The organism is Rugamonas apoptosis (assembly GCF_014042355.1).
Classification (GTDB): Bacteria; Pseudomonadota; Gammaproteobacteria; order Burkholderiales; family Burkholderiaceae_D; genus Rugamonas; species Rugamonas apoptosis.
Map to the genome: position 1 here is coordinate 57,672 of NZ_JACEZU010000002.1, position 229,498 is coordinate 287,169.

Consider the following 229,498-nt stretch of genomic DNA (forward strand, 5'->3'; position numbering starts at 1 on the left):
ACCGCGCCGCGCCTGCACAACGACCTGAGCCAGGGCGGCTACTTCGGCGGCCGCAAGCCGGAAGACGGCCGCATCGACTGGAACCAGCCGGCCCAGACCGTCTACAACCTGCACCGCGCCGTGGCGCCACCCTACCCGGGCGCCTTCACCGACATCGGCGCGGTGCGCTATGTGCTGCAGCGGGCCCGCCTGTACAAGCCAAATAATAAGCATAACTACAACATTGCCGCCGCAAGTTTGCGTCCGGGCTTGACAGTAGTGGATAATTGCATCTTTGGCGTGTGCGGCGATGGCCGCATGCTGGCGATTTCCGCCTTGACGGCCGACGGTGAACCCATCACGGCCCAGCAGTTGCACACCCGCCTGGCCGCTGCCGCCAGCGGACAATGAACATTACCTAGAGAACATCACATGAAAAAAGTCCTCATCCTCGGCGTCAACGGCTTCATCGGCCATCACCTGTCGAAGCGCATCCTGGAAACGACCGACTGGCACGTCTACGGCATGGACATGAGCACGGACCGCATCACCGACATCCTGGAAAATGATTCCTACAAGTCGCGCATGCACTTCTTCGAAGGCGACATCACCATCAACAAGGAATGGGTCGAGTACCACGTCAAGAAATGCGATGTGATCCTGCCGCTGGTGGCCATCGCCACCCCATCGACCTACGTCAAGCAGCCGCTGCGCGTGTTCGAACTGGACTTCGAGGCCAACCTGCCCATCGTCCGTTCGGCCGCCAAGTACGGCAAGCACCTGGTGTTCCCATCGACCTCGGAAGTGTATGGCATGTGCCACGACGAGGAATTCGATCCCGAAAACTCGGAACTGATCTGCGGCCCGATCAACAAGCCGCGCTGGATCTACTCCAACGCCAAGCAGCTGATGGACCGCGTGATCTGGGGCTACGGCATGGAAGGCCTGAACTTCACCCTGTTCCGTCCATTTAACTGGATCGGCGCCGGCCTCGATTCGATCCACACGCCAAAAGAAGGTTCGTCGCGCGTGGTGACCCAGTTCTTCGGCCACATCGTCCGTGGCGAGAACATCTCGCTGGTCGACGGCGGCAACCAGAAGCGCGCCTTCACCGACATCGACGACGGCATCGACGCCCTGATGAAGATCATCGACAACAAGAACGGCGCCGCCACCGGCAAGATCTACAACATCGGCAACCCGGTCAACAACTACTCGATCCGCGACCTGGCCGGCATGATGCTGAAACTGGCCGAGGAATATCCGGAATACGCCACCGGCGCCAAGCAGGTCAAGATCGTGGAAACCACGTCCGGCGCCTACTACGGCGCGGGCTACCAGGACGTGCAGAACCGCGTGCCGAAGATCACCAACACCTGCGAAGAGCTGGGCTGGAAGCCATCGACCACCATGGCCGACGCGCTGCGCAAGATCTTCGACGCCTACCGCAGCCAGGTGGCCGAAGCGCAAGCCCTGATGGATTGATGATTTGACCGGCACCGTGCAACACCAGCGTCGGCCCGTGCTGACGCTGAAGATCGACGTCGACACCTATCGCGGCACCCGCGAGGGTGTGCCCAACCTGGTGCGCATGCTGCAAGCGCACCAGGCCCACGCCACCTTCCTGTTCTCGCTGGGCCCCGACCACACGGGATGGGCCTTGCGGCGCGCCTTGCGGCCCGGCTTCTTCAGCAAGGTGTCGCGCACCTCCGTGGTGGAACACTACGGCCTCAAGACCCTGATGTACGGCACCCTGCTGCCGGGACCGGACATTGGCAAGCTGTGCGCGGCCGAACTGCGCGCCGTGCGCGATGCCGGTTTCGAATGCGGCATCCACACCTGGGACCACGTGCTGTGGCAGGACAACGTGGCCAAGCGCCACGCCGCCTGGACCGTGGCCATGATGCGCAAGGCGGGCGCGCGCTACGCCACCGTGTTCGGCGCGCCGGCCCACACCCATGGCGCGGCCGGCTGGCAGATGAACGGCGCCGCCTTCATCGAGCATGACACGGCCCGCTACCGCTACGCGTCCGACAGCCGCTGCGTGCTCAATGAAAACGGCACGCTGGCCAACCCGGCCGACGGCCCGCACCGGCTGTCCGTGGACGGCAAGGTGCTAGCCTGCATCCAACTGCCCACCACCTTGCCCACGCTGGACGAGCTGCTGGGGTGCGAGATCGACGGCACCGTCATCACGACGGCCAACATCGCCGACTTCCTGCTCAAGCTGACGGCCGGCGCCACGCGCGACCATGTGTACACTTTGCACGCCGAGCTTGAAGGGCAAAAACTCGCCCCCATCTTCGAGCAGTTATTGGCCGGCTGGCGCGCCCAGGGTTATCAGCTGGCGTCCATGGCCGACCATTACGGGCAGATCAAGGATGACGTGCTGCCCGTGTGCCCGATGACGTGGGGCGAATTGCCGGGTCGTTCGGGCCAGCTGATGGTGCAAGGCGCCGCCCGCTAAGCAGTACCCCAAGAAGGCGAAATGTCTTCCAAGCCGTATCCCTCTTGCTGTTCACCGTTCAGGAGAAAACCTGTGGCTGATCGCCAAACCGTAGCACCTGTCGCCGATTTTTCCGCCGCCATGACGGGCGGCCAGACCTTCCAGCTGGCCGGCCGTCCGGCCCGCCACACGGTGCTGTACTTCTACCCCAAGGACAACACGCCCGGCTGCACCACCGAGAGCATGGCGTTCCGCGACCTGCATGCACAGTTCCAGGCCGCCGGTGCCGAGATCTACGGCATCAGCCGCGACTCGCTGCGCTCGCACGAAGGCTTCAAGGCCAAGCTGGGCTTGCCGTTCGAACTGATTTCCGACCCCGAAGAAGCGTTGTGCCAGCAATTTGGCGTAATGAAACTGAAGCAGATGTACGGCAAGACCGTGCGCGGCATCGAGCGCAGCACGTTTGTCATTGACGCTCATGGGCAATTGGTGAAAGAATGGAGAGGCGTGAAGGTAGCAGGTCACGTCGATGAAGTGCTGGAATTCGTGGCGCGTCAGGCTTAGTCAGGCTAAAGGCGCGGTGCGAACGTCCAGTTTGCCCAACCGTAGCTAGTCCATGCGCAACCGGCCATTTTGAGTCAGCACTGTACCAACTCTCACCCTACATGGTGGCCAGCCGGCCACCACGCGGTATCTTACCCGGGCCGATCGTGTGCCCGTCGGCAGTCCTGTAACCCTGTTTCCCCCGCATCCACCCCATCCGGCCGCCTCGCCCGCGCCAGGCGCACCCATGGGCGGATTCCTCCAGAATTTATTTGATCGAGATCCTGATGCCACTGCCAAAAATTCCAAGTAAGCCAGCGACTTTACTGCTGGCAAAAGATTACCCCAAAGCCAGCGGCGCCAACCCCACCCCGGCCATCGCCGCCGAGGTAGCCGCACCGGCGACGGCGGCCAAGAAGGCGCCGGCCAAGGCAGCCGCCAAGCCGGTCGCCGTGGCCAAGCCAGTCGCCGTGGCCACGCCGGCCGTGGTCGCCAAAGCCGCGCCAGCGGCCAAGCCGGCCGCCGTCAAGGGCAAGCCTAAGGCGGCCATCCTGCAGGCCGCGCCGCCGCACGCGCCGGCTGGCGAAGCATCGCCCACCCCGTCCAAGGTCAAGGCCGCGCCAGCGGCCCGCGCCAAGGTCACGCCGATCACGGCCGAAGCGCCCCATCCGGCCAAGCACAAGCCGGTGGAAGTGTCGCTCAAGTCCTCCACCAGCCGCCACGCCGACCAGACCGGCCAGACCAAGCTGTTCGTGCTCGACACCAACGTGCTGATGCACGATCCGTCGTCGCTGTTCCGCTTCGAGGAGCACGACGTCTACCTGCCGATGATGACGCTGGAAGAGCTCGACAACCACAAGAAGGGCATGACGGAAGTGGCCCGCAACGCGCGCCAGGTGTCGCGCACGCTGGACGCGCTGGTGTCGAACACGGACGACGACGCGATCGAAAAAGGCATCCCGCTGTCCAAGCTGGGCAACAAGGACGCCAAGGGCCGGCTGTACTTCCAGACCCGGCTGCAAAGCGCGGACTTGCCGGCCGGCCTGCCGGTGGGCAAGGCCGACAACCAGATCCTGGCCGTGGTCCGTTCGCTGGAAGGCGAGCAGGAAGGCCGCCCCGTGGTGCTGGTGTCGAAAGACATCAACATGCGCATCAAGGCGCGCGCGCTGGGCCTGCCGGCGGAAGACTACTTCAACGACCATGTGCTGGAAGACACCGACCTGCTGTACTCGGGCATCGTCCAGCTGCCGGACGACTTCTGGAACAAGCATGGCAAGGACATGGAGTCCTGGCAGGAGAACAAGAACGGCCAGAGCGCCACCTACTACCGGGTGACGGGTCCGTTCGTGCCCTCCATGCTGGTCAACCAGTTCATCTTCCTGGAACCGAAGAATGGCGAAGCGCCGTTCTACGGCCAGGTCAAGCAGATCAACGGCAAGACGGCCGTGCTGCAAACGCTGCGCGACTTCTCCCACAACAAGAACAACGTGTGGGGCGTGACGGCCCGCAACCGCGAGCAGAACTTCGCCTTGAACCTGTTGATGAACCCCGAGTGCGACTTCGTCACCCTGCTGGGCCAGGCCGGTACCGGCAAGACCCTGCTGGCCCTGGCGGCCGGCCTGGCGCAAGTGCTGGAAACCAAGCTCTATAACGAGATCATCGTGACCCGCGTCACGGTGCCCGTGGGCGAGGACATCGGCTTCCTGCCAGGCACGGAGGAAGAGAAGATGTCGCCATGGATGGGCGCTTTCGACGACAACCTGGAAGTGCTCAACAAGTCCGATTCGGATGGTGGCGAGTGGGGCCGCGCGGCCACCCAGGACTTGATCCGTTCGCGCATCAAGATCAAGTCGCTCAACTTCATGCGGGGCCGCACCTTCGTCAACAAGTTCCTCATCATCGACGAAGCGCAAAACCTCACGCCCAAGCAGATCAAGACCCTGGTCACGCGCGCCGGTCCCGGCACCAAGATCCTGTGCCTGGGTAACATCGCCCAGATCGACACGCCCTACCTGACGGAAGGTTCGAGCGGCCTGACCTACGTGGTGGACCGCTTCAAGGGCTGGTCGCACAGCGGCCACGTGACGTTGGCGCGCGGCGAACGTTCGCGCCTGGCCGACCACGCCAGCGAAGTGCTGTAAGCGTTTCCCGCCTCACCCCAGCCCCGCCCGCAGCAATGCCGGCGGGGCTTTTTACTTGAGTACTCAAGTACCAAGGCGACACCCGCTGCGGCGCACCAAAACGGGGCTCGATGGTGGTCGCGCCACGACGGCGCGCGCGCTTGCGGCATCGCGTCGTAAATTGGCGGTCCCATGCACGAAATAGCTTGAAGCCTGACCTTGTCCGTGTAAAACTTAGTCTTGCAGCGCAACGTCAGCAATGGCCGCCCACTTTCCACAGGACAAGCCGCTATGGACATCCCTATTCTGATCCACATGGACAAGGAAAGTGTCTACGGCGTCACCGTACCGGACTTGCCCGGCGTGCGCTCCTCGGGCGCCACCATCGACAAGGCCATGAGCAACGCCGCCAAGGCCATCTACGGCCATGTGGGTCAGCTGGTGGAACAGGGCAAACCATTCGAGATCAAACCCTCTCCCGTGGAAACGCTGTCGCGCGAACCCGATTACGCGGGCGGCATCTGGGCCCTGGTCAGCTTCGACCTGGCCAGGCTGGACGATCCGCCGGACGACGACTGACGCGCCACCGCGACGCCTTAACGGTCCAGTTCCGGATAGTGGCGGAAAATCCCCTCTTCATTGAACGACAGGCGCCGCGCCGACTTCAGGTAGGCCGCGATGCGCGGTTGCGCCGCCACGCTGTCGCGCAGCGCCAGCAGCCGCGGCCACGCGTCCTGCTGGCGCGCCATCGCGTTGGGAAACGCGTAGCGCAAGCCTTCCACCAGCTGGAACAGCGACAAGTCCACATATGACAGCCGGCCACCGACGGCGTGGTTGCCGCGCGCCCGATTGCGTTCCAATACGCCTTCAAAATAATCGAGGTACTTGGGCAGGCGCTGCGCCGTGAAGTCGGCCGCGCGGGTGCGGGCGGCCGGCTTTTGCTGTTCGTAATACAGGTTGGTGGACAAGGGGTGATGGCAGTCGTGCACTTCGTTCACGATGTCGGCGATGGTCAGTTGTAACTGGTTGGCCCACAGCCGCCCTTGCTGCGCGCGCGGCGCCAGGCCGTGGCGGGTGCCCAGGAACAACAGAATGTTGGCCGTCTGCCCGATCAGCAGTTCGCCGGCCCGCAGCACGGGCGGCGCGAACGATGGCTGCGGTTCAAGCGCCCCATCCAGGCTGGCCAGCATGGCCGGCATGCCGCGCGCGCCCCGCCGGCGCGCCACGTCCACGTAGGGCACGCCGGCCTGCTCCAGCGCCAGCCGCACGAATTCGCCGCGGCCCTGGATGCCGGGCCAGTAGTAGAGCTGATAGGGAACGCCGGGCTGCTTGTCCATCGGCCCATGTTAGCAGCTTTTCGCCACCTCTCCTTCAACGCCGACATCCGCCAGCATGGTCTATGCGGTGCATATTGACGCAGGATGTACACAATTGTTAACGCCCACCCAAGCCGACATTGTCGAATCGCCAAAGAATCATGCATACTGGTGGCGCGCTGCTGACGCCGATCCGCCAGTTCGCCACCTGTCCAGCATGACAGGAATGCGAACACCTACAGTCACGGGATTGCCTACGATGATGATGCGACCAACCACACCATGCGGACAACCCGACCTAGTCTCCATCGTGGTTCCATTCTTCAATGAAGCCGACGGTATTCAATTGTTCCACCAGACCTTGCGGCCCATCCTCGACAGCCAGCCGCAGGTGCGCTTTGAAGTCATCTGCGTCGACGATGGCAGCCAGGACCACACGCTAGAACAGTTGCTCGCGCTGTCCGGTCTCGACGGCCGGTTCCGGGTAATCGAGTTGTCGCGCAACTTCGGCAAGGAAGCGGCGTTGACGGCCGGCATAGACATGGCCAGCGGCGAGGCCGTCATTCCCATCGACGCCGATCTGCAGGACCCGCCCGAGCTCATCGCCGCCCTGCTCGCCGAGTGGCGGCGCGGCTTCGACGTGGTGCTCGCCCGGCGCGTGGATCGGACTGCGGACTCCTTCCTGAAGCGGACCACCGCCAGCCTGTTCTACAAGGTCCACAACCAGATCTCGACCATCCAGGTCCCGCAGGATGTGGGCGACTATCGGCTCATGTCGCGCAATGCCATCGAAGCGCTGAAACAGCTGCCGGAAAACCAGCGCTTCATGAAAGGCTTGTTCGCCTGGATCGGCTTTCGCAGCACCACCATCGACTACGTGCGCCATACCCGCGCCAGCGGCAAGACCAAGTTCTCCGGATGGCGACTGTGGAACTTCGCGATCGACGGCATCACCAGTTTCAGCACCGCGCCGTTGAAGGTGTGGACCTATATCGGCGGCGCGGGGGCCGTCCTGTCCCTGTGCTACGCCTCGTTCATCGTGCTGCGCACGCTGATACTGGGGGTGGACGTGCCGGGCTTCGCTTCGCTGCTGGTGGCCATCCTGTTCCTGGGCAGCCTGCAGTTGATCAGCATCGGCGTGCTGGGGGAGTACATCGGCCGCATCTATCTGGAATCGAAACAGCGGCCCACGTATATTGTGCGTCAACGTTATGGAGTCGCCGATGAGTCCTGAAGCGTATCTGGAGATGGCCGCCACGGAGCAGCACCACTGGTGGTTCACCGGCCGCCGTGCCATCCTCGATGCCGTCCTCGCCGGCATGGGCCTACCGGCCGCAGCGCGCATCCTGGAAATCGGCTCGGGCACGGGCGGCAATCTCGACCTGCTGGCCGGCCATGGCACCGTCAGCGCCGTGGAAATGGATCCGACCGCCCGCTCGATCGCCCTTGACAAGACCGGCCACCGGTTCGATATCCGGCAGGGACGCTGCCCCGACAACGTGCCATTCCCGCCCGCATCCTTCGATCTGGTCTGCATGTTCGACGTGCTGGAACATATCGACGAGGATGTGGCCACGCTGGCCGTGGCGAAGGCTCTGCTTGCCAGCGGAGGGCGCATCCTGCTGACGGTACCGGCCAACCGCTGGATGTGGGGGCCGCATGACGTGTTCCTGCATCATAAGCGCCGCTATAGCTCCGCCGAGCTGCGCCGTAAGGCCGGCGCCGCCGGGCTGCGCATGGAGCGGCTCACGCATTTCAACACCCTGCTGTTCCCGCTGGCCGCCGTCATGCGCATCAAGGACCGCCTAGCGGGCACGCAAGCGGCCAGCGGCACCGCCATCCCCGCCGCACCCATCAACCAGGTCTTGCGCCACGTCTTCAGCAGCGAGCGCCACCTGTTGCGCTGGATGCCCCTGCCATTTGGGGTGTCCCTGCTCGCCATCCTGTCGGCCGCCTGAGCGCCGGCGTTTTGGATGGCTGGCCAGAGGCACCTGGCCGGCACGGGTATAATTCTGCTCCGCGCGCCCTTTTCCACCTTGTCACCCGATCCGCCATGCCATCCGTTCCGCCGCTAGAGATATCCGTCGTCCTGCTGATCGCCGCCGCCGGCTTCTTTGCCGGCGTGCAGAACGCGCTGGCCGGCGGCGGCTCCTTCATCACCTTCCCGGCCCTGCTGCTGGCTGGCCTGAATCCGCTGGCGGCCAACATGACCTCCACCATCGCCATGTTCCCCAGCCAGACCACCTCGGCCGTGGCCGGCCGCAAACTGGCCGGCGACGTGGGGCCGCTCACCTTCCGCCAGATGTTCGCCATCAGCGTGGCCGGCGGCGTGGTCGGGGCGCTGCTGCTGCTCAACACGCCGGCCTCCTTCTTCGCCCGACTGGTGCCGTGGCTGGTGCTGTTCGCCACCTCCATGTTCGCCTGGGGCAGTTTCCGCCGCCAGCCGCTGCACGCGGCCAGCGCCATGCCGCGCTGGACACTGGTGCTGGTCCAAAGCTGCATCGCCGTCTATGGCGGCTATTTCGGCGGCGGCATCGGCTTCCTGATGCTGGCCGCGCTCACCATCGCCGGCCAGCAGGTGCGCGCCGCCACCGCCACCAAGAACGTGCTGGCGATGGCCATGAACGCGGCCGCCACGCTGATCTTCGCCACCTCGCACCTGATCAGCTGGCCAGCCGCGCTGGCCCTGTGCGCGGGCGGCATCGCCGGCGGCCTATGCGGCGCCTGGCTGATCCACCGCCTGCCGGAAAAGGTAATGCGCACCTTCGTGGTGCTGGTCGGCGCCACGCTAACCGTGTGGATGTTCATGCGTTAAAAGATAGACAATCCCCGCCGCCCCTGCTATGTTGGCTGCATCACCGCCAGCATGGGAGGGTCGCCTTGGAATGCCACGCAACACCCCTTAGCCAACCCACGAGCGCCTGGCGTTGGCCGCCAATGGCGATGGTGGCGGCGCTGATCGGCTTCCTGTTCCCCCTGGCACACCGCCCCCTGTTGCTGGACGGCGACACCTACTGGCATTTGGCGGCAGGCCGGTGGATCCTGGCGCAGCGCGCCATCCCCCACACCGATGTGTTTTCCAGCACCATGCCCGGCGCACCCTGGGTGGCCCACGAGTGGCTGTCGGAAGTGCTCATGGCGCTGGCGTTCGACGCCGGCGGCTGGAGCGGCCTGACGCTGTTATGCGGCGCAGCGCTGGCGGCGACCCTCGGTCTGACCACGCACTATCTGCAGCGCCGCCTGGCCCAGCCCGCATCGCTGGTGTGCGCCACCCTGGTCGCCGCCTCCATCGTGCCCAGCCTGTTCGCCCGGCCCCATGTGCTGGCCCTGGTGCCGCTGAGCGCCTGGTGCGTCGCGCTCCTGACGGCACGCGATGCGGGACGCGCGCCATCCTGGCGCTGGTTAGCGCTGATGGTGCTGTGGGCCAACCTGCATGGCAGTTTCGTGCTGGGCCTAGCGCTGGCCGGCCTGTTGGCGCTGGAAGCGGTACTGGGCACGCCGGCGCCGCGCGCGCCGGCGCTGCGCCAGTGGGGCTGGTTCCTGCTGGGTGCGGCGGCGGCGGCCATGTGCACGCCGTTTGGCTGGCGCAGCCTGTGGCATCCCTTCCAGCTGATGCAACCGGAACTGACCTCCACCATCGCGGAATGGCAGCCGCCCAACTTCAACCACCTGCAACCGCTCACGCTGGCACTGATGACTTTGTTGTACACGGCGCTCAGCCGGCCGCTGCGCATCCCCACCACACGCGTGATCATGCTGCTGGGCCTGCTCTACATGGCGCTCAAGCACAGCCGGCATCAAATGGTCGCCGGCTTGGTGGGCGCGCTGCTGCTGGCCGCGCCGCTGGGGCTTGCGCTGGGCCGCCCCGGCGCGCCCCCGGCGCGCCCACGCGGCATGTCCGCCTGGGGCGCCGCGCTGCTGGCCATGGCCCTGCTGGCGGCCGGGCTGCGCCTGGCCATGCCACAGCAGCGGGGCGACGACCCGGCCACGCCGATGGCCGCGCTCGACCATGTGCCGCCCGCCTTGCGCGCGCAGCCTGTATTCAACAGCTATGAATTTGGCGGCTACCTGATTTACCGCCAGGTCCGCCCCTTCGTCGATGGCCGCGCCGACATGTATGGCAGCGATTTCATCCAGGCCTACCTGGCCGCGTTCCGGCCCGACCGCGCCGTCTTCGAACGGGCCAGCGAACGCTACGACGTGCGCTGGGCGCTGATCGCCGCCGACAGCCTCCCCATGCTGTACCTGCTCGACACGCTGCCCCACTGGCGCCGGCTGTATGCCGATGAGGTGGCCGTGGTCTATGTCCGCGAGCGATAAGCCGGCTGCGCTGGGCGCGCCGCGCACGCTATCGCCGCTGGCGGTGGTGGGCGCCACCTTGACCATCGGCGCGCATTGGAGTGCCGGTACCCTGTCGGTGGGCGTGCTGACGTGGCCGCAAGTGATGGTGGCCGCCTACTTCACCGGCTGTTATGCCCTGCTCTTCAGCCTTCTGGCCGTGCTCGAATCGGTGCGCCGCATGCGCCGCTTCCGCGCACCGGACGGCCGGATCGACGTCGCCGCACTGTGGCGCGCCGTGTTCCAGGCCGATAGCGCCGTGATGGGCTGCATGCTGGTGTTCGGCGCCATCCTGGCCATCAGCGGCAACGCCAACCTGGTGCAGATCTACCGCAGCGCCACCACGGTCTGGTACGATCCCGTGCTGTGGCAATTCGAACAGCCCTTGTGGCGCGCCGTGCTGCGGTTTCGCCTGGTGCCGCTGGCTTGGTGGGAGAGCATTTACCACTTGATGTGGTTGTATGTGCTGCTGGTACTGGCACTGCTGGTCAAGGCGCGGCGCACGGAAAGCTCCGTGACGCTGGCCGTGGCCATCGTGCTGGCGTTTTATGGCACCACCGCCATCGCGCTGCGCTTCCCCGTGGCCGGCCCCGAATACTACCACCCGGCCTCGTTCGCCCATTTGCGCGGCACGCTCAGCGGCCAACTGCAAGCCTACCTGCAAGCGTATCAGGCCGGACGCATCGCTCAAAATGGATTGCTGTACGGCACCATGGCCATGCCCAGCCTGCATGTGGCCATAACAGCCATGGCCACCTGGTTTGTCGGACGCCACTGGCCGCGCGCGCTGTGCTGCGCCGTGCCGCTGGCGTTGCTGATCTGGGCCTCGACCATCGTGCTGGGCTGGCACTATGCGCTCGACGGCGTGGCGGCGCTGGCGCTGGCCGCGCTGTGCGTGGCGTCGGCGCGCGCCATCGTCCGCCGCTGTTGGCGCGCGGCGGGGGGATGACGGTATGACACGCGCCGCCAATTTCACCGCACGGTCGTGCTTTATATCCCCAAAGTGTGGCATCGCCGTTATTGATACAACAAATTTTAGCGCTGGATATGGACGCTCATCAGTGTCTGCCGTTAGACTGGAGCAATTGTTACAAGACGAGCAAGAAAACCTGGCTGAACCCCTTGTGAACGACAACATTCCCATGCCCAGCCGCCTGCCTAAAGATGCCACCGACGCCTCCATGGTCAACCGGATGCGGCTGGTGTTGGCCATGACCTGCCTGCTCACGCTGATCATCGATCCGGCCGGCGTGGGCCGGATGAACGACTTCACCATTTTCGTGTTCGCCGGCTACTTGCTGCACAGCCTGGTGTTAAACTTGGTCGGATCACCGCGCCTGCGGGCGCACGTCGCCTACTGGCTGGACGTGGGCTGGTTCTACCTGATCGTGCTGGTCACCGGCGGCAGCAACAGCTTCTTTTTCCTGTTCTTCTTTTTCTCCATCCTGACCGCCTCGTTCACCTTCGGCTTCGAAGCGGGCGCCCGCACCACGCTGGTCTCGACCGCCCTGTTCGCAACGACGGCCATCACGGCCCACACCGACGCGGCGCTGGCGCGGGTGTTGCTGCGCGCCACCTTCCTGTTGGCGCTCGGCTACATGATCGCCCACTGGGGCGGGCTGGTGGTGTCGCAGCAACGGCGCCTGGCCTTGCTGCATGAAGTGACCCAGCAATCGAATCCCCGCTTCGGGGTCGACCAGACCATCGCCACCGTGCTGGAGAAGGTGCGCCAGTTCTATGGCGCCAGTCGCTGCATCCTGTTGATGCGCGAAAGCGGCGCCGAGCACTGGTCGCTGCGGGCGGCCAGCGGCGCCGACACGGCCCGGGCGATCCAGCCTACCCGCCTGAGCGTCGAAGCGGCCACCCCGCTGCTGGCCTTCAGCACCGGCCGCGCGGTGCTGCACACGCGCCCGCTGGACGGTCTGCTGCGCCGGCGCCCGCTGTCGCGCGAATACCTGGCCGCCCGCCAGCGCTGGGTGCGCATCACGCCCGACACGGCCAACGACCTGGCCGAACTGCTGGACGCGGGCGCTCTGGTGACCGTACCGGTGCCCCTGCGTACGGGCGAAGGCCGGTTGATCGTGGTCACCGAACGCCAGGAACTGAGCCGCCAGGACGCCCAATTCCTGCTGCACATCGTCAGCCAGGTGTTCCCCGTGGTGGAGAATATCGAACTGCTGGACCGCATCGCCTCCGACGCTTCCCAGCGCGAGCGCGAGCGCATCGCGCGCGACCTGCACGACACCACGGTGCAACCGTATATCGGCCTCAGCCATGGCCTGAGCGCGATCCGCAAGCAGGCCGGCGCGGACAACCCGCTCTTGCCGGAACTGGACAACCTGCAAGCGATGACCACCCAGGTGATCGGCGACCTGCGCCGCTACGCCAGCAGTTTCCGGGCCGGGCGCCCGGGCTTGAGCGAGCCGGAATTGCTGCTGGCGCTGCGGCGCCACGCCAGCCAGGTCAAGCAATTCTATGGCATCGACATCGCCATCCACAGCCAGGGCCAGTTGCGCGGCAACGACCGGCTGGCGGCCGAGGTGTTCCAGATCGTCAGCGAAGGCATCAGCAATATCTGCAAGCACACCACCGCCAGCAGCGGCGCCGTCATGCTGGCCTGCGGCGAGCGCGAACTGGAGATCCGCATCGAGAATAATTGTCCGGCCGAGGCGGTGACCAATTTCCGCCCCCATTCGATCGCGGAACGGGCGCTGGCCTTGGGCGGCCAGGCCCGCGTGCTGCCGGACCAGCAGCACGCCACCGTGGTCCAGATCACCATCCCCATTTGAAACGAGAGAAAGGCGACAACGTGTCCACTGATCCCCCCATCCGCGTCCTGCTTGTGGACGACCATCAAACCATGATCTGGGGCTTGCGCAAGCTGATCGAAAGCGAGGGCAGCACCATGCAGGTGGTCGGCTGCGCCGCCAGCTGCGACGGCGCGCTGGCCCAGGCCCGCGCCGTGGCGCCCGACGTGATCGTGCTGGACCTGGACCTGGACGGCACCAGCTCGCTGGGCATCCTGGCCGACCTGGTCAAGGGCAGCGGCGCGCGCGTGCTGGTGCTGAGCGGCACGCGCGACGCGTCCCAGCTCGACGCGGCCGTGCTCCACGGCGCTCGCGGCGTGGTCGGCAAGGACGCCGCAGCCGACGTGGTGCTGCGGGCGATCCGCAAGCTGCACCAGGGCGAGCTATGGCTAGATCAGAACCTGTTGGGCCGCATCTTCGACGAGATGCGCCACCCGTCCAAGCGGCGCAAGGCCGACGCCGGGGCCGACAAGATCGCCACCCTGACCACCAAAGAGCGCCAGATCTGCGACCTGATCGCGGCCGGCGGCGGCGGCAACAAGGCGCTGGCCCAGACCCTGTTCATTTCCGACCATACGCTGCGCAACCACCTGACGTCGATTTACCACAAGCTGGGCGTGACCAACCGCCTGGACCTGTATGTGTTCATGACCACCCACCGCGCCGAGCCGCAGGAACGCTAAACGCCCCCCTCCGCCGGGCCCAGAACCTGCCCCGCGCCCCCTCTCGGCAGCCCACTCCGCGCCACGCCAACGCGCCGCTTGTCATTTTATTTTGACAATATTCCTTCCCCATGACAAATGTCCCGAAATTGCTCCTAAAAAAAGGGCGTTTTGTCCCGGCAAAAAAAGGACAGTTGTCTGATGTACCTCATCACTCCTTTCTTTATAGTGAACTCATCAGTGCGGTGTCGGTGCCGGCTGAGACTAGCAAGGCTGAACCAACCTAACGACTTGGGAGCGCTGTATGCGTGATATCGATCCTCCGCCCACGCCCTGGCAGCGTTTCTTCTGGGGAGAGAGCGGAGCGACGTTTTACGAAGCAGTGTTAGTGGCCTCGCTGATCGCCGTTGTGTGCGTCATCGTACTGCTGGCGCTAGGCAAGAATTTCTGAGGCGGCGCACCAGCGCCTTGGAATCCGGACTTTTTGGTGCAGCAGTCTTCACTCAATCTTTAGGGAGTATTCCTCATGAACGCCATTCAAAAATTCCTGCGCGAAGAAGACGGTGTGACGGCCATTGAATATGGCCTGATCGCGGCCCTGATCGCCGTCGTCATCATCGCCGCCGTCACCATCGTCGGCACCCAGCTCAACGTGACGTTCAAGACGGTGGGCAACAAGCTGACCACTGCCAACACTTGATGCGGACAACCTGCCTGCCAAGCGAGGGCCATGTGCCATCGCCTGGCGGGGCGGGATGCCTCGCCGGCCGCGCACCGCGACGCGCACCCGGCCCAGCGGGCCATACCAACGCCTGATGGAGGTGCATCGTGAACAACTGGCTGTTGCGTTTTCACCGGGACTGCTCGGCCGTCACGGCCATCGAGTACGCCTTGCTGGCCGCCCTGATCGCCGTCGTCATCATCGGCTCGGTGACCGTCGTCGGCAGCCAGGTGCTGCAGATGTACAACAACATCAAGGACCAGGTCGTCCTGGCCATGCAATGAACACCCAGCCCTTCATTGTGTCCGCATCGCCATGGGCTGAACTGCGCGCCGCGCTACACGCCCACCGTTGGCTACTTTTGATCGTCGTGCTGCACGCGCTGGCGGCCGCCGTGCTGTACGCCACCTATCCGGACGACAACAGCCCGCTGCTGCTGCTGGAAGGCTTTCTCAGCTCGCTGCTGATCGGTCCCCTGTTCGCCCTGTGCACCTACGCGCTCTATGTCATGGTCTACCGGCGTCCACGCGAACTGGTACGCTACCTGCGCCAGCACGTCGCCGCCTACCTGACGCGCCAGCGCGTGCTACAGGCGCTGCCGGCCCTGCTGCTGCTGCCCGTGTTCACGTCCAGTTTCACCATCGCCAAGGCCGCCGTGCCGCAGCTCCACCCCTATGACTGGGACCGCCGCCTGGCCGCCGCCGACCAGTTGCTGCACGGCGGCGTGCAGCCGTGGGTCTGGCTGCAGCTGCTGGCTGGCTATCCCTTGGTGACGGCCATCCTGAACCTGGCCTACCACCTGTGGTTCTTCATCATGTTCGCCACCATGTACTGGCTGATATTAAGCACCGAGCGCGGCCAGCTGCGCATGCAGTTCCTGCTCAGTTTCGTGCTGACATGGATCCTGCTGGGCAACGTAATGGCCGTGCTGCTGTCCTCGGCCGGCCCCTGCTTCTACCACCTTGTGGCGGCCGGCCCCGACCCCTACGGGCCGCTGATGCAATACCTGCACCGGGCCGACCGCCACATCCCCGTGCTGGCTCTGCACGTGCAAGACATGCTCTGGCAAGGCTACCGCCAGCGCGTGGGCGTGTCCGGACTGACCATCTCGGCCATGCCCAGCATGCATGTGGCCAGTTCCGTGCTGCTCGCCCTGCTGGGCTGGCGGCTGCGCCCGGCCGCCGGCGTGGCGTTCACAGTGTTCGCCGTGCTGATCCTGGCCGGTTCCATCCACCTGGGCTGGCACTACGCGGTGGACGGCTATGCGGGCGCGGCCGGCGCCATCCTCATCTGGAAACTGGTGGGCTGGCTGCAACAGCGCGCTGGTGCCACCGACACTGGCGCCATCCCGGCGCCGGCCGGGAGCGCGCCATGAGCATCGATCCACGCATACTCCCCCCGGCCGCCGTGCTGGCCGCGCTGCTGGTGGCCGCCGTCTGGCATGACGTGCGCACCCGCCGCATCCCCAACCGCCTGGTACTGGGCGGCGCCGTGGCCGGCCTGGCGTTCCAGGCCTTGCTGGCGCCGGGCGCGGGCCTGTTCACCAATCCGTTCGGCGCGCTCGGCCTGCTCAATGGCCTGGCCGGCCTGGGCCTGGGCCTGGGCCTGCTGCTGCCCATGTACATGCTGGGCGCGATGGGCGCTGGCGACGTCAAGCTGATGGCCATGAGCGGCGCCTTCCTGGGCCCGCACGACATACTGGGCGCGGCCCTGCTGACGATGATCGCCGGCGGTGTGCTGGCGCTGCTGGTGGCGCTGGGCAGCGGCCGGATGGGGCAGGTGCTGGCCAATCTGCGCCAGTTGCTGCTGCACGCGCTGGTGCGGGCCGGCACCGGTGGCAGCGCCCGGCTAGACGCGCCGCCCGCCCCCACCGGCAAGCTGGCCTATGCCATCGCCATCGCCGCCGGCACCGCCCTGCAAGTGGCGCTGGCGCGCTTTCCCGCCTGGAGCAACCTGCTATGAACACGACATCACATGCGCTGGCCGGACTGTTGCGCTCGCGCCCTCTGAATGTGGGCCTGGGCATGCTGCTGGCCTGGGCCTGGGGCTGGTTCTGCTATGCCCACCTGCAGGGCTTCCTGCGCAGCGGCGACTGGAGCTATCTGCTGTTTTGCGCCTCCGAATCGCTGGTGGCCGTGCTGTTCCTGATCCGCTCGGAACCGGTGCGGGTGTCGCACAGCGCGCTCGACTGGGGCCTGGCCATCGCCGCCACCTTCCTGCCCTTCCTGTTCTCGCCCACCGGCGATGCCGTGCTGCCGGCGGCCCGTTTGCTGATCGTCGCTGGCGTGCTGATCCAGATCGGCGGCCTGCTGTCGCTCAACCGCAGCTTCGGCCTGGTGGCGGCCCACCGCACCCTCAAGACCAGCGGCCTGTATGGCGTGGTGCGCCATCCGCTGTACGCCAGCTACCTGCTGTCCTACGCCGGCTACATCCTGAACAACACGAGCGCGCTCAACGTCACCATCAGCGTGCTGGCCGGCGCCCTGATGGTGGCGCGCCTGCTGCGCGAGGAACGCTTCCTGGCGCGCGACCCGCGCTACCTGGCGTACATGGCGCAAGTGAAGTACCGCGTGATCCCGCGCCTGTTCTGAACCCGAGGAGCGCATGATGTTGGCCACCACTCTCCCCACCAGCAGCGACACTGTCGTTGACCCCTTGCGCGCGCCCGCCCCACGCACGGTGGAGGAAACGGGATTGCCCCAGTTGTTCCTGGTCGATTTGCTGTGCAAGATACTGGCCCAGCACGGCCAGATGCAGCTGAGCGAACTGGCCGCCAGCACCAAGCTGCCCGTCAGCGTGCTGGACGCCGTGCTGGCCCCCATGCGCACGGAAAAACTGTGCGAGGTGGCGCGCCGCGGCGGCAGCGGCACCGACGCCGACCTGTGCTTCAATCTGACGGAATTCGGCCGCCTGCGGGCCCAGGACGCGGCTTTGCGCGACGCCTACGCCGGCCCCGCACCCGTCGCTTATGCCGACTATGTGGCCCAGGTGCGGCGCAACAGCGTGGCCCACAAGCCCTTGTCGCGCGCCCACATGCAGCGCGTGTACGAGGGCGTGGTGGTGCGCCCGGCCCTGCTCGACCAGCTGGGCGCGGCCTTCAATTCCGGCCGCGCCATCTTCATGCACGGCCCGGCCGGCAGCGGCAAGAGCTACCTGGCCGAACGGCTGCACGGCTTGCTCGAAGGCGAGGTGCCCATCCCCCATGCGATCCTGATCGATGGCGCCGTGGTGCCGATCTACGATCCCGTGGTGCACCCGGCCGTGGCCGAGGAGGCGCCGGCCGGCAGCCAGTTCGACCGCCGCTACACGCGCGACCTGCGCTGGGTGCGCTGCCAGCGCCCGGCCGTGTTGACCGGCGGCGAACTGACCATCGAGATGCTGGACCTGCGCTTCGACCATGGCGCCCGCCTGTATCAGGCCCCGCCCCACCTGAAGGCCAACGGCGGCATCCTCGTGATCGACGACCTGGGGCGCCAGCGCTGCTCGCCGGTGGAACTGATGAACCGCTGGATCGTGCCGCTGGACCGCCACATCGATTTCCTGGCCCTGCAGAACGGCTACAAGTTCGCCGTGCCGTTCGACATGATCGTGGTGTTCTCGTCCAACCTGCAACCCGAGGAACTGGCCGACGGCGCCTTCCTGCGCAGGCTCGGCTACAAGATCCACGTCGGGCCGCTGCCCGAGGCGCTGTACCGGACCGTGTTCCAGCAAGTGTGCGAGCGGCTCGGTATCGCCTACGACGAAGCCTTGTTCGACTACCTGCTGCGGGCGCACCACGGGCCCGAGGACCGGCCCTTGATGGCCTGTTATCCGAACGACTTGCTGGGCCAGTTGTGCGACCTGGCCCGCTACGAAGGGCGCCAGGCACGCCTGGATCAGGCGGGGCTGGACTGGGCCTGGCAAAACTATTTCGGCGCGTCCACGGACGATGCTGGCGACAGCGCTAACCTGGGGGAACAAAAATGAGAAATACACGTGCCGTGATCATGATGCTGGTAGCCATCGCCCTCGCCTTCGGCGCGGTGCTGGTGGCAGCCCAGTGGATCAACAAGCAATCATCGACCAACACCCAAAAGGTGGCGGTGGCCCTGGTCGATATCCCGCTCGGCTCGCGCATCAACGCCGAGATGGTGCGGCTGGTGGACTGGCCGGCCGCCGCCATGCCGCCGGGCGCCTTCAACGATCCCAAGGCGCTCGACACGCGCGTCGCCCGCACCACCATCCAGCGTGGCGAGCCGCTGATGGAAGGCAAGCTGGCGCCACCGGGCACCCAGGGCGGGCTGTCGGCCGTGGTGGCCGAGGGCAAACGGGCCATGACGGTGCGCGTGAATGACGTGGTGGGCGTGGCCGGCTTCGCCCTGCCCGGCAACTTCGTGGACATCCTCGTCAACACTCAGGAGGAAGGAATGCGCAACAACACCGCCAAGGACCCCAGCATTTCCAAGATCGTGCTGGAGCACATGCTGGTGCTGGCCATCGCCCAGGAGGCGGGACGCGACGACACCAAGCCCAAGGTGGTCAACGCCGTCACGCTGGAAGTGACGCCGGAGGAAGCCGAGAAGCTGGACCTGGCGCGCAGCGTGGGCACGCTGTCGCTGGTGCTGCGCAACCAGATCGATCCCAAGCCGGTGCAGACGGCCGGCGCCACCAAGACCAGCCTGCTGGGCAAGCCGGTCGCCGTGGCCGAGGCCAAACCGGTGCCGGTGGCGGCGCCGCGCGAGCCGGCCCCGCGGCGCGTGGCCGCCGTGCGCCCGCCGGCCAAGGACCAGGTTGAAATCATCCGGGGGCTGGATCGCAGCACCCAGCAGTTTTAAGCCGACACCAGGAGCTTAAATATGAACACGATTCGCCGCATCCCCACCAGCACCGCGTTGCGCCTGAGCCTCGTCCTGGCTGGCCTGCTGAGCACCTGGAGCCACGCCGCCACCGAGCCGGCCCAAGCAGCCCAGCCAACCAAGGCGGCCAAGCCAGCCAAGGCGGCCAAGGTTACCAAGGCCGACGCCGCCCCGCCGGCGTCCCAGGCGGGCCGGGTGGAACTGGCGCCACAGGTCCAGCTGGCCGAAGGCAAATCGACGCTGATGCGCCTGCCGTTCCCGGCCACCTTGCTGTCGGTGGGCGACGCCAGCATCGCCGACGTGCGCCTGATCAAGCCGGATGAGATCTACATGCTGGGCAAGAGCGCCGGCACCACCAACCTGATCGTGCGCAACAAACAGGGCGACACCACCATCGTTGACCTGTCCGTGAGCGTGGACACCAGCGCCCTGCAGGCGCGCTACGGCCAGCTGCTGCAAGGCGAGAAGGACTTGCACATCACGGCAGCGGCCGACACCCTGATCCTGTCAGGCACGGTGTCGGACGTGGTCAAGGCCGACCAGGCCATGGCGCTGGCCAACGCCTACGTGCAGCGCAGCGCGCGCAGCGGCGCCAGCGGCGGTGGTGGTGGTGGTGGTGGTGGTGGTGGTGGCGCCAGCGCCAGTGGTGGCGCCAGCGGCGGCAGCTCGCCCAAGGTGGTCAACCTGCTCAAGATCGCCGCGCCCCAGCAAGTGATGCTGGAAGTGAAAGTGGCCGAAGTGTCCAAGACCCTGGTCGACCAGCTCGGCGCCAGCCTGGGCCTGAGCCGCACGGTCGGTGGCTGGAGCTACACCCTGCTGTCGAATCTGCTCAGCAGCAATCCCAGCAAGGTCGACGCGTTCAATAACCGCAACGGCAACTTCGCCAGCCTGGATGCCCAAAAACGCGACGGCCTGGTCAAGGTGCTGGCCGAGCCCACCATCATGGCCATCAGCGGCCAGGAGGCCAGCTTCCTTGCCGGCGGCAAGATCTTCATCCCGGTGGCTCAGAACAACAATGGCGGCACCCAGACCATCACGCTGGAGGAAAAGGAATTCGGGGTGGCCGTCAAGTTCACCCCCACCGTGCTCGATGGCGGCCGCATCAACCTCAAGGTGGCGCCGGAAGTGTCGGACCTGAACAAGGAAGGGGTGGGCATCACGGCCACCGGCATCAATACCACCGCCATCCTGCCCTCGTTCACCACGCGTCGCGCCACCACCACGGTGCAGCTGTTCGATGGCCAGAGCTTCGCCATCGGTGGCCTGATCAAGAATAATGTGACCACCAGCATCAAGGCCTTCCCCGGCCTGGGCGAGATTCCCGTGCTGGGCGCGCTGTTCCGCTCCAGCGACTTCCAGACCGACCGCACCGAGCTGGTGTTCATCGTCACGCCGCGCCTGGTGCAGCCGCTGCCGGCCGACTACAAGCTGCCCACCGATGGCTACATCCAGCCCAGCCGCGGTGAATTCTTCCTGCAGGGCAAACTCGAAGGCCAGCCGCCCGCCCAGTCCGGTCCGGCCCCCCAGCAGGCCGCACCCACGGCCGGCGGCTTTGACGTGAAATAGGAGAAGCATCATGAAAACCATGCTGTGCGCCACCAGCGCCGCCCTGCTGCTGGGGGCCTGCGCTTCCAACACTCCCTACCTGGACAGCCAGTTCGGCCAGGCCAACCGCATGCTGCAAACCCAGCAGATCATCCTGCCCCAGGGCCAGGCCGGCAACCCCAGCGCCGGGGTGGACGGCCAGGTGGCCCGCAGCGGTTACGACCAGTACCAGAAAACCTTCCGGGCGCCGGAACCGCAGACCCAGGCCTTCACCATCGGCCTGGGTACGGGCAAGTAGGCACGGGCGGAGCGGCCATCATGCTCATCTCAGACCGGACCCGCCAGCGCGGCACGGTGGCCATCATCGCCGCCATCGCGCTGCCCATACTGATCGGCTTCGCCGGCCTGGCGCTGGACGGCGGCCGGCTGTACGTGCACAAGACCGAACTGCAGAACGCGGCCGACGCCTGCGCGCTGGCCGCCTCGCGCGAACTGACCTGCGATCCCGCTGCGGGCGCCTGCGCCAACTCCTACCTGATCAACGCGGAAAACGCCGGCCTGACGGTGGCCGGGCGCAACTTCATCGACTTCCAGGGCACGGCCGTGGGCAGCGCCCAGCTGACGGCGGCCGACATCACCTTCAGCACCACCTTCGCGCCCGCTTCGTCCTACCTGTCGCGCGCCGCAGGCGCCAGTCCGGCCTCCAAATACGTCAAATGCACCCCGCACCAGAGCGGCATCCTGCCCTGGTTCATGGAGGTGCTGGGCTTTGGCGGGCAAACCGTCAACGCCTCGGCGGTGGCCACCCTGCTGGCGGCCGAGATCAATTGCGCGATCCCGATCGGCATGTGCAAGCTGCCCTCGGCGCCGGCCAGCGCCCCGTTCACCGGCCTGACCATCGGCCAGTGGGTCACGAGCAAACTGAGCCAGTCCTCGACGGGCGCCTTCGACTGGATCGATTTCACCCCGCCCGGCGGCGGCGCCAGCGAGCTGGCCGACCTGTTCCGCGGCACCGGCGCCTGCTCCGTGCCCAAGCCGCCGGCCGTGGTGGGCGAGCAGGGCAATATCGCCAGCCTCAATACGGCGTGGAACACCCGCTTTGGCCTCTACAAGGGCAGCGACAGCATCACCACCGCCACCCCCGACTACACCGGCTACGCCTATACGATCACCAGCTGGCCGTCCAAGTTCAACGCCTATAGTGGCAGCAATGGCGCCATCCCGAACTTCCAGACGGCCCGCAACCAGCACCAGCCATGGCAAGGCAACGTGGCCGCCGGCACCAGCATCAACCTGGGCGGGGTGACCCAGTCCACCCAGCCCCAGCTGACCACCTACGGCGCCGACCGCCGGCTGGTGACGGCGCCCGTGGTGGACTGCACCTCATTCGGCGGCGGCGGCGGCGGCAATACCACGGTGCTCGGCTACGCCTGCGTGCTGATGCTGGCCCCGATGGACAAGGACAACGACGAGGTGTTCCTGGAATACCGCGGCAAGTCGACCGACGTGAACAGTCCCTGCGCCACCTCCGGCGCCGTCGGCGGTCCGCTCGCCGAAGGCCCGCTGGTGCCGGCGCTGGTGCAATAGGAGCATGAAATGAAGCGCATGCGCAGACAACGAGGCGTGGCCAGCGTGGAACTGGGGTTCCTGATCATCCCGCTGCTGCTACTGACCTTCGGCACCACGGAATTCGGGCGCGCCATCTACCAGTACAACACGCTGGCCAAGGCCAGCCGCGACGCCACCCGTTTCCTGTCCGGCCAGGCCCCCGGCGATGCCGGCGACACGGCCACGGCCCAATGCCTGGTGGTGTACGGCGACGCCACCTGCACCAACACGACGCCACTGCTGCCGGGCCTGACGACGTCCATGGTCACCGTGTGCGATTCCGTCAGCTGCCCGTCCACCCACCAGAGCCAGACCACCGGCAGCGGCGCCATCAACCTGGTCACGGTGACCATCAGCGGCTACCAGTTCACCTCGCTGGTGCCCTTCATCGCGTCCAACATGACGTTCAACGATATCCACACCACCATGCGCCAGATCTTATGAACACGTCCGCCGCCCTCCGCCATCGCCACGCCGACCGGCCGCGCGCCCGCCAGGGCGGCGCCACGGCCGTCGAGTTCGCCATCGTGGCCAGCGTGTTCCTGATGCTAATGATCGGCATGATGGAGATGGGCCGCATGCTGTACTACTGGAACACGGCCACCGAGGCCACCCGCCTGGGCGCGCGCGTGGCCGCCGTGTGCGACGTCAACGACAGCATTATCAAGACCAAGATGCACGCCATGCTCGACGTGCTGCCCACCAGCGCCATCACGGTCAGCTACACGCCCAGCCTTTGCACGGTCGAGACCTGCCGCTACGTGACGGTGTCGATCAACAGCGGCGTCCCGATCGCCACCTATATTCCGTTCGTACCACTGGCGCTGTCGCTGCCGGCCTTGTCGACCACGCTGCCGCGCGAGAGCATGCTCAGCACCGTCGGCGGCAGCGCCAACCCCATGTGCCAGTGAACGCTTTACCGCTTAATTATTGACAGGAGTCATCGTGAAAATCACCGTCGTTTCCAGAACCGAGAAACAATTGCTGGAACTGTCGCGCCTGCTCCGCGAGCGCAACGGCGCCGACGAGATCAACGCCATCCTGGGCAAGCTGCAGCGCCTGCAGGAACCGGTCGACTGCCAATTGCTGTTGCTGGACCAGCCGACGCTCGACGACGCCGACCTGGACCAGCTCGAACGCATCAGCACCGGCTACCCGACCCTGGCCGTGATCGTCATCTGCCAGCAGCAGGAGCCGGAATTCCTGATGCAGGCCATGCGCAGCGGCGTGCGTGAAGTGCTGGCCAGCCCGGCCGACCCGGAACAATTGCTGCCGGCCGTGCGCCGCATCGAGGAAAAGCTGCAGAACCGCGTGCGCGCGCTGGGCAAGGTGCTGGCCTTTATCTCGTGCAAGGGGGGCAGCGGTGCCACCTTCCTCGCCACCAACCTCGGTTACGCACTGGCGTCCCAGGAAAACAAGAAGGTGGCCCTGTTCGACCTCAATCTGCAGTTCGGCGATGCCTCGCTGTTCGTGTCGGACCATAAGCCGCCGGCCACGCTGGCCCAGGTGGCCCAGCAGATCCACCGGCTCGACCCCTCGTTCCTGGCCGCCAGCATGGTGCAGGTGTCGCCCAACTACGGCGTGCTGGCCGCGCCGGAAGACCCGGCCCACGCCAACGACGTCAAGCCCGAGCACATCAGCCAATTGCTGCAATTGGCGCGCCAGCACTACGACTTCGTGCTGCTCGACATCGGCCGCAGCCTGGACGCCGTGTCCGTGCGGGCACTGGACCAGGCCGACATGATCTTCCCCATCCTGCAGCTGACCCTGCCCTACATCCGTGACGGCAAGCGCCTGCTGGGCGTGTTCCGCTCGCTCGACTACCGCAAGGACAAGATCCACCTGATCGTGAACCGCTACGCGCCCGGCGGCGAGATCCGCCTGTCCGACTGCGAAGACGCGTTCGGCACCCGCATGTTCAAGACCGTGCCCAACCACTACGAGGCGGCGGCCGCCTCCGTTAACCAGGGCGTGCCCATTTTGCAACTGGCCAAGGCCAGTCCCGTGTCCAAGGCCTTGCAGGAGCTGGCCCGCACCCTGGCCGGCGAGGCTGGCGAGGAAACCCGCGGCTGGCTGTCCAAGATTTTGAAACGCGCCTGATCGCGCGCCCGATACGGTTAATCAAACAGGAGCATCATCATGGCATCCCAGCCCCCCTCGATACGGGAACGCCTCAATAGCGGCGGTATGGCCCTCGGCGCGGCGCCCTACGTGCTGCCCAGCGGCGGCTCGATCGACACCCGCAGCTACCAGGACCTCAAGCACCGCATCCACCAGGCGCTGCTGGACCGGGTCGACCTGGAGGGCATGCAACGCCTGTCACAGGGCGAGATCCGCGACGAATTGCGCATCCTCGTCGAGCGCCTGCTCGATGAAGGCACCATGGTCATCAACGACGCCGAGCGCAAGAGCCTGACGCGCGACATCCAGTACGAGGTGCTCGGCTTCGGCCCGCTGGAACCGTTGCTGGCCGACCCCAGCGTGTCGGACATCCTGGTCAACACCCACAAGCAGGTGTATGTGGAGCGCCACGGCCGGCTGGAGCTGACCGACACCACTTTCACCGACGACGCCCACCTGATGAAGATCATCGACAAGATCGTGGCCCGGGTGGGCCGCCGTATCGACGAATCGAGCCCCATGGTGGACGCGCGCCTGCCCGACGGCTCGCGCGTGAACGCCATCATCCCGCCGCTGGCCATCGATGGCCCCATCATGTCGATCCGGCGCTTTTCAACCACCCCGCTGCGGCTGGCCGACCTGGTCGATTACAAAAGCCTGACGGGCAGCATGGGCACCCTGCTGCAAGGGCTGGGCAAGGCCAAGGTCAACATCCTGATCTCGGGCGGTACCGGTTCCGGCAAGACCACGCTGCTCAATGTCCTGTCCGGCTTCATCTCGCACAGCGAACGGATTGTCACAGTGGAAGACGCGGCCGAGCTGCAGCTGCAACAGCCCCACATCGTGCGGCTGGAAACGCGCCCGCCCAACATCGAGGGCAAGGGCGAGGTCACGCAGCGGGCGCTGGTGCGCAATGCGCTGCGCATGCGGCCCGACCGCATCATTCTGGGCGAGGTGCGCGGCGGCGAGGCGCTCGACATGCTGCAAGCGATGAACACGGGCCACGAGGGTTCGATGGCCACCATCCACGCCAACACCCCGCGCGACGCGCTGACCCGCCTGGAGAACATGATCAGCATGGCCGCCTCCAGCCTGCCGTCCAAGGCCATGCGCCAGCAGATCAGCTCGGCCATCGGGGTGGTGGTGCAGGTGGCGCGCCTGACGGACGGCAAGCGCAAGGTCACCTCGATCTCGGAGGTGACGGGGATGGAGGGCGAGATGATCACCATGCAGGAGATCTTCGCCTTCCGCCAGACCGGGCTGGACCCGATCGGCACCGTGCTGGGCAGCTTCCGCGCCAGCGGCGTGCGGCCCCGCTTCTGCGACCGGCTGCGCCACTTCGGCGTGGCGCTGGACGACACCATGTTCGACCCCAACCGCGAACTGAGCTGACCATCATGGACACTCTCTACTACATCTTCGGCATCCTGATCTTCGTGGCCGTGGTGCTGGGCATCGAAGCGCTGTACCTGGCCTGGAACGCCACCAAGGGACCGGAAGCGGAACGGGTGGCGCGCCGCCTGCGCACCATGTCGGCCGGCGCCCACCTGGGCCAGCAGAGCAATTCCATGATCAAGCAGAGGCTGCTGAGCGAGTCGCCCGGCCTGCAACGGCTGCTGCTGGAACTGCCGCGCATCCACCAGGTGGACCGGCTGCTGGAGCAAAGCGGGCTGTCGTGGAGCGTGGCCGAGCTGATCGGCGTGCAAGCGCTGTGCTTTTTCGTCGCCCTGTTCGCCGGCCTGTGGTTCGGCCTGCCGTGGCTGCTGGCGCTGTTGCTGGCCGTGGGTGGCACTTGCCTGCCTCTGCTGTGGGCGCTGCGCGCCAAAGAACAGCGGCTGGCCCGCATCGAGGAGCAACTGCCCGACGCGCTGGACTTGATCGGGCGCGCCGTGCGGGCCGGCCATGCCTTCCCCACTGCGCTGTCGATGGTGGGCGACGAGATGCGCGAACCGCTGGCCGGCGAATTCTCGGCCGCCTTCGACGAAGTCAATTTCGGCATCTCGATGCAGGACGCGCTGCTCAACCTGGCCACCCGCGTGCCCAGCACGGACTTGCGCTACTTCGTGATCGCCGTGACCATCCAGCGCGAGACGGGCGGCAACCTGGCTGAACTGCTCGACAACATCAGCGCCATCATCCGGGCCCGCATGAAGCTGATGGGGCAGATACGGGTGCTGTCGGCCGAGGGCAAGATGTCGGCCTGGGTGCTGGGCCTGCTGCCGTTCGGAGCGGCCGGTGTGATCCACATGACCAGCCCGCAGTTCCTGGCCGTGCTGTACACCGACCCGGGCGGACGCAAGATGCTGATGGGCGCCGCCCTGATGATGGCCATGGGCGCCTATGTGATGCGCCGCATCATCCGCATCCGCGTGTGAGCTAGAGGAGAGCATCATGACCATACCCCAGATCGGCCTGTTGCTATTATTGTTCATCATCGTGTTCGGCGGCGCCATGCTGTTGCTGAGCCGTTTCGCCAGCGACCCGGTCCAGCAGCGCCTGGAACAACTGGACAGCGTCGAACAAGCTGGCGGCGCGCGCCGGACCGGCAAGGCGCAAAGCCCGTGGCTGACCGGCTTCCTCAAACTGACCGGCCCGCTGGCCAAGCTGTCCGTGCCGGAAGGGGAGTGGGAAAAGTCGACCCTGCGCACCCGCTTCATGACGGCCGGCCTGCGCAACCCGAACGCGCCCACCCTGTTCTTCGGCGCCAAGACGGGGCTGGCCATCGGCCTGCCGTTCATCACCTACATCGTGCTGAACACCACGCGCAGCCACTACAGCGCCAACGTATTGCTGATGTGGCTGCTGCTGGCGGCCGCCTTCGGCTACTACCTGCCCAATATCCTGCTGGCCCAGCGCATCCAGAACCGCCAGCGCGACATCTTCGACGCCTTCCCCGACGCGCTGGACTTGATGACCGTGTGCGTGGAGGCCGGCCTGGGCATGGACGCGGCGCTGGGCCGGGTGTCCAACGAGATCGGCCTGAAAAGCCCGCTGCTGGCCGACGAACTGAATCTCGTCACGCTGGAACTACGGGCCGGCAACACCAAGGAACGGGCGCTGCGCAACCTGGCGCTGCGCACCGGGGTGGAGGACGTGGACGCACTGGTGGCCATGCTGGTGCAGGCCGAACGGTTCGGCACCAGCGTGGCCGATTCGCTGCGGATTCAATCGGAACAACTGCGCACCAAGCGCCGCCAGCGGGCCGAGGAAATGGCGGCCAAGATCGCCCTGAAACTGCTGTTCCCCCTGATCTTCTTCATCTTCCCCTCACTGCTGGTGGTACTGATGGGGCCTGCGTTCATCCAGATCTATCGCGTGCTGTTGCCTGGCATAGGCAGTGGTGGTTAACCCGACAACCGAAGGAGCACACATCATGTCGAACTTGAAACCGATCGTCATCGCCGTGGCCGGCGCCGTCATGCTGAGCGCCTGCGGCGGTCCGGCCGTGCGCCAGTCCTTGCAGGTGCAGGGCGTGCAGCGGGTCAGCCAGAGCACGGAACAGAGCGCGGCCAGCTGGTACCGGCTGGGCAAATATCACCAGGAGCGGGGCCAGATCAGCCTGGCGCTGGGCGCCTACGCCCAGTCGCTGGCGCTGGACGCGGGCCAGCTCGACGCCCGCAATGCGGTGGCCACCATCGACGCCCAGCAGGGCCGGCTGGCCGACGCGCGCGACGCCTTGCGGCGCCTGGTGGACGACTACCCCGGCGAGGCCCAGCCGCTCAACAATCTCGGCTATGTGTATTACCTGATGGGCGACTACAGCGCGGCCATCGCCACCTTGCAGCGGGCCGTGGCGATCGAGCCCAACGGACGCGCCTATTACAACCTGGTGCAGGCTCAGACGGCGGCCCGCGACGGCGCACCGGCCAGCGCGCTGGCGGCCGCCGCTGCCCCGGCCACCATCCCCGCCGCGCCGGTGGCACCCGCCGCCAACGTCGCCCCGTCCGTGCCATCGCGCATGGAACTGGTACAGCTGGCGCCCCAGGTGCTGGAGCTGAAACTGCGCCCAAGCCAATCCATTGCCGCCCTGCCCGCCCTGCCGGCCGCCGCGCCGGTGAACGTGCCGCCGGTACAGGTCATCGCGCCGGTGGTGGCCGCCGCGCCGGCGCCGGCAGCCAAGCCGGTCGCCGTGGCGGCGGCGCCCGTTGCCGCGGCCGTCCAACCGATCGCCATGGCAGCGCCCGCCAAAGTGGACGTCAGCAAACCAGTCGCCGTAGTGGCGCTCGCCACGCCGGCCATGGTGGCGAAACCAGTGGCAGCGGCGCCGGCGCCAATGCCGGCGATGGCGGCAAAGCCGGCGGAGGTGACCGCCGCCCCTGCCCCGGTCACGCCCGTCAAGCCAGTCGCGGTGGCGGCGCTCGCCGCCCCGGCCGTGGTGGCCCAACCTGTCGCCATGACCGCGCCGGCCAAGCCGGTGGCGGCCACGCCGGAGGTGGCGCTGGCCGCAGCGGCCGTTCCGGCCACGGCCACGCCGCGGCTGGAGATCAGCAACGGCAATGGGGTGACGGGCCTGGCCAAGCGCTACCGCTCGGTGCTGGGCAAGCTGGGCATTCTCGCCTCGCGCCTCAGCAACGCGCGCCCGTTCCGACAGCAGGCCAGCATCATCGAATACCGCCCCGGTTTCGCCGCCCAGGCCGCCAGTTTGCAAAAAGCCCTGCCCGGCCGCACGGCGCTGCAGCAGTCCGACGCCCTGACCCGCGCCGACGTGCGCCTGTTGCTGGGCAAGGACGCGCCGGCCCAACTGGCGCAAGCCGAACAACTGCAGGCTGGCGCGCGCTTTGCCGCCGTCGACACGACGCACTAATTGGAATGACACACATTTTTTCAAAACAACTCGAGGTGGCTCATGCTCATCACACTGAAACGTAGTTCCACCACACCGCTGCTGACCGGGCTGCTGACAGGCTTGCTGGCTTTGCTGCTGGCCGGCTGCGGCGGTTCGAACGGCGGCCCCGGCGGTGGCTGCACCAACCTGGACCCATCGCGTGACCCCAGCCTGCCCTCGTGCGGCAGCGTCAGCGGCGGCGGCACCACCACCGGCCAGCCCACGCTGACCCTGGCACTGACGGACGGGGCCGGCGCGGCCAGCAACAGCATCACGCCCGAGCACGGTGGCACGCTGCAGGTCAAGGTCAAGGACAGCAAAGGCGTGGCGCAGGCCAACGTGGCCGTCACCTTCGTCACCACCGACAAGACGGCTGTGCTGTCGCCGTCCTCCGGCACGGCGCTGACGGACGCCAACGGCGTGGCCAGCGTGGGCCTGGCGGCCGGCAGTGTGGCCGGCGCCTACACGGCCACCGCCAGCGCCACCGTGGGCGGGCTGGTGACGGGCGCGGTCAGCTACGCCGTAACCTTCAAGACGCTCAGCCTGAGCGCCCTGACGTTCTCGCCCGCCACCCTGTCGGCCGGCGGCAACGCCAGCATCAGCGTTAGCGTGCTCAGCGACGGCGTGGCCTACACGCCACCGCTGCCCGTCACCTTCAGTTCCCCTTGCGTGACGGCCGGCAAGGCCAGCCTCGGCAGCCCCGTGCTGACCCAGGCCGGGGTGGCCGTGGCCAGCTACACGGACAAGGGCTGCGGCGTGGCCGACACGGTGACGGCCAGCGTCACCCTGGGCAGCGCGACGGCCACGAAGAGCGGCACCCTGACCGTGCTGCCCGCCTCGGCCGGCTCGATCAAGTTCGTCGGCGCCCAGACCACCAACATCGCGCTCAAGGGTACAGGCGGCTTTGGCCGGCCGGAATTCTCGACCCTGACGTTCCAGGTGTTCGACACCACCGGCGCGCCCGTCTCGGGCAAGGCCATCGACTTCGTGTTCGCCGACTCGATGACGACCTCCACCACCGGCGGCCTTTCGCTGAACCCGGCCTCCTCCACCTCGGCCGCCGACGGCACCGTCACCACGCTGGTCACGGCCGGCACCATCCCGACCTCGGTGCGGGTGATCGCCTCGGTACATGGCGCCTCGCCTCCGATCACCACGCTGTCGAACATCCTGGTCATTTCGACCGGGGTGCCGGACCAGGCCCACTTCTCGTTGGCGACCTCGATCGGCAATTGCGAGGGATTTGAAATCGATCAACTGTGCTCGGTGATCACCGCGACCGTGGGGGACCACTTCGGTAATCCGGTCCCCGATGGCACCGCCGTCAACTTCACCACGGAGTCCGGCATCATCGACGCATCGTGTGTCACCGGCTCGCTGCCAGCAAGCGGCGCCACTCCCGGCGACAGCACGGCCGGCTCGCAGACCACCAACTCCAAGATTGGTCCCGGCTCGGGCACCTGCAGCGTCAACCTGCGCTCGGCGGCGCCACGCAAGGCCAATGGCCGCGTGACGGTGATGGCCTACGCGCTGGGCGAGGAAACGCTGATCGACAACAACGGCAACAATGTCTATGACAGCGGCGACAACTTCATCGACAAGAGTCCCGACATCTTCCGCGACGACGACGAGAACGGGCGCTGGAGCGCTGGCGAGCCTTGCATCGGCCCCAACACCAATGGCAGCTGCAGCACGCCCGGCGACGGCATCTATAACGGCGTGCTGCGGAAACCGCAAACCCCGAGCGCCCAGACGCAGTACGTCTCGGCCCAGTTTGTGGAAATCTTCTCGGGCAGCCACGCCTCCATCACATTCACGCCATCCACCGTCACCTGCAATGACAACCTGACGGCACTGGTGGGCGTCACGGTGAAAGACCAGAACGGCAACGTCATGCCTTACAACTCGCAAATGACGTTTGGCGCGCTGTTCGGCCTGACGGTGGCGCCCGTACTCCCCGCCAGCGCCAAAGTGGAGAACGTGCGCCTGGGAATTGGTCAACCCGATATCGTGCCCACCTATCCGATCACGATCGGCTGCCCGTCGCCCACGGCCAAGGGCGTACTGAACGTCACCGTCACCACGCCCGGCGGTACGCTCTCGGGGGCCAGCATCAACATCAACTAAGCGGGCCACAAACGCAAACCGCAAACCGGGGTCAGGTCTTGAAATCACGCGTTGCGTGATTTCAAGACCTGACCCCGGTTTGCTTTGCACATGCAAGAGGATTGCCCCGCGCCCCATTTTGGAGTAACTTGAGCTTCATCAAAGATTAAGGAATGTGCATGGGTCTACAGTACACCGTAGGCCACGGTTGCGAAGGCGGCACGCGGATTTCCAGGCGAATTCCACTTTCCACTCAGCAACACCATGCATGGCGTCCTGCAACTATCTCAACCACCTGGAGCAGAGCATGGAAACCGTGGCCCTGGAAATCGAAGGCATGACATGCGGCGGTTGCGCCGCCAGTATTGAAAAGATGTTGTACGGCGTGGCGGGCGTGCAGACGGCCGCCGTGACGCTCAACGGCGGGCGCGCCGAAGTGACGTTCGACCCACGCCAGACCAGCGCCGACGCGCTGACGGCCGTGGTGACGGATGCCGGCTACGGCGCCCATCTGGCCGGCAGCTCCACGGCCGGGCAGCGGCCCGTGGCCGAGCCGGCCGGCGGCGCCTGAATGCCCGGGCGGGGGCGTCGCACCTGATCCGGCGCCCCCGCCCCATCGCGACCTTGGGGGATGTGATGACTGAACGCACCGTGTTGCAATCGATCGGCCAGCGCCATGTGCTGACCGTCAAGCCAGACGCCAGCAGCTACCACGCCGCCTGCGCCATGACCAAGGCCCATTGCGGCAGCATCCTGATCGTCGACGACGGCGGCGCCATGCTGGGCATCCTCACCGAGCGCGACCTGATGACCAAGATCGTGGCCCAGCGCCGCGATCCCGAGGCCACGCCCGTGTCGGCCATCATGACCCACAACCCGCACTTCATCGCGCCCCAGACCACCGTCTCGGACGCGGTGCTGATCATGAAGCGGCATAACTTCCGCCACCTGCCGGTGGTGTCGTCCACCTCGCAGCTGCTGGGCGTGTTCTCGATCCGCGACGCCATGCCGCGCGAGCTGGCGGAAGCGGACACCATGGCCGAACAGATCGACCAGGAATTCACCAACGTATTGAGTTGAGCCCACCAGACATGACGTAGATCCGGCCCGTGCGGCCGCCAGGAGGAGCACTTGCGACCTACCGACATCATCAGTCCCGACTACTTCCACAAGGTGGTCGATTGCCAATGGGCCTGTCCGGCCCACACTCCCGTCCCCGAATATATCCGCCTGATCGCCGCCGGCCGTTACTCGGACGCCTACTTGATCAACTGGGAATCGAACGTGTTCCCCGGCGTGCTGGGGCGCACCTGCGACCGACCCTGCGAACCGGCCTGCCGCCGCAGCCGGGTCGAGGATGAAGCGGGCAAGCAGCCGGTGGCCATCTGCCGCCTGAAGCGGGTGGCGGCCGATTACAAGGACGACATCCGCGACCGCCTGCCCCAGCCGGCGCCGCGCAACGGGCGCCGCATCGCCTGCGTGGGCGCGGGCCCGGCCTCGCTGACGGTGGCGCGCGACCTGGCCGTGCAAGGCTACCAGGTGACGGTGTACGACAGCGAAGCGAAAGCCGGTGGCTTCATCCGCAGCCAGATCCCCAAGTTCCGCCTGCCCGAGGAAGTGATCGACGAGGAGACGGGCTACATCCTGGACCTGGGCGTGGAACTGCGCGCCGGCCAGCGCATCGACAGCCTGCAATCGCTGCTGGCGCAAGGCTACGAGGCCGTGTTCATCGGCTGCGGCGCCCCGCGCGGGCGCGACCTGCCGCTGCCGGGCCGCGCCGAGGCGGCGCCCAACATCCACATCGGCATCGACTGGCTGTCGTCCGTCTCGTTCGGGCACGTGGAAAAGATCGGCCGGCGCGTGATCGTGCTCGGTGGCGGCAACACGGCCATGGATTGCTGCCGCTCGGCCAAGCGCCTGGGTGGCGAACAGGTGAGCGTGATCGTGCGTTCCGGCTTCGATGAGATGAAAGCCAGCCCGTGGGAGAAGGAGGATGCCCAACATGAAGGCGTCACCATCCTTAACTACCTGGCGCCCAAGGCATTCGTGCTCGATAACGGCAAGTTGTGTGGCATGCAGTTCGAAGCGATGGCGGCATCCACCGACGCGGCCGGACGGCGCACGCTCACGCCCAAGGGCGAGCCGGAGCGCTTCGTGGCCTGCGACGACGTGCTGATCGCCGTGGGCCAGGAAAACGCCTTCCCCTGGATAGAGCGCGACATCGGCCTGGCCTTCGATGAACGGGGCATGCCGGTGGTCGATCCCGTCACCTTCCAGTCCAGCGCCGCGCGCGTGTTCTTCGGCGGCGACGCGGCCTTCGGGCCGAAAAACATCATCACGGCCGTGGCCCACGGCCATGCGGCGGCCGTCTCCATCGACAAATTCTGTAACGGCGAGGATTTGCGCCAGCGTCCGCCGCCCACGGTGCACCTGCTGAGCCAGAAGATGGGCATCCACGAGTGGAGCTTCGATAACGCCGTCACGTCCGACCACCGTTTCAAGGTGCCGCTGCGCGACGTGAGCGCGGCACTGAAAAACATCCGGGTCGAAGTGGAGCTGGGCTACGACCAGCAGCTGGCACTGAAGGAAGCGCAACGCTGCCTGAACTGCGACGTGCAGACCGTGTTCTCGGACAGCCTGTGCATCGAGTGCGACGCCTGCGTCGACATCTGCCCCATGGACTGCATCAGCTTCGTCGAGAACGGCGAGGAAGGCGAGTTGCGCGAGCGGCTCAAGGCGCCGGCGCTGAATCTGGCCCAGGCGCTGTTCGTGTCCGGTAATTTGAAGACGGGCCGCATCATGGTCAAGGACGAAGACGTGTGCCTGCACTGCAGCCTGTGCGCCGAACGCTGCCCCACGGGCGCCTGGGACATGCAGAAATTCTTCTTCTCGCCCGGCCGCGCCGGCCCGGCCTGCCGTCCGCAACCGAGCGCGCCGCTGCGCCAGATCGGATAGGAGCTCTCCATGCCGCCCACCCTGCAAGCAGTGAACGATTTCGTCGTCAAATTCGCCAACGTCAACGGCTCCGGTTCCGCCTCGGCCAATGAACTGTTCGCACGCGCCATCCTGCGCATGGGAGTGCCCGTCAGCCCCCGCAACATCTTCCCGTCCAACATACAGGGCATGCCCACGTGGTACGAAGTGCGCGTGAGCGAAGCGGGCTACCTCGGCCGGCGCGGCGGCTGCGATCTGATGGTGGCCATGAACCCGCAGACGTGGGCCGCCGACATCCGGGAGATCACGCCCGGCGGCTACCTGTTCTACGACGATACGCGGCCCATCCCGCCCAGCCAGTTCCGTCCGGACGTGCATGCCATCGGCATGCCACTCACGGAAATCTGCAACGCCGCCTACACGGACGTGCGGCTGCGCCAGCTGTTCAAGAACATCGTCTACGTGGGTGCGCTGTCGGCCATGCTGGGCATCGAACCGGCCGTGCTGGAGCAGCTCTTCTCCGAGCAGTACAAGGGCAAGGAAAAGCTGTACGACTCCAACGTGAAAGCCCTGCACCTGGGGCGCGACTACGCGCTGGCGCATATCGATTGCGCCGCCGTGGGGCTGAAGGTGCGACGGGCCGACAACGTGGGCGACCGCATCTTCATGGACGGCAACAGCGCCGCCGCACTGGGCTGCGTGTACGGCGGCGCCACCGTGTGCGCCTGGTATCCCATCACCCCCTCTTCCTCGCTGGCCGAGGCATTCCAGAAGTACTGCCACAAGTTCCGCGAGGACGCCGACACGGGCCGCCGCAACTACGCCATCATCCAGGCCGAGGACGAACTGGCCTCGATCGGCATGGTGATCGGGGCCGGCTGGAACGGCGCGCGCGCGTTCACGGCCACCTCCGGCCCCGGCATCTCGCTGATGACGGAGTTCATCGGCCTGGCCTACTTCGCCGAGATCCCCGCCACCATCATCAACGTACAGCGCGGCGGCCCCTCGACCGGCATGCCCACGCGCACCCAGCAGGCCGACATCCTGTCCTGCGCCTACGCCTCCAACGGCGACACCAGACACGTACTGCTGTTCCCGGAAGACCCCAAGGAGTGCTTCGATTTCGCCGCCACCGCGCTGGACCTGGCGGACCGGCTGCAAACGCCCATCTTCGTGATGACGGACCTCGACATCGGCATGAACACGCGCCTGTGCGCGCCGCTGGCGTGGGACGACGCGCGCCGCATGGACCGCGGCAAGGTGATGCACTTCGACGACCTGGAAAGCGGCCGCGATTTCGGCCGCTACCTGGACGTGGACGACGACGGCATCCCCTACCGCACCCTGCCCGGCACCCATCCCAAGCGCGGCGCCTATTTCACGCGTGGCACCACAAAGGACAGCTACGCGCGCTACAGCGAGGAAGGCGCCGTCTACGTGGCCAACATGGAACGGCTGCACAAGAAATTCGAGACGGCCAGGACGCTGGTGCCGGCGCCCATCGAACGGCGCGCGGCCAAGACCACGCGCTATGGCGTGCTGTACTTCGGTTCCACCAGCCCGGCCATGAGCGAGGCGCTGGACATGCTGGCGCGCGAGGACCAGCAGGTGGACGCGCTGCGCATCCGCGCCTATCCGTTCAGCGCGGCCGTGATGGACTTCATCGCCAACCATGAACAGGTGTTCGTCGTCGAGCAGAACGCGGACGCGCAACTGCGCGGCATGCTGATCCTCGAAGGCAATCTGAACGCGGCCAAGCTGCTGCCCGTGCTGCATTACGACGGCACGCCGATCACGGCGCGCTTCATCGCCGACGCCATCGGCGCCCGGCTCGACTCCCACAAGGTCACTCCCATCAAGAAGGTGGCGCAATGAGCTATCTGGCCAAACCCAAGCTGCACCACCCGGAACTGAAGACCAACCGGCTCGGCTACACCCGGCGCGACTACGAAGGCGCCATGTCCACGCTGTGCGCCGGTTGCGGGCACGACTCGATCTCGGCCGCCATCGTCCAGGCCTGCTACAACCTGGCGATCGAACCGCACCGGGTGGCCAAGCTGTCGGGCATCGGCTGCTCGTCCAAGTCGCCCACCTACTTCCTCGGCGGCTCGCATGGCTTCAACACCGTGCACGGGCGCATGCCGTCCGTGCTCACGGGCGCCAACCTGGCCAACCGCGATTTGATCTACCTGGGCGTGTCGGGCGACGGCGACTCGGCCTCCATCGGCCTGGGCCAGTTCGTGCACAGCATGCGGCGCGCCGTGAACATGGTCTACATCGTCATGAACAACGGCGTGTACGGCCTGACCAAGGGCCAGTTCTCGGCCACGGCCGACCAGGGCTCGCGCTCCAAGCGCGGCGTGATCAACAGTGACGCGCCGGTCGATCTGGCGGCGCTGGCGCTGCAACTGGGCGTGAGCTACGTGGCGCGCGGCTTCTCCGGTAACAAGGAGCAACTGGTGCCCATGATCGAAGGCGCCTTCATGCACCAGGGGGCGGCGTTCATCGACGTGATCTCGCCCTGCGTGGCCTTCAACAACCACCCCGGCTCGACCAAGAGCTACGACTACGTTCGCGAGCATAACGAGTCTGTCAACCGGGTCGACTTCGTGCCGCACATGGAGGAGCTGGCGGGCCAGTTCACGCCCGGCACCGTGCAGGAAGTGCTGCAGCACGACGGCAGCGTGCTGCGCCTGCGCACACTGCAAGCGGAATTCGACGTGCACGACCGCATCGCCGCCATCAACTACCTGTACCAGCGCCAGGCCGAGGGTGAAGTGGTGACGGGACTGCTGCATATCGATCCCACGCCGGAGGATATGCACAGTCACCTGAACACGTCGCTGCGGCCGCTGAACACCCTGGATGAGGCCGTGCTATGTCCCGGCGCCGATGCGCTGGCCCGCATCAACGCGGCGCTGCGTTAAGCGCGGGATCGGATACCTTCCCCCCCCTGGCGTACAGGTGGGGGGGTGCTACGGCTGCCAATTATCGTAAGGCAGATCCACCGGATTTTCGATTTCCGCCAGCTCGCCGCTGGCCTTCAGCTTGTCCAGCGCCTTGGACATCAAGACAGCCACCTGGGCACCGCGCGGCGTGCGCGGATAGATGATCTTGACGTCGAAGCGCTGGTAAATGCTTCGTTGGATATTGGTCAGGTGAAGCGACTTCAGAACGGGATCGGTCGCGGAGTCGGCAAAAATATAGCCATCTATCCTGCCCATGCTGAGCATCTTCAGGCTTAACTCTATGCTGTTCGAGGGCTGCACATGGAAAGGAAAATAGTCCACGTGGGCGCGATCCGATGCGATGTTGTAGCGCGCCAGATTTTCGACGGCCACACCACTGCCCCTGCGCGTATACAGCACGAAATTGACGTGGAAAATCGTCTCTCTGGAATAGAAGAACTTGAGGTCGTTTTCCGCGACCACCGTGTTGCGGATGAGTGGAATATGAAAATCGGCCAGGCCGGATTCCACGTTGGTGACGGAGCGGGCGAACGGAAAAATATTGTATGTAATATCAGTTCCCGACGCCCTGGCCAATGCCTTGACCAGCTGAACCTGCACTCCTTCCGACGGATTTGGCGCATGGATGGGCATACGCGCCAGGGACGCGACTATCGGCTGCTCGGCTCGCGCGCATGAAGCCGCGAACAATGCGGTGAACGTCAGCAGTAATGCGAATAGTGCTTTTTGCAATCTCGTACCCAAGTATCCCGTCGATGCTTTAGCATACCCCAGAACCCCGCAAGCCAGCAGAGCGCAAGCTCATGATCGGCTCGGATAGTGTCACGCCGAAGGCCATGGTACGTGCCGGCGTTCCAACAAAAAAGGGGAGCCACGCAGGCTCCCCTTCTTCGCCGGCTGCCCGCGGGCGGCCGTCTTACATGATGTGATGCCCCAGCCACCACGCGCAGGCAGCCACGAAAGCCGAGGCGGGAATGGTGAAGATCCACGCCCACACGATGTTGCCGGCCACGCCCCAGCGCACTGCCGACATCTTCTGGGCCGAGCCGACGCCGACGATGGCGCCGGTGATGGTGTGGGTGGTCGATACCGGCACGCCGAAGTGGCTGGCGATCAGCAGCGTGAGCGCACCGCCGGTTTCGGCGCAGAAGCCGCCCACCGGTTTGAGCTTGGTGATCTTCTGGCCCATGGTCTTGACGATGCGCCAGCCGCCGAACAGCGTGCCGGCCGAAATGGCCGTGTAGCACGACACGATCACCCACATCGGTGGCGTCTTGTCGGTGGCGGCCACCTGGCCGGCCGCGATCAGCAGCATCCAGATGATACCGATGGTCTTTTGCGCGTCGTTGCCGCCGTGGCCCAGGCTGTAGCTGGCCGCCGACAGCAGTTGCAGGCGGCGGAACCAGCGGTCCACCTTGCGCGGCGTGGAGCGCACGAACACCCACGACACGATCAGCATGATCAGCGAGCCAAGAACAAAGCCCATCAGCGGCGACAGCACGATCCATTCCACGGTCTTGAGCAGGCCACCTCCGGCCAGCGCGCCAGTGCCCGACTTGGCGACAGCGGCGCCCACCAGGCCGCCGATCAGCGCGTGCGAGGACGACGAGGGAATGCCGTAGTACCACGTAAACAGGTTCCAGGCGATGGCGCCCACCAGCGCGCCAAAGATCACGTACTGGTCCACCACACCGGGGTCGATGGTGCCCTTGCCCACCGTGGCCGCCACGCCCAGCCCCACCACGAAGATGGCGGTGAAGTTGAACAGCGCGGCCATGGCCACCGCCGTTTGCGGCTTGAGCACGCCGGTCGACACCACCGTCGCGATCGCGTTGGCGGCGTCATGGAAGCCGTTCATGAAGTCAAACACCAGCGCCAGGGCGATCAAAACGCCCAGCACGTAGATGCTTATTTGAAGGGTATGCATGAATTGTTCTTTTCGATTTTGTCTGATTCAGGACGTCGGCACCGCGGGTAGCGGCGCTTAGGCGTTTTCAACGATGATGCCTTCGATGATGTTGGCCACATCTTCGCAACGGTCGGTCACCGTTTCCAGGATCTCGTAGATGGCTTTCATCTTGATCAGGTGGCGCACGTCCGGTTCGTCGCGGAACAGCTTGGACATGGCGGCGCGCATCACGTGGTCGGCGTCCGACTCCAGGCGGTCGATCTCTTCGCACACGGCCACGATCTGGCGCGAGTTGTCCATGTTGTGCAGCATGCCCACGGCTTCCTTGACCTTCTCGCAGCAGGCCAGCACCAGTTCGGCCAGGCGCTTGGCTTCCGGCGTGACGGCATGCAGGTCGTACAGCGACACGGTCTGGGCCGCGTCTTCCATCAAATCCAGGATGTCGTCCATGCGGGTGATCAGCTTGTGGATGTCGTCGCGGTCGAGCGGGGTGATGAAGGTCTTGTGCAACAGATCGACGGTGGCATAGGTGATCTTGTCGGCTTGCTTCTCGACGCCCTCAATGGCGTGCACACGGTTTTCCAGGTCGTCGAAATTGCTCATCAGGGCCAGCATTTCGCGCGCGCCTTTGACGCACAGGTCGGCGTGCTGGTTAAACAGGTCAAAAAATTTGCCCTCGGTGGGCATCAAACGTCCAAACATGTCATTCTCCGTTGAGTATTTCGAGTTGCTTGGCCACCCGTCCAGACGGGCGGCGCGTGGGGTTAGTCGCCTTGGTAAAGCGCCAGGTTACCGACATAATTGCCAAACTTGGTGTATTGGCCTATCCAGGTCAGGCGCACGGCGCCAATCGGGCCGTTACGCTGTTTGCCGATAATAATCTCGGCCGTGCCTTTATCGGGCGAGTCCGGGTTATAGACCTCGTCGCGATACAGGAAAATGATGACGTCCGCGTCCTGCTCGATAGCGCCGGATTCGCGCAAGTCGGACATGACGGGACGTTTATTGGGGCGTTGTTCCAGCGAGCGGTTCAGCTGGGACAAGGCGATCACGGGGCACTGCAATTCCTTGGCCAGGCCCTTGAGGCTACGCGAGATTTCCGAAATTTCGGAGGCGCGGTTGTCGCCGGCCGTGGAACCGGTCATCAGCTGCAAGTAGTCGACGATGATCAGGCCCAGCTTGCCGCACTGGCGCGACAGGCGCCGGGCGCGGGCCCGCATCTCGATCGGGTTCAAGGCCGGGGTTTCGTCGATGAACAGCTGGGCGTCGTTCATCTTCTGGATGGCGTGCGTCAAGCGCGGCCAATCCTCGTCGTTCAGGCGGCCCGTGCGCAGGCGGTGCTGGTCGAGCTGGCCCACGGAACCGAGCATACGCATGGCCAGCTGGGCGCCGCCCATCTCCATCGAGAAAATCGCCACCGGCAAACCCGCTTCGATTGCCACGTTCTCGCCAATGTTGACGGAGAACGCCGTCTTGCCCATCGATGGACGGCCGGCCACGATCACCAGGTCGCCCGGCTGCAAACCGGACGTCATGCGGTCCAGGTCGATGAAACCGGTCGGCACGCCCGTGATTTCACTCTGGTTGTCGCGGCTGTAGAGCTCGTCGATGCGCTCGACCACCTGGGTCAGCAGCGGCTGCACGGCGGTCCAGCCGGCGGCGCCGCGGGCGCCCTGCTCGGCGATGGCGAAGATCTTCGATTCGGCCTCGTCCAGCATCTGCTTGACCTCCTTGCCCTGCGGGCTGAAGGCCTGGCCGGAGATTTCGTCGGCCACCGTGATGAGCTGGCGCAGGATGCCGCGATCGCGCACGATCTCGGCATAACGGCGAATGTTGGCCGCCGATGGCGTGTTTTGCGCCATCGCATTCAAATAACTCAAGCCCCCCACATCGTCCGCCTTGCCCAGCTGGGTCAGGGCTTCGAACACGGTGATCACGTCGGCCGGCTTGGATGCGTTGATCAGCCGCACGATCTGTTCGAAGATCAAACGGTGGTCGTAACGGTAAAAGTCTTCCGCATGCATGAAGTCGGCGATGCGGTCAAACGCCGCATTGTCACGCAACAAGCCACCGATCACAGACTGTTCTGCTTCGATGGAATGCGGTGGGATGCGGAGTGAATCGACTTGTGGATCTGGGGGGGCATTCATGGCGCGAATTATACCTGCATAGTCACCCGCCAAAAATTATTGGCGAGAAAAAATTTCGTAGCTTGGCTACAAACATCAGGCCGCGCCACAGGCCGGCCGGCAAGGCCATGCTGCAGAGCAACATCTTGCAAAATAAGCCAGTGGGACGCCCATAGAAAAAGCCGGGCGAACCCGGCTTTTTCTGGCATGGCGGCGGGCGTCGCCGCCCGCGCATGATGCGTTTGTTACTTAGGCAGCTTCGCCCACGACAGCAACGGTCACTTCCACCACCACGTCGGTGTGCAGAGCGACGGTCACTGGGTGCTCGCCGACGGTCTTCAGAGGACCGGTAGGCATGCGCACGGCAGCTTTTTCAACGGCGAAACCAGCTTTGGTCAGGGCTTCAGCGATGTCGAAGTTGGTCACGGAACCGAACAGACGGCCGTCCACGCCCGCTTTTTGCGACACGGTCACGGTCATGCCGTTCAGCTTCTCGCCTTGGGCTTGCGCAGCGGCCAGCTTGGCGGCAGCAGCTTTTTCCAGTTCAGCGCGCTTGACTTCGAATTCCGCCACAGCCGACGCGGTAGCGCGGCGAGCCATTTTTTGCGGGATCAGGAAGTTACGTGCGTAACCGTCTTTAACTTTAACGACTTCACCCAGGTTGCCCAGGTTGACGACTTTTTCCAACAGAATGATTTGCATAGTTCTCTCCAGGATCTTATCTAGACGACGCGATTAAGCGTTGTGCAGATCGGTGTATGGCAGCAGCGCGAGGTAGCGAGCGCGCTTGATTGCGGTGTCAACTTGACGCTGGTAGTGCGCCTTGGTACCGGTCAGACGTGCTGGCATGATCTTGCCGTTTTCCTGGACGAAGTCCTTGAGCGTGTCTACGTCTTTGTAGTCCACTTGTTCCACGTGAGCGGCCGTGAAGCGGCAGAACTTCTTACGTTTGAACAGTGGGTTTTGTTGCTTGCGCTTTTCTTTCAGCTTGAGCTTGTTTTTGTCGAACTTTTTACCGAATGCCATTTTAGGCTCCTGTATCTAAATAGGTGCGCTGTCTGCGACAGCACGAAAATCAATGATGTGAAATACCAGGCTTTTGCTATTGCGGCTTTTCTTGTTCAGAAATCCCGTGAACTGATACACGCCTCCCAGTGGCGCCTGGCTGAAACGGTTCGAAATGTCGCCCGCGGCGACCGCGGACACTTCAAACTCGCTCAACCGGGCGATGCCCGCCTCCATCTGCTGCGACTGATGCTGTAACACAGCATTGACGATCGGCATGCCGGCCGGGGTGTACCTGATGGTGTCCCGTTCGGCGATGAGGGCAGTAAACTGGAGCTGGTTCAGCTCGGAATCCTGTTCAATTAAGCGGCTGGAGCAGCGGCTGCTGCTGGAGCTTCAGCGCGATGGGATTTCGCTGCATCTTCACGCTGTACCGACTTCATCATTGGCGAAGGAGCGGTTTCCGCTTTCTTCATCTTGACGGTCAGATGACGCAGCACGGCATCATTGAATTTGAATGCGGTTTCCAGCTCGACCAGGGTCTCGTTGTCGCATTCGATGTTCATGCAGATGTAGTGTGCTTTGGCCAGTTTCTGGATCGAGTAAGCCATTTGACGACGGCCCCAATCTTCAACACGGTGTACCGAACCGCCGCGGGTGGTTACGCTGGCTTTGTAACGTTCGATCATGGCGGGCACTTGCTCGCTCTGGTCCGGATGGACGATAAATACTATTTCATAGTGACGCATGCAAACTCCCTTAAGGACTGTGAAAATAGCCCACCCTGGCGTCAAGACAGGTGTGGGAAGAGGTAAGCCCGCGACTATAGCAGCTTTCCCGCCAAAACTCAACTCCGGCCTCGCTTTCGCCCGGGACGGGGGCCGCGCGGGGATGTGCGGGGGCCTTGCGCACGTTTTTTTCACATTATTTCGCCCAAAGCAAGAAATCCCTCTTGCAAACCCAGGCGCACTGTACAAAAATACAGACTGTCTATATCCACAGCCCCTGGCGCCCCCATGATTAAGCTCACCGCACGGCAAGAACAAATTCTCAACCTGATCAAGGATGCCATCGAAAACACCGGCTTCCCTCCCACCCGCGCGGAAATCGCGAACGAACTGGGCTTCAAATCGGCCAACGCGGCCGAGGAGCACTTGCAGGCGCTGGCGCGCAAGGGCGCCATCGAAATCGCGGCCGGCACCTCGCGCGGCATCCGCCTGCTGGGCCAGCACGCGGAAGCGGCGGCGCATAAAGTGGCCGCCACCGTGATGATGTCGCTGCCCCTGATCGGCCGCGTGGCGGCCGGCTCGCCCATCCTGGCGCAGGAAAACCTGGAAACCAGCTACAGCGTGGACCCGGCCCTGTTCTCGGCCAGGCCCGACTTCCTGCTCAAGGTGCGGGGCGAATCGATGCGCGACGCCGGCATCATGGATGGCGACCTGCTGGCCGTGAAGAAAGTGGACAGCGCCAAGAATGGCCAGATCGTCGTGGCCCGGATCGGCAACGATGTCACCGTCAAGCGCTACCGCAAGACCGGTTCCACCATTGAACTGCTGCCGGAGAATCCCGACTTCAAGATCATCAAAGTCGATCCGGAGGCGGACGAGTTCGCGCTCGAAGGCTTGGCTGTGGGCTTGATGCGCACCTGGCACTAAATAAAAATGGGGACGGACCCCAATTTCAGGCACGCCTGAAATTGGGGTCCGTCCCCATTTTTTGGTGGCTCAGCAGCCAGCCAGCGCGGCGCGGAAGTCGTCCAGCAAGTCCACCTCATCCTCGATACCCACCGACACCCGGATCAGCGATTCCGCGATGCCCATCGAGGCGCGGCGCACGGGGCCCATTTCGTAGAAGATGGTGTGCGCCACCGGAATGATCAGCGTGCGCGTGTCGCCCAGGTTGCTGGCCGGGATGGCCAGCTTGAGCCGGTTCAGGAAATCGAAGCAGTCGATCCCATCCTTCAACTCAAAACTGAGCAGCGAACCGTACGAGCGGAACAGCTCGCCCGAAATACCGTGTTGCGGGTGCGTTGCCAGGCCGGGGTAGTAGACGGCCGCTACCCGCTCATCCGCTTCCAGCAAGCGCGCCAAGGCCAGCGCGTTGGAGCTGGTGCGCTCCATGCGCAGCGCCAGCGTTTCCGCACCGACGGCGATGTGGTGCGCCGCTTCCGGCGCCAGCGAGGCACCGAAGTCGCGCAAGCCCTTGGCGCGGATCTGCGCCAGCCCCCACTGCGCGGGCGCGGCTTTCTTGTAGTTCTCGTAAATGTGCGGGTACTGGTTCCAGTCGTAGACGCCGGTATCGGTCAGGCTGCCACCCAGCGCGTTGCCGTGGCCGCCGATCGACTTGGTCAGCGCGTTCACCACCAGGCCCGCGCCCACATCCTTGGGACGGAACAGATAAGGCGTGGTCATGGTGTTGTCGACCACGTACAGGATGCCGCGCGCCTGGCACAGCTCGCCGATACGTTTCAAGTCCGCCACCTGGGTGCGCGGGTTGGCGATGGTTTCCACGAACACGATGCGGGTGGCCGGCGTCAGCGCCGCTTCCACGTTGGCCACGTCGGTGGCGTCCACGAAGGCCACGTCCACGCCCTGCCCGGCCGTGGTCTGCCACAGGCTGTTGGTATTGCCGAACAAGAAGGCCGACGACACCACATGGTCGCCCGCCCGCAACAACGCCTGGAACACGGCGCCAATCGCGCCCATGCCGGTGGCGAAGCAGATCGTACCCACGCCCTGCTCCATCTTGGTGACCTTGTCTTCCAGGGCGGAGATGGTGGGATTGCCCTGGCGGCCATAACGGAAGCCGGGCTCCTTGCCCTGGAACACGGAAGCCAGCTGGCGCGCGTCGCCATAACCGAACGCCACCGAGGTGTGGATGGGCTTGTGCAGCGAACCGTGCTCGATGCCCTTCTGGCGGTCGTTGTGCAAGATGGTGGTGGTGAAGCCGTAGTTTTTCTTGTCGTTCATGTCGAATCCGAATACAAAAAACCCGGCGCGGGCTGGGGCCGGCGCCGGGTGGGAACGCTTAACCTTCCGTGGCGGCCAGGTTCAGGTTCAGCTGAGAACGGGCCGCATCCTCGGCCGGCGCGGCCTTGGGATGGTGACGCGCATATTCCAGCTTGTCCAGGTAGTCCTTGGAAATGTCGCCCGTGACGTACACGCCGTCGAAGCACGACGCTTCGAAGTTCTTCAGCTCCGGGTTGACGTCGGAAATGGCGCGCTTGAGGGCGTCGATATCCTGGTACACCAGCGCATCGGCCGTGATCTCGCGGCACACTTCCTCGTTCGAGCGGCCGTAGGCGATCAGCTCGTCGCGCGTGGGCATGTCGATGCCGTACACGTTAGGATAGATCACCGGTGGCGCGGCCGAGGCGAAGATCACCTTGGTGGCGCCCGCTTCACGCGCCATCTGCACGATCTCGCGGCTGGTGGTGCCGCGCACGATGGAGTCGTCCACCAGCAGCACCACTTTGTCCTTGAACTCGGAGGCGATCGCGTTCAGCTTCTGGCGTACCGACTTCTTGCGGGCCGCCTGGCCGGGCATGATGAAGGTGCGGCCGATGTAGCGGTTCTTGATGAAGCCTTCCCGGTATTCGATGTTCAGCGCCAGCGCCAATTGGATGGCGGCCGGACGGGACGAATCGGGAATCGGCATCACGACGTCGATCTCGCCGTCCTTGAATTCGCGGCGGATCTTCTCGGCCAGGTATTCCCCCATCTTGAGACGGGTGGCGTACACGGAGGCGCCGTCGATCACGGAATCGGGACGGGCCAGGTAGACGAACTCGAACACGCAAGGGTTCAGGCTTGGATTGTCGGCGCACTGGCGCGCGTGCAACTGCTTGTCGGCGTCGATGAACACGGCCTCGCCCGGCGCGATGTCGCGCACGAAGCGGAAGCCCATGCCTTCCAGCGCCACGGATTCGGAGGCCACCATGTATTCGGCGCCCTGCTCCGTTTCATTGATGCCCAGGCACAGGGGACGGATGCCGAACGGGTCGCGGAACGCCAGCAGGCCGATGTCGGCGATCTGGGCCACGGCCGCGTAGCCGCCGCGCACCCGGCGGTGCAGCACGGCCACGGCCTTGAAGATGGCGTCGGCGTCCAGCACCAGGCCGGTGGTGGCCTTGTGGATTTCGTGGGCCAGCACGTTGAGCAGCACTTCCGAGTCGGAATCCGTGTTGATGTGGCGGCGGTCGTTCTTGAACATCTCCTGCTTGAGCTGTTCCCAGTTGGTCAGGTTGCCGTTGTGGGCCAGCGTGATGCCGTACGGGGCGTTCACGTAGAACGGCTGCGCCTCTTCCTCGCTCGACGAACCGGCCGTGGGGTAACGGCAGTGGCCGATGCCGGAATTGCCTTGCAGCGTACGCATGTTCCGGGTGCGGAACACGTCGCGCACCAGGCCGTTCGCCTTGTGCATGGCGAACATGCTGCTGTGGTTGGTTGCAATACCTGCCGCGTCCTGGCCGCGGTGCTGCAACAGCAGCAGCGCGTCATACAGCAGTTGATTGACAGGTTGATGGGAAACGACGCCGACGATGCCACACATGGTGTGCTCCTAGACTGGTACTACTGATTTAAAGAATTCAAAAATTCACATGCTGCGCCAGCGCAGCAGGCAGGAAAGGCTTGACGGTGCGGGCCCCGGTTTCCGCCAGCGGACTCAACAGCGCATCGCGCCAGAACGGCTGGTGGGGGATAGTCGTCATGCCGCACAGGATCACCACCGTCAACACGATCACCAGCCCCCGTCCCAGGCCGAACAGGCCGCCCAGGCCGCGGTCGACCAGGCTCAGGCCGCCGGCCTGCACCAGCGCGTCCAGCGCCATGGTGAGCAGGCCCATCAAAATCCGCACGCCGATGAACAGCGCGATAAACGCCAAGATCAAGCGCACCACCTGGCCCGGCACCACCGCCGGCAACCATTGTGCCAGCGTGGCGCTGTAGGCGTTGGCCGCGATGAAGGCGATGATCCAGCTGGCCAGCGAAAACATTTCCTTGACCAGGCCGCGCATGGTACTGATGACGATGGAAGTGATCAACACGAAGATCACCAGGTAATCGAATAAAGTCACGTCCGTACTATCCGTCGCGTCACACCGGCACCAGGCTGCCGTTCAAGCCCATCCTGGCCAGCTTGGCGCGCACTTTTTCCGCCTCTTCCTTGCTGGAGAACGGCCCCACGCGCACGCGGGTGCGTTCGCCCGACTGGGTCGGCACTTTCTGCGTGAACGACTTGATGCCGGCGCCGCGCAGCTTTTCCTGCAATTCATCCACCTTGTCCTGGGCGGTCAGCGCGGCCACCTGCAGCACGTATTTCTGGCCAGCCGCTTCGGCCGGCTTGGACGGCTTGCCTTCCAGGATGGCCATGGCGCGCGCCGCGTCGTCGCCCGACTTGGCGTCATCCTTGGCCGGCTTGGCGTCGGCCTTGTGTTCCTGCCTGGCTTCCGCCTTCGCTTCCAGCTTGGGCTCGGCCTTCGCTTCCTGCTTGTGTTCAGGCTTGGCTTCCGCCTTGGCCTCGGCCTTCACTTCCGCCTTGGGCGGTTTCACTTCCGCCTTGGGCAGCTCGGCCACCGGCAAGCTTTCCCTGACCTTGGCGGGCGCCAGCTTGGCCTCGGCGGCAGCGGGCTTGGGTTCGGCGGCGGGCTTGGCTTCGGCCACTGGCTTGGGCTCGGCCGCCGGCTTGGATTCGGCCACGGCGGGCGCCGGTTTGGCCGGAGTGGCCTTGGCCGGCACGCTCACGATTTCTTCAGTATTGTCCAAAGCGGCGCTGGCCGCCACCGCTGCGGCGGCCGGCAGCTCGCCGCTCTTGTCCTTGGACGGAATCTTGATGTCGATATCCGACGACAAGGGCTTGGGCTCGGAATCGAGCACCATGGGCAAGCCCACGGCCACCGCCAGCGCCAGGGCGATAGCCCCCACCAGGCGGCGGCGCGCACGTTTTTTTTCCGGCAAAACAGGATCGGCCGCCTCGGCGTCGGCACGCGAGCGGCCCTTGCCGCCGGCGGACGAAGCGCGCTTGGAGCGGGCACGTTCCGTGGCGGCCTGGTCTTCCGCGCGCGTATAGTGGCCGCTATCTTCGCCAGCGGATTCTTGCTTGTTTTTACTGAGTTTCGAGAACAAGCCCATGCGTGATTTCAGTCGATTGCGTTCAGTGAGTTGAGTGAGGGTTGGATTTTCGCGCCGCCATGACGCCGGCGACGGTGAGGAAAGATCCAAAGACCACAATTCTATCATTCTCCCCGACCCGGCTGATTGCATTTGCATATGCCTGTGCGGGATCGTCGAAAGTATTTATCGTCCGTTCCGGGCGCTCTGGCTGCACGATCTGCACTTTTGCCGCCAGTTCGGCCGCCGTGGCCGCGCGCGGCGATGGCAGGCCGGTCAGGCACCAGTGGTCCACATGCTCGGACATGGCGGCGATCACGCCGTCGATATCCTTGTCGTGCATGGAGCCGAACACGGCGTAGGTGTACGGGTGATAGCCCATATTGCCCAGGTTCTGGTTCAAGGCGGCGGCCGCATGGGGATTGTGGGCCACGTCCAGGATCACGCTGGGACGGCCCGGCAATACCTGGAAACGGCCCGGCAGTTCCACCGTCACCAGGCCGGTGCGCACTTCCTGCGCGCCCACGGGCAACTCCAGGCGCAACGCTTCCAGCGCGGCCAGCGCGGCCGAGGCGTTCAGCAACTGGTTGGCGCCACGCAAGCTGGGGTAAGCCAGGGCGCTGCGGCGCTGATTGCGCCCGCCATAGTTCCACTGCTGCTTGTCGCCCGAATAATTGAAATCGCGCCCCATCAGCCACAGGTCGGCGCCGATGGCTTCTGCATGGTCGATCAGCGACTGCGGCGGCACGGGATCGCTGCAAATGGCCGTCTTGCCGGCGCGGAAGATGCCGGCCTTCTCGAAGCCGATCGCCTCGCGCGTGTCGCCCAGGTAATCCGTGTGGTCGATATCGACGCTGGTGACGATGGCCACGTCGGCATCAATCACGTTGACGGCGTCCAGGCGGCCGCCCAGGCCCACTTCCAGGACCACCACGTCCATGCCGGCGCCAGCCAGCAGGTGGCAGATGGCCAGCGTGGTGAATTCAAAGTACGTCAGCGGCGTATCGCCACGGGCCGCTTCGACGGCATTGAAGCTGGCCACCAGTTGCGCATCGCTGGCCAGCTCGCCATTGACGTGGGCCCGCTCGTTAAAGTCCAGGAAGTGCGGCTTGATGTACAACCCCACCTTGTAGCCGGCCCGCAGCAGCATCGATTCCAGCATGGCGCAGGTGGAACCCTTGCCGTTGGTGCCAGCCACCATGATGACGGGGCAAGTGAAGGCCAGCGCCATGCGGTCCTTGACGGCGCGCACGCGCTCCAGCCCCATGTTGATGACGGTTTCGGCGTGGCGCGACTCAAGCAGCGCGAGCCAGGCAGGCAAAGTGGTAGGAAGCGTAGGCATGGAATGGGACTTCTGAATGAGAGCGGCGCGCAGCGGACGGAAGTCCTGCTGCGCGCCGGCGGGTGATACGGCTGCGTATTACGCCAGGACCTCGACGGCCTGGTCTTGCAGCAGGGCCAGCAGGCGGGCGATTTCCTCGCGCATCTTGCGGCGGTCGACGATCATGTCCACGGCGCCCTTTTGCACCAGGAATTCGGCGCGCTGGAAGCCTTCCGGCAGTTTCTCGCGCACCGTGTTCTCGATCACGCGCGGGCCGGCGAAGCCGATCAGGGCCTTCGGTTCAGCGATCACCACGTCGCCCATGAAGGCGAACGAGGCCGACACGCCGCCCATGGTGGGATCGGTCAGCACGCTGATGAACGGCAGTTTCTTTTCCGACAGCTTGGTCAGCATGGCGGTGGTCTTGGCCATCTGCATCAGCGACAGCAAGCCTTCCTGCATGCGGGCGCCACCGGTGGCGGTGATGCACACGAACGGCACTTTCTGTTCCAGCGCGATCTGGGCGCCGCGCACGAAGCGCTCGCCGACCACGGAACCCATGGAGCCGCCCATGAATTCGAACTCGAAGCATGCCACCACCACGGGCAGGCTCATGATGGCGCCGCCCATGACGATCAGCGCGTCCGTCTCGCCGGTCGCTTCCATGGCCTGTTTCAGGCGGTCAGGATATTTCTTGCTGTCTTTGAATTTCAGGGTATCGACGGGCAGCGTGTCCTGGCCGATCTCATAGCGGCCGCCGGCGTCGAGCAAGCCGTCGAGGCGCTCGCGGGCGCGGATGCGCATGTGGTGGTCGCACTTGGGGCACACGTGCAGGTTCGATTCCAGGTCGGTGCGGTACAACACCGCCTCGCAGGACGGGCACTTGACCCACAGGCCTTCCGGCATGGTCTTGCGTGCCGCGGCGTCGGAACGCTGGATACGCGGGGGCAGAAGTTTTTCCAACCAACTCATCATTTCTCCTTGCTGCTAACTAGTGGCGGAAGTGTAGCCGTTTCTGGCCACCCTGTCGAACATTCCGAATTACCAACATTACCAGATAACTCATGAAAATCGCCGCAATTCGCTGATGTTAAAGCCGTGTTGATGGCTTCCACTGCAAACTGCGCCCAACCGCCCCCTTCAACATAGTTAAGGCTTAACTCTATGTCAAGGCAATCGATGGGGCGGTCAGCGCCCCCGATCAGGCGTCGAGGGCGGTGCGGATGCGGGCGACGAAGGCTTGCACGGCCGGCAACACGGCATCCTGGGCGTTGTTTTCAATTTCCTGGATGATGCGGCTGCCGATCACCACCGCGTCGGCCACCTCGGCCACGGCGCGCGCCGTGGCGCCGTCGCGGATGCCGAAGCCCACGCCGATCGGCAGCTTGACGTGCTGGCGGATGGCCGTCAGACGTTCAGCCACCTCGGCCGTGTCGATATTGCCGGCCCCCGTCACGCCCTTGAGCGAGACGTAGTAGCTGAAGCCGCCGCCGACCTTGGCCACCTGGGCGATGCGTTCCTCGGTCGAAGTGGGCGCCAGCAGGAAGATCAGGTCCAGCTCGTTGGCGCGCATGGCGGCCGCGAATTCCTCGCATTCCTCGGGCGGGTAGTCGACCACGATGGCGCCATCCGCGCCCGACTCTTTCGAGGCGGCGATGAATGCGGCCGCGCCGATCCGTTCGATCGGATTGGCGTAGCCCATCAACACCACGGGCGTGCTCTGGTTGGTCTTGCGGAACTCGCGCACGTAGCCGAACACGTCATGGATGCCGACCCCGAACGCCAGCGCCCGCTCGCAGGCGCGCTGGATGACGGGGCCTTCGGCCATGGGATCGGAAAACGGCACACCCAGTTCCAGGATGTCGGCGCCGCCGGCCACCAGCGCGTGCATCAGGGGCACGGTCAGTTCCGGCGCCGGGTCGCCGGCCGTGATGAAGGTGACGAGAGCGGTTTTTTTATCGGCTTTCAGGGCCGCGAAAGTTGGTGCGATACGGGACATGGCTGATTCTTTCAATATAGAGTGATCGGTTGGGGAGACAGCGCAACGCGGCAAGACATCAGCCGAAATTGAGCCCCATCCGTTCCGCCACCGTATGCATGTCCTTGTCGCCGCGGCCCGACAGGTTGGCCAGCACGATCTGGTCTTTCGGCAAGGTGGCCGCCAGCTTGGCCGCGTAGGCCAGCGCGTGCGACGACTCCAGCGCCGGAATGATGCCTTCGATATGGCAGCAATCGTGGAACGCGGCCAGCGCTTCCTCGTCCGTGATGGACACATACTGGGCCCGGCCACTGTCCTTCAGGTAAGCATGCTCGGGGCCCACACCCGGATAATCGAGGCCGGCCGACACGGAATGGGTCTCGATGATCTGGCCATTCTCGTCCTGCAGCAGATAGGTGCGGTTGCCGTGCAACACGCCGGGTATGCCGCCCGTCAGCGAAGCGGCGTGCTTGCCGCTGTCCAAGCCCTCGCCCGCCGCTTCCACGCCCACCAGCTTGACGCTTTTTTCGTCGATGTAGGGATAGAAAATCCCCATCGCGTTGGAACCGCCGCCGATGCAGGCCACCACGTAATCAGGCTGGCGGCCCGTCATTTCCGGCATCTGCACCCGGCATTCCTCGCCGATCACGGACTGGAAATCGCGCACCAGCATCGGATACGGATGCGGACCGGCCACGGTGCCGATGATGTAGAAGGTGTTTTCAATGTTGGTGACCCAGTCGCGCATGGCTTCGTTGAGCGCGTCCTTGAGCGTCTTGGAGCCCGACTCCACCGGCACCACGGTGGCGCCCAGCAGCTTCATGCGGTACACATTCTGGGCCTGGCGCTTGACGTCCTCGCTGCCCATGTAGACCACGCATTCGAGGCCGAAGCGGGCGCAGATGGTGGCCGTGGCCACGCCATGCTGGCCGGCGCCCGTTTCCGCGATGATGCGCGGCTTGCCCATGCGCTTGGCCAGCAAGGCCTGGCCGATCACGTTATTGATCTTGTGGGCGCCCGTGTGGTTCAAGTCTTCGCGCTTGAAGTAAATCTGGGCGCCGCCGGCCTGCTCGGACCAGCGCTTGGCGTGGTAGATGGGCGATGGACGGCCGACGAAGTGCTTGAGCTCGTAGCGGAATTCCTCCAGGAAGGCCGGGTCCTGGCTGTAGCGGGTGTAGGCTTCGTTCAGCTCGGCCAGCGCATAGGTCAGGGTTTCGGCCACGAAGGAACCGCCGTAGGGGCCGAAATGGCCGCGCGCGTCAGGCAGTTGGTACTCGGTGGTGTGGAACAGGGGGGCGGCGAGGCCGCTGTCAGGCAAGGCGTTCATGGTGGTTCTCTTTTTCAATGATGGCATCGGCGGCCCGCACCGCCGCGATGAAGTCGGCGATCTTGCGGGCGTCCTTGATCCCCTTGGACGCTTCGACACCACTGCTGATGTCGACCGCGTAGGGGCGTACACGCACCACGGCGTCAGTCGCGCCGGGTACGCTCAAGCCACCACTTAAAACGACCCGAGGCGCGAGTTCTTTTGGGATGAGAGACCAATCAAATACCTTTCCTGCACCGCCGTAGGCATCCACAAACGTATCGAGCAACAGGCTGGAAAACAGTGGGCTGGCGGCGCGGCATTGCTGCTCGTATTCTAGCAAATCGTCCGGCCGTGTGTCAGGTTTGACGCGGAACACGCGCAGGAACTGTCGTCCGCACGCCGCGGCGATGGCGGCGCTGTCGGCCACCGTCTCGTCGCCGTGCAGCTGGATCAGCGCCAGCGGCGCCACGGCCGTGGTGGCCGCCACCTCGGCCGGGCTGGCGTTGACGAACAGGCCGGTGCAGGTGACGAACGGCGGCACGGCAGCGATCAGTTCGGCCGCGCGCCCGGGCGTCACATAGCGCGGGCTCTTGGGATAGAACACGAAACCGAGCGCGTCGGCGCCGGCCGCCACGGCGGCCCGTACGTCCTGTTCCCGGGTCAGGCCGCAGATCTTGATGCGGGTGCGGTGCATGGGCACTCCTTCAGAACCAGGGCAGCGGGCTGGTGGTTTCCAGCGGCAACTGCCATTTGGGGTCGTAATCGATGCGGGCCAGGTACAGGCCGTCGGGCATGAAGGTGGGCGCCGCATGGTGGCGGTCGCGCGCTTCCAGCACCTGGCCCAGCCATTCGGGCGGCTGGCGGCCCGTGCCCACGTACACCAGCGAACCGACCAGGTTGCGCACCATGTGGTGCAGGAAAGCGTTGGCCGTCACGGTGAACACCACCAGCTCGCCGCGGCGCTCGATCTTGATTTCATGCATCAGCTTGACGGGCGACTTGGCCTGGCACTGGGCCGCGCGGAAGGCCGTGAAGTCATGCCAGCCCAGCAGCGGCGCCACGGCCGCCTGCATCCGCTCCACGTCCAGCGGACGGAAGCAGAACCCGGCCCGGCCCGCCAGCAAAGGCGAACGGGTGGGATTGTTGTACAGCACGTAGTGATAGGTGCGGGCGCGGGCGCTGAAGCGGGCGTGGAATTCGTCACCTTCCGGGTCGGACACCACTTCCTTGGCCCAGCGTACCCCGATCGACGGCGGCAGGAAGGCATTCACGCCGCGTACCCAGGAATGGGCATCGCGCGACAGGTCGGTGTCGAAGTGCACCACTTGTTCCAGCGCGTGGACGCCCGTGTCGGTGCGGCCGGCGCAGGTGGTGGCCAGCTTGACGGTGGCGAACTGCGCCAGCGCCAGTTCCAGCTGGTCTTGCACGGTTTGGCCACCGTCCTGCTTCTGGTAGCCATGCCACGCGGTTCCGTCGTACTGGACGCCGATTGCTATCCGTTTCAATTGCTGCCCACTGAGAAGTTAAGTCAGCGCATTATAAACGGGAAACGGCGTCCTCATGGCCGGGACGGCGGCCCCGGCCAGCTTGCCTCAGCCCAGCAGCGCGCGCATGGAGCTGGCCTTGGCCACTTGCTCGTCGCTGCCGCCGCGGACCACTTCGTCCAGCAATTCGCGGGCGCCTTCCTTGTCGCCGATTTCCTGGTAGGCGATGGCCAGGTCCAGCTTGGTTTCCATTTCCATGTGGAGGGCCGACTGCGGCTCGGCGCGGGCCGGCTTGGTTTCCACCGCCGCGTTGTTCAAGTCCAGGTCGATGCTGGACAGGTCGAACTCGGGTGCGGCCAGGTCGGCCGGGGCCGGCGCGGCGGCAGCGGCGGCCGGGATTTCCGGCAGCGCGAAATCGCTGGCGCTCAGCTCGGCCGCTGGGGCCGGGGCCGGCACGGCCGGAATATCGAAGTCCATCAAATTCAGGTCGGCCAGCGGGTCGCTGTCCACCACCGGCAACGGTGCTGGCGCGGGTGCGGGCGCGGCGGCGGCGGCCGGCAAGTCCAGGCCGAAGTCCATGCTGAAGTCCTCGGCCGCCGCCGCTGGCGCGGCTGCCGGTGCGGGCGCGGCGGCCGGCGCGGGCGGTACGGCATCAAAATCCAGGTCGAAGGCGGTTTCTTCCGCCTTGGCCGGCGCGGCCTCGGCGGGCGCGGCCGACGCGGGCGCGGCCGCTGGCGTATCGAAGCTCAGCCCACCCAGGTCGAAGTCCAGGAACTGGTCGGCGGGCGCGGCGGCGGCCATCGCTGCCGGCGTGGGCACGTCGGACGGCAAGGCCGTCTCCAGCGCGTGGTCGGTGCCGAAGTCCATGGCGGCCGGGGCCGGCGCGGCATCCTGGCTCAAGTCCAGGTCCAAGCCGCCGGCGGCGGCCGGCGCGGCAAAGCTGCTGGCCAGGTCATGCGCCGCCTCGGCCGGCGGCGGCGCGAACATGGAGGGGTCGAAATCGTTCAACGGCGCGGCCGCCGGCGCCGGTGCGGCCGCCTGCTGCTTGCCGGACGCGTACAGCGGGTTGTGCGGATCGAGTGCCAGGCCCAGCGCAACGGCCTGGGCCCAATCGTCGCCCGTGCCGCCGGTCTGCGAATACAGTTCCGAGGCCTGGGTTTCGAACGCGCGGCTATCCTTGCGGGTGGCGTAGATTTCCAGCAGCTTCAGGCGCACAGCCTGGCGCTCCGGATGCATGCGCAGCGCTTCCTTCAGAATTTCCTCGGCCTGGGCATCGCGGCCGTAGGCGATATAGACGTCGGCTTCGGCCACCGGATCGACTTCGTTGGTGTCGAGCTGGCTGGCCGAAGGAGCGAAGTTGGAATTGAACACGCTGTTGTTGGTGTCCACGCTCTGGCCACCCGTTTCAGCGATCAGTTGCTGGCCCGTGGAGGGCGAGTCGCCCAGCACGCTCGTCTCCGAGCGCACTTCACCGGCCTGCGCCTCACGGCGGCGGCGGGCCACCAGCAAGCCCACGCCACCGAGCAAGGCGGCCAGGCCGGCGCCGATGTAGGTGATGTTGTCCATCACGGTGTCCATGATGCTCGGCTCGGCGATGCGGGGCGGCACCACCACGGTGCGGCGCGGCTTGGGCGGCGCACTGGCGGCCGCGCTGGCCGAAGCCGATTCCGACGCACTGACCGATGCAGCAGCCGACGCACTGGCCGATGCTTTGGCTGAGGCGTTCAAATCAATCACGGGCGCGGAAGCGGCCGCGCTGGCCGAGGCGGACGGCTTCTTCTGGTCCGCCAGCGCCTTGTTCTTCACCGCCATCAGGTTTTCCAGGTCGCTGACGTTCTTCTCCAGCTCCTTGACCCGGCTGGCCGCCTCGGCCACCTGTTTTTCCTTGGCGATCTTGTCTTCCACCGCCATCGCCGTCTTGCCGCCGGCCGGGGCCGACGCGGGGTTGGCCTTGGACAGTTTCAGTTGATCCTTCGCTTCATTGACGGGCGTGGCGCGCTCCTCGACCTTGGCCGTGATCTTGCCGCCCACGCTTTGGGTCGCTTCCGGTTCCTTGGCCGGGGCGCTGGTGGCCACCTGCCCTGCCAGCTTGCTGCGGTAGGCATTGAAATCGGTCGCATGGGCCACCACTACGCCGCGCGCCTCGCCTTCGGTGGCGGTGGCGCGCACGCTGTCGGCGTCCGGCACGGCCAGGATGCGGCCAGCCTTCAGGCGGTTCATGTTCTTGCCGGCGAACGCTTCCGGATTGGCGCGGTACAGCGCCACCAGCATCTGGTCCAGCGACACGTCGACCGGTTTCAACTGGCCGGCAATGCGGCTCAGGTTGTCACCGGCCTTGACCCGGTACTGGCTGCCGGCTTGACGGCTTTTCTCCCCTTCCGGCGCGGGCGCACGGGCGGCCGGGGCCGGCTGGGTGGCGGCCGCTGGCGCCGGCGCGGCTGGCTGGGCGGCGGGTGGCGCGGTCACGGCGCGGGCCGGCGCGGCCACCTGGGCCGGCTGGGTGCTGCGCAGTTCGGCCGGGTCGAGCAGGAAGGTGTATTCGCGCACCAGCCGGCCGCCGTTCCAGTTCAACTCGAGCAACATGTCGACGAACGGTTCGTTGACGGGCTGGCCGGAAGTGATGCGGATCATCTGGCGGCCGTCGCGCTGCTGCACTTCGAAGCGCAGCGACAGCAAGGTGGGATTGAAATCGATGTTGGCGGCGCGGAAGGCGTCAGCCGGGGCCAGCTTGGCCACCAGCGCGCCCGCCTCATCGGCGGAGACGGCCGTCAATTCTATTTCCGCCCGCAATGGCTGGCCCAGTGAGGACAGCACGGTCAGCTTGCCGAGCCCGGCTGCGTTTGCTGCGGGGGATAAAAGCACGGCACAGGCGACGGCGCTGGTCAGTGTTTTCAACGCGAACGAAACGATGCGGGGGCGAGTGGTTAAATGCATAGTGGGCGGCGATAGAGTTGTCAGAGGGAAAAATGTTACTTTCCCGGAAGTATCAACATATCACCACGGGCGGGACCATGCAAGCTTTGCACGTGCCGTGCGCCCTGATATGTCACCTAGGCGCCTAATGTATGCCCAAAAAACCCGTTTGGGAAGCACCGCAAAAGAAAAACAGCGGCGCCGCGTGAGCGGGGCCGCTGCCAGGAGCATAAGGGACAGACCCCGCGGGGTCTGTCCCTGGTTTGAAGTAAACCAGCTGAGCGCGAGCTTACGCGTCGAGCACGATGCGCAGCATGCGGCGCAGCGGTTCGGCCGCGCCCCACAGCAGCTGGTCGCCCACCGTGAAGGCGGACAGGTAGTCGTTACCCATGCTCATCTTGCGCAGACGGCCGACGGGAATCGTCAGGCCACCGGTCACGGCGGCCGGCGACAGGTCCTTCATCGACGCTTCGCGCGTGTTCGGCACCACCTTGGCCCACTGGTTGGACGAGGCGATGATGTCGGTCAGCTCATCCAGCGGCACATCCTTGGTCAGCTTGATCGTCAGTGCCTGCGAGTGGCAGCGCATGGCGCCCACGCGCACGCACAGGCCATCGACTGGAATCGCCTTGGAGCCGAAGTCCGCGCCCAGGCCCAGGATCTTGTTGGTCTCGGCGCCGCCCTTCCACTCTTCCTTCGATTGGCCGTTGCCCAGGTCCTTGTCGATCCAGGGGATCAGGTTGCCGGCCAGCGGCACGCCGAACTGCTTGGTCTGCTCAGCCGACATGCCGTGCTGGGTGGCCAGCACCTGGCGGTCGATTTCCAGAATGGCGGAAGCGGGATCGTCCAGCAGCGGCTTGACGGCGCTGTTGATGGTGCCGAACTGGGTCAGCAGCTCGCGCATGTGCTGGGCGCCGCCGCCCGAGGCTGCCTGGTAGGTCATGGAGGTCATCCACTCCACCAGGTTGTGCTGGAACAGGCCGCCCAGGCCGATCAGCATGCACGACACGGTGCAGTTACCGCCGACGAAGTTCTTCACGCCCTTGCCCAGCGCGTCCTTGATCACGTGCATATTGACCGGGTCCAGCACGATCACGGCGTCCTTCTCCATGCGCAGGGTCGACGCGGCGTCGATCCAGTAGCCGTTCCAGCCGGCCGCGCGCAGTTTCGGGAACACGTCGCTCGTGTAGTCGCCGCCCTGGCAGGAAATGATGATCTCGCACTTGCTCAGCTCAGCGATGTCAGTCGCGCTTTTCAGCGTGGTTTCGTTTTTCGCCATGGCCGGCGCCGCGCCGCCCGGATTCGAAGTGGTGAAGAACACCGGTTCGATGTGGGCGAAATCGCCCTCTTCCCGCATGCGTTGCATCAGGACCGAACCAACCATGCCGCGCCAACCTACCAAGCCTACTAGTTTCATCATCATTCCTTCAATATCGTTTATATCGTTTATATCGTTACTGCGCCAGCGCCTTGACCACCGCGTCGCCCATCTGCGAAGTACCCACCTTGGTGGTGCCTTCTTCGTAGATATCCGGCGTGCGCAGGCCCTGCTTGAGCACCGCCTTGACGGCGTTCTCGATGCGGCCGGCCTGTTCGGCGCGGCCCAGCGAGTAGCGCAGCATCATGGCGGCCGACAGGATGGTGGCCAGCGGATTGGCCACGCCCTTGCCGGCGATGTCGGGCGCCGAGCCGTGCGACGGTTCGTACAGGCCCTTGTTGTTGGCGTCCAGCGAAGCCGATGGCAGCATGCCGATCGAACCGGTCAGCATGGAAGCCTGGTCCGACAGGATGTCGCCGAACATATTGCCGGTCACCAGCACATCGAAGCGCTTCGGTGCGCGCACCAGCTGCATGGCGGCGTTGTCGACGTACATATGGTCCAGCGCCACGTCCGGGTATTCCTTGTGCACGTCGGTGACGATATCGCGCCAGAACTGGAACGTTTCCAGTACGTTGGCCTTGTCCACGCTGGTCAGGCGCTTGTCGCGCTTTTGCGCGGCCTGGAACGCCACGTGGGCGATGCGGCGGATTTCGCCTTCCGCGTAGCGCATGGTGTCGAAACCTTCGCGCTGGCCCTTGAAGGCGCCGTCCGGGCATTCGCGCACGCCGCGCGGCTGGCCGAAGTAGATGTCGCCCGTCAGTTCACGGATGATCAGGATGTCCAGGCCGGACACCACTTCCGGCTTGAGCGTGGAGGCGCCCGCCAGTTCAGGGTACAGAATGGCCGGACGCAGGTTGGCGAACAGGCCCAGGTTCTTGCGCAGGCCCAGGATCGCTTGTTCAGGGCGCAGCGCCCGCTCCAGCGTGTCGTACTTGAAGTCGCCCACGGCGCCAAACAGGATGGCGTCGGCCGCCTTGGCCAGCGCCAGCGTGCCTTCGGGCAGCGGGTGGCCATGGGCCGCGTAGCCGGCGCCGCCGACAGGCGCGCTTTCGAGCTCGAATTTTTCGTCCAGCGCGTTCAATACCTTGACGGCCTGGTCGACGATTTCCGGGCCGATACCGTCGCCCGGGAGGATAGCAATTTTCATGAGATTTCGATCTTTAGATGACGTTGGCCAGCCAGGGCTGGCTTGCCAGATGGCGCTCTTCGAAGCTGCGGATAACGTCGGCGTGGCGCAGGGTCAGGCCGATATCGTCGAGCCCGTTCATCAGGCAGTATTTGCGGAAGGCGTCGATCTCGAAGGGGTAGGAGACGCTGCCATTGCTGGTGGAAATGCGCTGCTGCTCAAGGTCGACCACCAGACGGTAACCGGGGAAAGCCTTGACTTCGTTGAACAGATGATCGATCTGTGCTTCAGGTAAAACGATGGGCAGCAAGCCGCTCTTGTAGCAGTTGTTGAAGAAAATATCGGCGAACGAAGGCGCGATGATGGCGCGGAAGCCGTATTGGTCCAGCGCCCATGGCGCGTGCTCGCGCGAGGAGCCGCAGCCGAAGTTCTTGCGGGTCAGCAGGATCGAGGCGCCCTGGTAGCGCGGCTCGTTGAGCACGAACTCCGGGTTCAGCGGACGGCGGCTGTTGTCCTGGCCAGGTTCGCCATGGTCCAGGTAGCGCCATTCGTCGAACAGGTTGGGGCCGAAGCCGGTGCGGTGGATGGACTTCAGGAATTGCTTCGGAATGATGGCGTCGGTGTCGACGTTGGCGCGGTCAAGCGGGGCCACCAGGCCTTCGTAGATCGTAAATTTATCCATGGTACTCAATCAGTTGGTGCGGCGGCGGGCCGCCGGGGCCCGCCGCGCCGCGGTTTATTTTTTGCCAGCGCCTTCAACAACCTGCCCCAGCTTCTCCACATCCTTGCCAACGCCGGCGATGGTGTTGCAGGCGGTCAGGGTCAGGGCGATCAGGGACAGGGCGAACAGTTTTTTCATGATGGACTCTCGTTTAGGACTGGTTATCTTGTTACATTCGCGATGGCCGCCGGGCAGGCGAAGCTCGCAAGGGGCGGCCCCTAAGGCCCGCCCGTGACTTGACGTCTGCCGCTCAGCGCAGCGCGCGCACGTCGACGAAGTGGCCGGCGATACCGGCCGCCGCCGCCATGGCCGGCGACACCAGGTGGGTGCGTCCGCCCTGGCCCTGACGGCCTTCGAAGTTGCGGTTCGACGTCGAGGCGCAGCGCTCGCCCGGCTCCAGCCGGTCGGCGTTCATGGCCAGGCACATCGAGCAGCCCGGTTCGCGCCATTCGAAACCGGCATCCTTGAAGATGCGGTCCAGGCCCTCGCGTTCGGCCTGGTCCTTCACCAGGCCGGAACCGGGCACCACCAGCGCCAGCTTGACGTTGGAGGCGCGCTGCTTGCCGCGCACCACCTCGGCGGCGGCGCGCAAGTCCTCGATGCGCGAGTTGGTGCAGGAACCGATGAACACCTTGTCGATGCGGATATCCTCGATCGCCGTGTTGGGCTTGAGGTCCATGTAGACCAGGGCCTTTTCCATGGCGTCGCGCTTGACGCTGTCCTTTTCGTGGTCGGGATCGGGCACCCGGCCATCGATCGCGACCACCATCTCGGGCGAGGTGCCCCAGGTGACCTGCGGCTTGATCTCGGCCGCGTTGAGCGTGACCACCAGGTCGAAGCGAGCGCCCGCGTCCGAATGCAGGGTGCGCCAGTATTCCACCGCGCGCTCCCAGTGCGGGCCCACGGGCGAGAACGGACGGCCCTTGACGTAGTTGATGGTGGTGTCGTCGACGGCGATGATGCCGGCGCGCGCGCCCGCCTCGATGGCCATGTTACACACCGTCATGCGGCCTTCCATCGACAGCGCGCGGATGGTCGAGCCGCCGAACTCGATGCAATAGCCGGTGCCGCCGGCCGTGCCGATCTTGCCGATGATGGCCAGCACGATGTCCTTGGCCGTCACGCCGGCCGGCAGCACGCCGTCCACCTGCACCAGCATGGCCTTGGATTTTTTCTGCAACAGGGTCTGGGTGGCCAGCACGTGCTCCACTTCCGAGGTGCCGATGCCGTGCGCCAGCGCGCCGAAGGCGCCGTGGGTCGAGGTATGCGAGTCGCCGCATACCACCGTCATGCCCGGCAGGGTCGCGCCCTGCTCCGGGCCGATCACGTGCACGATGCCCTGGCGCTTGTCGTTCATATTGAAATACGTCAGGCCGTAGGACTTGGCGTTGGCGTCCAGCGTTTCCACCTGCAGGCGCGAAACCGGGTCGGCGATGCCATGGCCGCGGTCGGTGGTGGGCACGTTGTGGTCGGCCACGGCCAGGTTGGCGGAAATGCGCCACGGCTTGCGGCCGGCGGCGCGCAGGCCGTCGAATGCTTGCGGGCTGGTGACTTCATGCACCAGGTGGCGGTCGATGTACAGAATGGTGGTGCCGTCTTCCTCGGCCTTGACCACGTGGGAATCCCAGAGTTTGTCGTAAAGCGTCTTCATCATGATTTATGCAGTGCTGCTACCGCCTGTGTGAGTAATCCACTTTGATTATGCCATATTTGTGCAATGCAAAAGCGTAGCCGCTCTCAAGCCTCGTGAGCTGATGCGCTTGCGCGTCTTGATACACCCCTTATGACTCCTTTGCTAATTTTGCATCATTTTGCCAGCCTGGCCTGTACGGCCGCGACGGCGAAAAAAAAAGCCTGCGGGGTTCGCAGGCTTCGTGTCGGTCGCCAGCGTAACGCTAGGCTGCCATTCGGACACTGCTGCGGCACCCGTCCATCAGGAACGATAGGCCCACCACCAGCACCAGCTCGCCCTCGGCGGAGCGGGCCGTGCCCGTAATGCCTTCCACGGCGATGGCCGTCATCGGCTTGATCACCAGGTCGGCCGTGCCATCGACCGCTTCCACGGCCAGGATGTACGGTTGTGGCGCTGCAACAACAATGCCCACCTTCTCGCGGCAATTCTCGTAACCGAGCGCGCCGGCCAGCGAACGCACCGGCAACGGCCGGCCCTGGTCCTTGAGCACGGGCGCGCCGCCCACTTCCATGAACACTTCCGGCAGCTCGACCACGCGCTGCACCACCGCCATCGGCAGCGCCAGCGCCGCGCCCGAGGTGGAGACCAGCATGGTCGGCACGATCGACAGTTCGATCGGCAGACGGATCGCGAACTTGGTGCCGAAGCCGAGCGCCGATTCGATGTGGATCGCGCCGCGGTTCTTCTCCACGGCCGTCTTCACCACGTCCATGCCGACGCCGCGGCCGGACACGCTGGAAGCCACTTCCTTGGTCGAGAAACCAGGCAGGAACACCAGCTGGAAGCAATCGTCCGGGGTCAGCTGGGACGACTCGCTGATCAAGCCCTTCTGCAACGCCTTCTGGCGCAGCTTGATCGGGTCCATGCCCTTGCCGTCATCCTGCAGCACGATCATCACGCTGTTGGCTTCCTGCCATGCCTTGAGCGAAATGTAGGACTTGGTGGACTTGCCGGCCGCCACCCGTTCCTCGGGCGATTCGACCCCGTGGTCGAGCGCGTTGCGCAGCATGTGCACCAGCGGATCGTACAGGCTGTCGACCACCACGCGGTCCACTTCCGTCTCCGCGCCCTCGATGGTCAGTTCCACGTCCTTGCCCAGGTCCTTGGCCAGTTCGCGCACCAGGCGCGGGAATTTCTGGAACAGCCGGCCCACCGGTTGCATGCGCGTCGCCAGGGTGGCGCGCTGCAGCTCGGTCGAGTAGCGCGAAGCGCGTTCCAGCGTTTCGGCCAGCGTGGCCATCAGGGTCGCGGCCTGGCCTTCGAATTTGAATTGCAGCAAACGTTCCAGCAGCACGGCGGCCTGGTTGGCGGCCTGCACCGATTCACCCGCCACTTCCAGCAGCGCGTCGAGCTTGACGGCGTCGACCCGGATGCTTTCTTCCTTGACGGGCGCCGATTGCGGCCGGTCTTCGCGTTTCTCGCCTTCGGGACGGGCGCGTGGCGCGGCGGCGGGTGCGGCGACGGCGGCGGCGGCCACGGCGGCGGCCACCCCTTCAGCCACGGCGGCGGACGGCGCGGCGGCGGCCGGCGCGGCGCTGCGCGTGTAGGTGCCTTCCGGCACCACGGAGATGTACATGCCTTCCCAGTCCAGCCCATCCTCGGAAGCCGATGCGGCGGCAGGCGCGGATGCGGATGCGGATGCTGCGGCGGCTGGCGCGGCAGCGGCTGGCGCCGGCGCAGCGGCGGCGGCCGGCTTGGCGGCGGCCTTGGGCGCGTCGGCCTTGCCTTCGATGGCGTCCTTGAGGATCGCTTCCAGGTCGCCCGGCATGGCGGGCAGGCTGTCGGGCTCGGCGCCGTTCGACAGTTCGGCCAGCTGGTCGGCCACGAAGCCGGAGGCCTGCAGCGCCGCCTCGATGGCCAGCGGCGTGACGGGCGCGGCGCCCGTGCGCAGCGCGTCAAACAGGTTTTCCGTCAGGTGGCAGGCCGCCACCAGCGCCGGCAGGTTCATGAAGCCAGCCCCACCCTTGATGGTGTGGAACGAGCGGAACACCGCGTTCAGGGTTTCCTTGTTTTCCGGGTCGCGTTCGAGGCGCAACAGATGTTCTTCCACATTGACAGCCAGATCCATCGCCTCGACGACGAAATCCTTGAGCATATCGTCCATTAGAATCCCAGGTCAGCAAGCAGGTCGTCGACATTGTCCTGATTCAGCGCCACGGTCGGCGCCGATGGGCCTTGCATCAGAGACACTTCTTTTTGCGCCAGTTTCTCGCGCACGTCGGCCGGCGCGTTGTCGCGCAGCAGTTGCGCCAACTCGTTTTCCACCGTCTTGGTGATGGTCACCACTTTCTTGATCAGCTGGCCCGTGATGTCCTGGAAGTCCTGGGCCATCATGATTTCCAGCAAACGGGCTTTTTCCGCTTCGGTGGCCACCGACACGGCCTGGGCGAAGGCCCGGGAGTCGCCGGCCAGCGCCTTGAACTGATCCAGGCTGAGTTTGCCCGCGAACAAATCGTTCCAGCGGGTTTCCATTTCCTTCGATTGCTTGGACAGCACGTCCTGGGCCGGCATACCATCGTCCAGCGTGTTGAGCACCTTGTTGGCAGCCTGCTCGGTCAGCGAGGCCACGTATTCCAGCCGGTCCTGGGCATCGACGATCTGCGACGACGCTTCCGTCAATGCCTTGTCGTAGCCCAGTTCGCGCAGCGAATCGTGCAGCAGGCGCACGATGCCGCCCAGCCGTTCAAACATGGGCTTATCGCCGGCCGCGCCATCGGCGCCGTCGGCGGCCGCGGCATGCGCGGCGGGGGCAGCCTCGGCCACCACGTCGGCCGGACGGGCCGCCGCTACCTGCTCGAACAGGCTTTCCAGGTCATCTTCGGCCGCGGCCGGCGCTGGAGCGGGCGCTGGGGCAGGCGCTGCGGTCTTGCTTTGGGCAGACACTTCATCAAATAGTGCGTCGAAATCATCAGCGGCGTTGGTCATAATCCCTGCTTCTCCATAATTTGTAAAATTGCTGCCCTCTACTTGCTTTTCACTCCGCGCGCCGCCCCATCCGAAGGCGGGCTCAAGAGTGATGACGCCCGGCAATATAACGCGCTTACGCGAGTTTAGCAGGGCGACGCCAGATTGTTCAATCTCCAGGGCCGGAAAGCCGGTCGGCTTACCCGCTGTTCAGCGCGAAAAGCCAAGTTTACTGTTGTATTTGCAGATACTAACATTGGAAAGATCGTCAAGGTACGGCCGCAACCATAAAACAAGTGCCTTGGCGCAAAATATGCCCGCTTAGTCTTGCATTAACAGCAAGCCCCAGTGTGCTTATTGATACAGATCAAAACTTTCCGTGCTACCAATAATGTGAATCAGGATTACAATTAAACTGGCGCGCTGGGCAGTTGCCGTTTGCCGGTCGCGCCGCCGGCTTTGCGTCAAAAGGAGTACTGCCATGTACCGCAAAATCCTGATTACGACCGATGGTTCCACCGTGTCGAGTAAGACGGCGTGTGCCGGCGTCGACTTCGCCGAACAGATGGGGGCCGACATCCTGGCCTTGTTCGTGGCGCCGGAATACCAGTATCCGATTTACGTGGAGATCATCCCCCCCAGCTATCCCAGCGAGGAGGAATACCTGGCCGCCATGCAGCGCGCCGGCCAGCAGCATGTGCAACCGATCGTCGAGGCGGCCGCCCGGCGCGGCCTGCGCTGCCAGGGCATGACCGTGTTCGCGGAAAGCCCGGCGCTGAAGATCGTCGAGGTGGCCGCCCGCGAGGGTTGCGACCTGATCTTCATGGGTTCGCACGGCCGCAGCGGCTGGGGCCAGTTGTTGCTGGGCAGCGTCACCAACAAGGTACTGTCGCATTCGCGCATCCCGGTGCTGGTGCACCGCCTGATCAAGGAACCGGCACCCAGCCCGGCCTGAGCCAGCCGGGCGACGGCGGTGCCGGCCGGGGGATGACCGGGGTGCCGGCCGGGGGGATGACCGGGGTGGCAACATTAGGTAATAAGCATGCCCGACCCGGATTTGGGGTAGTATGGCCGGCGCGCCGCAAGCGCCAGGGCCCGCTTTTTCCCATTAAGAACAACAATACATGCCGACAGGCATAATCCAGACTGACCTATGATACGAATTGTCATCGCCGACGACCACACCATCATGCGCGAAGGCCTCAAGCGCATCCTCGACGGCGCACCGGACATCGACATCGTGGGCGAGGCGATCGACGGCTTCGAAGTACTCAACCATGTACGCCAGGGCGGCTTCGACTTGCTGCTGCTGGACCTGTCCATGCCCGGCCGCAGCGGCGTGGACCTGATCCGCCAGATCCGCAGCGAAGCGCCCAAGGTGGCGATCCTGATCCTCACCATGCATGAGGAGGAACAATACGCGGTGCGCGCCATCCGCGCCGGCGCCCAGGGTTATCTGACCAAGGAAAGCGCCGGCACCCAGCTGGTGGGCGCGATCCGCAAGGTGGCCTCGGGCCGGCCCTACATCAGCACCGAAGTGGCCGAGCAACTGGCGCTCAACATCATGATGCCCAACGAAAGCCTGCTGCACAAACAGTTGTCGGACCGCGAATTCGAAGTGTTCTCGTTGCTGGTGGCCGGCAAATCCATCACGGAAATCGCCAACAGCCTGCACCTGAGCGTGAAGACCGTCAGCACCCACAAGACCCGCATCATGCAGAAGATGGGCATGAACTCGCTGTCGGAAATGGTGCAATATGCCGTGGCGCACCGGCTGTTGTCCCCGTTCAAGACTTGAGCGAACCGCCCGGCGCCGCCCCGGCGGCCGGGCACATTAGGAAGACTCCTACATTCTCGCGCCACCTCCTACGCGCATATTCAGCACTTACCGATATTCATCCGCCCTCCCCGTTGGCATACTGAAATCACACGATTGTTTTGCTTCGCGGCCATTTCGATATTCGACCAGGCACAGTGCCAAGCGGAACAAGCCAGAACAAGAATCAGCCGGCTTCGGGCGCGCCTCATCCCTGCGCGCGTGGCAGACGGCATGGCGGCCGCACCATGCGCGCCGTTCTACCGACCGCCACTGAACCGACTCATATGCAACCAGGAGATGAATATGCTGTCCACGCAAGCGTCTGTAACCCGTCCGGCCTCCCCCGCGACCATCCCCCCGCCTTCCATGGAGGCGGGGCGACAACGCCAGGGGCGACTGTGGTCGAACTTGAAAGAAGTGTGCGATCTGCTCCACATTCCCGCCGCCTGCACCATCGCGAGCGAGGAATTGCTGTTCCAGCATGTGCAATTCAAGACGGGTCAACGCATCCACACCATCGGCCAGCCGTTCGATACGCTCTACATCGTCAATTCCGGTTTCCTGAAAACCGTGCTGATCGATGAGTTCGGCAACGAGCAGGTGCTGAGCTTCCCCATGAAAGGCGACATGCTGGGCGTGGACGGCATCCACACCCGCCATTACTCGTCGGAAGCGGTGGCGTTGTCGGATTGCGACCTGATCCTGCTGCCATTCAAGAAGCTGACAGCGCTGGGCCGCATCCACCTGGAACTGGAGAACATGATGTACGGCGTGATGAGCCGCGAACTGGTGCGCGAGCAAGCCATGATCGGCATGCTGGGCGCCCTCAGCGCCGAAGCGCGCGTGGCGCGCTTTCTCGTGTCGCTGGCCGAACGCTTCGCCCAGATGGGCTATTCGAGCAAGCTGTTCAACCTGCGCATGACGCGCCACGAAATCGGCAGCTACCTGGGCCTGACGCTGGAGACGGTCAGCCGCACGCTGTCGGCCTTCAACGAAATCGGCCTGATCAGCGTGGACCAGCGCACCATCGGCATCAAGGACGGCGAAGCGCTGAAGACGCTGCGCCGCCTGCCGCCCTCGCGCGCCCGCGCCCGCCAGCAAGCGACGGCCAAGAGCAAGGCCGGCGCCGCGCCGGCCGCACCGGCACAACTGGAAACCACCTTGTAACGAGCACCCTTGCTGCACCCAGCTTGGCCCGGCTCGCGCCGGGCCTTTTTTATGGACGCCGGCTTTATGCGACAGCGGTAGGACGGGACAGCAGCAGCGCCAGCCGGCCGATCCGGTGCCGCAGCACGGCGCCGCCTGCGTCCCGCACGGCGACCCGTTCGGCCGCCGCCGCCAAGGCCCCGCGCGCGATCTGGCAGCCGAGCGTGCGGTAGCTTTCGAACTGGTCCTCGTCGAACCACTGGTCGGCCGTCGATTGGTGGGGAAACTCGGGATGGGTCTTGCTGTAGTTGAGCACGTCCGCGTTCTCGCAGCCCGTGATGGCCGGTTTGATGTACAGCAACACCCCATCCTGGCCCCGGCCGTCGGCGGCCCGGTACTGAATGTGGCCCGTCACGCAGCTGGCGCCCAGCGCCCCGCCGCCCGCTTGTGGCAACATACGGCGCGCGTCGAGCACGATCGGCACGTGCAAGTCCATATAGCACTTGCGGATCGCGTTACCCAAGTCCTCGAACATGAATTTCCCGTCGCAACTGGCGTCCACCGCCACCACCAGCCGGCAACGCCGCCGCACCAGTTCGTACAAGCCCAGGTTCTCGAAATGGCCGCCGTCGGACAGGTACAGGAAATCGGCGTTGCTGTCCGTCAAACCGAACAGCTCGGCCAGGATGCTGAACAGGCCGATGCGCGGCGACGAACGCTGCCAGTCCAGCTCCTTGATGGGATTGGGCGACCAGCGCCCCAGCCGCAAATTAAACAGCGTCATGAGAAAGGTCAGCGGCGGCGACGAGTGGTAACCCATATTGGGACTGGCGGCCGCGCCCGACACGGCCACCGCCATGCCCAGCTTGACGATGGCGTCGTCGTCGCGGAACACGGACGGGCGCGACGCGTAATCGGCGCTGGGCCGGTAGCAGCCGCGGTGGGCGCCCGGTGTGAGCCGGTCGGGCGACGGCATGGCCGGCATGTCGTAGCCGCAGTAGGCTGGCGACATGCAGAACGCGGCCGCCTTGCGCGCCTGCCACGCCAGTTCCTGGCCGCTGACCATGTTGAGCGCCGCGTTGATCAGGTGGTAGGGCCGTTGCAACGGCGCCGGCGCGGCCGGGTCGGCCTTGCGCAGCAGCGTGTGCAGCGCCGGATCGTCGGCCGGGTCGAAGCCGGTGAACGGATGGGGACGGCGGTGCGGATTGCTGGCGCCAAAATAAGCGCGCACCAGCCGCATGCGGTACATCATGTAGAGCGAGAATTTGTTGATGTCGACCCGCCAGCCCAGCACCAGCGCCACGATACCGAAAGTGGCCAGCAGCGCCAGCACATGGGCCTGGTCAGCGCCGATGGTGGCCGCGAAATACGCATCGTAATACGCCCACAGCGGCGCGCTGGCGGCCCGCCAGGCTTGCCCGTGGCGCTGCCGCTGCTGGACTTGAGGCCGACCAGCGTGACGCCAGGCTGCCCAGCAAGGCCGACACCATCAGCGGCAGGCAGATACAGATCAGCACATCGCTCTGGTCCTGCGGCAGCCAGCTGCCCGGCGGCGGCCGGCCCCGGCGCGAGATACTGAGCGCCATGAAGTACACGGCCAGCAGGAACAGGCCGACGGCAAACGGCGCCGTATAGCGGCCCGGCACCACCATCTCGTGCGCCACCACGGCCGTGAGCAGGCGCGGCAGCAAGAACAGGGCCGCCAGCCACGCCGTCAGCAGGCCCAGGTTGAGCAAGGTGTTGCGGGCGTAGGTGCAGATCAGGGTCCAGGTGTCGGCGCTGAACATGCCGCTGGCCGGCGTCAGGTAATGGCTGTACTGGCGCAGGAACTGCACCGGGATCGGCTCGCTGCGCGGTGCGCCGCATCCTGCCCCGCCCACCCCACCGGCGTCGCCGTCCGGCGCCAGCGCCCGCTCCACGGCCGTCACCTCGCCGCCCAACTCCTTGATCCAGCGCGACAGCCAGCCGCCGATATAGCCGCCGCCCGACACGGTGGACAGATAGTCGAAATCGCGCAACAGGCGCAGTTCCGCCAAGGTCTGCAACACGCCCAGGTTGAAGGTGGCGCTGCGGATGCCGCCGCCGGAGAATGCCAGCCCGGCCAGCTTATGGCGCTGGGCGCGGCGGTAGACGTCGGACAACCGGGCCGGGCGTGCGCCACCGAGGTCGCCATCGAGCGCATCGAGCTCGAACTGGAACACTTCGCTGAACACGGTGCCGGCGCGCGCGTTCAGGCGTGGCCAGGGATCGTCCGTGCGCTGCAGGTTTTCGTCCTTGCGAAAACGGTCCAGCGCCAGCGCGAAATCGGCGCTGGCGCCATAGCCCAGGCTATCGAGCTTGCGGATCAGGTTCTGCCGCAGCTCATCGGGCGCGGCGGCGGGGGCTTCGGGTGGCATGGCGAGAAGAAAGGCAAAAAAGGAATCCACAAGCACGCTTGCGGATTCCTTTTTTTTCACGGGGCCGGGCTGGCCGGCTGGTTAATCGGGTCAGGTCTTGCTGCTGCCGCCGCTACGGCCGCCGCTGCGTTCGCTAGGCTCTTTTTCGTCACGCGATGCGCCCTGGCTGCCGCTGCTGCCGCTGGAGCCGCTGCGCGAGCTGCCCGTGCTGCTGCTGCTCTGCTTGCTGCCCTGGTCATTCTTGTGGCTCATGCTGCCGGCCCGGCGCGCCTCTTCCGAAGTGAATTCGTGCGCCGTGCCTTTCTCATGGGCTGCCCGCCCGCCTTCGCTGGCGATTTCACGTTGCTGATCCGGGTCCATCGAAGCGAAACCACGCTTGCTGGTATCGCCGCTTTGTTTGCTGCCGCCCTGACTGCCTTGTTTGCTGCCGGGGTTGTCCTGGTTTGAGGTGGCCATAATCTTCTCCTGATGTAATGCACCCTTTCAGATGGGTGAAAATCCAACCTCCTCACGGCAACCGGGCCTGCGCTGTGACTGGCTGGCCCGGCGGCCGGTAAGAGGAGCATTCATGGTAGTGCAAGGCCCTGCTGGGGGGCATAGGACATGCTCAAGTGTGAATGTAGGAGAAGTCTGGCGGCCGGTATCGGGCCACTGGCGAGCATCAATTAGCCTCAGCGCGCTTGCACGAACTCGGCCATGAAGGTTTTGCTGCTGTCCTCGTGGAAATCGATGACGATACGCTCGCCGGCCACCGTCAGCAGGGCGGCCAGGTCCAGCGGCGGGCGCGGCGGCATCAGCGCCTGCCCCGCGCCGCCGCAATGGTCGCACTGGCCGCAGCTATCCCAGCCGTCGGCATCCGCGCCCAGGCCTGCCAGCAGCAGGCGCCAGCGGCAGGCGCCCCCTTGCAGATAAGCAGCCAGCGGTGCGGTGGCGCCACAGCCGCTGTGGGGTGGCGCCAGCAGCGTGCACTGGGCCGGCAGGCCGTCGCGGCCGGCCCGGCACGATTCGCGGTAATAGGCTGGCAGGCTGGCGGGCAGGCGCAGGTGGATCACGAAGCGGATATCGTGGCGGTCCATGCCGCCGCCAAAGGCGGGAGTGGCCACCATCACGCGCCGCGCGCCCTGGCGGAACTGGCGCAGCCGCAAACGGCGTGTGGCCGGCGGCAACTTGCCGTGGTAGGTGCAGGCGCTGTCGCCGGCGTCGCGCAACTGGCGGCACAGGCGTTCGGCCGTCTCCATGCTGTCGACATGGATGATGCCGGCGCCCGGCGTGTCGTGCGCCATGCGCAGCGCCGCCAGATAACGCGCCTCCGGGCCCGCGAAACGCAGCACGCGGAAGCGCAAGTTGGGCCGGTACAGGCCGGCGTCGAGCACTGCCGCTCCCGCCCCCGCTCCCGCTGCCGCCACCAGCCCGCCAGGCGCGCCGGCGCCCGTCTTTCTGCTCTCCATACGCCCCCCCGATGTGTGATCCACGACCGACGACGCCCTGCATGGGGCGCAGTTCAGCAGACAGGGTAAACGGCTCGCTTGTGACACGCTATCGGAAGACGCCCCGGCGTGGGATCAGATCATCACCGGGGGCCGTTAGGAATGCGCCGTATGGCGAACTCAGGCGTCCAGGCCCGCCATGCCGGCCTCGCTGTAGCGCGCGCCGCTGGCCATGCCCGGCGGCAGCACGGCGCCGATACGGGCGCAATCGTCCGCGCTCAGACGCACCGCCAGCGCCCCCAGGTTGTCGTGCAGATAGGCGATGCGCTTGGTGCCGGGAATGGGCACGATGTGCTCGCCCTGCGCCAGCAGCCAGGCCAACGCCAGCTGGGCCGGGGTGCAGCCCTTGTCGGCCGCGAGCGCCCGCACGCACGCCACGATGCGCTGGTTGCTGCCCAGATGCTCGTCGGCGAAACGGGGATTGAAGCTGCGGCAATCGGCGCTGTCGCGCGTGGCGGCATACGCCCCCGTCAAAAAACCCCGGCCCAGCGGGCTGTAGGCGCAGAACGCCGCCCCCACTTCACGGCAAGCGTCCAGCACGCCCTGCTCCGGCTCGCGCGTCCACAGCGAATACTCGCTCTGCACGGCCGCCACCGGATGCAGGGCAGCCGCGCGGCGCAAGGTGGCGGCCGACACTTCGGACAGGCCGATGGCGCCGATCTTGCCTTCGCGCACCAGCCCGGCCAGCGCGCCCATCGATTCCTCCAGCGGCGTCTGCGCCAGGTTCAGGCGGTGCAGATAGTACAGGTCGATGCGCTCCACGCCCAGCCGAGAGAGCGAGGCTTCGCACGCCTGGCGGATGTAGGCGGCCGAATTGTCGATCCGGCGCGCATATTCACCCGGCGCGCGCACCAGGCCGCACTTGGTGGCCACGTGCACCCGCCCCTGCTTGCCGCGCAGGAAGCGCCCCAGCAACTGCTCGTTGTGGCCGGCGCCATAGCAGTCGGCCGTGTCATACAGGGTGACGCCAGCCCCATAGGCCGATTCCAGCGTGGCCAGCGATTGGGCGTCGTCCGTGGCGCCGTAGAACTCGGACATGCCCATGCAGCCCAGGCCCAGCGCCGATACCGTCATGTCACCGATCTTACGTTGTTGCATGCTGTTCTCCTCCAGTGGTTGATGCAGGCCAGTCTAGCCACCGGTACGCGCTGGAGGAATGTCCAAAAACGTGATACCTTTTTGGTATCAGGACAGTGATGAGAAGAAGCCATGAGAAAACTCGACAGCCACGCCTTGCAAGTGTTCGTCGCCGTCGCCACCTGCCTGAACTTCCGCCAGGCGGCCGAGCAATTGCACATGACCCAGCCGCCGCTGAGCCGCGCCATCCGCCAGCTGGAAACCCGGCTGGCCACGCAACTGTTCGAGCGCGACACCCAGCACGTTGCCCTCACCCCGGCCGGGCGTCAGTTGCTGCCCATGGCCCAGCAGATCCTGGCCATGCTGGACGCGGCCGAACTGGCCATGCGCGACCATCCCGCCCCCGCGCGCGTGCGGCTGGGGCTGACGTCATCGGTGGAAGCGGACCTGTTCCGTCCGTTCACGCAAGCCATGGCGGCCACCTTGGGCGGGTCGCCGGAGCCCGTGTTCGCCACCTCGCCGCAACTGGTGGCCAGCGTGCGCGCCGGCCGGCTGGACGCGGCCGTGATCGCGCTGCCCACGGCCACCGGCGAACTGGCCGTGCAGACGCTGGGCCGGCAGCCGCTGCTGGCCGCCCTGGCCAGCCGCCATCCACTGGCGCGGCGCCGCACGCTGACACTGGCCGACCTGGCCAGCGAGTCCGTCTACTGGTTCGAGCGGGCCCGCCAGCCCGCCTTCTTCGACCACTGCCACGCCGTGTTCAAGCGCCACCAGTTCGCGCCCGCGTTCGTGCGCGAACCGCACGACCACCATGTGCTGCTCAGCGACGTGGCGGCCGGCAAGGGCATCGCCCTGCTGCCCGCGTCGTTCGCGGCCTTGCGCCGCCGCGGCGTGGCTTACCGCAAGCTGGCCGAAGGCGAGGAACTGGCGGCCAGCCTGGGCCTGGTGACGGCGCCCGGCCACCCGGCCGCCGCCGCCCTGGCCGACCTGGCGCGGCGCACGCTGGCCTGAGGGCCGGCCCCAGCGGCCCGGCACGGGTGGCGCAACACCAGCAAGCGACGGGGAGACGTTGGAGCAGAGAAAATTCCTCCGGCGCTACGCTCAGGACGCGCGCGGCGGCATGCTGGCCATGCCTTCCCGGATCTGCTCCGGCGTCAGGTCGCGCTGGTGGGTGGCGACCGACCAGTGATGGCCAAAGGGGTCGACCAGCATGCCGTAACGGTCGCCCCAGAACATGTCGGCCACGGGCATTTTTGCCGTGGCGCCGGCCGCCACCGCCTGGTTGAATGTGGCATCGACGTCGTTGACGTACAGGTGAATGGTGACGGGCGAGCCTTTGAGCGCCAGGGGGCCGAAGCCGCCGCAGTCCGGGAACGCATCGTTCAACATGAGGGTCGAGTCGCCGATGCGCAACATGGCGTGCATGATCTTGCCATCGGGGCCGGGCAAGCGGCTCAGTTCCACGGCATTAAATGCCTTCTTGTAGAACTCGATGGCATTGGCCGCCCCCTCGCAGATGATATGGGGGGTGATGGTGTGCATTCCCTCGGGAATGGGACGTACTGGTGCAGTCATGGTGTTCTCCTTGATAGTCAGTGTTGGGGAGCAGAACGATCCGGATACTGGTTCAGGCACGCGCCGGAAGATTCGTACTTTACCCCCATGACGGGCGAGCACCCTTCAAATCGACATATTTTTTTGATATTCTTTTTGCCGGCTAATTTTGCCCAGGACAAGACACCCGATCAAGCGCCGGCGATGGGATCGGGGAACAACACTTTCACCACCAGCCCGCCGTGCGCGGAATTGCGCAATTCCAGCGCCGCGCCCAAGTGGGTCACCACGGCCTGCACGATGGCCAGTCCCAGGCCGCTGCCGTTCTCGCCCGTGCCGGGTACGCGGTAGAAACGGTCCGTCACGCGCGCCAGGTCCGCCGGCGGGATGCCGGGGCCGGAATCGGCGATGGTCAGCACACCCTGCCTGCCGCGCCGTTCCACGCCGATGGTGACGGCGCCGTGCGGCGGCGTATAGCGCACCGCGTTATCGAGCAGGTTGCGCAGCAGGATCATCAGGCTGTCGGCATCGGCCCGCACCGTCACCGGCGAGGCATCGAGGAAGCTCAGCTCCACCCCTTTGCCACTGGCGAACGGCGCCACTTCGGCGATGGCCGCGCTGGCGTATTGCACCAGGTCGACGCTGGCGTCGCCCGCGTTGGCCTGGCGCAGCGCATCCTGGCGGGCCAGCCCCAACAACTGTTCCACCATGCGGCTGCTGCGTGCGATAGCGCCGCCCAGCGCGGCCAGCGACGCCTTGCGCCCCTCCTCCGGCTGGCTGCGGCCCAGCATCTGGATCTGCACCTGCAGCACCGTCAGCGGCGAGCGCAGTTCATGGGCCGCGTCGGCCACGAACTGGCGCTGCGAAGCGATGGCATCGCGCACCTTGCGCAGCAATTCGTTGATGGCCTCGATCAGCGGCATGATCTCGCGCGGCGCCTGCGAGCAATCGACCTGCTCCAGCGCGTTGGCGTCGCGCTGGGCGAGCTGCTGCCGCACGGCCGCCAGCGGACGCAGCGCCACCGACACGATCCACCACATGGCGCCCAGCAGCACCACCGCCATCAGCAGGATGGGCCACAAGGTGTTGAGGGCCAGTGTGATGGCCTCCTGGCGGCGGGCCGACATTTTCTGCGCCACCTGCACCAGCCCCCCCTCGAAGGCGGCCGCGTAGATGCGCCACTCGCCGTTGGCCATGGTGACGGTGGAATAACCGAGCGCGGCCCGGCGCGGCAGTTCACGGTGCTCGCGCTGCTGGTAGACGGTCATCTCGTCATGCCGCCAGCGCTGGATCACCAGGTCGTATTGGAGCGGATATTCGCGGTAGGCTTCCGGCACCTGGCCCTGCATCTGGCCCAGCGTGCGGGCGATGCGCAGCAACTGGGCATCGAACAGGCGGTTGGTCTGCGCCATCGAGGCGCTGAAGGTGGCGGCGAACTGGATGCCGCTGACGGCCACGATCAGCACGCCCAGCAACAGCAGCAGGCGGCTGCGGATGCCGTTCATGTGCTTTTTGGGACCATGTAACCGAGGCCGCGCACGTTGATGATGGACGCCGGCCCCAGCTTGCGGCGCAGGCTGTGGATGTGCACTTCCACCACGTTGCTGTCGACGTCGGCCACGCTGCCGTACAGCGCCAGCTCGATCTTGGTGCGCGAATAAATCATGCCGGGCCGCGCCACCAGCAAATCAAGGATGGCCCACTCCTTGGCCGACAGCGCCACGGCCTGGCCGTCCAGCGTGGCCAGGCGCGCGTCCGTATCCAGCGCCAGCGTGTTGTGCTGGTAGGCCAGTTGCTGGCGTCCGCGCGCGCGCCGCACCAGCGCCCGCACGCGGGCCAGCAGTTCATCGCAATCGAAGGGTTTGACGAGGTAATCGTCGGCGCCCGCGTTCAAGCCCTGCACGCGGTCGGCGATGGTGTCGCGCGCCGTCAGGATCAGCACCGGCACGTCGTGGCGCGCCGCGCGCAGGCCCTGCAGCACGTCCAGGCCGTCGCGGCTGGGCAGCGACAGGTCGAGCAGCACGGCGTCGTAGGCGCCGCTGTCGAGCAGTTGTTCCGCACCGGCGCCGTCGCGCCGCCATTCGACCTGGATCTCCCCGCTTACGAGCGCCTGGCGCACGCTATCGCCGATCAGGGCATCGTCTTCAATCAACAGCACTTGCATGGCCGGCCGGGCTCCTTCAAAAAAAACCGGGTCCACGCCGTTCCCGGCACGCTGGCGCGGCTGGGGGCGGGAACCCGGCGGTCTGGCATGGAAGCCGGTGCGGACACCGGCCTCACACCGCGCGCGCCGGCTGGCGGCCTGCGCGCGGCCGCGCCATCAAGGATACACGATGTCGGCGCGGCGGTTCTGCGACCAGGCCGCTTCGTTGTGACCGTCGGCCTTGGGCTTTTCCTTGCCGAAGCTGACCGCTTCGACCTGGGCTTCCCTGGCGCCCTGCACGACCAGCACTTTCTTGACGGCTTCGGCGCGTTTCTGGCCCAGGGCCAGGTTGTATTCGGCGCTGCCGCGTTCGTCGGAATTGCCTTCCACGCGCACCTTGATGTCGGCTGCCGTGGACAGGAACTTGCCGTGCGCGGTCAGGGCCGTGTTGTACACCGGCTTGACGGTGTAGTTATCGAAGTCGAACAACACGCTGCGTTGCTGGTACAGGATGTTGCTGGGATCCTTGTACGGCGGCAGCACAGGCGCTGGCGCGACCACGGCGGCCACCGGCTTGGCCGGCGCCGGCTGCGCGGCGACAGGAGCGGCTGGCGCGGCTGGCGGTGGCGTGGTGGCGCATGCGCCGAGCAATGCGGCGGCAGCGGCGCAGGTCAGGATATTTTTCATGGGAGTGGTCATCTAATTTTGCTTGGTTTGGATGTCGTCTGATACGCCTCAAAGCATGCTTGGCCTTGTGAGCTTGTTGTGCCGCCGGCGTCCTGCAGCCCGAATCGCGGCCATACCACGGCGCCGCCATTATGCCCAGCCCAACTTAACTCCCACTTAATTTTCTTGCTGCACGGCACATTTTTTCCGCGCGGCTTGTATTTTTTTCAGCACCCGCGGCGGCACCGGGGAATTGTCATGCCATGGTCACAATCGATGCCTAGAATTCGGCGCTTTCCACCCCGTTCCGTAGAGGACTTACCATGCACATCAACACCGTACTGAAGACCATGACCGCCATCATCGGCGCGACCGTTGCCCTGTCCTCCGCCTCGGCCGCCGACATGACCGGCGCCGGCTCGACCTTCGCCTACCCGATCGCCGCCAAATGGGCCGAAGCCTACAAGCAGGTCAGCGGCAATGGCTTGAACTACCAGTCCATCGGTTCGGGCGCCGGCATCAAGCAGATCAAGGCCAAGACGGTCGACTTTGGTGCCTCCGACATGCCGCTGTCGGCCGAGGAACTGGACAAGGAAGGCTTGATCCAGTTCCCCGTCATCATGGGTGGCGTGGTGGCCGTGGTCAACCTGGAAGGCGTGGCGCCAGGCCAGCTGAAACTGAACGGCCATGTGCTGGCCAATATCTACCTGGGCAAGATCACCAAGTGGAATGACAGCCAGATCGCTGCCCTGAACGCGGGCGTCAAGCTGCCGGCCGATGACATCACCGTGGTGCACCGCGCCGACGGTTCCGGCACCTCCTTCCTGTTCACCGACTACCTGTCCAAGGTCGACGCTGAATTCAAGTCCACCGTGGGCGCCGGCACGGCCGTCAAGTGGCCAGTGGGCGTGGGTGGTAAGGGCAACGAAGGCGTGGCCGCCAACGTGCAGCGCATCAAGGGTTCGATCGGCTACGTGGAATTCGCCTACGCCAAGAAGAACAAGATGGGCTACACCCAGCTCAAGAACAAGGACGGCCAGTTCGTGCAGCCGACCGATGACGCCTTCAAGGCCGCCGCTTCCGGCGCCGACTGGGCCAAGACCCCAGGCTTCGCCGTGGTGGTGACCGACCAGCCAGGCAAGGCCGCGTGGCCGATCACGGGTGCCACCTTCGTGCTGATGCACAAGACCCAGGCCGACGCCGCCAAGGGCAAGGAAGTGCTGAAGTTTATCGACTGGGCCTACAAGAACGGCGCCGGCATGGCCACCGAACTCGATTACATCCCGATGCCGGCACCGGTCGTAACGCTGATCGAAGGCGCGTGGAAAATGCAGATCAAGGACAGCGCCGCCAAAGCCATCTGGTAAGCGGTTTTTTTGACATGACGCCAGCGGGGGCTGGCCTGGGCGCGGCTCAGGCCAGCCCCTGTGCTTTCAGGCGCCGATAAAGCGTACGCTCGCTCAGGCCCAGGTGGGCCGCCAGTTCGGCGCGGGTGCCGCGAAAGGCCGCCACGGCACGCGCGAAATCGGCCGCACCGTCGCCGTCGGCGCGCGCCGCCACGCCATGGGCCGCCGGCTCCGCCTCATCCCAGTGCGGCAAATGGGCTGCCCGTATCTTGCCGTCGTCCGCGAACAGGCGCGCCCGTTCCAGCACGTTGCGCAGCTCGCGGATATTGCCCGGCCAATCGTGGCGCTGCAGCGCTTCCAGCGCGTCCGCTTCGATCGTCAAACGGGGCTGGCCGGGTAAGGCGCGCTGCAGGAACGACTGCAGCAGCAGTGGAATATCGTCGCGCCGCTCGCGCAGCGCCGGCAGCCGGATCGGGAACGCGCTGATGCGGTAGTACAGGTCGGGACGGAACAGCCCTTGCGCCATCATCTGCCGCAGCGGCTTGTGGGTGGCCGCCACCAGCCGGAAATTGGCGTGCTGGGTGTCGATGCCGCCCACCCGCCGATAAGTGCCCGACTCGATCAGCCGCAACAGCTTGACCTGCATGGCCAGCGGCACATCGCCTATCTCATCGAGGAACAGGGTGCCGCCCTGCGCCGTTGCCACCAGCCCCTGCTTGAGCGCCGTGGCGCCCGTGAACGCCCCCTTCTCATGGCCGAACAATTCACTCTCGAACAGCGTCTCCGTCAAGCCCGAACAATCGACCACCACGAACGGTCCGCTGGCGCGCTCGCTGGCCTCGTGCACGGCGCGCGCGAACAACTCCTTGCCGGTCCCCGATTCACCCAACAACAGCACCGGCAGCATGGACGGCGCCACCCGCTGCAACGCGGCCAGCGCCCCGTTGAAGGCGGCCGAGCGCCCCACCAGCCCGGCGCCGCTGGGACGGGCCGAGGCGCTGCGCACCAGCGTCAAACGCTCCACGTAGGCGGCGATCTCGCCGTGCGCGTCGAGGATGGGGCGTAGCTCCACCTCCACGTGTTCCGGCCCGCGCGGCGTGTGGTGAATGTGCAGCACCCGGTCCGGCCCGCGCGACAGGCGGGCCTGGCGCATGGGGCAATGCTCGCCCGCCTGGTCGCACGGCACTTCGTAATGATGCGAGATACGGAAGCACTTCTGGCCGAGATAGGGCTTGTCCACGCTGCCGAACTGGCGCTGGTAGGCGATGTTGGCGGCCAGGATGTTGTAGTCGGGATCGAGCACGATCATCGGCTGGGCCTCGTGCTGCAGGAACGACACCAGGGCCTGGACCTGGGGCACGTTGGGCAGATTGTCGGCGGCGATCGGGATGATGGGATGCATGGCGGCTCCGGGGAATGGCGCTACTGTGCCATAGATCAGTGAACTCTGCCATATTACTGCCACAAACTGCCATCGACAGCCAAAACACTGCCATACAGGCCAGCAACGCCGCCCCGGCCAGCGTCTCCCGGCACCACCACGCGCCGATTTCCTTGATTTTAATCAATCACTTACGGAGAGCGAATGCTACCAATAAACGTCTGGCATGCAATTTGCGCTCAGTTCGCTATCATTTCCCAAGGAGAACGGCCATGTCCACCACCGCCCAGCTGCAAGTCGAAGGCTTTTTCGACCCCGCCACCTCGACTGTCAGCTACCTGCTGCTCGATGGCGCCAGCAAGCAGTGCGCACTGGTCGACAGCGTGCTCGATTACGACCACAAGTCCGGCCGCACCTCCACCCACACGGCCGACCGCCTGATCGAACGGGTGCGCGAACTGGGCGCGAGCGTGCAGTGGATACTGGAGACGCATGTGCACGCCGACCACCTGTCAGCCGCGCCTTACCTGCAACAGCAACTGGGCGGCCGGATCGGCATCGGTAAATTGGTGACGACGGTGCAGCAAGTGTTCGGCAAACTGTTCAACGCCGGCGCCGACCTGTGCCGCGACGGCAGCCAGTTCGACCACCTGTTCGCCGATGGCGATACGTTTGACGTGGGCGGCCTGCAATGCCGCGCCCTGCACACGCCCGGCCACACGCCGGCCTGCATGAGCTACGTGGTGACGGACGGCCGCCAGACGGGCGTGTTCGTGGGCGACACCCTGTTCATGCCCGACTACGGCACGGCGCGCTGCGATTTCCCCGGCGGCGACGCGCGCACCCTGTACCACTCGATCAACCGCTTGCTCAGCATGCCGGCCGACACGCTGCTCTACATGTGCCACGACTACAAGCCGGGTGGACGCGAAGTGCAGTTCATCAGCACCGTGGCCGACCAGCGCGAACTGAATATCCACGTACGCAACGGCATCAGCGAGGAAGAATTCGTGGCCATGCGCAGCGCGCGCGACGCCACGCTGGACATGCCGGCGCTGCTGCTGCCGTCGGTGCAGGTCAATATGCGCGCCGGCCACTTCCCCGATCCGGAAGACAACGGCGTGCGCTACCTGAAGATACCTCTCAACGCACTATGATGCGCGCCATGCCTGCACGCCACGACCAACACGGAGACACCTAGATGACCTTACAGCAGCTGGCGCCCGGCCTCGCCGTCGCGCCCCAGATCCAGCCCGCCGACGTGGCGCAACTGGCGCGCGATGGCTACCGCACCATCATCTGCAACCGCCCCGACGGCGAGGCCGGCGACCAGCCCGTGTTCGCCCAGATTGCCCAGGCGGCGCGCGAACACGGCATCGAAACCCATTATCTGCCGGTCGAATCGGGCAAGGTCAGCGACGAACAGGCGGCCGCCTTCGGCCAGTTGCTGGCCACCGTGCCCAAGCCGGCGCTGGCCTACTGCCGCACGGGCATGCGCTCGACCACCATGTGGGCGCTGTCGCAATCGGGCAGCCAGCCCCTGCCCCAGTTGCTGGCCGCCGCCGCAGCCGCCGGCTATGATTTGAAAGGCGTGGTGCGCCGCATCGCCAACCACGGCCGCACCCCGGTCGAAGTGGCGGAGGCCGAACACGCCGTGGTCATCATCGGCGGCGGCGCGGCCGGTATCGCCACCGCCGCCAGCCTGCTGGCGCGCGCGCCGGAGCTGGATGTGGCCATCATCGATCCGGCCGACGTACATTACTACCAGCCCGGCTGGACCCTGGTGGGCGCCGGCGTGTTCGACGCGGCCACCACGGCCCGCACCATGGCCGCCACCATTCCGCGCGGCGTACACTGGATCAAGGCCGCCGTGGCCGCGTTCGAGCCGGAACGCAACGCCGTGATCCTGGACGGCTGCCGCGTGGTGCGCTACCAGCACCTGGTGGTATGCCCAGGCCTGAAACTGAACTGGCAAGGGGTGGATGGCCTGGCCGACACGCTGGGCCGCAATGGCGTCACGTCCAACTACCTGTACCACCTGGCGCCCTACACCTGGCAGCAGATCCAGTTGCTGCGCGGCGGCCGCGCCCTGTTCACGCAGCCGCCCATGCCCATCAAATGCGCCGGCGCGCCGCAAAAGGCGATGTACCTGGCGGCCGACTACTGGCGCCGGCAAGGCCGGCTGGACAACATCAACATCGACTTCTGCAACGCCGGCGCGGCCCTGTTCGGCGTGCCCGACTACGTACCGGCGCTGATGGAATACGTGCACCAGTACGACATCCACCTGCGCCTGGGCGAAACGCTGACGGCCGTCGATGGCCCCGCGCGGCGCGCCACCTTCACCCGCGTGCGTGCCGACGGCGGCAAGGAAGTGATCGCGCGCGATTTCGACATGCTGCACGCGGTGCCGCCGCAGATCGCGCCCGACTTCGTGCGCGTGAGTCCGCTGGCCGACGCCGCCGGCTGGGTCGAAGTCGATCCCGGCACGCTGCGCCACAAGCGCTATCCCAATGTGTACGGCCTGGGCGACGCCTCCAGCACCACCAACGCCAAGACGGCCGCCGCCGCCCGCAAGCAGGCGCCCGTGGTGGCGCACAACCTGCTGCATGCAATGGGCAAGGAAACCGGCATCGCCCAGTACGACGGCTACGGTTCCTGCCCGCTGACGGTGGAACGGGGCAAGATCGTGCTGGCCGAATTCACATACGGTGGCAAGCTGGCGCCCAGCTTCCCGCGCTGGCTGATCGACGGCACCCGTCCCTCGCGCCTGGCGTGGCTGCTCAAGGAACGCATCATGCCGCCGCTGTACTGGAAAGGCATGCTGAAGGGCCGCGAATGGCTGGCCACGCCGGAGTTGACCGACCGATGAACGCGCACTTCCCACACTCATCCCCATGCCTGCGTGGCCGCGCGGAGGGCACATGCTGACTATCTTGCTGCTTGGTCTGGGCATCGGCATCATCCTGGCGCTGACGGGTGCCGGTGGCGGCATCCTGGCCGTGCCGGCGCTCGTGTTCGGCGCCCATTTAAGCATGGCGCAGGCCGGCCCCGTGGGTTTGCTTGCCGTGGGCCTGGCCGCCGCGCTGGGCGCCGTATTGGGACTGAAGGCGGGCACGGTGCGCTACCGCGCCGCCACGCTGATGGCCGGCGCCGGCATCGTGTGCGCACCGGCCGGCCTGTGGCTGGCGCAGCGCAGTCCGAACCGCCCGCTCAGCGTGGCCTTCGCCCTGGTCCTGCTGTACGTGGCGTGGCGCGGCTACCGCCGCACGCTGCCTTCGGCCGCGGCGCCCGAACAGCATATGCTGCCGCCGTCCTGCCGCACTGATACCGCGGGTGGTCGCCTGATCTGGACCGCCCCCTGCACTCGCGCGCTGACGATGACGGGCATGGTGGCCGGCACCCTGTCCGGCCTGCTGGGCGTGGGCGGCGGCTTCGTGATGGTGCCGGCCCTGCAGCGCTACACGGATTTACGGATGCAGTCGGTGGTGGCCACCTCGCTGGCCGTGATCGCGCTGGTGTCGATTTCGGGCGTGACGGCCAGCGCGCTGGCCGGCCACCTGCAATGGGCCGTGGCCCTGCCGTTTTCCGCCGGCGCCATCATCGGCATGCTGGGCGGACGGGCGCTGGCCGAACGCTTGGCCGGCCCCATGCTGCAACGGGGTTTCGCGCTGCTGTCAGCCGCCGTGGCGCTGGCCATGATCGCCAAGGCGGCGGGTTAAGTTATTCGCCCGCGCCGCGCCTTGGCGAAGCACGCGCCCGCCGCGCCCTTGGCGAAGCGCGCGCCCGCCGTGCCGTTGGCGAGGCACGCGTCCGCCACGCTTCATGCGCCGCTGGCCGCCCCCTTCCCCGCCACTTTCTGATTGCGCAGCACGCACAGCATGTCCGCCGCCAGGTGCGCGGCGGCCAGCGCCGTGATCTCGCTGTGATCGAATGGCGGCGCCACTTCCACCACATCCATCCCCACCAGGTTGAGCGGCCCCATGGCGCGCACCAGCGCCAGCGCCTGGGCCGACGTCAGGCCACCGGGCACCGGCGTGCCCGTGCCGGGCGCATAGGCCGGATCGAGGCAATCGATATCGAACGTCAGATAAGCCGGACGCGCGCCGACGATGGACAGGATGCGCTCCATGGTGGCGGCCGTGCCGTTGGCATGCACCCACGGCGCGTCGATCACGTTAAAGCCCAGGAAGTCCTCGTTCCAGGTACGGATGCCCACCTGCACCGAGGTGGCGGGATCGATCAGCCCTTCCTTGACGGCCTTGTAGAACATGGTGCCGTGGTTGAGTGAATCGGGATTGTCATCGGCCCAGGTGTCGCAGTGGGCGTCAAAGTGGATCAGCGACAGTGGCTTGCCGTATTTTTCCGCATGGGCCTTCAGCAGCGGATAGGTGATGAAGTGGTCGCCGCCAAAGGTCAGCATCTTGGCGCCGCTGGCCAGGATGGTGCGGGCATGTTCGACGATGGTGGGCGCGATGGTCAGCGGATTGTGCGCGTCGAACCAGCAGTCGCCATAATCGATCACAGCCAGCTCCCCGAACGGATCGAAGCCCCACGGGAACGGCATCAACTCCGCCAGTTGCACACTGGCGGCCCGCACGGCGGCCGGTCCCAGGCGCGCGCCGGGGCGGAAGGTGGTGGACAAATCGAGCGGTATGCCGGAGATGGCCACATCGACCCCGGTGAGGTCGCGGCTGTAATTGCGGCGCATGAAACTGAGCACGCCCGCGTAAGTGTTTTCTGGATTGCTGCCGTACAGCGACTGGCGGCGGATCGCGCCGTCGCCCTTGATTTCCGCGCTCATGAGATTCCTGATATGAATGGTTGAAATGAATGGTGCTGCGGTACTTCTCTGACATCCATTCTGCAAGGGATACGGCGCCATGTAAAATGAACGATATCGTTCAACTCATTAGTTTTTTTCATAGCTCATGGAAAAGCGCCTGCCCCCGCTGCAAAGCCTGCTGGCCTTCGAAGCCACCGCCCGCCTGGGCAGTTTCACCAAAGCCGCACAGGAACTGGCGCTGACCCAGTCCGCCATCAGCCACCAGATCCAGCACCTCGAGCAGTGGGTGGGCCAAGCCCTGTTCAGCCGGCTGGGACGGGGCGTGAAGCTGACGGCGGCCGGCGAGTTATTCAGCCAGACAGTGGCCAGCGCGCTCAACACCCTGCGCGACGGGCGCGAACGGATCGAACCGTATCGCAATCCCGACTCCGTGCTGCTGGCATGCGGCGCCGACTTCGCCGGCGGCTGGCTGATGCCGCGCCTGCGTCAACTACGCGCACGTTACCCGCGCATGGAAGTGTGGCTGATCACGCAGGACGAGTTGCGCGAGATCGACCGCATCGACGTGGACCTGATCATCTCCACGCAGGAATTGCGGGGCGGACAAATGAGTTCCGTGCCGTTGCTGGACGATCATGCGCTGGCCGTGTGCGGTGCGGGCAGCGCCTCGCACCTGCTGCCGCTGCCCTTCCCCGACGTGCTGGCGGCGGCGCCGCTGATCATCGACGAACATTATCCGGAATGGGCGCCATGGCTGGCCGCGCAGGACATGGCGACCACGCGCGCCATCACCATCGACGCCGCGCGCTTGCGGCTGGACGCGGCGCAGGAGGAGCTGGGCATCGCCATGGTCCCGCGCCTGCAGGCGGACGCCGCGCTGCGGCGCGGCCTGGTGCACGCGCTGCCGCAAATCCCCACAGTGGCGCTGCCGCGCCTGTGGCTGACCCGCTCCACGCTCGCCCCGCGCACGCCGGCCGTGCAACTGGCATTCGACTGGCTGTGCGAGGTCAGCGCCAGCACCTAAAGCCAGCCCCCGCAATCCCCCAGGGTCAGTGCCAACATTCGTGCACGAGCCCGGCAGTTAAACGCCCATTGTCGAATCCGTGTACGATTGTTGGCACTGCCCCCGCCCTCCAATTCCTTCACGGTGAGTGATGCCAACCGCAATCGATGCGCCATTACGCGTGAATACATTCGCATGCCGGCGGGAACGCCGATGATCAAGCGCCTGCTGCTGCCCGCCGGGGCCAGCGCCTCCGCCCTGCCACTGCTGCAGGGCCGGGCGTTGCGCGCGTTCGCCGACGGCTATGTCGCCGTGCTGTTGCCCGCCTACCTGATCGCATTGGGATTGAACACCTGGACGGTGGGCCTGCTCGCCACCGCCACCCTGCTCGGCTCCGCCCTGGCCACGCTGGCCATCGGCGCCTGGGGCCATCGCGTCCACCACGGCCGCCTGCTGCTGGGCGCCGCCATGCTGATGGCCGCCACCGGCTTCGCGTTCGCGGCCAGTTCCACCTTCGGGCCGCTGCTGCTGGTGGCCTTTGTCGGCACGCTCAATCCCAGCGCGGGCGATGTGAGCCTGTTCCTGCCGCTGGAACACGCCCGCATCGCGGAGGCGGCCGATGGGGAGCAACGCACGGCACTGTTCGCCCGTTACAGCCTGCTGGGTTCCCTGCTGTCCGCGTTTGGCGCGCTGGCCGCCGCGCTGCCGGGCCAGATCACGGCATGGAGCGGGCTATCCACGCTGGCCGCGTTGCGCTGCATGTTCGTGCTCTATGGCCTGATCGGCTGCGCGGTCTGGCTGCTGTACCGCAAGCTGCCCAAGCCACATGAGGAGGCACGCAAGGCGCCGGCGCCACTGGGGCCATCGCGCGGCATCGTGATCCGCCTGGCGATGCTGTTCTCGGTCGACTCGTTCGCCGGCGGGCTGGTGGTCAACGCGCTGCTGGCCTACTGGCTGTTCCAGCGCTTCGATCTCTCGCTCGCGACGGCCGGACAATTCTTCTTCTGGTCCGGTTTATGCTCGGCCGCGTCCCAACTGGCCGCGCCGCAGCTGGCCCGGCGCATCGGGCTGCTCAACACCATGGTATTCACCCACATTCCCGCCAGTGTGTGCCTGATCGCGGCCGCGTTCACGCCCAGCCTGGGCGTCGCGCTGGGATTGCTGATCGTGCGCTCGCTGCTGTCGCAAATGGATGTGCCGGCGCGCAGCGCCTTCGTCATGGCGGTCGTCACGCCGGAAGAGCGGGCGGCGGCGGCCAGCTACACGCTGGTGCCCAAGAGCCTGGCCTCGGCCGCCGCGCCCAGCGTCGGTGGCGCCCTGTTCGCCGCCGGCCTGCTGGCCGCGCCGCTGGTGGCTTGCGGGGTGCTGAAAATCGCCTACGACCTGGCCATCTGGCGCAGCTTTCGACAGCACCGGCATTGACGCCGAACCGGCGCCCCAGCCTCCTACAAAAATTTATTGATTTGATATCAGATTTTGATTGCGCGCCTTTCACATGTCAGATATTCTTTACACGTGAAATCAATAAGCGAACATGTAAATGGCGATCACCTTCGGGCCGCCACCAACAATTCAAAGGAGACACGCATGAACACGATACACAAGCACACCCGTATCGCAGGCCTGATCTATCTGCTGGTGATCCTGATCGCCCCTTTGCGCCTGGTCTACATCCCCGGCAAGCTGTTCGTCGACGGTGACGCAGTGGCCACCATCAACAACATCGCCACCCATGAAATGCTGTTCCGTTTCGGCCTGGTGGGCGACCTGGTGACGGCCGCCGTCAGCCTGGTGCTCACTTACACCTTGTACCGGCTGTTCAAGAGCGTCGACCGCAACGCCGCCTTGCTGATGCTGATGCTGGGCTTCATGGACACGCCACTGTACTTCTTCAACGCGCTGAACGACATGGCCGTACTGGTGCTGGCCCACGGCGCCGACTTCCTGTCCGGCTTCGACACGGCCCAGCGCGACGGCCTTGCCATGCTGTTCCTGCGCATGCACAGCCTGATGACTTATGCGTCGGAGATCTTCTGGGGCCTGTGGCTGTTCCCTCTGGCGCTGCTGGTGTACCGCAGCGGCTATATTCCGCGCCTTGTGGCCGCGTGGCTTGCCATCAACGGCGTCGCCTACCTGGCGCTCAGCTTCACCGGTTTGCTGCTGCCGCAGTACAACGACGCGGTCGCCAACTTCGCCTTCCCCTGCCAGTTGGGCGAAGTGGCGTTCATGCTGTGGATACTGGTCATGGGCGCGCGGCCACGGGTGGTGGCCATGCCCAGCGCGCGGGCCGCGTAAGGTGCATTTGTTTGCAAGCCACACATCACCATTTTCCAGCTCAGGCAAATTGATTTTTGCACAACAGCATGGCAGTATCAAAAAATCAATATCGACCATTTATGGGGAGCCTGGATGCGCTTGTTGTCGAAATTTATATTTCTGGGCATGGCCTGTTCGCCATTGATATGCCATGCCGGATGGTTTTCAACATCTTGCGCGGAATTGAAGAAGGACCTGGTCCTTGAGCCTAACCTGCGCCAGGATTATCGCGACCCCGCCCCAGAAAACCCAATTGACGTCGTCGCATCTCTGACCATGGTTGATGGGACAGCGTATGGGCGCCTGACCGCTCCATACAAGAAACCATTGGTAGAGGTTGCATACATTGAATCGGACGTTAAGTCATGCCGATTTTCAGCAGGCATGATTACCCGACTTGAACGGAAAAGCCCGAAGTCGTTTGAGGTTACTCTAACGAATGGCAAGACGTTTACTGCATCGCTCTACCGTTGGCGAGGGCTTCCAGCGACTCCATTTAGTTCGGATGGTGGGGTGATGCTCGATAAGGATAACAATTTCGCCGAGGTGCGTTTCGCCAATTGGTTTGACAGCGTCCAACTGCTGACAATGAAGCACGAACCCGCGACGGACGCGGATGAGGAGCAATGGCAAAAAGCAAAGAGAATAGAGCAAGTGGAGGCTGCTGGGCGGGCAAAAGTTCGACAGGAAGCGCTTGCGAGAGAAGAGGCCAGAAAGGCTGAAGCTGCCAGAGCGGAGCAGGAGCGCTTGCGCCGTGAATCTGAAAGGAAGTTGGCTTTGCTGCCTTTGATAAAAACGGTCGGACAGAAAGTTTGTCTGACTGCGGATGGCACCGAGGATGTGTACCTTGGATTTGTCGCGATGGGGCAGCCCCAATATCGGACGGAGCAACGTCAATTTGTCTTGTCTGGTGTGACAGAGAACTCGGCGGGTAATCGCATCCTGGTGCGCATCGGCGCTATCATGTCATTTAGACAAGCAGGTGGGGCGGCGAAGTATTGGACGGAGCTGAAAGGTGACCCTACCTATCAAGTCAATCAGGCTTCGTGGGATGAGGCCGAGAAATGGATGCCTTGCCAGTAGCAATGGGATGGACTCCTCCTCATGTTGCACAGAATCCACCATCGCTCAAACTAAGTCAACTTAACTCAACAATAACGCTACCAAAATATTGATCAACCGCCCCGTTGGCTTGGTTAAATTCCCCAACTTTGGCCAGGTCAAAATCTCCCGGGCAGGACAAAGTGGATTGTAGTCCGTGTTCCCGCCATGGGCCCAATCAGTCCTGCTTGACGTCGGCGAATGTCAAGCACGTCAGCCGTGAAGTCAGCTCGACCACTATTTATTTGGTGCACTGAAAGTGCAGGGAGTCTGATCCTTATCTTGCGTCAGCCACCATCAACGCCGCCACGCCCTTCCGCTCCAACAATTGCAGTAACTTGGCAGCGGCCCCGCTGGGCCGCTTGCCAGATTTGGCCGACTCCCACTTCTGCACGGTCGATACGCTGACATTCAGCAGCGATGCAAACACCGACTGACTCATCTTCGCCTGCCCGGTCCGTATCGCTATCACTCGCTCAGGCGTATATGCCGGCGGTATCTCGCACATACCCCTGATCGCCACCATGTCCGACTTCGACAACAAGCCGTGCTGACTCAGGTCAAGCGCCGTTTGCAGCAGTTCATGCAACACCCGCTGCTTTTCGTTATCCCTACTCTTCATGACAAATCTCCTTGAGCGCCCCGGTGACCACCATGCGCTCCAGCATCACCACATCCACTCGCTCAAGCCCCTTGGCAACACTTTTCGCGACGGCCACTTCCGTCTCCGAAAAGTCGGTTCCGGACGCGCTCTTCTCGCGTCCCACCAGAAAAAAGACAGCATGGACACTCTTCTTCGCCACCAGCGTCCGAATTGATGCCCGTTTTCCCCGACCAAACGTGGCGATTCGCTTTTTTGCACAATCCGCCGCCAATATCTGCCTCGTATAGTCCGGCTTCAATCTCACGCGCCGCCAAACACAATGCGGCGTCGTTCACGGTCTTCTTCGCCCAACGGTCGAAAGTCTTCGTTTTGAACACGCGCTTGAATGGCACGGATGAATCTCACTATAGCACTGAGTACCACAACGAACAGGCAACAGCCCCGAAGTCCAGCCAGAAGGTACAGCACTTGCCGCCCAACGCGCGCCGCACAGCTATGCTGCCCCCGAACGCGGTAAAATGCAGGGTTAATCGCGCGGCAGCCTGCGCTGCCGCAAAACCAGACTCATCGCACCGCCGAAAAAGAACCAATGACCACCGTCCCCAACGAAATCAACGCCGCAGCCGTCAAGAACAGCCCCACCGAAAAAGTGACCCCAATGATGCAGCAATATTTACGCATCAAGGCCGAGCATCCGACGATGTTGGTGTTCTACCGCATGGGCGATTTCTACGAGCTGTTCCACGAGGACGCGGAGAAGGCGTCGCGCCTGCTGGGCATTACGCTCACGGCGCGCGGTTCGTCGGGCGGCCAGCCGATCAAGATGTGCGGCGTGCCGTTCCATTCGCTGGAAGGCTATCTGGCCAAGCTGGTCAAGATCGGTGAGTCGTGCGCCATCTGCGAGCAGATCGGCGATCCGGCCACCAGCAAGGGCCCGGTCGAGCGCAAGGTGATGCGGGTGGTCACGCCCGGCACCCTGACGGACGCCGACCTGCTGCCGGAAAAGGCGGAACGCCCGCTGCTGGCCATGTGCCTGATCAGCCAGCGCAAGGTGGTCACGGCCGGCCTGGCGTGGCTGTCGCTGGCCAGCGGCGCGCTCAAGCTGATGGAGTTCTCGGGCGACAGCCGCACCGTCAGCACCCGCCTGCTGCAGGAACTGGAACGCATCGCGCCGGCCGAGATCCTGCGCGGCGATAACGCGGACCTGTTCGAGGAAACCATGGCCTGCCACGTGAACCGCGTGCCAGACTGGCATTTCGACGTGGTGAGCGGCCACAAGGCGCTGCTGGACCAACTGAGCGTGGCCACGCTGACGGGCTTCGGCGCCGATGGCTTGGGCGCGGCCTTCGGCGCGGCCGGCGCGTTGCTGCGTTACGCCCAATCGACCCAGGGCCGCGGCTTGCAGCACGTGCGCAGCCTGACCACGGAAACGGAAAACGAATTCATCGGCCTGGACGCGGCCACCCGCCGCAACCTGGAACTGACGGAAACCATCCGCGGCCAGGAGTCGCCCACCCTGTTCTCGCTGCTGGACCACTGCCGCACGGCCATGGGTTCTCGCCTGCTGCGCTACTGGCTGCACCACGCGCAGCGCGCGCAGGGCGTGGCGCGCGCGCGCCACGAGGCGATCGGCGCGCTGGCCGCCAGCGATGTGACGGGCGCCCTGTCGGCCACGCTGGCGCAGGTGCCCGACATCGAACGCATCACCACCCGCATCGCGCTGCTGTCGGCCCGTCCGCGCGACCTGGCCAGTTTGCGCGACGGCTTGCAGCAACTGCCGGCCCTGCGTCACGGCATGCAGCGCAGCCTGACGGGCGCTGACGACAGCCTGTTGGCGCAGACCGCCGCCGCCTTGTCCACGCCGGAGGATTGCCTGGACTTGCTGGTGCGGGCCGTGGCCCCGGAACCGGCGGCCATGGTGCGCGACGGCGGCGTGTTCGCACGCGGCTTCGACGCGGAGCTGGACGAACTGCGCGCGCTGTCGGAGAACGCGGGCCAGTTCCTCGTCGACCTGGAGACGCGCGAGCGGGCCCGCACCGGCATCGCCAACCTGCGCGTGGAGTACAACAAGGTGCATGGCTTCTACATCGAAGTCACCAACGGCCAGGCCACCAAGGTGCCGGACGATTACCGCCGCCGCCAGACGCTGAAGAACGCGGAGCGCTACATCACGCCGGAGCTGAAGGCGTTCGAGGACAAGGCGCTGTCGGCGCAGGACCGCGCGCTGGCGCGCGAGAAGCTGCTGTACGATCAGTTGCTGGCCGACCTGGCGCCGCACATCGGCACGCTGCAGACGATCTCGCAGGCGCTGGCACGGCTCGACGCGCTGACCGCCCTCACCCAGCACGCGCTGCGCCACAACTGGTGCGCGCCGCAACTGGTGGCCGAACCGTGCATCAACATCGCCGAGGGCCGCCACCCGGTGGTGGAAGGCCAGATCGAGCGCTTCATCGCCAACGACTGCCGCTTCGTCAACGAACGCCGCCTGCTGCTGATCACGGGCCCCAACATGGGTGGTAAATCGACCTTCATGCGCCAGGTGGCGCTGATCACATTGCTGGCCTACGTGGGCAGTTATGTGCCCGCCACCAGCGCTGTGATCGGCCCCATCGACCGTATCTTCACCCGCATCGGCGCCACCGACGATTTGGCCGGCGGCCGTTCCACCTTCATGGTGGAGATGACGGAGGCGGCCGCGATCCTGAACGGCGCTACCGAACACTCGCTGGTGCTGATGGATGAAGTGGGCCGCGGCACGTCCACCTTTGACGGTCTGGCGCTGGCGTGGGCCATCGCGCGCCACCTGATCGACACCAGCCGCAGCTTCTCGCTGTTCGCCACCCACTACTTCGAACTGACCCAGCTGCCCGAGAGCCATCCGACGGCGGCCAATGTGCACCTGTCGGCCGTGGAGCACAAGGACAGCATCGTGTTCCTGCATGCGGTGCAGGATGGCCCGGCCTCGCAAAGCTATGGTTTGCAAGTGGCGCAACTGGCCGGCGTGCCGCAGCCCGTGATCAAGGCCGCCCGCAAGCACCTCGCGCGGCTGGAGGCGCAGGCGCTGGACGCCACACCGCAATTGGATTTGTTCGCCGCACCGGCGGTGGACGCCGACGACGAAGCGGTCACCCATTCCGCCCCGGCCGACAACTCGGCCGACAACCCGGCCGTCCAAGCGCTGCTGGGCGCGCTCGACGCGCTGGACCCGGACGCGCTGTCGCCGCGCGAAGCGCTGGAACGCCTGTACGAGATCAAACGCCTGGCGCAACCGGCACTGGCATGATGTACTGCGCGGGCTCGCTACTTCGCCGCTCGCCGGGCGCGATGCGGACGGCGCAGGCCACGCTGGTGGCGCTGGCCTTCGCCTTGCCCGCGCCGGGTGCATGGGCAGGCGGACACGCGAAGCCGGCATCCAGTTCCGCACAAGCCACCGGCACACGTGGCGCGCCATTCCAATTCAGCGTGGTCGGCCACATTTGGGGTAACGGCGGGGGCAACAACGGGGGCAACGGCGCGAGCAGTAGCGCAAACACCGGCGGCGGCGACGAATCCGCGCTGCGGCGCATCCTGGCCGACGCCAGCGCCGCCAATCCCGCCTTCGTCATCGCGACCGGCGTCAAAGCCGGTGCGGAACCTTGCAGCGACAAGCTGTACGCCCAACGCCGCCAATTATTCAACGAGGTGGACGCGCCGCTGATCGTGTCGCTGGCCGGCGACGACTGGACCGAGTGCCTCAATTCGGCCGGCCGCTCCAACGCCATCGAACGCCTGAACCGGCTGCGCGAACTGCTGTACGCCGATAGCCAGTCGCTGGGCAGCCGGCGCCTGACGCTCACGCGCCAGTCGGGCACGGCCAAGTTCCGCAGCTACGCGGAGAACGCGCACTGGGAATACGGCAACGTGCTGTTCGCCACCATCAACCTGCCTGCCAAGAATAATCACTTCCGTCCCGAGGCAGGCCGCAACAGCGAATACGAGGACCGCCTGGTGGCCAACCGCGCCTGGCTGCACCGCCTGTTCACGCTGGCCGAACACCGCAAGCTCGATGGCCTCGTGCTGTTCTCGGACGGCGACGTCGGCCTGCAGGCGGAAAAAAGCTTTTCACTGCTGTCTGGCTTCCTGCCGAAACAGGATGGCTACGCCGAACCAAGGCGACAGATCAGCAACCTGGCGGAGCAATACAAGGGAACGGTGCTGCTGGTGGATACCCAGGGGACGGGCAATGAACCGGCCATCAACTGGCACGGCAAGGTGGGGCATTTGAGCCTGGCCGCCGACTGGGCCGAGGTGCGCGTCGCGCCCGGCGCCGCCACCCTGTTTGTGGTCAAGGGTGGCAACGCGGACGCGGCGCCGCAATAGACAGCAACCGCATGGCCGCGCACGGCGGCCGATGCGGCTACGGCATACTGACTTAGTGGATCGGGTGGATGGCGACGTGATCGCCGTCCTCGCCCTCGTCACCGTCGTCGCCGTGGTGATGGCCATGGGCGCCATGCACGTGCTCGTGGGCGATTTCCTCGTCGGTGGCAGGACGCACGTCGGCCACGTTCAGCGAGAAGCGCAGTGCCATGCCGGCCAGCGGATGGTTACCGTCCAGCACAACCTTGTCGTCGGCGATATCGGTCACGGTGAAGATCATGGCTTCTTCGTCGGCGCCGTCGGGCATGCCTTCGAACTGCATGCCCACTTCCAGCGGCTCTGGCAGGCGGTTGCGCTCTTCCACCTTGACCAGCGCGGGATCGTAGTCGCCGAACGCGTCTTCCGGCTCGATCTGGATGATGGACGAGTAGCCCACTTCCTTGCCGTCCAGCTCTTCCTCGATTTTTGGCAGCGTGTTCTCGTAGCCACCGTGCAGGTAGACCATGGGCTCGCGGCCGTCTTCGATCAGATTGTCCTGCGCGTCGGACAGTTTGTAATTCACAGTCACGACCGTGTTCTTGGCAATCTTCATTGTTGTATCCTTTCTATAATGAGCAGGCAAATTATACAGCCTCGCCTCCCCCGCCACAGGAAAAGCCGCATCGGGAAGCCGCCGCCGCACGGGCGCGATTGTTATAATGAGGCATGAAAAAATTACCTCTCCTCGGCAACATCACGCCCGCCCAGTTCCTGAGCGAATACTGGCACAAAAAACCCCTGCTGATCCGTCAGGCCATCCCCGGCTTCAAGCCGCTGGTCAGCCTGGACACGCTGCAAACCATGGCCACCAAGGACCACGTGGAATCGCGCCTGGTGACGGCCACCGGCGGCCACTGGAACATGCAGCACGGCCCGCTGGAACACCTGCCGCCGCGCACCCAGAAGGAATGGACACTGCTGGTGCAGGGCGTCAACCTGCACGACGCCAAGGCTGACGCGCTGCTGCGCCAGTTCCGCTTCCTGCCCGATGCGCGCCTGGACGACCTGATGATCAGCTTCGCCACGGACGGCGGCGGCGTCGGCCCCCATTTCGATTCCTATGACGTGTTCCTGCTGCAAGCCCAGGGCCAGCGCCGCTGGCGCATCGGCCCGCAGAAGGACTTGAGCCTGATCGAAGGGCTGCCGCTCAAGATCCTGTCCAAGTTCAAGCCGAACGAGGAATTCGTGCTGGAGCCAGGCGACATGCTGTACCTGCCGCCCCACTACGCCCACGACGGCGTGGCCATCGGCGATTGCCAGACCTATTCCATCGGCTTCCGCTCGCCGTCCTATCAGGAGCTGGGCGAAGCGTTCCTGCAATTCATGGCCGACTCGATCGACCTGCCGGGCCGCTACGCCGATCCAGAGCTGGAAGCGACCAACAAGCCGGCCGAAATCCCGCGCCACATGCTGGACGCCGTGGCCGACGAACTGAACAAGGTGCGCTTCACCGAGGACGACGTCACCATCTTCCTGGGTGAACACTTGTCCGAGCCCAAGCACAACGTGTTCTTCACGGGCCCGGCCAAGCCGCTCGCGGTGGGCAAGTTCGCCGAAACGGCCGCTAAAAAAGGGCTGGTGCTGTCGCGCAAGACGCAAATGTTGTATCGTGGCAAGCACGTATTCATCAACGGCGAATCGTTCGCCATCGGCCGCGCCGACAAGGTCACGCTGGAAGCGCTGGCCAACCAGCGCGCCCTGGACGGCTCGGCCATCGCCGGCGCCTCGGACGATGTGATGGATGCGCTCTACACCTGGTATCAGGATGGCTGGATCGAACTGGCCTGAACGTCCGTACCTGGGCGGCATAGGCAGGCATAGGTATATAAGGGAGGTTCCGTGGACAAGCAAACGCGCGCGTTTTCCAGCCGGCTGGAATTTGAACAGCTGCTGCAGCTGTGCTTGTCCCGGGCCAGACTCCAGCTGCAGATGTTCGACCCCGACTTCGCGCTGTGGCAACTGGGCAGCAGCGCGACAGACGCCATCTTGCGTCCTTTTCTCAGCGGCGGCGGCAAGCTGCAATTAGTCGCCCACAGCAACGCCTACCTGGAGCGCGAGGCGCCCCGTTTCCTGCGCCTGCTCAAGGATTATGGCCACGCCATCGAATGCCGGCTCACCCACAAGAATCTGCGCCAGCTGACCGATTCCTTCTGCATCGCCGACGGGCGCGACCAGGTGCGCCGCTTCCATGCCGAGCACCTGCGTGGCGAGGCCGTATTCGACTCTCCGCCCGACACACAAGTCTGTGCGGAACGCTTCATTGCCATCTGGAAGGAATCCTCGCCCGGTTTACATGCAAGTACGGCTGGCTTATGAGCCATATCAAGGTAAAATGCGCGGTGCGCGTAAAAATGCCGGTGGTAAGTGATGATTAGGTGATAATTCCGTTCCACGGGGTTTGAAACGAAATGTTGCGATATCGCAAAATAGTTATGAAAAACGATTGATTGCGCTATTGCGATGCACCAAAAATCGCTATAATATTCGGTTAGGAAGTTTCCGTTGTCTGGCAGGCACCTTATGGTACGAAAAGCCTTCGAAGACGACCTAATGAGCGATAATTACCGGTAATTATTCATCGCAACAATGTTGTTTTTAATTTTGAATTAATTAAGGAAAACCCCATGAAAAAATCCCTGCTGATCGTCTCCCTGCTGGCTGTTGCTCTGGCTGCTTGCTCGAAAAAAGAAGAAGCGCCTGCCGCTCCTGCTCCAGTAGCCGCTCCTGAAGCCGCTGCTCCTGCTGCCGCTCCAGCCGCTCCTGCTGCTGACGCTGCTGCTCCTGCTGCTTCGGCTGCTGCTCCTGCAGCTTCGGACGCTGCTGCTGCTCCTGCCGCTTCGGCTGCTTCGGCTGCTTCCGCTGCTTCGAAGTAATCAGCTTGTGTAAAGAAACCGGTCTTCGGGCCGGTTTTTTTACGCCTGGACTTCAAGAAACCGGCTCATGGGCCGGTTTTTTTACGCCCAAACAACTGCCATTGCCGCACGTCATGTCTTCAATATAGTTCAGCCAGTTTCATAATCAAGGCAAGGGGCGTAAAAAAACCGGCCAGCGGCCGGTTTCTGTGGCGGCCAGCCACGCTCGAGCGTGTGGCTGGCTGCGACTTGCCGTTATTTTAATTGCTCGTGCAGCAGGGTCAGGATCTTTTCCGCTACCGCGCCCGTTTCCGGCTTGCCGGCGTTGTTGAGCACCGTGACCAGGCTGTCGCTGCCCGAGCCCGCCTTGACGGCGATGCGGTAACGCTGCGCTTCCTTGTCCGCCTCGGAATCGCCCCAGCTGAACAGTTTGCTGAAGAAGCCCTTGGTTTCGCCCGCGTCCTGGTTCACATAGCGCACAAAGTACGTGCCCTGGGTACGGTCGCGGTCTTCCACCGTGAAGCCGGCGCGGTCCAGCGCCAGGCCCACGCGGCGCCAGGCACGGTCGAAGCCCTCGTCCACCGACACGGCGCGCTCGGCGCCCGCCCCCACCAGCGTGGCGTGCTGCGGCTGGACGATGGCGTTCGATACCGCCGTCTTGGCCTGCGCGTCTTCCGTGCTGCCCAGCTTGGTCATCAGGCGTGCCAGGAATTGCGCTTCCAGGCCGGGATCGTTGGGACGGGCGGTCCACATCGTCGATTCCTTCTGGGCGCCCGTCACCACTTCCTGGGCGCCGCGGTGGCTGATGTAGACTTCGGTACTGCCATCGGCGGCACGTTCGAGGCGGGTACGGAACTTGTCGCGCTCACCGCTCGAATAGAGCGAATCGAATACCTTGCCCACCGTATTGCGGATGAAATCCTGCGGAATCTTGGCCCGGTTCTCGTTCCATTCCGTTTCCATCAGGCCAGCAGCTGGCATGTCCAGCGCCAGCGTGAAGCCCGAGTCTTCCCAGAACTGTTTCAGTTGCGGCCACAGCTGCTCCGGCGTCTGCTTGACGACCAACCAGCGCTGGTTGCCGGCACGTTCCACGCGGATGTCGTTCAACGCGGCAGGCGCCACAACCGTGCCGGCCTGCACTGCGGCGACCGGGCTGTTGCCTTTTTGCGCGTTATAGCCGGATGCGGTGGCGATGCCGTTGGCCGAATCGGGCAGCGAGTAGCGGTTATCTTTCTGCAATTGCGTCAGATCCGGCGGCACGTCGAGCGTGCTGGCCTTTTTGGCGGACTTGTAATCCACCTTGTCATTGCCGACAACGGAACCGATCATGCCGCAACCGGTCAAACTGGCCATCAAGGCGCCCACGATCAGGGCACGCTGCGAGGAAATAGATGCTGTCTTGCGAATAGTCATGTCGTTACTGGTTAAGAAGCTGGATGACAGCTGGAATCAGGTTAGAGAGCGAACCGCGTGCGGCACGCGGTTCGCTGACGGTGAACAGCCAGTTACGGCAAGATGCCCGCTTCGCGCAGCGCCGCGCGCACGGCGTTGTGGCACTCGCCAGCCAGCGGCACCAGCGGCAGGCGTATGCCGGCCGGCATCATGCCCATCTCGGCCAGCGCCCACTTGACGGGCACCGGATTCGGTTCGATGAACAGTTTCTGGTGCAGCGGGAACACCTTGTTGTTGATCTCCACGGCCTTGGCGATCTCGCCCGCCATGGCGGCCTTGCACATTTCGTGCATGGCGCGCGGGGCCACGTTGGCCGTCACGGAGATATTGCCCATGCCACCGGCCAGCATCAGGGCCATGGCGGACGGATCGTCACCGGAATAGACGGCGAACGACTTGGGCGCCAGGCGCAGCAGGTCCAGGCCACGGCCGATGTTGCCGGTCGCGTCCTTGACGCCGACGATGTTGGGGATAGCGGCCAGGCGCAGGATGGTTTCGTTGCTCATGTCGGCAACGGTGCGGCCAGGCACGTTGTACAGGATGATGGGCAGGTCCACCGCTTCGGCGATCGCCTTGAAGTGCTGGTACATGCCTTCCTGGGTAGGACGGTTGTAGTACGGCACCACCAGCAGGGCGGCGTCGGCGCCAGCCTCTTTGGCGTAACGGGTCAGCTCGATCGCTTCGGCGGTCGAATTGCCGCCGGTGCCGGCGATGATGGGGATGCGGCCCTTGGTGTGCTCGACCGCGGCCTTGATCAGCGCGCAGTGCTCATCCACGGTAACGGTGGCCGACTCGCCGGTGGTGCCGACGATCACGATGCCGTCCGTACCTTCAGCGATGTGCCAGTCGATCAGCTTGTTCAAACCCGGGAAGTCCAGACTGCCGTCTGCGTGCATCGGGGTGACGATTGCTACTATGCTGCCCTTAATCATAGGAAACCAATTGCATAAAGGATTAAAACAACGATTGTAGACGATAGCCCGCGCCTGTGGTGCATCGCCACCTACAAATCACTGTTCAAAATGGCGGCAACAGGGCCGCCACGCGGGGAAAGTCCTGCTTGACGGCGCACAAGCGTTGCACCATCGCAGGTTTAGGCGCTTCAACCACACCCTCCTCGAACGCGACGACGCGCAACTCGTGGTCGCGCGCCAGCTCCAGCAGTTCGCCCGCCTGCAACAAAAAGGCGGGATTGGATGGCTTGCCGAACTGGGCGTTCCCGTCGGCGAAGGTTTCGTAAATCAACACACCGTTCGCCGCCAGGCTGTCCACCATGGATGCCAGCAGCGGGCGGTGCAGATAATTGGTGACGACGATGCCGGCGAAGCGGCCGGGGCCGAACGGCCACACGGCGTCATCGGCCTCCAGGTCCACTTCCGAGGTGACGATGCCGGGGCCAGCGGCGGCGGCCAGCGCGGCCGGATCGCGGTCCACGGCCACCACGGCGTGATCGAGCGCGGCCAGGTGGCGCGCATGGCGGCCACTGCCGCAGGCCAGATCCAGCACTTCGCCGCCCGGAATCAGGGGCGCATAGCGGCGCACCCAGGAAGAGATGCATTCGCTCATGCGTAAGCCAGGCCCATCGCTTCGCGCACGTCGCGCATGGTTTCCTGGGCCAGCTTGCGGGCCACGTCATTGCCGTCGGCCACGATGGCGCGCACCAGCGACGGGTCGTCCAGGTATTGCTGGGCGCGCTCGTGCATGGGCTCCTGTTCCTTGATGATGGCGTCGATGACCGGCTGCTTGCATTCGATGCAGCCAATCCCGGCCGACTTGCAGCCCTTGACCACCCATTCCTTGGTGGCCGTGTCGGAATAGACTTCGTGGAATTGCCAGACCGGGCATTTGGCCGGATCGCCCACGTCCGTGCGGCGCACGCGGGCCGGATCGGTGGGCATGGTGCGTACTTTCTTGGTGACCACTTCCTTGTCCTCGCGCAAGGCGATGGCGTTGCCGTAGCTCTTGGACATCTTGCGGCCATCCAGGCCCGGCAGGCGGGAGGCGGCCGTCAAACGGGCTTGCGGTTCGACCAGGATCAGCTTGCGGCTGCCTTCCAGGTAGCCGAACAGGCGTTCGCGGTCGATCATGGACAGGCTCTGGGCGTCGTCCAGCATGGCCTTGGCCTGCTCCAGCGCATCGTCCTTGCCGTCCTGCTGGTATTCCGTGCGCAGTTCGTTGTACAGCTTGGCGCGTTTGCTGCCCAGCTTCTTCACGGCTTCCTGCGCCTTTTCCTCGAAGCCCTTCTCTTTGCCGTACAAGTGATTAAAACGGCGCGCAATTTCGCGCATCATCTCGATATGGGGCACCTGATCCTCGCCCACCGGCACCTGGCTGGCGCGGTAAATCAGCACGTCGGCCGCCTGCAGCAGCGGGTAGCCGAGGAAACCGTAGGTGGCCAGGTCGCGGTTGGCCAGGTTTTCGATCTGGTCCTTGTAGGTGGGCACCCGCTCCAGCCAGCCCAGCGGCGTGGCCATGGACAGCAGCAAGTGCAGCTCGGCGTGTTCCGGCACCTTGGACTGGATGAACAGCGTCGATTGCGAGGGGTCGATACCGGCCGCCAGCCAGTCCACCAGCATATCCCAGGTGCTGCGCTCGATAATGGCGGGATCGTCGTAATGGGTGGTCAGCGCGTGCCAGTCGGCCACGAAGAACAAACAAGGCAGTTCGGACTGCATCTTGATCCAGTTTTTCAGTGCACCGTGGTAATGCCCAAGGTGCATGGCGCCAGTGGGGCGCATGCCGGAAACGACGCGATCAGGATACATAATTGGTCAACTTAAAAGAAGGGAAAGCGGCGTGAGCAGCATACGGAGCGCATATTCGGTCAGCATGGCCAGCGGCACGACGAAGAAATTGAGGATTTTGAAGTATATCAAGGCCAGCACGATGTAAAAACCATATGGTTCAATACGGGCGAACTTGTAGGCCAGCGCATGCGGCAACGCGCTGGTGAGGATGCGGCCCCCGTCCAGCGGCGGGATGGGCACCAGGTTAAAGGCGAACATCAGGATATTGGTCAGGATGCCGGCCTGCGCCATGCGGACGAAGAACGGTTCCGTCACGCCGGCGGCCGATTCCAGCAGGGCCAACATCATCCAGCCGAACGCCATCACGAAGTTGGCGGCCGGGCCAGCCAGGGCTACCCACGCCATCTGTTTTTTCGGATTGCGCAAGGCGGAAAAGTCCACCGGCACCGGCTTGGCGTAGCCGAACACGAATTTACCGTCCGTGGCCAGGTACAACATGATGGGAATGATGATGGTACCCAGCAAGTCGATATGCTTGATGGGGTTCATGCTCATGCGGCCGGCCAGATAGGCCGTGCTGTCGCCAAAGTAACGGGCCGCGTAGGCGTGCGCCGCTTCGTGCAGGGTGATGGCGAACAGCACCGGCAGCGCGTAGACCAGGATGGTTTGATAATCGTTCATGTGGGGGATTTTATCAGAGCGGCAAAACCGCCATTGGAGCGGGCGCCACTTAAGGCGGGGTTAAGGCCCGCGCGGCGGACGGGGTGGGCGCCCACTTACAGGCCGAACACGGCGGCGTCGCCCCGGCCCTGGCGCACCAGCTCGGCCTCATTGCCGCTCAGGTCGATCACGGTGGTGGGTTCCAGGCTGCAGGCGCCGCCATCGACGATCAGCTCGATCTGCTTTTCCAGCTTGTCGCGAATGTCGTCGGCGTCCGTCAGCGGCATGTCCTCGTCGCCGGGCAGGATCAGGGTGGTGCCCAGCAGCGGCTGCTGCAGCTCTTCCAGCAGGGCTTGCACGATGGCGTTTTCCGGCACCCGCAGGCCGATGGTCTTGCGCGACGGGTGGCTGAGGCGACGGGGAACGCACTTGGTCGCCTCCAGGATGAAGGTGAACGGCCCCGGCGTGGCGGCCTTGAGCAGGCGGAACTGGCGGTTATCGACCCGCGCATAGACGCCGATCTCGCTCAAGTCGCGGCACAGCAGCGTCAAATGGTGTTTCTCATCGATACCGCGGATGCGCCGCAAGCGCTCCACGGCCGATTTGTCGTCCAGATGGCACACCAGCGCGTAGCAGGAATCCGTGGGCAGCGCGACGATGCCGCCGCCATGGATGATCTGGGCGGCCTGCTTGATCAGGCGCTGCTGCGGATTGTCGGGGTGGATCTGGAAGAATTGACTCATGAGCCGGTCACTGTGGCGCGCGAACGCCCCGCTGTTGATTTCTCACAATTGTACGCTACGCAAGGCCGCGATCCGCTGCTCCAACGGCGGATGGGTGGAAAACAGCGCGCCCCAGCCGCCGCCGGCCGTGATGCCAGAGGCCGACAACGATTGCGGCAACGCGCCCGGCGCCATGCCGCCCAGGCGGGCCAAGGCGTGCTGCATGGGCAGGCTGTTGCCCAGCAGGCGGGCCGAGCCGGCGTCGGCGCGGAATTCGCGCTGGCGCGAGAACCAGGCCACGATCAGCGAGGCGGCCAGGCCGAACACGATTTCGCACACGAACACGGTGACCGTGTAGCCGATGCCGGGGCCGCGCCGCTCGTCATCGCCCTTGAGCAGCACGCGGTCGACGAAATAACCCACCACGCGGGCCAGGAACACGACGAAGGTGTTGACCACGCCCTGGATCAAGGTCATGGTCACCATGTCGCCATTGGCCACGTGGGCCATCTCGTGGCCCAGCACGGCTTCCACTTCATCGCGGTTCATGCTTTCCAGCAGGCCGGTGGAGACGGCCACCAGGGCCGAATTCTTGAATGCACCGGTGGCGAAGGCGTTCGGTTCGCCCTGGTAGATGGCCACTTCCGGCATGCCCACGCCAGCGCGCTCGGCCAGCGTCTTGACGGTGTTGACCAGCCACAGTTCAGTGGAATTGGCGGGCGTGTCGATCACGCGCGCGCCCGTGCTCCACTTGGCCATGGGCTTGCTGATCAGCAGGGAAAAGATGGCGCCCGTAAAGCCCACCACCAGCGAGAACGCCAGCAGGCTGCCCAGGTCCAGCCCACCGTTGACGCCCGGACGGCCGATGCCCAGCACGGACAAGACGATGGACAACACCAACATCACCGCGAGGTTGGTGGCGATAAACAGGAAGATGCGCTTCATGAAAGTTTCCCTATGGCCAATGCCGAAATCCTAACGAAGCTATAAAATACGGGCGATCACTGGGAAAAACAAGCTTCTGGTCACAATCGGCCGTTAAAACCAGTCGTGCCAGATCGGCGTCACATTCGCCGGCAACGGCGGCAGCAGGGAAAAATCAATGCGCGCCTCGCCCGGCGCATGGAAATCCGTGCCGCGCGAGGCCAGGAAACCATACTGGTTGGCCAGTTGGGCATAGACGGCGTACTGGTCCGGCGTGTGGCTGCCCGTCACCACCTCGATGGCCGTGCCGCCCAATTGCTTGAATTCGTCGAACAACACACCCTGCGCCATCTGGTTGAACTTGTAGCGGCCCGGATGGGCGATCACGGCGACGCCGCCCGCGCCCCGGATCCAGCCCACGGCGTCCGCCAGGCTGGCCCAGCTGTGCGGCACGTAGCCAGGCTTGCCTTCGGTCAGGTATTTCTTGAATACTTCGGGCACGTTGGCGCAGGCGCCGATTTCGATCAGGTAGCGGGCGAAATGGGTGCGCGACATCAGGTCCGGGTTGCCCACATACTTGAGCGCGCCTTCATAAGCGTCCGGAATGCCGACGGTGGCCAGTTGGGCCGCCATTTCGCGCCCGCGCGCATCGCGCCCGGCGCGGGTACGGGCCAGGCCGGCCAGCAAGGCGGGATTGGTTTCGTCCACCTGCAGGCCGACGATGTGCACCGTCTCCTTGGCCCAGGTGATGGAAATCTCGACCCCGGACACGAAACGCATGCCCAGGTCCTGGGCGGCGATGCGGGCCGCGGCCACACCGTCCACTTCGTCATGGTCGGTCAATGCCCACACATCCACCCCCGCCTTGCGGGCATGCGCCGCCACGGCGGACGGCGCGAGCACGCCGTCGGAAACATTGGAATGGCAGTGCAGATCGACTTTTAACATACGGATACCAGGCCTTGCTTCAGCAGTACGGAAACGCTCATTGTACGCTGCCTGCCAGCGTCCCGTTAGAGCTGGCTTAACGCTGGCGCGCTTGTGTTTCAGGCGAGGAATTCCTCGATCATGCGGGCCAGCACTTCGGGTTGGTCATGGTGCAGCATGTGGCCCGCATCGTCCATCATCTTGCACCGTACGTCGGCCAGGTGGCCCAGGCGGCGTTCGATTTCAACGCGCGCCTCGGGCTTGGGGCCCATCCAGTCCCACATATTGGTATGCACTGCCTCCACCCACAGCACGGGCGCCGTGATGGCTTTCCAGCACGCCATCACTTCATCTACGTGGTACAACAGCGGCCCCATGCGCTTGTGGGCCGGGTCACCCAGGATTTCCCACTGCCCCGCTTCGTTGCGGGCCGACCAGTGCTGGGCCAGGAAGGCGGCGCGCGCGTCCGTCAGGCGCGGATTGGTCTTTTGCAGGCGGGCCGCCACCGCTTCCAGCGAGGCGTAGCCGCGCATGGTGGGCGGTTCCAGCATGTCGTCCATCCATTTGGCGTAGCGCTTCGGTGCCTGTTCTGGCCGGTTGGCGCGCAGGCCGAAACCTTCCAGGTTGATCAGGCGCCGGACGCGCTCCGGCCGCGCGCCCGCGTACAGCCCCACCACGTTGCCGCCCATGCTGTGGCCCAGCAGGTTGATGGCTTCATCGGGCGCGTAGTGGCGCAGGACGGCATCCAGGTCGGCCAGGTAATCGGGGAACCAGTAGGTGTCCGAGCCGGACCGTTCCGACAGGCCGAAACCGCGCCAGTCCGGCGCGATCACGTGCCAGTCGCCCTGCAGGGCGTCGACCACGAACTGGAACGAGGCCGACACGTCCATCCAGCCATGCACCATGACGATCTTGGGCGCGCCCACCCGGCCCCAGTGGCGCACGTGGTAGCGCAAGCCGCGTACTTGCAGGAATTCGGAACGGGATGCTGTATGCATGATGGTCTGCCTTGAAATGGGTGCGCATGGCGCAATATAGTCGGCTTGCCGGCCGGAAATCAAAATATTAGCACGACCGTTCGATTCATGTGTGCAGTGCCTCGCATTGGCCGTTTTTGGCGGGAATTGTCGCCCAGGGCGTAAAATAGCGCCATCCCGTTGCTCTCAACCAAGGTATCCCATGACTATTTACCAACTGGGCGAACACGCGCCTGACATCGCCGCTTCCGCCTTCATCGCCGACACCGCCAACGTGATCGGCAAGGTCACCGTGCATGACAACGCTTCCGTCTGGTTCGGTGTGACGATCCGGGGCGACAACGAGCGCATCACCATCGGTGAGAATAGCAATGTACAGGAATCGAGCATCATGCACACGGACATGGGCTATCCGCTGACGGTGGGCCGCGGCGTCACCATCGGCCACCAGGCCATGCTGCACGGCTGCACCATCGGCGATGGCGCCCTGATCGGCATCCAGGCCGTGATCCTGAACGGCGCCGTGATCGGCAAGGGCTGCCTGGTGGGCGCCGGCGCGCTGGTCACGGAGGGCAAGCAATTCCCGGACTACTCGCTGATCATCGGCTCCCCGGCCAAGGCCGTGCGCACGCTGACGGCGGAAGAAATCGAGCGTCTGCAAGGCAACGCGGACAATTATGTCCAGCGCGGCCAGATGTTCAAGACGCAACTTAACAAGATCGGATAAGAAACATGAGCACTACCCCGGACACCCTGCAGAAATTCATCTTTGAAAACGCCGCCGTGCGCGGCGAGTTCATCGATATTTCCGCCACCTGGCGCGAGGTGTTGTCGCGTCATCACTACCCGGCCGCCGTCAAGACGGTGCTGGGCGAAATGGTGGCCGCCGCCGCCCTGCTGTCGGCCAATCTGAAGTTCAACGGCTCCATCATCATGCAGATTCATGGCGACGGCCCGGTGCGCCTGTTGGTGGTCGAGTGCGACGCGGAACTGCGCCTGCGCGCCACCGCCAAGCTGGCGCCGGACGTGACCATCGCCGACGACGCCGGCCTGATGGCGCTGCTGAACGAACACGGCAAGGGCCGCTTCATCATCACCCTGGACCCGGCCGACAAGGTGCCGGGCCAGCAGCCCTACCAGGGCATCGTGCCGCTGGACGGCGATGACGTGGCCACCGTGATCGAAAACTACATGCTGCGTTCGGAACAGCTGGACACCAAGCTGTGGCTGGCCGCCAATGATGACGTGGCGCGCGGCCTGCTGCTGCAAAAGCTGCCCTACCACGGCGGCAAGGCCGAAGCCGTGCCGCTGTCGCAGGAAGATGCGCTGGAAACGTGGAACCGCGCCGCGATCCTCGGTTCCACCCTCAAGCGCGAAGAATTGCTGGAGACGGGAATCGACGTGCTGATGCAGCGCCTGTTCTGGGAAGAAACGATCCGCGTGTTCGACCCCGTCCATCCATCGTTCCACTGCACCTGCACCCGCGAGAAAGTGGGCAATATGCTCAAGATGCTGGGCCGCGAGGAAGTGGACAGCGTGTTAGCCGAGCTGGGCCACGTGGGCGTGAACTGCGATTTCTGCGGCCAGCACTACGACTACGACAAGGTCGATTGCGCCCAACTGTTCACCAGCAACGCGCCGGTGGAAGTGCTGATTCCCGTGGGCGAAGCCAAGCACTAAAACGTAGGGGCTGTTTCAAAATAAGAAACCCGGGGTCAGTTCCGGCAATCTGCCATATTGATGGCACGATGCCGGAACTGACCCCGCTTTTTGCGTTTACCAGTGGACGCATTTGATGGGCGCGATATCGACCGTACCCACTGCCTTACCTGCGCTCGCACGGCGCAAGTCCACCTGCTCGATGCAACTGCCGGGGAAGATCCGCTGCTGGCTGCGCGTGCACACGATGGCCGGCGCTTCCGCCTTGCTGTCGCAATAGAATCCTTCCGCAGCCATGCGCACCAGCGCTTGCTCCATCGGCATGCCGGGCATCACCGTGCCGGCCACGAAGGTGGAAAAGCGGTTCTGGTCCACCGTGTAGCATCCCGTCAGGACCGCCGCCATCGCCACGGCAATTCCCCCTATCGCCAGTCTGCGCATCATTGCCTCGCATTGCATGTTAGTGATGGGGCGCAGTGTACGAGCGCCCTGCCCGCTTGTCCAGCCGCATACCAGCCACCGCGCCAGCCACCGCGGCCGGCAATTGGAATACCGCCTCCAGCGCCCGTCATCACGGCGTCACACAGACTGCCTATCATCCGCCGCGTCGCAGTTCCCCAAGCAATGGCATTTCACTCGAGGCTCAATGATGATCCGTACCGCTTCCCGCGCCCACGCCGGCGCCATGGCCGCCTGCCTGGCGGCCTTCAGTTTCCCCATGCTGGCCATGGCCGCCAACGTGGCCAGCGCCGTGGCCGACATGGGCACGCCCGACAGTCTCGCCATGGTGGCCGCCGACAGCACGGCCAGCGCGGCTGAATTCGCCACCGAAGCGGCCGCCGTCGGCCCCATCACGACGGTGGAAATCGCCACCCGCAAGACCCGTTCCTCGGTCGCGCTGGGCAAGGCCGACATGCAGAAAATCCTGCCCGGCGTGAACCCATTGAAAGCGCTGCACACCCTGCCCGGCGTGAGCTTCCAGACGGCCGACCCGTGGGGCAACAACGAGCAGAACCTGTCGCTGTTCGTACACGGCTTCTCCGGCCAGCAACTGGGCTACACCATGGATGGCGTGCCGCTGGGCGACCAGCAGTACGGCAACTACAACGGCCTGTCGCCACAGCGCGCCGTCATCAGCGAGAACGTCAGCAGCGTGATCCTGTCGTCCGGCGCCGGCGACCTGGCCACCGCCTCCACCAGCAACCTGGGCGGCACCATCGAAACCTTCTCGGCCGACCCGCTGGCCACGCGCGGCGCGACCGTGCAGCAAACGGTGGGCAGCCACCGCACGTCGCGCACCTATGCCCGTTTCGACACGGGCAGCTTCGGCAACGGCAACAGCGCCTACCTGTCGGCCATCCACCACGAAGCGCGGGCCTGGGACTTCCAGGGCCGCCAGGGCGGCGACCAGGTCAACGCCAAGTTCGTCAATCGTAGCGACGCCGGCAAGCTGACCGTGTTCTTCAACTACTCGGACAAGATCGAACCGAACGAGGACAGTACCGTCCACGTGGCCGGCGAAAAGAGCGCGCCCTATACCCGCCCCTTCCTGTACCCGGACTTCGCGGCCGCGCTGGCCTATCTGTCGCCCACCGGCGCCACCCCGGCCGCCGACGGCAACAACTACCACAACTACTACAGCGACGCCCAGCGTACCGACTACCTGAGCTACGCCAAATACGAAGCCAACCTGAGCGAGAGCGCCACCTGGTCCAACCAGCTCTATTACCACCACGACGATGGGGTCGGCGTGGTGGCCGGCCCGATCGGCGTGGCTGGCCTGCCCGGCCTGTTCAGCGTCTACTACCCGAACCAGAACCTCAAGCAAGTGTTCGGCAATTCCGGCTATGCCACCCGCACCACGGAATACGCGATCAACCGCGCCGGCCTGCTATCGACCGTGCGCATGGAACTGGGCGAACATCAGGTACAAGCCGGCCTGTGGCTGGAACACAACCGCTCGGAAGCGTACCGCCGCTGGTATGCGCTCGATGTGAACCACCCCAGCTCGCCGTATGACCGCCCCAGCAATCCGCTGATCACCCAGTACGGCAGCGAAATCAACAACAAGGTGGCGCAGTTGCACCTGCAGGATGAATGGCGCGTGCGGCCAGACCTGGCGCTGCAGGCCGGTTTCAAATCCAGCCTGCAATTTGCGCAAGGCAGCTTCCCCGTGCAGCCGGCCAAAGGCGCCATCGCCAACGGCTCGCTGGCCTTGCCGGTAGGCGAAATCATCACCAAGAAATGGTTCCTGCCGCAGGCCGGCGCGCGCTGGGATATCAGCGCCCAGGACCAGTTGTTCGTCAACGTGCAAAAGAACATGCGCCAGTTCGTCACCTACGGCGGCGGCGGCGCTTCGCCGTGGAGCCTGGCCAGCCAGCAGGCGTTCGACCTGTTCAAGGCCATGGCCAAGCCGGAAACGTCGGTCACCTATGAGGCTGGCCTGCGCGGCAACCGCATCCTGCCCAGCGGTCCGGTGACGGCCATCGACTCGCAGATCAGCCTGTACCATGTGGACTTCAAGGACCGCCTGCTGCAGATCAGCCCCACGCCCGTGCTGCTGTCCATCATCGGCGGCAACCCGGTGCTGGCCAACGTGGGCAGCGTGAAGACGGACGGCATCGACCTGTCCGGCACGTTGCACTTCGGCCGCGCGTTCTCGTTCTACGACGCGCTGTCCTACAACCATTCCACCTATTCGGACAACTACAGCAATGGCGCGGCCACCGTCGCCACGGCCGGCAAGTCGGTGCCGGGCAGCCCGGAATGGATGAACAAATTCGTCGCCACCGCCACCGTGGCCGACACGGCATTCCAGCTGATCGGCGACTACGTGGGCAAGCGCTACGCCACCTACACCAACGACTTGAGCGTGCCCAGCTACTTCCTGCTGAGCCTAGGTGTATCGGGCAAGTTGCCGTTCCTGAACGGCGGCGTGCTCAAGAACGCGCGCTACCGTGTCAACGTCAGCAACCTGCTGGACCGCGAAGGCAGCCTGAACGTGGTGGTGGGCGCGGCCGACAAGACCTACAATACTTTCCCGATCGCCCCGCGCCAGGCCTTCTTCACCGTGATGGCGGACTTCTGATGCACACCTCAACCTACCCTGCCCGGCTGTCGCGCCGCGGCTTCATGCGCGCAGCGGCGGCCGCCGGCTGCGCGCTGCTGGCGCCAGCCGCCGTGCTGGCAGCGTCGACTGGAGCCAAACCGCTGGTGTTCGGCCACCGTGGCGCCAGCGCGCTACGGCCCGAACACACACTGGCCTCGTACGCGCGCGCCATCGCCGACGGCGCCGACTACGTGGAACCGGACCTCGTGTGCACCAAGGATGGGGTACTGGTGGCCCGCCATGAAGCGAACCTGACGGAGACGACGGACGTGGCCAGCCGCGCCCAGTTCGCCAGCCGCCGCACCCGCAAGACCATCGACGGCGTGCCCCACGAAGGCTGGTTCGTGGACGACTTCACGTTCGCGGAACTGAAAAGCCTGCGCGCCATCGAGCGCCTGCCCGACGCCCGCCCCGGCAGCGCCCAGTACGACGGCATGTTCCAGGTGGTGAGCTGGGAAGAGATCATCGACTTCGTGGCGGCCGAGTCGGCCGCGCGCGGGCGCGTGATCGGCCTGGTGCCGGAGCTGAAAAGTTCGACTTATTTCGCCAGCGTCGGCCTGCCGCTGGAGGACCGCTTCCTCGCCATCCTGGCCGGGCACGCGTACACGCGCCGCAATCCGGTCGAAATCCAGTCGTTCGAAGTGGCCAACCTGAAATACCTGCGCGGCAAGCTGGGGCGGCGCGCCAACTTGCGCCTGATGCAGTTGGTGGTGACGGACGCGCTGCGTCCCAGCGACGTGGCGGCGGCCGGCGGCACGCTCACTTTCGCCCAGATGTGCACTCCGGCCGGCCTGCGCGACATCGCGGCGTATGCCGACGTGGTGGCGCCACCCACGCGCGCCATCATCCCGCTCGCCAAGGACGGCAAGCTGGGCCAGCCCACTGCGCTGGTGGACGATGCACATCGCGTGGGATTGCGGGTGGAACCGTGGACTTTCCGCCCCGAGAACCGCTTCCTGGCGGCCGACTTCCGCGACGGCGCGGGCGACAACGCGCGCAACGAGGCGGGCTCGGTGGCCGAGATGCGACGCTACCTGGCCGCCGGTATCGATGGCTTCTTCACGGATGATCCGGCGCTGGGCCGGCGGGCGGTAGACGCGTAAGCCAGGCAAAGTGGCCGTGCAACCGCGCCCACGGCCGCGCGCCTGGATAAGCAAGGCAGGGGCAGTTCCAACATCACGCCACGCTTTGGCAGATTGCCGGAACTGACCCCGCTTTTCGCTTCTTGCCGGCCACGCGCCAGCTAGAAACGCACGAAGTTGCCCTCGTCCGGCTGCTCGCCGTGGGCGGCCTTGGCGCCGCGCGTATTGAAATTGCTGGATGGCCGGCGCTCCGGCTTGCCGCCGCGGCGCGGTCCGGCGCGCCCCGTCTGGCTGCCGCCACCGAGCTTGAAGAACGACATGGTCTGCTGCAATTGCTCGGCCTGTCCGCTCATTTCCTCCGACGTGGCCGCCAACTCCTCCGAGCTGGACGCATTCTGCTGCGTGGTCTGGCTCAACTGCCCAACGGCGCTGTTGATCTGGCCCACGCCGGATGACTGCTCTTCCGACGCCGCCGTGATCTCCTGCACCAGGTCGGATGTCTTGCGGATATTGGGCACCATCTGATCCAGCAGCCGCCCCGCCTTCTCGGCCAGGTCCACGCTGCCGGTGGCCACCTGTTCGATTTCCTGGGCCGCCAACTGGCTGCGTTCGGCCAGCTTGCGCACTTCGGCCGCCACCACGGCGAAGCCCTTGCCGTGCTGGCCGGCGCGGGCTGCCTCGATGGCCGCGTTCAGCGCCAGCAAGTTGGTCTGGTAAGCGATATCGTCGATGATCTGGATTTTCTTGGCGATCTGCTTCATGGCCGCCACCGTCGAACGCACGGCCTCGCCGCCCTCCACCGCCTCGCGCGCGGCCTGGCTGGCCATGCCATCCGTGACCTTGGCGTTTTCCGTGTTGGCGGAAATGGAGGCCGTCATCTGCTCAATGGCGGCGCTGGTTTCCTCGGCCCCGGCGGCCTGCTCGCTGGCCGCCTGCGACAAAGTCTGCGCCGTGGCGCTGATTTCCTCGGACGCGCTGGCCAGCGCCTCGGCGCTGCTGTTGACCTCGGTCACCACCTGGGCCAGTTTCTGCACCGTGTTATTGCAGTATTCCTTGAGCTGGCCGAACGCACCCTCGTAATCCTTGTCGATCGCGCAGTCCAGTTCGCCGTCCGCCACCGCACTCATCATGCGCACCACGTCGCTGATGCTGGCGCCGGTAGTGGTGACGAGATTGTTCAAGCCCTCGCCCATCTCTTTCTGGAAGCCTTGCAAGCCAGCCAGGTCCACGCGCGCGTCGAAGTCGCCGTGGTTGGCGGCGTTGACCACCCGGGCCTGGCTATCGATCACCTGGCGCAGGCTGGCGATCATGTGCTGCATGGCCGCCAGCAACTTCCCCGTTTCATCGCGCGCATTGCTCTGCACGTCGATCGCCAGGTCGCCCCGCGCCAGCGTCTCGGCCACGGTCACGGCGCGGCTGATGGGGCGCGTGATGCTGAGCGTGAGCAGCACGCCGGAGACGATGGTCAGCAGTACCGTCACACCCAGCGTCATCAGCACACGCGACTGCGCCACCGCGCTCACTTCCGTCATCCTGAGGTCGGCCTGCTTGAGCGTCTCGTCGGTGCGTTGTGTCAGGCTGACCAGGGCGGCCGAGATGGGTTTGTCGGCGCCGGCCACGGCCTTGTCCAGTTCGTTGGGCTTGTCCGTCTTGGCGCGCATGGCGACCAAGGTCTGCATGTCGGCACGGTAGGCCGTGGCCCCGTCGCGCAGCTGGTTCAGCAGCTTTTCCTCGTCCGGATGGAGCGCGCCGACGGCCTTGTAATCGTCCGCGACCCGCTCGACGGCCGACATGTCATTGCCGAATTTCTGCGCATAGTCGCCGCCGCGCAGGACGAAGTTCTTGAAGTGGTGGATGCCGTCACCGAGCGCGATATTGCCCCGGTTGACGGCGTTACGCTTGGCCAGCGCGTCTTGCTTGATGGAGTTCCACTGCGCGTTCATGGCCGACGTTTGCTGGATCGCGATCCAGCCCAGCGCCAGCGATAGCAAGGTCAGCAGAAAAAAGGCCAGTCCCAGACGGGTACCGATGCGGACATTCGACAACATTGACGTCTCCTCCAAGAGTGTTTTGTGTTTCCGTCAACTGCGACTTCTTGCTGCATGTCAAACGCAATACTACCTTTGTTTAAGCTAATTTAATACTCGCCATTTTTACTGGCGATAGCGATGCGACAGGCAACCGTCGGCACTACGCGCTGGCGCCGTCGAATGTGACGTTCGCGATCCAGTTACGCTTGCGCCGAGCCAGTCGGGTATCCTCGCCTTCGCCGTCGAACGACGCGCTGCCGTGCTGCAGCAGCGTGCGATCCACATCATCGAACGCGTTCACGCTGACGACGGCGTACAAGTGATCGTCAATGCGGCACGTCACCACCGGCACCACGCCGCATTGCGTGCAGAGGTGAAAGCGTGCCGTCTTGGTGCCGAAGCTGTAGGGTGATACGTGGGCCGGATCGCGCACCGTGACCGCCAGCGCGCCGGTGGGGCAGGAAGTCCACACGCCGCCGTGCTTGACGCAAAAGCCGCAAGTGCAGGCGCGGGCCGGAATGAAGGCCGGTTCAGGCGCCCAATCGAGCGCGAAGGAGATATTGCCGCAATGGCAGCTGCCGTGTATGAGCATAAGAAATCCCTTTATTGTGGCCGCGACGGCGGCATGTGGCAACAGCTTGCCACAAGTCGGTATCACAATTCGGTGTCAGGTCTGTCAATCGGACAGTTGGCGCGCACTTTAGATTCCCGTCATGGTGCGCCTCTTCAATTGTCCAAGTAGCCTCAGCAAGTGGCGTTTACCACATGCGATATCGATACCGATTGATTAAGCGCAAAGGTATTATCTGCTAGTCCGATTGACAGACCTGACACCGAATTGTGACACCGTGTACCGACTTGTGACACCGACTCGAGGTTCGGGGAAAACTGGGGGTAACGAAGCACCGCGCTAGCGTATGGGCGCGGTGGCGGCGGCTGGTGCGGGCGCGGTTTGCCCCTTGCCGACGATCTGGATGAAAATCTCGTTCTGCTTGATCATGCTGAGCTCATAGCGAGCCCGTTCTTCGACCGCGCCCGTGCCGTCCTTGAGGTCGCGCACTTCGGAGTCCAGTTTGGCGTTGCGGGCGATCAGCTCCGCGGTTTTCTTGTGGGCGACAGCGACCTGCGCCTCGTAATCGGCCACGCGCAGCCAGCCCCCTTTGCCCAGCCATAACGGGTACTGTATCAGCAGCAGCAAGGCCGCCAGTGCGAGGGTGATCAGACGCATGGTGTGAAAAAGCGGCCGGATCGCTCCGGCCGCTGGTGACAATTACTTCAGATTATAGAACGCGTCGCGGCCAGGGTAGGAAGCGATATCGCCCAGGTCTTCTTCGATGCGCAGCAGCTGGTTGTACTTGGCCATGCGGTCGGAACGGGACATGGAGCCGGTCTTGATCTGCAGTGCGTTCAAGCCCACGGCGATGTCGGCGATGGTCGAATCTTCCGTCTCGCCCGAGCGGTGCGAGATCACGGCCGTGTAACCGGCGCGCTTGGCCATTTCGATGGCGGCGAAAGTCTCGGTCAGGGTGCCGATCTGGTTGATCTTGATCAGGATCGAGTTGGCGATGCCTTTCGAGATGCCTTCTTTCAGGATCTTGGTGTTGGTGACGTACAGGTCGTCGCCCACCAGTTGCACTTTCTTGCCCAGTTCCTTGGTCAGGATCGCCCAGCCGTCCCAGTCGCCTTCGGCCATCGCGTCTTCGATCGAGATGATCGGGTACTTGTCGCACCAGGTGGCCAGCAGGTTGGTGAATTCGGTGGCCGTCAGGCTCAGGCCCTCGCCTTCCAGCTGGTATTTGCCATCCTTGTAGAACTCGGAGGCGGCGCAGTCCAGGCCCAGCGCGATCTGGGTGCCTGGCTCGTAGCCGGCTTCTTCGATGGCCTGGATGATCAGCTTGATCGCTTCTTCGTGATTGGTCACGGACGGTGCGAAGCCGCCTTCATCGCCCACGGCGGTGGTCAGGCCCTTCTTGTGCAGGATCTTTTTCAGCGTGTGGAACACTTCGGCGCCGTAACGGATCGCTTCCTTGAACGATGGTGCGCCCACGGGAATGATCATGAATTCCTGGATGTCCAGATTGTTGTCGGCATGGGCGCCGCCGTTGATCACGTTCATCATCGGCACCGGCAGTTGCATGGCGCCCGAACCGCCGAAGTAGCGATACAGCGGCAGGCCGGCTTCTTCAGCGGCGGCCTTGGCCACGGCCATCGACACGGCCAGCATGGCGTTGGCGCCCAGGCGGCCTTTGTTTTCGGTGCCGTCCAGGTCGATCAGGGTACGGTCCAGGAACGCTTGTTCATTGGCGTCCAGGCCCATGATGGCTTCCGAGATTTCCGTGTTGATGTTCTCGCACGCTTGCAGTACGCCCTTGCCGAAGTAGCGCTTGGGGTCGCCGTCGCGCAGTTCGATCGCTTCGCGCGAGCCGGTCGAGGCGCCCGACGGTACGGCGGCGCGGCCCATCACGCCCGATTCCAGCAGCACGTCGCACTCCACGGTCGGATTGCCGCGCGAGTCGATGATTTCACGGCCGATAATGTCAACAATAGCACTCATGTCATTCTCCAAAGGTTAAGCGTAACGGTTCGCGCCTTGCGTCTGGTGCGCAAGCTGCGGTGTGCGAGTAACGGGACGTTGTCCGGCGCCGTGGTCAGCGCCGCGCCGGACAAGGACCAGCTTGCAGCAATTAATTGAAGCTGGATTCGAGGAAGCCCGCTTTCTTGGTGATGCGATCGAGGTCGATCAAGGTGGCCAGCAGTTCCTTCATGCGGCCCAGCGGCACGGCGTTGGGGCCGTCCGACAGCGCGGTGGCCGGCGTCGGGTGGGTTTCCATGAACAGGCCCGAGACGCCCACGGCCACGGCCGCACGCGCCAGCACCGGCACGAATTCGCGCTGGCCGCCGGACGAGGTGCCCTGGCCACCGGGCAATTGCACCGAGTGGGTGGCGTCGAACACGACCGGGCAGTTGGTTTCGCGCATGATGGCCAGCGAACGCATGTCCGACACCAGGTTGTTGTAGCCGAACGAGACACCGCGCTCGCACGCCATGAACACGTCGTCCGGCAGGCCGGCGGCCTGGGCCGCGGCACGTGCCTTGTCGATCACGTTCTTCATGTCGCCCGGGGCCAGGAACTGGCCCTTCTTGATGTTGACCGGCTTGCCCGACTGGGCGCAAGCGGTGATGAAGTCCGTCTGGCGGCACAGGAAGGCCGGCGTCTGCAGTATGTCCACCACCGACGACACGGCCGCGATCTCTTCGATCGAGTGCACGTCCGTCAGCACCGGCACGCCCAGCTCGCGTTTGACGTCGCCCAGGATTTCCAGGCCCTTGTCCATGCCGGGACCACGGTACGAGGTGCCCGAGGAACGGTTGGCCTTGTCGAACGAGGACTTGTAGATGAACGGGATGCCCAGTTCAGCCGTCATTTCCTTCAGCGCGCCGGCCGTGTCGAACGCCATCTGGCGCGACTCGATCACGCAGGTGCCGGCGATCAGGAAGAACGGCTGGTCGAGGCCGACGTCAAATCCGCACAGTTTCATGCTGCATCTCCTTGCAGGTCGCCATCTTTCACGGCGTGCAGGCGCGGCTTGCCGCTGGCAGCCTGGTGCGCGAGCGCGGCCTTGATGTAGGACGTGAACAGCGGGTGGCCGTCACGCGGGGTCGATTTGAACTCGGGGTGGTACTGCACGCCCATATACCATGGGTGGGCATGTTCGCCGGTACGCGGCAGTTCCATGATTTCGCACAGGTCTTCGGTCGGGGTGCGGGCCGCCACGATCAGGCCGGCCGCTTCCACGCGTGGCAGATAGTGGTTGTTCGCTTCATAACGGTGACGGTGACGCTCGGTCACCACGCCGCCGTAGATTTCGGACGCCAGCGTGCCCGGCTTGACGGCGCAGGTTTGCGCACCCAGGCGCATGGTGCCGCCCAGGTCGGAATTCTCGTCGCGCTTCTCGACCTTGCCATCCTCACCCTGCCATTCGTCGATCAGGGCGACGACGGGCTGATCCGTGGTCAAGTCGAACTCGGTCGAGTTGGCGTTGGTCAGGCCGGCCATGTGGCGCGCGTATTCGATCAGCGCCACTTGCATGCCCAGGCAGATGCCCAGGTAAGGGATCTTGTGTTCACGGGCGAACTGGGCCGCCATGATCTTGCCTTCCACGCCGCGCTTGCCGAAGCCGCCCGGCACCAGGATGGCGTCGTACTTGGCCAGCTCGGCGCAACCACGGGTTTCGATCTCTTCCGAGTCGATGTATTCGATATTGACGCGCGCTTCGTTGTGGATGCCGGCGTGGCGCAGCGCTTCCGTCAGCGACTTGTACGATTCCGTCAGTTCCACATACTTGCCCACCATGCCAATCGACACTTCCGATTTCGGATGCTCCAGCGTGTAGATCAGCTTGCTCCACACGGACAGGTCGGCCGGGGCCGGGTCCAGGTCCAGCGCTTCGCAGATGATGGCGTCCAGGCCCTGGTCGTGCAGCATCTGCGGCACTTTGTAGATGGTGTCGACGTCCCATACGGAGATCACGGCCTGCTCTTCGATGTTGGAGAACAGCGAGATCTTGGCGCGCTCGTCTTCCGGAATGCGGCGGTCGGCGCGGCACAGCAGCGCGTTGGGCGAGATGCCGATTTCGCGCAGCTTCTGTACCGAGTGCTGGGTCGGTTTGGTTTTCAGTTCACCGGCCGAGGCGATGTACGGCACCAGGGTCAGGTGCACGAAGGCCGTGTTCTTGCGGCCGGCGCGCAGGCTCAGCTGGCGGGCCGCCTCCAGGAACGGCAGCGACTCGATGTCGCCCACCGTGCCGCCGATTTCGCACAAGGCCACGTCATAGCCTTCCGCGCCGCGGCGGATGTAGTCCTGGATTTCGTTGGTGATGTGGGGAATCACTTGCACCGTCTTGCCCAGGTACTCGCCACGGCGTTCCTTGCGGATCACGGATTCGTAGATCTGGCCGGTGGTGAAGTTGTTCACCTTTTTCATCCGGGTGGAAATGAAGCGCTCGTAGTGGCCCAGGTCGAGGTCGGTTTCCGCCCCGTCGTCGGTGACGAACACTTCACCGTGTTGCATGGGGCTCATCGTGCCCGGATCGACGTTGATGTACGGGTCGAGCTTGAGCATGGTGACTTTGAGGCCGCGCGATTCGAGGATCGCGGCGAGAGAGGCGGCGGCAATCCCTTTACCCAGGGAAGACACGACGCCGCCAGTGACGAAGACAAATTTGGTCATTGCAGATGGTGCCGAATGGCACGTGCGGGAAATTGAAATTATAGCCTAAACTGAGTCATTCTTCATCCTTCCCGCCGGAAAATTACCATTCCGGGCGTAGAATCCGGGAAGGAAAGCGGTGGAAAATAGCCAACTATCTAATTTCTTTTTAACATCTTTGTCATTCCGGCAGCAGTGTGAAACAACGAACCGACCGGCACGCCCGGCGGCACCAAAATGGCCACTTTCTCGAGGGAGGTCACCATGTCCTACCAAGACCGCGATGCCGACGGCGCCTACGTGGACACGGGCCACCATGGCCCCGGCCCCGAGCTGATGGGCGCCGGCACCGTGCTCGGCGACCCGGTGCGCAACCTCAAGGGCGAACACCTGGGCCAGATCCGCGAAATCATGCTCGACATGCGCAACGGTACCATCGCCTACGCCGTGATGGCGCACGGCGGCGTGTTCCACCTGGGCGCCAAGCTGTTCGCCGTGCCCTGGCAGGCGCTCACGCTGGACCCGGCCCACAAGGGCTTCACGCTCAACATCGACAAACAGCGGCTGGACGAGGCGCCCGGCTTCGACCCGGCGCACTGGCCCAACATGGCCACCCCGGCGTGGGCGGCGCAAATCCACCGCTACTACGAGCATCCCGCCGACGAGGGTTCCGGCCTTAGTTGACTTCAGTTCAAGCCTGGCAAGGGCGGCACGGCTGACACCATTGTGGCGGGCGCCAGGGCCGGCAGGCTATGGCCGCGCATATACCTGCTATGCGCACGCCGGCAGGCGCATGGGCACCCAGGCGATGCCGCCCTCCTCCACCCGCGGGCCGGTGGGCATGAAGCCCCAGCGCTGATACATGGGAAACGCATAATCGGACGCATTGACGGTGAAACCGGCCGTGTTGCCCGCCGCCAGCGCGGCGTTGCGCGCGGCCAGCCACAACTGGCGGCCCAGGCCGCAGCCGTGGAATTCGCGCGCCACGAACAGGTGGAACAGATGTGCGCCGTCGCGCACGGCCACCGCGCCGGCCAGCGCCGAGCCGATAAACCCCAGCAGATACTGGTAACGGGGTTGGGACAGATAGGCGGCGATGGCCGGTTCGGCCATGCTGTCCATGAATTTTTCCGCGCCGGCGCCATCGGCATCGAGCGTCATGTAAGGCATCAGATCGGTGATCAGGGCGCTGATGGACGCCGCGTCTTCCGGCATGGCCGGACGCAATGTTAAAGTCTTCATATTATTATTTTGCCATCATCGGCGCGTTATTTGAAGGGGATTAGGCGTTTTTTAGCAAAAATCGCGGCTGATTGTGGGCAGGCGGCCCAATAAATGCGACATGTCGACCAGCCGTTTGGCCACCAGGTGGCACACCGTGCCCTCCCGCTGCCACACGCCATACACCCCCAGCAGGGCCGCGCCGAGCACTTCGCGCCGCTGCTGTTCGACCAGCGCCGGCCACACGATCACGTTCACATTGCCCGTCTCATCCTCGATGGTGATGAACAGCACGCCCTTGGCCGTGCCGGGCCGCTGGCGCACGGTGACGATGCCGCAGCCGCGCGCCAGCTGGCCATGGCGGAAGCCTTGCAAGGTGGACGCTGGCAGGAAACGCCGCTCCAGCAATTGCGGGCGCAGCAGCGCCAGCGGATGGCGGCCCAGCGTCAGCCCCTGGGCCCGGTAGTCGCCCAGGATGGTTTCCCCTTCCGACGGTGCGGCCAGCGCCGGCACTTCCTCGTCCGGCGTGGTGGGGCGCAGCAAATCCTTGTCCGGCACGGCGCCCACGGCTTGCCACAAGGCTAGTCGGCGGTGGCCGGCCAACTGGTGCAGCGCGTTGCCGCCGGCCAGCACCTGCAAATCATGCCGGCCCAGTCCGGCCCGCCGGGCCAGGTCGGCCACCGAGGCGAACGGCCGCACGGCGCGCGCCGCCTCGATGCGCAACGCCGGCTCGGCCCGCATGCCGCGCAGCAGCGACAAGCCCAGCCGCACGGCCGGCTGGCCGCGCGCGCCAGCCGCTTCCTCCAGCGTTGATTCCCAGCCGCTCACGGCCACGTCCACCGCCCGCACCACCACGCCATGCCGCTTGGCGTCCTGCACCAGTTGCGAGGGGCCGTAAAACCCCATGGGTTGGCTGTTGAGCAAGGCGCACAGGAAGGCGGCTGGTTCGTGGCACTTGAGCCAGGAACTGGCATAGGTCAGCAGCGCGAAGCTGGCCGCGTGCGATTCGGGAAAACCGTATTCGCCAAAGCCCTGGATCTGGCTGCAGATGGCTTCGGCGAACGCCAGCTCGTAGCCGCGCTCCAGCATGCCGTTGATGATGCGGTCGTGGTACTTGTCCATGCCGCCCTTGCGCTTCCAGGCCGCCATGGCGCGCCGCAACTGGTCGGCCTCGCCGGGCGAGAAGCCGGCCGCCAATATGGCCACCTGCATCACCTGCTCCTGGAAGATGGGCACGCCCAGCGTGCGGCCCAGCGCCGTTTCCAGGCCGGGCGGAAAGCGCACCAGCGCCGGGTCCAGGCGCCGCTGCAGATAGGGATGGACCATGCCGCCCTGGATGGGCCCGGGCCGCACCAGCGCCACTTCGATCACCAGGTCGTAGAACTGGCGCGGGCGCAAACGCGGCAGCATGCTCATCTGCGCGCGCGACTCGATCTGGAACACGCCGATGGTGTCGGCCTCGCACATCATGTCGTAGGTGGCCGGGTCTTCAGCCGGCACGTCCTGCATGCTGAACACGGACTGCCGTTGCTGGCCCACCAGGTCGAACGCGCGCCGCAGCGCCGACAGCATGCCCAGCGCCAGCACGTCCACTTTCAGCAAGCCCAGTTCCTCCAGGTCGTCCTTGTCCCACTGGATCACGCTGCGGTCCTCCATGGTCGCGTTCTCCACCGGCACCAGGCGCGACAGCTTGCCCTGGGCGATCACGAAGCCGCCCGGATGCTGCGACAGATGGCGGGGAAAACCCAGCAGGCTCTGGGCCAGCGTGGCCCACTGGCGCGCCAGCAGCGAGGTCGGGTCCAGGCCGCATTCGGCCAGCCGGTTCAGCAGGTCGCGCTTGCCGTCGAACCAGTGGTGCGAGCGCGCCACTTTCTCCACGATGGCCAGGTCCACGCCCAGCGCCTTGCCGCTGTCGCGCAGCGCGCTCTTGGGCCGGTAACTGATCACCACGGCCGCCAGCGCGGCCCGCGTGCGGCCGTATTTCTGGTAGATGTACTGGATCACTTCCTCGCGCCGCTGGTGCTCGAAATCGACGTCGATGTCGGGCGGCTCGGCCCGCTCGCGCGAGATAAACCGTTCCACCAGCAGGTTGCCGCGCGCCGGGTCCACTTCCGTGATGTGCAGGCAATAGCATACGGCCGAGTTGGCGGCCGAGCCGCGCCCCTGGCACAGGATGCCGTTGGCGCGCGCGTAACGGACGATGTCGTAGACGGTGAGGAAATACGGTTCGTAGCGCAGCGCTGCGATCAGCTGTCCCGGCAAAATAAAGTGGATACCACGGCACCCGCTTAACTCATTGATTTGTAACTAAATAACACGTACCGCATGGAATAAAGTTTGCACCGATATTGCATGAAATAAAGTTGGCACCAGCCCAAGGAATAAAGTTGGCACCGACCTTACGGAGGCGTTCCATAATTGGCCTAACAGCACTCATCTGATTTCGAGGCTCTCTCTCGAAATTCCGATGTGGTCTCTTGAGTACATCGCAACGCGTCGAGCGTTCGAGGATACTTTGCTTTGGCTTCTCTTAAGATGTAATTCGATATCCCAACTTTTTTCCGGATACGGTTTCGGGAAACCCGTATGGCCGGTTGCTGCTGACTGATTGAAGCGGCAGCGCTTATCACTTCCTCCGCGTACTTAAGGTCTCTGTTTTCATGGTCCACTCTTTTACTTGAAGTTGGCGTGCAAATTCTTCCCCGCTTGTTCCAGTACTTTTGAATCTCAGCCAACGTAGCTTCAGATTTTGGAGCTGGTATCCCCTTCCTGTTTTGCGCAACCCTAGGGAAGGTTCCGGCCAAAATCTGTTTGACTAAACGAACATCAACACCTAAATCCGCTGCAATGACCGAGAGTGGCGTTCCCATAGCATGCATCGCTCTGCATCGCTGAATGAACAGCTCACCAGGCGTCCGAACCCTTGTAAGTACAGGCTGTCCCTGCAAATCCCGTTCGTTATCGAAAGCCGAGAACGAAAAACCGCACACGCAACTAAACACCTGTGTTGCTCTGCCTCTGACCATGCGTGAGGTCTCCACTTTTTGCATGACCAAAGTTCCGTAGTGGTCCGCCGCAGGATTTTGGCAGAGCCAAAGCCCAGCAGGATTTGCGCTGAGAACCTTTGCGGCCTTCGGCGCAAGGCGACCTCGTGGAAGAAGGAATTCGTCGATAAACATACTCATTACGATGTGTTTCTTAGTCTCACATTGGCTTCGCTGCTCCGGGGTTCCGAACATGGTCCTAAACCAGTTCGACTTCTTTCCAGGAACCAGCTGTAGATTCATAATTTCGAAAAATTGCTCCCCAAAGAACGAAATGAAATGGCTCTCCATCGCAGTCAAGTCGATTCGCTTGGACCTAGCTGCGAACGGATACATGCGCGTAAAGAATGCTCGCCCAAGGGAGTCGATGTTGTACGCGATTTTCTTCTGCGCCTCTCCGTTTAGATATGAGTTAGCTCGCCGCGCAAATTCCATAAGAAGCTGCCTCGTGCGCTCGGAGTGCGAACTTAAATAGGGCTTCGTGGAGGTCGTTAGATGAAGCGCTTCCAGAGGTTTGTAATAGTCATCGAAGTACTCCGTAGCAGCTAAACTCAGTTCGACGCCATGTAGCCAGCAATAATGCACACCCTCGACGTTGTGTGCGCGATGCCAGAACGGTGTACCAACCGTAAGAGCATCGGTATGCATACAGTCGAGACAAACCTTCATTCCAATTGGGCGCTTCACGAACCGAGCAACAGCAGAGCCACGTCCAGTTGCAGCGACCAACATTTTCTTCTTCGCATTTTTCCGTACCACACTACTCACGTGGGCGTAGTCATAGGGAAAAAAGGTCAGCTTATCAATCATCTCCGAAGAAGTCATTTGAAGATATGCGCCGACATTGGCCTGAAGACCTGCGATGTTTGTTGGCATTGAGACGGACGTACGCTGATGCCGCTGGCCATACAACTTCTCGTTCTCAGCTTGGACAACACTCACCAATCTATTTCGGTGGTATCTGGCAACCACGCTGGCCAAAAGCTCATCATCAAACGCTGCGGGAAAGTAGGAAATCATTTCAAACTCCAGGAATAGTCGATGTGGCTCACCAGACAATCATTACAAGACGGCTTCCTGCAAGAAGCCAATTTGCCTCGAGAACATGTCGGAGGCTCTCTTAAGTTGGCTTATATTCCGCGTAGCAATGGCGTCTAGAACGGGTTGGCAAATCTTGAAATGTTCGTTCGCGATTTCATCGAGGAGGTCTTCAGTAATTACCTCGTCCCCGCAATCGATGGCTCGTTTTTGAGCTAGCTGATAAAGAACGACAGCCAACGCAAGAATCCCCTGACTACGCACAAAAAATTTGGCAATGAGCTTCTCAGTTAGAGGAGTCTCTACCCGCAAATACTGATACCGAAAAAATGACGATACAAAATGGTCGAACTCGGGACCTGGAGGGCAGCTAAAGATGATTTCTCCGATACTCCGCCGAGCGGCTCGGAAACTCACCGAGAGCATGTCGAAACATTCGGCGGTCCCAATCATCACTACGGGAATCCGCACTTCGTTGATAAAGCTGACAAGAAAGCTGGCCAAGTTATCGCTAGCCTCTTTCGAGCTCTTTTTCGCATGCTGAAGCTCATCGAGGATAATTGCCCCCAAGTGAACAGACTCGATGCGGGTAATCAACTCAGCCATTGCGTCATGCCGAACGTATTTTTTACGCTCTATTTCGCGAGCCACGTTCTCCCCGAGAACTCGGTCCAACGCCCGGTGAACCGCTCTGATTAAGCTTTTGGTTGAACCATCATCCGGCGTCTCGACTCGCACCCAAACTACTTGCAAGGTCCGGTACTCGGGATGCCACCAAACCTGCGGATAGTTCGCCAGAACGCGGTCCATGGTTCGGGACTTCCCCATACCGGAAACTCCAAAAAACGTAGTATTCGAAATCACTGGAGTGTGGTCGAGTGCGGGCTCCAAGTGTTTACCGCCCACCTCTTGCCTAATCTTAATGAGCGGACGGTGAACATAACCGTTTCGGAGCACCTCTCCGAATTTACGGCCCATTTCTGCTTGAATGGAAATTGGAACGTATCCCAGCCCCAACAGGCTGATATTAGCCAGGCGCTGGGGATTAGATTGAAAGCGCTGCTCATCTGAATAGGGGCGCACAACCTGCATCTTCAATCCAATCTCTTCGAGCGAATATAATGGCCCCAAAGTTTGAATGAGGGGATTTTCATACCCAGGTACTCCCAGTTCGTAATACTGTGCCGCACGAGGCCTCACTCCTCCAAGGCCGACCTGCGGTACCTGCGGGATACTCGCATCCCCTGCATGATTTTTGCGCACCACCTTTGTTCCTCCAGTGCAGACAGCAAGTGCTCCTCATAGGCTGTCCCATTAGGTGCCGAATGGCTTTGAAATTAAATAAGGCCTCCGATAGCGCCGGACGTCCTTCTCAAGTAGTTCACTCGCCGCCTCAGGGGCGGCAATGCTAGGCCCAGAACTCACAGGCTGCACCTCCCCGTTTGGCGTTGAAGGTGCCCCCCCGCCGCCTGCAATGATAAGGGGCTCTTCCTTCGCCTTTTGCTTTGCAGCTTCAATTGCCCGGTTTGCATCAATTGCCGCAATTTTCGCGGCCTTTCCGCGTCCGTCCGGCCCCGCTGCCTTCTTTTCCTTAGTCGCTTTTTTGTTCGTATCAGCGCCGAACTTTTTTCGGTTTAAACGACCTGCCGTCTCCTTCGCCTTTGCTGGAGCGTTATTTTGCTGTTTTTTCTCCCTTAGGAGCTCCAACTCGACTAACGACATTTTATTTTGCATATCTAACCCTACATTTAATTCATACCTCACAAATCGACTATTAATGGTTGGATGGCGCAAATACACGACTTTCAGCGCCGCTGGGTCGAAGTGCACAGTTCCAACCTCAAGATTAACCAACGCATTCTGAGTTTCGGCATTTTGCATATATTCTTCTGATTCATAGAAACGTCCCTTGAACTCAAGTACACCCTGATTAAGACTCCCCGATTTCTCTTCATACAACAAGGCGATTAATTCGTTATGAGAAACCTCCCGATTTCTCGACTGAATGTTATCCACTCCCCATTGCCAAATTTTCGCCGGAACTGTCGGCACCCCATCTGCAATCAGGTATGGGTCATCGGGGTAATTTTTATTAACCGAATTGTTGTGCTCGATGACCCATAAGACCACTTGTTTTGTGAATTCTTCCAAATTCCAAGCAGCCTTTAATCGACTATCAACCGAGCCACGCTTACCGGCATCCCTATCCACAAAACCTTCAGCCTGAACGAAAGTTCTCCGTAATTCGGCGAACATCCTTTCGACAACTCCCCGCAAATCAGCGCGATATGCTGGCGGGTTCTCTTTTCCACCCAATTTCGCAAATCTCTCCATCATTTGCGACATGAATTCTGGGCCTTTATCAGTTGAGAGATAAGAAGGAATTCCCATCGTCGGCCATTCTTCCGAAGTTATGTTTATCCCAAATTTTTTGCAAAATTCAACCTTATCTTCGAGGGCATTCAGCAGCGTACGTATCGCAGATTCTCCCGAGGGATTCTCAAGGCTGATGTATATTGCACCAATTAGGCCCGATACGACATCAATGAGGAAATACACGGTTGGGCGGCCGATGGGCTCCAAGCGGCTCCAACTTGCCACTAGTTGCATGTCACCCCGAGTTGAATCCATCTGACCTCGAAACCCTGGGGCAATCGACTCGCCCCGAGAGTCGCTGGTAATCGGACGATTATTCAAAGCATAGTGTTTCTCGCCGTATTTTTCCCGTTTCTCTTCCTCGACACTCACATCACGCTGATACCAATAAAGAAATTGGTCATAACTAATGCAGCGCCCTAAGTCAACGTTGAAAATTTCTCCGGCTTCATCTAGCTCGAGGGCATCCTGAAACTTCTCCAAAAGAAGCATGTCGTATGCATCTTGTTTCGTTGCCTCGACTGTTCTAAAGTAGTGCTTTCTCGCCTGGAATATCCAGCTGCGAATCTCAGGAGTGACGTTAATACCTGCCCCATCTCGACGGTAAGCCTTTCGGCCCCGCTTTTCCGAAGATGCCTCAGCATTCTTCGCGGACGCCGTTCGGGTTTTTCCGGCCCCTCCGCATTTATGATACATATTAATAAGCGATAACTCATGGCACCCTCTCTGCCAGTAAGTAATCACCCAATTATTTAAGCGTTCAGCCGAAATTCCGAGCTCAACAGCCAGTCTATCGATTGCCTTTTTTCTCTCTTTCGAATTAAGGACGTATTCAATATTTCCGACAATTGGCGCTATTGCTGCCATTCGCTCATCCACTACTGCTTTATTTTTTTCTGTCAAGTAGTCAGAAAAAATTGGATTCGGGTCCTCCAGCTTTACTAGCTCACCGACTTCCCATTGACTGCGCAGAGCTGCGTAGCCAAATTTGGTCGGCACACAGCGCTTACCCATCAAGTTAATCGCTATGACATAGTCATTAAGCTTTGAAGCCAAGATTACTCGCTGCGGCTTCTCAATCCCACCAATTTTAAATACCTGACCGGTCTTAAAATCTTCCTGCACTATTTCGCCTCACTCAATTTCAAATTCGTTAGTGTTGACATTGAAGCTTCCTGTCGGCGCAAACCAAACACTATCGACTTCAAAATCAGTGGACAAAACACTCTTTGCCAGAAGATGGCGAGCAACCAAGAGATGCTCGCCAAGTTTGAGGCCGCCAAGGCGGTCGAGTTCTTGCATATACTTTGTGAACGGCATGTCAGCTGGGGCATTTGGCAAACCAGCGACAATGCTATCGCCCAGATTCTTAAAGTAATTTGGGAAAGGCTCGCTATGAAATCTGAGCGTTTCATGTGTTGAGAGCCAAAGAAGGGACCGTTTCAGTTTCTCCGAAATGTCGGCCTCGGTGAACTCCACGAGCTCTATCCCTTGCTCCTCCCAATACCTCCGTTCAATCGCCAACTTCTCTTTGACGCGATTGTTCTCCAAGTCGTTTTTGTACTTCACGAAATAGGCAACATGATATGGCCCTCGCGGGCCCATATATGTAACCACCAAGTCCGTAGTCATAACCATTGTGTGTGCATCACTTTGATTGTCACGGGGATGCTCAACGCCCAATTCCGCTGCTATTGCACGTGTTACGTCACGCGACAAAGCAACTTGCTCACGAAAATCAATCGCATTCTTTTCCCGCAAGCGAACGAGATAGTTATACCACTCCAAATCAGATAGAAAATGGAGCTGACGACCGAGACGGTGATTTGCGATGAGATGAACCCGCCCCTTACTGGAAATATCGGTAATCCGGAGAAACGGGTGATATTCCTCCGCGTCGAGTTGGCCCCATCCTGCGGCAAGCCTCTCTTGAATCTTCTTTTCGGTGAGGACATATTTTCGTACCGGCATTAAATCAACCTTTACAGTAAGCTAATATATTTACACATTCAATTAGCATACGTATCTGTTGCTTTTGATACGCACACCTAATTGGGCGTGAAAATATATACATATTGACTTATAATGTCAATTTTATTTGGGGCTTTATTATGGTCGAAGATATTACTCCCGCCGAGGAGGCACGGGATATCATCAAAATCGAACTACTGGCCAAAGGCCTAACTTATCGTGGCCTGTCGGAAAAATTAGCTCTTATAGGTGTTCATGAAAATGAACTTCAAATTAAAGCTAAGATTAACCGAGGTGCATTTCCTTTTTATTTTTTTGTCCAAGTTATGCGGGCGATAGGCGTGCAGCAAGTTGATTTGAGCCGATATGTCAAATCGGTTGAACTAAAAAACAATAAGGATAACTGGACTGACTAGGGCCAAAAAGTTATTGGCAACACCAGCGTAGCGGATTAGACCATCGCCACGTATTCGTTTCGCCATTTCTCTTTAGGGCGCATGGTTTCATATTCCTCCTTCGCTGACAAGTACTGCTGGGCGGAGCACTATTAGTTATTCGCCCATGGCTTGTTAGAATATCAACCGGAATCTTCAATATAACTACACTTCGTTTTTCAATCTTTTTGAGTTTTATAAAAAGATGTTTTTTTGTTTTCGCGATTTTTTTTCATTACCAAGTTTAAATATTCTTCTGGGCAGAAGAATATTTTTCATTGTCGTTTTTTCTGCTTCTCAACCTTCGCACCAACAATTTCCCCACGGGAAACTTTTTTGATGTCAAGGCATTTATTTTTCCAAGCATCGTCGAACTCAAGTTCATTGCATCGTTGAAGGTGTTGTTTTTCAAGCATCGTGCTTCAGATTTTTTCCCTTGCTCGAAGGGGGGGGGTACTCTCAATACTTCAACTATCTGAGCATTTTTATTAGGTTGCCTGAATTTAGCCCATATATTTTTAAAATTTTCATGACTTTTCCGGTATATTTTCCCTGTGGTGGATTGCAATTTTTGCATCCAAATTGCTAGGGGCCACATGGATACATCTCTATAAAATTCATCTATAAAGAGGCTGGGTATCATGAAAAATTCCGCTAGGTCTTCGCTCGTAGTTAGTGTCCTTCTTCTTTCCGCCTGCTCTACGCAATTTAACGCGGTGCGAGTTACGGATGGGACTGACAGCAAAGACATCCCAGTGTCCGGCGCACCGTACAATTTGACGTTCACCCAATTCGATATTACTGTTACACGGCAAATTTCCTGCGATTCGGATAACAACAATCAGGCGAAAATTAAAATCAAAGCTGAGGCGACGCCTTCCGAGGTACGAGACTCAACTCGCTCGTATGTAATTGACCTCGGCTCCTTGCAAAGCTTTTTTAAGTCCACCGATGTCGAAGTGAGCTATTACGACAACGGGGCCCTGAAGTCGATAAATGCGAAGGCGGAAGACAAGACCGCAGAATTTATTGGTGGTGTGACCCAGACTATTACGACAGTGGCTGAGGCAGTCATTGCAGCCTCGCCTGCAAATCTCAGCCTGCTCAATAGTCACTTATCATTGGATTCCCAGAATTTCTTAGCCATCTTGAAGGAAGGTCAGAAGAGCCTCCCGACTACATCAAGAAGCTGCTCGGCCGCCGCAATCCGGAATTTAAGAGACCTAAAAAAGGCTCAAGATGAGCTTGATACGCTTAATGATGATGTGACTGCTGCCACAGCCCAACTAAATCAGTACACCACGTTGGTAGTAGCGTTTGGTAAGCACACATCGAAGGAAGACCGAGACGAATTCAATCGGCGGCTACGTGCATTGAGCTTGCAGTGGGCGTCGCAACTTGCGAAGAAGGCAGAAGTTAAGGCGCTCACCGATAAAGTATCGGTTACCGATAAGGTAAAGTGGCCACTCGACGGAGAGACGTTCATGGCCGGAGAACCGGTTGTTAAGCCGCTCGAATCAAAACAATACAAGGACTGGTTCCCCGCTGACATCAATCACTCTTTCCTCGAGGGACTAGTTGCTGAGTCAGTGGTCTATTTCAAGATTTCGGGTACTGAGCCTTTGGCAAGAAAGACCTCCTGCGGGGCGAATTGCAGCGAGGGCGACGGACTTAAATACAGGATGCCAGCTTACGGCAAGCTTTTACTGTGCAATAAAGTCACCGCGTCGCTCGACTCCAGCGGTAAGCCTGGGCCTGTTGAATGCGACTCCACATCTGAGGACCTGGCATATAAATCGGGACCAATCTCGCAGATGGGGAGAATTTATGTGCTGCCGCTAAAGAGCGCATTCCTGTCTACGAAATCCGTCTCTGCAACTTTTAGTGAGACTGGAGTTCCCACTTTGCTGGGCGTGACTAGCGCAGCTTCTTCCGACAAGGCCTCTGCTATGCTGGCATCGCTCGGAGGCTCGGCCGCCTCTTTATATAAATCGAAGTCCGAGATTCAGGCTAATGACATGGATGCAAAGATTAAGATGCTCACGCTTCAAAAGCAGTATCAGGACGCAGTGAATGCACTCAATCCCAAGGCCCCGTTGACGAATGCTGACGGTAAGTCTGCTGATGACTTCACCGCCTCCACTGCACTGGCAAATGCGGAAGTTGCTGACCTTGCGGCCAAGAAAGCACTCGACGATGCAAGGAAGGCCGCGAATTAGCCGCCTACATCGGGAGTGCTTTCACATTTTTCTTTAAAAGCGTGCTCGAAATGCGGTCTTAAATCGTTATCGTGCGCATAGGTTCTATAGCATTTTTTATGCTTTACTGACCTGGCCAAGGCAAAGACTTGAATTGCTGCTTCATTTTATAAGCATAAGTAGGGTCTACTAGGTTTGCGTAATTTATCAAGCCAAGAATGTGCCGATAAAGCCCGCCTACAGAATCAAATTCTCGACGGCGCATGTGAGCCTCTACGCCCAGCGTCTTGATGTAGTACAGATGCTGGCGCAATTTTTCTTTGAATTCTTTGGTGAGGTTGGGATATTCGCGGTCAGTTAGAAGTCCTAAGACGATTTTTCGAGAACCTGGTGGAACTATCACCGTCTTTTTCCTGTTTAGATAGAGCCCGTCTGCTTTTAGTAACGCTGAGACGGATGCTACAAACTCAACCGCTTGCTTTCGCGAGTAGTCACCTTTGGTGGAAAAAGTTATGTCATCGCTATATCGTGTATAACGCAAGCCTTGCTTTTCGGCCAGCTCTGCAATCGTCTTGTCCAGTCGAAGCATGACCAAATTTGAGAGTAGCGGGCTAGTGGGTGCTCCTTGTGGCAAACGCCCAAAGTTATTTTTGTTGTGGTATTCAGTAATCGAGTATTTATTCTCGAAAATCTGCCATGCCTGCATCTTATATTTTTGTGACTTTGGTATTAGGTCTGTACAAATGCGCGCCATGTGAAAGGAAATCAGGGGGTTGTAACCTAAGTCCTTAAATACACGATATGCTTGAATTTCGGTAATGCTGCCAAAAAAGTCTGCGATATCAATTTTTATCATCCATTTTGCACCGCAATGAACTTCTGCACATTTTAAAATTGAATCATGCTTGCGAAATGCTTTGCTTGCAGAGTGCACGCTGGGGAGTTGGAGGATATTCTGAGATATCCAAGCCTGCACCTTCATAAGGTCGGGTTCAGGGATTGAAATTTTTCGGTACCCAGATGTACGCTTTTTGATATTGAATCGTTTGTAGCTGACTTCCGGAGCTATTCGCTCGACGAAGCATTCAAGTTTTGCTTTTCGGACCTTCGTGACCTTTGCCAGGTGCTTCAAGGTCAAAATTGGGGGAAGCGGAGGATTGTGCGCTTGCAAACGCTTGATTTGCTCAACCGCTACGGCCAAAACGGCGCTCGGCTGTTTTTGAAGCCTACCTTGTTCCAGGTAGTGTCGAGGAGACCACATTAAGATTACTCTCGTTAAGTTTTGTACGGGGGTGCGTAGCGCGGCTAAAACCCGGAGTCCGCGACGCGGGGATAGTCGTGCTACGCATCCGTCAATGCGTAGGCTACTTCAATGGGAAGCGGAATCCGCCACCACCCTAAACCCGAAGGCAAAGGTACATGCCTGCACCCGAAGGTATGGCACGTGGTAAACACTAACTCTCGCTGTGGCTCCTCAACGAGGTTGGATAGTAAACCTCATCCATGGGATTGGGAAGCAATTTTTCCTTTTCAGCATTTAACCTCTTCGCAGCGCTAAGTTCTCTTCGGCCTGCGTCAGTTAGTCGCCAGTTCTGGTCAATGAGACCCGCCTTAACGCATTTCTCAACTACGTCCGCAGCCTGGACGCTATTGAATTTGGTGGCGGCTTCCACAGCATCCAAACGGCGAGCACGAGTACTAAACAGTGCCAATACGGTCAGCCAGCTTGCTGGGATTGGGCCTTTAACTTGGTTCTGCATTGTCGAAGCTATGCGCTTTTGACCGGCTGCCATGAGCATGGTCGTGTCATCGCCGAGTGCAATTGCAGGCGGGAAGATGGAGCGGAACTCGCTGTCCACAGTCTTCTTCGGGAACAGGGGCACCCAGCTTTTCTTCTTTGGAGTGAACCATAGAAGCTGCGGACAGTTGTTGGGGCAGCTATGTTCGAAGACCAGTAGCGCGGCCACTTCCCCGTAACCCAGGGGGTACCCCATCTTCAACCTCTCACCGTAATCGAGACAGAGCTGTGTCAACGCTTTCCTTTTCTTCGTATCCCATAGGAGCCCGCCCAATGTTGGACAGCTTCGCTCTATGTGCGCGACTAGCTTGTATTTCGACCGTGCGAGCTTTTGCAGCCCCTTCGGAGTCCCCGAGTATGCAATTACCGCCGTCTTAAAGAGATGGTAAGACTTCCAGGAGCGTACACTAGGGTTACAGAAAAATGAATCGACATAAGAGCGTACGCGCCGCCCTGAGCCAATGAAGTCATCAATAAAAAGAACATGCCTACATTTTTCGGTACGCATTGTCGCAACGTCTGGATGATTCAAAAACTCAGACTTATTGTTCGCGAGGGTCCTTATGATGCTCGCCACTCGGCCTTCGCTGCCGACATCGACACCACGAGGCGTTGAATTAACGCCCCTGCCTTCCTTATCAAATACACTTTCGCCTTTTTTGATGTCTAGCTCACGGGCCCCAAAAAGCGCAATCTTTCCTTCTTTTCCCTGAGCATAGTTCTCTATTTTCTGTATTAAGCTGCGTTCAAATTCTGTGGCGGAAACTAGCGTTAAATTCGACACTAGCTCACGCGCCAGCTGTTTGTCGACGTCCCTAAAATTTGAAACCCACTGTTCCCCCCTCTCGGTAAGGAGCAGCTTCTTTGAGGGGAAGTGGTCGGCGGGGTCGCCTTGGTCAATTTTCTTTGTTGAGTATTTGCGCATGGAGGTGCTTGTGTCGCGTCTTTGCCGTTAATCTGCGGTGGACTTTAGAAGAGGCTACCTTGGTTTTGAGAGGTGGAAGCGGAGGCCTTCTCTTCAATGATTAACTTCTTGGACTGCGATGAAGGTGCTCGCGGCGCGGGGTGTGCCGCAAGGAGCTCTGCGGGGTAGAGCTCGATAAAGGCTCGAGCCATTTCAGGATTCTTGCAACCCAACCAGTCATCATAATTTTCCGGACGCACGATTGCTGCGCCGCGCTTCTCTTCGTTTGGCTCATGGAACCGATTCAGCAAGGGGTGTGCGTCTGCATTTAAGGTGAAATGCGTGAAGCTGTTCATCACAGTGCCATCAGGTTCTTCCCAGGTACGCCACATTCCCGGCATGGCAAACGGCTCCTTTGATGCTAACTCAATAGCCCACCTTACGGAGCCCGGGCCAGCCTCGTAGTTTGGTTCGAAGAGTGCTAGCGCAGGAACCAGGCACAGCTTCGACTCTAACCAGAATTTTTTGTAATGACGCTTCTCACCGACTTCCTCGGCACGGGCGTTCATTGTGCTCATGCGGATGAACTTCGGCTCCTCGCCTGGCTTCATCACTTTCTTTGGTCGATGACGTTGCGGCACGAAGCCATAGCTACCCAGCATGCCTCTGCGCTGGCCGTGCTCATCATGGACGATGAAGGGCGCAGCGTAGTCCTGGTAAATCTCATCACGCCAATCATCATTGACTTCAATAGGCGTGCGGAACCAGTCGAAGCAGATTTGCCTTGATACGGAGATGTAGTTTACGCACATGAGTAGTACCTTTTAGCGCTGACAGTTTTAATGTATGATTAAATTTTCCGCTTTGCAACTTCTTCTGCGCGACAGCTTGAACTAATCCATTTTACTAGCTATTCCCGGAAATGGCGTTTATCCCTAATTCTGGATTAATCATGATAAAAAAAATATCAAATTTCTTTGCATCAGTCTTTCTTTTTCCATTATTTGGCGGAATTACGACAATAACGGGCATTCTGGCGGGTTATTTGGGGTCGCTTTGGACGAAAGAAATAAAGGAATCCGTTTTTCAGATTTATCATCCGCACATCTTTGGACTGAGCAGTGTTTCGTTCGATGGGAAATCCTCTTTATTCTGGTTTTTCTCAGCAATCGCGGGCTTGTCACTCTCGGCGACTTTTTGGGCACAGACCAAAGCTGGCAACGAAACAAATGAGGCGATTAAAAATTCGTTGTCTAGGCTTATGACACTCCCGCCAGAAGATTTTCTTTTAAATTATCGTGACTTTATGATTTTAAGCAATAGTGTCGAAAGCACATTGCCAGTTCCGATGCAGTTAGTTGATTTGGAGCAAGCCATCCGAATCCAACTAAGTTCTATTTGTAGCGTTTGCGCTAGATTCGATTCGAACGGGGGGCGGACACGTTTCGCGGCCAATGTTATGATGTTCATCCCGGCCGGAGGCGGTAAATTCAACAATCTACACGCGACGTTGCAAACTGAGACCCGTTGCATCGAATCGGCCGTATCCATTGCGAACTTGCATGGAGTGTTGCGTTTGGAGTTGAACTTAAGCGCGTCAGAAGGCTCTAATAAAGCGGACCCTAAGCTTTCATCATTGTGCTTGCCTATTCCAAAAGGTGTTAGCAATCCACTGATATACATACCGGGAGCACCGTTAGCATTTGCTCAAGGTAAGACGCAGGTTTATAGAAATCAGTCTGACTTAATTGAACAAGTTGAAAACAATCGGCTATTTTCTTCAACGGTTCTGAATGAGTTAAAAGATGTTTTAGGAGCGCAGAATGAATCTGTTAAGTGCCTGATGTGTTTTCCTTTATTTTCAGATTCGACAACTGGTCCCAGTTCTGTAATCGGAGTTCTTAATATTCACAAAAGCATAGAGGATGAGTATATTCAGCGAAAAATGGAAAACCTTGAACCTCTGTTAGCGCCGATTTTACGGAATTTAGAAATTTTGCTTTGGCTTTTGCCTTAAAGTGCTATACTAGATTTATGGAGGTTACATCATGGAAATTAAATTGCCGGAACGCAGCCGTGACGCTTTTGAAATGTTGTTAAAAAAGTCTGATGAGATGCTTCAGGAAGCCATGCATGCACCTGTCCGGGAGGTGGTTGCGGTTGAGAATCCCAGTGGCGGTTTCGAGATTCGCACTCAACTGATTCAACCTAGATTCTTCCGCAGAGCTAAGTGATTCATTTTTCCTGGTGGGCGGCTTATTGCTCGCTCACCTTTCTACTTGAACGTGAGCGAAGAGCCTTTTCAGGTCAGAGGCTATGTCAATGAAAGTCTCGGCTGCGTGTGTCGAGTTCACCAAGTAAATGGCTCAAGTCCACCAAGCGCTTGGCTACAAGGTGGCGCACGTTGTTTTCGCACTGCCAGATGCCGTACACACCGAGGAGCTGTGCCCCCATGACTTCCCGGCGGAACTGCTCAACAACACTGGACCAGCAGATGACATTCACGGTTCCTGCCTCATCCTCAATCGTGATAAACACTACGCCATTCGCTGTGCTTGGCCGCTGGCGAACGGTAACGATGCCGCAGCCTCGTGCCAGCTGGCCATTGGAAAAACCAGCTAGTACGTCACTTGGAACGAAGCGCAACTTATTTAGTCTCTCTCTCAAGAATGCCAGTGGGTGACGGCCAAGTGTCAGCCCCACGTAGCGGTAATCCGCAGCTACACTTTCGGCCTCGCTTGGACTCTCAAGTTCAATCAGGTCCTCCACGATTTCCGCTGGTCTAAGCAGGCCCTTATCCGGAATACTTGCTCTGGCCTGCCACATCGCCTGGCGGCGGTTCCCCGAAAGCGATTCAAGCGCGTTGGCGCTAGCCAGTGCATTCATGTCAGCCGCATCGAGCCGAGCTCTGGCTGCAAGGTCTTTCGTGCTCTTGAAGTTCTCAATGGAACGCGCCTCTTCGATACGCCAGGCTGCGTCCTGCTCAAGTCCTTTCACGTTGTTTAGCCCAAGACGAACGGCGGGCTGGGCCCCAACTGTCGCAGGTTCTAGCGAGGCTTCCCAACCGCTCACACAGACATCGACCGGCCGAACTTCTACGCCATGACGGCGCGCATCCTGCACTAAGGATGACCTTGAATAGAAGCCCATTGGCTGGCTATTCAAGAGCGCGGCTAAGAACGCAGCTGGCTCGTGGCACTTGAGCCAACTGGACGCATACGCAAGTAGCGCGAAGCTGCTGGAGTGCGACTCTGGAAATCCGTATTCCGCGAACCCACGAATTTGGCTGACAATAGAGTTGGCGAACTCGACGGTGTACCCACGCGAGGTCATGCCAGACAATAGGTCGGTTTCGAACTGCTCGAGATTTCCCTTCTTCTTCCAGGCCGCCATAGCTCGGCGTAAGGCATCGGCTTTACCTGCTGAGAAGCCAGCTGCGACCATCGCGATGGACATGACCTGCTCTTGGAAGATAGGGATGCCTAGCGTCCGCTCAAGCACGCCTTCTATTTCCGGGCTCGGATATGTCACAGGGTCAAGTCCTTGCCGACGCCGCAGGTACGGGTGAATCATCCCGCCTTGAATCGGCCCAGGCCGGATGATGGCCACCTCGATGACCAAGTCATAGAATGTCCGGGGACGCAAACGAGGCAGCATCGACATCTGCGCACGGCTCTCGATTTGGAAAACACCCATCGTATCGGCTTGGCAAATCATGTCGTAGGTGGCAGGGTCTTCGGCAGGGATATCTCCCATTTCGAAGCGGGAGCCGCGTTGTTCCGAAATCAGTTCAAGCGTACGCCGGATGCACGACAGCATGCCCAGTGCGAGTAGGTCGATTTTGAGAAGTCCCACAGCATCCAAGTCATCCTTATCCCATTGCACCACCGACCTATCTTCCATCGCGGCTGCCTCGATAGGGACGAGGCGCGACAGCTTCGTATGCGAAATAACGAATCCCCCTGGGTGCTGAGAAAGATGCCGTGGCACGGACATTAAGGCGTCAGCCAGGTCATTCCACTTCTCTGCGATAGATGAATTGGGGTCGAATCCGCAGTCCTCCAAGCGCTTTTGAAGGTCGGCGCGTCCGCCCCAGGAGCTCGAAGCTTTCGCGACTTTATCGACAACGCTAAGGTCAACGCCCAAGGCCTTGCCTACATCTCGCAAGACAGATTTTGGGCGATAAGAAATCACGACCGCAGTAAGCGCAGCCCTCATACGGCCATATTTTTGGTACACGTACTGGAGTACCTCTTCCCGGCGCTGATGCTCAAAGTCGATGTCAATGTCAGGCGGTTCATTGCGCTCCTTCGACAAGAATCGTTCGAATAACAGTGTGCCGCGTGACGGGTCTACTTCGGTCACGCCAAGGCAATAGCAAACGGCAGAATTTGCAGCGGAACCTCGCCCTTGGCAGAGAATCTGCTGTGACCTGGCAAACCTAACGATATCAAAAACCGTTAAAAAATAAGGCTCATACCGAAGGTCTGCAATGATGTCGAGCTCATGCTCAAGCTGCGCCTGAACGTTCGCGGGAATGCCTTGCGGGTAGCGCCAGTGTGCACCAATGTAGGCTTCCTTTCGCAGATAGCTGGTTGGAGTTTCGCCTTCAGGAACAAGTTCGTGGGGGTATTCGTAGCGAAGCTCATCCAAGGTGAAATTGCAAAGTGCCGCAACACGCACGGTCTCATCCAAGGCCTCCCGTGGATAAAGGTTCCCCAGCCGGACCCGAGACCGCAGGTGCTGTTCCGCGTTAGGAGGCAGCCGGTACCCACATTCGGCCACGGGAACACCGTGACGGATTGCGGTCATCGTGTCGTGGATGGGTTTGTAAGACCGTACGTGCATCGCTACATCTCCGGTGGCCACTACCGGCATGCTAAATTCTTCAGATATATCTTGGACGAGTTGGCGGTGTTGGACGTCCTTATTTCTATGGTGAAGCGTGAGTGCGACTCGTGCGCGGCCAGGCGCACACTGCACGAGCCATGCGGCTTGGCGCTCAACTTCCTCATAGCTTGCACAGTACTTCGGCACAAGGATGAACTGGCATTCAGGTAGGCCTCGCAGATGAACCAGGTCGCCTACTGGCGTAGCGATGTCGCGTGGACGGATAAGATACGAGCCTTTCTCGGCCCGCATTCGACCTACAGTAATGAGCTCGCTCAAGTTGCCGTAACCGACCTTGGTCGTGGCTAGGACGATTAGCCTAAATGACGGGCTGCCATCTTCTGGGGTTACCTCCAGCTGGCTGCCAATGAGTAATGGCAGGCCGAGTTCTTTAGCGGCCACGTGAGCGCGCACGACACCGGCCAATGAGCATTCGTCGGTAATGGCGAGCGCTTTATAGCCTAGCTTGTGGGCACGCTCGACCAGCTGTTCAGGAGCCGAGGCACCACGCAAAAAGGAGAAGTGCGTGAAGCAGTGGAGCTCGGCATAATCCGGAAGAGCCGCTACAAGAGCAGATTGTTTTGACGGAAGGGTATGCATAGCTCACGCGAATAGTCCATGCAAATACCAGCGCGGGTCTTCTTGGACGCGCTCAAAGTAAATCCAATAGCAGCTGGCATCGCTACCCTGGGCCACATAGTAATCGCGTGCGGCAGTCTGGTCGTTCCACCAGCCAGCCTCTAGGCGCTCCGGGCCATCAATGATTTTTAGAGGGCTCACATAAAACGGCCGCTCATCTCGCATAAGCAGCCGAATAGGCGTAGGTAACAGCCAGAAGGGGCGTCCATCCAGGATTTCCTCAACCTGAGTCTTCGGCCGTTTGGATGTGGCTGGTGTCCAAGAATTGCAGACCTCGGGTCTGTAATCATCCACGTTTGCTGGCACAAGCACGTTTTCTGCACCTAAGCGAGCAGTCAAAAGCTCCAGCAACCGTGCATAGTCTTGCGGCGAGCCTCCCGGCTCTGGAAACAGCGTTTCATTAGGGGGCAGCATCGGCTCAATTTTTACTGCTTCTAACCGGAGCGCTATAACGGGCCGTTCAAGCTCTATTTTTCCTAAGCGCTCTTTCAGCAAGCGCACCAGGTGCTGCTCGTGCCATGTTGGCTCAGCGAGCGCTAGCTCGATTTCGGTGGGAGGCACCGCTGCACGGCCGCGCTCATGCTCCAAATGGAGTGCGAGAACACGTATTGACTGCTGGAGTGAACTCAGCCAACCAACGAGTTGAAGAATGAGTCGAGTGGCACCGTGCAGGAGCGCTTCTGCGTGTTCTACTCGGTCGAATGTTTCAATACGAGCGCTAAACGATAACGCTGGCTTTATCCACTCGAACATCTCTGGAGCTTCGCCATATGCGCGGTCTAGCGTGGCCAGGAGCTCTTTATTCGTACGACGTAAAAGTCCGGCCCGTGGCAGTTGGCGAAGTGCACCGATGCGCTTTGCGCCAATGTCGTTGAGCCAGTCGTGAAATTGAACCGCTTCTGGGACCAAACCGCACGGTAATACATCCAGGCGACACTTTAAGCTGGTCATCGAAAGCACGCGGCGTTTAAGCAGTAGGCCCTTCATCCGATAGCTGTGCGCCAGGAGCCAGGCCCCTTCAGCAGTTGGAGCAACGCCAAGTTGTGCAGTGAACCCCAATGCCCTGATGGTGTGCATGATACGTACACAGAGCGCATGTGGTCCGCGAAATAGTGTCAGGCTGGCGCTAACGTCGAGTAGTACGGAGAAGTCCCGTTGATGCGTGACTTCTGGGGTGAACTGCATTAACGCCGTCGAGATAGCCTCGACCGCTAAAGCTTCCTTCTCTTCCGAGCGCTCTAAGATTTGTGTATCTGGCGATATTGCGGACACACCGCCGCTTCTCATGCCTAATCGCACGCCTGCGCGAGCGGCTTCAACAGACACCTTCAAAACAATGCCTTTGTCGATAACCGCCAGCGGTCCCGCGTCAGACCAATGCGGGCACAGCGCTTCCAATGGAAGCAGTGGTAAGTACACGGTGACGTGGAGCTTCATGATGGTCTTGTTCAAGCTGGCGACCAGCGGGCATGTCTAAAAGTGGTACAAAAATAGGAGCCTCGCATGTGGGCCCCTTCCTTTTTACGATGTCTACAGAGACGCCGCCCAAGGCCGGGCGCAGCGCAATGCGTAGTGGCGATACAGAAGCATCAGCGGCAGCTGCCAGCGGCCTGATAAGCCATAGCCAGGTATCCGTAGATTGTGCTGCTAGGTTCAGCCTTCGCAACGACTCTGGCCTCACATTCGACTGCCACAGCACCACAGCACCGCATGACCCGTTTTTCAGAATTTGCTCGGCAGACCAGAGTGCATCCGCTGAGCTCTTAGGCCGTAGCCACAATACGTTTTGCTCGTTTAACCGCCACGACCGGCATGCCATCACATGGGGCAGGTAAGGCGGTTGAATAAACGCAACGCGTTGCTGGCGGGAGAGCCCAGCCAAGGCTGGTTTTAAAAGCTGCATTTCTCCAATTCCATGCTGCTGCACCAGTAGCTCAACCAAGGCCGACCGAGGCCAGCCACCATTCGGTAGCTCCTGGTCCAGCATCGCATGGCCTGTAGCCATCGTTGTCGCACGTGATACCGCCCGCTCGCTTGCTCGCCATACGTTAGTGCGCATGACCTGGTCCAACGCGGCTTGCGTGGAACGGGGGCTAGGCAACGAAGTAGCACTCATCGGCATAATTTAACTGGATGGATATACAGTATTTGTGCCAGTATAGTCGTTCTGTGTGACGGCTATCAAGTGGATTTTTATTACCAAAGAGACACTTTTGTGTGAGGCGAACTCTTCAGACACTGGAGGGAATTGGGAAAAGAAGGCTACCCGCGCTAAATTTTCGCGCTATGCAAGCCTCTCAGAGGGGGTATTCAACAAAAATTTGTCTTATTGTTATGTTGGGCTGTATTCTTAATGCTACGTATCTACAATTTTCAGATGATAAACAAGCAATGTCATGCGAGAAAAATTATTAGAACTTCTATCTACTCGTAATCTTGATAACGTCAATGAGTGGTTGCGCAGTCTAAGACCGCGTCCGGATGACAAGACAATCCAGGAGGAGATAGCTGCACTTCATGGCCAATTAAATTTGTTTTCTCTTTTAAATGAGTTAACTAATGACAGATATATGTCGGCAATTTATTTGGTATTGGAGTCAGCAAAGAACATAAAAGAAAGAACTGAGGCAGATATATATGCCTTGAGTGAGTATTCACGAAAAGTAGATGGTGCGTTTCTGGAGATGGTGGCTGATGAGATTTGTTTCTCACTCAAGAGTCATCCTAAATTCGCTATAACGCTATTGGAAGAAATATGGAAAAAAGAGGATGCTCTTGATGCCGCGCTGCTGGCATGGGCTATTGCTTATGCTAAAGCGTTTCCAGATGCAGCCTTTGAGTTTCTTCACCAGTCCAGTTCATCACCGTTGATTGATAGTTTTCTTTATGTATCATTGTTGATGAACTTGAGTAGAAACTGCCAGTTTGAGGAGTTTTTTGGCAATCATCATGACGAAGCGATTGCGAGCATAATAAAACTGAGCAGGGAAAAACCGGATAGTCACATAGCTTGGCAAGTCCTTTGTGAAATTTCTGAATTTTCAGGTGAGGCTACGGAATATCTAAGAAGTAATATTTTAGAAGGGCGAGTGCCGGTAGCTAAAGCATTTTTGTTTAAGTTGGCAACGAAAAAACAAAAACTTCTTACCGTCAAGAAAATTCGTTTAAGTGAGTTCTTAGTATCAATTTTGCATATTGCGTTAAAAAATAATGAAATTGAAGCGCAATATGGTGCTGTCATTGCTATATTGGTCTCCTGCAAAGATACGAGTGATGAAGTATTTTTTGTTATGGAATATGCGGAGAAAAATTTAGGAATAGATTTATCTCAAAAATTTGAAAGCCTATCTCATGCGATAATTCAGAATGCCGAATTATTCAGAAGGTTGCTAACAAAAAGGTTGGTGGAGAAAAATTCTGATTCAAATGTGATTCGGAATTTGCTGCAATTTTGCATCGTCGGCCAAGTTGAGTGTGATATAGACGAAGAGTTGTTCATGTCTTCTGACTTTGAGCAACGTAAACGGATGATGGCACGCTTAATTGCATACACGCATCATGGCCCTTCGCTGTGTGCATTTGCTTCAGTTTTTGCTGAATCGGCAAATATGCAACCGGATGGCGTGGGGATAGCACAGACAATAATCGAATATACGATAATGGAATATCCAGACTCGTCGGAGAAGTTTTTTACGGAGAAGAATAAAACAAAAAAATTGTCCAAAAATTCTGGGTTATTGTACTCTTCCGCTGTGAAGTATCTCGTTAATTCAAGGGTTGAAAGAGAAGCATTGCCGGATTTGCATGAACTGAAGCCGTCGAGCTCACAACACTTGGCATTGATTCATCAGAATATCAAAATGAACCGAGAAATTAATCAGGAGGCCGAGAAAAAATCGATATTTTCGTCAATTGCAAAAAAGGTTCGGATTCTGCAAGGAAAGAAAGTGGCTACAATTATGTATGATGGCAGAACGAATATAACGGAAATGGGAAATATAAGTTACTCCATAGAACTGCCTCGAAGCGAGCGTGCGGACCCTGTTGGCGGCCTAATACAACGCATCAGTTGGCTACGGGGGACTGAATGAGCATCCGTCTGTTATTGGAAAGTTTTCTCGGGTTAATGAAAGAATCCGGCGAGTTAGATAAGCTTCTACCTCTTTTGGTCACCAGCATGGGGCACGACATTCCATTTTCTGCTCAAAAAGGAATTCGTGAATATGGCATAGATGTCGTATCTGTTGGAAAAGACCCAGAAGATGGGCGTCGGAAGATTTTCTACTGGCTAATTAAATGCGGTGATATTGGTAGGGCTGAATGGAATCTGACGAATCAATCAATTCGCCAGTCAATCGATGATGCAGGCGACACGTTTCTTTCTACAAACGTTCTCCCTCAGCATAAAAAACTATCGAAAAAACTTGTAATTTTAACAAACGGAATTTTTAAAACAGAAATTAGACAAACATTAAGCCAATATTTGGAAAAGTGGAATAGGACTAATAAAGCGGAAAGTTTAATAGTCAATGGCTCACTTTTGGCATCTTGGACAGAAAAATATCTGTTCGACGAAAATATTCTTCCGCCTGAGCATAGGACCCTTTTCAGGAGGGTGCTCGCGAACATTGCAAATCCTGAACTAAGTGTGCCGGTTGGCCGTCAGTTGATTAAGGGTATCCTTGAGTCGCCCCAACCGTCTGGATTACAAACACAAAAACAAACGAAACGTAGACTCTCCTCCTTTCGTGCAGTTAGAACTGCGTTAACTGTTATCTTTCAATGGTCGATTAACGAAGGTGGGCTTGAGACCATCCGGCAGTTATCGGAATTTGCAGTCCTGGAGAGTTGGGCTCAGATACAAAATGATTTAGAAGAGCTGGATAAAGCGATTTCGGAGGAGTTTGCTGAACTCCAGTACCAAATGCTAAGTGTGGGACAGAGCTACTTTACTAAAATCCATCCCTATCTAGTGATAAAAGATGCGTTGTCATTGCAGGCCGGAGATGCTCTTGTAACCAATACGCTAACTTTTAGGGAAATAGGCCAGCTCGGGTTGCATGGTGTTACTTGGGGATTCTTTGCGACCGAAGCGACAGGCGACGTTTCTATCCTTGCAACGCAATGGACATTAATCTGTTCTAATTTAATATCGAAAATATTACAAACACATGAGGGCAGTCAGTCCCCAGCGTTCGATTACCAAGCAGTAGAAATACATTGTGGCCTGCTGTGCCTAATGATTACGGGGAAGAGAAATGACGCCGCAATGTGGGTAACAAACATTATCGGAAGACTAGGTTTCATCGTTAAAGATAAGAAAAAATTTTGGCCAATGGTGGCGCAATTTGAAGAGGTACTGGAAACCCGAAACAGTTCTTCACCACCCAACCCCGAGTTTTTAGATGTAAGCAGTCTAATTCCTATATTGGCATTGTGGTGCGCAGTACTAGACATTGATGAATCTTATCAAGTGATTCGTCAAAGAATTTTACCTTCTATGCCTGACCTATCATTAAATATATGGTCTTCAGACCAAGATTTTGATGGAATAATAAGCGACCAAGCTAAACTGCACGAAAGTGGCTTCGGTCAAGTCCTTTCTGGTGTTCCAGAAACTGCTTCGCAACTTCTATCAATATTGAAAAAAGAAGCGGAAGAGATACCTTCGTTAGATAAGTTTTCTTGGTACCGAAACCGAGTCCCAATGATTCCACTACTGGCTGCGCTTCACTGGAAATTACAGATACCTAAACAGATGCTTGTAGAGCATATCTCGGCGTTCCAACTAAGCAAAGGTGCGGGTTAGGCTATATGGTACAACCTGCTCTGCGGTCGGCGGAGCAGGTTGAGCTCGAATGGGGTTAAACCAAATAGTCGTCTTTGTTTTTCCCATTCAGCCAAACGGGGGAGCGACCACGGCCAGTCCAGGTAGCACCTGTCTCAGGGTCACGGTATTTGATTGCTACCGGTTCACGCAACTTAGCTGACTTCGCCTTTCCAATGCCCCCCAAGTCTGCAATAGTTAAGCCAAACTCATCCATGATTGCCGCAATCTCCGCCTTTGCTTTCGTTAATTCGGCGGCTCGCGCAGCTTGGGCCTGTTTTTCTAGTTCAGCAATTTGTGCTTTGAGTTCGGAATACGACGACATTTTTTCTCCTGTTAGGTAGGGATAACGCAAACGGAATTTAGCACGAGAGCTGATGCTCGGCAAAGAGCAATTTTCGGGATAACCACGCTAGAGGATATATGTTAATTGTGAGAGTCAGTCGTTTCTGGCACGGTTGTAGCCCATGCGTACATGAAAGTGGCACACAGCCCCCCTTGAAAAGCGCTCAAAAATGCGATGAGTATGCTCATAAGCGATGTCGGTAAGGTCGTTTTCCCATCTGCTAATTCTTGTTGTTCTTTGGAAATGGCGGCAGTTAGGATTATGCAAGGCGAGAGGTCGGCGAGGTTATTCGCCTTGCCTGTTATTTCCTTGACCCACGCACTACGACAGTGATTCTTTAACAGTTCATTCGTGCCGGGGGAATTCTGCGTTACTTTGATTATTTCCTGCTCCATGCCGCTGCCTGTGTTCAGGACCAAATTTATCCCATATAAATAGCTAGCTAGGAAGAAAAAAGCGAGGAGCAGTCTGACTATGCTCATGTGTTTTTTAAGATGGTTTTTTTCTAACAGATACTTGTATCCCCCTAGCACTACAAAACTGATGACGTATGTGAGCAGAAAATGCAATGTAAGGGATTGACGGAGAGTGTCTATGTTCAATTGAAGTATCCTTGTATTTGTGAGGTCGAAGATTACAAATACAGAATAGTAGAAAAATTTCCTATTTGCAATTTGCTGGCGACGCCTGGGCCGTCGAGGCGCGGCGTTATCAGCGCGAATCTTGCAGCTGAAACGGTGATACAGGGCAGCGTCTTCCATATGAAGGGCATTGAAATGCTGGTTAAAGCTTGGTCGAATGGTAAAGGCACTTATGGCATCCGAGTCGGTGGCCCAAATCGGAATGCATACTTCAGGCCTGAGTGGAGGCAGATAACGGTAGAGCTTAGCGGCATCCCGCGCACCTTCAGGCTTACAGCAGGATTCTGGAAGGACTGTCCAGAGTTCCGGGACTCTGGCACCACCTGGATTCAACAATGGATAAGAAGTAACGCTAACGTGCCATGGTCGCCATACCATCCTCCGACCTTTCAGCTTGTCCCGACTGGGAAAAACACGTTTCGGCTGGAACCCTAACACGCTGTTCAACCCCATACGCAAAGGGAATCGTTCATGCTTGAATTTATCGTTACACAGTTCAGTGGGTTGATTAAACCATTGCAAGAGCTATCCAAAGACAGGCGTGACTTGAGGGATAATGCACTACGAGCTATCTCACACGCTCTAACGGAGACCTATCTGTACTACCGTGATTTGGACAGCGGTAAGCCGAAAAATCCAGACGTCGAACGTCAACTCGCAAACTATTGGGCGGCCGCTGCAATTCCAATCAGGCACCTTGACCCTGACCTAGCGATGACATGCGAATTTAAGGCGGAATATTGGGTGAATCCCGAAAACTGGTCGGAAGCTCAGATTCATGAGCATGGGATTGCCCTTGCGGGACTTCGGGAAACATACCGTAAGCTACTTTATCCGCAATTTCGCAGTGCGAAATCTCGGGTTGAGCCAACGCTGTAGTTGCGGAAGTCATGTATGAAAACAAGTCAATCCACGTTGGAAGCAGAAATTCGGAGCAAGCTTCAAGCAGGTGAAGCGTTCCGTCTATGGGGCGCAACAGCTGAAATCACTTGTGAATGGAGGATGGGTGAGTGCCATTCAAATGTTGAGATTTGGGTGTCCCGAAATCCTGGGCATAAAGCAGTGCTCGGGTGGGCAATAATTGCGAACTGCGTCGCTGTGCTGCATTCTGTAGTCGATACAGGTCTTGAAATTTTAGACATCACGCCACGTCTACCAGCAGACATGCAACGCGGTCTTTGGTTCGTGAGAGAGCCACGGCCAAGGCAAGGCCTGTTAAATATTCTCAATGTGATTGAGGATTGGCCTGTGCCCACTGCTGAACAAGACGAAAGGGCCAACTAGAGTCTAGCGCTAGGGGACTTCGGTGGAATCAGGGTAGCATCGCCGTCCTCGGCCAGTTTTCTGAGCCATGCAAGAAAGGCTCTAGCAACTGAGATATTTTGAAATCTGGCTTGCTCAGCACCGCCAGGTATGTACACTCATCCCTGAAGGCGTTACCCCATCTGTCGTAAAACCTGACCGCTCGAAAAGCTCTGCCATGCGACGAGATGGTTTTCGGCAACGGCCCATCAGGTGCGACTTCTTGGCGTCCACAGCCCATTTCTTTGCGAACTCACTCACCAGGGGCCAAACCCCTAAGCCACGAAATTCTGGTTGAATCCAAAGAAAAATCAACTCTCCAAACCACGCACTCTCAAGAAGTTGGAAATCGTTGTAGTCGCGGAGCCAAAGGACACCCACAGGAATATCATCTTTCTTTAGTACGAAGAGGTCATCGAGTGGATAAACGCGTGGCTGTCCCGAAGCAAAGGGATGGGGGTGCATTTGGGGAGCCAGTTCTCTCTGCGAGACGGCAATACTTCTACTAATGTACTCATCCGTGTTCGGCTGCGAGGCCACAGCCCCGTCAGATGCCGCTGACAAATAGGCGTTTGTGAGGAAAGCAGCGTCAGTATATACAGCAGGGATTATTGAAAAATCAGGATGACTTTTATGACTTTTCTTGTTGGATGAAACCTTCGAAGTGAATCCAAAACGCCTCAAAAATTTAGTAATCATGTCCGGAACAAAGTACATCGCGGTGTGTGCTGTAGTCAGCCGAAAGCGCCTGGATAGCAAATCCAAGTTGTACGCGTCTTCAAAGCAATGAGGTATAAAATCAAGTGCTATACGGTGGAGAGCAAGGCCCGTTCGCCTCGCCCTCCGGCTAAGTTTTACCGCTCAGCTAAATCGTTGATAACGCGCCATCCCTTTAATACGCATATGCCCGTTGCCAGAACGAGGACTCCGGATATTTGTAAAGATGAGAAATCACCGAGGAATTGCGAGATGCCAAAAAAAGCCTCCCCCACAGTGAGTGCAATCACAGCGGACTTTTCAATTTTGGCCGAAATCGATTTTGTTTTTATTACATCTACAGCTAGATTATGTTTCATAAAAGTATTCCAAAAAAAGTAAGAGACGAACTTTTGTCTCGGGTGTTGCAGCAAATGCTCACCTATGTCCTAATTAAGAATGCCCTCAATTCACAAAAAATTACCTCTTTAATACACGTACCTCAATTGCTGCACGGCAATTATACTCCAAGTATTCCCCTTCACGGAGGGGGCGTTTGAGCCCACTATCCGGCTCCTGCGTGCAGCACCTTTCGGTCGGGCTTTCCCACTACTTTACGAAATATGCTTCGGTTCGCCCAATCGAGGCTAGGTGGTGACAGTTTGCGTATTTTCGTGCCAATTTAGATGCTATCCTGCAACATTTGGACCTTCCTCAGCGGGCAAAATGTAAGCCTCAAATGGTTGTTTGCCGCGACCAAGGATGGCTCAGAAGTTAGACTTTTTTGACCTAAACACAGAAGCCACCGGAGTTTTTTACAGGGAAATACTATGAAGGCATTTTGGGAAATCGCGAATGAGGATGTACTCCGTTGGACAGATTTTGTTCAGGAAAATAAAAATAAGGCATTGCCGAGAGCTCGACGCCGACGAAACGTGAAACGCATCAACCTGGACATTAGCAAGCAAGCGATATGGGGTGCGCTGGTGGGATGTCAGGTCACCACACAGCAAAAGTCCGGTCCCGGTAGTAAAGTGGCGAAATTCTTAGACTCCGAAAGCCCTGTGCTAGACCTTCGAGCCTGTATAGCCGAAAAGAATCTCGAGCCCATGATATCGACTGCATGTAAGAAAGCAGGGTTGCGGCGGAATGATACTATTGCAAACAACCTAGTTTGCATACTTGAGAATCTGGAAAGTGGAGAGTGGGAACCTCTGTTGTCGGCTCTGGAAACTATCCGTACCCATACCACGCTTAAAAAAGAGCAGGAAGTTGTATCTTACATTCTGCGAGGGGGGAAATTTCCTGGATTAGGACAAAAGCAAGCAAGAAACTTTATCCAGTGGCTAGGCTTGTCGCGGTATGAAATACCACTCGATAGCCGAGTTCTGAAAAAGATGAAGCAATTGGGAGCAAGTTTTGTTCCCAAGGGTGCGGCGTTGGTGGATGAAACAGTCTACCTTTTTGTCCAGAGCAGTCTTCAGCAGCTTTCTGAAAAGCTTGGACTTTATCCCTGCGAACTGGACGCTTGCATCTTTGCTAGCTTTGACGTCGAACGAGACCAAGACGTAGGCGATTGAGCAAAAAAATGGTGATAGTCTGAAGGCGCTTCCAATTGCGCATCGCAAAAAATACTATTGACTAGGATTAAACACGATGAAACATATTCTTCTATTGGTCACTATGTTGGCTCTTACGGAAGTGGCTGCCGCAAGTGATACCTTGCCAGCGCAGTCTCTGCGAAAACAGTTTGTAAACTCATGCGTAGCACGAGCTATAGAGCGCCAGGACGATGCCGCCAGTGCAGCCACATTCTGCGATTGCACTTTTGATGTCCTTGCCAAAAATTTGACTGTGTCCGAATATATTGAGCTCGAGAAGGCGTCTGAAGAAAAACGCTCCCCAGGCACCTTACCGGCGTTGGCACGAATAAAGCCAAAGCTGGCACAGTGTAAGCGTTGAGGCTCCTCGTTCCCTGTAATCAAAGTAAATGAGCGTCAAGGCCCAAACGATGGAGAAGTCGTCAGAAGGTAATCAAGAGAGGGCTAATTGCTACAAATCACAACCGGAAAATTTTTCCAACGACCGCCTTCACGCGAAAATTCATTGCGAGGAGTACTCTACACCAACCTTCACCTAGACCACATGAACGACGATGTGCTCTCAGCATCATCGTTTGGCCGTTTAGTTCAATCTTCAGAGTTGAGCGCTTCACCGAAGATGGTCGTTTATGAGTTTGTTGAACGAATTGAGGCACCTTCGGATGGGCCGGGAGTATTGATTAGCCACGGGGCCGATGCTTATCTTCAAGACATGTCCATGATTGTGAGCCTGTTCTTTAATTGCACTTGCTCACCCGACATTGACCTTGTTCGCAGGCTCATCAGCGGAGTCGCGGGAACGGCGACCCGCAAGGTGCCCCAGCGCCTTCTCCGGCGTACATTCGATAAAGATGTATTTCTCCAGCCTGATGACTCGAAAGAATTCGTAAACTTTATAAATCAGTTGCTCGGGCTTGAGCGAAAGACCTATCTCGGCGTAATGCGGGCAATTCGTACTTACGTAACAGGATTGCATCGCGTGGCGGATGATTTAGAGCTCGCGTACACTTTAATGGTTGCGGCTGGCGAATCTCTTACTCAAGACTTTGATGGCTATGAGTCAGACTGGGATTCGATTCAAGAGAAAAAAAGAGTGCCTATCGATGAGGCATTGGAGTCTGCGCCAGCTGAGGTAGCCGAACGGGTACGTGAGGCGGTGATTTCAATTGAGCATGTAGCATTGAGCCGTAGATTCCAAGAGTTTGTAGCTGCAAATGTGTCCGCAGACTATTTCGAGGGGAATTTTGAAGAGCACGCCAATCCACCTGGGAGAAGTGAGTTGCTTGGGTTGTTGGAGGCGGCGTACAAGGCACGCTCGCAATATGTGCACAATCTACGGCAACTACCCGGCATGGTTTCGATGCTGCCCGGCCACGTTGAAACTGTTCTGCCTATAGAGGGGCGGCAGCGGATGCTTACCCTCCAAGGGTTAGCTAGGCTAATTCGAGATGTCATCATCTCTTTCGTATGCAAGCAACCTGTCGTTGATAAGGAAAGTTATGACTACCACTCTGAACTGTCCGGTGTGGTGACAGTAAGATTGGGCTCTCAGGCTTGGATAGCCGATACGAGCGGAGATATTTCCAAACTTGGCCGAGACAGATTGGAAGCATTTCTTGAGCAGTTTAGCGGCGTACCTTCAGGCGGAAAAGTCACGGACATTTCCGACCTACTTCGGAGCTACCTATCTCATGCAACCAAAATGAAGGCAGACGCGCGCCGCCCGTACTGGGTGATGCTGGTGCTTTTTAACAGCATTGCGAAAGAAAAGTCCGTACCAATCAGCGGGGCATTTAATAAGCTGATGGATAGAGACTTCAAAACAGTTAGTGCAGAATCGCTATTGCTCCATGCATACTTATCACAAGCTGTCGACTGTACAATTGAAGAACAATTTCAAACCTTCCAGCGCTACAAGAAAAGGCGTGGGAACGCGGGCGGGATACGCTTTCCTAGACTATTCGAAGCCGCGATTGGTCTCGAATTGGCTGAACGATACCGTGCATTGGGTCAATATGAACGCTTCCGCGAAACTGCGACGTTAACTGCTGATGACTATCCTGAACATCTGGAATTGCGGGCTTCTTTGAAATCTCTTTCAAATGACGTGCCCATATCCTGGCCGGACATTCTTTTGCCGAAACGGAGCGCTGCATCTACCGACTCGACTACCATACCAGAACAAGATATGCATTCGAGGTGAACTTGAGTGGCGGCAATATAACAGTAAGCGTAAATACTCGGGTAACTAATCCTATGAACCAGCAACTAAAGAATAGATTTAACGAACTGGAGCAACAGGCCCAAGACATCGCTGCCACCGAATCTACTAAGAGCGGTGCTTACTCCGGCGTATATCAGCATATCGATGCGGACGTAATTTTAGGTTGGTGTGTGAAGGCGAGGAATTTGCTTTCAACGGCATGTGGACGCGAGTCAGAGCATTTCAAATCGTTCGTCGAAGCCGAGGAGCCTCAATCCTATGAGGACTCACCAACGCGATTCAAACGTGTACTCAGCGTCTTCCGGGCTGCAAAGGAAGATTTTGAAGGCGGTTATCTCACCACTATGCGTAACCTAGTTCAAGCTGAGGTGTTCACCACCGAACTTGAGCAAGCAGATGAACTCCTGGGAGCTGGTTACCCGCTTCCCGCAGCCGTCATTGCGGGAGTTGTTCTAGAAACCACGCTGAGGGACTTGTGTGCACAAAGCGGTCTTGTACCCGGAAAGCTCAGCAAGATGAATGATGACTTGGCAAAAGCTGGGCGATACAACTCGGTGGTGCAAAAACAGATTACTGCGCTTGCTGCTGTTAGGAACAGCGCGGCTCATGGGAAGGTCGATGAGTTCACACGAGAGGATGTGAAGGCGATGATACGAGACGTCGAACGCCTGTTGGGGATGTGGCTGAGCTAAAGCAAAGGCAATCAAGGCGAAAAAGGACCGGCGGGATGCGATTCTGGGGCCATCAAAGGGGCTTCGAGCCATCCCGGTCAGAATTGGGCCGGAAGCGGAGGGAAAGGCTCTGGATTACCAATATTTCGATATCCACTCTCATCGAAGTACAGGCTACGCGGCAAATAGCGGTCGTCCCCGCCCCAAGCATTACTCTTCAATCGGCTGTAGTCAGCTTGCGCTTGTCCGAGTCGGCCAGCCTTCAGGTAGGCGTCACCTCTAAGGGCGTAAAGGTCCGACAATACGCTGGATAAAATTTTCCCTTGATTGTGCTTGGTGCCAGAAATGAACTCGGCATTCCAATCTTTTGAGAACTGTGGGAAGTACCTTCTGCGCACGGCTTCTGCGAGGATTTCGTCCGGCAGCAGGTCGTATTCTGGATACAGGGCGCGGAACCCTCGGATGCCGCCACTGAAAATCACCACATCCATGCCGCCACCGGACACGTTCATGAGAGCTTGTGATAAAAGGTTCGCAGCGTCATTGAATCGCCCAATTTTGAGGTATAGCCCGGCGAGCTGCATATAGACAAAAGGACTGTCCTCGACGCCGTTTTTTGCGTATTTCATGCACTGCTCGTACCCTCGAGTCGCATCCTTCAATAAACCAATAGATGCCTGAGCTAGGGCGCGGTCACAATACAGTACGTGCTTATCGCCAGCACCCACTGCGAGTGCTGCATCAAAGTCCTTGATTGCGAACTCGAAGAGCTTACGCGATGGCTTGTCGTCAGCGGCCGTACCCTGGGCAAGGGTCAGATACAAGTTAGCTCGGGCAGCGAGTGCCGGTAAGAACGTCGGCTCAATCATTAAGGCCATCGTCATCTCGCGAATTTGCTGCCGCATTCCATCATCATATTTCTCGCAAACGCTCACGATTTCTGGGACGGGACTTGAGCGGATGCAGCCAGCCCCTTTCATGGAGTGCTCACTACCCAAGGTATAGCTGCTGCTAACAAGGTAATGCGGAATTGGGGAATGCCATGATTTCGACGCACGGTCATAAAGGTTGCGGATTTCCGCTTCATTAACAGCTCCCCTGGATTGCGCGCCAAGCGAAAGAAACGAGCTTAGATAAAGCCCTTTTGCAGCAAGAGCTCGCGGGTCACTTCCAAGTGAGTCAAAATCAGCAATGCTCCAACCACAAGCGGAAGACTCCTTATGGGGCTCGGTTCCTTCACCTCTAAGCGCATTCCTTTGGTCATGAGCCATTATTTTTTCAAGGTCATCGAGAGCGCTGTTGGGTTTCGAAGCTCTCAAGTACATCCGAGCCCGCAGCGCTAATGCATCATCATCCTTGTCGCCTATGGCGCTGTTCGCGTATCCAATAACAGTCTCGGGAGTTGCGCCATCAATGCAGCTAAGCATAGCGACTGCGCTGTACAACGTCGCTTTGCCCCAATCTTCGTTTAGAGCCTGGTCCTTGCTAAGTTTAAGCAGAGCGTTGATAGTCTCGGCACGTTGACTATGAGTTGCTTTCTCAGGCGAGCCAAGGGAATTCAAGATATCGCCGACCTGTACTATTGCTGGAGACGCGGGCTTCCGTACCTGCATAGGCTTCAACGCCATCTCAGGGGGCTCAGTAATTTTGGCAAGCTCCGCAGAATATTCAGGTCGAAGGGGAGCTAGTTCCTCGGCTGTCGGCGGCGTGTACTTTGACTTTCTCGTTTCGCCAGCCGCTGCACTGGCAGAGGCTGGCCCACCTTTAGCGCCAGTGTTAGATTCACCCTCAGCCTTATCGGCGCGCTCAGTGCAGCCGCTGATAAGCAAGGTTACGACAGCCGCAAGCACGACAAACGATTTTCTCATAGGCCTTGCGCAAAGAAGTCCAGAATTGGGGACTAACACCGGTCAGTGCGGACCCAGACTGTGTGACTGCCACCGAGTTATAGCGGAGAGCACCTGGTGAACGTCAGGTTCTATGACTTCGCCAATCTCAGGACAGAATAAAGAGCAGTGATGCAGTTTCGCCTGCTCTATGACCAAAACTAGAAACTGCGGCGCGTCGTTTCTGATGTCGAGTCGAACAGAAACGCTGGCTGAACCATCATCGTTAAACGTGGCATCGACGCGGTTACCATTTTCGGGGCCGAAGACAAGCCAGTCCTTTAGCATGAACCACGGTGCTCCCAAGTAGTGTGCTAAGTCCTCTTGAAGAGAACGCGCAACCTTCGGGGGCAGGACTGGCTCCCAACCGGCAACGCCCGTATCAGGCGCGACGGAGCCACGCGGAATGAAATAAACGTCGAATTGCCAAACCGCCATAGCATCACCTTTAAAGAAGGGAGGAACTCTCGCTGTCAGCAAATATCCTGCATGGGCATTTGACATTTAAAGGCTACGGTGCCCCAAGCTGTCCCAATTCTACATCGCGCACGCACTTAAACTCAACGATGTTTCATCCCCGATGGGCTTTCGTTGATGGGGATTTGCGACCGCAAAATTAAACGAGCTTGGCTCAGTGCGTCGTCATCGAAGCCGCAAGGTACGTCGCAGAACACCGTGTAGTCAGCCAAATGTGTGTCTGACGTCGCGCCGCAGTTGCGGGCATCTTCAATGACGAGAAACGAAAACGGTTCACGTGGTGAAGGCTGCTGACGGGCCCAAGCACCAATCCGTGCATCCGGGCTGACCGCAGAAACTGAGGCCAGGCTCCAGACTTCGTGCAAGCTGTCCACCACAAAAGCAAGGCCATCCCTTATAAGAGCATCGACCACCTGGTCACGGGTCAATCGGTCCTCGTTGGCCACCACATAGTAGGGGTAGAACTCAATGTGCAGTGCCAGTAACGCCTGTACGCTGGCCGAAGAGTTCAGCAGGCTAGTGTTCAAAAATACGATTGGGGGCAGTTTTGGGTCAGCTACAGGTAGTGGCATCGTTTGGCTCCTAGTGGCTACCTTGAATGCAGGTCTCGACTGCGATTGAACTCCTCGATTTCCGAAAATCTGCTAGCCGCTGAAGGCGGCCCCACATCAGCGCTATCACGGCCGATTCGTCTGCGGTCATAGGGCAGGCCCAGGGATTTCAGGTAGAGCTCAAGCTCATCGCTGTCTGCAATAAACGCATCGAGCAACCATGAGAAGCGGGGAGGTCGAACAAGCACTGGACGCTGGAAAATCCAACACAGAAAGGCGTACCCCATTGCTCGGTCGTGGAAACCTTCGATGCGGTGTCCCATCGCTACCTCAGCTTCGGGAGTTGGCTTCTTAAGATTGCCTGGGCCTGGCGCAGTTGGACTAACAAAAATCCCGCCCCGGCTTCGCAGAGAACCGTATTTGCTTCGAGGTGCGAATAGCTCAGAGACAGGCCGCTCACCACATCGTCGAGGACCACAAACGGTACCGGCTTCAGTAGCGTGTGCGTGTCAAGCCAGGCATCAATTTCGACCAGTCTGTAAGACTCGTCATCACGCGGCGTGCACCAATGTTCGTGCAGTCCATCGGCCACGAAACCGAGTCCGGTTTTTTTAAACGTCCCGCACAGCTGTGCCTTGGTCAATTCCAGCGTCCAGCTTGAACTGATGACATAAGCAGGCTCAAACTCGGTGTGCAGTTGGCGTAGGTTTTCGACAGCTGCGACATGAAAAATCTGCTGCCACACCTGGTTTGCATCAGCGGTCTCGTCGCCCGCTAGTGCAGCCAACACTTCACGGGTGTTGAGAGTGCGATGCACGCACAGCACATCATCTATGTCGAGGAAGACCACTGGCTGTTGATGCGCTAAGGAACTTGGCATATCAATCTTTGATGGTTTATGGCGTAGTCAGACGCAATTCCAGAACCTTAGCGTCGGCTTCAGTTAGGCCAGTCGCCGGGCTCGTAGTGAACAGGTTTGGACAGAATGGCTTAAACAAGTGCTTCTGGTCATCGACAGCCAGCCAGCGCTCCCAGATGCGGCCGGTCGTACGAAGCCATGCCTCGATTTCTGCCTGCCGGACGTATGTGCCGAAATTTGCGTCATCTTGTACATCACGCCAGGCGGGCGTTAGGTCGATAATGCGCTGTGCAATGTCAGCGCTGAAGAGCGATTGGAGCTCGGGTAACGTGCGCTTCTCGCGCCAAGTCGAACTGACTACCACCTGCACATTTGACCTGCGGCGCAGTACGCCTTCAAGAATCGGTAGCTTGCACAGCAGCGCGCTATCACCGTACGTAATGTCCGGATGGAGAACGCCATCAAAATCGAGAAATAAAATCATCGACTCACTTTTCCGCTATGAGTTACAGAGGTTACGCAGCCGGTTCATAATCCATGCTTGCTCCGCTGGCGTAAAAGGCCAATGGCCACTCTCGGCTTTGCTGGCCAGGCCTTTGCGAATGCGTTCCAGGTTCTGCTCAGACGTCCAGTCGGGATTCTCAACTTGCTTACGCAGGAAATAGGTGCGGAGCTGGCCGACAACGTCATCTGCCGCTTCAAATCGCGCCAGGAGCGAATCGCCACTGTGCTGCGTCGGGCCATAGGTGCCGTCGGCACTTTTTTTCAGCAGAAGTTTTGGCTGTGAGCCTCCAACTGAGCCCAGCACTTCTTCGCGTGGGAAGTCAGCGAGGATTTCATTATGACGCGTCGAATCAGTCTGCATGGCCACTCCTTTAGATTACGTGCTAACTAGCGACAGCGTTAAGCTGGCTGCACTGTTTGATTGCTTCAGCATCGCAGTAGACGCCTGTTCCAACATCTGCGCACTGGTGGCACTGGCAGTTTCAGTAGCGTAGTCGGTATCCATGATTCTTCCCGCAGCGTTCTGGGTATTCGCGGATTCGTTGGCGAGATTGGCGTACACGTGCTCCAGCCTGTTCGCGACGGCACCCACCGCGCTGCCGACGGCGCTCCAAATATCTATGGCCTGCGCGGTGTCGTCGATAGTTTGACTCGCGTTTTGCGTCAAGACAGTCTGTAATTCTGCGGTTCCCCACTTTAACCCTAACGGGGTTTGCCCCACGACAGGGCGCAAATCGACAGTCATCGTATCGCTCTTCGATGCCCCAATTTGCAGATTAAACGGAGCCCACAATTTTGCGTTGTACTGAGGAGCCCTGGTGATGAACAAGTCCTCTCCGGCCCATTGCAACCCGAGTTGGTTCCAGACTTCATCGTACTGCGCGGCGAACTCGGTCTGTAGCGCAGCCTTATCGGACTGAGATGAGGAACCATCGGCGGCTTGAATCGCCAAATCGTGCATCCGGCTATACAGCGAGATGATGTTTTGAACGGCACCTTCGACAGTCTGCATCATCGAGATGCCGTTTTGTGCGTTCTTCATCGCTACAGCTATCCCGCTAGACTGAGCCTTGAGGCGCGTCGCGATTTGAAGGCCTGCCGCGTCATCCTGAGCTGAGTTGATGCGGTAGCCCGTTGAAAGCCGAGTTTGCGCTACGGCTGCCGCACGGCCAGCACGGTCAGCAGCCCTAATCGCAGACATCGCAGCAGAATTTGTGCGCAAACTCAGCATTCCTAGTCTCCAGTCGTATACAGCCTTAAATTGCTTTCACAGGCACGCCATCCACAACCGAAGGCAAACGGCTTGGCCCAACATACGTGCAATTGACGATAGTGTTATCGCCGTCATTGACGGGCGTGTTTACGACCGGCTTAGACAGGTCACAGACAAGCGAAATCAGGTGGGCATTGAATCCGGGCTCTGCACGCCGAAGAGTCATCGGGCTGCCCACAGCGCACGTGTAATACTGATTCGAACTGTTGTGGCCAGCGGTGACGAGCAATGCGTCACGCGATGGCGAGAGCTCGGTTCTGCACTGGTTGAGCGTACCGGCCGAAGCCAGCGAAATTTGCGGCGCTGCCGGAGTTGCTGGCTTCGGCGTGACTTGAGATGCAGGGGCGTTGGTCTGCATCGCACGAGCGAATTGTCCGACTTGCTCCGTTGAGCAGGCCGTCAATGCGACCGATGCGATAGCGATGCTGAAAATTGCTTTTTTCATGTGAGTGTTCCTGTGTGCTTAGATTTTCGGAATGGCTTTGTAGGTCGTTACGTCAATGCGGCTGCCATCCGACTTTTGCGACAGGTCTCGTTCGAGCTCGACGCCGGTATTGCCGTCGAAATTCCCGCGAACAAATTGGTCAGCGCATTTCGAGTAGTCAGAGGCAGATTCTTTACACAGCACGCTCGTGACGAAAAACAGGCCGTCTTCATTTGAGCGCGCCGCCACTAGGTCTCCGGTCGTGCCCCAGAAGCTTGCGGAAAACTTTCCGGGGAAATCGACGAGTGCCACATCGGCCTTTCGCACGGCTGCGGTAGTACGGCGAGAGACGAATCCGGGAATATTCCAGGTAGTAATGCCTGTATAGCCCGCAAGCTCCTTTATGAGGTCGGCCTCAGTCATCGCAGGCGCAACTCCCGGGTGCCATTTTTCCGCGCTAACTACATAGGACTTCCGGTAGAACTCGGGGATGTCCTCGGCGCTTACCTCACGTAGACTGCCGACATTACCAACGGTAATGACACTTGGCCGCACAGTGCTTGCGACCGCACCCTCAGCGACAGCTTTAACCGTACTGGATTTCGCGTTTTGCTCGAGATGCCCCTTCATTTTTTCAAACTCTTCATTCGAGGTTGGGCCGCTACCCGGCAGCCTGTAACCATCTTCGCCGGGGCCTCGGGTTGTGGAGCAAGCCGACAGAGCCAGCGTGGCAGTAGCGATTACGACAGCAGTAGTGATACGCACAAAAAAGACCTTTCTGTTGTGATGAAAATTGAGGGGGCTGGCTCGGCGCTCAGGCCGCGACAAAGTGTTCCCAATCGCGGGCATGTACAAGCGCTTTGCTTTTGATTGAGCCGCATGACGCCAGACGGAAGCGGCGGCTAAATGCGTCAAAGGCAGCCTGTGCATAGCTTGGAATTTGTTCGCGGAGAACATAGCGCACTCCCGACGAATCGGTCACGACATCTAAGTTCGAAGCGCAAGGGGGTTCCTCGATATCCATTACGTCCTGTTGGATTGCACGCAATGCACTAAGGGCGGCGTCGATGGGGACAGCGTGCATGACCCTTACGGGCAGACTGCGAGACTCAGGTACCGTTTGGTTCAGCCTGAAACTATCGTAGTAAGTTGCTCGCGGCAGGGTCAGCGTGAGGTGTCCCAGCCGAACATCGGTTTCGCCGCAAGCGTCAACCCCGACGATGGATAACTCCAGGGCTTCGATACGGGTCACGTGCAGCTCAGCACGCAGATTGACATACCAATGATTCTTCAGTGTTTGAAGTGCCCGCAGCAGCAGTGCCACAGGGCTTTCACACCAGGGCGTATAGTTGTCAAGCCACCCCGTATGCATCGGCGTCAATTTCCTGCCGTCCCTGCCGTAGTTGAACGTCAGAATCATGCGACCTTCACTGCGTACGTGCATGGCTTCGACCTCAAACCGAAGCGGTTCCATCAGTTCGTCTGAGGGAAATGAAAATAAAAAAGTCGCTTTAAACATAGCCAAACGTCCCAGTAGAAATTAGACGCAACTGCTTTACAAATCGCAGGCAAGCCGTTCCCCTGAAGGAAAAACCTCCCGAAAATTTGTGCACAGATTTAGGCAAACGAAGTCCCTGAGAAGAAACATTCCCCAAAAACGATGATTGCTGACATGACTGACTGGAAACGCTGATAGATTCAGCAAGCGTTTCACCTTGGAAATGGATTGTAGGGCAAAACAAATTATAAGTAAACTTTGCTATCGCAAATATTGCCATAGTAAAACCAGCTATAGTATGTCGTCTGGTGATATTCAACATTGTGGGCGAAAGTCGCACCGATGAAGAATGCCACCCCAGCCCTCAACTCGTTGCGTACTACCCTCGCGCTTGCGATGACGACCCGCAGGGCGCAGCTCGGGTGGTCACAAAGACATCTGGCCAAGCTTGCAGGAGTACGTGGCGCATACATTGGCGGCGTAGAAGCGGGCTCCATCAACGTCTCGTTAACGAACTTCGAGCGAATCAGGTCAGCTCTTTGGCCTTCAACAATTGGGGTAAGCGTCAAAAGCTTCCTGGCAAGACGGTTACTCGAAGCCCGTGCTAAGGTGTCGCAGGAGCGATTGGCTGAGCTTGCCCACGTCTCAATCTCTCTAATCGTTGCTATCGAAGGCGGCCGGAGTAATACCTCGCTTGACCAAATCGAAGCGTTGGCGTTATCACTTGATGCGGACCCAGCGGCTTGGCTTGGCCTTGACCCAGCGTCCTTGCAGACCAATGCGCATGAGTCCGACACCACACAAAGCGAAGCTCCTAAACTTCCTTTGCGCCAAGCGGTAGCAGAGGACCTTCGAAAGCTACGCCAGTTTTACGCCATGAACCAATCTCAGTTGGCAGAAAAACTTGGGCAGACGAAAGGTCATATCAGCCAAATCGAAAATGCCAAAGCCAACTTCTCGCTGGTGACGCTAGAACGATATGTGAATGCCGTGATGGGTAAGGCCGAAGGGCCCGAAGCATCCTACGCTCTTCAGCTAGGGAACGAGCTTCGCCACAAGAGGCGTGACCTGAAACTCAACCAAGAGCAAGTAGCCGCACTTAGCGGGCTTACCGAATCTTTTATTGGCCGTCTGGAACGCGGTAGCGCTGCGGCATCAATGGACCAACTTGAGAAGCTCACTACCGCGCTTGAATTGGACGGGTACGAACTTTTAGCGAGGTTATATCCTCGAGTTACCTCTGACGGCGCACCCAAGAAGTTGAAATTACGTGAAGCCATTCAGTCGCTAATGAATGGATGACCCGACTTAATAGCAAAAAAGAATAGCAGCGCCCCCTAATCGAGCCGCATGGTTTAGTGCTTACTTTATTTCGCCGAGGTCAAAATTTGGTGCCTACTTTAGCTGGTGCCTACTTTATTACGCCGGGACATCAGCGCCAGCTCGTGCTCGATCTGCTGCTGCACCTTGGCCGGGATGCCGTCCACAAAACGCTGGTGGGCGCCGATATAGGTTTCCTGGCGCAGATAGCTGGAGGGCGTGTGGCCGGGGGGCACCAGCTCGTCCGGGTATTCGTAGCGCAACTGGTCGAGCGAAAATTGGCACAGGCTGGCGATGCGCACCGTCTCGGCCAGCGCCGCCGCCGGGTACAGATTGGCCAGCCGCAAACGCGGACGCAAGTGCTGCTCGGCGTTCTGCGCCAGCGCGTAGCCGCACTCCCCCACCGGCTTGCCGATGCGCACCGCGCACAGCGTGTCGTGCAGCGGCTTGCGCGAGCGCACGTGCATGCACACATGGCCCACCGCCACCACCGGCAAGCCATGTTGGCTGGCCACTTCGGCCACGCTGACGCGGTGCGCCTCGTCGAATGCCCGTTGCAGCAGGTTCAGCCCCACCCAGGCCCGGCCGGGAAAGGTGGCCGCCATCCACGCCGCCTGCGCGTGCAAACGGTCCACGTCGCCGGGCTGGTGGGCCGGGTAATGGGGCAGCAGGATCAGCAGGCAGTCTGGCAAGCCTTGCAGGTGGGCGTACTCGGGCGGCGGCGCGGCCAGGTCGCCCGGCGTGAGCAGATACGTGCCCTTGGCGGCCCGCGTGCGGCCGATGGTGATCAGTTCGGCCAGGTTGCCGTAGCCGTTGCGGTTCTGCGCCAGCGCCACCAGCGACAGCGCCACCTGGCCGTCCGCGCCGCGCAACTGGAACGAAGCGCCGATCAGCAGCGGCAGGCCGGCCCGCTTCGCTTCCGCATGGGCCCGCACCACGCCGGCCAGCGAACATTCGTCCGTCAGGGCCAGCGCCGCATAGTCGAGCTGGGCCGCGCGCGCGACCAGTTCCTCCGCATGGGAAGCGCCATGCAGGAAGGAGAAATTCGACAGGCAGTACAGCTCGGCATAAGCCGGCAGGCCGGCGGCGAGTGGAGGCGGAGGTGGGGCGGCAGACATGGCAAGGTATGACAACGGCACTGTGTTTATATACAGTATTTTACGCTGTTTGGCCGGCTGCCGGATCATCCATTTTCGATGGGAATACGATACATAATTCCAATCAAAACAACAAAAAATGACTCATTTTCGTGTTTTGTATGCAAAACAGCACATTCCCTCACTTTTTGTTATAGCGCTACCAAGATTTGATATGTGTCTATAGGATAAATTGTCTAGAATCATGCTTTTCATAGGGAGACGTCAACGTGTTCGCCACTTCAACTTTACGTAAAGCCGTCTTGCTGAGCCTGTACGGCAGCGCCGCCCTGGCCATGATGGCGCCAGAATCCTACGCCCAGACCAACGATGCCGGCATGCAGACCGTGAACGTGGTCGGCTCGCGCCGCGCCGCCAGTTCCGCCACCGACACCGCCGTGCCGGTCGACGTGATCCCCATGAACAAGGCGGCTGAATCGGGCGGCCAGTTCGACCTGGCCCAGACCCTGACCAATATCTCCCCCTCGTTCAACTCGACCCGCCAGACCGGCGCCGACGGCGCCGACCTGGTGGACTCGGCCGCTCTGCGCGGCCTCGGTTCGGACCAGACCCTGGTGCTGGTGAACGGCAAGCGCCGCCACACGACGGCCCTGGTCAACCTGTTCGGCGCGCGCAACCGCGGCAACACGGGCACCGACATGAATTCCATCCCCATGCTGGCCATCAAAGACGTGCAGGTGCTGCGTGACGGCGCCGCCGCCCAGTACGGCTCGGACGCCATCGCCGGCGTGATGGACATCGGCCTGAAAAAGAGCCTCGGCTGCGAAGCGGTGGCCGGCTACAGCCAGTACTCGGTGGGCGACGGCAAGAACTACCTGGCTTCCGCTTACTGCGGCGTGGCCCTGGGCGACAAGGGCGTGATCGGCATCACGGGCGAATTCCTGGACCGTGGCCGCTCCAACCGCGCCGATCCGGCCGACCTGCGCATCATCGGCGACACCAAGGCCCAGAACCAGACCCTGTATGTGAACGGCGACCTGGCCACCCCGGCCGGCAAACTGTACTTCACGGCCGGCGCCCAGACCCGTGACGCTTCCAGCGCCGCCTGGTCCCGTGGCGGCGTGGGCACGGGCGATATCCCATCGCGCAACTCGGCGGCCATGTACCCGAACGGCTTCGTGCCCTTCATCAACGGCAAGATCGATGACCAGTACGCCATCATCGGCCACCGCGGCCAGATCGGCGAATGGAACGCCGACTTCTCGCAGACCTACGGCTACAACAAGATGATGTACGACATCAGCCACACGCTGAACGCGTCCATCGCCAACCAGGACCTGCTGGCCGGCGGCAAGGGCATCAGCCCCGACCACTTCCAGGCCGGTGGCTTCTCGTTCCAACAGTTGACCAGCAACGTCGACTTCACCCGTTTCTACGACACCGTGATGAGCGGCCTGAACGTGGCCTTCGGCGCCGAGTACCGCAGCGAGACCTATAAAATCTTCGCCGGCGAACCCGGTTCCTACATCGACGCCGATGGCATCAGCTTCGGCGGCAACGCCGGCAGCCAGGGCTTCCCCGGCTTCCAGCCCAGCGACCGCACCAACGCCAAGCGCCACAGCTCGGCCGGTTATGTGGACATCGAACTGGACCTGAATCCGATCGTCAAGACCCAGGCCGCCGTCCGTTACGAAAACTACAGCGACTTCGGCTCCACCGTCACCGGCAAGCTGGCCGGCAGCGTGCGCGCCGCCGACAATGTGCTCGTGCGCGGTTCGGCCTCGACCGGCTTCCGCGCCCCGTCGCTGCAGCAGAAGTACTTCTCGTCCACCTTCACCGACATCGTCGCGGGTGTGTCGACCGACGTCAACCTGGCCCCCAACGGCGGCGCCGTGGCCAACCTGGCCGGCATTCCCAAGCTGAAGGAAGAGAAGTCCACCAGCTTCACGCTGGGCACCACCTGGACCCCGAGCAACAACGCCTCCATCACGGCCGACCTGTACCAGATCAAGATCAAGGACCGCATCGTGCTGTCGGGCCGCTTCACCGCCGACAACTACCCCGCGCTGGCGGCCAAGCTGGCCACGCTGGGCGTGGACCAGGCCCAGTTCTTCGTCAACTCGGTCGACACCAAGACCAGCGGCCTGGATTTGACGGCATCCCACAAGACCAACTTCGGCCCCAACAAGATGACCACCTACCTGGCGGCCAACTTCAGCAAGACCGAAGTGACGGGCATCCACGCTCCCGCCTCGCTCAAGGGCTATGAGGACGTGCTGCTGTCCGAGCGCGAGCGCCTGTTCATCGAGCAGGGCGGTCCCCGTTCCAAGTTCACGCTGGGCTTCGACTACGTGGCCGGTGCGCTGGAGACGGACCTGAAAGTGATCCACTTCGGCCCGCAGACGCTGGGTACCTTCGACGGCACCGCCGCCGGTGTGCCGAATGCGCATTACGAAGCCAAGACCTCGGCCGACCTGGCGTTCACCTACACCATCAACAAGAACACCAAGTTCACCTTCGGCGGCACCAACATCTTCAACGTCAAACCAACCGCCCAGGATCCGAACGAAACCGACAACGGCTTCAAGTACGACAGCGTGCAGTTCGGCCTGAACGGCGCGTCCTACTTCGGCCGCCTGTGGGTCAAGTTCTGATGATGTGAGCATGATGCCCTGAACGGCGGCCGCTGTCCGGGCTGCCCGCCAGCGCCAGCGGCGCCCCGCACAGCAATGTGCCGGGCGCCGTTTTCACTTGTTGAGATGGTAACATTTGCTTACATCTTCCTAACTCAAGGCAACGCCGGGCCGTCATACACTCGGCGCATGCCAGGGTCGCGTGGTACCCCGGCCACCTGGAATACCTGGAGTTGTCATGCGCCGTTCATTGCTACCGTTGTTGTTGTCGCTGCTGCCGCTGCTGGCCTGCGGCTATGCCTATGCCGCCCTGGGCGGCGCCCCGTCCCACTTCGGCGCCACCTCGCCCCGGCTCACGGCGCGCAGCCTGGCCGCCGCCGCCGCCGCGACACCGGCCGCGTGGACCGTGAGCACCAGCACGCTCGACAGCGGCACCGTGGTGCGCGAATACGTGAACCCGGCCGGCGCCGTGTTCGCCGTCAGCTGGAACGGCCCCTTCCTGCCCGACCTGCGCGCCCTGCTGGGGCAGCACTTCGGCACCATGACAGGCGCCGCCGCCCAGCGGCCCAAGGCCGGCCACTCGCAACTGGCCGTGGAGCGGCCCGACGTGGTGATCGTCTCGAACGGCCATATGCGCGCCTTCAGCGGCCGTGCCTGGATCCCGGGCGAACTGCCCGCCGGCTTCAGCCCCGACAACATCGAATAAGGAAGCCTGATGCCGACACCATCGAAGCTGGCGGCCAGTGCGCCTTCATCGCACTCCTCGCGCTCCTTGCACGCCTGGCATACCTTGCGCGCCTTGATTGCCTGGCGCACGCGCACGGTCTCAGTACTGGCCGCCGCCGGCTGCGCGCTTGCGCTGGCCGCCTGCGGTGGCGGCGGGGGCGGCACGACCACCGCCCCAACCACCCCCACCCCCACCCCGGCCACGCCGGCCGTGGTCAGCATCAGCGCCTCGCCCAGCACCGTCACGCTGGGCCAGGTGGTCAGCGTGACGTGGAACGCCACCAACACCACCAGCAGCGATTGCACCGCGTCCGGCGCCTGGAGCGGCACCCTGCCCACCAGCGGCACGGACGCCGTCACGCCGTCGGCCGTGGGCACGGCCAGCTACACCATCACCTGCAGCGGCGTCGCCAACACCACCAGCGTAACGGTCAACCCGGCGCCGCTGCAGCCGACGGTCAGCCTGGCGCTCACGCCGGCCAGCGTGACCAGCGGCCAGAGCGCGCAGCTGACCTGGTCCTCCACCAACACCACGGCTTGCACGGCCAGCGGCGCCTGGAACGGCGGCAAGGCCACCAGCGGCGCCGTGGCCGTGGCGCCAACGGCGGCGGGCAGCTATCAATACGCGCTCAGTTGCAGCGGCGACGGCGGCAACGCCAGCGGCAGCGCCACCCTCACCGTGGCCGCCATCGGCGGTAGCAACAACAGCACCACGCTGCTGATCGATAACGGCCCGCCGGGCGCCGGTGGCGCCATCAACGTCCCCTATGTGAACGTGACCGTATGCCGTCCCGGCACCAGCGTGTGCCAGACCATCGACCACGTACTGGTCGATACCGGCTCCTACGGCTTGCGCCTGCTGGCGCCGCTCGATCCGTCGCTGGCACTGCCGCAGGTGACGACGGCGTCCGGCGCCAGCGCCGGCGAATGCAGTAAATTCGTCAGCGGTTACACATGGGGCGCGGTGCGCCAGGCCGACGTCAAGCTGGGTGACGAGACCGCGTCGAGCATCTCGATCCAGGTGATCGGCGACAGCGCGGCCAGCTTCGCCAACGTGCCCGCCGATTGCACCAGCAGCGGCAACAACCTGGGCACGCTGCCGGCGCTGGGCGCCAAGGGCATTTTGGGCGTCGGCCTGTTCAAGCAGGACTGCGGCGCGGGCTGCACCCGCTCCACCGCGGGCGGCATGTACTACGCGTGCACGCCGGCCGGCTGCACGCCCAGCACCATGGCGCTGTCACGCCAGGTGAGCAACCCGGTGGCCTCGTTCGCCGCCAACAACAATGGCGTGCTGCTGGTGCTACCCGCTGTGAGCGCGAACGGCGCCACCTCGATCAACGGCACGCTGGTGTTCGGCGTGGGCACCCAGGCCAACAACGCCATCAGCGGCGAAAGCGTCTACCGGGCCGACAGCAGCACGGGTGACTTCAACACCACCTATAAGGGCAAGACCTACAGCGCCAGCTTCATCGACAGCGGCTCGAACGCCTACTTCTTCGCCGACACCGGCATCCCCAGTTGCAACTTCAGCACCGGCTTCTACTGCCCGCTGGGCACCTTGAGCCTGACGGCCACCAACGCCTCGTATGACGGCAGCGGCGCCGGCGCCGTCAGCTTCATCGTGGTGAACATGGATGACCTGTCGAACAGCATCACGGCCGCCTCCATCGGCGGTACGGTCGACAACCGCGCCAGCGTCTCGATCAGCAATGGCTTCGACTGGGGCCTGCCGTTCTTCTATGGCCGTCGCGTGTTCGTCGTATTCGAAGGCAGCAGTGCCACGGCCGGCAACGGACCTTACTGGGCTTATTGAGCGGCCACGCGAACGTCCGCACGGGGTCGGGCATGCCTGGCTCCGTGCGGTTCGGGCCATGCCGATAGCATTGTCATCACCTTGTCATTTGGACTAGTTAAAGTCGCCACCTCTCTTTCCATACGAGGTAACGATGAAAACGAATCTGGTCCTGTTGGCTGCCCTGAGCGCGGCCGGCCTGGTGGCATGCGGCGGCTCCTCGACGCCGGACAACGCCGCCACCTCCCCCGTCGGCCCGACCGTACCGGCCATCCCGGACGGCACCACCGTCACGCTGGCGCTGCTGGAGACGACCGACCTGCACGCCAACGTGATGAGCTATAACTACTACGCGCTGGCCGACGACACCAGCCTGGGCCTGGAGCGCACCTCCACCCTGGTGCAGGCGGCGCGCGCGGAAAACCCCAACAACGTACTGCTCGACGACGGCGACGTGATCCAGGGTACGCTGCTGGCCGACCTCCAGGCCGTGGCTAAACCGGTGGCCTGCGGCGACACGCTGGCCATCCACAAGGCCATGAACGCCCTCAAGTACGACGGTGGCGGCATGGGCAACCACGAATTCAACTACGGCCTGCCGTTCCTGAGCCAGATCACCAACACCGACTTCGGCATTCCCGGCGTGAGCAAACCGGCCGGCACCTGTGGCGCGCCCGCCTTCCCGCTGGTGCTGACCAACGTGACCGGTGTGGCCAGCCAGAAGCCCATCCTGCCGCCATACGCCATGCTGCCGCGCGACTTCGCGGCCGTGGCGCCGGACGGCAGCAAGCTGACTGTGAAACTGAACATCGGCATCATGAGCTTCGTGCCGCCGCAAATCCTGGAATGGGACCAGAAGAACCTGGCCGGCAAGGTCGCCGTGACAGGCGTGCAGGAAGCGGCCAGGCAGTACGTGCCCGAACTGCGGGCCAAGGGCGCCGACCTGGTGGTGGCGTTGTCGCACGGTGGCCTGGACACCAGCGCCTACAGCCCGAAAATGGAAAACGGCAGCTACCACCTGAGCACCACCGGCATCGACGCGCTGATGATCGGCCACTCGCACCTGGTTTTCCCCAAGGGTAAAGAGACGGGCGCACCGGCGCTGGACGCCTCGTTCGCCGCCATCCCCGCCAGCGCCAACGTGGACGCTGTCAACGGCTTCGTGAACGGCGTGCCGACCGTGATGGCGCAGAGCTGGGGCCGACGCCTCGGCATCATCAAGATGACGCTGGCCCGCCAGGGCGGCAAGTGGGTGGTGCAGCCCACCAGGACGACGGTGGAGTCACGCGGCTTCAAGTACGCCGACGGCGCCACCGTGGTGAAGGCCGATCCGGCCATCGCGCCGCTGGTGGCCACCGAGCACGCGGCCACCATCGCCTATGCCAAACAGCCGCTGGGCGTGGCGACCGACTTCGAAATGTCGGCCTACTTCGCGCTGGCCGGCGACGTGAGCGCGATCCAGCTGGTGAACCAGGCGCAGATCGACTATGTGAAAAAATTCATCGCCACCAGTACCGACGCCACCATCGCCAGCTACAAGAGCATCCCCGTGATCTCGTGCAGCGCGCCGTTCAAGGCCGGCCGCAACGGCGCCTCCGACTTCACCGACGTGGCGCCGGGCGCCAGCGCGGCCGCGCCCGTGGGCCTGCAAGTACGCAATCCGGGCGACCTTTACCTGTACAGCAATAACAACCTGCAGGCCGTGAAGATCAAGGGTTCCGACCTGAAAGCATGGCTGGAGACGGCCGCCAAGCAGTTCGGCCAGATCGATCCCGCCAAGGCCACGGAACAGGACCTGGTGCCGAGCTACGGCACCATCTACAACTACGACGTGTTCTACGCCGAGAACAACGCCCTCACCTACCAGATCGACGTGACCAAGCCCGTGGGCAGCCGCATCGCCAACCTCACTTACCTGGGCAAGGCGGTGGCCGATGGCGACGACTTCATCGTGGCCACCAACGACTACCGCGCCGGCGGCGGCGGCAACGTGCCCGGCATCGACGGCAGCAAGACCATCATCAAGTCGCCGGACGCGAACCAGGCCGTCGTCAGCAACTACCTGATGGCGCAAGGCCAGGCTGGCGGCAAGGTCACGCTGGCCAACAACGGCAGTGCGCGCAGCTGGAGCTTCGTGAAAGTGACGACAGCCGGCCCCGTGATCCTGCGTTCGGCGCCAGGCCACCTGGCACTGGCGAAAAGCAGCGGCATCAAGAACATCACGGCTGAAGGTAGCCAGGATGCGAGCGGCTTTGCCAAGTACGCGGTGGACTTGAGCAAGTAACGTTACGTTGCCTCGATCGGAGTCGGCCCCTCGTCCCCACGAGGCATCCGGCTCTTTTTCAACGATGAAAACTGGATCAGCCATGAACCACCACACCCGCACGCCAAACGGTGGCAGCTTCGTTTATCTGCCCCTCTCCGCGCTGGCGCTGATGCTGTCGCTGTCGGCGTGCCAGCTGAGCAAACCGGTGCCGGCGCCGGCGCAGATCGAAAGCATGTCCATGCGCGCCGCCCAGCAAGGCGACGTGGTGGCGGAGAGCCGCCTGCGCGATTGGGCACAACGCCAGGCGCCGGTGGCCCAGCGTGAACTGGGATTGCTCTATTTGACGCGCCCGGCCCAACGCGCCGAAGCGCAGCGCCTGTTCATGCAGGCGGCGCGCGCGGGCGACACGGAGGCGGCGTTCCAGCTGGCCGAATTGCTGCGCCACGGCGCCCCCGGCATCGCGGCCGCGCCGGACCAGGCCATTCCGTGGTATCGGCAAGCGGCGCAACAGAAACACGCCAGGGCGGCGCTGGTGCTCGGCATGCAGTTCAATAACGGCGAAGGTGTCAGCCCGGATCATGCACAAGGCGCCAGATGGCTGGCCGTGTCGAGCGACCTGGGGAACGCGCACGCCATGTTCCTGCTGTCGAACGCCTATCGCGAAGGCCGTGGCGTGGAGCGGGATGAAGCGCACGCCCGCCAGCTATTGGAAGAAGCGGCCGAGCACGAATATCCGCCCGCGATCCAGGAACTAGCGATGGCGGTCCAGACGGGCGACGCCCTCAGCGGCAAGGACGAACTGCGCGCCGTGCACCTGCTCAAGGAAGCGACCGAGCATCGGCACAACAACTGGAACCGCTTCTGATTCCCGCCATGTCACAGTCGGTGTCACACAGTCGGTGTCAGGTCTGTCAATCGGACTCAAAGATAATACCCTTGAGCCCAATCAAACGGTGCAGAGATCGCATGTGGTAAGCGGTCTAACCCTGAAGCCAATTTGAGTATCAAAAAGGCGCGTCTTGAGAAAAATCAAAGATGCGCTGCGCCTGTCCGTTTGACAGACCTGACACCGACTTGTGGACACCGACTTGTGCGGTCCGCCTCAGCCCGCCAACTGCCCCAGCTCCCGCGTCATGTTCTCGATCGCCCGCTCGTTGTACTGGTCGGCGAAGTAGGCGTTGCCAAACAAGCGCCCTTGCTCGGCCTTGCGCCGCAAGTGGGCCAGCGCGCCGCTGCGCTGTTCGCGGTACTTCGTTTCCGTCAGGTGGATGTATTCCTGGCGGATACCACGGGCATAGTTCTGATACACCTCCTCGTCCTGCCCAAGGATGGCCAGGTCCACGCTGAGCATGATGTCCTTCAGCCGGTGCTCGATGGCAGCTTCCTGGAAATGGTCGGTGGCCCGTATCAGTTCGGCCGCGTCGCCCATGTCGTGACACAGGCTGCTGCCCAGCCACAGCTGCACGCTGGCCTCCTCGTTCGACACGGCGCCATGGACGGCGCCATATTCGGCGTCATGGAACCAGAACGCTTGCTTGATGATGTCCACGTCGCGCGGGTCAGGCTGGGTGTTGGCGGCCCACACGCGGATCTCGCACAGGCCGTGCACCAGGTGGTCCAGGTTGTGATAGTGGCGCGCAGGACCGCCATAAGCCGTGCTGCCCGTCAGGCGCACGAACCACTGGTCGGCGTGGGCGATGGAGGGCGCGTCGGCGTGCGCGTAATCCCACAGGGTTTCCCACTCCTTGCGCAGCCAGCTCAGTACCCAGGCGTGGTAGGCCGGGCCAGGTACGAACTTCTTCATGATCCAGTTCCAGCCTATCGGCCCTTCCAGCGCCTTGACGAAGCTGGAACTGACGGAACCGAGGTCGCGCGGCGGCATCACGAAGATGGTCTTGGCACCTTGCAGCACGTCGACGTTGGTTTGCTGGATCAGGTTTTCGTAGTCGAAATCGGCGGTGGTGCGGATGCCGCGGATCAGGCAGTCGGCGCCGTGCTTTTTGGCCGCGCGCGCCGTGTAGTCGCCCTTGACGATCACCACCTGCACGTTGTCCCAGCCCTGCTCGGCGCAACTGAGCGCGATGATGCTCTTGCGCTCCTCGGCGGAGAACTTGGGCTTCTTGGCCGGATTCTCGGACAGGAACACCACCACCTCGTCCGCCAGCGAACGCGCTTCGCCGATCACCCACATGTGGCCGTTGGTGATCGGGTCCAGGGTCCCGGAAAATCCGATTTTCTTCATACTCCGCTCCGCCGCGTGTCGCGTGTCAAAAGCGACATTCTAGCCGGAGCGGGAACTCAGAGGCTGAGAGTTATTCGAGCGTGACCGAGCAGCGCGCCAAAAGGCGGCCGATCCAGGCGCAAAGCGCAGCCATAGCGAGCTATCGCGAGCATTTGCAACGACGAGCGGGCGACTTTTGGCGTGATGAGCGGGCATGAACGAAAAACTCTCAGCCTCTTAGGTCGCGGGAAAATCTATCCTTACCCGCAACCCGCCCAGGCGCTCCGACTGTTCCAGCGCCAGCGTGGCGCCATGCCGTTCGGCGATGGACTTGATGATGGCCAGCCCCAGGCCGCTGCCGCCGGCGCCAGCGCCGGGCACGCGGTAGAAGCGGTCGAACACGCGTTCACGCTCCTCGGGCGAGATGCCGGGGCCGCTGTCGTCCACGCACAACGTGACGGCGCCGTTGCCGGCGCGCCGCAGTTCCACGTCCACCGTGCCGCCGGCCGGTGTGTATTTGATGGCGTTGTCGATCAGGTTGCGCAGCAGGATCACCAGCGCGTCAGGATGCCCGGCCACGCTGGCCTGGTCCGCGTGGTGCAGGCCCAGGTCGATCTGGCGCGCCTGCGCCAGGCCGGCCATGTCGCCCAGCGTGCGCCGTGCCAGCTCGGTCAGGTCCTGCGGCGTCAGCTTGCTGTCGTCCGCTTCCTGGCGCGCCAGCACCAGCAGTTGTTCCACCAGCCGTGTGGCCCGTTCGATACCGGCCGTCAGGCGGCCCACGGCCACGGCTCGGGCGCCGTCGTCGGCGGCGCGCTCCAGGCTCAATACCTGTAGCTTGAGCGCGGCCAGCGGCGAGCGCAGTTCGTGCGCGGCGTCGGCCACGAAATGCTGCTGGGCGTCGAACGCGGTCTTCACGCGGCCGAACAGCAGGTTCAGTTCCTGCACCAGCGGCCGCACTTCGTCCGGCAGGTCGGCGTCGGACACGGGCGACAAATCGTCGGCCCGGCGTGCGGCCACTTGCCGCCGCACCCGCGCCACCGGCGCCAGCGAGCCGCTCACCACCCACCACACCACCAGCATCAACATGGGCGCCATGACGGCGATCGGCCCCACCGTGCGCAGCGCCAGCGTGCCTGCCATGCGCTGGCGCACGGCCATGTCCTGCGCCACCTGCACCGTCTGGTTGCTGGTGGCGACCGAGAAGATACGGTAGGTGGTGCCGTTGGCCCGTACGTTGGAGAAGCCCAGTACAGCGCGCTGCGGCAGGTCGGCGTGCGATTGGGAGCGGAACAGCTGCACCCCGTCCGGCGTCCACACCTGCACCACCAGATCGTCGTTCTCGGGATCGCTGTTGGGCGCGGCCGCGCTATTGGCCAGCGGCGCGCTCGAACGCAGCGACAACGCCATCTGCTGCATGTGGTAGTCGAAGATCTGGTCGGCGTCGTACAGCGCGCTGCGGTAGGCGATCATGGCCTGCGCCACGGCCGCCATGGTGATGGCCGCCAGCAGGAACCACAGCAGGCGGCCGCGCAGCGAGTGCGTGACGGGGACGCGCGGCACTTTCACTTTCATTCTTTGGGCACCATGTAACCGAGGCCGCGCACGTTCTGTATCAGTTCGCTGCCCAGTTTCTTGCGCAAGCCGTGGATGTAGACTTCCACCGCGTTGCTGTTGACTTCATCCTTCCAGCTATACAGCTTTTCCTCCAGCTGGTGGCGCGACAGCACGATGCCGGGACGGGCGATCAACGCTTCCAGCACGGCCCATTCACGGGCCGACAGGTTGACCAGCTTCCCTTCCACCGTCACTTCGCGCGTTTGCGGGTTGACCGTCACGCCCTTGTGCTCGAACACAGGTTCGGCCCGGCCGGCCGAGCGGCGCAGCAGCGCGCGGATGCGGGCCAGCAGCTCGTCCAGGTCGTAGGGCTTGAGCACATAGTCGTCGGCGCCCGCATCCAGGCCGGCGATGCGCTGTTCCTTGGCGTCGCGCGCGGTGGCCACCAGCACGGGCGTGAGCTCCTTGCGCGCGCGCATGGAGCGCAGCACTTCCAAACCATCCTTGCGTGGCAGGCCCAGGTCCAGCAGCACCAGGTCGTAGGTCTGGGTTTGCAGCGCCGTGTCGGCCATGTCACCATCCTTGACCCAGTCGACGGCGTAGTGCTCGGCCCGCAGCAGGTCGAGCACCACTTCGCCGATCATCGTGTCGTCTTCCACCAGCAGAAGTCGCATGTGTATCCTTTCTGTTTTTGTTGTCGCGCCCCGCCGGTGCGGGAATCAGCCCAGCCGCACGGGAATGAAGATCTTCTCATCCCCGCGCTGGATCAGCAAGGCCACCGACTTGTCGGACTTGGCCACCACTTCGCGTACCTGTTCAATGCTGGTGACGGGCCGGCCGTTCACGGACAGCAACACGTCGCCCGGCTGCACGCCCGCGTTGGCGGCAGCGCCACCCGCATCTTCGATCAGCAGGCCGCCAGCCAGGCCGGATTCACGCTTCTCCTGCGGGTCCAGCGGACGCAGGGCCAGGCCCAGCTTCAGCTTGGCGCTGGCGCCATGGGCGGGCTGGTCGGCGTCGGCCGTCTTGTCGGCGGCATTGGCCAGGGTGGCCGTCAAGTCCACCGATTTGCCCTGACGCCAGACCTGCAGCGCCACTTTATCCCCGGGCGTGGCCAGGCCCACGATAGCGGGCAAGTCACCCGAGCTGACCACGGTCTGGCCATTGAGCTTGCGGATCACGTCGCCAGGCTTGAGGCCAGCCTTCTCGGCCGCGCTGCCCCGCTCCACGTTCGACACCAGCGCCCCTTCCGGCGTGGGCAGGCCGAACGAGTCGGCGAAGCCCTGGTTCACTTCCTGCACCGACACGCCCAGTTTGGCGTGCACCACCTTGCCGGTGGCGACGATCTGGTCCTTGACCTTGTTGGCCACGTCGATCGGAATGGCGAACGACAGGCCCTGGTAGCCCCCCGTCTGGCTGTAGATCTGGGAGTTGATGCCCACCACTTCGCCGCGCGTGTTGAACAGCGGACCGCCCGAGTTGCCGGGGTTGACGGCCACGTCGGTCTGGATGAAGGGCACATTACCGTCCGGCAACGAGCGGCCTTTGGCGCTGACCACGCCGGCCGTCACCGTGCTCTCCAGGCCGTACGGCGAACCGATGGCCAGCACCCATTCACCCACTCTCAAGTCGTTGGCTTTGGCCAGCGGCACCACGGGCAGGTTCTTGGCGTCGATCTTCAGCACGGCCACGTCGGTCTTGGGGTCGGAACCGAGCACCTTGGCGCGGAATTCCCGGCGGTCTGTCAGCTTCACGCTCACTTCGCTGGCATCGCGCACCACGTGGGCGTTGGTGAGGATCACGCCGTCCGGGCTGATGATGAAACCGGAGCCCACGCCATGGGTGGGCACTTCGCGCATGCCGCGCTGCTGGCCCTGGAAGCGGCGGAAGAATTCGAAGAACGGGTCGTCGCCGAACGGGTCGCCACGGCGGCTGGCCTGGTCACCCATGTCCATGGCCGTTTTGGTGGAACCCGTGACGCTGATATTGACCACGGCCGGGCCGTTGTGGGCGGCGATGACGCTGAAGTCAGGCAGCGTCATGAGCGGCGCGGGCACGGGGGCGGCCACCGGTGCGGCGGCCGAGGCCACGGTCAGGCCGGGCGCGGCGGCGGCCACGGCGTTGTTTTGATGAACTGCGATCGCACCTCCCGCGGCGAGCACGCCCGCGGCGGCCACTGCCAAGGTAAGACGCTTGACGGTCATCGATCCGAACAGAGTAGTTTGAGACATTGCGGCACTCCTGAATTGAATGAGGTTGTTGACGTATCCAATATGGAGCACAAGACTTAGGCGCCGCTTAACTTTGGGTACCATCCGTTGCGGCCATGCAGGCCGGCGGCGGCACAAACGGCGCTGGCCGGACGAGCCGGCCAGTGTCTTGCTGCGGATTGTGTTGCGGGGGGACGGAGCGTCGCCCCTCGCCCCTGGCTCGACCGCGTTATGCGGCCTGGCGTGGCTGTTCCAGCGAAGTCACGTTGTCACCGCCGATGACGATCTTGCGGGGCTTGAACGCCTCGGGCACTTCACGCACCAGCTCGATGGTCAGCATGCCATTCTCGAACGCGGCACCGGTCACCTTGACGTGGTTGGCCAGCTGGAAGCGTTGCTCGAAGTCGCGCGCCGCGATGCCGCGGTGCAGATAAGTGCGCTCGGCGCCGTCGCGCTGCTTGCGGCCCACGATGTGCAGCGTGTCGCGCTCGGCCGTGATGTCGATCTCGGCGCGGTCGAAGCCGGCCAGTGCCATCACGATGCGGTACTTGTCTTCGGACACGAGTTCGATGTTGTAGGGTGGATAGCTGGGCTGGCTGTCGCCGCGCTGCGCGTCATTGAGCAGCTGGGCCAGACGGTCAAAACCAATGGCGGAACGGTACAGGGGAGTCAGGTCGAAAGTACGCATGATGGATATCCTTTTCAAGTTAAGCGATATAAGGGTGTGGTCCCCTTCTGGGCAACCACTGAGTCCCATATACGGCGTGCGGCGGGGGTTTCAAGATCTTGAAAAATCGGACCACCATCCCCAGACGGCAAAAATTTTTCAAAAATTTTTTGTCCTCAAGCCGACCTCACTATGGCGAGATTGGTTAGTTTCCCCCGTGCTACACTCGCCAGCTTGCCCCCACTGCCATTGCCATCGTCACTGAACATGACCGCGACCAAGACTGTATCCCCGTCCCGTCTGCCTCGCCTGCGCGCCGCCGCGCTGCTGGCGGCCTTGCTGGCCACCGGCCTCGCCGCGCATGCCGACACCATCCCGGCTCCAGCTGACCAGCCTTATCCTGGCACCATCGTCCTGAAGGTTGACGCCAGCAATACGGCCCAACAGATTTTCCGCATCCGTGAGAGCATTCCCGTCCGTCCCGGCAAGCTGACGCTGCTCTATCCGCAGTGGGTGCCGGGCAATCACGGCCCCAGCGGCCCGCTCAACCAGTTCGCCGGCCTCAAGCTGACCGTGGACGGCAAGTCACTCGACTGGTTGCGCGACATGGTCAACATGTATGCCTTCCATGTCGAGGTGCCGGCCGGCGCCACCACGCTGGAAGCGGAATACCAATACCTGTCGCCGCTGGAAGCCAACCAGGGCCGCACCACCATGACCGGCGAGATGCTCGGCGTGCAGTGGCACGCGATGGCGCTATACCCGGCCGGCTACCGCACGCGCGCCATCACCGTCCAGCCCAAGCTGACGCTGCCTGCCGGCTGGCAATACGGCACGGCGCTGGAGACGGCCCAGCGCACCGGCGACGAGGTGGTGTTCCAGCCGCTGGACCTGGAAAAGCTGGTCGACTCGCCCCTGTTCGCGGGCCGCTATTTCCGCCGCTTCGACCTGGCGCCAGGCGCCAGGGTGCCCGTGCACCTGGACCTGGTGGCCGACACGGCCGAAGCGCTGGAGGCCAGGCCGGAGCAGATCGAACTGCACCGCGCCATGGTCGCGCAAGCGCTCAAGCTGTTCAACTCGCAGCATTACGCGCACTACGATTTCCTGCTCGCCCTGAGCGATGAGTTCGGCGGCATCGGCCGCGAACACCATCAGTCCAGCGAGAATGGGCTGAGGACGGGCTACTTCACGGACTGGGCCAAGAACGAAGGCGAGCGCAGCTTACTGCCCCATGAATTCGCCCACTCGTGGAACGGCAAGTTCCGCCGTCCGGCCGGCCAGGATGTACCCGACTTCAACACGCCGCTGCAGAATTCCCTGCTGTGGGTGTACGAGGGCCAAACCCAGTATTGGGGCGAGGTGCTGTCGGCCCGCAGCGGCCTGATCAAGATGGAACACATGCGCGACCTGTTCGCCGCCATGGCCGCCCGCTACGACACGGTGCAGGGCCGCGACTGGCGCGCCGTGCAGGACACGACGAACGATCCCATCATCAACTCCCGCCGTCCGCAGCCGTGGAGCAACTGGCAGCGCGCCGAGGACTATTACTCGGAAGGTGCGCTGATCTGGCTCGACGTGGATACCAAGATCCGCGAAATGTCCGGCGAGCGCCGCTCGTTGAACGACTTCGCGCGCAGCTTCTTCGGCGTGGACGACGGTGTCAGCGTGGCCAGTCACTACACCTTCGAGGACGTGGTACAGGCGCTGAACGCGGTGCAGGCATACGACTGGGCCAGCTTCCTGCGCGCGCGGCTCGATGGCCACGGTCCCGGCGCCCCGCTGGATGGCCTGACCCGCGCCGGCTGGAAACTGGTGTACGCCGACAAGCCCACCGATTTCCTGAAGTCGCAGGAAGATCAGAGCAAGTGGGCCAACTTCCAATATTCGCTGGGTTTCTCGGTGAGCGCGGAAGGCCGGATCGAAGCGCTGCGCTGGGAAGGCCCAGGCTTTCGCGCCGGCCTGTCGGGCAATACGATGCTGCTGGCCGTCAATGGCCGCGCCTACAAGGCCGACCTGCTGCGGGCCGCCATCACGGCCGCCAAGGATGGCAAGCAGCCCATCGAATTGCTGGTCAGGAAGGGCAATCTGTACCGCACCATCGCGCTCGACTACCGCGACGGCTTGAAGTATCCACGCCTGGAACGCATACCCGGCACGCCGGACCGGCTGAGCGCCATCCTGCAACCGCTGAAATAAGCGTTCAGCGGCGAGGCCCGGCGGTGGCGCGACCTGCGCCACCGCCCGATGGTGTATGCTAACAATATGAACAAAGACACCGACATCCAGCTCAGCGGCCCGTTCAAGGCCACCGACGGCTCCGGCCGTGCCCACGACATCAAGGCGATCCGCATCTTCGACGAAGGTTACGGCGCCATCGACGTGTACGTGGATTTCGCCGGCTCCATCGCCGGCCTGCACAAGGACAAGACCCTGATCGCGGCCATCGTGGCCCAGTTGCGCACCACCGGCTACAAAGGTCCCGTGCTCACGCCAGGCGACTCCGTGCTGCAGGAAAACAAACTGATGGTGCTGGAAGCGCCCGACGAATTCAACGCCTACGCGGCCGGCAAAGGCTGGAAAGATCTGGCCGAAGAATTCAACGACGACGATTGAGCACGACAGCAAGCTGCACGCGCGAGGCGCTGGCCGCCCACGCGCGCGTGCGCGCCTTGCGCGGTGCATCTGCTGATGCACTGCCTGACTCTATGCCACACTTGCCGCGCGGGCGCCGTCCCGCCCCGCCCCGCATCTCCCCCTAGCCAAACAAGCCGTGCAGATACCAGCGCGGCTCGGCCTGCCCGTCCGCGCTGGCCAGCCGTTCACGGTACACCCAGTAATGCGCATGGTCCTGGCCTTCGGCGATGAAATAGTCGCGGGTCTGGGTCTGGCTCCACCAGCCCGCCTCGATGCGCTCGCCACTCGACATCATTTTCAACGGTGAACCATAGAATGGCCGATGGTCGCGCATCAGCAGCGCGACCGGCTTGGCCAGCAGCCAAGCCGGCCGGGGCAGGCTGGGCATGTCCGGCGGCAGTTGGGCGCGGGCGTCGGCCGGGCGGATCTTTTCCTGCACGCTGACCCACTGATTGGCCAGTTCCGGCCGGTAATCCGCCAGCGGCACGGCCTGCAACACATTGTCCGGCCCCAGCCGCGCCACCAGCAGTTCGAACAGCCGCTGCCGGTCCTCCTTGCTGCCGCCCGGTTCGGGAAACAGCGACTCGCTGGGCGGCATCATGGGCCGCACCTGCGGCGCCTCCAGGCACAGACCGATCACGGGCGCTTCCAGCACCAGCTTGGCCAACCGCTCCTTGAGCAGGCGCAGCAGGTGTTCGGCGCGCCAGGTCGGTTCGGCCAGCACGATTTCCAGCATGGTGGGCGGGCGCGCCACCCTGCCCCGTTCATGCTCCAGCGCCAGGCTCACGCGCTCGACGGCGAACTGGCGCGCGCACAGCCACCCCGTCATCTGCAACAGCAACCGGTGCGCGCCGAACAGCAGCGCTTCCGCATGCTCGACCCGGTCGAACAGTTCCACCTTGGCGCGGAAGCTTTCCGGCGCGGCCAGCCATTCGAACAGCTCGGCCGTCTGGCCATGCGCGCCATCGAGCATGTCGAGCAGGGCCCGGCCGCAGCGGCGTTGCAGGCCGGGGCGGGGCAGGCGGCGCAACTCGCCCACGGTCAGGCAGCCTATGCCTTCGAACCAGCTCAGGTAAGGCCGTGCCGGCGGCAGCAGACTGCACGGCAAACGCGCCAGGCGCCGTTCCAGCGTCGCCATTGTCAAGCCGCGCCCGCCGCCGCTACGGGCCAGCAGCCAGGCGCCGCGTGCCGTGGGCGCGCAGCCCAACGCGGCCGTGAAACCCAGCGCCTGCAAGCTGGCCAGCACTTGCCGGCACAGGGCGCGCACGCCGCCGAACAGGCGCAGGCTGGCGCCCACATCCATCAACAGCGTCGCCTCCTCGCCCTCGGCCACCTGGGGCGTGAATTGCAGCAGCGCCATGGCCACCGCCTGCAAGGCCTCCGCCTCCAGCGTGGGCGCCCGCTGGTGCAACTGGGCTTGCGGCGCCAGCATCAGCGCGCCACCGCGCCGCATGCCCGGCCGCACACCGGCCGCCTGCGCCTGCGGCGAGGCGGCCAGCACACGCTCCTGTTCCAGCACCACGCTGCCCTGGTCAGCCGACCAGCGCGGGCAAAACACTTCGAGCGGGAGCCGGGGCAGGTAAAGGCCGATCCAGAGACGCATGGCGCTGCAACAAAGAAGGAGTGAGGGGCAGGAACAGCGGCGCATCGCGCTGCGGTCCCCGGCGCTTGACGAAGCCCAGCTCGATGCCGCCGGCCGCCGGCCGCAGCGGCAGCCGCAGCGGCGCCGGCGACGCATCCTGCGCGGCCGCCAGCGGCCGCAACATGCAGAACAGCGTATCGCCGCTCTGGGCCGCCAGGTGCAGCCGACGCAGCGTTTCGCCGCGCGCGTGGGTCTGCCACAGTAAGAGTGCGCCGCAGCAGCCGCTGCGCAACACCTGTTCCGCCGCCCACAGGGCGTCGGTGCTTTTGGCGCCACTGCGGATCCAGATCAGCTGCGACGGCGGCACACCCAGCGCGGCCAGCGCCAGCGCCTGCGGCACGTGGGGCGGCTGCAGCAGCACAATGGAACGCTGGCCAAGACTGGCCAGGGCCGGCCGCAGCAGCCGCAACTCGCCGCTGCCGGGCTGCTGCACCAGCAAGTCGATCAGCGTGCCCAGCGGCCAGCCGCCACCCGGCAACTGGGCCGACAGGGCTGCATAGCCCGTATCGACACAGCGGGTGCTGCTGTGCGCCAGTTGCGAAGCGAGCCATAACGACGGATGCACGGCTTCGGGCGCGGCAATGAGAGCGGAGCAGGACATGAGGATAGAAGATAGAGAATGCGAGATAAATTCAAAAGCAAAGTACTGTATAAATACACAGTACTATTCGGGCCCTGTTTTGGCAAGGATTATCTGCCGCCGAATGCGCTTTGAATATTGAGAACCCTTTGAATATTGGAAACCTTGCCCATGCTGTAACATAGTGGCGATACCTCCAACCAACAAATAAGCCATGAATACGATGCAACTGATCGGTGCCGCCCTGTTCGGCGTGGCGCTGCTGCACACCTTCGCCGCCAAGTCGTTCGAAGTGCTGGCCCACCGCCACCCGCGCCACGCCGGCCTGTTCCACCTGCTGGGCGAAGTGGAAGTGGTGTTCGGCTTCTGGGCCTTCGTGCTGGTGCTGGCCATGGCCCTGCTGCAGGGCGGCCAGGCCGCCATCGACTATGCGGAAACGCGCCAGTACACGGAACCGCTGTTCGTGTTCGTCGTCATGGTGGTGGCCGCCTCGCGGCCCGTGCTCGACATCGTGCAGCGCACTTTGCGGCTGCTGGCCCGGCTGGTGCCGCTGCGCGCGGAACTGACGCTGGTCTGGTTCGGCCTGGCGCTGGTGCCGCTGATGGGTTCGTTGATCACGGAACCGGCCGCCATGACGCTGGCCGCGCTGATGCTGGCGCCGCAAGTGTTCCGCCAAGGTATGCCGGAATGGCTGAAGTATGCGGCGCTGGGCGTGTTGTTCGTCAACGTCTCGATCGGCGGCACGCTGACGGCCTATGCCGCGCCGCCCGTGCTGATGGTGGCCGCCACCTGGCAGTGGGACAGCGCCTTCATGGCCAGCCACTTCGGCTGGAAGGCCGCCGTGGCCGTGCTGTGCAACGCCACCGTCGCGACCTTCCTGCTGCGCGGCCAGGTGCCCACAGCAGCCGCACAGGCCGGCGCGCAGGCCGCGCCGGCCGCACCGCCCGTGCCGCTGGCCGTGGCCGCCATCCACCTGGCCTTCCTGGCCGCCGTGGTGGTGCTGGGTCACCATCCAGTGCTGTTCCTCGGTATTTTCCTGCTGTTCCTCGGTTTTACCCAGGCGTATGAACGCTACCAGCAGCCGTTGATCATCAAGGAAGCCTTGCTGGTAGGCTTTTTCCTGGCGGGGCTGGTGGTACTGGGCGGCATGCAGCAATGGTGGCTGCAGCCTATCGTCTCCGGCCTGCCGCCCGTGGCCCTGTTCTTCAGCGCGCTGGGCCTGACGGCCATCACCGACAACGCCGCCCTGACCTATCTCGGCTCGCTGATCCAGGGCATCTCCGCCCAATCACAGTACATGCTGGTGGCCGGCGCCGTGGCCGGCGGCGGCCTGACCGTGATCGCCAACGCGCCCAATCCGGCCGGCGTGTCGCTGTTGCGGCGCGGTTTCCAGGATGAATCGATCGGCGCCGTGGGCCTGCTGCTGGGCGCGCTGGCGCCCACGGCCGTGGCAGCGCTGGCGTTCCTGCTGTAGCCCTCACGCGGGCGCGCGCCGGTGGCGCGCAAAAAAATCCAGCATCATCTGGCCCGCGTCCGGACCGCCGCTGGCATGGAACGGCACAGCCGGGTCGCCCCCGCTCCAGGCATGCTCCAGCTGGGCGATCCGCGCCACCCTGAGCAACAAGGTACGCCCAACGTAATAGTCCTGGATCTGGTGCGCCTTGCGGCTGCCGGCGCGACCGCCCGGCACACTGCTGACCTTGGCCGCCATGCCAGCCGGCAGCCCGTTCAGCAACAAGCCCTGCTCCAGCAACTGGCGCTGATTGATGGGCCGGACCACGCGGTCAACTTCCCCCTGGATCAGGATGGTCGGCATACCGGGAAACGGCGGCCGCCGCTGCAACAGGTCGCGGATCGCGTGCTCGCCCCGGGCGCCGGCGCCGTGCTGCAGCACACCGAGCGCGCCCATCACGCTGTGGCCGGCGCCGAACGCGGGCCCGGAATGGAGGCCCACCGCCGCGATCAGATCGGGATGGTTGAGCGCGACGATATGCGCCATGCCTGCGCCGGCCGACATGCCGGCGATATAGATGCGGCTACGGTCCAGCCCATACTGGCGCTGCACCTTGTCGATGATGCCAACGATCATGGGCACATCGCCGCCGCCCAGCTGGGTGGCATGGTCGAACCATTTCCAGCAACGCTGGGCATGGCTGCTGACGCGCTGCTGCGGATACAGCACGGCACAGCCGCTGCGCTCGGCCAACTGGTTCATCCGCGTCCCTTGCGCCAGCTGGGTGGCCGTCTGCTGGCAGCCATGCAGCAGCACCACCAGCGGCAAGCCGGCGCTGGCCGGATCAGGCGCCTGCTCGGGCAGATAGAGCCAGTAGCTCATGCGCCGCGCCGCGCCAACGCCGCCGAGCGCAGGCGCCGTGTAATGCGACGCCAGCCATTTGCCGGGCGACGCCGGTACATGGGGCGCCGCCACTTTTGCCGGCAACGATGCCGGTGCGGCGGCCGTCTTCCGCGCCGGCCGCACTGTCGACTTGGCCGTCGATTTGGCCGTCGATTTGGGCTTGGCCGTGGGGCCCGCCAGCAGCTGCGCCACGACCTTGCCGACGGCGCGCTGCTGTGCCATACCGGACCGTACCAGACCACGCAAGAACCGCAAGCCAGCGGCACGTTTGACCATCATGTTCACCGCCGCATGCTGCAAGGAACAGGCAATGTAACGTGGACCCGGTGCGCCCGTCCGTACGCTGGAGCACGTACCGCCGCAGTGACGTGAGCACGATTGAACGAATCAAACACGCGCCAGTCTCCAGGGGTATCCTGACCGAATCCGCTGCATTCCGGAGCGGTATATTGCACATAAGGAGACCATCATGAGCTATCTCGACCGTGACGTTTTCGGTATCTACAAGCACTCGGACAAGAGCGGCCCCGGCCCTCGCCTGATGGGTGCAGACACGCTGATTGGTGAAGACGTGTACAACCAGAATGATGAAGACCTGGGCGACATCAAGGAAATCATGCTCGACATGCAGACCGGCGAAGTGGCGTATGCCGTGCTGTCGTTTGGCGGCATCATCGGCATCGGCGAAAAACTGTTCGCCGTGCCATGGGAAAGGCTGTCGCTCGACACTGTCAACAAGCGTTTCGTGCTGGACGTGGACAAGGAAACGCTGAAGAACGCGCCCGGCTTCGACAAGGACGACTGGCCCGACATGACCATGGACGACTGGGCCAGCCAGGTGCGCACGTTCTACGGCAGCGGCCCAGGCACCAGCCACCACTGATCCTTCCACCTCTGGCACGCCCGTCAGTCATGGGCGCGCATGCCGGTAGCCAGCGGCGCCATGGCTGGCGCCGGCGCTTAACGCAGCATGGACTCCCACACTTTTTGCAGCCGCTTGACGGACACGGGCATGGGTGTGCGCAGCTCCTGCGCGAACAGCGAGACGCGCAACTCCTCCAGCATCCAGCGGAACTCGACCATTTTCGGGTCGGTGTTCTTGCCGGCCTGGCGGTCCTTGCTGGCGCGCAGATACGGCGTGGCGGCCTGCTGCCATTCCGCCATCAGCTTGGCATCGCGGGCCGGATCGGCGCGCAGCTTTTCGATGCGCACGTTGATGGCCTTCAGGTAACGGGGGAAATGCGCGAGCTGGCTGTATTCGTTCTCGGACAGGAAGCGCTTGTGGACCAGGCCCTGCAACTGGCTTTGCATGTCGGCCGCCGCTTGAGGCTGCAATCCTTGCAGGCGCTTGGGCAAGCCGTGGAATTCCGTCAGCACCTGCGCCAACAGGCGGGCGATTTCATTCACCAACAACACCAGCCGTGACTTGCCCTCGTCCTTGCGTTTGGCGAACGAAGCAGCGTCGATGGGCAACGGATCTTGCAGGCAGGCGATATCGAGCGCCTTGTTGATGATCTGGTCGCGCAACTCTTCCTGCGTGCCCATGGCCATGTACTGCATGCCCATCTGTTGCAGGCCAGGGATGCTTTTTTCGATGAACTTGATCTGATCCTTGAGCTGCAGCGCGAACAGGCGACGCAAGCCCACGCGATGGGTGCGCGCGGCCACGGTGGGGTCGTCGAACACTTCCAGGTCGCAGTGCGCGCCCTTGTCCACCAGCGCGGGGAAGCCGATCAAGGTCAGCTTGCCTTGGGCGATTTCCAGCAGTTCCGGCAATTCCCCAAAGGTCCAGCTGGTCAGACCGGTCAGTGTGATGCCATCGGTGGACGTGCCTTGGCCGCCATTGGCCGCGCCATCGGCCGCGCCGGTGGACGCGCCACCTTTGCCCTTGGCGCCCACGCCTTGCGTCCCTGCTCCGTCCATGCCGCCCGGGCCACCCTGCGCCTGCTTGCCAGCGCCAGCACTGGCGCCCCGCCCCGCCGCCGGCAATGCGCCGCCCGTGCCCAGTGCGCGCATGCTGACGCCCTGCGCGCCCGATACCTCGGCCATCTTCTGGAAACTCTCGCGCGCCTGCGTGCCGAACTCGGCCTGCAGGGTGGCCAGGTTACGCCCCATCTCCAGTTGGCGGCCATGCTCGTCGATCACCTTGAAGTTCATGAAGTGGTGGGCGGGCAGCGTTTCCGGTTTGAAGTCTGTGGTCAGCACGGAAATCGTGATCTGGGCGCGGATGTCAGCGATGATGGCGTCGATCAGGTCGCCACGTCCGAACGTTCCCGCATCCTGCACCCGCTCGCAGAACTTGGCCGCGTAATCGGGCAGCGGCACGCAATGGCGGCGCAGCTTTTGCGGCAGCGACTTGAGCAGCAGGTGTACTTTTTCCTTCAGCATGCCCGGCACCAGCCATTCGCAACGCTCGCGCGGTAACTGGTTCAGCGCATAGAGCGGCACGGCCATGGTCACGCCATCGCGCACGCTGCCCGGCTCGAAGTGATAGGTCAGCTGCATTTCCAGGCCCGTCACCGCCATCATTTTCGGGAACAGGTCGGTGGTCACGCCGGCCGCCTCGTGGCGCATCAGCTCGTCGCGATTGAGGTACAGCAGCTTGGGTTCGGCCGCCGTGGCGTCCTTGTGCCATTTTTCGAAACCGGCGCCGTTGACCACGTCGGCCGGAATCAGCTTGTCGTAGAAGGCGGCGATCAATTCATCGTCCACCAGCACGTCGAGCCGGCGCGACTTGTGTTCCAGGTTTTCGATTTCCTTGACCAGCTTGTGGTTGTGCGCGAAGAACGGCGCGCGCGTGTCGTAATCGCCGCCCACCAGCGCGTCGCGGATGAAGATTTCGCGCGCCTCGGCCGGGTTGAACAGACCGTAGTTGATGCGGCGCTGGCTGTACACCACCAGCCCGTACAGGGTGGCGCGCTCGGACGCCGTGACCTGCGCGGAACGCTTTTCCCAGCGCGGCTCGCCCCACGATTTTTTCAACAAGTGGCCGCCCACTTTTTCCAGCCACTCGGGCTGGATCTGGGCCACGCAGCGCGCGTACAGCCGCGTGGTGTCGACCAGCTCGGCGGCCATGATCCACTTGCCCGGTTTTTTCAGCAGCGAGGAGCCGGGCCAGATATGGAACTTGATGCCGCGTGCGCCCAGGAAGCCGGCACCCGGCTCGTCCTCGGACTTGAAGCCGATGTTGCCCAGCAGGCCGGTCAGCAGCGCCAGGTGCAGGTTTTCATAGGTGGCCGGCGTGTCGTTCAAGCGCCAGCCCTGCTCCTTGACGATGGTCAGCAGTTGCGAATGCACGTCGCGCCACTCGCGCAAGCGCAATTGGGACAGGAAATTGCTGCGGCAATTGTCCTGCAACTGGCGGTTGGTCTTCTTGTGCTCGATGGCCGACTCAAACCATTTCCAGATCTTGATGTAGCTGAGGAATTCGGACTTCTCGTCGGCGAATTTCTTGTGCGCCTCGTCGGCCGCCTGCTGGTGTTCCAGCGGCCGGTCGCGCGGGTCCTGCACCGACAGGGCCGAGGCCACGATCAGCACTTCGTTCAGGCACACGTTGTCGAGCGCGGCCAGGATCATGCGGCCCACGCGCGGGTCCAGCGGCAGCTTGGCCAGCTTCTTGCCCAATGCCGTCAACTGGTTGTACTCGTCCACCGCGCCCAGTTCCTGCAGCAACTGGTAGCCGTCCGCGATGGCGCGCGCCAGCGGCGGTTCGATGAACGGGAAAGTCTCCACGTCCGTCAGGTGCAGCGATTTCATGCGCAGGATGACGGAGGCCAGCGACGAACGCAAAATCTCCGGTTCCGTGAACTTGGGGCGTTGCAGGAAATCCTGCTCTTCATATAAACGGATGCAGACGCCGTCGGCCACGCGGCCGCAACGGCCGGCGCGCTGGTTGGCGGCCGACTGCGCGATCGGTTCGATCTGCAACTGCTCGACCTTGTTGCGGTAGCTGTAGCGCTTGACGCGCGCCAGGCCCGCGTCCACCACGTAGCGGATGCCGGGCACGGTCAGCGACGTTTCCGCCACGTTGGTGGCCAGCACGATGCGGCGCGCGTTGGTCAGCTTGAACACGCGCTCCTGCTCCTCGGCCGACAGGCGGGCGAACAGCGGCAGGATTTCCACGTGCGGCGGATGGTGCTTGCGCAGCGCCTCGGCCGCGTCGCGGATTTCACGTTCGCCCGGCAAGAACACCAGCACGTCGCCGGAACCGATGCGGCACAGCTCGTCCACGCCATCGACCACGGCATCCATCAGGTCGCGCTTGTCGCGTGCGCTGTCACGCGCATTCTCGCGTGCGGGCGCACCCTTGGCCGCCGGCTTGGGCGCGTCGCCCGTCACCAGGTCGCGCTCCACCGGGCGGTAGCGCACTTCCACCTGGTACAAGCGGCCCGATACTTCGATCACGGGCGCCGGTTTGTCCGGCGAGCCGAAGTGGCGCGCGAAGCGTTCGGCGTCGATGGTGGCCGAGGTGATGATCACCTTCAGGTCCGGCCGGCGCGGCAGCAACTGTTTCAGGTAACCGAGCAGGAAGTCGATGTTGAGGCTGCGTTCGTGCGCCTCGTCGATGATGATGGTGTCGTAGCCCTTGAGCAGCGGATCGGTCTGGGTCTCGGCCAGCAGGATACCGTCCGTCATCAGCTTGACGGAGGCGCCCCGGGTCAGCGTGTCGGCGAAACGCACCTTGAAGCCCACCGTTTCGCCCAGCGGCGTGCCCAGCTCCTGGGCGATGCGCTTGGCGGTGGACGAGGCGGCGATCCGGCGTGGCTGGGTGTGGCCGATCAGGCCGGCCTGGCCCCGGCCCAGCTCCAGGCAGATCTTGGGCAACTGCGTGGTTTTACCCGAGCCCGTCTCGCCGCAGACGATGATGACCTGATTATTCTGCAACGCCTCGGCGATCTCGTGGCGGCGGCCCGACACGGGCAAATCTTCCGGATAGGTGATCGGCGGCAGCGGATTACGGAACGCCGCCTCGGCCGCGCGGGCAGCCTGCTCTTCCGGTGTCAGGCGCGCGCGCGGGGGGCGCGGCTGGCCCTGCCCTTCCGGGCGCCCTTGGCCCTGGCCGCCACGCTGGCCGTCGCCACGGGCCGCGCGCAGCGCTTCGCCCAGTTGCCCGGCCGGCCGTGTCCCGCGCTGCGCCTGCGCCCCCGGAGCCGCTTCGGCACGCGGTGCGCGCTGGCCTTGCCCCTGCGCGCTGTCGGCACGCGGTGCACGCTGGCCTTGCGCTGCCTGCCCACCCTGCGCGCCGTCGGCACGGGGCACGCGCTGCCCTTGCGGGCCGGGCTGGGCGGCCGCCGATCGCTGTCCCGGCTGTCCCGGCTGTCCCGGCTGCCCATGGCGCGGCGCGTTGCGCTGGCCCTGCCGCCCGCCGTCGGACGGGCGCGACTGTCCCGGCGCTGGCCTGGTGTCCGGCGCGGGCTGGCTGCGGGAGGAGTTGGCGGGCGGGTTCTGGGCGGGCTGGCTGGCTTTGTTACTAATTTCTGACATTGTTTTTTACATGTATTTGGCGCGGGACGTCGCGCAGCGAATTATAATGCGCCAAATGGAAAATCCTACCCAATTCGTCCAATGGCTGCGTTCCGTCGCGCCCTACATCCACGCCTTCCGTGGCAAGACCTTCGTGGTTGCCTTCCCTGGTGAGCTGGTCGCCGCCGGCGCCCTGCAGGTGCTGGCGCACGACCTGTCGCTGCTGCACGCGCTCGACATCAACGTCACCGTGGTCTACGGTTCGCGCCCCCAAGTGGCCGAGCAACTGGCCTTACGCAACGTGGAAGGCCGCTTCCACAACGGCATACGCATCACCGATCCGGCCGCCATGGAATGCGCCAAGGAAGCGGCCGGCGAATTGCGTCTGGACATCGAGGCCGCCTTCAGCCAGGGCCTACCCAACACGCCCATGGCGCACGCAGCAATTCGTATCATTTCCGGCAACTTCATCACAGCCCGTCCGCTGGGCGTGATCGATGGCGTCGACCTCGAAATGACGGGCATCACCCGCAAGGTCGATGCGGAAACCATTCATTCCATCCTCGGCTCGGACGGCCTGGTGCTGCTGTCGCCGCTGGGTTTCTCGCCCACCGGCGAAGCGTTCAACCTGACCATGGAAGACGTGGCCTGCAGCGCCGCCATCGCCCTGCACGCCGACAAACTGATCTTCATCACCGAAACGGAGATGATGACCGACGCCGGCGGCACGGAAATCCGCGAACTGTCCTCGCACCAGGCCCAGGCCGTGCTGCAAGCCGGTTTCCTGCCCGACGCCACCGCGTTCTACCTCAAACACTGCGTCAAGGCGTCCGAAAACGGCGTCGAGCGCTCGCACATCGTGCCGTTCGCCATGGACGGCTCGGCCCTGCTGGAACTGTTTACCCACGATGGCGTGGGCACCATGATCAGCCATGAGAACCTGGAAAGCCTGCGCCAGGCCACCATCGAGGACGTGGGCGGCATCATCAAGCTGATCGAACCGCTGGAGGCGGACGGCACGCTGGTCAAGCGCGGCCGCGAACTGATCGAACGGGAAATCGACTACTTCTCCGTGATCGAGCACGATGGCGTGATCTTCGGTTGCGCCGCCCTGTACCCGTTCCCGGAACAGAAGATGGCGGAAATGGCATGCCTGACCGTCAACCCGGAAGTGCAGGCCCAGGGCGACGGCGAGCGCATTCTCAAGCACATGGAGAACCGCGCGCGCGCCATCGGCCTGACCAAACTGTTCGTGCTCACCACCCGCACCTCGCACTGGTTCCAGAAGCGTGGCTTCGTACCGGCCACCGTGGATGCGCTGCCGAAAGACCGTCAGCGCATGTATAACTGGCAGCGCAAATCCCAGGTGCTGATTAAGTCTTTATAATCCTCATTTTCCTTACCGCTTTAGGAGCAACTCAGATGGCCCGCACCGTGCATTGCATCAAACTCAACAAAGAAGCCGAAGGGCTGGATTTCCCGCCGTATCCTGGCGAGTTGGGCAAGAAGATCTATGAATCCGTCTCGAAAGAAGCCTGGGCCGCCTGGCTCAAGCACCAGACCATGCTGGTCAATGAAAACCGCCTGAACCTGGCCGACCAGCGCGCGCGCAAATACCTGGCCACGCAGATGGAAAAGCATTTCTTCGGTGATGGCGCCGATGCGGCCCAAGGTTACGTGCCGCCGACGGAATAAGGCGAACATGGGCGCATCCGGGTCCGGTACGCCGGCCCGGCCCGCCTCGCCAGAATCTGGCTGAACTGAGTGAACTGAGTGAATTTGCTTACATGGCCTTGCACTGGCGCAGTTCGCAGCGGGCCATGAACACCTTGCCGTTATCGCAAGCCATGCGATAGATTTCCACCGGGCCCGGCGCGCTGATCAGCCCCGCCCCCAGGCCGCCCACGCACTCGCGCTGGCGCGCCAAGCGTTCCACCGTGGTCGACGACACGCCGGCCTGGAACGGCACCTTTTCGATTTCCACTCCATCGACCCGCACCAGCGGTGTGCCGTCGGCCGCCACCGTGCGTGGCGCCGGCTGACGCGCGGCTGCCACTTGGGCCGCGGCGGCGGCTTCGGCCTCGTCGCGCGCGCGCGAAGGCAGCCAGGAACAGGCGCCCAACAACAAACTGCTCAGCAAACTGCAGGACAACAGCACGGCTAACGATGGTTTCATGGGCAGGCTCGGCAAGGCGAAGGGATGGGATAGCAGGAGGTGAGGACCGGCGACCGGCGCGCGCGCCGCCGCGCACGCCCAGGCGGCGCGGCGGCGGCTGATGCCTTAGAAGGTCAGCTTGCGCACGCCTTCGGGCATGCCGAGCAGGCAGACGTTGGCGCCACGGGCAGCGAACAGGCCATTGGCCACCACGCCCACGATCTGGTTGATCTGTTGTTCCAGCGCCAGCGGGTCGGCGATGGCCAGGCCCAGCACGTCGATGATCTCGCAGCCGTTATCGGTGATGAAAGCCTGCTCGGTGCCGGCCTTCAGGCGCAAACGGGGCTGGCCGCCCAGCGTGGCCAGGCGGCGCATGACGGCCGCGCGCGCCATCGGCAGCACTTCCACCGGCAGCGGGAACTTGCCCAGCACCTCGACCAGCTTGGAGCCGTCGGCGATGCACACGAACTGGCGCGACACGGAGGCGACGATCTTCTCGCGCGTGAGGGCCGCGCCGCCGCCCTTGATCATGGCGCCGCTGGCCGTGATCTCGTCGGCGCCGTCCACGTAGACAGAAATCTCGGGCACGTCGTTCAGGTCGTACACGGTGATGCCATGGCCGGCCAGGCGCGCGGCCGTCGCTTCCGACGAGGCCACGGCGCCCTTGATGCGGTGCTTGATCTTGGCCAGTTCGTCGATGAAGAAATTGGCGGTGGAGCCGGTGCCGACACCGATGATTTCGCCGTCGACCACGTAATCGATGGCGGCGCGGGCGACCGCCTGTTTCAGTTCGTCTTGAGTCATGATTGCTTCTAAGTGGGTAGGAAAATGGCGCTATTTTAACGGATCGCCCGCCGCCACCGCCATTTCGCGCTAAAAATTGCGCCAGAACAACCCCGCGCGCCGCCACTGTCGCACACTTGCACAGTTGCTCTCGTACTTGGACTGCGGCGGGCGCGATTGTGCGAAAATGAACCACGCTCCGCCTATGTCAGGAACCGTCATGGATCATCGTAAAACCATACTGATTGTGGATGACAGCCGCGTCTCGCGCATGATGGCGCGCCAGTACATCGCGGCCCTGCACCCGCACTGGGTGGTCGAGGAGGCCGCCAGCGGCGAGGAGGCGCTGGCGCGCGCCCCCACGCTGGCGCCGGACTTGATTTTGATGGACGTCAACATGCCCGGCATGGGCGGGGTGGCGGCCGCCGAACAGCTGCGCCAGCAGTTCCCCGACACGGCCATCTCGCTGCTGACGGCCAACGTGCAAAGCGCCACGCGCGACCGGGCGGCCCAGATCGGCGTCGGCTTCATGGAAAAACCCATCACCGAGGCCCGCATCGTCCAACTGCTCGCCGTGCTGGAAACCTGACCATCATGTTCAACCTGAGCGAGCTGGAAAACGACGCGCTGGTGGAAATCTTCAACATCGGCGTGGGACAGGCGGCGGCGGCCATGAGCGCCATCGTCAACGAGGAGGTGCGCATGTCCGTGCCCTCGATCCGCTTCATGCAGCGCACCGCCGCCGCCCGGCTGCTGGGCGGCCAGGACGTGCCGGCCGAACGCATCTGCGGCGTCAGCCAGCACTACAAGGGCGCGTTCGACACGGAAGCGATCCTCATGTTCCCGGAGGATAAAAGCCTGGAGATCGTGCGGCTGATGGTGGGCGAAGCCGTACCGCTGCAGGAATTGACGGAGATGGAGCAGGAAGCCCTGTGCGAGATCGGTAACATCATCCTCAACGCCTGCGTGGGCACGCTGGCCAACATCTTCCAGCGCGAACTGCATGGCTCGCTGCCTGAATACCACGTGGGCACCAGCGACGAAATCCTGACCGCCTCGGGCAGCGTGGCCGACACCGTCGTGCTGATGCTGCACATCGACTTCGTGCTGGAGAAGCACCAGATCCACGGCTACGTCGCCTTCATCCTCGACATCTCCGCCCTGCACGACCTGAAGGAGCAGATCAACCTCTACATCGCCCGCGCGATGGGACAGGCCTGACGCCATGGGCACGGACAGCGAACGCCTGATGCTGCTGCAACAAGTGCTGGGCGGCTTGAACGTGGGCGCCATCGTGCTCGACGCCGAGCGCCGCATCGTGCTGTGGAATCACTGGATGGCGCGCCGCACGGGCCGCAGCGCCGACAGCGTGGCCGGCAGCGACTTGCTGGCCGTGTTTCCCGAACTGCGCGGACAGCGGGCGGAAGCGGCCGTGACCCAGGCCCTGCACAACAATTTCCCCTCGCTGCTGTCGCAAAGCTTGAACAAGGCGCCCTTCCCCCTGTACGCGAGCGCGGCGGCGGCCGCGCGCGGCGAGCGGGTGCAGCAGGCGGTCGAGGTGACACCCATCGCCGTGACCGGCGCCGCCCGCCACTGCCTGATCCAGATCAACGACGTCAGCCTGGCCGTGGGCCGGGAACGGCTGCTGCGCGAGCAGACCATGGTGCTGCGCTCGCAAACCTTCGCCGACGGCCTGACGGGCATCGCCAACCGCCGCCACTTCGACATGGCGATCGAAAAGGAACACCGGCGCGCCCGGCGCGGCGGCGTGCCGCTGTCGCTGCTGATGATCGACATCGACAACTTCAAAGCCTACAACGACCACTACGGCCACCCGCAGGGCGACCAGTGCCTGATCCGGGTGGCGGCCGCGCTGGCGGCCATGCTCAAGCGGCCATGCGACCTGGTGGCGCGCTACGGCGGCGAGGAATTCGCCGCCATCCTGCCCGACACGGATTCCGAGCAGGCCTGGCAGATGGCCGAGGCGATCCGGCTGCGCACCATCGAGCTGGCCATCCCCCACTTGCCGGGTGCCGACGGGCAACTGGTCACGGTCAGCCTCGGCATCGCCACCCGCCACGCCGACGGCTCGGCCGACGCCGCAGGCCTGATCAGCGCCGCCGACCGCGCCCTGTACCAGGCCAAGCGCGACGGCCGCAACCGGGTGGCGGCGCAGGCGCTGGCTTAGCGCTGAACGCGCACCTCCAGTTCCACCCAGCCGTCGTTGCAGGATCTCCACGCCGCGCGGATCGCGCACCTTCACGTCCAACTGGTGCATCAGCGCCGTCACGCGCAGCTTGGCGCGCGCGATGTCGTGGCCGTCAAACAAAACTTGGGACGTGTGTATGGTCGTTGACAAAAGGATGTCTCTTGCCAAGAACCAAACAAAATGAACTACCAAGCACTGAACTTTTCTTGCGCCAATAAAAAAACGACGCACGTGGCGTCGTTTTTTGGGAGGGACACTGGCGTGCTCAGCGCAGGCTGCTGGCGGCCTTGGCCAGATCCGTGATGCGGTCCCAGTTGCCGGCGGCGATGGCGTCCTTCGGCGTGAGCCAGGAGCCGCCCACGCACGCCACGTTTTTCAACGCCAGGAACTGCGATGCCGTGTCCTGCGAAATGCCGCCCGTGGGGCAGAACGTCACGTCCGGCAGCGGGCCGCCGATGGCGCTCAGCATGCCCACGCCGCCCGCCGGCACGGCCGGGAACAGCTTGAGTTGCTGGAAGCCTTGCTCGCGCGCGGCCATCACTTCCGACGGCGTCATCACGCCCGGCAGCAGCGGCAGGCCGCTGCTCTTGGCGGCGGCGATCAGGGCCGGCGTGAGGCCGGGCGAGACGCCGAACACGGCGCCCGCATCGCGCGCGGCAGCGAATTCCTCGGGCTGGGTCAGCGTGCCGACGCCGACGATGGCGCCTTCCACGGCCGACATGGCGCGGATCGCGCCCAGGCCGTGCTTGGTGCGCAGCGTCACTTCCAGCACGCGGATGCCACCCGCCACCAGCGCGCGCGCCAGCGGAACAGCGTGTTCAGGATCGTCGATCGCGATCACAGGGATCACGGCCGAGGTACGCATAATGTCGAGCAGAGTCATGGTCATGGCTTAGGCTTCTTTCTTCATCGAGTAGTCTTCATCGGAACCGGGCACGGTATTGCCTACCGGGTCGGCGTCATGCAGGCCGACCGTGGTCGGGATCGGCGACGGCAGCGGGAACGTGGTGGCGCCCTGCTCGGCCGCGCTCACGCTGGCGCGGAACATGGAGAACAATTCGCGGCCCATGCCCACGGCGTTGGGCGACAGATCAGCCGTGGCCAGCGCACGCGCGCACCACTCGTCCGACGGCACCAACGCTTCCAGCGCGCCGGTGGCCGCGTCCAGGCGGATCATGTCGCCGTCACGCACCAGGCCCAGCGGACCGCCGGCCAGGATTTCCGGCGACACGTGGATCGCCGCCGGCACCTTGCCCGAAGCGCCCGACATGCGGCCGTCCGTCACCAGCGCCACGCGGCGACCGGCGTCCTGCAGGTTGGCCAGCGCCGGCGTCAGCGCGTGCAGTTCCGGCATGCCGTTGGCGCGCGGACCCTGGAAGCGCAGCACGGCCACGAAGTCGCGATCGAGCTTGCCGGCCTTGTAGGTGGCCATGAATTCTTCCTGCGAGTTGAACACCAGCGCCGGCGCTTCCACCATGCGGTGCTGCGGCTTGACGGCCGATACCTTCATCACGGCGCGGCCCAGGTTACCCTTGACCAGTACCATGCCGCCGTCGGCCGAGAATGGCGCGCCGGCCTTGCGCAGCACGCCTTCGTCGCCCGATTCCAGCGGCGACGCCTGCCACACCACGCCCTTGCCGTCTTCCGACAGGAACGGTTCGCCGCAGTGCGCGCGCAAGCCCTTGCCCAGGATGGTGGTGACGTCGTCGTGCAGCAGGCCCGCGTCCAGCAGTTCGCGGATCACGAAGCCGGTGCCGCCGGCCGCGTGGAAGTGGTTCACGTCCGCTTCGCCATTCGGGTAGATGCGGGCCAGCAGCGGCACCACGGCCGACAGTTCATTGAAGTCGTCCCAGTCGATCACGATGCCGGCCGCCTTGGCGATGGCCACCAAATGCAGCGTGTGGTTGGTGGAACCGCCCGTGGCCAGCAGGCCGACGACGGCGTTGACGATGCACTTCTCGTCGACGATATGGCCGACCGGCAGATAATTGTCGCTCTGGGCCGTGATCTGGGCCGCGCGCTTGGCGGCGGCCGCCGTCAGCGCGTCGCGCAGCGGGGTGCCGGGCGTGATGAAGGCGGCGCCCGGCAGGTGCAGGCCCATCACTTCCATCAGCATCTGGTTGCTGTTGGCGGTGCCGTAGAAGGTGCAGGTGCCGGCGCCGTGGTAGGACTTGGCCTCGCCTTCCAGCAGTTCCTCGCGGGTGGCCTTGCCTTGCGCGTACAGCTGGCGCACCTTGGCCTTGTCGGAGTTGGACAGGCCGCTCGTCATCGGGCCGGCCGGCACGAACACGGCCGGCAGGTGGCCGAAGTGCAGCGCGCCGATCAGCAGGCCGGGCACGATCTTGTCGCACACGCCCAGGTACAGGGCCGAGTCGAACATATTGTGCGACAGCGCCACGGCCGCGCCCATGGCGATGGCGTCGCGCGAGAACAGCGACAGTTCCATGCCTGGCTGGCCCTGGGTCACGCCGTCGCACATGGCCGGCACGCCGCCGGCGAATTGCGCCACCGCGCCCACTTCGCGCACGGCGTCCTTGATGATGCGGGGGAAGCTCTCGAACGGCTGGTGCGCCGACAGCATGTCGTTATAGGCCGAGACGATGGCCACGGAAGGCTTCTTCACTTCCTTCAGCACCAGTTTGTCGTTGGCCGGGAAGGCGGCGAAACCGTGCGCCAGGTTGGTACACGACAGCGCGCCGCGCTGCACGCCCTTGACGCGGGCCGCCTCCAGGTGGGCCAGGTATGCGCCGCGCGATGGTTTGCTGCGCTGGATAATGCGCGCGGTGACGGTTTCAAGTACAGGATGCAGCGCCATGATCGTTCCTTATGAATGAATTCGCTGAAATTTTACTACAAAATTTTGCGCATTCCGATCTTTTATTCCATATTTTTTGTCACAACCGTGCACAAACCACCCAACAAGACCAGCGAACGGATGAAGGAAACCGAGACAGCGTAAGGCCGCGCACGAAATTGTAGTGAATTTACCTGTTTTTGATGTATTATTAGTCATCCGAACCGCAAACCAGCATCGCGCGGTGACCTTCCCAACCCCAGCCAGACCACGACGCCAACCATTATGCGCCAGCCCGCCCTCTCCGCCACCGCCAGTTTCCAGGCTCTCGAATCCCATGCCGCCACCGCCCGCCAATGGACATTGCGCGACCTGTTCGCCCAGGATGCACAGCGCTTTCCCAAGCTGACCGTGGACGCGGCCGGCCTGTTCCTGGACTATTCGAAGAACCGGCTGGACGCCACCACCGTGGAACTGTTGCTGGAGCTGGCGCGCGAACGGGGCGTGGAACAGCAGCGCGACGCCATGTTTGCTGGTGAAAAAATCAATCTTACCGAACAACGTGCCGTGCTGCACACGGCCTTGCGTATGCCGCGCGGCAACAAACTGGTGGTCGACGGCCAGGACGTGGCGCACGACGTGCACGCCGTGCTGGACCACATCAAGGACTTCACCGACCGCGTGCGCAGCGGCGCCTGGACCGGCCACACCGGCAAGCCGATCACGGACGTGGTCAACATCGGCATCGGCGGTTCCGACCTGGGTCCGAAAATGGTGTGCCTGGCGCTGCGTTCCTATGCCCATCCGCGCCTGAAGATGCACTTCGTCTCCAACGTGGACGGCCACGACATGGACGCCGTGCTGGACCAGGTCAATCCCGAAACCACCTTGTTCATCGTCGCCTCCAAGACCTTCGTCACGGCCGAGACCATGCTCAACGCGCAAACGGCGCGCGCCTGGTTCCTGCAAGGCGCCCAGCCGGAACACCTGACGCGCCATTTCGTGGCTGTCTCCACCAACACGGAAGCGGTCAAGGCCTTCGGCATCGACCCTGCCAATATGTTCCCGTTCTGGGACTGGGTGGGCGGCCGCTATTCCGTGTGGTCGTCGATCGGACTGGCCGTGGCGCTGTCGGTGGGCTTTGGCTACTTTAGCGACTTCCTGGCCGGCGCCCACGCGCTGGACGAGCATTTCCGCACCGCGCCGCTGGCCGAGAACATGCCAGTGCTGCTGGCACTGGTGGGCTTCTGGAACCGCCAGTTCCTCGATTGCGCCTCGCTGTCGATTGCGCCCTATCATCAGGACCTGAGCCGCTTCCCGGCCTATCTGCAGCAACTGGACATGGAGAGCAACGGCAAGCGCGTCACGCGCGATGGCGCCGATGTCGGCGTGCCGACCTGCCCGGTGGTATGGGGCGAGTGCGGCACCAACGCCCAACACGCCTACTTCCAGCTGCTGCACCAGGGCACGGACGTGACGCCGATCGACTTCATCGCCGCGCTGCGCCCCACCCACGACCTGGCGGGCCACCATGACGCGCTGCTGGCCAACTGCTTCGCCCAATCGGAAGCCTTCATGAAGGGCAAGACGGCCGACGAAGTGCGGGCCGACCTGCGCCAGCAAGACCTGAGCGCGGAGCAGATCGAAGCGCTGGTGCCGCACAAGACCTTCCCCGGCAACCGGCCCAGCAACACCATCCTCATGGACCAGCTCTCGCCGCCGCTGCTGGGCGCCCTGATCGCGCTGTACGAGCACAAGACCTTTGTACAGGGCGTGCTGTGGAACGTGAACAGCTTCGACCAGTGGGGCGTGGAACTGGGCAAGGTACTGGCCAAGAACATCCACGCGGAGCTGACGGGCGAGATCGCGCCCGAGCGCCACGACAGTTCCACCAATGGCCTGATCGTCATGGCCAAGGCCGCGCAGCACCTGTAACTCTCCATGAGCAACGCTATGAGCAACGCAGTGAACAAATACGAGATCATCCCCGCCTTCGACGCCGTCATGCAGGTGGGCGAATGCCCGCTGTGGCATCCCGAGGAACAAGCCCTGTACTGGGTCGATATCGAAGGTTTCGCCATCCACCGGCTGGTGCCGGCCACCGGCGCGCACCGCAAATGGCCAATGGCGAGCGAACCCTCTGCACTGGCCCGTAACGAGAACGGTGGCCTGATCGTCGCCCTGCGGCGCGGCTTCGCCCACCTGAACACGGACAACGGTGAGCTGACCGACATCGCCGCCGCGCCCTACGACACTGCCACCACCCGCTTCAACGATGGCCGCGCCGACGCGGCGGGCCGCTTCTGGGTCGGCACCATCTACGAGCCGCGCGACCGCCAGGCGGCCGAGATGTACGTACTGGAACGGGGCCAGATCCGCAGGGTCTGGTCGGGCGGCATGACCGTCTCCAACGGCCTCGGTTTCAGCCCGGACCAGCACACCCTGTACCACAGCGACACCACGGCCCACCGCATCACCCGCTACGCCTACGACCTGGCCAGCGGCAGCGTGTCCGAGCCGCGCACGCTGATGCAGTTTTCCACTGACCGCACCGACAATTACGGCGGCCGTCCCGACGGCGCGGCCGTCGACAGCGAGGGTAACTACTGGTGCGCCATGTTCGAAGGCGCACGCGTGCTCAAGCTGTCTCCGGAGGGCGCCATCCTCGACGAGATTGCCCTGCCCGCCCGCTGCCCCACGATGGTGGCGTTCGGCGGCCCCGACCTGCGCACGCTGTACATCACCAGCGCCAGCTACAAGCGTCCCGCCGGCGAGGCGGAGCAGTATCCCCACACGGGCCGCCTGCTGGCGGTGCGGGTGGAGGTGGCGGGCCGGGTCGAACCGGCCTACATCGAATAAGCCCACATGGCGGCGCCGCAACGCGCCGCCCAATTTGTAGTAAATTTTCTTGCTTTAGCGCTTTTCGTGTAGTAAATTTACACCAAGGCAGCACCATCCCGGCACCACCACTTTTGCGATCACACACATATTATGGCTCTTACCGATTTTGACCTGGTTCTGTTTGGCGGCAGCGGCGATCTGGCAATGCGCAAACTGCTGCCCGCGATGTACGCGCGCGACGTTGCCAAGGACCTGCCGCCGACCGCGCGCATCATCTGCGTGGGCCGCCAGGACTGCGGCCAGGAAGAATTCCTGCGCACGGTGGAATCCACCTCGCGTCCACACATCAAATCGCCGGCCGTGACGGCCGAGGCGTGGGCCCGCTTCACGGCCCGCATCGTCTACGTGTCGCTGAGCGCCACCGATGTGGACAGCTACCTGCCGCTGGTGAGCGCGCTGCGCACCGACCCGGCCCTGACCCGCGTCTACTACCTGGCCACGCCGCCGCACCTGTTCTCGCAAATCTGCGACAACCTGGCCGCCAACGACCTGGTCACGCCCAACTCGCGCGTGGTCTTGGAAAAGCCGCTGGGCCGCGACCTGGCCTCGGCCAAGCAGATCAACGCCGAAGTGGGCAAGGTGTTCGCCGAATCGCAGATCTACCGGATCGACCACTACCTGGGCAAGGAAACCGTGCAGAACCTGCTGGCCCTGCGCTTCGGTAATATCCTGTTCGAGCCGCTGTGGCGCCGCGAATGGATTTCGGACGTGCAGATCACCATCGCCGAAAAACTGGGCGTGGGCAACCGCATGGGTTACTACGACACGTCCGGCGCGCTGCGCGACATGCTGCAGAACCACCTGCTGCAACTGCTGTGTATCGTGGCCATGGAGCCGCCCACCTCGATCGCGCCGGACGCCGTGCGCGACGCCAAGCTGCAGGTGCTGCGCTCGCTGAAAAAATTCACCCCGACCACGCTGGCGCAGAACATCGTGCGCGGCCAGTACCGCGCCGGCCACGTGGACGGCAAGGCCGTGCCGAGCTATCGCGACGAACCGGACGCGCCGGAGCAATCGCGCACCGAAACCTTCGTCGCCATGAAGGCGGAAATCGACACCTGGCGCTGGGCGGGCGTGCCGTTCTACCTGCGCACCGGCAAACGTATGGCCGACTCGCTGGCCGAGATCGTGGTGCGCTTCAAGCACATCCCCCATTCGATCTTCCACCAGCCCACGTCGAGCTTCCAGCCCAATTCGCTGGTGATCCGTTTGCAGCCGGACGAAGGCCTGCGCATGAATTTGATGGCCAAGACGCCCGGCGACGGCATGCGTTTGAAGCCGGCTGAACTGGAACTGGACTTCCGCGAATCGTTCAAATCGCCCCGTATGGACGCCTATGAGCGCCTGCTGCTGGACGTGCTGCGCGGCCAATTGACCCTGTTCATGCGCGGCGACGAACTGGAAGCGGCGTGGGAATGGGTCGAGCCTATCCTGAACAACTGGGAGCAGGACGACACCATGCCGATCCCGTACGCCGCCGGCACCTGGGGCCCAGCCGCCGCTTCCGCCCTGATCGGCCGCGATGGCCTCCAGTGGCGCGAAGAAGCGCTTCCTGAAGACTAAGAATGGAAGCGCAAGGAGTCTGGCCATGCATGGCCAGACCGTTACGCAGGCGCGGTGCGGTGCACCGCGAAACCCCTGCTTCCCCCCTTCCTGAAGACTAAACGGAAAAACCACAAGAATGCTGCTCGATTCCATCCGCACCCAGCTCGACTCGCTGTCCAAGTCCGAGCGCAAGGTCGCGCAAGCCGTGCTGGACCAGCCGGCGCAGACGGTCAACCAGAACATCACGGCGCTGGCCAAAAGCGCCCAGGTGTCCGAGCCGACCGTGGTGCGGTTTTGCCGCACGCTGGGTTACGATGGCTGGCACGAGTTCAAGCTCAAGCTGGCCCAGGGCCTGGCGCTGGCCCTGCCCGGCCTGAACGAGCAGCCGGCCCAGGACGACCTGGCGGCCGACCTGGTCAACAAGATCTGCAGCCGCTCCATCAACACCCTGCTGGACCTGCGCAACAACCTCGATCCGGAAGCGATCCAGAAGGCGCTCGACATCCTGTCCAAGGCCAACAAGATCGAGTTCTACGGCCAGGGCACCTCCGGCATCGTGGCCTCGGACGCGCAGCACAAGTTCTTCCGCTCCGGCGTGCCCACGGTGGCCTACGCCGACCCGGCCATCCACTCCATCGCCGCCGCCCTGCTGCGTACCGGCGACGCCGTGGTGGCCATTTCCCAGCGCGGCAACAGCCCGCCACTGGTGCGCTCGGCCAAGCTGGCGCGCCGCGGCGGCGCGGACGTGATCGTGATGGCGCCATCAGGTACCCCGCTGGCCGAGGAAGCCACGGTGCTGATCCCGATCGACCTGATTTTCAACACCGATCCCTACACGCCGATTTCGGCGCGCCTGGCCTACCTGGTGGTGATCGACGTGCTGGCGGTGGGACTGGCGCTGAAACGCGGCCCGGAATTCCGCAAGAAGATGCAGAACGCCCAGAAAGCGCTGCAGGAATTCGACCTGCAGTTCGACTCCTTCATCGGCTGATCAACCGGCTCGCTCAGGACGACTGGGCGCCAAACACAATGCCGGCGCTGAAACCGAGCTGCTTGGCGAAGCAGACGGCCAGCGGATTGCCCGCGTATTTCCCGTAATTCTCAATCGGCGTGTAGCCGGCCGCCGTGTAGAACTGCACGGCGCGCCGGTTGACTGCGCGCGTCTCCAGCCACATTTCACGGTAGCCACGCGCCGTCGCCTCGCGCTCCAGGAACGCGAGGATGGCGCGCCCCGTGCCCACGTTGCCGGCGCGCGCGTACATGCGCTTGACCTCGGCCACACCCGGCTGCAACGGCCGGAACGCGCCGCAGCCTATCGCCACGCCCTGCAGGTTGCGCGCCACCGCGAAGCAGGCCGTCTCCCCTCTCACGTCGGCCACGTCGAACGAGGCCTTGCCGCTGCTGCCCGTAATCTCGGCCAGGATGCCGGACAACTCGTCCATCAGCATTTGCGCATCGGGCGTCTCGGGGTCTTCCTGCGCGATCGAGATCTGGTTACCCAGCTGCTCCATCAGGAAGGCGATGAACAGCTTGGTGCGCGCGGGCAGGTGGCGCGTGTCCGTGATCACGTACACGTGGGTCGGCTCCAGCTGCCAGTCGGGCAGCACGCGTACCAGCCGCCCGGCCTCCACGTCCTGCCGCACGATGCGCGGATCGAGGCCGGCGATACCGATGCCGCTGGCGGCCATGGCCCGGTTCACCTCCGCGCTGTTGCTGACGAAGCGCGAGCCGCCCATCACTTCCACCGTCTCGCCGCCCCGGTGCAGGCGGCGCCACACGTCCGTCTCGCGCGCCGCGCCACGGCCCACGCACAGCGAATGGTTGGACAGGTCGCTCGCGTGCATCAGCCGCGGCGCCCGTCCCAGGTAGTCCGGCGCCGCATACAGGTAGCGGGGCAGCGTGGCGATCTGGCGCACCACCAGCGAGTTGGGCCCGGCCGGCGGACGGCCCATGCGAATGGCCAGGTCGATGGGCTCGGTCTGCAAATCGACGGGCCGCACCGTGATGTCGAAGTTGAACTTGATCTGCGGGTAGATGCGCGCGAAGTCGCCCAAAATGGGCGCCAGGTAGCCGATCGCGAAGTCGGACGTCAGCGACACACGCAAAGTGCCGATGGGCCGCTCCGACACATCGCGCAGCGCCTGATGCGCCGACAGCGCCTCCTCGACGATATTCTGGCAGCGCTTGAAATAGACCTCGCCGGCCGCCGTCAACTCCACCTTGCGGGTGGAACGGTGCAGCAGCCGTAGGCCAATGATCTTTTCCAGTTCCGCGATATTGCGCGACAGCGTGGAATTGGGCATGTCCATTGCATCGGCGGCGGCGCGGAAGCTCTTGCGCTTGGCCACCTCCACGAACAGCCGCATGTAGTTCAACACGTCCAATCATTGCTCCATTTTTGGAATACTCAATTCGATTATACGTATTTATCCCACCGACGGAACAGTGCAAAATAGACAAACCAAATCGACAAGGAGTTCAAGATGGCAACACTGCTCAGCGCGCACCAGACGCCCGTCCCCTGCGAACGCCCTTCCCCTGCCTCGCCTTCGGCCAGCGTCCGTCCGGCTGCCGCCCAGCGTGCGGCGAAGCCGGCCACGCCGCCCTCCGACTTCATGCGCGAGCTGCATCACATCCTCGCCGCCCTGACCCACAAGTAGGCACGGCATGGCGGCACGGAGCGTGACATCACGCACGTCTCATTTAGCATTTGACCAAGGGTGAGGACAATAAGCTAAGATACTCGTTGCAATTCCGCTTACCTCTTTTGGCACCGCAAATGAACCAACTCGAACAGCTCAAGCAATTCACCACCGTCGTCGCCGACACTGGCGATTTCCAGTCGATGAAGGCCTATACCCCGCGCGACGCCACCACCAACCCGTCGCTGATCCTGAAGGCGGTGCAGAAAGACGAATACAAGCCACTGCTGCAAAAGGCCGTGCGCGATAACCCCAACGCCAGCACCGGCGACGTGATCGACCACCTGCTGATCGCCTTCGGCGGCGAAATCCTCAAGATCGTGTCCGGCCGCGTCTCGACCGAGATCGACGCCCGTCTGTCGTTCGACACGGAAGGCTCGGTGGCCAAGGCCCGCGAACTGATTCACCTGTACGAAACGGCCGGCTTCGACCGCGAGCGCGTGCTGATCAAGATGGCCGCCACCTGGGAAGGCATCCGCGCGGCGGAAATCCTGGAAAAAGAATGCATCCACTGCAATATGACCCTGCTGTTCTCGCTGAGCCAGGCCATCGCCTGCGCGGAAGCGGGCGCCCAGCTCATTTCGCCGTTCGTGGGCCGCATCTACGACTGGTACAAGAAATCGACTGGCATCGAATATCCAGCCGATGAAGATCCAGGCGTGCAGTCCGTCAAGCGCATCTACAACTACTACCGCAAGTTCGGCTACCAGACCGAGGTGATGGGCGCCAGCTTCCGCAACACGGGCCAGATCCTGGAACTGGCCGGCTGCGACCTGCTCACCATCAGCCCTGACCTGCTGCAGCAACTGGCCAGCAGCGACGCGCCCATCACGCGCAAGCTGTCGGCCGACACCGCGCCGGGCGCCGGCATGGTCAAGATGACGCTCGATGAAAAGTCGTTCCGCTTCATGCTCAACGAAGACGCGATGGCGACGGAAAAACTGGCCGAGGGCATCCGCGCCTTCTGCGCCGATTCCGGCAAGCTGAAACAGATCATCGCCGGCATGCGCTGACCGATCCAGCCCTCGTTCCTCGCCAGCGGGGACGGCGCACGCGGCCCCGCACTTGCGGGCGCGGGCCCCGTCCCCGCTGGCGTTCCTGGGCACGGCAACCGCACTTGTTGCATACAAAACGTTACATGAATTGCTGTATTACAATGCTGCAACCCTCCCTGCCCACACCACGCGCCAGGGACCAGCACCATTCAACCATCCAATCAAATAACGAGACATCCATGAGATCAGTCCCGCGCCGCGCCGCTGTCGCCCTCTCCCTCCTGACCTTGGCCGCACTGGCCGCCTGCGGCGACAAGGCCGCAGGCAATGGCGGCCCGCCGCCGCCGGCCACCGTCGCCACCATCACCGTCGCTCCCGCCGCCGTCACCCTGAGCACCGAGCTGCCGGGCCGGCTGGAAGCGTCGCGCACGGCGCAGGTACGGGCGCGCACGGCCGGCATCGTGCTGCAGCGGGTCTACGCGGAAGGCAGCGACGTCAAGGCGGGCCAGGTGCTGTTCCGGATCGACCCGGCCAGCTTCCAGGCTTCCTACGACAGCGCCCAGGCGGCCGTGGCCAAGGCCGAGGCCAACCTGGCCCAGGCTGAACTGAAAGTGAAGCGCTACAAGCCGCTGCTGGCCGCGCAAGCCGTGAGCCAGCAGGAATACGACGACGCGGCCACGGCCCAGAAGCAGGCCGCCGCCGACCTGGCCACGGCCAGGGCGGCGCGCCAGAACGCCAGCCTGACGCTGGGTTATGCCACCGTCACCGCGCCCATCGCCGGCCGCGCCAGCCGCGCGCTGGTCACGGAAGGGGCGCTGGTGGGCCAGGGCGAAGCGACGCCGATGGCCACCGTGCAGCAGCTCGATCCGATCTACGTCACCATCACCCAATCGTCCACTGAACTGCTGAAATTGCGGCAGGCGCTGGCCAGCGGCAAACTGACCAGCGCAGGCAAGGGCCAGGCCAAGGTCACGCTGGTGACGGAGGATGGCCAGCCTTACCCGCTGCCGGGCAAGCTGCTGTTCTCGGACGTGTCGGTCGATGAAAGCACGGGCGCCGTCTCGATGCGGGCCGAGTTCCCCAACCCGCAGCACACCCTGCTGCCGGGCATGTACGTGCGGGCCCGCCTGGAACAAGGCGTGCGCGAAGCCGCCATCACCGTGCCGCAACAGGCCGTGGTGCGCGGACCGGAAGGCGCTTCCGTGCTGGTGGTGGGCGCGGACGACAAGGTGCTGTCCCAGCCAGTGGTGGCCGACAACGCCCAGGGCCAGAACTGGGTCATCAGCTCCGGCCTGAAAGGCGGCGAACGCATCATCGTGGAAGGCTTCCAGAAGGCCAAGCCGGGCGCGCAGGTCAAGCCGCAGCCGTGGGCGGGGCCGGCTTCGGCAGCCGCTTCAGCTTCAACTTCGGCCGCCGCATCGGCTTCGGCTTCGGCTTCGGCTTCGGCTTCGGCTTCGGCTTCGGCTTCCGCTCCCGTTTCCGCATTGAGCTCCGCCGCCACCGGTGCGGCGCCGGCCGCGGCCAAATAAGCGCGGGGAGCACAGATGCCTAAGTTCTTCATCGACCGCCCCGTGTTCGCGTGGGTGATCGCGCTGTTCATCCTGCTCGGCGGCGCGCTGGCCATCACCACCCTGCCGGTGGCCCAGTATCCCACCATCGCCCCGCCATCGATCGTCATCACGGCCAACTACCCCGGCGCCACGGCGCAGGTGCTGGACGACGCCGTCACCAGCGTGATCGAGCAGGAAATGAACGGGGCCGACGGTTTGCAGTACGTCGAATCCCAGAGCGAGGCCAATGGCGCCGTCACCATCACCGTCACCTTCCAGCCGGGCACCAATCCCGACCTGGCGGCGGTCGATGTGCAGAACCGCATCAAGCGGGTCGAATCGCGCCTGCCGGCCGCCGTCACCCAGCAGGGTGTGCAGGTCAACAAGGCACGCTCCAACATCCTGATGTTCGTCGGCCTGTCCTCCACCGACGGCAAGCTCGATCCGACCGCACTGGGCGACTACCTGGCCCGCAACGTCGTCAACGAGATCAAGCGCATTCCCGGCGTGGGCCAGGCCCAGTTGTTTGGCACCGAACGCGCGATGCGCATCTGGATCGACCCGGCCAAGCTGGTGGGCCTGAAGATGACCATGGCCGACGTGACGGCCGCCATCAAGGCGCAGAATGCGCAGGTGGCCTCCGGCACGCTGGGCGACCTGCCCAGCCCCGCGCAGCAGACCTATTCCGCGCCCATCGTCGTCACCGGCCAACTGGCGTCGACGGACGAATTCGGCCGCATCGTCCTGCGCGCCAATCCCAACGGCTCGCTGGTGCGGCTGTCGGATGTGGCCCGCATCGAAATGGGCGGCGCCAGCTACAGCATCAACGCACGCCTGAACGGCGCGCCGTTCTCCGCCATCGGCGTGCAGTTGTCGCTGTCCGGTAACGCCCTGCAAACGGCGACGGCCGTGCGCAACAAGATGGACCAGCTGGCCAAGTACTTCCCGCCCGGCGTCAAGTACACCGTGCCTTACGATACCTCGCTGTTCGTCAAGATCTCCATCGAGGAAGTGGTGAAAACGCTGGTCGAGGCGGTGATCCTGGTGTTCCTCGTGATGTACCTGTTCCTGCAAAACATACGCTACACCCTGATCCCCACCATCGTGGTGCCGGTGGCCTTGATGGGTACTTTCGCCACCATGCAGATGTTCGGCTTCTCGATCAACGTGCTCACCATGTTCGGCATGGTGCTGGCGATCGGCATCCTGGTCGATGACGCCATCGTGGTGGTGGAAAACGTGGAACGCATCATGAGCGAGGAAGGCCTGTCGCCGCGCGACGCCACCCGCAAGGCCATGCAACAGATCACCGGCGCCATCATCGGCATCACGCTGGTGCTGATCGCCGTGTTCATCCCCATGGCCTTCTTCGGCGGCGCCGTGGGCGCGATCTACCGCCAGTTCTCGCTGTCGATGGTGTCGGCCATGGTGTTCTCGGCGCTGATGGCGCTGTCGCTCACGCCGGCCCTGTGCGCCACCATCTTGCAGCCGGTGGAAGCGGGCCATCACCACGAAAAACGGGGCTTCTTCGGCTGGTTCAACCGCCGTTTCGCCGTCACCGCCACCGGCTACCAGGGCATGATCGCCAAAATCCTGACCCGCACCGGCCGCTACCTGGTGGTGTTCGCGCTGATCCTGGGCGTGGTGGGCTGGCTGTACGCGCGCCTGCCCTCGTCGTTCCTGCCCAATGAGGACCAGGGCTATCTGATCACCAACGTGCAGTTGCCGGCCGGCGCCTCCACCAGCCGCACGGCCGCCGTGCTGGCCAAAGTGGACGCCTACTTCCGCCAGCAGCCCGGCGTGGCGCGCACCATCGCGGTGGCCGGCTTCAGCTTCTCGGGCAATGGCCAGAACGCCGGCCTGGTGTTCGTGCCGCTCAAGGACTGGAGCGAACGGGGGCCAGACCAGTCGGCCACCGCCATCGCCCAGCGCGCGTTCGGCGCCCTGTCCGGCATTTCAGACGCCATCGTGTTCCCGCTCAGCCCTCCGCCCATCCGCGAACTGGGTAACGCCACCGGCATCACGGCGCGCCTGCAGGACCGCAGCGCCCAGGGCCACGCGGCCCTGCTGGCCGCGCGCAACCAGTTGCTGGAACTGGCCGGCAAGAGCAAGGTGCTGAAAGGCGTGCGCCCCGAAGGCCTGGAAGACGCGCCCCAGCTGCAGCTCGACATCGACCGCGAGAAAGCCAACGCGCTGGGCGTGGCCTTCGCCGACATCAACAGCATGCTGTCGATCTCGCTCGGCTCCTCGTACGTGAACGACTTCGCCAGCGCCGGCCGCCAGCAACGCGTGATCGTGCAGGCCGACGCGCCGCAGCGTTTGCAGCCGGAAGACCTGATGAAGCTCAACGTGCGCAGCGCCAGCGGCGCCATGGTGCCATTTGCCTCGTTCGCCCGCTCCCACTGGATCAACGGCCCCGTGCAACTGGTGCGCTACAACGGCTACCCTGCCATCAAGCTGACCGGCGATGCGGCCCCCGGCCGTTCCACCGGCGAAGCCATGGCCGAACTGGAAAAGCTGGCCGAACAACTGCCGCCCGGCTTTGGTATCGAATGGACCGGCCAGTCGCTGGAGGAAAAGACTTCCGGCTCGCAGGCCCCGGCCCTGTTCGCGCTGTCGCTGCTGGCCGCCTTCCTGGTGCTGGCCGCGCTGTACGAAAGTGAATCGATCCCGGTGGCGGTGCTGCTGGTAGTGCCGCTGGGCGTGCTGGGCGCGCTGCTGGGCGCCACCCTGCGCGGCCTGCCCAACGACGTCTACTTCAAGGTCGGCCTGATCGCCATCATCGGTTTGTCGGCCAAGAATGCGATCCTGATCATCGAGTTCGCCAAGGACTTGCAGGCGCAAGGCAAGGGCCTGATCGAATCAACGCTGGAAGCGGTGCACCTGCGCTTCCGCCCCATCATCATGACGTCGCTGGCCTTCATCCTCGGCGTGTTGCCGCTGGTGGTGGCCAGCGGCGCCGGTTCCGCCAGCCAGCGCGCCATCGGCACCGGCGTGATGGGCGGCATGATCACGGCCACCGTGCTGGCTGTGTTCCTGGTGCCCGTGTTCTTCGTCGTAATCCGCCGCATATTCAAGGGCAGCGAACGCCAGCGCCGTCTGGCAGCACATGAACTGGACCTGCCCGTGGAGAAAAAACATGACTAAGCCCGCCCCGACTCTGTTTACGGCGCCGCTGACGGCGCTGCTGACGGCGCTGATGGCGGCCGGCCTGCTGTCGGCCTGCTCGCTGGCGCCCACCTTGCAACGCCCGGCCACGCCGGTGGCCGCCACCTGGCCGGAAGCGTCGGCCGCCGACAGCGCCGCCGACGGCAAGGCCGCAGCCGACACGGGCTGGCGCGACTACTTCGCCGACGCCCGCCTGCAACAGCTGATCGCCGCCGCGCTGGAACACAACCGCGACCTGCGCACGGCCGCCCTGCGCATGGAGGAAGCGCGGGCCCAGTACGACATCCAGTCCGCCGACCGGCTGCCCAACGTCAACGCCAGCGTGGCCGACACGCGCGCCAGGACGCCTGCCTTCCTCACCTCCAGCGGCCAGAGCACCATCGGCAAGCGCTATGACGTGGGCCTGTCCATGCCCGCCTTTGAGCTGGACTTCTTCGGCCGCGTGAAAAGCCTGAACGACGCCGCGCTGGCGGCCTACCTGGCCACCGACGAAGCGCGCCAGGCGGCGCAGATCAGCCTGGTGGCCGACGTGGCCAAGGCCTATTACACGGAACGGGCCTACGCCGAGCAGTACGCGCTGGCCCAGCAAAGCTTCGAGACGCGCCAGCGCACCTACGACCTGACGCGCCAGCGCGCCAACGTGGGCGCCTCATCGCTGCTGGACTTGCGCACCAACGAAACGCTGATGGAGACGGCACGCGCGGCCGCGCTCACGCTGGCGCGCCAACGCGCGCAAGCGGAAAATGCGCTGACGCTGCTGGTGGGCCAGCCGCCTGCCCCGGCCAACACCGGTGGCAATACCAGCACCAGCGCCGGTGGGCTCGTCAGCGACGCCCAGGTCGACGCCATGAGCGCGCTGCCGGCCGGCCTGCCGTCGGACCTGCTCACGCGCCGGCCCGACATCCGCGCCGCCGAGCAGCGCCTCAAGTCGGCCAACGCCAACATCGGCGCCGCGCGGGCCGCCTTCTTCCCGCGCGTGAGCCTGACGGCGGCCGTGGGCAGCAGCAGTCCCACGCTCGGTGGCCTGTTCGACAGCGGCTCGGGCAGCTGGTCGTTCGCACCGCAACTGGTGCTGCCCATCTTCGACGCGGGCCGCAACCGCGCCAACCTGAATGTGAGCGAAGTGCGCAAGAACCTGGCCGTGGCCGACTACGAGAAGACCATCCAGGTCGCCTTCCGCGAAGTGGCCGACGCGCTGGCCGCGCGCAGCTACCTGGGCGACCAGGTGACGGCGCAGCGCGCCATCCAGGATGCCCAGGCCGACCGCCTGCGGCTGCTGGAACTGCGTTTCGCCAACGGCGTGGCCAGCTCGCTCGACGTGCTGGACGCCCAGCGTGAACTGTTCGCCAGCCAGCAAACGCTGGTGCAGGCGCGTTTGCTGCGCACCACCAGCGCCATCGACCTGTACCGGGCTTTGGGCGGCGGCTTGAAATAAGCATGACGTCCCCCATCACCATCCGCCTGGGCCGGCGCGCCCGCGAACGCATCGCCGCGAATGGCCTGCAAGCGGCCGACGTGGCCATCGTGCCCGCCGCGGCTGGTGGCCCCAAGGGCCTGATCCTGAACGGCATCGACTGCTGGCTGTTCGGCTCCTGGCTGGCGCAGGCGCCGCGCCAGCGCGCGCTGGTGGGCGCCTCCATCGGCGCCTGGCGCATGGCCGCAGCCGCCTTCCACGACCCGGTGGCCGCGCAACGCCGGCTGGCCCGCCTGTATGCGGCCCAGCGTTATCCGGCCAAGGTGGATGCGGCCTACGTCAGCCGCACCTGCCGCGCGCTGCTCGACGAAGTGCTGGATGGGCGCGGCGCCGAAGTGCTGAATCACCCCGGCCACCGGCTGTCCGTGCTCACCGTGCGCGGCGCCGGACCGCTGGCCGGCACCGGCGGCGTGCGCTGGCGTGAAATGGCGGGCTTCCTGCGCGCCGCCGCCAGCAACGCCATCGCCCGCAGCCGCCTGGCCGGGTCGATGGAACGGGTGGTGTTCCACGACAGCCGCGACGACACCCAATGGCTGCGCCAGCCGTTCGACGCCTTCGCCGGCCACTTCGTCGGCCTGTCCGACGCCAACCTGCGCGACGCGCTGCTGGCCTCCGGTTCCATTCCGCTGGTGCTGGAAGCCGTGTCGGGCATCGCCGGCGCGCCGCCGGGCGACTACTGGGACGGTGGCCTGATCGACTATCATCTGCACCTGCCCTACCAGCGCGATCCCGGCCTGGTGCTATATCCCCATTTCGCTGATTACATCGTGCCCGGCTGGCTCGATAAATCCATGCCGTGGCGCCGCGTGCGCGACGCGGCGCTGGACAACGTGATCCTCATCTCACCGTCGCCCGCGTTCGTGGCCAGCCTCCCCAACGGCAAGCTGCCGGACCGGCGCGACTTCAAGTTCTACGGCCAGGACCACGCGGCCCGCACGCGCGACTGGAGCCGCGCCATCGCCGAAAGTGAACGCATGGCCGAAGCGCTTGCGCACTGGTGCGAGCGGCCCGACATGCGCCAGGCGCTGTCGTTCTGACGGCCCCGTCCGGCGCTTCCGGTCTGAAATATTGTTTCTAAAAAGCAACAAAAATGACAGAAAATTTCATGCCGGAGGGCGGCGCATGAGCGCATACTAACAGCGCCGCCGCCCCCAAAATCCCCCGTGGCACGCCGGCCTTTCACGGAGACTCCGCCATGAGATTCCTGTCCCATCTGCGCATCCGCACGCGCCTGTCGATCGGCTTCGCCACCGTGCTGCTCATGTCCGTGTTCGCCACTTCCGTCGCGCTGGTGGACGCCCGCGCCAATGCCGAGGCGACCAAACTGATGATGTCCAAGCCGCTGGCCAAGGAGCGCATCGTCTCGGACTGGTATGTGCTGATCTACTCGGCCATCGCCCGCACGGCGCTGATCGCCCGCAGCACGGACGAGACGCTGTCAGTCACCTTCGCCGACGTGATCGCCGACAGCGTCAAGCAAGGCACGGCGCTGCTGAACAGCCTCAAGGAATTGCTCGTCACGCCCGAGGAAAAGGCCTTGTACGAACAGGCCCTCGCCGTGCGCAATACCTACCAGTCGTCGAAGAACGCCGTGATGGCGGCCCGCAAAAAAGGCGATGCGGCCGAGGCCGAACGCCTGTACCAGCAAGTGTTCACGCCAGCCGCCGCGGCCTACCAGAACAAGGTCAAGGCGCTGCTGGCCTACCAGCGCAAGGCCATCGACGACACGGCGCTGGCGATCGAAGCGGCCAATGATCGCGGCACCCGGCTGCAAATGATATTGTCGGTGCTGCTGGTGGTGGTCGGCGGCCTGGCCGCGTGGCTCATCTCGCGCAGCATCACGGCGCCGCTGCATTCGGCGGTCGACATCGCCAGCATCGTCGCCAGGGGCGACCTGACCACCGCGTTCAACGAGCCGACCTCGCGCGACGAGATCGGCGATTTGATGAAGGCCCTGCACAGCATGAACGACGCGCTGCGCAACGTGGTCAGCGAGGTGCAGCAAGGCACCCACACCATCGCCACTGCGTCCAGCCAGATCGCGGCCGGCAACCAGGACCTGTCGTCGCGTACGGAGGAACAAGCCGGCTCGCTGGAGGAAACCGCATCGTCAATGGAGGAACTGACCTCCACCGTGCGCCAGAACGCCGAGAACGCGCGCCAGGCCAACCAGCTGGCGCAGGCCGCGTCGGACGTGGCGGAAAAAGGGGGCGCCATCGTCGGCCAGGTGGTCGACACCATGGGCTCGATCGACGCCTCGGCCAAGAAAATCGTGGACATCATCGGTGTGATCGACGGCATCGCCTTCCAGACCAACATCCTGGCGCTGAATGCGGCGGTGGAAGCGGCCCGTGCCGGCGAACAGGGGCGCGGTTTCGCCGTGGTGGCGACGGAAGTGCGTAACCTGGCCCAGCGCAGCGCCGGCGCGGCCAAGGAAATCAAGGCCCTGATCAGCGACTCGGTGGAACAGGTGGACCAGGGCGCACGGCTGGTGCAGCAGGCCGGCAGCACCATGCAGGAGGTGGTGGCCAGCGTCAAGCGCGTGACCGACATCATGGGCGAGATCACCTCCGCCAGCAGCGAGCAAAGCACGGGCATCGACCAGGTCAACACGGCCATCACGCAGATGGACCACGTCACGCAGCAAAACGCGGCGCTGGTGGAGGAAGCGGCCGCCGCCGCGGCCAGCATGCAGGAGCAGGCGGCGCGGCTGGCCGACGTGGTGGGATCGTTCAAACTCGGTAACGAAGCCATGCTGGCGGCGCCGGTGCGCGCGCCGATCAGGGCGGCGGCGGTGGCGGCTCCGAAGGCGCCCGCGCGTCCAGCGGCGCCGGCAGCCAAGCGCCTGGCAGCCGTGCCCTCGCCCGCCAAGGCCAAGGCCAAGGCCAAGCCCAGCCCGAGCAAACCGGCCACGGTGGGCGGCGATCAGGACTGGGAAGAGTTCTGATACGCCGCTTGTTTTGATCGTTGAAAGTTTCTTGACCTTCCGCCGATGGTAAGGTGTAGTGTCGCCACACCGAATCACGCAATGTAGAAGGAAGCCAAGAATGAATGCACTCCGTACCGTCATGATCATCGCCGCCATGGCCGCCGCCACGCTGGCCAGCCCGTTCGCGGCCGCGCACGCAAGCCTGAAGAGTTCCAACCCGGCGGCGGGCGCCACCGTCGACGCGTCTCCCAACGAAGTCACGCTCACCTTCAACGAAAAAGTTGAGCCGGCCTTCAGCAGCATCACCATCGCCGATAGCCAGGGCAAGAACGTGGCGCCGGACAAGGCCAAGGTGGATGCCAGCAACCCGGCCATCCTGCGACTGCCCGTACCAGCGCTGGCTTCGGGCACCTATACGGTCAATTGGGCAGTGGCCGGGCATGATGGCCACCGCCGCAAGGGCGACTTCAAGTTCTCGGTGAAGTGAGTGGATGCGGTATCGCTGCTGCAGATAGCTTCGGCGTTCCTGCTCAATCTCGGTTTCATCTGGCTGTCAGGGTCATGGTGCGCGCGCTTCTGGATGCGTGCCAACGGCGCCAAGCGGAATGATTTCGAGCCCGCCCTGCGCCGGCTCGATTTGATGGCTGCGGGACTGGGTGTCATCAGTGGCACGGCCAGCCTGCTGGCGGCCACCGCGATCATGGGCGATGTCGGTCTGAGGGAAGCCTGCCCGATGTTCTGGGTGATGTTGACCGGGACGGATTATGGCCGTGCCGGCTGCGTCGCTAACGCGGCCATGGCCGCGCTGTTTGTCCTGCGTTGGACCGGCGCCTCCAGCCGGGCTGGCGATCTCGCGCTCGTTCTGGCGTTGTGCGTATTCGCGTTGACGCGCGCATCGATGGGGCATGCCGGCGAAGATGGCTACTGGTCCCTGGCGCTGGCGGCGGAGGCCATCCATTTTGTGGCCATCGGCGTGTGGACGGGCGCGGTGCTGGTTTCCGCATGGTTCGCGCTCGATGCCGCGCGGGTCGACGCCCGCGTGATCGGTGCTCAGGACCGCTACCTGAACCGCATGTCGCAAGCGGCCATGGCGGCGGTGATGGCGATCCTCATCACCGGTGTGTACAGCGCCTGGCACCGTGTGGGGACACCGGAGCACTTGCTGCACACGGCCTACGGCGCGACCTTGCTGGCGAAAGTGGCGTTGGTGCTGGCCGCCATCGCGCTGGGCGGCTACAACAAATTCATCGGCTTGCCCGCCGCCAGCCGTTCGCAACGAGGCCTGGAACAGGTTCGCGCAGCACTGCGGATAGAAAGCGTGTTCTTGCTGGCAGCAGTTTTGGCCGCTTCGATGCTGATATCGCAGCAGCCGCCGACAGCGCTGTAAGAAGTGGGGTCAGCGGCACTGACCCCGGCGAAGGTGTTCGCTTACGACCGCAGGAACATCTCCTGCAAATCGTTCAGGAAACGCTGACCCAGTTGCGTCGGCCGGATCACCAGGTGGTCACGGTACAGCAAGCCCTTGGCCTCGGCCGCGTTGAGCGTCTTGTCGATCGCGTTCAAACTCATGCCCGTGCGTTCGGCGAACAGGTTGGGCGAAAAGCCGCCGTGCAGCCGCAGCGTGTTGAGCATGAATTCGAAGCCCATGTCTTCGCGCGCGATCTCGAATTCCTCCTGCACCGGCGTGCCGTTGCGCACCTGCTCCATATAGCTCTTGGGCTGCTTGTAGCGGGCCTGGCGCAGCACGCGATGGGGGAACGACAGCTTGGAATGCGCGCCGGCGCCGATGCCGAGGTAATCGCCAAACTCCCAGTAATTGAGATTGTGGCGCGCCTGCCGGCCCGGCTGGGCGTAGGCCGACACCTCGTACTGGCCGTAGCCGTTGGCCGCCGTCAGTTCCGCGATCATGTCCTGCATGTCGGCGCTGGCGTCGTCGTCCGGCAGCGCCGGCGGGTACTTGGCGAAGACCGTGTTGGGCTCCATCGTCAGGTGATACAGCGACAGGTGCGGCGGCTTGAACGACATGGCCGTTTCCAAGTCCAGCCGCGCCTGTTCCAGCGTTTGCGACGGCAGCGCGTACATCAGGTCGAGGTTGAAGTTGTCGAAGTTGGCCTGGGCGATTTCCACCGCGCGGCGCGCCTCATCGCCATTGTGGATGCGGCCCAGCGATTTCAAATGGCCCGCGTCGAAGCTCTGGATGCCGATCGACAGCCGGTTGATGCCGCTGGCGCGGTAGGCGCGGAACTTCTCCGTTTCGAACGTGCCGGGGTTCGCTTCCATCGTGATTTCAGCGTCGCCATCAAGCGGCAGCAGCGTGCGCAGATCCGACAGCAGCCGGTCCAGCCCCGCCGCCGACATCAGGCTGGGCGTGCCGCCGCCGATGAAAATGGTATAAATCTTTCTGCCCCAGATCAGCGGCAGCGCCATTTCCAGGTCGGCGCGCAGCGCGTCCAGGTATTCCTGTTCGGGGAAATCGCCGCCCTTGGCCTCATGCGAGTTGAAGTCGCAATACGGGCACTTGCGCACGCACCACGGGAAGTGCACATACAACGACAGCGGCGGCAGCGCCTGCAGGTTCAAGGCGCCCGGTTGCAGGTATTTGACGGCGGCGCCGGCCGCGTCGGCGGTCGCCATGGCTGGTTTGAGCGGGGCGCCTGCGACTTTGATCGGGATCATCGCAATTTCTCAACCAATGCGCGCAAGGCCTGGCCACGGTGCGACAGCGCGTTCTTCTCGTCCGACGACAGTTCAGCGGCGCACTTGCCCAGCGCGGCGATGTAGAAATGCGGGTCGTAGCCAAAGCCGCCGTTGCCCCGCGCTTCAGCGATCATCTCGCCGTTCCAGCGGCCTTCGGCGATCACCGGTTGCGGATCGTCGGCATGGCGCACGTAGACCAGCACACAGTAGTAATAAGCCGACTTGTCGGCATGCGACGCCAGGTCGGCGATCAGCTTGGCGCTGTTGGCCGCATCCGACTTGGGCTCACCCGCGTAACGCGCCGAGTACACGCCCGGCGCACCGCCCAGCGCGTTGACGCACACGCCGGAATCGTCGGCCAGCGCAGGCAGGCCGGTCAGGCGCGATGCATGGCGCGCCTTTTCCAGCGCGTTCTCGACGAAAGTGATGTGCGGTTCCTCGGCTTCGGGCACGTTGTATTCGCCTTGCGCGTGCACGGAGAAGCCGACGGTGGACAGCAGTTCGTTGAATTCCTTGAGCTTGCCCGCGTTGTTGGAGGCAAGGATGAGACGTTGGGTCATGGGTAATCTGGCTAGAGTGGCAATGCGCCCCGCGCGCGGGGCTGGAAGTGCCGCCATTGTAAACCCAAACGCCAACGGCCATGCCCGCCGCGCCCCTCCGCACTGGTCGGCGGCGCAGCAGGCCTGGCTGGCTTGGCAGGCATGGCTGGCGTCAGCCGCGCGTCACTTTGAGCACCAGTTTGCCGTTATTGCTGCCGTCGAACAGCTTCTGGAAGGTTTCGGGGAAGGTGTCCAGGCCCTGCACCACGTCTTCGCGGGTCTTCAGTTTGCCGGCCGCGATCCAGCCGCCCATGGCGACGATGGCTTCCATCGCACGCGGGTAGTAGTCCGCCACCATCACGCCTTTCATCGTGGCGCGCTTGACCAGCAATTGCAAATAGTTGGCCGGGCCACGCACCGGCGTGGTGTTGTTGTACTGCGAGATGGCGCCGCAGATCACGATGCGCGCGTTGAGCGCCAGGCGGTTCAGCACCGCGTCCAGGATCTCGCCGCCCACGTTATCGAAATACACGTCCACGCCCTGCGGGCAGTGCTCGCGCAGCGCCTCGGCCACGTTCTCGCTCTTGTAGTCGATGGCCGCGTCGAAACCCAGCACGTCGACCAGGTAGCGGCACTTGTCCGCGCCGCCGGCGATGCCCACCACGCGCGCGCCCTTGATCTTGGCGATCTGGCCCACCACGGCACCCACCGCGCCAGCCGCGCCGGACACCACCACCGTTTCGCCGGCCTTGGGTTGGCCCACGTCGAGCAGACCGAAATAAGCCGTCAGGCCCGGCATGCCCAGCGCGCCCAGGTACAGCGGCAGCGGCGCCAGTTTGGGATCGACCTTGGTCAAGCCCTGGCCGCGCGAGACGGCATATTCCTGCACGCCCAGCAGGCCGGTGACATGATCGCCGGCCGCGAAGCCCGCATGGCGCGACTCGACCACCTGGCCCACGGCGATGGCGCGCATCACTTCACCAATGGCCACCGGCGGCATGTAGGAATCCTCGCTGGCGTTCATCCAGCCGCGCATGGCCGGGTCGAGCGAGATGTATTCCAGCTTGATCAGCAGTTCGCCGTCGGCCAGCGCCGGCACGGGCGTGGCGGCGTAGTCGAAATCGCTGCGCTGGATGGCGCCCACGGGACGGCGGGCCAGCAGGAATTGGTGATTGGTGGTGGACATGGTGGTCTGTGCTCGCGAAATGATGGATAACAAACAGCAGTATAGGCGTTGGTATGATGCTTGATTAGTCATCAATTAAGCATTACATTGTTGCCCATATGGCGACAATCTCCCCTTCCAACTCCACATTCCACGCTCCCGCCCTCCATTCCCAGCGGCTGGCCATCTTCGCCACCATCGTGCGGGCCGGCAGCATCAGCGCGGCCGCCACCCAGCTCGGGTGCGGCAAGTCCGTCGTATCGCGCCAGCTGGCGCGGCTGGAACTGGAGCTGGGCGCACGCCTGATCCAGCGTTCCACTCGCCGCCTGGCGCTGACGGAGATCGGCGCGCTGGTGCTGCAACAGGCGCAGCAGATCGAACAGGCGCTGGAACGCATCGCCGACATCACCGACCAGTATCAGCAGCAGGTGCGCGGCCTGCTGCGCGTTTCGTGCTCGATCGCCGCGCGCCGCCCGCTGGCGCCGCTGCTGGCCGAGTTCACGGCCATGTACCCGCAAGTGAAAGTGTCGCTGCAACTGGAAGACCGGCTGGTGGACCTGATCGCGGAGCAGATCGACGTGGCCATCCGCACCTCCAACCTGGTCGATTCCACGCTGGTGGCACGCAAGCTGGCCGACAACGTCACCATCATGGTGGCCGCCCCCGCCTACCTGGCGCGCGCCGGCACGCCGGCCACGCCGCAGGATCTGCGCGCGCACGCCTGCCTGCTGTACGCCAACGGCGGCAGGGTGTATGACGAATGGACGTTTATCGGCGACGAGGGGCCGTATGTGGTGCGAGTGGATGGCCCGCTGCAGATCAATGATGGCGGCTCGCTGGTGACAGCCGCCGTGGCCGGCGCCGGCATCCTGCGCATCCCGCAGGCGCTGGCGCGCGAAGAGCTGGCCAAGGGTGAGCTGGTGCCGGTGCTGGCCGATTGCCGGCTGCCGCCGGCGCCGGCCAGCTACGCCGTCTACCCGGCGCGCGACTTTTTGGCGCTGAAGACGGTCGCCTTTGTCGACTTTCTCCAGCAGCGCATGGGAGACGTCAGTCCGCCAGGCCCAGCGCCTGCTTCTGCATCCTGATCAGATCAGCGATGCCGCCCTGGGCCAGGTCCAGCAGGCGGTTCATGCTGGCGCGGTCGAAGGCCGCGCCTTCGGCCGTGCCCTGCACTTCGATGAAATGGCCGGCGTCGGTCATCACCACGTTCATATCGGTGTCGCAGCCCGAGTCCTCCACGTAGTCCAGGTCCAGCACTGGCATACCCTGGTACACGCCCACCGAGATGGCGGCCACGAAGTGCTTGAGCGGGATGGCCGGCACGGCGCCGCGCGCCACCAGCTTGGAGAAGGCGTCGTAAGCGGCCACCATGGCGCCAGTGATGGACGCGGTGCGGGTGCCGCCGTCGGCCTGGATCACGTCGCAATCGAGGTGCAGGGTACGTTCGCCGATGGCCTCCAGGTCGAACGCGGCGCGCAGCGAGCGGCCGATCAGGCGCTGGATCTCCTGGGTGCGGCCGGACTGCTTGCCGCGCGCGGCCTCGCGGTCCATGCGGGTGTGGGTGGAACGGGGCAGCATGCCGTATTCGGCCGTCATCCAGCCCTGGCCTTTACCCTTCAGGAAGCCGGGTACTTTTTCCTCGATGCTGGCGGTGCAGATCACCTTGGTGTCGCCGCATTCGATCAGCACCGAACCTTCGGCGTGCTTGGTGTAATCGCGGGTCAGGCGCAGGGTGCGCAGCGCATCGACGGCGCGGCCGCTGGGGCGGGATACAAAAGTCATCAAGTTTCCTATGTCAGTCTATTTCAGTATTTGGGAGGATTTTTCGATCGCCCCGCGAATTTCCGCGATGGCGCGTTCGATTTCGTCGTCGTTGAAGGCGTCCGCTTCCGGCGCCGGCGCGGCGTCGATGGCCTGCTCGGCGTCGGCCGCCGGCTTGGCTTCCGTCGGCGCGCCACCGTGGATGGTGGTGCTGTGCAGGTCCTCGGGCAGCGCCTCGGTCGAGATCACGGTGGACATGTCGGGCGCCGTCACGCTGGCGATGCCGTCGGTGACGCCGCCGCCCTGCCACATGATGGCCAGCGCCGTCACGTTGTCGCTGCCGGCGCCGGCCTTGGCCAGCGCCGTGCTGACCAGGTCCGGCACGGCGCGCACCACCGTCTGGGTGGCCAGCCGGTGCGCCATGTCTTCGTCCGGCAGCATAGACCACAAACCGTCGGAGCACAACAACAGCTGGTCGCCCGGCAGCAGGCTGGCGCGGCCCGACAATTCAATGCGCGGCACCACGCCCGCGCCCAGGCAGTTATACAGCTTGTTGCGGTCGGGATGGGTGGCACGCGCCGAGGGCGGCACCACGCCGCGCGCGATCAGGCTTTCCACATGCGAGTGGTCGCGCGTGTGCGCCAGCACTTTGCCGCCGCGCAGCCAGTACAGGCGCGAATCGCCCACATGGGCCCAGATCGCCGTGTTGTGCTGGACCAGGCACACCACCACCGTGGTGCGCGGCGTGTCCGGCAGGTTGTTGGCCGCGCAGTAGCGGTGGATGTCATGGTGCGCGGCCATGCAAGACAGCTCCAGGAAACGCTCCGGCTTCTTCACGTACGGCGTGGCCTGCTGCTGGAACATGGTGGAGATGGTCTGCAGCGCGATGGTGGCCGCCACCTCGCCGCGCAGGTGCCCGCCCATGCCATCGGCCAGCACCAGCAGCAGCGCGTCGCGGGTGAAGCTGTAGCCCATGCGGTCCTGGTTGACCTTGCGGCCGCCGATATGGCTTTCCTGATACACGGAGAATTGCATGGTGATGCCTTGTGTCGGTTGTTGACGCCGTTATTGCTGCGTGTCGGGCCCTGCCTTGTCCTTGCCGCGTCCCATGCCGCCCAGGCGGCCCACCAGGCCGCGCAAGCCGCCGCTCAGCTTTTCCAGCGTGCCCTGGGGCGCCGGCGCGGGCGCTTCCGGGGCCGGCGCCTGCAGCACCTTCTGCAAGGCGAACAGGCTTTGCGGGCGGGCCAGCGGATCGAGCGCCAGGCACCAGCGCACCAGCTTGACCAGCTCCTCCGAATACAGGCCGTCCAGCTTCTGGAAATGTGCCTCCATTTTATCCTCAGTCTTGCGCTGATCGGCCGGTTGTGGCGGCGATCCCACCATACAGGCGAACATCGAGGCGCCGATGCTGTAGACATCCGTCCACGGCCCCAGGGTCGCGTTGCGCGTGTACAGCTCAGGCGGCGCGAAGCCGGGGGTGTACATGGGCGTGAGCTTGGGCAGGTCGGTGTTGACGGTCTGGCGCGCCGCGCCGAAGTCGAGCAGCATGGGCGTGCCGTCGGTGCGGAGATAGATATTGGCCGGTTTGAGGTCCAGGTGCAGCAACTTGTTGGCGTGCACCTCGCGCAGCCCGCGCAGCACCTGGGTGAAGATCTGGCGGATGAAAACCTCGTTGGGCCGGCTGCCCTTGGACTTCAGGCGCGCAATGTGTTCCTGCAGCGAGTGGCCCGACTCGTAGGCCATCACCATATAGACCGTGTCGTTGGCGCGGAAGAAATTGAGCACGCTCACCACGTTGGGGTGGGCGATGCGGGCCAGCGCCCGCCCCTCCTCGAAAAAGCACTTGAGGCCGATGCGGAACACAGGCAGGTTGGCCTTGGAAATGGCGGGCACCAATTCGCCTTCCTGGCGTAACGCCAGCGAACTGGGCAGATATTCCTTGATCGCCACCGCATTGCCGTCCGGGTCATACGCCAGATAAACAATACTGAACCCACCGGACGCAATTTTCTTTACAATGCGATATCCAGCAATTTCCAGTCCATCCGGCAACGGAGCGTTGTTCTGTGCAGCCATAAGTTTCCTCGCCTCAACAACCGGATTGTGTGGATAATTCACTGATTTGTAAAGATTTAACCGGGGACATCCATTGAGCATTTCCAGCATGACAGGCTACGCGGTTGCCACCAGCGAGAGCGCGGCGGGAACCTTGACGATCGAGATCAAGAGCGTAAATTCGCGTTTTCTTGACCTGCAGTTTCGAATAAACGACGATTTACGCGCGCTCGAACCGGACTTGCGTGCCGCCGTCATGGCTGCCATCACCCGTGGCAAAGTGGAAATCCGTCTCAGTTTCGGACGCAAGGCCGCCACCAGCGGCAGCACCGCGCTGAACATGGCCCTGCTCGGTGAATTGCAACGATTACAACTCGAAGTGGGCAAGCACTTCGTCAACGCCCCCGCCATGACTGTGGCGGAATTGCTGCGCTGGCCAGGCGTGATCGAGGAAGCCCAGATCGGCCAGGAATCTCTGCAGGCCGACGTGGCCGCCCTCACCGCCCGCACCGTGGCCGCCTTCGTCACCAGCCGCCAGCGCGAAGGCGCGGCGCTGGAAGCCATGCTGACGGCCCGCATCGACGCCATGGAAGCCATCGTCAAGCGTATCACGCCCCTGATTCCGCAAGTGGTGGCCGCCTTCCAGCAGAAAGCCGTGGAACGCATGCAGGACGCGCTGGGCCTGGCCTGCCAGGGTTCGAACTCGTCGCTGTCGCGCCAGGACGCGCTGGAGCGCATCCGCCAGGAAGTGATCCTGTACGGCATCCGCATCGACGTGGCAGAGGAACTGGGCCGGCTCTCGGCCCACCTGACGGAAACCCGCCACATCCTGAAAAAAGGCGGCCAGGTCGGCAAACGCCTGGACTTCATGATGCAGGAACTGAACCGCGAAGCGAACACCCTGGGCGCCAAAGCCTCCGTCAAGGAACTGGCCGACGCGTCGATGGAACTGAAACTGCTGATCGAGCAGATGCGGGAGCAGGTGCAGAACCTGGAGTAAGGGCTAGCGCGGGGCGTCTCCCGGCGCCCTATTGCACTGCTCAGCTCTTGCTATGTAGTCTTGGCGCGGCATTGGATGCCGTACCATCCGGTCACAGGATGGATTCGCCCGTGGTTCAGGGTTGCTAGTGGGCCGCCGCTCCCAGCAGCGGGTGATGATCGCGAGCCGAGGTTGTTACACAATGACTCGGAGGACGTGAACTTGCCGACCATTGGCCTCTTATAGTGCGTGTTGGCTCAGACTTTGCTGACACTTGACGTCCGACGATGGTCCGTTTCCGCCCCGAAGCCGACGGTGAAAGCATGAGCTGACACTCAAACGCGAGAACGCTGAACGACTGCGAACACGTCGCCTAACGTCAGTTTTTCGCTCCAAATTTCACTAAGTGCAATCCCATATTTCGCACTTAGGTCGTCAGTCAATGTCTCAAGCTCCATCGCGTCTGCTACCCAACGGTTCGGATATAGGTCGCGATAGATTTCCCATACTCGGTCATGTGGGCTGAACTTCAGCCTTTCACTATCTCGAAAGGCAAATGCAGAGGTGAAGAGCGATAGAAATTCCCGAATCTCGTCCTTTGTCGCTTGAGGGAATGCACTTCGCCACTGAGCGCCTTCGCATTTCCGGGCTCGATATCTCCTCGGCAGACTGGTTCCGAACTTTAACCAGAGAGCCGATAGCAAAATCAGGAAACCTGCTACTGCGAGTGTGCTCATATCACACCTTCTGGGTCGATGTCGTCAACACGTCGCCAATGACTGTTTTTGGCCGTCAACTGTCTTCAGCTGTACGAATTACCGCTATGGCAGCACGGCGGTGGACCATGGCGAGAGCACTCGCCAGCCAAGTTTTTCATAGAGGGCGCGCCCGTCTTTCGTCGCGACCAAGAGCCGCTCGGTCTTTCTGGCCCTTTCGGCCATCGAGTCCAAAGTCTTCATCACCACGGTGCCAAGACCGAGACGTCGATGCGCTTCGTCGGTCACGATCTGGTCAAATACGGCACAGCCCACCCGCAGTGCAATGCGTCCAAAAGCAGCTGTCGTGTCGCTGACGTGCATGATGCGGGCGATGTACCCACCATGCTCTGCTTCCAGCGTGATGCGATAGTCCTGCGGTAGCTCTGTATTGGCAACCATGGCTGTCGGTCCCTGCATGAGATAACCAATGTCTTCGATTCTCCAATGGCCCGGCAACGCCGAACGCAGGGTGCCTGGATCAACCGCCGCCTTCAGGTAGACGCGCGGCACGTGAATTTGCTTAGCGCAGGCTTGAAGGGCCAGCCCAGCGTCAAGGAACACATGGCGGCGCAGCTCCACAGCGTTGCCAACCTCGACGCACAGGCCGCCGGCTTGATGGAAGGGAAGTGGCAAGCCACGGGCAAGGCTCCTGCCGATAAGCCAGCGTTCGATGAGTGCGAGATCAGGGTTCATTGGGTTGATATTCAAAGGCAGCAATTGGCCGAATTCGGCCGACGCCCTCAGGTTAGCAGCTTGCTTATCTGCAAAACTCACGAATTCTAACTCTGGGCTGAAGACGCTCTGTACCGGACGTTCCCTCTTAACGTTGCGGGTCCACGTTCCTCTGTCGGCGAACGTGGGCTTGTACGTAGGCGAACCACTTGTCGTCATCTAACGAGCGACCATCCGCTGTGTCGATTTCCTCGAAACTCCGCCATGTTACGGGACGATCCCGGAACACCAGGTACGTTTTTCCGACGACGAAGTCAGGGTATATGACGCAATCAGTGTCGTTCATCACGCGTCCCCCGCCTCTACGCCAGAAGGCGGCGTCCTGGTGGTGGTCAAACGTCGTGTCGCGGCTGCGTCCCGGCGCGCGACCCAACAAAGAGAACAACTGCTCGTTACGTCCCGTCAATCGTTTTACGGCAAGGAACTGATAATCGACCTCTCGACCATTCTCGAGCCGACGCGCCGCGCTGATCACTTTCGCTAGCACGATGTCATTGGCCAGCGCTATTTGAACATCAGGGTTGACGAGTTGTTCGGCGGGAGGGGCACGACACGCCCAGCTCGCGCTAGGGATGATGGATAGTGCACACAGCAGCAGAGGACGAATCAGGGGCATTGATGACCTTTCCTAAACGCGAGTGGCCGGTCCTGGCCGACTTCGGCCTCCCAAAACTGTAGGTCATTGTGAGCAGGATCAGGCTTTCACCAAGGCAACTACAACGCCCCTTTGAAGACGTCATATTCGGCAACGATTGGGGGCTGGGGGCTGAATGCCTTGTAGTAGTAAACGTCTCGCTCGTAGGGCTCTAACTCGACAGCTCGTGGACCGTAAGTAAGAACAGCAACCTTCGCGGCCAGCACAATCAGCTTCTCAACGTCTGGAGAGAACTCAGTGGCCTTGTTGCATTGAAGGTCCACAGATTTCGTTCGCAAGCGGCTCGCAAGCTCCGCCCCATTTTTCGTCACCTTCGAGGTGTGAAGGAATTCTTCAGCTTCAAGTATCAGATTCTCGATTTGTTCAACTTTCAACATCATTGGCTCATTCCTTAGCTATCTCTGATGTCAGCAATTGGCCGACTTCGGCCTGCCGGCACATTGTGTTGTGCCACGTCGCGGACACTTTGCGTTACCTTAATTAATTCAGAAAATTGGTATCTTTGAGAATGAGTAATGCCGCCTTACTTGCACGACACTTGAACGTTGACGAAGTTGGCAAAGTCACCGAAACTCAAAGCTCCGGAGCCACCAGTGAGCGTGCAGGTCTGCCCTATTGGATTGGTTTTTACAGTCACCTCGTAGCCACCCGCGCGCCCTGCGTAGACGGCCTGCTTGGCGTAATTATCCGCAAACAGATACAGGCCGTTGTCCGTGACAGTCAAAACGCTCGCGCCGTTGGCAAAGGTAACACTCTGGCCAGAAGCCAATCCAGAAACCGTCACGCCGACATTGAAATTGGCAAAGGCAAGAGCGGCCGGTTGACAGGTGACTACTACCGTCGGAACACTTGTCACTCCTTGTGGCACTGTGCCACTTCCACTCAGCACGTTGCAGTTGTAACCGCTCGGTTGGGTGACCAGCGTAACGTTATAAGCAAGGCCCGCAGCCACTTTTTTATTGAATGTAAAAACACCGCCCCCCGTAACGGCGAGCGTTTCAACATCACCATTTTTTAACAGCACCGTTACACCGGTCGGCATGCCGCTCACCGCCCCGCTTATCGCCGCCTCTGTGGGGGCCGCAGTATCTGCGCCTGCGTTGGTACTGCTACCACCGCAGGCAGCCAAGGCTGCCGTCAACACCGTCAGGAAAAGTAAGTTATTGCGCATGGTTGTCATCCCAAAAATCGAAAAGTATCAAAGATATCAGATTTCATAAATGACAAATTCACGGTTTTCCACGCTGTTGGATGTGTTTCACAGCCGTGATTGCTGGCCTGCACTGGCAATGTCCATATCCATGTCGGCTCTGGGCCGATTGTATGCGGTCAGGATATCGAACTCATCGGCGCTTCGCCACTTTGCAAACACGAGCAGCAACAGCTTGTCAAAGGGTCGATTGGCATACTAAACGTTTCGAACGATATCCCGCGCCGGTGGATCACACGGCGGTGCCGGTTTTCCTGAAGCCGAATACATAGCTTTTGAACACAAATCCCCATGGCACGGCGACTATCGCGAGGACAACCAGCAAGAACATATAGGTCATGCCTTCCGCATGCGAGCCCGCCAGCTTATCGGCCTTCCAGAGCGGATAGGCCACGATCAGTAACCAGAGCACCTTATAAAATATTTCGAGCAGCAGCAGCGGAATCATCTTCACCGGTTGCAGAAGGCCCAGCAGGGCCAGCGACGCAAACGCAGCCCACACGCTCCATGCCATCGCTTCGTAGGACTCCCAGGGGCCGGTATGGGCCAGGATGAAAGTCCACGAGTCCTTGCCGAGGAAAAGTAGCATCAAAATATACAGCAGCCGCATAAGATAGATATTGATTCTGCGAACGCCATCGTAACGCACGTGGCCGTGCTGGAAGATGCTCTTGAGGTCGAATGACATGGATTGCTTCCCCTTTGGTCAAGGTAGGAAAATCGTAGGATGTGCGTGATTGATTTTTTGATCACATTGTCCAGTGTGCCCTATTTCGGCGGCAAGATGTAAGACAAAATCGCGCGACGCAAAAACCGGGGCGGCGGCTCGATGCGTTGACAGCGCATCCGCTTGGCTAACCCAAACTTGGTCCGTAATCCTCATCTTCGTATTTCGTCGGCACGGGGATTAGCGTGCGCTGCCGCTCGGCGGGTTCCGCTCCAGTTAGGCCTTGTGCCAAGCCAGTTGCGTATTCGACGCTATCCCTGGGGACGGTCTACAGTGGCTAGATGGTCGGACGGTCCGTTCCTGGCCGATTAGGGCACATGACTCGTCATCTTGCATATCGGTCAGTCAGTTAGATTTCCGATGATGCCGAAATGTCACCCGTCAGGTCCAAAATATCTCCCAAGCCATCCCATCGACACGTTCCCACCGCTAAACATCAACCGGAGCGCAACCGCCCACTCGCGCAGTGCGCCACCACAAGTTGCAATGATCGTTCTTTTTATACCTTTGCGCGCAAGTCAACACCTCCTGCGCCAAACTGGCATCCATTCATTGCTTTTGGTAAAATGCCCCTTTGGGCGACGCCCACGTTTGGAAAGATCAACATGAGCCAACCTACCGCCTTCTCCGGCAGCCTGTTCATGGTGGTGGCGCCGTCGGGCGCCGGCAAATCGACCCTGGTCAACGCGCTGCTGGCGCAGGAACCGGCCATCAAGCTGTCGATTTCCACCACCACCCGCGCCCCCCGTCCGGGCGAAACCCACGGCAAGGAATACTACTTCACCAGCGCGGAAGACTTCGTGGCCCGCGCCCAGGCTGGCGAGTTCCTGGAATGGGCTGAAGTGCACGGTAATTACTACGGCACCTCGCGCATCATGGTGGAACAGCAGATGCAGACCGGCACCGATATCCTGCTCGAAATCGATTGGCAGGGCGCGCGCCAGGTCAAGAAGCAATTCCCGCAGGCGGCCGGCATCTTCATCCTGCCGCCGTCGATCGACGCGCTGGAAGAGCGCCTGAACAAACGCGCCACCGACGCGCCCCACGTGATCACCCGGCGCCTGCTGGCGGCCGGCGGCGAAATCGCCCACGCGCCGGAGTTCGAGTATGTTATTATCAACCAAGACTTC

211 protein-coding genes and 3 pseudogenes (2 of these 214 only partly in view) are annotated in these 229,498 nt (G+C 62.5%); 102 read left to right on the top strand and 112 right to left on the bottom strand.

Going from position 1 to position 229,498, the window contains the following annotated elements:
- From H3H39_RS03915 to H3H39_RS03940, 6 genes are all read left to right on the top strand, one after another.
- Positions 1-390 carry the 3' portion of a formyltransferase gene (locus H3H39_RS03915; protein ID WP_182152014.1) on the top strand. Its footprint begins 570 nt before the window's first position, so 390 of the gene's 960 nt are visible here — the last part of the coding sequence; the start codon falls outside the window, past its left edge; the stop codon is at positions 388-390.
- Between the two features lie 21 nt (positions 391-411).
- Entirely contained in the window at positions 412-1,464 is a 1,053-nt protein-coding gene (locus H3H39_RS03920) for a bifunctional UDP-4-keto-pentose/UDP-xylose synthase (RefSeq protein WP_182152015.1), read from the top strand.
- A 16-nt stretch (positions 1,465-1,480) separates the two neighbouring features.
- The gene (locus tag H3H39_RS03925) at positions 1,481-2,446 is read left to right on the top strand and encodes a polysaccharide deacetylase family protein (RefSeq protein ID WP_311196847.1); all 966 of its coding nucleotides are present in this window, start codon (positions 1,481-1,483) and stop codon (positions 2,444-2,446) included.
- Positions 2,447-2,518: 72 nt separating this feature from the next.
- Positions 2,519-2,989, top strand: coding sequence for a peroxiredoxin (locus H3H39_RS03930; protein WP_182152016.1), 471 nt, complete (start codon positions 2,519-2,521; stop codon positions 2,987-2,989).
- A 266-nt stretch (positions 2,990-3,255) separates the two neighbouring features.
- Positions 3,256-5,109 carry a PhoH family protein gene (locus tag H3H39_RS03935; protein ID WP_182152017.1) on the top strand — a complete coding sequence of 618 codons (1,854 nt, stop codon included), beginning with the start codon at positions 3,256-3,258 and terminating at the stop codon, positions 5,107-5,109.
- 270 nt (positions 5,110-5,379) lie between these two features.
- On the top strand, positions 5,380-5,667 hold the full coding sequence (locus tag H3H39_RS03940) for a type II toxin-antitoxin system HicB family antitoxin (RefSeq protein WP_182152018.1): 288 nt from the start codon (positions 5,380-5,382) through the stop codon (positions 5,665-5,667).
- A 17-nt stretch (positions 5,668-5,684) separates the two neighbouring features.
- On the opposite strand, the gene H3H39_RS03945 is transcribed toward H3H39_RS03940, so the two are convergent.
- Positions 5,685-6,425, bottom strand: a complete 741-nt coding sequence (locus H3H39_RS03945; protein ID WP_182152019.1) for a glutathione S-transferase — start codon at positions 6,423-6,425, stop codon at positions 5,685-5,687.
- Positions 6,426-6,714: 289 nt separating this feature from the next.
- Between H3H39_RS03945 and H3H39_RS03950 the strand changes: the two genes are divergently transcribed.
- The 31 genes from H3H39_RS03950 to H3H39_RS04100 all read left to right on the top strand — a co-directional run bounded on the left by H3H39_RS03950 (position 6,715) and on the right by H3H39_RS04100 (position 37,833).
- Positions 6,715-7,638: a glycosyltransferase family 2 protein gene (locus H3H39_RS03950; protein WP_375540402.1), complete on the top strand. Its 924-nt coding sequence runs from the start codon at positions 6,715-6,717 to the stop codon at positions 7,636-7,638.
- Positions 7,628-8,362 (top strand): class I SAM-dependent methyltransferase, encoded by a 735-nt coding sequence (locus tag H3H39_RS03955; protein WP_182152020.1) that lies wholly within the window; start codon positions 7,628-7,630, stop codon positions 8,360-8,362. Before H3H39_RS03950 ends, H3H39_RS03955 begins: the two co-directional genes overlap by 11 nt.
- Positions 8,363-8,457: 95 nt before the next feature.
- A complete protein-coding gene (locus H3H39_RS03960; RefSeq protein WP_182152021.1) occupies positions 8,458-9,219 on the top strand; it encodes a sulfite exporter TauE/SafE family protein in 762 nt (253 codons plus the stop codon).
- A gap of 122 nt (positions 9,220-9,341) precedes the next feature.
- Positions 9,342-10,724, top strand: a complete 1,383-nt coding sequence (locus tag H3H39_RS03965; protein ID WP_182152022.1) for a hypothetical protein — start codon at positions 9,342-9,344, stop codon at positions 10,722-10,724.
- Complete coding sequence (locus tag H3H39_RS03970; RefSeq protein ID WP_182152023.1) at positions 10,708-11,691, top strand: phosphatase PAP2 family protein; 984 nt, start codon at positions 10,708-10,710, stop codon at positions 11,689-11,691. Before H3H39_RS03965 ends, H3H39_RS03970 begins: the two co-directional genes overlap by 17 nt.
- 175 nt (positions 11,692-11,866) lie before the next feature.
- Positions 11,867-13,531: a sensor histidine kinase gene (locus tag H3H39_RS28265; RefSeq protein WP_182152024.1), complete on the top strand. Its 1,665-nt coding sequence runs from the start codon at positions 11,867-11,869 to the stop codon at positions 13,529-13,531.
- Between the two features lie 20 nt (positions 13,532-13,551).
- The gene (locus tag H3H39_RS03980) at positions 13,552-14,232 is read left to right on the top strand and encodes a response regulator (RefSeq protein ID WP_311196848.1); all 681 of its coding nucleotides are present in this window, start codon (positions 13,552-13,554) and stop codon (positions 14,230-14,232) included.
- A gap of 283 nt (positions 14,233-14,515) precedes the next feature.
- The gene (locus H3H39_RS03985; protein WP_182152025.1) at positions 14,516-14,662 is read left to right on the top strand and encodes a Flp family type IVb pilin; all 147 of its coding nucleotides are present in this window, start codon (positions 14,516-14,518) and stop codon (positions 14,660-14,662) included.
- Positions 14,663-14,737: 75 nt separating this feature from the next.
- Positions 14,738-14,911 (top strand): Flp family type IVb pilin, encoded by a 174-nt coding sequence (locus H3H39_RS03990; RefSeq protein WP_182152026.1) that lies wholly within the window; start codon positions 14,738-14,740, stop codon positions 14,909-14,911.
- A gap of 143 nt (positions 14,912-15,054) precedes the next feature.
- Positions 15,055-15,216, top strand: coding sequence for a Flp family type IVb pilin (locus H3H39_RS03995; RefSeq protein WP_182152529.1), 162 nt, complete (start codon positions 15,055-15,057; stop codon positions 15,214-15,216).
- Complete coding sequence (locus H3H39_RS04000; protein ID WP_182152027.1) at positions 15,213-16,307, top strand: phosphatase PAP2 family protein; 1,095 nt, start codon at positions 15,213-15,215, stop codon at positions 16,305-16,307. The genes H3H39_RS03995 and H3H39_RS04000 overlap by 4 nt, the downstream gene beginning before the upstream one ends.
- Entirely contained in the window at positions 16,304-16,894 is a 591-nt protein-coding gene (locus H3H39_RS04005; protein ID WP_182152028.1) for an A24 family peptidase, read from the top strand. Before H3H39_RS04000 ends, H3H39_RS04005 begins: the two co-directional genes overlap by 4 nt.
- Complete coding sequence (locus H3H39_RS04010; protein WP_182152029.1) at positions 16,891-17,523, top strand: methyltransferase family protein; 633 nt, start codon at positions 16,891-16,893, stop codon at positions 17,521-17,523. Before H3H39_RS04005 ends, H3H39_RS04010 begins: the two co-directional genes overlap by 4 nt.
- Before the next feature lie 16 nt (positions 17,524-17,539).
- Positions 17,540-18,898: an ATP-binding protein gene (locus tag H3H39_RS04015; protein WP_182152030.1), complete on the top strand. Its 1,359-nt coding sequence runs from the start codon at positions 17,540-17,542 to the stop codon at positions 18,896-18,898.
- A complete protein-coding gene (gene cpaB, locus H3H39_RS04020; RefSeq protein WP_182152031.1) occupies positions 18,895-19,746 on the top strand; it encodes a Flp pilus assembly protein CpaB in 852 nt (283 codons plus the stop codon). Before H3H39_RS04015 ends, cpaB begins: the two co-directional genes overlap by 4 nt.
- Positions 19,747-19,767: 21 nt before the next feature.
- A complete protein-coding gene (locus H3H39_RS04025) occupies positions 19,768-21,333 on the top strand; it encodes a type II and III secretion system protein family protein (RefSeq protein WP_182152032.1) in 1,566 nt (521 codons plus the stop codon).
- A 10-nt stretch (positions 21,334-21,343) separates the two neighbouring features.
- The gene (locus H3H39_RS04030; protein ID WP_182152033.1) at positions 21,344-21,610 is read left to right on the top strand and encodes a pilus assembly protein; all 267 of its coding nucleotides are present in this window, start codon (positions 21,344-21,346) and stop codon (positions 21,608-21,610) included.
- Between the two features lie 20 nt (positions 21,611-21,630).
- Positions 21,631-22,899, top strand: coding sequence for a pilus assembly protein TadG-related protein (locus H3H39_RS04035; protein ID WP_182152034.1), 1,269 nt, complete (start codon positions 21,631-21,633; stop codon positions 22,897-22,899).
- Between the two features lie 9 nt (positions 22,900-22,908).
- The gene (locus H3H39_RS04040; RefSeq protein ID WP_182152035.1) at positions 22,909-23,364 is read left to right on the top strand and encodes a TadE/TadG family type IV pilus assembly protein; all 456 of its coding nucleotides are present in this window, start codon (positions 22,909-22,911) and stop codon (positions 23,362-23,364) included.
- Complete coding sequence (locus H3H39_RS04045; protein WP_182152036.1) at positions 23,361-23,831, top strand: TadE/TadG family type IV pilus assembly protein; 471 nt, start codon at positions 23,361-23,363, stop codon at positions 23,829-23,831. Before H3H39_RS04040 ends, H3H39_RS04045 begins: the two co-directional genes overlap by 4 nt.
- Before the next feature lie 34 nt (positions 23,832-23,865).
- The gene (locus H3H39_RS04050) at positions 23,866-25,020 is read left to right on the top strand and encodes a CpaE/TadZ family protein (protein WP_182152037.1); all 1,155 of its coding nucleotides are present in this window, start codon (positions 23,866-23,868) and stop codon (positions 25,018-25,020) included.
- 87 nt (positions 25,021-25,107) lie between these two features.
- A complete protein-coding gene (locus H3H39_RS04055) occupies positions 25,108-26,433 on the top strand; it encodes a TadA family conjugal transfer-associated ATPase (RefSeq protein ID WP_229217892.1) in 1,326 nt (441 codons plus the stop codon).
- Between the two features lie 5 nt (positions 26,434-26,438).
- Positions 26,439-27,416 carry a type II secretion system F family protein gene (locus tag H3H39_RS04060; protein ID WP_182152039.1) on the top strand — a complete coding sequence of 326 codons (978 nt, stop codon included), beginning with the start codon at positions 26,439-26,441 and terminating at the stop codon, positions 27,414-27,416.
- Positions 27,417-27,432: 16 nt separating this feature from the next.
- Entirely contained in the window at positions 27,433-28,389 is a 957-nt protein-coding gene (locus H3H39_RS04065) for a type II secretion system F family protein (protein ID WP_182152040.1), read from the top strand.
- A gap of 25 nt (positions 28,390-28,414) precedes the next feature.
- Entirely contained in the window at positions 28,415-29,845 is a 1,431-nt protein-coding gene (locus tag H3H39_RS04070; protein WP_182152041.1) for a LytR C-terminal domain-containing protein, read from the top strand.
- A gap of 42 nt (positions 29,846-29,887) precedes the next feature.
- On the top strand, positions 29,888-31,993 hold the full coding sequence (locus H3H39_RS04075; RefSeq protein WP_182152042.1) for an Ig-like domain-containing protein: 2,106 nt from the start codon (positions 29,888-29,890) through the stop codon (positions 31,991-31,993).
- 247 nt (positions 31,994-32,240) lie between these two features.
- The gene (locus H3H39_RS04080) at positions 32,241-32,543 is read left to right on the top strand and encodes a heavy-metal-associated domain-containing protein (protein ID WP_220461432.1); all 303 of its coding nucleotides are present in this window, start codon (positions 32,241-32,243) and stop codon (positions 32,541-32,543) included.
- Positions 32,544-32,608: 65 nt separating this feature from the next.
- Positions 32,609-33,052, top strand: coding sequence for a CBS domain-containing protein (locus H3H39_RS04085; protein WP_182152043.1), 444 nt, complete (start codon positions 32,609-32,611; stop codon positions 33,050-33,052).
- A gap of 51 nt (positions 33,053-33,103) precedes the next feature.
- On the top strand, positions 33,104-34,927 hold the full coding sequence (locus H3H39_RS04090) for an FAD-dependent oxidoreductase (RefSeq protein ID WP_182152044.1): 1,824 nt from the start codon (positions 33,104-33,106) through the stop codon (positions 34,925-34,927).
- A 9-nt stretch (positions 34,928-34,936) separates the two neighbouring features.
- Positions 34,937-36,781, top strand: a complete 1,845-nt coding sequence (locus H3H39_RS04095; RefSeq protein ID WP_182152045.1) for a 2-oxoacid:acceptor oxidoreductase subunit alpha — start codon at positions 34,937-34,939, stop codon at positions 36,779-36,781.
- A complete protein-coding gene (locus tag H3H39_RS04100) occupies positions 36,778-37,833 on the top strand; it encodes a 2-oxoacid:ferredoxin oxidoreductase subunit beta (protein ID WP_182152046.1) in 1,056 nt (351 codons plus the stop codon). Before H3H39_RS04095 ends, H3H39_RS04100 begins: the two co-directional genes overlap by 4 nt.
- A gap of 48 nt (positions 37,834-37,881) precedes the next feature.
- Here H3H39_RS04100 and H3H39_RS04105 read toward each other — a convergent pair whose 3' ends face one another.
- From H3H39_RS04105 to rpsF, 8 genes are all read right to left on the bottom strand, one after another.
- Positions 37,882-38,607 (bottom strand): transporter substrate-binding domain-containing protein, encoded by a 726-nt coding sequence (locus H3H39_RS04105; protein WP_182152047.1) that lies wholly within the window; start codon positions 38,605-38,607, stop codon positions 37,882-37,884.
- Between the two features lie 184 nt (positions 38,608-38,791).
- Positions 38,792-39,802: an inorganic phosphate transporter gene (locus H3H39_RS04110; RefSeq protein ID WP_182152048.1), complete on the bottom strand. Its 1,011-nt coding sequence runs from the start codon at positions 39,800-39,802 to the stop codon at positions 38,792-38,794.
- A 57-nt stretch (positions 39,803-39,859) separates the two neighbouring features.
- Positions 39,860-40,486 carry a DUF47 domain-containing protein gene (locus H3H39_RS04115; protein WP_182152049.1) on the bottom strand — a complete coding sequence of 209 codons (627 nt, stop codon included), beginning with the start codon at positions 40,484-40,486 and terminating at the stop codon, positions 39,860-39,862.
- Between the two features lie 62 nt (positions 40,487-40,548).
- Positions 40,549-41,934, bottom strand: a complete 1,386-nt coding sequence (locus H3H39_RS04120) for a replicative DNA helicase (protein WP_182152050.1) — start codon at positions 41,932-41,934, stop codon at positions 40,549-40,551.
- 228 nt (positions 41,935-42,162) lie between these two features.
- Positions 42,163-42,615 (bottom strand): 50S ribosomal protein L9, encoded by a 453-nt coding sequence (rplI, locus tag H3H39_RS04125; protein ID WP_182152051.1) that lies wholly within the window; start codon positions 42,613-42,615, stop codon positions 42,163-42,165.
- Positions 42,616-42,648: 33 nt separating this feature from the next.
- Complete coding sequence (gene rpsR / locus H3H39_RS04130) at positions 42,649-42,939, bottom strand: 30S ribosomal protein S18 (RefSeq protein ID WP_182152052.1); 291 nt, start codon at positions 42,937-42,939, stop codon at positions 42,649-42,651.
- A gap of 15 nt (positions 42,940-42,954) precedes the next feature.
- Positions 42,955-43,263, bottom strand: a complete 309-nt coding sequence (priB, locus tag H3H39_RS04135) for a primosomal replication protein N (RefSeq protein WP_182152531.1) — start codon at positions 43,261-43,263, stop codon at positions 42,955-42,957.
- A gap of 17 nt (positions 43,264-43,280) precedes the next feature.
- Entirely contained in the window at positions 43,281-43,667 is a 387-nt protein-coding gene (rpsF, locus tag H3H39_RS04140) for a 30S ribosomal protein S6 (protein WP_182152053.1), read from the bottom strand.
- 267 nt (positions 43,668-43,934) lie between these two features.
- Here rpsF and lexA point away from each other — a divergent pair, with 267 nt between their 5' ends.
- A complete protein-coding gene (gene lexA, locus H3H39_RS04145) occupies positions 43,935-44,573 on the top strand; it encodes a transcriptional repressor LexA (protein ID WP_182152054.1) in 639 nt (212 codons plus the stop codon).
- Positions 44,574-44,642: 69 nt separating this feature from the next.
- On the opposite strand, the gene H3H39_RS04150 is transcribed toward lexA, so the two are convergent.
- From H3H39_RS04150 to H3H39_RS04235, 18 genes are all read right to left on the bottom strand, one after another.
- On the bottom strand, positions 44,643-45,887 hold the full coding sequence (locus H3H39_RS04150; RefSeq protein ID WP_182152055.1) for a cystathionine gamma-synthase family protein: 1,245 nt from the start codon (positions 45,885-45,887) through the stop codon (positions 44,643-44,645).
- Positions 45,888-45,945: 58 nt separating this feature from the next.
- The gene (gene purF, locus H3H39_RS04155; protein ID WP_182152056.1) at positions 45,946-47,469 is read right to left on the bottom strand and encodes an amidophosphoribosyltransferase; all 1,524 of its coding nucleotides are present in this window, start codon (positions 47,467-47,469) and stop codon (positions 45,946-45,948) included.
- Between the two features lie 37 nt (positions 47,470-47,506).
- The gene (locus H3H39_RS04160; RefSeq protein WP_182152057.1) at positions 47,507-47,995 is read right to left on the bottom strand and encodes a CvpA family protein; all 489 of its coding nucleotides are present in this window, start codon (positions 47,993-47,995) and stop codon (positions 47,507-47,509) included.
- Between the two features lie 19 nt (positions 47,996-48,014).
- Positions 48,015-49,049, bottom strand: a complete 1,035-nt coding sequence (locus H3H39_RS04165; RefSeq protein ID WP_182152058.1) for an SPOR domain-containing protein — start codon at positions 49,047-49,049, stop codon at positions 48,015-48,017.
- 22 nt (positions 49,050-49,071) lie between these two features.
- Positions 49,072-50,370 (bottom strand): bifunctional tetrahydrofolate synthase/dihydrofolate synthase, encoded by a 1,299-nt coding sequence (folC, locus tag H3H39_RS04170; protein ID WP_182152059.1) that lies wholly within the window; start codon positions 50,368-50,370, stop codon positions 49,072-49,074.
- A 78-nt stretch (positions 50,371-50,448) separates the two neighbouring features.
- Positions 50,449-51,321, bottom strand: coding sequence for an acetyl-CoA carboxylase, carboxyltransferase subunit beta (gene accD / locus H3H39_RS04175; protein ID WP_182152532.1), 873 nt, complete (start codon positions 51,319-51,321; stop codon positions 50,449-50,451).
- A 229-nt stretch (positions 51,322-51,550) separates the two neighbouring features.
- Complete coding sequence (gene trpA, locus H3H39_RS04180) at positions 51,551-52,348, bottom strand: tryptophan synthase subunit alpha (RefSeq protein ID WP_182152060.1); 798 nt, start codon at positions 52,346-52,348, stop codon at positions 51,551-51,553.
- A 58-nt stretch (positions 52,349-52,406) separates the two neighbouring features.
- Positions 52,407-53,654, bottom strand: coding sequence for a tryptophan synthase subunit beta (gene trpB / locus H3H39_RS04185; protein WP_182152061.1), 1,248 nt, complete (start codon positions 53,652-53,654; stop codon positions 52,407-52,409).
- Positions 53,638-54,330: a phosphoribosylanthranilate isomerase gene (locus H3H39_RS04190; protein ID WP_182152062.1), complete on the bottom strand. Its 693-nt coding sequence runs from the start codon at positions 54,328-54,330 to the stop codon at positions 53,638-53,640. Before H3H39_RS04190 ends, trpB begins: the two co-directional genes overlap by 17 nt.
- A 10-nt stretch (positions 54,331-54,340) precedes the next feature.
- A complete protein-coding gene (truA, locus tag H3H39_RS04195; RefSeq protein WP_182152063.1) occupies positions 54,341-55,141 on the bottom strand; it encodes a tRNA pseudouridine(38-40) synthase TruA in 801 nt (266 codons plus the stop codon).
- 87 nt (positions 55,142-55,228) lie between these two features.
- Positions 55,229-58,054: a motility hub landmark protein FimV gene (locus tag H3H39_RS04200; RefSeq protein WP_182152064.1), complete on the bottom strand. Its 2,826-nt coding sequence runs from the start codon at positions 58,052-58,054 to the stop codon at positions 55,229-55,231.
- Positions 58,055-58,322: 268 nt separating this feature from the next.
- Positions 58,323-59,450, bottom strand: a complete 1,128-nt coding sequence (gene asd / locus H3H39_RS04205) for an aspartate-semialdehyde dehydrogenase (protein ID WP_182152533.1) — start codon at positions 59,448-59,450, stop codon at positions 58,323-58,325.
- A gap of 37 nt (positions 59,451-59,487) precedes the next feature.
- Positions 59,488-60,561 carry a 3-isopropylmalate dehydrogenase gene (gene leuB / locus H3H39_RS04210; RefSeq protein ID WP_182152065.1) on the bottom strand — a complete coding sequence of 358 codons (1,074 nt, stop codon included), beginning with the start codon at positions 60,559-60,561 and terminating at the stop codon, positions 59,488-59,490.
- Positions 60,562-60,574: 13 nt separating this feature from the next.
- Positions 60,575-61,222: a 3-isopropylmalate dehydratase small subunit gene (leuD, locus tag H3H39_RS04215; RefSeq protein WP_182152066.1), complete on the bottom strand. Its 648-nt coding sequence runs from the start codon at positions 61,220-61,222 to the stop codon at positions 60,575-60,577.
- 54 nt (positions 61,223-61,276) lie between these two features.
- On the bottom strand, positions 61,277-61,399 hold the full coding sequence (locus tag H3H39_RS04220; protein WP_182152067.1) for an entericidin A/B family lipoprotein: 123 nt from the start codon (positions 61,397-61,399) through the stop codon (positions 61,277-61,279).
- 112 nt (positions 61,400-61,511) lie between these two features.
- The gene (gene leuC / locus H3H39_RS04225) at positions 61,512-62,915 is read right to left on the bottom strand and encodes a 3-isopropylmalate dehydratase large subunit (protein ID WP_182152068.1); all 1,404 of its coding nucleotides are present in this window, start codon (positions 62,913-62,915) and stop codon (positions 61,512-61,514) included.
- A gap of 241 nt (positions 62,916-63,156) precedes the next feature.
- Positions 63,157-65,058 carry a chemotaxis protein CheA gene (locus H3H39_RS04230; RefSeq protein ID WP_182152069.1) on the bottom strand — a complete coding sequence of 634 codons (1,902 nt, stop codon included), beginning with the start codon at positions 65,056-65,058 and terminating at the stop codon, positions 63,157-63,159.
- The gene (locus H3H39_RS04235; protein ID WP_182152070.1) at positions 65,058-65,879 is read right to left on the bottom strand and encodes a protein phosphatase CheZ; all 822 of its coding nucleotides are present in this window, start codon (positions 65,877-65,879) and stop codon (positions 65,058-65,060) included. Before H3H39_RS04235 ends, H3H39_RS04230 begins: the two co-directional genes overlap by 1 nt.
- 460 nt (positions 65,880-66,339) lie before the next feature.
- On the opposite strand from H3H39_RS04235, the gene H3H39_RS04240 reads away from it, so the two are divergent.
- The 3 genes from H3H39_RS04240 to H3H39_RS04250 all read left to right on the top strand — a co-directional run bounded on the left by H3H39_RS04240 (position 66,340) and on the right by H3H39_RS04250 (position 68,844).
- Positions 66,340-66,813, top strand: coding sequence for a universal stress protein (locus tag H3H39_RS04240; RefSeq protein WP_182152071.1), 474 nt, complete (start codon positions 66,340-66,342; stop codon positions 66,811-66,813).
- A 198-nt stretch (positions 66,814-67,011) separates the two neighbouring features.
- Positions 67,012-67,656: a response regulator gene (locus H3H39_RS04245; RefSeq protein ID WP_182152072.1), complete on the top strand. Its 645-nt coding sequence runs from the start codon at positions 67,012-67,014 to the stop codon at positions 67,654-67,656.
- A gap of 387 nt (positions 67,657-68,043) precedes the next feature.
- Positions 68,044-68,844 (top strand): Crp/Fnr family transcriptional regulator, encoded by an 801-nt coding sequence (locus H3H39_RS04250; RefSeq protein WP_182152534.1) that lies wholly within the window; start codon positions 68,044-68,046, stop codon positions 68,842-68,844.
- A gap of 64 nt (positions 68,845-68,908) precedes the next feature.
- Here the strand turns inward: H3H39_RS04250 and H3H39_RS04255 are convergent, their stop codons facing one another.
- From H3H39_RS04255 to H3H39_RS04275, 5 genes are all read right to left on the bottom strand, one after another.
- Entirely contained in the window at positions 68,909-70,156 is a 1,248-nt protein-coding gene (locus tag H3H39_RS04255) for a hypothetical protein (RefSeq protein WP_182152568.1), read from the bottom strand.
- Positions 70,157-70,166: 10 nt separating this feature from the next.
- Entirely contained in the window at positions 70,167-71,219 is a 1,053-nt protein-coding gene (locus H3H39_RS27595; RefSeq protein WP_220461433.1) for a patatin-like phospholipase family protein, read from the bottom strand.
- A 90-nt stretch (positions 71,220-71,309) separates the two neighbouring features.
- Positions 71,310-71,675 (bottom strand): KGG domain-containing protein, encoded by a 366-nt coding sequence (locus H3H39_RS04265; protein ID WP_182152073.1) that lies wholly within the window; start codon positions 71,673-71,675, stop codon positions 71,310-71,312.
- Between the two features lie 215 nt (positions 71,676-71,890).
- Positions 71,891-72,667, bottom strand: a complete 777-nt coding sequence (locus H3H39_RS04270; protein WP_182152074.1) for a helicase-related protein — start codon at positions 72,665-72,667, stop codon at positions 71,891-71,893.
- A gap of 159 nt (positions 72,668-72,826) precedes the next feature.
- The gene (locus H3H39_RS04275; RefSeq protein WP_182152075.1) at positions 72,827-73,804 is read right to left on the bottom strand and encodes an aldo/keto reductase; all 978 of its coding nucleotides are present in this window, start codon (positions 73,802-73,804) and stop codon (positions 72,827-72,829) included.
- Positions 73,805-73,915: 111 nt separating this feature from the next.
- On the opposite strand from H3H39_RS04275, the gene H3H39_RS04280 reads away from it, so the two are divergent.
- A complete protein-coding gene (locus H3H39_RS04280) occupies positions 73,916-74,794 on the top strand; it encodes a LysR family transcriptional regulator (RefSeq protein ID WP_182152076.1) in 879 nt (292 codons plus the stop codon).
- A 90-nt stretch (positions 74,795-74,884) separates the two neighbouring features.
- Here the strand turns inward: H3H39_RS04280 and H3H39_RS04285 are convergent, their stop codons facing one another.
- The 4 genes from H3H39_RS04285 to pal form a co-directional block, all read right to left on the bottom strand.
- Positions 74,885-75,358, bottom strand: coding sequence for a VOC family protein (locus H3H39_RS04285; RefSeq protein WP_182152077.1), 474 nt, complete (start codon positions 75,356-75,358; stop codon positions 74,885-74,887).
- A 170-nt stretch (positions 75,359-75,528) separates the two neighbouring features.
- Positions 75,529-76,842, bottom strand: coding sequence for an ATP-binding protein (locus tag H3H39_RS04290; protein WP_182152078.1), 1,314 nt, complete (start codon positions 76,840-76,842; stop codon positions 75,529-75,531).
- Positions 76,839-77,501 carry a response regulator gene (locus H3H39_RS04295; protein WP_182152079.1) on the bottom strand — a complete coding sequence of 221 codons (663 nt, stop codon included), beginning with the start codon at positions 77,499-77,501 and terminating at the stop codon, positions 76,839-76,841. The genes H3H39_RS04290 and H3H39_RS04295 overlap by 4 nt, the downstream gene beginning before the upstream one ends.
- A gap of 156 nt (positions 77,502-77,657) precedes the next feature.
- On the bottom strand, positions 77,658-78,179 hold the full coding sequence (gene pal, locus H3H39_RS04300) for a peptidoglycan-associated lipoprotein Pal (RefSeq protein WP_229217865.1): 522 nt from the start codon (positions 78,177-78,179) through the stop codon (positions 77,658-77,660).
- A gap of 290 nt (positions 78,180-78,469) precedes the next feature.
- On the opposite strand from pal, the gene pstS reads away from it, so the two are divergent.
- The gene (gene pstS, locus H3H39_RS04305; RefSeq protein WP_182152080.1) at positions 78,470-79,513 is read left to right on the top strand and encodes a phosphate ABC transporter substrate-binding protein PstS; all 1,044 of its coding nucleotides are present in this window, start codon (positions 78,470-78,472) and stop codon (positions 79,511-79,513) included.
- Between the two features lie 46 nt (positions 79,514-79,559).
- Here pstS and H3H39_RS04310 read toward each other — a convergent pair whose 3' ends face one another.
- Positions 79,560-80,894 carry a sigma-54 interaction domain-containing protein gene (locus H3H39_RS04310; RefSeq protein WP_182152081.1) on the bottom strand — a complete coding sequence of 445 codons (1,335 nt, stop codon included), beginning with the start codon at positions 80,892-80,894 and terminating at the stop codon, positions 79,560-79,562.
- Positions 80,895-81,145: 251 nt separating this feature from the next.
- Between H3H39_RS04310 and H3H39_RS04315 the strand changes: the two genes are divergently transcribed.
- Genes H3H39_RS04315 through H3H39_RS04325 form a run of 3 tightly spaced genes read left to right on the top strand, consistent with a single transcriptional unit; the run spans position 81,146 to position 84,595 of the window.
- Entirely contained in the window at positions 81,146-82,030 is an 885-nt protein-coding gene (locus H3H39_RS04315) for an MBL fold metallo-hydrolase (RefSeq protein ID WP_182152082.1), read from the top strand.
- A gap of 44 nt (positions 82,031-82,074) precedes the next feature.
- The gene (locus H3H39_RS04320; RefSeq protein WP_182152083.1) at positions 82,075-83,745 is read left to right on the top strand and encodes a bifunctional protein tyrosine phosphatase family protein/NAD(P)/FAD-dependent oxidoreductase; all 1,671 of its coding nucleotides are present in this window, start codon (positions 82,075-82,077) and stop codon (positions 83,743-83,745) included.
- A gap of 52 nt (positions 83,746-83,797) precedes the next feature.
- The gene (locus H3H39_RS04325; protein ID WP_182152084.1) at positions 83,798-84,595 is read left to right on the top strand and encodes a sulfite exporter TauE/SafE family protein; all 798 of its coding nucleotides are present in this window, start codon (positions 83,798-83,800) and stop codon (positions 84,593-84,595) included.
- 101 nt (positions 84,596-84,696) lie between these two features.
- Here H3H39_RS04325 and speB read toward each other — a convergent pair whose 3' ends face one another.
- On the bottom strand, positions 84,697-85,677 hold the full coding sequence (gene speB / locus H3H39_RS04330) for an agmatinase (protein WP_182152085.1): 981 nt from the start codon (positions 85,675-85,677) through the stop codon (positions 84,697-84,699).
- 127 nt (positions 85,678-85,804) lie between these two features.
- Between speB and H3H39_RS04335 the strand changes: the two genes are divergently transcribed.
- The 4 genes from H3H39_RS04335 (at position 85,805) to H3H39_RS04350 (ending at position 90,061) form a co-directional block, all read left to right on the top strand.
- Positions 85,805-86,683 (top strand): LysR family transcriptional regulator, encoded by an 879-nt coding sequence (locus H3H39_RS04335; RefSeq protein ID WP_182152086.1) that lies wholly within the window; start codon positions 85,805-85,807, stop codon positions 86,681-86,683.
- 192 nt (positions 86,684-86,875) lie between these two features.
- Entirely contained in the window at positions 86,876-88,084 is a 1,209-nt protein-coding gene (locus H3H39_RS04340; protein ID WP_182152087.1) for an MFS transporter, read from the top strand.
- A gap of 165 nt (positions 88,085-88,249) precedes the next feature.
- Positions 88,250-88,957: a DUF4386 domain-containing protein gene (locus tag H3H39_RS04345; protein WP_182152088.1), complete on the top strand. Its 708-nt coding sequence runs from the start codon at positions 88,250-88,252 to the stop codon at positions 88,955-88,957.
- 114 nt (positions 88,958-89,071) lie between these two features.
- Positions 89,072-90,061: a hypothetical protein gene (locus H3H39_RS04350; protein ID WP_182152089.1), complete on the top strand. Its 990-nt coding sequence runs from the start codon at positions 89,072-89,074 to the stop codon at positions 90,059-90,061.
- 295 nt (positions 90,062-90,356) lie between these two features.
- Here H3H39_RS04350 and H3H39_RS04355 read toward each other — a convergent pair whose 3' ends face one another.
- The 3 genes and pseudogenes from H3H39_RS04355 to H3H39_RS28270 all read right to left on the bottom strand — a co-directional run.
- Positions 90,357-90,701, bottom strand: a complete 345-nt coding sequence (locus tag H3H39_RS04355; RefSeq protein WP_182152090.1) for a helix-turn-helix domain-containing protein — start codon at positions 90,699-90,701, stop codon at positions 90,357-90,359.
- On the bottom strand, positions 90,691-90,987 hold the full coding sequence (locus H3H39_RS04360; protein ID WP_311196851.1) for a type II toxin-antitoxin system RelE/ParE family toxin: 297 nt from the start codon (positions 90,985-90,987) through the stop codon (positions 90,691-90,693). Before H3H39_RS04360 ends, H3H39_RS04355 begins: the two co-directional genes overlap by 11 nt.
- Positions 90,959-91,075 (bottom strand): annotated as a pseudogene (locus tag H3H39_RS28270) (type II toxin-antitoxin system RelE/ParE family toxin); the annotation flags it as partial. The gene H3H39_RS04360 and the pseudogene H3H39_RS28270, both read right to left, overlap by 29 nt.
- Positions 91,076-91,272: 197 nt before the next feature.
- Between H3H39_RS28270 and mutS the strand changes: the two are divergent.
- Together mutS and H3H39_RS04370 are read left to right on the top strand one after the other, a co-directional pair.
- Complete coding sequence (mutS, locus tag H3H39_RS04365; protein WP_182152091.1) at positions 91,273-93,966, top strand: DNA mismatch repair protein MutS; 2,694 nt, start codon at positions 91,273-91,275, stop codon at positions 93,964-93,966.
- Entirely contained in the window at positions 93,963-95,042 is a 1,080-nt protein-coding gene (locus H3H39_RS04370) for a hypothetical protein (protein WP_229217867.1), read from the top strand. The genes mutS and H3H39_RS04370 overlap by 4 nt, the downstream gene beginning before the upstream one ends.
- A gap of 52 nt (positions 95,043-95,094) precedes the next feature.
- Here the strand turns inward: H3H39_RS04370 and H3H39_RS04375 are convergent, their stop codons facing one another.
- Positions 95,095-95,634 carry an FKBP-type peptidyl-prolyl cis-trans isomerase gene (locus H3H39_RS04375; RefSeq protein WP_182152092.1) on the bottom strand — a complete coding sequence of 180 codons (540 nt, stop codon included), beginning with the start codon at positions 95,632-95,634 and terminating at the stop codon, positions 95,095-95,097.
- A gap of 113 nt (positions 95,635-95,747) precedes the next feature.
- Between H3H39_RS04375 and H3H39_RS04380 the strand changes: the two genes are divergently transcribed.
- Positions 95,748-96,869, top strand: a complete 1,122-nt coding sequence (locus tag H3H39_RS04380) for a cupin domain-containing protein (RefSeq protein WP_182152093.1) — start codon at positions 95,748-95,750, stop codon at positions 96,867-96,869.
- Between the two features lie 51 nt (positions 96,870-96,920).
- Positions 96,921-97,397 carry a DUF7931 domain-containing protein gene (locus tag H3H39_RS04385; protein ID WP_182152094.1) on the top strand — a complete coding sequence of 159 codons (477 nt, stop codon included), beginning with the start codon at positions 96,921-96,923 and terminating at the stop codon, positions 97,395-97,397.
- Positions 97,398-97,656: 259 nt separating this feature from the next.
- Here the strand turns inward: H3H39_RS04385 and H3H39_RS04390 are convergent, their stop codons facing one another.
- From H3H39_RS04390 to H3H39_RS04435, 10 genes are all read right to left on the bottom strand, one after another.
- Positions 97,657-98,010, bottom strand: a complete 354-nt coding sequence (locus H3H39_RS04390) for a hypothetical protein (protein WP_182152095.1) — start codon at positions 98,008-98,010, stop codon at positions 97,657-97,659.
- A gap of 178 nt (positions 98,011-98,188) precedes the next feature.
- The gene (gene bamC / locus H3H39_RS04395; RefSeq protein WP_229217868.1) at positions 98,189-99,346 is read right to left on the bottom strand and encodes an NlpB/DapX family lipoprotein; all 1,158 of its coding nucleotides are present in this window, start codon (positions 99,344-99,346) and stop codon (positions 98,189-98,191) included.
- Positions 99,347-99,438: 92 nt separating this feature from the next.
- A complete protein-coding gene (gene dapA, locus H3H39_RS04400; protein WP_182152096.1) occupies positions 99,439-100,317 on the bottom strand; it encodes a 4-hydroxy-tetrahydrodipicolinate synthase in 879 nt (292 codons plus the stop codon).
- An 85-nt stretch (positions 100,318-100,402) separates the two neighbouring features.
- A complete protein-coding gene (locus H3H39_RS04405; protein ID WP_182152097.1) occupies positions 100,403-100,951 on the bottom strand; it encodes a class I SAM-dependent methyltransferase in 549 nt (182 codons plus the stop codon).
- A complete protein-coding gene (locus H3H39_RS04410; protein WP_182152098.1) occupies positions 100,948-102,150 on the bottom strand; it encodes a tryptophan--tRNA ligase in 1,203 nt (400 codons plus the stop codon). Before H3H39_RS04410 ends, H3H39_RS04405 begins: the two co-directional genes overlap by 4 nt.
- A gap of 6 nt (positions 102,151-102,156) precedes the next feature.
- Positions 102,157-102,813, bottom strand: a complete 657-nt coding sequence (locus H3H39_RS04415; RefSeq protein WP_182152099.1) for a site-2 protease family protein — start codon at positions 102,811-102,813, stop codon at positions 102,157-102,159.
- A gap of 95 nt (positions 102,814-102,908) precedes the next feature.
- Positions 102,909-103,535, bottom strand: coding sequence for an L-threonylcarbamoyladenylate synthase (locus tag H3H39_RS04420; protein WP_182152100.1), 627 nt, complete (start codon positions 103,533-103,535; stop codon positions 102,909-102,911).
- A gap of 42 nt (positions 103,536-103,577) precedes the next feature.
- Positions 103,578-104,459, bottom strand: coding sequence for a protease HtpX (gene htpX, locus H3H39_RS04425; protein WP_182152101.1), 882 nt, complete (start codon positions 104,457-104,459; stop codon positions 103,578-103,580).
- Positions 104,460-104,552: 93 nt separating this feature from the next.
- Entirely contained in the window at positions 104,553-105,386 is an 834-nt protein-coding gene (locus tag H3H39_RS04430; RefSeq protein WP_182152102.1) for a 3',5'-nucleoside bisphosphate phosphatase, read from the bottom strand.
- Positions 105,387-105,484: 98 nt separating this feature from the next.
- A complete protein-coding gene (locus tag H3H39_RS04435; RefSeq protein ID WP_182152103.1) occupies positions 105,485-106,363 on the bottom strand; it encodes an alpha/beta fold hydrolase in 879 nt (292 codons plus the stop codon).
- A 181-nt stretch (positions 106,364-106,544) separates the two neighbouring features.
- On the opposite strand from H3H39_RS04435, the gene H3H39_RS04440 reads away from it, so the two are divergent.
- Both H3H39_RS04440 and hslO read left to right on the top strand, forming a co-directional pair.
- Entirely contained in the window at positions 106,545-107,069 is a 525-nt protein-coding gene (locus H3H39_RS04440; protein ID WP_182152104.1) for a gamma carbonic anhydrase family protein, read from the top strand.
- A 5-nt stretch (positions 107,070-107,074) separates the two neighbouring features.
- Positions 107,075-108,022: an Hsp33 family molecular chaperone HslO gene (hslO, locus tag H3H39_RS04445; protein WP_182152105.1), complete on the top strand. Its 948-nt coding sequence runs from the start codon at positions 107,075-107,077 to the stop codon at positions 108,020-108,022.
- A 96-nt stretch (positions 108,023-108,118) separates the two neighbouring features.
- On the opposite strand, the gene H3H39_RS04450 is transcribed toward hslO, so the two are convergent.
- On the bottom strand, positions 108,119-108,445 hold the full coding sequence (locus H3H39_RS04450) for a hypothetical protein (protein ID WP_182152106.1): 327 nt from the start codon (positions 108,443-108,445) through the stop codon (positions 108,119-108,121).
- Between the two features lie 202 nt (positions 108,446-108,647).
- Between H3H39_RS04450 and H3H39_RS04455 the strand changes: the two genes are divergently transcribed.
- Together H3H39_RS04455 and H3H39_RS04460 are read left to right on the top strand one after the other, a co-directional pair.
- A complete protein-coding gene (locus H3H39_RS04455; protein ID WP_182152107.1) occupies positions 108,648-111,089 on the top strand; it encodes a TonB-dependent receptor in 2,442 nt (813 codons plus the stop codon).
- Positions 111,089-112,213, top strand: a complete 1,125-nt coding sequence (locus tag H3H39_RS04460; RefSeq protein WP_182152108.1) for a glycerophosphodiester phosphodiesterase — start codon at positions 111,089-111,091, stop codon at positions 112,211-112,213. Before H3H39_RS04455 ends, H3H39_RS04460 begins: the two co-directional genes overlap by 1 nt.
- A 140-nt stretch (positions 112,214-112,353) precedes the next feature.
- Here the strand turns inward: H3H39_RS04460 and H3H39_RS04465 are convergent, their stop codons facing one another.
- From H3H39_RS04465 to pyrG, 6 genes are all read right to left on the bottom strand, one after another.
- Positions 112,354-114,240: a methyl-accepting chemotaxis protein gene (locus tag H3H39_RS04465; RefSeq protein WP_220461435.1), complete on the bottom strand. Its 1,887-nt coding sequence runs from the start codon at positions 114,238-114,240 to the stop codon at positions 112,354-112,356.
- 142 nt (positions 114,241-114,382) lie between these two features.
- Positions 114,383-114,814, bottom strand: a complete 432-nt coding sequence (locus H3H39_RS04470; protein WP_182152109.1) for a GFA family protein — start codon at positions 114,812-114,814, stop codon at positions 114,383-114,385.
- Positions 114,815-115,132: 318 nt separating this feature from the next.
- A complete protein-coding gene (ftsB, locus tag H3H39_RS04475; RefSeq protein WP_182152110.1) occupies positions 115,133-115,450 on the bottom strand; it encodes a cell division protein FtsB in 318 nt (105 codons plus the stop codon).
- Between the two features lie 42 nt (positions 115,451-115,492).
- Complete coding sequence (gene eno / locus H3H39_RS04480) at positions 115,493-116,776, bottom strand: phosphopyruvate hydratase (protein WP_182152111.1); 1,284 nt, start codon at positions 116,774-116,776, stop codon at positions 115,493-115,495.
- A 130-nt stretch (positions 116,777-116,906) separates the two neighbouring features.
- On the bottom strand, positions 116,907-117,761 hold the full coding sequence (gene kdsA, locus H3H39_RS04485; protein ID WP_182152112.1) for a 3-deoxy-8-phosphooctulonate synthase: 855 nt from the start codon (positions 117,759-117,761) through the stop codon (positions 116,907-116,909).
- Positions 117,758-119,452 carry a CTP synthase gene (gene pyrG, locus H3H39_RS04490; protein WP_182152113.1) on the bottom strand — a complete coding sequence of 565 codons (1,695 nt, stop codon included), beginning with the start codon at positions 119,450-119,452 and terminating at the stop codon, positions 117,758-117,760. Before pyrG ends, kdsA begins: the two co-directional genes overlap by 4 nt.
- Positions 119,453-119,695: 243 nt before the next feature.
- Between pyrG and H3H39_RS04495 the strand changes: the two genes are divergently transcribed.
- Positions 119,696-120,115: a PRC-barrel domain-containing protein gene (locus H3H39_RS04495; protein ID WP_182152114.1), complete on the top strand. Its 420-nt coding sequence runs from the start codon at positions 119,696-119,698 to the stop codon at positions 120,113-120,115.
- 87 nt (positions 120,116-120,202) lie between these two features.
- On the opposite strand, the gene H3H39_RS04500 is transcribed toward H3H39_RS04495, so the two are convergent.
- From H3H39_RS04500 to H3H39_RS04525, 6 genes and pseudogenes are all read right to left on the bottom strand, one after another.
- The gene (locus tag H3H39_RS04500; RefSeq protein WP_229217869.1) at positions 120,203-120,673 is read right to left on the bottom strand and encodes a GNAT family N-acetyltransferase; all 471 of its coding nucleotides are present in this window, start codon (positions 120,671-120,673) and stop codon (positions 120,203-120,205) included.
- A gap of 51 nt (positions 120,674-120,724) precedes the next feature.
- Positions 120,725-122,905: pseudogene (locus tag H3H39_RS04505) on the bottom strand (error-prone DNA polymerase); the annotation flags it as partial.
- Positions 122,906-123,075: 170 nt separating this feature from the next.
- Complete coding sequence (locus tag H3H39_RS04510; protein WP_182152115.1) at positions 123,076-124,716, bottom strand: TnsD family Tn7-like transposition protein; 1,641 nt, start codon at positions 124,714-124,716, stop codon at positions 123,076-123,078.
- Between the two features lie 42 nt (positions 124,717-124,758).
- Entirely contained in the window at positions 124,759-126,000 is a 1,242-nt protein-coding gene (locus H3H39_RS27755) for an ATP-binding protein (protein ID WP_182152116.1), read from the bottom strand.
- 48 nt (positions 126,001-126,048) lie between these two features.
- The gene (locus tag H3H39_RS04520; protein WP_182152117.1) at positions 126,049-128,235 is read right to left on the bottom strand and encodes a TnsB C-terminal domain-containing protein; all 2,187 of its coding nucleotides are present in this window, start codon (positions 128,233-128,235) and stop codon (positions 126,049-126,051) included.
- A gap of 9 nt (positions 128,236-128,244) precedes the next feature.
- Positions 128,245-129,081, bottom strand: coding sequence for a TnsA endonuclease N-terminal domain-containing protein (locus tag H3H39_RS04525; RefSeq protein WP_182152118.1), 837 nt, complete (start codon positions 129,079-129,081; stop codon positions 128,245-128,247).
- Positions 129,082-129,221: 140 nt separating this feature from the next.
- On the opposite strand from H3H39_RS04525, the gene H3H39_RS04530 reads away from it, so the two are divergent.
- The gene (locus H3H39_RS04530) at positions 129,222-129,497 is read left to right on the top strand and encodes a DUF6471 domain-containing protein (protein WP_182152119.1); all 276 of its coding nucleotides are present in this window, start codon (positions 129,222-129,224) and stop codon (positions 129,495-129,497) included.
- 262 nt (positions 129,498-129,759) lie between these two features.
- On the opposite strand, the gene H3H39_RS04535 is transcribed toward H3H39_RS04530, so the two are convergent.
- Positions 129,760-130,158 carry a hypothetical protein gene (locus H3H39_RS04535; protein ID WP_182152120.1) on the bottom strand — a complete coding sequence of 133 codons (399 nt, stop codon included), beginning with the start codon at positions 130,156-130,158 and terminating at the stop codon, positions 129,760-129,762.
- Here H3H39_RS04535 and H3H39_RS04540 point away from each other — a divergent pair.
- On the top strand, positions 130,157-131,734 hold the full coding sequence (locus tag H3H39_RS04540; RefSeq protein ID WP_182152121.1) for a hypothetical protein: 1,578 nt from the start codon (positions 130,157-130,159) through the stop codon (positions 131,732-131,734). The two genes, H3H39_RS04535 and H3H39_RS04540, sit on opposite strands and share 2 nt — an antisense overlap.
- Before the next feature lie 103 nt (positions 131,735-131,837).
- On the opposite strand, the gene H3H39_RS04545 is transcribed toward H3H39_RS04540, so the two are convergent.
- The 3 genes from H3H39_RS04545 to H3H39_RS04555 form a co-directional block, all read right to left on the bottom strand.
- Entirely contained in the window at positions 131,838-132,974 is a 1,137-nt protein-coding gene (locus tag H3H39_RS04545; protein ID WP_182152122.1) for a reverse transcriptase family protein, read from the bottom strand.
- 193 nt (positions 132,975-133,167) lie between these two features.
- The gene (locus H3H39_RS04550; protein ID WP_182152123.1) at positions 133,168-134,436 is read right to left on the bottom strand and encodes a phosphoribosyltransferase-like protein; all 1,269 of its coding nucleotides are present in this window, start codon (positions 134,434-134,436) and stop codon (positions 133,168-133,170) included.
- A 44-nt stretch (positions 134,437-134,480) separates the two neighbouring features.
- Positions 134,481-135,227 carry an SOS response-associated peptidase family protein gene (locus H3H39_RS04555; RefSeq protein WP_182152124.1) on the bottom strand — a complete coding sequence of 249 codons (747 nt, stop codon included), beginning with the start codon at positions 135,225-135,227 and terminating at the stop codon, positions 134,481-134,483.
- Between the two features lie 140 nt (positions 135,228-135,367).
- On the opposite strand from H3H39_RS04555, the gene H3H39_RS04560 reads away from it, so the two are divergent.
- Entirely contained in the window at positions 135,368-136,432 is a 1,065-nt protein-coding gene (locus tag H3H39_RS04560; protein ID WP_182152125.1) for a hypothetical protein, read from the top strand.
- A 31-nt stretch (positions 136,433-136,463) separates the two neighbouring features.
- Positions 136,464-136,649, top strand: a complete 186-nt coding sequence (locus H3H39_RS04565) for a hypothetical protein (RefSeq protein WP_182152126.1) — start codon at positions 136,464-136,466, stop codon at positions 136,647-136,649.
- 85 nt (positions 136,650-136,734) lie between these two features.
- Here H3H39_RS04565 and H3H39_RS04570 read toward each other — a convergent pair whose 3' ends face one another.
- Genes H3H39_RS04570 through imuA (H3H39_RS04580) form a run of 3 tightly spaced genes read right to left on the bottom strand, consistent with a single transcriptional unit; the run spans position 136,735 to position 142,066 of the window.
- The gene (locus H3H39_RS04570; RefSeq protein WP_182152127.1) at positions 136,735-139,905 is read right to left on the bottom strand and encodes an error-prone DNA polymerase; all 3,171 of its coding nucleotides are present in this window, start codon (positions 139,903-139,905) and stop codon (positions 136,735-136,737) included.
- Between the two features lie 3 nt (positions 139,906-139,908).
- The gene (locus H3H39_RS04575) at positions 139,909-141,396 is read right to left on the bottom strand and encodes a Y-family DNA polymerase (protein WP_229217870.1); all 1,488 of its coding nucleotides are present in this window, start codon (positions 141,394-141,396) and stop codon (positions 139,909-139,911) included.
- Positions 141,314-142,066 (bottom strand): translesion DNA synthesis-associated protein ImuA, encoded by a 753-nt coding sequence (gene imuA / locus H3H39_RS04580; RefSeq protein ID WP_311196853.1) that lies wholly within the window; start codon positions 142,064-142,066, stop codon positions 141,314-141,316. Before imuA (H3H39_RS04580) ends, H3H39_RS04575 begins: the two co-directional genes overlap by 83 nt.
- Before the next feature lie 274 nt (positions 142,067-142,340).
- Between imuA (H3H39_RS04580) and H3H39_RS04585 the strand changes: the two genes are divergently transcribed.
- Together H3H39_RS04585 and H3H39_RS04590 are read left to right on the top strand one after the other, a co-directional pair.
- Positions 142,341-144,035, top strand: coding sequence for a hypothetical protein (locus H3H39_RS04585; RefSeq protein ID WP_182152130.1), 1,695 nt, complete (start codon positions 142,341-142,343; stop codon positions 144,033-144,035).
- A complete protein-coding gene (locus H3H39_RS04590) occupies positions 144,032-145,753 on the top strand; it encodes a hypothetical protein (protein WP_182152131.1) in 1,722 nt (573 codons plus the stop codon). Before H3H39_RS04585 ends, H3H39_RS04590 begins: the two co-directional genes overlap by 4 nt.
- Before the next feature lie 55 nt (positions 145,754-145,808).
- On the opposite strand, the gene H3H39_RS04595 is transcribed toward H3H39_RS04590, so the two are convergent.
- Together H3H39_RS04595 and H3H39_RS04600 are read right to left on the bottom strand one after the other, a co-directional pair.
- Positions 145,809-146,096: an H-NS histone family protein gene (locus H3H39_RS04595; protein WP_182152132.1), complete on the bottom strand. Its 288-nt coding sequence runs from the start codon at positions 146,094-146,096 to the stop codon at positions 145,809-145,811.
- A gap of 101 nt (positions 146,097-146,197) precedes the next feature.
- On the bottom strand, positions 146,198-146,719 hold the full coding sequence (locus H3H39_RS04600; RefSeq protein WP_182152133.1) for a hypothetical protein: 522 nt from the start codon (positions 146,717-146,719) through the stop codon (positions 146,198-146,200).
- A 510-nt stretch (positions 146,720-147,229) separates the two neighbouring features.
- Between H3H39_RS04600 and H3H39_RS04605 the strand changes: the two genes are divergently transcribed.
- Positions 147,230-147,637, top strand: a complete 408-nt coding sequence (locus H3H39_RS04605) for a hypothetical protein (protein WP_182152134.1) — start codon at positions 147,230-147,232, stop codon at positions 147,635-147,637.
- Positions 147,638-147,652: 15 nt separating this feature from the next.
- Complete coding sequence (locus H3H39_RS04610) at positions 147,653-148,042, top strand: hypothetical protein (protein WP_182152135.1); 390 nt, start codon at positions 147,653-147,655, stop codon at positions 148,040-148,042.
- 114 nt (positions 148,043-148,156) lie between these two features.
- Here the strand turns inward: H3H39_RS04610 and H3H39_RS04615 are convergent, their stop codons facing one another.
- Together H3H39_RS04615 and H3H39_RS04620 are read right to left on the bottom strand one after the other, a co-directional pair.
- Positions 148,157-148,825 (bottom strand): GNAT family N-acetyltransferase, encoded by a 669-nt coding sequence (locus H3H39_RS04615; RefSeq protein WP_182152136.1) that lies wholly within the window; start codon positions 148,823-148,825, stop codon positions 148,157-148,159.
- Positions 148,826-148,914: 89 nt separating this feature from the next.
- Positions 148,915-149,136: a hypothetical protein gene (locus H3H39_RS04620; RefSeq protein WP_182152137.1), complete on the bottom strand. Its 222-nt coding sequence runs from the start codon at positions 149,134-149,136 to the stop codon at positions 148,915-148,917.
- Positions 149,137-149,586: 450 nt separating this feature from the next.
- Between H3H39_RS04620 and H3H39_RS04625 the strand changes: the two genes are divergently transcribed.
- The 4 genes from H3H39_RS04625 (at position 149,587) to H3H39_RS04640 (ending at position 153,273) form a co-directional block, all read left to right on the top strand.
- On the top strand, positions 149,587-150,336 hold the full coding sequence (locus tag H3H39_RS04625; RefSeq protein ID WP_182152138.1) for a hypothetical protein: 750 nt from the start codon (positions 149,587-149,589) through the stop codon (positions 150,334-150,336).
- Between the two features lie 76 nt (positions 150,337-150,412).
- Positions 150,413-150,718 carry a hypothetical protein gene (locus tag H3H39_RS04630; RefSeq protein WP_182152139.1) on the top strand — a complete coding sequence of 102 codons (306 nt, stop codon included), beginning with the start codon at positions 150,413-150,415 and terminating at the stop codon, positions 150,716-150,718.
- Between the two features lie 183 nt (positions 150,719-150,901).
- The gene (locus H3H39_RS04635) at positions 150,902-152,560 is read left to right on the top strand and encodes a hypothetical protein (protein ID WP_182152140.1); all 1,659 of its coding nucleotides are present in this window, start codon (positions 150,902-150,904) and stop codon (positions 152,558-152,560) included.
- A gap of 53 nt (positions 152,561-152,613) precedes the next feature.
- Positions 152,614-153,273 (top strand): DUF4145 domain-containing protein, encoded by a 660-nt coding sequence (locus tag H3H39_RS04640; RefSeq protein ID WP_182152141.1) that lies wholly within the window; start codon positions 152,614-152,616, stop codon positions 153,271-153,273.
- 77 nt (positions 153,274-153,350) lie between these two features.
- Here the strand turns inward: H3H39_RS04640 and H3H39_RS04645 are convergent, their stop codons facing one another.
- From H3H39_RS04645 to H3H39_RS04685, 9 genes are all read right to left on the bottom strand, one after another.
- Complete coding sequence (locus H3H39_RS04645; protein ID WP_182152142.1) at positions 153,351-155,120, bottom strand: tetratricopeptide repeat protein; 1,770 nt, start codon at positions 155,118-155,120, stop codon at positions 153,351-153,353.
- 578 nt (positions 155,121-155,698) lie between these two features.
- A complete protein-coding gene (locus tag H3H39_RS04650; RefSeq protein ID WP_182152143.1) occupies positions 155,699-156,187 on the bottom strand; it encodes a hypothetical protein in 489 nt (162 codons plus the stop codon).
- Positions 156,188-156,491: 304 nt separating this feature from the next.
- Complete coding sequence (locus H3H39_RS04655; RefSeq protein WP_182152144.1) at positions 156,492-157,046, bottom strand: HAD domain-containing protein; 555 nt, start codon at positions 157,044-157,046, stop codon at positions 156,492-156,494.
- A gap of 16 nt (positions 157,047-157,062) precedes the next feature.
- Positions 157,063-157,509 carry an HAD domain-containing protein gene (locus H3H39_RS04660; protein WP_182152145.1) on the bottom strand — a complete coding sequence of 149 codons (447 nt, stop codon included), beginning with the start codon at positions 157,507-157,509 and terminating at the stop codon, positions 157,063-157,065.
- A gap of 15 nt (positions 157,510-157,524) precedes the next feature.
- Positions 157,525-157,890, bottom strand: coding sequence for a hypothetical protein (locus tag H3H39_RS04665; protein WP_182152146.1), 366 nt, complete (start codon positions 157,888-157,890; stop codon positions 157,525-157,527).
- 15 nt (positions 157,891-157,905) lie between these two features.
- Complete coding sequence (locus tag H3H39_RS04670; RefSeq protein WP_182152147.1) at positions 157,906-158,760, bottom strand: flagellin N-terminal helical domain-containing protein; 855 nt, start codon at positions 158,758-158,760, stop codon at positions 157,906-157,908.
- 25 nt (positions 158,761-158,785) lie between these two features.
- Entirely contained in the window at positions 158,786-159,247 is a 462-nt protein-coding gene (locus H3H39_RS04675) for a hypothetical protein (RefSeq protein WP_182152148.1), read from the bottom strand.
- Between the two features lie 18 nt (positions 159,248-159,265).
- Complete coding sequence (locus H3H39_RS04680) at positions 159,266-159,991, bottom strand: hypothetical protein (protein ID WP_182152149.1); 726 nt, start codon at positions 159,989-159,991, stop codon at positions 159,266-159,268.
- Positions 159,992-160,040: 49 nt separating this feature from the next.
- Positions 160,041-160,745, bottom strand: a complete 705-nt coding sequence (locus tag H3H39_RS04685) for a hypothetical protein (RefSeq protein WP_182152150.1) — start codon at positions 160,743-160,745, stop codon at positions 160,041-160,043.
- A 321-nt stretch (positions 160,746-161,066) separates the two neighbouring features.
- Between H3H39_RS04685 and H3H39_RS04690 the strand changes: the two genes are divergently transcribed.
- Entirely contained in the window at positions 161,067-162,026 is a 960-nt protein-coding gene (locus H3H39_RS04690) for a helix-turn-helix domain-containing protein (RefSeq protein WP_182152151.1), read from the top strand.
- Positions 162,027-162,151: 125 nt separating this feature from the next.
- Here the strand turns inward: H3H39_RS04690 and H3H39_RS04695 are convergent.
- Positions 162,152-163,162, bottom strand: a pseudogene (locus H3H39_RS04695) (PHP domain-containing protein); the annotation flags it as partial.
- A 248-nt stretch (positions 163,163-163,410) separates the two neighbouring features.
- Between H3H39_RS04695 and H3H39_RS04700 the strand changes: the two are divergent.
- The 5 genes from H3H39_RS04700 (at position 163,411) to H3H39_RS04720 (ending at position 171,423) form a co-directional block, all read left to right on the top strand.
- On the top strand, positions 163,411-165,795 hold the full coding sequence (locus H3H39_RS04700; protein ID WP_182152152.1) for a TonB-dependent receptor plug domain-containing protein: 2,385 nt from the start codon (positions 163,411-163,413) through the stop codon (positions 165,793-165,795).
- Between the two features lie 217 nt (positions 165,796-166,012).
- Positions 166,013-166,480: a DUF2844 domain-containing protein gene (locus H3H39_RS04705; RefSeq protein ID WP_182152153.1), complete on the top strand. Its 468-nt coding sequence runs from the start codon at positions 166,013-166,015 to the stop codon at positions 166,478-166,480.
- Positions 166,481-166,489: 9 nt separating this feature from the next.
- Positions 166,490-168,313: a DUF3443 domain-containing protein gene (locus tag H3H39_RS04710; RefSeq protein ID WP_182152154.1), complete on the top strand. Its 1,824-nt coding sequence runs from the start codon at positions 166,490-166,492 to the stop codon at positions 168,311-168,313.
- A 133-nt stretch (positions 168,314-168,446) separates the two neighbouring features.
- Positions 168,447-170,576, top strand: coding sequence for a bifunctional 2',3'-cyclic-nucleotide 2'-phosphodiesterase/3'-nucleotidase (locus H3H39_RS04715; protein ID WP_182152155.1), 2,130 nt, complete (start codon positions 168,447-168,449; stop codon positions 170,574-170,576).
- Positions 170,577-170,658: 82 nt separating this feature from the next.
- A complete protein-coding gene (locus H3H39_RS04720; protein WP_229217871.1) occupies positions 170,659-171,423 on the top strand; it encodes a tetratricopeptide repeat protein in 765 nt (254 codons plus the stop codon).
- A gap of 237 nt (positions 171,424-171,660) precedes the next feature.
- Here the strand turns inward: H3H39_RS04720 and coaD are convergent, their stop codons facing one another.
- The 5 genes from coaD to H3H39_RS04745 all read right to left on the bottom strand — a co-directional run bounded on the left by coaD (position 171,661) and on the right by H3H39_RS04745 (position 177,231).
- Entirely contained in the window at positions 171,661-172,800 is a 1,140-nt protein-coding gene (gene coaD / locus H3H39_RS04725; RefSeq protein WP_182152156.1) for a pantetheine-phosphate adenylyltransferase, read from the bottom strand.
- A 216-nt stretch (positions 172,801-173,016) separates the two neighbouring features.
- Positions 173,017-174,351, bottom strand: coding sequence for an ATP-binding protein (locus H3H39_RS04730; RefSeq protein WP_182152157.1), 1,335 nt, complete (start codon positions 174,349-174,351; stop codon positions 173,017-173,019).
- Entirely contained in the window at positions 174,348-175,007 is a 660-nt protein-coding gene (locus tag H3H39_RS04735) for a response regulator (RefSeq protein WP_182152158.1), read from the bottom strand. Before H3H39_RS04735 ends, H3H39_RS04730 begins: the two co-directional genes overlap by 4 nt.
- A gap of 45 nt (positions 175,008-175,052) precedes the next feature.
- The gene (locus H3H39_RS04740; RefSeq protein WP_182152159.1) at positions 175,053-176,564 is read right to left on the bottom strand and encodes a DegQ family serine endoprotease; all 1,512 of its coding nucleotides are present in this window, start codon (positions 176,562-176,564) and stop codon (positions 175,053-175,055) included.
- 208 nt (positions 176,565-176,772) lie between these two features.
- Positions 176,773-177,231: an Hsp20 family protein gene (locus H3H39_RS04745; RefSeq protein WP_182152160.1), complete on the bottom strand. Its 459-nt coding sequence runs from the start codon at positions 177,229-177,231 to the stop codon at positions 176,773-176,775.
- Between the two features lie 246 nt (positions 177,232-177,477).
- Between H3H39_RS04745 and H3H39_RS04750 the strand changes: the two genes are divergently transcribed.
- Positions 177,478-179,406 carry a M61 family metallopeptidase gene (locus H3H39_RS04750; RefSeq protein WP_182152161.1) on the top strand — a complete coding sequence of 643 codons (1,929 nt, stop codon included), beginning with the start codon at positions 177,478-177,480 and terminating at the stop codon, positions 179,404-179,406.
- A gap of 66 nt (positions 179,407-179,472) precedes the next feature.
- Positions 179,473-179,823, top strand: a complete 351-nt coding sequence (locus H3H39_RS04755) for a hypothetical protein (RefSeq protein ID WP_182152162.1) — start codon at positions 179,473-179,475, stop codon at positions 179,821-179,823.
- Between the two features lie 142 nt (positions 179,824-179,965).
- Here H3H39_RS04755 and H3H39_RS04760 read toward each other — a convergent pair whose 3' ends face one another.
- Together H3H39_RS04760 and imuA (H3H39_RS04765) are read right to left on the bottom strand one after the other, a co-directional pair.
- On the bottom strand, positions 179,966-181,447 hold the full coding sequence (locus H3H39_RS04760; protein ID WP_182152163.1) for a Y-family DNA polymerase: 1,482 nt from the start codon (positions 181,445-181,447) through the stop codon (positions 179,966-179,968).
- Entirely contained in the window at positions 181,377-182,087 is a 711-nt protein-coding gene (imuA, locus tag H3H39_RS04765; RefSeq protein ID WP_182152164.1) for a translesion DNA synthesis-associated protein ImuA, read from the bottom strand. The genes H3H39_RS04760 and imuA (H3H39_RS04765) overlap by 71 nt, the downstream gene beginning before the upstream one ends.
- A 193-nt stretch (positions 182,088-182,280) precedes the next feature.
- Here imuA (H3H39_RS04765) and H3H39_RS04770 point away from each other — a divergent pair, with 193 nt between their 5' ends.
- Positions 182,281-183,540, top strand: coding sequence for a putative Na+/H+ antiporter (locus tag H3H39_RS04770; RefSeq protein ID WP_182152165.1), 1,260 nt, complete (start codon positions 182,281-182,283; stop codon positions 183,538-183,540).
- Positions 183,541-183,543: 3 nt separating this feature from the next.
- Here H3H39_RS04770 and H3H39_RS04775 read toward each other — a convergent pair whose 3' ends face one another.
- Complete coding sequence (locus tag H3H39_RS04775; RefSeq protein WP_229217872.1) at positions 183,544-184,701, bottom strand: extracellular catalytic domain type 1 short-chain-length polyhydroxyalkanoate depolymerase; 1,158 nt, start codon at positions 184,699-184,701, stop codon at positions 183,544-183,546.
- 190 nt (positions 184,702-184,891) lie between these two features.
- Here H3H39_RS04775 and H3H39_RS04780 point away from each other — a divergent pair, with 190 nt between their 5' ends.
- Positions 184,892-185,305 (top strand): PRC-barrel domain-containing protein, encoded by a 414-nt coding sequence (locus tag H3H39_RS04780; RefSeq protein ID WP_182152166.1) that lies wholly within the window; start codon positions 184,892-184,894, stop codon positions 185,303-185,305.
- Between the two features lie 77 nt (positions 185,306-185,382).
- Here the strand turns inward: H3H39_RS04780 and hrpA are convergent, their stop codons facing one another.
- Positions 185,383-189,906, bottom strand: coding sequence for an ATP-dependent RNA helicase HrpA (gene hrpA / locus H3H39_RS04785; protein WP_229217873.1), 4,524 nt, complete (start codon positions 189,904-189,906; stop codon positions 185,383-185,385).
- A gap of 55 nt (positions 189,907-189,961) precedes the next feature.
- On the opposite strand from hrpA, the gene argA reads away from it, so the two are divergent.
- Positions 189,962-191,272 carry an amino-acid N-acetyltransferase gene (gene argA / locus H3H39_RS04790; RefSeq protein WP_182152167.1) on the top strand — a complete coding sequence of 437 codons (1,311 nt, stop codon included), beginning with the start codon at positions 189,962-189,964 and terminating at the stop codon, positions 191,270-191,272.
- 35 nt (positions 191,273-191,307) lie between these two features.
- On the top strand, positions 191,308-191,580 hold the full coding sequence (locus H3H39_RS04795; protein WP_182152168.1) for an oxidative damage protection protein: 273 nt from the start codon (positions 191,308-191,310) through the stop codon (positions 191,578-191,580).
- 88 nt (positions 191,581-191,668) lie between these two features.
- Here H3H39_RS04795 and H3H39_RS04800 read toward each other — a convergent pair whose 3' ends face one another.
- Positions 191,669-192,061, bottom strand: a complete 393-nt coding sequence (locus tag H3H39_RS04800) for a hypothetical protein (protein ID WP_182152169.1) — start codon at positions 192,059-192,061, stop codon at positions 191,669-191,671.
- Between the two features lie 105 nt (positions 192,062-192,166).
- Positions 192,167-192,844 (bottom strand): ribose-5-phosphate isomerase RpiA, encoded by a 678-nt coding sequence (gene rpiA / locus H3H39_RS04805; protein WP_182152170.1) that lies wholly within the window; start codon positions 192,842-192,844, stop codon positions 192,167-192,169.
- A 199-nt stretch (positions 192,845-193,043) separates the two neighbouring features.
- Between rpiA and H3H39_RS04810 the strand changes: the two genes are divergently transcribed.
- The 3 genes from H3H39_RS04810 to H3H39_RS04820 are packed head-to-tail and all read left to right on the top strand — an operon-like array spanning position 193,044 to position 195,011.
- A complete protein-coding gene (locus H3H39_RS04810; protein WP_182152171.1) occupies positions 193,044-193,412 on the top strand; it encodes a response regulator transcription factor in 369 nt (122 codons plus the stop codon).
- Between the two features lie 5 nt (positions 193,413-193,417).
- Positions 193,418-194,044 (top strand): chemotaxis protein CheC, encoded by a 627-nt coding sequence (locus H3H39_RS04815; protein ID WP_182152172.1) that lies wholly within the window; start codon positions 193,418-193,420, stop codon positions 194,042-194,044.
- Positions 194,045-194,048: 4 nt separating this feature from the next.
- A complete protein-coding gene (locus H3H39_RS04820; protein WP_182152173.1) occupies positions 194,049-195,011 on the top strand; it encodes a sensor domain-containing diguanylate cyclase in 963 nt (320 codons plus the stop codon).
- Between the two features lie 286 nt (positions 195,012-195,297).
- Here the strand turns inward: H3H39_RS04820 and eda are convergent, their stop codons facing one another.
- Positions 195,298-195,921: a bifunctional 4-hydroxy-2-oxoglutarate aldolase/2-dehydro-3-deoxy-phosphogluconate aldolase gene (eda, locus tag H3H39_RS04825; RefSeq protein WP_182152174.1), complete on the bottom strand. Its 624-nt coding sequence runs from the start codon at positions 195,919-195,921 to the stop codon at positions 195,298-195,300.
- 3 nt (positions 195,922-195,924) lie between these two features.
- Complete coding sequence (gene edd, locus H3H39_RS04830) at positions 195,925-197,847, bottom strand: phosphogluconate dehydratase (RefSeq protein ID WP_182152175.1); 1,923 nt, start codon at positions 197,845-197,847, stop codon at positions 195,925-195,927.
- A gap of 264 nt (positions 197,848-198,111) precedes the next feature.
- Here edd and pgi point away from each other — a divergent pair, with 264 nt between their 5' ends.
- From pgi to H3H39_RS04850, 4 genes are all read left to right on the top strand, one after another.
- A complete protein-coding gene (gene pgi, locus H3H39_RS04835; protein WP_182152176.1) occupies positions 198,112-199,761 on the top strand; it encodes a glucose-6-phosphate isomerase in 1,650 nt (549 codons plus the stop codon).
- A gap of 18 nt (positions 199,762-199,779) precedes the next feature.
- Entirely contained in the window at positions 199,780-200,685 is a 906-nt protein-coding gene (locus H3H39_RS04840) for an SMP-30/gluconolactonase/LRE family protein (protein ID WP_182152177.1), read from the top strand.
- Between the two features lie 132 nt (positions 200,686-200,817).
- Complete coding sequence (gene zwf, locus H3H39_RS04845) at positions 200,818-202,290, top strand: glucose-6-phosphate dehydrogenase (protein WP_182152178.1); 1,473 nt, start codon at positions 200,818-200,820, stop codon at positions 202,288-202,290.
- Between the two features lie 118 nt (positions 202,291-202,408).
- Complete coding sequence (locus H3H39_RS04850; protein WP_182152179.1) at positions 202,409-203,263, top strand: SIS domain-containing protein; 855 nt, start codon at positions 202,409-202,411, stop codon at positions 203,261-203,263.
- A 13-nt stretch (positions 203,264-203,276) separates the two neighbouring features.
- Here H3H39_RS04850 and H3H39_RS28275 read toward each other — a convergent pair whose 3' ends face one another.
- Positions 203,277-204,650, bottom strand: a complete 1,374-nt coding sequence (locus tag H3H39_RS28275; RefSeq protein ID WP_311196865.1) for a GNAT family N-acetyltransferase — start codon at positions 204,648-204,650, stop codon at positions 203,277-203,279.
- Positions 204,651-204,755: 105 nt separating this feature from the next.
- Here H3H39_RS28275 and H3H39_RS04860 point away from each other — a divergent pair, with 105 nt between their 5' ends.
- The 9 genes from H3H39_RS04860 to H3H39_RS04900 all read left to right on the top strand — a co-directional run bounded on the left by H3H39_RS04860 (position 204,756) and on the right by H3H39_RS04900 (position 216,477).
- Positions 204,756-204,932 carry a hypothetical protein gene (locus tag H3H39_RS04860; RefSeq protein ID WP_182152181.1) on the top strand — a complete coding sequence of 59 codons (177 nt, stop codon included), beginning with the start codon at positions 204,756-204,758 and terminating at the stop codon, positions 204,930-204,932.
- 119 nt (positions 204,933-205,051) lie between these two features.
- Positions 205,052-205,987 carry a transaldolase gene (tal, locus tag H3H39_RS04865; RefSeq protein ID WP_182152182.1) on the top strand — a complete coding sequence of 312 codons (936 nt, stop codon included), beginning with the start codon at positions 205,052-205,054 and terminating at the stop codon, positions 205,985-205,987.
- 221 nt (positions 205,988-206,208) lie between these two features.
- Positions 206,209-207,498 carry an efflux RND transporter periplasmic adaptor subunit gene (locus H3H39_RS04870; RefSeq protein ID WP_182152183.1) on the top strand — a complete coding sequence of 430 codons (1,290 nt, stop codon included), beginning with the start codon at positions 206,209-206,211 and terminating at the stop codon, positions 207,496-207,498.
- Positions 207,499-207,513: 15 nt separating this feature from the next.
- On the top strand, positions 207,514-210,666 hold the full coding sequence (locus H3H39_RS04875) for an efflux RND transporter permease subunit (protein ID WP_182152184.1): 3,153 nt from the start codon (positions 207,514-207,516) through the stop codon (positions 210,664-210,666).
- The gene (locus H3H39_RS04880) at positions 210,659-212,122 is read left to right on the top strand and encodes an efflux transporter outer membrane subunit (protein ID WP_182152185.1); all 1,464 of its coding nucleotides are present in this window, start codon (positions 210,659-210,661) and stop codon (positions 212,120-212,122) included. Before H3H39_RS04875 ends, H3H39_RS04880 begins: the two co-directional genes overlap by 8 nt.
- 2 nt (positions 212,123-212,124) lie before the next feature.
- Positions 212,125-213,198 (top strand): patatin-like phospholipase family protein, encoded by a 1,074-nt coding sequence (locus H3H39_RS04885; RefSeq protein ID WP_182152186.1) that lies wholly within the window; start codon positions 212,125-212,127, stop codon positions 213,196-213,198.
- Positions 213,199-213,356: 158 nt separating this feature from the next.
- On the top strand, positions 213,357-215,108 hold the full coding sequence (locus tag H3H39_RS04890) for a methyl-accepting chemotaxis protein (RefSeq protein WP_182152187.1): 1,752 nt from the start codon (positions 213,357-213,359) through the stop codon (positions 215,106-215,108).
- Between the two features lie 100 nt (positions 215,109-215,208).
- Positions 215,209-215,577: a copper homeostasis periplasmic binding protein CopC gene (gene copC / locus H3H39_RS04895; protein ID WP_182152188.1), complete on the top strand. Its 369-nt coding sequence runs from the start codon at positions 215,209-215,211 to the stop codon at positions 215,575-215,577.
- Positions 215,578-216,477 carry a CopD family protein gene (locus H3H39_RS04900; RefSeq protein ID WP_182152189.1) on the top strand — a complete coding sequence of 300 codons (900 nt, stop codon included), beginning with the start codon at positions 215,578-215,580 and terminating at the stop codon, positions 216,475-216,477.
- Between the two features lie 41 nt (positions 216,478-216,518).
- Here H3H39_RS04900 and hemW read toward each other — a convergent pair whose 3' ends face one another.
- The 3 genes from hemW to H3H39_RS04915 form a co-directional block, all read right to left on the bottom strand.
- Positions 216,519-217,766 carry a radical SAM family heme chaperone HemW gene (gene hemW / locus H3H39_RS04905; RefSeq protein WP_182152190.1) on the bottom strand — a complete coding sequence of 416 codons (1,248 nt, stop codon included), beginning with the start codon at positions 217,764-217,766 and terminating at the stop codon, positions 216,519-216,521.
- A complete protein-coding gene (gene rdgB / locus H3H39_RS04910) occupies positions 217,763-218,347 on the bottom strand; it encodes an RdgB/HAM1 family non-canonical purine NTP pyrophosphatase (RefSeq protein ID WP_182152191.1) in 585 nt (194 codons plus the stop codon). Before rdgB ends, hemW begins: the two co-directional genes overlap by 4 nt.
- Positions 218,348-218,498: 151 nt before the next feature.
- Positions 218,499-219,512: an NADP-dependent oxidoreductase gene (locus H3H39_RS04915; RefSeq protein WP_182152192.1), complete on the bottom strand. Its 1,014-nt coding sequence runs from the start codon at positions 219,510-219,512 to the stop codon at positions 218,499-218,501.
- Between the two features lie 98 nt (positions 219,513-219,610).
- Between H3H39_RS04915 and H3H39_RS04920 the strand changes: the two genes are divergently transcribed.
- The gene (locus H3H39_RS04920) at positions 219,611-220,576 is read left to right on the top strand and encodes a LysR family transcriptional regulator (protein ID WP_182152193.1); all 966 of its coding nucleotides are present in this window, start codon (positions 219,611-219,613) and stop codon (positions 220,574-220,576) included.
- On the opposite strand, the gene rph is transcribed toward H3H39_RS04920, so the two are convergent.
- Genes rph through H3H39_RS04935 form a run of 3 tightly spaced genes read right to left on the bottom strand, consistent with a single transcriptional unit; the run spans position 220,539 to position 223,328 of the window.
- Complete coding sequence (rph, locus tag H3H39_RS04925; protein ID WP_182152194.1) at positions 220,539-221,273, bottom strand: ribonuclease PH; 735 nt, start codon at positions 221,271-221,273, stop codon at positions 220,539-220,541. The two genes, H3H39_RS04920 and rph, sit on opposite strands and share 38 nt — an antisense overlap.
- Positions 221,274-221,291: 18 nt before the next feature.
- Positions 221,292-222,287: a PP2C family protein-serine/threonine phosphatase gene (locus H3H39_RS04930; protein ID WP_182152195.1), complete on the bottom strand. Its 996-nt coding sequence runs from the start codon at positions 222,285-222,287 to the stop codon at positions 221,292-221,294.
- Positions 222,288-222,317: 30 nt separating this feature from the next.
- Positions 222,318-223,328: a serine/threonine protein kinase gene (locus H3H39_RS04935; RefSeq protein ID WP_182152196.1), complete on the bottom strand. Its 1,011-nt coding sequence runs from the start codon at positions 223,326-223,328 to the stop codon at positions 222,318-222,320.
- 88 nt (positions 223,329-223,416) lie between these two features.
- On the opposite strand from H3H39_RS04935, the gene H3H39_RS04940 reads away from it, so the two are divergent.
- The gene (locus tag H3H39_RS04940) at positions 223,417-224,307 is read left to right on the top strand and encodes a YicC/YloC family endoribonuclease (protein WP_182152543.1); all 891 of its coding nucleotides are present in this window, start codon (positions 223,417-223,419) and stop codon (positions 224,305-224,307) included.
- Between the two features lie 314 nt (positions 224,308-224,621).
- Here H3H39_RS04940 and H3H39_RS04945 read toward each other — a convergent pair whose 3' ends face one another.
- The 6 genes from H3H39_RS04945 to H3H39_RS04970 all read right to left on the bottom strand — a co-directional run bounded on the left by H3H39_RS04945 (position 224,622) and on the right by H3H39_RS04970 (position 228,329).
- Positions 224,622-225,023 carry a hypothetical protein gene (locus tag H3H39_RS04945; protein ID WP_182152197.1) on the bottom strand — a complete coding sequence of 134 codons (402 nt, stop codon included), beginning with the start codon at positions 225,021-225,023 and terminating at the stop codon, positions 224,622-224,624.
- An 84-nt stretch (positions 225,024-225,107) separates the two neighbouring features.
- Positions 225,108-225,818: a GNAT family N-acetyltransferase gene (locus H3H39_RS04950; protein ID WP_311196856.1), complete on the bottom strand. Its 711-nt coding sequence runs from the start codon at positions 225,816-225,818 to the stop codon at positions 225,108-225,110.
- Positions 225,819-225,864: 46 nt separating this feature from the next.
- Complete coding sequence (locus H3H39_RS04955; RefSeq protein WP_182152198.1) at positions 225,865-226,392, bottom strand: hypothetical protein; 528 nt, start codon at positions 226,390-226,392, stop codon at positions 225,865-225,867.
- A gap of 98 nt (positions 226,393-226,490) precedes the next feature.
- The gene (locus H3H39_RS04960; protein WP_182152199.1) at positions 226,491-226,811 is read right to left on the bottom strand and encodes a hypothetical protein; all 321 of its coding nucleotides are present in this window, start codon (positions 226,809-226,811) and stop codon (positions 226,491-226,493) included.
- Between the two features lie 143 nt (positions 226,812-226,954).
- Positions 226,955-227,602, bottom strand: coding sequence for a DcrB/PsbP domain-containing protein (locus H3H39_RS04965; protein WP_182152200.1), 648 nt, complete (start codon positions 227,600-227,602; stop codon positions 226,955-226,957).
- Between the two features lie 271 nt (positions 227,603-227,873).
- Positions 227,874-228,329 (bottom strand): hypothetical protein, encoded by a 456-nt coding sequence (locus H3H39_RS04970; RefSeq protein ID WP_182152201.1) that lies wholly within the window; start codon positions 228,327-228,329, stop codon positions 227,874-227,876.
- 644 nt (positions 228,330-228,973) lie between these two features.
- On the opposite strand from H3H39_RS04970, the gene gmk reads away from it, so the two are divergent.
- On the top strand, positions 228,974-229,498 hold the 5' portion of the coding sequence (gene gmk / locus H3H39_RS04975) for a guanylate kinase (protein WP_182152202.1). The gene runs 114 nt beyond the window's last position; only the first 525 of its 639 coding nucleotides appear in the window; its start codon is at positions 228,974-228,976; its stop codon lies off the right edge, out of view.

Bases quoted from the DNA above. Each gene is read 5' to 3' on its own strand.
- H3H39_RS03920 (WP_182152015.1), top strand. From the start codon at position 412: ATGAAAAAAGTCCTCATCCTCGGCGTCAACGGCTTCATCGGCCATCAC.
- H3H39_RS03935 (WP_182152017.1), top strand. From the start codon at position 3,256: ATGCCACTGCCAAAAATTCCAAGTAAGCCAGCGACTTTACTGCTGGCA.
- H3H39_RS03940 (WP_182152018.1), top strand. From the start codon at position 5,380: ATGGACATCCCTATTCTGATCCACATGGACAAGGAAAGTGTCTACGGC.
- H3H39_RS03945 (WP_182152019.1), bottom strand. From the start codon at position 6,425: ATGGACAAGCAGCCCGGCGTTCCCTATCAGCTCTACTACTGGCCCGGC.
- H3H39_RS03955 (WP_182152020.1), top strand. From the start codon at position 7,628: ATGAGTCCTGAAGCGTATCTGGAGATGGCCGCCACGGAGCAGCACCAC.
- H3H39_RS03960 (WP_182152021.1), top strand. From the start codon at position 8,458: ATGCCATCCGTTCCGCCGCTAGAGATATCCGTCGTCCTGCTGATCGCC.
- H3H39_RS03965 (WP_182152022.1), top strand. From the start codon at position 9,342: ATGGCGATGGTGGCGGCGCTGATCGGCTTCCTGTTCCCCCTGGCACAC.
- H3H39_RS03970 (WP_182152023.1), top strand. From the start codon at position 10,708: ATGTCCGCGAGCGATAAGCCGGCTGCGCTGGGCGCGCCGCGCACGCTA.
- H3H39_RS03985 (WP_182152025.1), top strand. From the start codon at position 14,516: ATGCGTGATATCGATCCTCCGCCCACGCCCTGGCAGCGTTTCTTCTGG.
- H3H39_RS03990 (WP_182152026.1), top strand. From the start codon at position 14,738: ATGAACGCCATTCAAAAATTCCTGCGCGAAGAAGACGGTGTGACGGCC.
- H3H39_RS04000 (WP_182152027.1), top strand. From the start codon at position 15,213: ATGAACACCCAGCCCTTCATTGTGTCCGCATCGCCATGGGCTGAACTG.
- H3H39_RS04005 (WP_182152028.1), top strand. From the start codon at position 16,304: ATGAGCATCGATCCACGCATACTCCCCCCGGCCGCCGTGCTGGCCGCG.
- H3H39_RS04010 (WP_182152029.1), top strand. From the start codon at position 16,891: ATGAACACGACATCACATGCGCTGGCCGGACTGTTGCGCTCGCGCCCT.
- H3H39_RS04015 (WP_182152030.1), top strand. From the start codon at position 17,540: ATGTTGGCCACCACTCTCCCCACCAGCAGCGACACTGTCGTTGACCCC.
- cpaB (WP_182152031.1), top strand. From the start codon at position 18,895: ATGAGAAATACACGTGCCGTGATCATGATGCTGGTAGCCATCGCCCTC.
- H3H39_RS04025 (WP_182152032.1), top strand. From the start codon at position 19,768: ATGAACACGATTCGCCGCATCCCCACCAGCACCGCGTTGCGCCTGAGC.
- H3H39_RS04030 (WP_182152033.1), top strand. From the start codon at position 21,344: ATGAAAACCATGCTGTGCGCCACCAGCGCCGCCCTGCTGCTGGGGGCC.
- H3H39_RS04035 (WP_182152034.1), top strand. From the start codon at position 21,631: ATGCTCATCTCAGACCGGACCCGCCAGCGCGGCACGGTGGCCATCATC.
- H3H39_RS04040 (WP_182152035.1), top strand. From the start codon at position 22,909: ATGAAGCGCATGCGCAGACAACGAGGCGTGGCCAGCGTGGAACTGGGG.
- H3H39_RS04045 (WP_182152036.1), top strand. From the start codon at position 23,361: ATGAACACGTCCGCCGCCCTCCGCCATCGCCACGCCGACCGGCCGCGC.
- H3H39_RS04055 (WP_229217892.1), top strand. From the start codon at position 25,108: ATGGCCCTCGGCGCGGCGCCCTACGTGCTGCCCAGCGGCGGCTCGATC.
- H3H39_RS04060 (WP_182152039.1), top strand. From the start codon at position 26,439: ATGGACACTCTCTACTACATCTTCGGCATCCTGATCTTCGTGGCCGTG.
- H3H39_RS04065 (WP_182152040.1), top strand. From the start codon at position 27,433: ATGACCATACCCCAGATCGGCCTGTTGCTATTATTGTTCATCATCGTG.
- H3H39_RS04070 (WP_182152041.1), top strand. From the start codon at position 28,415: ATGTCGAACTTGAAACCGATCGTCATCGCCGTGGCCGGCGCCGTCATG.
- H3H39_RS04075 (WP_182152042.1), top strand. From the start codon at position 29,888: ATGCTCATCACACTGAAACGTAGTTCCACCACACCGCTGCTGACCGGG.
- H3H39_RS04080 (WP_220461432.1), top strand. From the start codon at position 32,241: ATGGCGTCCTGCAACTATCTCAACCACCTGGAGCAGAGCATGGAAACC.
- H3H39_RS04085 (WP_182152043.1), top strand. From the start codon at position 32,609: ATGACTGAACGCACCGTGTTGCAATCGATCGGCCAGCGCCATGTGCTG.
- H3H39_RS04095 (WP_182152045.1), top strand. From the start codon at position 34,937: ATGCCGCCCACCCTGCAAGCAGTGAACGATTTCGTCGTCAAATTCGCC.
- H3H39_RS04100 (WP_182152046.1), top strand. From the start codon at position 36,778: ATGAGCTATCTGGCCAAACCCAAGCTGCACCACCCGGAACTGAAGACC.
- H3H39_RS04110 (WP_182152048.1), bottom strand. From the start codon at position 39,802: ATGCATACCCTTCAAATAAGCATCTACGTGCTGGGCGTTTTGATCGCC.
- H3H39_RS04115 (WP_182152049.1), bottom strand. From the start codon at position 40,486: ATGTTTGGACGTTTGATGCCCACCGAGGGCAAATTTTTTGACCTGTTT.
- H3H39_RS04120 (WP_182152050.1), bottom strand. From the start codon at position 41,934: ATGAATGCCCCCCCAGATCCACAAGTCGATTCACTCCGCATCCCACCG.
- rplI (WP_182152051.1), bottom strand. From the start codon at position 42,615: ATGCAAATCATTCTGTTGGAAAAAGTCGTCAACCTGGGCAACCTGGGT.
- rpsR (WP_182152052.1), bottom strand. From the start codon at position 42,939: ATGGCATTCGGTAAAAAGTTCGACAAAAACAAGCTCAAGCTGAAAGAA.
- rpsF (WP_182152053.1), bottom strand. From the start codon at position 43,667: ATGCGTCACTATGAAATAGTATTTATCGTCCATCCGGACCAGAGCGAG.
- lexA (WP_182152054.1), top strand. From the start codon at position 43,935: ATGATTAAGCTCACCGCACGGCAAGAACAAATTCTCAACCTGATCAAG.
- H3H39_RS04150 (WP_182152055.1), bottom strand. From the start codon at position 45,887: ATGAACGACAAGAAAAACTACGGCTTCACCACCACCATCTTGCACAAC.
- purF (WP_182152056.1), bottom strand. From the start codon at position 47,469: ATGTGTGGCATCGTCGGCGTCGTTTCCCATCAACCTGTCAATCAACTG.
- H3H39_RS04165 (WP_182152058.1), bottom strand. From the start codon at position 49,049: ATGGGCTTGTTCTCGAAACTCAGTAAAAACAAGCAAGAATCCGCTGGC.
- folC (WP_182152059.1), bottom strand. From the start codon at position 50,370: ATGCCTACGCTTCCTACCACTTTGCCTGCCTGGCTCGCGCTGCTTGAG.
- accD (WP_182152532.1), bottom strand. From the start codon at position 51,321: ATGAGTTGGTTGGAAAAACTTCTGCCCCCGCGTATCCAGCGTTCCGAC.
- trpA (WP_182152060.1), bottom strand. From the start codon at position 52,348: ATGTCCCGTATCGCACCAACTTTCGCGGCCCTGAAAGCCGATAAAAAA.
- trpB (WP_182152061.1), bottom strand. From the start codon at position 53,654: ATGAACGCCTTGCCTGACAGCGGCCTCGCCGCCCCCCTGTTCCACACC.
- H3H39_RS04190 (WP_182152062.1), bottom strand. From the start codon at position 54,330: ATGCACCGCACCCGCATCAAGATCTGCGGCCTGACCCGGGAACAGGAC.
- H3H39_RS04200 (WP_182152064.1), bottom strand. From the start codon at position 58,054: ATGCATTTAACCACTCGCCCCCGCATCGTTTCGTTCGCGTTGAAAACA.
- asd (WP_182152533.1), bottom strand. From the start codon at position 59,450: ATGAAACTAGTAGGCTTGGTAGGTTGGCGCGGCATGGTTGGTTCGGTC.
- leuB (WP_182152065.1), bottom strand. From the start codon at position 60,561: ATGAAAATTGCTATCCTCCCGGGCGACGGTATCGGCCCGGAAATCGTC.
- leuD (WP_182152066.1), bottom strand. From the start codon at position 61,222: ATGGATAAATTTACGATCTACGAAGGCCTGGTGGCCCCGCTTGACCGC.
- H3H39_RS04220 (WP_182152067.1), bottom strand. From the start codon at position 61,399: ATGAAAAAACTGTTCGCCCTGTCCCTGATCGCCCTGACCCTGACCGCC.
- leuC (WP_182152068.1), bottom strand. From the start codon at position 62,915: ATGATGAAGACGCTTTACGACAAACTCTGGGATTCCCACGTGGTCAAG.
- H3H39_RS04230 (WP_182152069.1), bottom strand. From the start codon at position 65,058: ATGGACGATATGCTCAAGGATTTCGTCGTCGAGGCGATGGATCTGGCT.
- H3H39_RS04235 (WP_182152070.1), bottom strand. From the start codon at position 65,879: ATGACCAACGCCGCTGATGATTTCGACGCACTATTTGATGAAGTGTCT.
- H3H39_RS04240 (WP_182152071.1), top strand. From the start codon at position 66,340: ATGTACCGCAAAATCCTGATTACGACCGATGGTTCCACCGTGTCGAGT.
- H3H39_RS04245 (WP_182152072.1), top strand. From the start codon at position 67,012: ATGATACGAATTGTCATCGCCGACGACCACACCATCATGCGCGAAGGC.
- H3H39_RS04250 (WP_182152534.1), top strand. From the start codon at position 68,044: ATGGAGGCGGGGCGACAACGCCAGGGGCGACTGTGGTCGAACTTGAAA.
- H3H39_RS27595 (WP_220461433.1), bottom strand. From the start codon at position 71,219: ATGCCACCCGAAGCCCCCGCCGCCGCGCCCGATGAGCTGCGGCAGAAC.
- H3H39_RS04265 (WP_182152073.1), bottom strand. From the start codon at position 71,675: ATGGCCACCTCAAACCAGGACAACCCCGGCAGCAAACAAGGCAGTCAG.
- H3H39_RS04270 (WP_182152074.1), bottom strand. From the start codon at position 72,667: ATGGAGAGCAGAAAGACGGGCGCCGGCGCGCCTGGCGGGCTGGTGGCG.
- H3H39_RS04275 (WP_182152075.1), bottom strand. From the start codon at position 73,804: ATGCAACAACGTAAGATCGGTGACATGACGGTATCGGCGCTGGGCCTG.
- H3H39_RS04280 (WP_182152076.1), top strand. From the start codon at position 73,916: ATGAGAAAACTCGACAGCCACGCCTTGCAAGTGTTCGTCGCCGTCGCC.
- H3H39_RS04285 (WP_182152077.1), bottom strand. From the start codon at position 75,358: ATGACTGCACCAGTACGTCCCATTCCCGAGGGAATGCACACCATCACC.
- H3H39_RS04290 (WP_182152078.1), bottom strand. From the start codon at position 76,842: ATGAACGGCATCCGCAGCCGCCTGCTGCTGTTGCTGGGCGTGCTGATC.
- H3H39_RS04295 (WP_182152079.1), bottom strand. From the start codon at position 77,501: ATGCAAGTGCTGTTGATTGAAGACGATGCCCTGATCGGCGATAGCGTG.
- pal (WP_229217865.1), bottom strand. From the start codon at position 78,179: ATGACCACTCCCATGAAAAATATCCTGACCTGCGCCGCTGCCGCCGCA.
- pstS (WP_182152080.1), top strand. From the start codon at position 78,470: ATGCACATCAACACCGTACTGAAGACCATGACCGCCATCATCGGCGCG.
- H3H39_RS04310 (WP_182152081.1), bottom strand. From the start codon at position 80,894: ATGCATCCCATCATCCCGATCGCCGCCGACAATCTGCCCAACGTGCCC.
- H3H39_RS04315 (WP_182152082.1), top strand. From the start codon at position 81,146: ATGTCCACCACCGCCCAGCTGCAAGTCGAAGGCTTTTTCGACCCCGCC.
- H3H39_RS04320 (WP_182152083.1), top strand. From the start codon at position 82,075: ATGACCTTACAGCAGCTGGCGCCCGGCCTCGCCGTCGCGCCCCAGATC.
- H3H39_RS04325 (WP_182152084.1), top strand. From the start codon at position 83,798: ATGCTGACTATCTTGCTGCTTGGTCTGGGCATCGGCATCATCCTGGCG.
- speB (WP_182152085.1), bottom strand. From the start codon at position 85,677: ATGAGCGCGGAAATCAAGGGCGACGGCGCGATCCGCCGCCAGTCGCTG.
- H3H39_RS04335 (WP_182152086.1), top strand. From the start codon at position 85,805: ATGGAAAAGCGCCTGCCCCCGCTGCAAAGCCTGCTGGCCTTCGAAGCC.
- H3H39_RS04340 (WP_182152087.1), top strand. From the start codon at position 86,876: ATGATCAAGCGCCTGCTGCTGCCCGCCGGGGCCAGCGCCTCCGCCCTG.
- H3H39_RS04345 (WP_182152088.1), top strand. From the start codon at position 88,250: ATGAACACGATACACAAGCACACCCGTATCGCAGGCCTGATCTATCTG.
- H3H39_RS04350 (WP_182152089.1), top strand. From the start codon at position 89,072: ATGCGCTTGTTGTCGAAATTTATATTTCTGGGCATGGCCTGTTCGCCA.
- H3H39_RS04355 (WP_182152090.1), bottom strand. From the start codon at position 90,701: ATGAAGAGTAGGGATAACGAAAAGCAGCGGGTGTTGCATGAACTGCTG.
- mutS (WP_182152091.1), top strand. From the start codon at position 91,273: ATGACCACCGTCCCCAACGAAATCAACGCCGCAGCCGTCAAGAACAGC.
- H3H39_RS04370 (WP_229217867.1), top strand. From the start codon at position 93,963: ATGATGTACTGCGCGGGCTCGCTACTTCGCCGCTCGCCGGGCGCGATG.
- H3H39_RS04375 (WP_182152092.1), bottom strand. From the start codon at position 95,634: ATGAAGATTGCCAAGAACACGGTCGTGACTGTGAATTACAAACTGTCC.
- H3H39_RS04380 (WP_182152093.1), top strand. From the start codon at position 95,748: ATGAAAAAATTACCTCTCCTCGGCAACATCACGCCCGCCCAGTTCCTG.
- bamC (WP_229217868.1), bottom strand. From the start codon at position 99,346: ATGACTATTCGCAAGACAGCATCTATTTCCTCGCAGCGTGCCCTGATC.
- dapA (WP_182152096.1), bottom strand. From the start codon at position 100,317: ATGATTAAGGGCAGCATAGTAGCAATCGTCACCCCGATGCACGCAGAC.
- H3H39_RS04405 (WP_182152097.1), bottom strand. From the start codon at position 100,951: ATGAGCGAATGCATCTCTTCCTGGGTGCGCCGCTATGCGCCCCTGATT.
- H3H39_RS04410 (WP_182152098.1), bottom strand. From the start codon at position 102,150: ATGTATCCTGATCGCGTCGTTTCCGGCATGCGCCCCACTGGCGCCATG.
- H3H39_RS04415 (WP_182152099.1), bottom strand. From the start codon at position 102,813: ATGAACGATTATCAAACCATCCTGGTCTACGCGCTGCCGGTGCTGTTC.
- H3H39_RS04420 (WP_182152100.1), bottom strand. From the start codon at position 103,535: ATGAGTCAATTCTTCCAGATCCACCCCGACAATCCGCAGCAGCGCCTG.
- htpX (WP_182152101.1), bottom strand. From the start codon at position 104,459: ATGAAGCGCATCTTCCTGTTTATCGCCACCAACCTCGCGGTGATGTTG.
- H3H39_RS04430 (WP_182152102.1), bottom strand. From the start codon at position 105,386: ATGTTAAAAGTCGATCTGCACTGCCATTCCAATGTTTCCGACGGCGTG.
- H3H39_RS04435 (WP_182152103.1), bottom strand. From the start codon at position 106,363: ATGCATACAGCATCCCGTTCCGAATTCCTGCAAGTACGCGGCTTGCGC.
- H3H39_RS04440 (WP_182152104.1), top strand. From the start codon at position 106,545: ATGACTATTTACCAACTGGGCGAACACGCGCCTGACATCGCCGCTTCC.
- hslO (WP_182152105.1), top strand. From the start codon at position 107,075: ATGAGCACTACCCCGGACACCCTGCAGAAATTCATCTTTGAAAACGCC.
- H3H39_RS04450 (WP_182152106.1), bottom strand. From the start codon at position 108,445: ATGATGCGCAGACTGGCGATAGGGGGAATTGCCGTGGCGATGGCGGCG.
- H3H39_RS04455 (WP_182152107.1), top strand. From the start codon at position 108,648: ATGATGATCCGTACCGCTTCCCGCGCCCACGCCGGCGCCATGGCCGCC.
- H3H39_RS04460 (WP_182152108.1), top strand. From the start codon at position 111,089: ATGCACACCTCAACCTACCCTGCCCGGCTGTCGCGCCGCGGCTTCATG.
- H3H39_RS04465 (WP_220461435.1), bottom strand. From the start codon at position 114,240: ATGTTGTCGAATGTCCGCATCGGTACCCGTCTGGGACTGGCCTTTTTT.
- H3H39_RS04470 (WP_182152109.1), bottom strand. From the start codon at position 114,814: ATGCTCATACACGGCAGCTGCCATTGCGGCAATATCTCCTTCGCGCTC.
- ftsB (WP_182152110.1), bottom strand. From the start codon at position 115,450: ATGCGTCTGATCACCCTCGCACTGGCGGCCTTGCTGCTGCTGATACAG.
- eno (WP_182152111.1), bottom strand. From the start codon at position 116,776: ATGAGTGCTATTGTTGACATTATCGGCCGTGAAATCATCGACTCGCGC.
- kdsA (WP_182152112.1), bottom strand. From the start codon at position 117,761: ATGAAACTGTGCGGATTTGACGTCGGCCTCGACCAGCCGTTCTTCCTG.
- pyrG (WP_182152113.1), bottom strand. From the start codon at position 119,452: ATGACCAAATTTGTCTTCGTCACTGGCGGCGTCGTGTCTTCCCTGGGT.
- H3H39_RS04495 (WP_182152114.1), top strand. From the start codon at position 119,696: ATGTCCTACCAAGACCGCGATGCCGACGGCGCCTACGTGGACACGGGC.
- H3H39_RS04500 (WP_229217869.1), bottom strand. From the start codon at position 120,673: ATGAAGACTTTAACATTGCGTCCGGCCATGCCGGAAGACGCGGCGTCC.
- H3H39_RS04510 (WP_182152115.1), bottom strand. From the start codon at position 124,716: ATGATTTCCTACTTTCCCGCAGCGTTTGATGATGAGCTTTTGGCCAGC.
- H3H39_RS04525 (WP_182152118.1), bottom strand. From the start codon at position 129,081: ATGCCGGTACGAAAATATGTCCTCACCGAAAAGAAGATTCAAGAGAGG.
- H3H39_RS04530 (WP_182152119.1), top strand. From the start codon at position 129,222: ATGGTCGAAGATATTACTCCCGCCGAGGAGGCACGGGATATCATCAAA.
- H3H39_RS04540 (WP_182152121.1), top strand. From the start codon at position 130,157: ATGAAAAATTCCGCTAGGTCTTCGCTCGTAGTTAGTGTCCTTCTTCTT.
- H3H39_RS04535 (WP_182152120.1), bottom strand. From the start codon at position 130,158: ATGATACCCAGCCTCTTTATAGATGAATTTTATAGAGATGTATCCATG.
- H3H39_RS04545 (WP_182152122.1), bottom strand. From the start codon at position 132,974: ATGTGGTCTCCTCGACACTACCTGGAACAAGGTAGGCTTCAAAAACAG.
- H3H39_RS04550 (WP_182152123.1), bottom strand. From the start codon at position 134,436: ATGCGCAAATACTCAACAAAGAAAATTGACCAAGGCGACCCCGCCGAC.
- H3H39_RS04555 (WP_182152124.1), bottom strand. From the start codon at position 135,227: ATGTGCGTAAACTACATCTCCGTATCAAGGCAAATCTGCTTCGACTGG.
- H3H39_RS04560 (WP_182152125.1), top strand. From the start codon at position 135,368: ATGATAAAAAAAATATCAAATTTCTTTGCATCAGTCTTTCTTTTTCCA.
- H3H39_RS04565 (WP_182152126.1), top strand. From the start codon at position 136,464: ATGGAAATTAAATTGCCGGAACGCAGCCGTGACGCTTTTGAAATGTTG.
- H3H39_RS04570 (WP_182152127.1), bottom strand. From the start codon at position 139,905: ATGCATACCCTTCCGTCAAAACAATCTGCTCTTGTAGCGGCTCTTCCG.
- imuA (WP_311196853.1), bottom strand. From the start codon at position 142,066: ATGCCGATGAGTGCTACTTCGTTGCCTAGCCCCCGTTCCACGCAAGCC.
- H3H39_RS04585 (WP_182152130.1), top strand. From the start codon at position 142,341: ATGCGAGAAAAATTATTAGAACTTCTATCTACTCGTAATCTTGATAAC.
- H3H39_RS04590 (WP_182152131.1), top strand. From the start codon at position 144,032: ATGAGCATCCGTCTGTTATTGGAAAGTTTTCTCGGGTTAATGAAAGAA.
- H3H39_RS04595 (WP_182152132.1), bottom strand. From the start codon at position 146,096: ATGTCGTCGTATTCCGAACTCAAAGCACAAATTGCTGAACTAGAAAAA.
- H3H39_RS04605 (WP_182152134.1), top strand. From the start codon at position 147,230: ATGCTTGAATTTATCGTTACACAGTTCAGTGGGTTGATTAAACCATTG.
- H3H39_RS04610 (WP_182152135.1), top strand. From the start codon at position 147,653: ATGAAAACAAGTCAATCCACGTTGGAAGCAGAAATTCGGAGCAAGCTT.
- H3H39_RS04620 (WP_182152137.1), bottom strand. From the start codon at position 149,136: ATGAAACATAATCTAGCTGTAGATGTAATAAAAACAAAATCGATTTCG.
- H3H39_RS04625 (WP_182152138.1), top strand. From the start codon at position 149,587: ATGAAGGCATTTTGGGAAATCGCGAATGAGGATGTACTCCGTTGGACA.
- H3H39_RS04630 (WP_182152139.1), top strand. From the start codon at position 150,413: ATGAAACATATTCTTCTATTGGTCACTATGTTGGCTCTTACGGAAGTG.
- H3H39_RS04635 (WP_182152140.1), top strand. From the start codon at position 150,902: ATGAACGACGATGTGCTCTCAGCATCATCGTTTGGCCGTTTAGTTCAA.
- H3H39_RS04640 (WP_182152141.1), top strand. From the start codon at position 152,614: ATGAACCAGCAACTAAAGAATAGATTTAACGAACTGGAGCAACAGGCC.
- H3H39_RS04645 (WP_182152142.1), bottom strand. From the start codon at position 155,120: ATGAGAAAATCGTTTGTCGTGCTTGCGGCTGTCGTAACCTTGCTTATC.
- H3H39_RS04650 (WP_182152143.1), bottom strand. From the start codon at position 156,187: ATGCCACTACCTGTAGCTGACCCAAAACTGCCCCCAATCGTATTTTTG.
- H3H39_RS04655 (WP_182152144.1), bottom strand. From the start codon at position 157,046: ATGCCAAGTTCCTTAGCGCATCAACAGCCAGTGGTCTTCCTCGACATA.
- H3H39_RS04660 (WP_182152145.1), bottom strand. From the start codon at position 157,509: ATGATTTTATTTCTCGATTTTGATGGCGTTCTCCATCCGGACATTACG.
- H3H39_RS04665 (WP_182152146.1), bottom strand. From the start codon at position 157,890: ATGCAGACTGATTCGACGCGTCATAATGAAATCCTCGCTGACTTCCCA.
- H3H39_RS04670 (WP_182152147.1), bottom strand. From the start codon at position 158,760: ATGCTGAGTTTGCGCACAAATTCTGCTGCGATGTCTGCGATTAGGGCT.
- H3H39_RS04675 (WP_182152148.1), bottom strand. From the start codon at position 159,247: ATGAAAAAAGCAATTTTCAGCATCGCTATCGCATCGGTCGCATTGACG.
- H3H39_RS04685 (WP_182152150.1), bottom strand. From the start codon at position 160,745: ATGTTTAAAGCGACTTTTTTATTTTCATTTCCCTCAGACGAACTGATG.
- H3H39_RS04690 (WP_182152151.1), top strand. From the start codon at position 161,067: ATGAAGAATGCCACCCCAGCCCTCAACTCGTTGCGTACTACCCTCGCG.
- H3H39_RS04705 (WP_182152153.1), top strand. From the start codon at position 166,013: ATGCGCCGTTCATTGCTACCGTTGTTGTTGTCGCTGCTGCCGCTGCTG.
- H3H39_RS04710 (WP_182152154.1), top strand. From the start codon at position 166,490: ATGCCGACACCATCGAAGCTGGCGGCCAGTGCGCCTTCATCGCACTCC.
- H3H39_RS04715 (WP_182152155.1), top strand. From the start codon at position 168,447: ATGAAAACGAATCTGGTCCTGTTGGCTGCCCTGAGCGCGGCCGGCCTG.
- H3H39_RS04720 (WP_229217871.1), top strand. From the start codon at position 170,659: ATGAACCACCACACCCGCACGCCAAACGGTGGCAGCTTCGTTTATCTG.
- coaD (WP_182152156.1), bottom strand. From the start codon at position 172,800: ATGAAGAAAATCGGATTTTCCGGGACCCTGGACCCGATCACCAACGGC.
- H3H39_RS04730 (WP_182152157.1), bottom strand. From the start codon at position 174,351: ATGAAAGTGAAAGTGCCGCGCGTCCCCGTCACGCACTCGCTGCGCGGC.
- H3H39_RS04735 (WP_182152158.1), bottom strand. From the start codon at position 175,007: ATGCGACTTCTGCTGGTGGAAGACGACACGATGATCGGCGAAGTGGTG.
- H3H39_RS04740 (WP_182152159.1), bottom strand. From the start codon at position 176,564: ATGTCTCAAACTACTCTGTTCGGATCGATGACCGTCAAGCGTCTTACC.
- H3H39_RS04745 (WP_182152160.1), bottom strand. From the start codon at position 177,231: ATGCGTACTTTCGACCTGACTCCCCTGTACCGTTCCGCCATTGGTTTT.
- H3H39_RS04750 (WP_182152161.1), top strand. From the start codon at position 177,478: ATGACCGCGACCAAGACTGTATCCCCGTCCCGTCTGCCTCGCCTGCGC.
- H3H39_RS04755 (WP_182152162.1), top strand. From the start codon at position 179,473: ATGAACAAAGACACCGACATCCAGCTCAGCGGCCCGTTCAAGGCCACC.
- H3H39_RS04760 (WP_182152163.1), bottom strand. From the start codon at position 181,447: ATGCGTCTCTGGATCGGCCTTTACCTGCCCCGGCTCCCGCTCGAAGTG.
- imuA (WP_182152164.1), bottom strand. From the start codon at position 182,087: ATGTCCTGCTCCGCTCTCATTGCCGCGCCCGAAGCCGTGCATCCGTCG.
- H3H39_RS04770 (WP_182152165.1), top strand. From the start codon at position 182,281: ATGAATACGATGCAACTGATCGGTGCCGCCCTGTTCGGCGTGGCGCTG.
- H3H39_RS04775 (WP_229217872.1), bottom strand. From the start codon at position 184,701: ATGATGGTCAAACGTGCCGCTGGCTTGCGGTTCTTGCGTGGTCTGGTA.
- H3H39_RS04780 (WP_182152166.1), top strand. From the start codon at position 184,892: ATGAGCTATCTCGACCGTGACGTTTTCGGTATCTACAAGCACTCGGAC.
- hrpA (WP_229217873.1), bottom strand. From the start codon at position 189,906: ATGTCAGAAATTAGTAACAAAGCCAGCCAGCCCGCCCAGAACCCGCCC.
- argA (WP_182152167.1), top strand. From the start codon at position 189,962: ATGGAAAATCCTACCCAATTCGTCCAATGGCTGCGTTCCGTCGCGCCC.
- H3H39_RS04795 (WP_182152168.1), top strand. From the start codon at position 191,308: ATGGCCCGCACCGTGCATTGCATCAAACTCAACAAAGAAGCCGAAGGG.
- H3H39_RS04800 (WP_182152169.1), bottom strand. From the start codon at position 192,061: ATGAAACCATCGTTAGCCGTGCTGTTGTCCTGCAGTTTGCTGAGCAGT.
- rpiA (WP_182152170.1), bottom strand. From the start codon at position 192,844: ATGACTCAAGACGAACTGAAACAGGCGGTCGCCCGCGCCGCCATCGAT.
- H3H39_RS04810 (WP_182152171.1), top strand. From the start codon at position 193,044: ATGGATCATCGTAAAACCATACTGATTGTGGATGACAGCCGCGTCTCG.
- H3H39_RS04815 (WP_182152172.1), top strand. From the start codon at position 193,418: ATGTTCAACCTGAGCGAGCTGGAAAACGACGCGCTGGTGGAAATCTTC.
- H3H39_RS04820 (WP_182152173.1), top strand. From the start codon at position 194,049: ATGGGCACGGACAGCGAACGCCTGATGCTGCTGCAACAAGTGCTGGGC.
- eda (WP_182152174.1), bottom strand. From the start codon at position 195,921: ATGACCATGACTCTGCTCGACATTATGCGTACCTCGGCCGTGATCCCT.
- edd (WP_182152175.1), bottom strand. From the start codon at position 197,847: ATGGCGCTGCATCCTGTACTTGAAACCGTCACCGCGCGCATTATCCAG.
- pgi (WP_182152176.1), top strand. From the start codon at position 198,112: ATGCGCCAGCCCGCCCTCTCCGCCACCGCCAGTTTCCAGGCTCTCGAA.
- H3H39_RS04840 (WP_182152177.1), top strand. From the start codon at position 199,780: ATGAGCAACGCAGTGAACAAATACGAGATCATCCCCGCCTTCGACGCC.
- zwf (WP_182152178.1), top strand. From the start codon at position 200,818: ATGGCTCTTACCGATTTTGACCTGGTTCTGTTTGGCGGCAGCGGCGAT.
- H3H39_RS04850 (WP_182152179.1), top strand. From the start codon at position 202,409: ATGCTGCTCGATTCCATCCGCACCCAGCTCGACTCGCTGTCCAAGTCC.
- H3H39_RS04860 (WP_182152181.1), top strand. From the start codon at position 204,756: ATGGCAACACTGCTCAGCGCGCACCAGACGCCCGTCCCCTGCGAACGC.
- tal (WP_182152182.1), top strand. From the start codon at position 205,052: ATGAACCAACTCGAACAGCTCAAGCAATTCACCACCGTCGTCGCCGAC.
- H3H39_RS04870 (WP_182152183.1), top strand. From the start codon at position 206,209: ATGAGATCAGTCCCGCGCCGCGCCGCTGTCGCCCTCTCCCTCCTGACC.
- H3H39_RS04875 (WP_182152184.1), top strand. From the start codon at position 207,514: ATGCCTAAGTTCTTCATCGACCGCCCCGTGTTCGCGTGGGTGATCGCG.
- H3H39_RS04880 (WP_182152185.1), top strand. From the start codon at position 210,659: ATGACTAAGCCCGCCCCGACTCTGTTTACGGCGCCGCTGACGGCGCTG.
- H3H39_RS04885 (WP_182152186.1), top strand. From the start codon at position 212,125: ATGACGTCCCCCATCACCATCCGCCTGGGCCGGCGCGCCCGCGAACGC.
- H3H39_RS04890 (WP_182152187.1), top strand. From the start codon at position 213,357: ATGAGATTCCTGTCCCATCTGCGCATCCGCACGCGCCTGTCGATCGGC.
- copC (WP_182152188.1), top strand. From the start codon at position 215,209: ATGAATGCACTCCGTACCGTCATGATCATCGCCGCCATGGCCGCCGCC.
- hemW (WP_182152190.1), bottom strand. From the start codon at position 217,766: ATGATCCCGATCAAAGTCGCAGGCGCCCCGCTCAAACCAGCCATGGCG.
- rdgB (WP_182152191.1), bottom strand. From the start codon at position 218,347: ATGACCCAACGTCTCATCCTTGCCTCCAACAACGCGGGCAAGCTCAAG.
- H3H39_RS04915 (WP_182152192.1), bottom strand. From the start codon at position 219,512: ATGTCCACCACCAATCACCAATTCCTGCTGGCCCGCCGTCCCGTGGGC.
- H3H39_RS04920 (WP_182152193.1), top strand. From the start codon at position 219,611: ATGGCGACAATCTCCCCTTCCAACTCCACATTCCACGCTCCCGCCCTC.
- rph (WP_182152194.1), bottom strand. From the start codon at position 221,273: ATGACTTTTGTATCCCGCCCCAGCGGCCGCGCCGTCGATGCGCTGCGC.
- H3H39_RS04930 (WP_182152195.1), bottom strand. From the start codon at position 222,287: ATGCAATTCTCCGTGTATCAGGAAAGCCATATCGGCGGCCGCAAGGTC.
- H3H39_RS04935 (WP_182152196.1), bottom strand. From the start codon at position 223,328: ATGGCTGCACAGAACAACGCTCCGTTGCCGGATGGACTGGAAATTGCT.
- H3H39_RS04940 (WP_182152543.1), top strand. From the start codon at position 223,417: ATGACAGGCTACGCGGTTGCCACCAGCGAGAGCGCGGCGGGAACCTTG.
- H3H39_RS04945 (WP_182152197.1), bottom strand. From the start codon at position 225,023: ATGAGCACACTCGCAGTAGCAGGTTTCCTGATTTTGCTATCGGCTCTC.
- H3H39_RS04955 (WP_182152198.1), bottom strand. From the start codon at position 226,392: ATGCCCCTGATTCGTCCTCTGCTGCTGTGTGCACTATCCATCATCCCT.
- H3H39_RS04960 (WP_182152199.1), bottom strand. From the start codon at position 226,811: ATGATGTTGAAAGTTGAACAAATCGAGAATCTGATACTTGAAGCTGAA.
- H3H39_RS04965 (WP_182152200.1), bottom strand. From the start codon at position 227,602: ATGCGCAATAACTTACTTTTCCTGACGGTGTTGACGGCAGCCTTGGCT.
- H3H39_RS04970 (WP_182152201.1), bottom strand. From the start codon at position 228,329: ATGTCATTCGACCTCAAGAGCATCTTCCAGCACGGCCACGTGCGTTAC.